General features: G+C 58.2%; 177 protein-coding genes and 4 pseudogenes. 85 read left to right on the top strand and 96 right to left on the bottom strand.

Annotated elements, in window-relative coordinates:
• The 4 genes from AC13QO_RS15205 to AC13QO_RS15190 all read left to right on the top strand — a co-directional run.
• Positions 1–230: hypothetical protein (locus tag AC13QO_RS15205; RefSeq protein ID WP_488541096.1), on the top strand; the 230-nt coding region annotated here is incomplete at its 5' end.
• Positions 231–568: 338 nt separating this feature from the next.
• Positions 569–1,693, top strand: a complete 1,125-nt coding sequence (locus AC13QO_RS15200; protein WP_488541095.1) for an alkene reductase — start codon at positions 569–571, stop codon at positions 1,691–1,693.
• 156 nt (positions 1,694–1,849) lie between these two features.
• Positions 1,850–2,740, top strand: coding sequence for a quinone oxidoreductase family protein (locus AC13QO_RS15195; protein WP_488541112.1), 891 nt, complete (start codon positions 1,850–1,852; stop codon positions 2,738–2,740).
• A 45-nt stretch (positions 2,741–2,785) separates the two neighbouring features.
• Positions 2,786–3,871 carry an alkene reductase gene (locus AC13QO_RS15190; RefSeq protein WP_488541094.1) on the top strand — a complete coding sequence of 362 codons (1,086 nt, stop codon included), beginning with the start codon at positions 2,786–2,788 and terminating at the stop codon, positions 3,869–3,871.
• A 437-nt stretch (positions 3,872–4,308) separates the two neighbouring features.
• Here the strand turns inward: AC13QO_RS15190 and AC13QO_RS15185 are convergent, their stop codons facing one another.
• The 4 genes from AC13QO_RS15185 to AC13QO_RS15170 form a co-directional block, all read right to left on the bottom strand.
• Positions 4,309–4,797: a nitrile hydratase accessory protein gene (locus tag AC13QO_RS15185; protein WP_488541093.1), complete on the bottom strand. Its 489-nt coding sequence runs from the start codon at positions 4,795–4,797 to the stop codon at positions 4,309–4,311.
• The gene (gene nthB, locus AC13QO_RS15180; RefSeq protein WP_488541092.1) at positions 4,797–5,462 is read right to left on the bottom strand and encodes a nitrile hydratase subunit beta; all 666 of its coding nucleotides are present in this window, start codon (positions 5,460–5,462) and stop codon (positions 4,797–4,799) included. Before nthB ends, AC13QO_RS15185 begins: the two co-directional genes overlap by 1 nt.
• A 9-nt stretch (positions 5,463–5,471) precedes the next feature.
• Complete coding sequence (nthA, locus tag AC13QO_RS15175; protein ID WP_488541091.1) at positions 5,472–6,080, bottom strand: nitrile hydratase subunit alpha; 609 nt, start codon at positions 6,078–6,080, stop codon at positions 5,472–5,474.
• Positions 6,081–6,200: 120 nt separating this feature from the next.
• Complete coding sequence (locus tag AC13QO_RS15170) at positions 6,201–7,577, bottom strand: amidase (protein ID WP_488541090.1); 1,377 nt, start codon at positions 7,575–7,577, stop codon at positions 6,201–6,203.
• Between the two features lie 309 nt (positions 7,578–7,886).
• Between AC13QO_RS15170 and AC13QO_RS15165 the strand changes: the two genes are divergently transcribed.
• The 4 genes from AC13QO_RS15165 to AC13QO_RS15150 all read left to right on the top strand — a co-directional run bounded on the left by AC13QO_RS15165 (position 7,887) and on the right by AC13QO_RS15150 (position 12,277).
• Entirely contained in the window at positions 7,887–8,687 is an 801-nt protein-coding gene (locus AC13QO_RS15165; protein ID WP_488541089.1) for a helix-turn-helix transcriptional regulator, read from the top strand.
• Between the two features lie 464 nt (positions 8,688–9,151).
• Positions 9,152–10,483: a fumarylacetoacetase gene (gene fahA / locus AC13QO_RS15160; protein ID WP_488541088.1), complete on the top strand. Its 1,332-nt coding sequence runs from the start codon at positions 9,152–9,154 to the stop codon at positions 10,481–10,483.
• 178 nt (positions 10,484–10,661) lie between these two features.
• A complete protein-coding gene (locus tag AC13QO_RS15155) occupies positions 10,662–11,432 on the top strand; it encodes an SDR family NAD(P)-dependent oxidoreductase (protein ID WP_488541087.1) in 771 nt (256 codons plus the stop codon).
• 104 nt (positions 11,433–11,536) lie between these two features.
• On the top strand, positions 11,537–12,277 hold the full coding sequence (locus AC13QO_RS15150; protein ID WP_488541086.1) for an SDR family NAD(P)-dependent oxidoreductase: 741 nt from the start codon (positions 11,537–11,539) through the stop codon (positions 12,275–12,277).
• Between the two features lie 472 nt (positions 12,278–12,749).
• Here the strand turns inward: AC13QO_RS15150 and AC13QO_RS15145 are convergent, their stop codons facing one another.
• From AC13QO_RS15145 to hmgA, 4 genes are read right to left on the bottom strand one after another with little or no spacing between them, the layout of a single operon-like run.
• Positions 12,750–13,412: a 3-oxoacid CoA-transferase subunit B gene (locus AC13QO_RS15145; protein WP_488541085.1), complete on the bottom strand. Its 663-nt coding sequence runs from the start codon at positions 13,410–13,412 to the stop codon at positions 12,750–12,752.
• Positions 13,412–14,149: a CoA transferase subunit A gene (locus tag AC13QO_RS15140; protein ID WP_488541084.1), complete on the bottom strand. Its 738-nt coding sequence runs from the start codon at positions 14,147–14,149 to the stop codon at positions 13,412–13,414. The genes AC13QO_RS15145 and AC13QO_RS15140 overlap by 1 nt, the downstream gene beginning before the upstream one ends.
• 59 nt (positions 14,150–14,208) lie before the next feature.
• A complete protein-coding gene (gene maiA, locus AC13QO_RS15135; protein ID WP_488541083.1) occupies positions 14,209–14,844 on the bottom strand; it encodes a maleylacetoacetate isomerase in 636 nt (211 codons plus the stop codon).
• A gap of 60 nt (positions 14,845–14,904) precedes the next feature.
• Positions 14,905–16,257, bottom strand: a complete 1,353-nt coding sequence (gene hmgA, locus AC13QO_RS15130) for a homogentisate 1,2-dioxygenase (RefSeq protein WP_488541111.1) — start codon at positions 16,255–16,257, stop codon at positions 14,905–14,907.
• Between the two features lie 65 nt (positions 16,258–16,322).
• Between hmgA and AC13QO_RS15125 the strand changes: the two genes are divergently transcribed.
• Entirely contained in the window at positions 16,323–16,757 is a 435-nt protein-coding gene (locus tag AC13QO_RS15125; protein ID WP_488541082.1) for a MarR family winged helix-turn-helix transcriptional regulator, read from the top strand.
• A 77-nt stretch (positions 16,758–16,834) separates the two neighbouring features.
• Here the strand turns inward: AC13QO_RS15125 and AC13QO_RS15120 are convergent, their stop codons facing one another.
• The 5 genes from AC13QO_RS15120 to AC13QO_RS15100 form a co-directional block, all read right to left on the bottom strand.
• Entirely contained in the window at positions 16,835–18,370 is a 1,536-nt protein-coding gene (locus tag AC13QO_RS15120) for a sugar ABC transporter ATP-binding protein (RefSeq protein WP_488541081.1), read from the bottom strand.
• A 144-nt stretch (positions 18,371–18,514) separates the two neighbouring features.
• Positions 18,515–19,519, bottom strand: coding sequence for a sugar ABC transporter substrate-binding protein (locus tag AC13QO_RS15115; RefSeq protein WP_488541080.1), 1,005 nt, complete (start codon positions 19,517–19,519; stop codon positions 18,515–18,517).
• Positions 19,520–19,574: 55 nt separating this feature from the next.
• A complete protein-coding gene (locus AC13QO_RS15110; RefSeq protein ID WP_488541079.1) occupies positions 19,575–20,612 on the bottom strand; it encodes an ABC transporter permease in 1,038 nt (345 codons plus the stop codon).
• On the bottom strand, positions 20,609–21,529 hold the full coding sequence (locus AC13QO_RS15105) for an ABC transporter permease (RefSeq protein WP_488541078.1): 921 nt from the start codon (positions 21,527–21,529) through the stop codon (positions 20,609–20,611). Before AC13QO_RS15105 ends, AC13QO_RS15110 begins: the two co-directional genes overlap by 4 nt.
• 290 nt (positions 21,530–21,819) lie before the next feature.
• Positions 21,820–21,975, bottom strand: coding sequence for a hypothetical protein (locus AC13QO_RS15100; protein ID WP_488541077.1), 156 nt, complete (start codon positions 21,973–21,975; stop codon positions 21,820–21,822).
• 128 nt (positions 21,976–22,103) lie between these two features.
• Here AC13QO_RS15100 and AC13QO_RS15095 point away from each other — a divergent pair, with 128 nt between their 5' ends.
• The 5 genes from AC13QO_RS15095 (at position 22,104) to AC13QO_RS15075 (ending at position 26,235) form a co-directional block, all read left to right on the top strand.
• Positions 22,104–22,886, top strand: coding sequence for an aspartate/glutamate racemase family protein (locus AC13QO_RS15095; protein WP_488541076.1), 783 nt, complete (start codon positions 22,104–22,106; stop codon positions 22,884–22,886).
• Positions 22,887–23,103: 217 nt separating this feature from the next.
• The gene (locus tag AC13QO_RS15090) at positions 23,104–24,000 is read left to right on the top strand and encodes a LysR family transcriptional regulator (protein ID WP_488541075.1); all 897 of its coding nucleotides are present in this window, start codon (positions 23,104–23,106) and stop codon (positions 23,998–24,000) included.
• A gap of 131 nt (positions 24,001–24,131) precedes the next feature.
• Entirely contained in the window at positions 24,132–24,428 is a 297-nt protein-coding gene (locus AC13QO_RS15085; RefSeq protein ID WP_488541074.1) for a YciI family protein, read from the top strand.
• A 162-nt stretch (positions 24,429–24,590) separates the two neighbouring features.
• Complete coding sequence (locus tag AC13QO_RS15080) at positions 24,591–25,358, top strand: SDR family NAD(P)-dependent oxidoreductase (RefSeq protein WP_488541073.1); 768 nt, start codon at positions 24,591–24,593, stop codon at positions 25,356–25,358.
• Positions 25,359–25,641: 283 nt separating this feature from the next.
• Positions 25,642–26,235 carry a VOC family protein gene (locus AC13QO_RS15075; protein WP_488541072.1) on the top strand — a complete coding sequence of 198 codons (594 nt, stop codon included), beginning with the start codon at positions 25,642–25,644 and terminating at the stop codon, positions 26,233–26,235.
• Positions 26,236–26,555: 320 nt separating this feature from the next.
• Here AC13QO_RS15075 and AC13QO_RS15070 read toward each other — a convergent pair whose 3' ends face one another.
• Both AC13QO_RS15070 and gabD read right to left on the bottom strand, forming a co-directional pair.
• The gene (locus AC13QO_RS15070; RefSeq protein ID WP_488541071.1) at positions 26,556–28,199 is read right to left on the bottom strand and encodes a GMC family oxidoreductase; all 1,644 of its coding nucleotides are present in this window, start codon (positions 28,197–28,199) and stop codon (positions 26,556–26,558) included.
• A 50-nt stretch (positions 28,200–28,249) separates the two neighbouring features.
• The gene (gabD, locus tag AC13QO_RS15065; protein ID WP_488541070.1) at positions 28,250–29,704 is read right to left on the bottom strand and encodes an NADP-dependent succinate-semialdehyde dehydrogenase; all 1,455 of its coding nucleotides are present in this window, start codon (positions 29,702–29,704) and stop codon (positions 28,250–28,252) included.
• A gap of 222 nt (positions 29,705–29,926) precedes the next feature.
• On the opposite strand from gabD, the gene AC13QO_RS15060 reads away from it, so the two are divergent.
• Positions 29,927–30,322 (top strand): carboxymuconolactone decarboxylase family protein, encoded by a 396-nt coding sequence (locus AC13QO_RS15060; protein WP_488541069.1) that lies wholly within the window; start codon positions 29,927–29,929, stop codon positions 30,320–30,322.
• 139 nt (positions 30,323–30,461) lie between these two features.
• Here AC13QO_RS15060 and AC13QO_RS15055 read toward each other — a convergent pair whose 3' ends face one another.
• Entirely contained in the window at positions 30,462–31,481 is a 1,020-nt protein-coding gene (locus AC13QO_RS15055; RefSeq protein WP_488541068.1) for a carbon-nitrogen hydrolase family protein, read from the bottom strand.
• Positions 31,482–31,558: 77 nt separating this feature from the next.
• Complete coding sequence (locus AC13QO_RS15050) at positions 31,559–32,545, bottom strand: helix-turn-helix domain-containing protein (RefSeq protein ID WP_488541067.1); 987 nt, start codon at positions 32,543–32,545, stop codon at positions 31,559–31,561.
• Between the two features lie 227 nt (positions 32,546–32,772).
• On the opposite strand from AC13QO_RS15050, the gene AC13QO_RS15045 reads away from it, so the two are divergent.
• Together AC13QO_RS15045 and AC13QO_RS15040 are read left to right on the top strand one after the other, a co-directional pair.
• The gene (locus tag AC13QO_RS15045; protein ID WP_488541066.1) at positions 32,773–33,651 is read left to right on the top strand and encodes an arginase family protein; all 879 of its coding nucleotides are present in this window, start codon (positions 32,773–32,775) and stop codon (positions 33,649–33,651) included.
• A gap of 138 nt (positions 33,652–33,789) precedes the next feature.
• Positions 33,790–34,656 (top strand): EthD domain-containing protein, encoded by an 867-nt coding sequence (locus AC13QO_RS15040; protein ID WP_488541065.1) that lies wholly within the window; start codon positions 33,790–33,792, stop codon positions 34,654–34,656.
• 67 nt (positions 34,657–34,723) lie between these two features.
• Here the strand turns inward: AC13QO_RS15040 and AC13QO_RS15035 are convergent, their stop codons facing one another.
• The 3 genes from AC13QO_RS15035 to AC13QO_RS15025 form a co-directional block, all read right to left on the bottom strand.
• Positions 34,724–35,488 carry an aspartate/glutamate racemase family protein gene (locus AC13QO_RS15035; RefSeq protein WP_488541064.1) on the bottom strand — a complete coding sequence of 255 codons (765 nt, stop codon included), beginning with the start codon at positions 35,486–35,488 and terminating at the stop codon, positions 34,724–34,726.
• Between the two features lie 88 nt (positions 35,489–35,576).
• Positions 35,577–36,563, bottom strand: a complete 987-nt coding sequence (locus AC13QO_RS15030; RefSeq protein ID WP_488541063.1) for an ABC transporter permease subunit — start codon at positions 36,561–36,563, stop codon at positions 35,577–35,579.
• Complete coding sequence (locus tag AC13QO_RS15025) at positions 36,560–38,104, bottom strand: sugar ABC transporter ATP-binding protein (RefSeq protein WP_488541062.1); 1,545 nt, start codon at positions 38,102–38,104, stop codon at positions 36,560–36,562. The genes AC13QO_RS15030 and AC13QO_RS15025 overlap by 4 nt, the downstream gene beginning before the upstream one ends.
• A gap of 354 nt (positions 38,105–38,458) precedes the next feature.
• Between AC13QO_RS15025 and AC13QO_RS15020 the strand changes: the two genes are divergently transcribed.
• From AC13QO_RS15020 to AC13QO_RS15010, 3 genes are all read left to right on the top strand, one after another.
• Positions 38,459–40,537, top strand: coding sequence for a hydantoinase/oxoprolinase family protein (locus AC13QO_RS15020; protein ID WP_488541061.1), 2,079 nt, complete (start codon positions 38,459–38,461; stop codon positions 40,535–40,537).
• Positions 40,530–42,311 carry a hydantoinase B/oxoprolinase family protein gene (locus tag AC13QO_RS15015; RefSeq protein ID WP_488541060.1) on the top strand — a complete coding sequence of 594 codons (1,782 nt, stop codon included), beginning with the start codon at positions 40,530–40,532 and terminating at the stop codon, positions 42,309–42,311. The genes AC13QO_RS15020 and AC13QO_RS15015 overlap by 8 nt, the downstream gene beginning before the upstream one ends.
• Before the next feature lie 107 nt (positions 42,312–42,418).
• Positions 42,419–43,402 carry a D-2-hydroxyacid dehydrogenase family protein gene (locus AC13QO_RS15010; RefSeq protein WP_488541059.1) on the top strand — a complete coding sequence of 328 codons (984 nt, stop codon included), beginning with the start codon at positions 42,419–42,421 and terminating at the stop codon, positions 43,400–43,402.
• Positions 43,403–43,474: 72 nt separating this feature from the next.
• On the opposite strand, the gene AC13QO_RS15005 is transcribed toward AC13QO_RS15010, so the two are convergent.
• The 3 genes from AC13QO_RS15005 to AC13QO_RS14995 all read right to left on the bottom strand — a co-directional run bounded on the left by AC13QO_RS15005 (position 43,475) and on the right by AC13QO_RS14995 (position 47,504).
• Positions 43,475–44,398: a substrate-binding domain-containing protein gene (locus AC13QO_RS15005; protein WP_488541058.1), complete on the bottom strand. Its 924-nt coding sequence runs from the start codon at positions 44,396–44,398 to the stop codon at positions 43,475–43,477.
• Positions 44,399–44,484: 86 nt separating this feature from the next.
• The gene (locus AC13QO_RS15000) at positions 44,485–46,269 is read right to left on the bottom strand and encodes a hydantoinase B/oxoprolinase family protein (protein ID WP_488541057.1); all 1,785 of its coding nucleotides are present in this window, start codon (positions 46,267–46,269) and stop codon (positions 44,485–44,487) included.
• A 359-nt stretch (positions 46,270–46,628) separates the two neighbouring features.
• Complete coding sequence (locus AC13QO_RS14995) at positions 46,629–47,504, bottom strand: MBL fold metallo-hydrolase (protein ID WP_488541056.1); 876 nt, start codon at positions 47,502–47,504, stop codon at positions 46,629–46,631.
• A gap of 312 nt (positions 47,505–47,816) precedes the next feature.
• Between AC13QO_RS14995 and AC13QO_RS14990 the strand changes: the two genes are divergently transcribed.
• Positions 47,817–48,374: an NADPH-dependent FMN reductase gene (locus tag AC13QO_RS14990; RefSeq protein WP_488541055.1), complete on the top strand. Its 558-nt coding sequence runs from the start codon at positions 47,817–47,819 to the stop codon at positions 48,372–48,374.
• A gap of 85 nt (positions 48,375–48,459) precedes the next feature.
• Positions 48,460–49,434, top strand: a complete 975-nt coding sequence (locus AC13QO_RS14985) for a quinone oxidoreductase family protein (protein ID WP_488541054.1) — start codon at positions 48,460–48,462, stop codon at positions 49,432–49,434.
• A gap of 69 nt (positions 49,435–49,503) precedes the next feature.
• Here AC13QO_RS14985 and AC13QO_RS14980 read toward each other — a convergent pair whose 3' ends face one another.
• The 17 genes from AC13QO_RS14980 to AC13QO_RS14900 form a co-directional block, all read right to left on the bottom strand.
• On the bottom strand, positions 49,504–50,289 hold the full coding sequence (locus tag AC13QO_RS14980) for an aspartate/glutamate racemase family protein (RefSeq protein ID WP_488541053.1): 786 nt from the start codon (positions 50,287–50,289) through the stop codon (positions 49,504–49,506).
• A 91-nt stretch (positions 50,290–50,380) separates the two neighbouring features.
• Complete coding sequence (locus tag AC13QO_RS14975; protein WP_488541052.1) at positions 50,381–51,274, bottom strand: EthD domain-containing protein; 894 nt, start codon at positions 51,272–51,274, stop codon at positions 50,381–50,383.
• 161 nt (positions 51,275–51,435) lie between these two features.
• A complete protein-coding gene (locus tag AC13QO_RS14970; protein ID WP_488541051.1) occupies positions 51,436–52,440 on the bottom strand; it encodes an autoinducer 2 ABC transporter substrate-binding protein in 1,005 nt (334 codons plus the stop codon).
• A 154-nt stretch (positions 52,441–52,594) separates the two neighbouring features.
• Positions 52,595–53,569, bottom strand: a complete 975-nt coding sequence (locus tag AC13QO_RS14965; protein WP_488541050.1) for an ABC transporter permease — start codon at positions 53,567–53,569, stop codon at positions 52,595–52,597.
• Positions 53,566–54,573, bottom strand: a complete 1,008-nt coding sequence (locus AC13QO_RS14960; RefSeq protein WP_488541110.1) for an ABC transporter permease — start codon at positions 54,571–54,573, stop codon at positions 53,566–53,568. The genes AC13QO_RS14965 and AC13QO_RS14960 overlap by 4 nt, the downstream gene beginning before the upstream one ends.
• Positions 54,566–56,083 (bottom strand): sugar ABC transporter ATP-binding protein, encoded by a 1,518-nt coding sequence (locus tag AC13QO_RS14955; protein ID WP_488541049.1) that lies wholly within the window; start codon positions 56,081–56,083, stop codon positions 54,566–54,568. Before AC13QO_RS14955 ends, AC13QO_RS14960 begins: the two co-directional genes overlap by 8 nt.
• Positions 56,084–56,497: 414 nt before the next feature.
• Positions 56,498–57,388 carry a fumarylacetoacetate hydrolase family protein gene (locus tag AC13QO_RS14950; protein WP_488541048.1) on the bottom strand — a complete coding sequence of 297 codons (891 nt, stop codon included), beginning with the start codon at positions 57,386–57,388 and terminating at the stop codon, positions 56,498–56,500.
• Between the two features lie 243 nt (positions 57,389–57,631).
• Positions 57,632–58,471 carry a sugar phosphate isomerase/epimerase family protein gene (locus AC13QO_RS14945; RefSeq protein WP_488541047.1) on the bottom strand — a complete coding sequence of 280 codons (840 nt, stop codon included), beginning with the start codon at positions 58,469–58,471 and terminating at the stop codon, positions 57,632–57,634.
• Positions 58,472–58,552: 81 nt separating this feature from the next.
• Entirely contained in the window at positions 58,553–59,173 is a 621-nt protein-coding gene (locus AC13QO_RS14940; RefSeq protein WP_488541046.1) for a VOC family protein, read from the bottom strand.
• A 240-nt stretch (positions 59,174–59,413) separates the two neighbouring features.
• On the bottom strand, positions 59,414–60,124 hold the full coding sequence (locus tag AC13QO_RS14935) for an IclR family transcriptional regulator (protein ID WP_488541045.1): 711 nt from the start codon (positions 60,122–60,124) through the stop codon (positions 59,414–59,416).
• 381 nt (positions 60,125–60,505) lie between these two features.
• Entirely contained in the window at positions 60,506–62,263 is a 1,758-nt protein-coding gene (locus AC13QO_RS14930; protein ID WP_488541044.1) for a glycoside hydrolase family 3 protein, read from the bottom strand.
• Positions 62,260–62,472: a hypothetical protein gene (locus AC13QO_RS14925; RefSeq protein ID WP_488541043.1), complete on the bottom strand. Its 213-nt coding sequence runs from the start codon at positions 62,470–62,472 to the stop codon at positions 62,260–62,262. The genes AC13QO_RS14930 and AC13QO_RS14925 overlap by 4 nt, the downstream gene beginning before the upstream one ends.
• A 171-nt stretch (positions 62,473–62,643) precedes the next feature.
• A complete protein-coding gene (locus AC13QO_RS14920) occupies positions 62,644–63,492 on the bottom strand; it encodes a fumarylacetoacetate hydrolase family protein (RefSeq protein WP_488541042.1) in 849 nt (282 codons plus the stop codon).
• Positions 63,493–63,536: 44 nt separating this feature from the next.
• On the bottom strand, positions 63,537–64,847 hold the full coding sequence (locus AC13QO_RS14915; RefSeq protein WP_488541041.1) for an MFS transporter: 1,311 nt from the start codon (positions 64,845–64,847) through the stop codon (positions 63,537–63,539).
• Between the two features lie 53 nt (positions 64,848–64,900).
• Positions 64,901–66,478, bottom strand: a complete 1,578-nt coding sequence (locus AC13QO_RS14910; protein ID WP_488541040.1) for a bifunctional 3-(3-hydroxy-phenyl)propionate/3-hydroxycinnamic acid hydroxylase — start codon at positions 66,476–66,478, stop codon at positions 64,901–64,903.
• Between the two features lie 28 nt (positions 66,479–66,506).
• Complete coding sequence (locus tag AC13QO_RS14905; protein ID WP_488541039.1) at positions 66,507–67,400, bottom strand: VOC family protein; 894 nt, start codon at positions 67,398–67,400, stop codon at positions 66,507–66,509.
• Positions 67,400–68,458, bottom strand: a complete 1,059-nt coding sequence (locus AC13QO_RS14900) for an amidohydrolase family protein (RefSeq protein WP_488541038.1) — start codon at positions 68,456–68,458, stop codon at positions 67,400–67,402. The genes AC13QO_RS14905 and AC13QO_RS14900 overlap by 1 nt, the downstream gene beginning before the upstream one ends.
• Before the next feature lie 123 nt (positions 68,459–68,581).
• Here AC13QO_RS14900 and AC13QO_RS14895 point away from each other — a divergent pair, with 123 nt between their 5' ends.
• Positions 68,582–69,301 carry a GntR family transcriptional regulator gene (locus tag AC13QO_RS14895; RefSeq protein WP_488541037.1) on the top strand — a complete coding sequence of 240 codons (720 nt, stop codon included), beginning with the start codon at positions 68,582–68,584 and terminating at the stop codon, positions 69,299–69,301.
• 16 nt (positions 69,302–69,317) lie between these two features.
• Here AC13QO_RS14895 and AC13QO_RS14890 read toward each other — a convergent pair whose 3' ends face one another.
• The 8 genes from AC13QO_RS14890 to AC13QO_RS14855 are packed head-to-tail and all read right to left on the bottom strand — an operon-like array spanning position 69,318 to position 77,310.
• Positions 69,318–70,373: an alpha/beta hydrolase gene (locus AC13QO_RS14890; protein ID WP_488541036.1), complete on the bottom strand. Its 1,056-nt coding sequence runs from the start codon at positions 70,371–70,373 to the stop codon at positions 69,318–69,320.
• Positions 70,282–71,712 (bottom strand): aldehyde dehydrogenase, encoded by a 1,431-nt coding sequence (locus AC13QO_RS14885; RefSeq protein ID WP_488541035.1) that lies wholly within the window; start codon positions 71,710–71,712, stop codon positions 70,282–70,284. The genes AC13QO_RS14890 and AC13QO_RS14885 overlap by 92 nt, the downstream gene beginning before the upstream one ends.
• A gap of 23 nt (positions 71,713–71,735) precedes the next feature.
• Entirely contained in the window at positions 71,736–72,182 is a 447-nt protein-coding gene (locus AC13QO_RS14880) for a GlcG/HbpS family heme-binding protein (protein ID WP_488541034.1), read from the bottom strand.
• A 32-nt stretch (positions 72,183–72,214) separates the two neighbouring features.
• Positions 72,215–72,982, bottom strand: a complete 768-nt coding sequence (locus tag AC13QO_RS14875) for an ABC transporter permease (protein ID WP_488541033.1) — start codon at positions 72,980–72,982, stop codon at positions 72,215–72,217.
• Complete coding sequence (locus AC13QO_RS14870) at positions 72,979–73,755, bottom strand: ABC transporter permease (protein ID WP_488541032.1); 777 nt, start codon at positions 73,753–73,755, stop codon at positions 72,979–72,981. Before AC13QO_RS14870 ends, AC13QO_RS14875 begins: the two co-directional genes overlap by 4 nt.
• A complete protein-coding gene (locus AC13QO_RS14865; RefSeq protein ID WP_488541031.1) occupies positions 73,752–74,570 on the bottom strand; it encodes an ABC transporter ATP-binding protein in 819 nt (272 codons plus the stop codon). The genes AC13QO_RS14870 and AC13QO_RS14865 overlap by 4 nt, the downstream gene beginning before the upstream one ends.
• Positions 74,571–74,577: 7 nt before the next feature.
• Positions 74,578–76,326: a thiamine pyrophosphate-binding protein gene (locus AC13QO_RS14860; RefSeq protein WP_488541030.1), complete on the bottom strand. Its 1,749-nt coding sequence runs from the start codon at positions 76,324–76,326 to the stop codon at positions 74,578–74,580.
• Positions 76,327–76,383: 57 nt separating this feature from the next.
• The gene (locus AC13QO_RS14855; RefSeq protein WP_488541029.1) at positions 76,384–77,310 is read right to left on the bottom strand and encodes an ABC transporter substrate-binding protein; all 927 of its coding nucleotides are present in this window, start codon (positions 77,308–77,310) and stop codon (positions 76,384–76,386) included.
• Between the two features lie 128 nt (positions 77,311–77,438).
• Between AC13QO_RS14855 and AC13QO_RS14850 the strand changes: the two genes are divergently transcribed.
• The 3 genes from AC13QO_RS14850 (at position 77,439) to AC13QO_RS14840 (ending at position 80,674) form a co-directional block, all read left to right on the top strand.
• Positions 77,439–78,368, top strand: coding sequence for a LysR family transcriptional regulator (locus AC13QO_RS14850; protein WP_488541028.1), 930 nt, complete (start codon positions 77,439–77,441; stop codon positions 78,366–78,368).
• A gap of 413 nt (positions 78,369–78,781) precedes the next feature.
• The gene (locus AC13QO_RS14845) at positions 78,782–80,083 is read left to right on the top strand and encodes an O-acetylhomoserine aminocarboxypropyltransferase/cysteine synthase family protein (protein WP_488541109.1); all 1,302 of its coding nucleotides are present in this window, start codon (positions 78,782–78,784) and stop codon (positions 80,081–80,083) included.
• Positions 80,084–80,143: 60 nt separating this feature from the next.
• A complete protein-coding gene (locus AC13QO_RS14840) occupies positions 80,144–80,674 on the top strand; it encodes an OsmC family protein (RefSeq protein ID WP_488541027.1) in 531 nt (176 codons plus the stop codon).
• A gap of 134 nt (positions 80,675–80,808) precedes the next feature.
• Here AC13QO_RS14840 and AC13QO_RS14835 read toward each other — a convergent pair whose 3' ends face one another.
• Positions 80,809–81,162 (bottom strand): winged helix-turn-helix transcriptional regulator, encoded by a 354-nt coding sequence (locus AC13QO_RS14835; RefSeq protein WP_488541108.1) that lies wholly within the window; start codon positions 81,160–81,162, stop codon positions 80,809–80,811.
• Between the two features lie 114 nt (positions 81,163–81,276).
• On the opposite strand from AC13QO_RS14835, the gene AC13QO_RS14830 reads away from it, so the two are divergent.
• On the top strand, positions 81,277–81,681 hold the full coding sequence (locus AC13QO_RS14830) for a DoxX family protein (RefSeq protein WP_488541026.1): 405 nt from the start codon (positions 81,277–81,279) through the stop codon (positions 81,679–81,681).
• Between the two features lie 744 nt (positions 81,682–82,425).
• On the opposite strand, the gene AC13QO_RS14825 is transcribed toward AC13QO_RS14830, so the two are convergent.
• The 7 genes from AC13QO_RS14825 to AC13QO_RS14795 form a co-directional block, all read right to left on the bottom strand.
• Positions 82,426–82,863: a hypothetical protein gene (locus tag AC13QO_RS14825; RefSeq protein WP_488541025.1), complete on the bottom strand. Its 438-nt coding sequence runs from the start codon at positions 82,861–82,863 to the stop codon at positions 82,426–82,428.
• A gap of 294 nt (positions 82,864–83,157) precedes the next feature.
• On the bottom strand, positions 83,158–85,860 hold the full coding sequence (locus AC13QO_RS14820; RefSeq protein ID WP_488541024.1) for a sensor domain-containing protein: 2,703 nt from the start codon (positions 85,858–85,860) through the stop codon (positions 83,158–83,160).
• A 239-nt stretch (positions 85,861–86,099) separates the two neighbouring features.
• Complete coding sequence (locus tag AC13QO_RS14815; RefSeq protein WP_488541023.1) at positions 86,100–88,364, bottom strand: methyl-accepting chemotaxis protein; 2,265 nt, start codon at positions 88,362–88,364, stop codon at positions 86,100–86,102.
• Positions 88,365–88,637: 273 nt separating this feature from the next.
• Positions 88,638–89,621 (bottom strand): helix-turn-helix transcriptional regulator, encoded by a 984-nt coding sequence (locus AC13QO_RS14810; protein ID WP_488541022.1) that lies wholly within the window; start codon positions 89,619–89,621, stop codon positions 88,638–88,640.
• A gap of 448 nt (positions 89,622–90,069) precedes the next feature.
• The gene (locus tag AC13QO_RS14805) at positions 90,070–90,474 is read right to left on the bottom strand and encodes a MoaF-related domain-containing protein (protein ID WP_488541021.1); all 405 of its coding nucleotides are present in this window, start codon (positions 90,472–90,474) and stop codon (positions 90,070–90,072) included.
• A 40-nt stretch (positions 90,475–90,514) separates the two neighbouring features.
• Entirely contained in the window at positions 90,515–91,012 is a 498-nt protein-coding gene (locus tag AC13QO_RS14800) for an ester cyclase (RefSeq protein ID WP_488541107.1), read from the bottom strand.
• Between the two features lie 20 nt (positions 91,013–91,032).
• Positions 91,033–91,872, bottom strand: coding sequence for an SDR family oxidoreductase (locus AC13QO_RS14795; RefSeq protein ID WP_488541020.1), 840 nt, complete (start codon positions 91,870–91,872; stop codon positions 91,033–91,035).
• A gap of 143 nt (positions 91,873–92,015) precedes the next feature.
• Between AC13QO_RS14795 and AC13QO_RS14790 the strand changes: the two genes are divergently transcribed.
• Positions 92,016–92,384 (top strand): winged helix-turn-helix transcriptional regulator, encoded by a 369-nt coding sequence (locus tag AC13QO_RS14790; RefSeq protein WP_488541106.1) that lies wholly within the window; start codon positions 92,016–92,018, stop codon positions 92,382–92,384.
• Positions 92,385–92,461: 77 nt separating this feature from the next.
• On the opposite strand, the pseudogene AC13QO_RS14785 reads toward AC13QO_RS14790, so the two are convergent.
• Positions 92,462–92,671: pseudogene (locus AC13QO_RS14785) on the bottom strand (aquaporin family protein); the annotation flags it as partial.
• 266 nt (positions 92,672–92,937) lie between these two features.
• A pseudogene (locus tag AC13QO_RS14780) lies at positions 92,938–93,191 on the bottom strand (ArsR/SmtB family transcription factor); the annotation flags it as partial.
• On the opposite strand from AC13QO_RS14780, the pseudogene AC13QO_RS14775 reads away from it, so the two are divergent.
• A pseudogene (locus AC13QO_RS14775) lies at positions 93,189–93,492 on the top strand (DUF6428 family protein); the annotation flags it as partial. The pseudogenes AC13QO_RS14780 and AC13QO_RS14775 sit on opposite strands and share 3 nt — an antisense overlap.
• Positions 93,493–93,583: 91 nt before the next feature.
• On the opposite strand, the gene AC13QO_RS14770 reads toward AC13QO_RS14775, so the two are convergent.
• Genes AC13QO_RS14770 through AC13QO_RS14760 form a run of 3 tightly spaced genes read right to left on the bottom strand, consistent with a single transcriptional unit; the run spans position 93,584 to position 99,043 of the window.
• Complete coding sequence (locus AC13QO_RS14770; RefSeq protein WP_488541019.1) at positions 93,584–96,847, bottom strand: error-prone DNA polymerase; 3,264 nt, start codon at positions 96,845–96,847, stop codon at positions 93,584–93,586.
• Positions 96,847–98,361 carry a Y-family DNA polymerase gene (locus AC13QO_RS14765; protein WP_488541018.1) on the bottom strand — a complete coding sequence of 505 codons (1,515 nt, stop codon included), beginning with the start codon at positions 98,359–98,361 and terminating at the stop codon, positions 96,847–96,849. Before AC13QO_RS14765 ends, AC13QO_RS14770 begins: the two co-directional genes overlap by 1 nt.
• Positions 98,282–99,043 carry an ImuA family protein gene (locus tag AC13QO_RS14760; protein ID WP_488541017.1) on the bottom strand — a complete coding sequence of 254 codons (762 nt, stop codon included), beginning with the start codon at positions 99,041–99,043 and terminating at the stop codon, positions 98,282–98,284. Before AC13QO_RS14760 ends, AC13QO_RS14765 begins: the two co-directional genes overlap by 80 nt.
• A 173-nt stretch (positions 99,044–99,216) precedes the next feature.
• Here AC13QO_RS14760 and AC13QO_RS14755 point away from each other — a divergent pair, with 173 nt between their 5' ends.
• Both AC13QO_RS14755 and dinB read left to right on the top strand, forming a co-directional pair.
• On the top strand, positions 99,217–99,483 hold the full coding sequence (locus AC13QO_RS14755; protein WP_488541016.1) for a hypothetical protein: 267 nt from the start codon (positions 99,217–99,219) through the stop codon (positions 99,481–99,483).
• The gene (dinB, locus tag AC13QO_RS14750) at positions 99,480–100,571 is read left to right on the top strand and encodes a DNA polymerase IV (RefSeq protein WP_488541015.1); all 1,092 of its coding nucleotides are present in this window, start codon (positions 99,480–99,482) and stop codon (positions 100,569–100,571) included. Before AC13QO_RS14755 ends, dinB begins: the two co-directional genes overlap by 4 nt.
• Here the strand turns inward: dinB and AC13QO_RS14745 are convergent.
• Entirely contained in the window at positions 100,568–101,065 is a 498-nt protein-coding gene (locus AC13QO_RS14745; RefSeq protein WP_488541014.1) for an SOS response-associated peptidase family protein, read from the bottom strand. The two genes, dinB and AC13QO_RS14745, sit on opposite strands and share 4 nt — an antisense overlap.
• Before the next feature lie 56 nt (positions 101,066–101,121).
• Here AC13QO_RS14745 and AC13QO_RS14740 point away from each other — a divergent pair, with 56 nt between their 5' ends.
• The 12 genes from AC13QO_RS14740 to AC13QO_RS14685 all read left to right on the top strand — a co-directional run bounded on the left by AC13QO_RS14740 (position 101,122) and on the right by AC13QO_RS14685 (position 117,099).
• Positions 101,122–101,712: an SOS response-associated peptidase family protein gene (locus AC13QO_RS14740; RefSeq protein WP_488541013.1), complete on the top strand. Its 591-nt coding sequence runs from the start codon at positions 101,122–101,124 to the stop codon at positions 101,710–101,712.
• Positions 101,713–102,400: 688 nt separating this feature from the next.
• Complete coding sequence (locus tag AC13QO_RS14735; RefSeq protein ID WP_488541012.1) at positions 102,401–103,846, top strand: ferritin-like domain-containing protein; 1,446 nt, start codon at positions 102,401–102,403, stop codon at positions 103,844–103,846.
• A 4-nt stretch (positions 103,847–103,850) separates the two neighbouring features.
• Positions 103,851–105,278 (top strand): LodA/GoxA family CTQ-dependent oxidase, encoded by a 1,428-nt coding sequence (locus AC13QO_RS14730; RefSeq protein WP_488541011.1) that lies wholly within the window; start codon positions 103,851–103,853, stop codon positions 105,276–105,278.
• 515 nt (positions 105,279–105,793) lie between these two features.
• Entirely contained in the window at positions 105,794–106,333 is a 540-nt protein-coding gene (locus AC13QO_RS14725) for a hypothetical protein (RefSeq protein ID WP_488541010.1), read from the top strand.
• A 656-nt stretch (positions 106,334–106,989) separates the two neighbouring features.
• Positions 106,990–108,918, top strand: coding sequence for a S8 family serine peptidase (locus tag AC13QO_RS14720; RefSeq protein WP_488541009.1), 1,929 nt, complete (start codon positions 106,990–106,992; stop codon positions 108,916–108,918).
• An 11-nt stretch (positions 108,919–108,929) separates the two neighbouring features.
• Positions 108,930–110,231, top strand: a complete 1,302-nt coding sequence (locus tag AC13QO_RS14715; protein WP_488541008.1) for an MBL fold metallo-hydrolase — start codon at positions 108,930–108,932, stop codon at positions 110,229–110,231.
• 47 nt (positions 110,232–110,278) lie between these two features.
• Complete coding sequence (locus AC13QO_RS14710) at positions 110,279–112,171, top strand: tyrosinase family protein (RefSeq protein ID WP_488541007.1); 1,893 nt, start codon at positions 110,279–110,281, stop codon at positions 112,169–112,171.
• A gap of 62 nt (positions 112,172–112,233) precedes the next feature.
• Positions 112,234–112,626, top strand: a complete 393-nt coding sequence (locus AC13QO_RS14705; protein WP_488541006.1) for a hypothetical protein — start codon at positions 112,234–112,236, stop codon at positions 112,624–112,626.
• Positions 112,619–113,428 (top strand): hypothetical protein, encoded by an 810-nt coding sequence (locus AC13QO_RS14700; protein ID WP_488541005.1) that lies wholly within the window; start codon positions 112,619–112,621, stop codon positions 113,426–113,428. Before AC13QO_RS14705 ends, AC13QO_RS14700 begins: the two co-directional genes overlap by 8 nt.
• 30 nt (positions 113,429–113,458) lie before the next feature.
• Entirely contained in the window at positions 113,459–114,634 is a 1,176-nt protein-coding gene (locus AC13QO_RS14695) for a hypothetical protein (protein ID WP_488541004.1), read from the top strand.
• Entirely contained in the window at positions 114,631–115,638 is a 1,008-nt protein-coding gene (locus AC13QO_RS14690) for a hypothetical protein (RefSeq protein WP_488541003.1), read from the top strand. The genes AC13QO_RS14695 and AC13QO_RS14690 overlap by 4 nt, the downstream gene beginning before the upstream one ends.
• 369 nt (positions 115,639–116,007) lie before the next feature.
• The gene (locus AC13QO_RS14685; protein WP_488541002.1) at positions 116,008–117,099 is read left to right on the top strand and encodes a radical SAM protein; all 1,092 of its coding nucleotides are present in this window, start codon (positions 116,008–116,010) and stop codon (positions 117,097–117,099) included.
• A 142-nt stretch (positions 117,100–117,241) separates the two neighbouring features.
• On the opposite strand, the gene AC13QO_RS14680 is transcribed toward AC13QO_RS14685, so the two are convergent.
• The 9 genes from AC13QO_RS14680 to AC13QO_RS14640 all read right to left on the bottom strand — a co-directional run bounded on the left by AC13QO_RS14680 (position 117,242) and on the right by AC13QO_RS14640 (position 125,673).
• Positions 117,242–118,309, bottom strand: coding sequence for a ComEC/Rec2 family competence protein (locus AC13QO_RS14680; protein ID WP_488541001.1), 1,068 nt, complete (start codon positions 118,307–118,309; stop codon positions 117,242–117,244).
• Positions 118,306–119,523: a hypothetical protein gene (locus AC13QO_RS14675; protein WP_488541000.1), complete on the bottom strand. Its 1,218-nt coding sequence runs from the start codon at positions 119,521–119,523 to the stop codon at positions 118,306–118,308. The genes AC13QO_RS14680 and AC13QO_RS14675 overlap by 4 nt, the downstream gene beginning before the upstream one ends.
• Positions 119,520–120,650, bottom strand: coding sequence for a caspase family protein (locus AC13QO_RS14670; RefSeq protein ID WP_488541105.1), 1,131 nt, complete (start codon positions 120,648–120,650; stop codon positions 119,520–119,522). The genes AC13QO_RS14675 and AC13QO_RS14670 overlap by 4 nt, the downstream gene beginning before the upstream one ends.
• Before the next feature lie 357 nt (positions 120,651–121,007).
• Positions 121,008–121,613 carry a dCTP deaminase gene (gene dcd, locus AC13QO_RS14665; protein ID WP_488540999.1) on the bottom strand — a complete coding sequence of 202 codons (606 nt, stop codon included), beginning with the start codon at positions 121,611–121,613 and terminating at the stop codon, positions 121,008–121,010.
• A complete protein-coding gene (locus AC13QO_RS14660; protein WP_488540998.1) occupies positions 121,610–122,560 on the bottom strand; it encodes a M48 family metalloprotease in 951 nt (316 codons plus the stop codon). Before AC13QO_RS14660 ends, dcd begins: the two co-directional genes overlap by 4 nt.
• A gap of 82 nt (positions 122,561–122,642) precedes the next feature.
• Complete coding sequence (locus AC13QO_RS14655; RefSeq protein WP_488540997.1) at positions 122,643–122,972, bottom strand: hypothetical protein; 330 nt, start codon at positions 122,970–122,972, stop codon at positions 122,643–122,645.
• Between the two features lie 69 nt (positions 122,973–123,041).
• Positions 123,042–123,326, bottom strand: coding sequence for a ubiquitination-like system serine protease family protein (locus AC13QO_RS14650; RefSeq protein ID WP_488541104.1), 285 nt, complete (start codon positions 123,324–123,326; stop codon positions 123,042–123,044).
• Positions 123,327–123,409: 83 nt separating this feature from the next.
• Positions 123,410–124,822 carry a ThiF family adenylyltransferase gene (locus AC13QO_RS14645; RefSeq protein ID WP_488540996.1) on the bottom strand — a complete coding sequence of 471 codons (1,413 nt, stop codon included), beginning with the start codon at positions 124,820–124,822 and terminating at the stop codon, positions 123,410–123,412.
• On the bottom strand, positions 124,819–125,673 hold the full coding sequence (locus AC13QO_RS14640; protein ID WP_488540995.1) for a multiubiquitin domain-containing protein: 855 nt from the start codon (positions 125,671–125,673) through the stop codon (positions 124,819–124,821). The genes AC13QO_RS14645 and AC13QO_RS14640 overlap by 4 nt, the downstream gene beginning before the upstream one ends.
• 177 nt (positions 125,674–125,850) lie before the next feature.
• On the opposite strand from AC13QO_RS14640, the gene AC13QO_RS14635 reads away from it, so the two are divergent.
• The 9 genes from AC13QO_RS14635 to AC13QO_RS14595 all read left to right on the top strand — a co-directional run bounded on the left by AC13QO_RS14635 (position 125,851) and on the right by AC13QO_RS14595 (position 135,123).
• Complete coding sequence (locus tag AC13QO_RS14635; protein WP_488541103.1) at positions 125,851–126,045, top strand: ribbon-helix-helix protein, CopG family; 195 nt, start codon at positions 125,851–125,853, stop codon at positions 126,043–126,045.
• Positions 126,046–126,048: 3 nt separating this feature from the next.
• Positions 126,049–126,663: a GNAT family N-acetyltransferase gene (locus tag AC13QO_RS14630; protein WP_488540994.1), complete on the top strand. Its 615-nt coding sequence runs from the start codon at positions 126,049–126,051 to the stop codon at positions 126,661–126,663.
• A 14-nt stretch (positions 126,664–126,677) separates the two neighbouring features.
• Positions 126,678–127,172 carry a helix-turn-helix domain-containing protein gene (locus tag AC13QO_RS14625; RefSeq protein ID WP_488540993.1) on the top strand — a complete coding sequence of 165 codons (495 nt, stop codon included), beginning with the start codon at positions 126,678–126,680 and terminating at the stop codon, positions 127,170–127,172.
• Positions 127,173–127,370: 198 nt separating this feature from the next.
• Complete coding sequence (locus AC13QO_RS14620; protein ID WP_488540992.1) at positions 127,371–127,844, top strand: hypothetical protein; 474 nt, start codon at positions 127,371–127,373, stop codon at positions 127,842–127,844.
• 59 nt (positions 127,845–127,903) lie between these two features.
• Positions 127,904–130,327 carry an N-6 DNA methylase gene (locus AC13QO_RS14615; RefSeq protein ID WP_488540991.1) on the top strand — a complete coding sequence of 808 codons (2,424 nt, stop codon included), beginning with the start codon at positions 127,904–127,906 and terminating at the stop codon, positions 130,325–130,327.
• 3 nt (positions 130,328–130,330) lie between these two features.
• Positions 130,331–130,843 carry a type II toxin-antitoxin system VapC family toxin gene (locus AC13QO_RS14610; protein WP_488540990.1) on the top strand — a complete coding sequence of 171 codons (513 nt, stop codon included), beginning with the start codon at positions 130,331–130,333 and terminating at the stop codon, positions 130,841–130,843.
• A gap of 341 nt (positions 130,844–131,184) precedes the next feature.
• The gene (locus AC13QO_RS14605) at positions 131,185–132,855 is read left to right on the top strand and encodes an IS66 family transposase (protein ID WP_488540989.1); all 1,671 of its coding nucleotides are present in this window, start codon (positions 131,185–131,187) and stop codon (positions 132,853–132,855) included.
• A gap of 497 nt (positions 132,856–133,352) precedes the next feature.
• Complete coding sequence (locus AC13QO_RS14600; protein WP_488540988.1) at positions 133,353–133,814, top strand: hypothetical protein; 462 nt, start codon at positions 133,353–133,355, stop codon at positions 133,812–133,814.
• Between the two features lie 169 nt (positions 133,815–133,983).
• Entirely contained in the window at positions 133,984–135,123 is a 1,140-nt protein-coding gene (locus AC13QO_RS14595) for a site-specific integrase (protein WP_488541102.1), read from the top strand.
• 81 nt (positions 135,124–135,204) lie between these two features.
• Here AC13QO_RS14595 and AC13QO_RS14590 read toward each other — a convergent pair whose 3' ends face one another.
• From AC13QO_RS14590 to AC13QO_RS14580, 3 genes are all read right to left on the bottom strand, one after another.
• On the bottom strand, positions 135,205–135,531 hold the full coding sequence (locus AC13QO_RS14590) for a helix-turn-helix domain-containing protein (RefSeq protein WP_088688436.1): 327 nt from the start codon (positions 135,529–135,531) through the stop codon (positions 135,205–135,207).
• Entirely contained in the window at positions 135,524–135,889 is a 366-nt protein-coding gene (locus AC13QO_RS14585; RefSeq protein ID WP_488540987.1) for a type II toxin-antitoxin system RelE/ParE family toxin, read from the bottom strand. The genes AC13QO_RS14590 and AC13QO_RS14585 overlap by 8 nt, the downstream gene beginning before the upstream one ends.
• 244 nt (positions 135,890–136,133) lie before the next feature.
• Positions 136,134–137,039 (bottom strand): LysR family transcriptional regulator, encoded by a 906-nt coding sequence (locus tag AC13QO_RS14580; protein ID WP_488540986.1) that lies wholly within the window; start codon positions 137,037–137,039, stop codon positions 136,134–136,136.
• Between the two features lie 180 nt (positions 137,040–137,219).
• Here AC13QO_RS14580 and AC13QO_RS14575 point away from each other — a divergent pair, with 180 nt between their 5' ends.
• Entirely contained in the window at positions 137,220–138,140 is a 921-nt protein-coding gene (locus AC13QO_RS14575) for an alpha/beta hydrolase (protein ID WP_488540985.1), read from the top strand.
• 183 nt (positions 138,141–138,323) lie between these two features.
• Here AC13QO_RS14575 and AC13QO_RS14570 read toward each other — a convergent pair whose 3' ends face one another.
• From AC13QO_RS14570 to repA, 4 genes are all read right to left on the bottom strand, one after another.
• Positions 138,324–139,745 (bottom strand): hypothetical protein, encoded by a 1,422-nt coding sequence (locus AC13QO_RS14570; RefSeq protein WP_488540984.1) that lies wholly within the window; start codon positions 139,743–139,745, stop codon positions 138,324–138,326.
• A 391-nt stretch (positions 139,746–140,136) separates the two neighbouring features.
• The gene (gene repC / locus AC13QO_RS14565; RefSeq protein ID WP_488540983.1) at positions 140,137–141,351 is read right to left on the bottom strand and encodes a plasmid replication protein RepC; all 1,215 of its coding nucleotides are present in this window, start codon (positions 141,349–141,351) and stop codon (positions 140,137–140,139) included.
• Between the two features lie 167 nt (positions 141,352–141,518).
• Positions 141,519–142,526 (bottom strand): plasmid partitioning protein RepB, encoded by a 1,008-nt coding sequence (gene repB / locus AC13QO_RS14560; protein WP_488540982.1) that lies wholly within the window; start codon positions 142,524–142,526, stop codon positions 141,519–141,521.
• A gap of 93 nt (positions 142,527–142,619) precedes the next feature.
• Positions 142,620–143,828 carry a plasmid partitioning protein RepA gene (gene repA / locus AC13QO_RS14555; RefSeq protein WP_488540981.1) on the bottom strand — a complete coding sequence of 403 codons (1,209 nt, stop codon included), beginning with the start codon at positions 143,826–143,828 and terminating at the stop codon, positions 142,620–142,622.
• 368 nt (positions 143,829–144,196) lie between these two features.
• Between repA and traI the strand changes: the two genes are divergently transcribed.
• The 13 genes from traI (at position 144,197) to AC13QO_RS14490 (ending at position 155,231) form a co-directional block, all read left to right on the top strand.
• Positions 144,197–144,823 carry an acyl-homoserine-lactone synthase gene (traI, locus tag AC13QO_RS14550; RefSeq protein WP_488541101.1) on the top strand — a complete coding sequence of 209 codons (627 nt, stop codon included), beginning with the start codon at positions 144,197–144,199 and terminating at the stop codon, positions 144,821–144,823.
• A 3-nt stretch (positions 144,824–144,826) separates the two neighbouring features.
• A complete protein-coding gene (trbB, locus tag AC13QO_RS14545; RefSeq protein ID WP_488540980.1) occupies positions 144,827–145,798 on the top strand; it encodes a P-type conjugative transfer ATPase TrbB in 972 nt (323 codons plus the stop codon).
• A 46-nt stretch (positions 145,799–145,844) separates the two neighbouring features.
• Entirely contained in the window at positions 145,845–146,171 is a 327-nt protein-coding gene (locus AC13QO_RS14540) for a TrbC/VirB2 family protein (protein ID WP_488541100.1), read from the top strand.
• Entirely contained in the window at positions 146,164–146,463 is a 300-nt protein-coding gene (locus tag AC13QO_RS14535; RefSeq protein ID WP_488540979.1) for a conjugal transfer protein TrbD, read from the top strand. Before AC13QO_RS14540 ends, AC13QO_RS14535 begins: the two co-directional genes overlap by 8 nt.
• 11 nt (positions 146,464–146,474) lie before the next feature.
• Positions 146,475–148,928, top strand: coding sequence for a conjugal transfer protein TrbE (locus AC13QO_RS14530; RefSeq protein WP_488540978.1), 2,454 nt, complete (start codon positions 146,475–146,477; stop codon positions 148,926–148,928).
• Positions 148,903–149,706 (top strand): P-type conjugative transfer protein TrbJ, encoded by an 804-nt coding sequence (gene trbJ / locus AC13QO_RS14525; protein WP_488540977.1) that lies wholly within the window; start codon positions 148,903–148,905, stop codon positions 149,704–149,706. The genes AC13QO_RS14530 and trbJ overlap by 26 nt, the downstream gene beginning before the upstream one ends.
• Positions 149,703–149,903: an entry exclusion protein TrbK gene (gene trbK / locus AC13QO_RS14520; protein ID WP_488540976.1), complete on the top strand. Its 201-nt coding sequence runs from the start codon at positions 149,703–149,705 to the stop codon at positions 149,901–149,903. Before trbJ ends, trbK begins: the two co-directional genes overlap by 4 nt.
• On the top strand, positions 149,897–151,072 hold the full coding sequence (gene trbL, locus AC13QO_RS14515) for a P-type conjugative transfer protein TrbL (RefSeq protein ID WP_488540975.1): 1,176 nt from the start codon (positions 149,897–149,899) through the stop codon (positions 151,070–151,072). Before trbK ends, trbL begins: the two co-directional genes overlap by 7 nt.
• A 24-nt stretch (positions 151,073–151,096) precedes the next feature.
• Complete coding sequence (locus tag AC13QO_RS14510) at positions 151,097–151,759, top strand: conjugal transfer protein TrbF (RefSeq protein WP_488540974.1); 663 nt, start codon at positions 151,097–151,099, stop codon at positions 151,757–151,759.
• Positions 151,760–151,775: 16 nt separating this feature from the next.
• Positions 151,776–152,588, top strand: a complete 813-nt coding sequence (trbG, locus tag AC13QO_RS14505; RefSeq protein WP_488540973.1) for a P-type conjugative transfer protein TrbG — start codon at positions 151,776–151,778, stop codon at positions 152,586–152,588.
• A gap of 2 nt (positions 152,589–152,590) precedes the next feature.
• The gene (gene trbH / locus AC13QO_RS14500; protein ID WP_488540972.1) at positions 152,591–153,028 is read left to right on the top strand and encodes a conjugal transfer protein TrbH; all 438 of its coding nucleotides are present in this window, start codon (positions 152,591–152,593) and stop codon (positions 153,026–153,028) included.
• Between the two features lie 12 nt (positions 153,029–153,040).
• Complete coding sequence (trbI, locus tag AC13QO_RS14495) at positions 153,041–154,342, top strand: IncP-type conjugal transfer protein TrbI (protein WP_488540971.1); 1,302 nt, start codon at positions 153,041–153,043, stop codon at positions 154,340–154,342.
• A 151-nt stretch (positions 154,343–154,493) separates the two neighbouring features.
• Positions 154,494–155,231 (top strand): autoinducer binding domain-containing protein, encoded by a 738-nt coding sequence (locus AC13QO_RS14490; RefSeq protein ID WP_488540970.1) that lies wholly within the window; start codon positions 154,494–154,496, stop codon positions 155,229–155,231.
• Between the two features lie 7 nt (positions 155,232–155,238).
• Here AC13QO_RS14490 and AC13QO_RS14485 read toward each other — a convergent pair whose 3' ends face one another.
• Positions 155,239–155,556 (bottom strand): transcriptional repressor TraM, encoded by a 318-nt coding sequence (locus AC13QO_RS14485; protein ID WP_488540969.1) that lies wholly within the window; start codon positions 155,554–155,556, stop codon positions 155,239–155,241.
• A 228-nt stretch (positions 155,557–155,784) separates the two neighbouring features.
• Here AC13QO_RS14485 and AC13QO_RS14480 point away from each other — a divergent pair, with 228 nt between their 5' ends.
• Positions 155,785–156,024, top strand: a complete 240-nt coding sequence (locus AC13QO_RS14480; protein ID WP_488540968.1) for a helix-turn-helix domain-containing protein — start codon at positions 155,785–155,787, stop codon at positions 156,022–156,024.
• A gap of 268 nt (positions 156,025–156,292) precedes the next feature.
• Here AC13QO_RS14480 and AC13QO_RS14475 read toward each other — a convergent pair whose 3' ends face one another.
• From AC13QO_RS14475 to traA, 5 genes are all read right to left on the bottom strand, one after another.
• Positions 156,293–157,546, bottom strand: a complete 1,254-nt coding sequence (locus AC13QO_RS14475) for an ATP-binding protein (RefSeq protein ID WP_488540967.1) — start codon at positions 157,544–157,546, stop codon at positions 156,293–156,295.
• Between the two features lie 248 nt (positions 157,547–157,794).
• A complete protein-coding gene (locus AC13QO_RS14470; RefSeq protein WP_488540966.1) occupies positions 157,795–158,403 on the bottom strand; it encodes a TraH family protein in 609 nt (202 codons plus the stop codon).
• 16 nt (positions 158,404–158,419) lie between these two features.
• The gene (locus tag AC13QO_RS14465; protein WP_488540965.1) at positions 158,420–159,586 is read right to left on the bottom strand and encodes a conjugal transfer protein TraB; all 1,167 of its coding nucleotides are present in this window, start codon (positions 159,584–159,586) and stop codon (positions 158,420–158,422) included.
• Positions 159,576–160,115: a conjugative transfer signal peptidase TraF gene (gene traF, locus AC13QO_RS14460; RefSeq protein ID WP_488541099.1), complete on the bottom strand. Its 540-nt coding sequence runs from the start codon at positions 160,113–160,115 to the stop codon at positions 159,576–159,578. Before traF ends, AC13QO_RS14465 begins: the two co-directional genes overlap by 11 nt.
• 23 nt (positions 160,116–160,138) lie before the next feature.
• Entirely contained in the window at positions 160,139–163,450 is a 3,312-nt protein-coding gene (traA, locus tag AC13QO_RS14455) for a Ti-type conjugative transfer relaxase TraA (RefSeq protein ID WP_488540964.1), read from the bottom strand.
• Between the two features lie 257 nt (positions 163,451–163,707).
• On the opposite strand from traA, the gene traC reads away from it, so the two are divergent.
• The 5 genes from traC (at position 163,708) to AC13QO_RS14430 (ending at position 167,426) form a co-directional block, all read left to right on the top strand.
• Entirely contained in the window at positions 163,708–164,004 is a 297-nt protein-coding gene (traC, locus tag AC13QO_RS14450; RefSeq protein WP_488540963.1) for a conjugal transfer protein TraC, read from the top strand.
• A gap of 4 nt (positions 164,005–164,008) precedes the next feature.
• The gene (gene traD / locus AC13QO_RS14445) at positions 164,009–164,224 is read left to right on the top strand and encodes a type IV conjugative transfer system coupling protein TraD (protein WP_488540962.1); all 216 of its coding nucleotides are present in this window, start codon (positions 164,009–164,011) and stop codon (positions 164,222–164,224) included.
• A complete protein-coding gene (gene traG / locus AC13QO_RS14440) occupies positions 164,217–166,193 on the top strand; it encodes a Ti-type conjugative transfer system protein TraG (protein ID WP_488540961.1) in 1,977 nt (658 codons plus the stop codon). The genes traD and traG overlap by 8 nt, the downstream gene beginning before the upstream one ends.
• A 331-nt stretch (positions 166,194–166,524) precedes the next feature.
• Positions 166,525–166,968: a thermonuclease family protein gene (locus tag AC13QO_RS14435; protein ID WP_488541098.1), complete on the top strand. Its 444-nt coding sequence runs from the start codon at positions 166,525–166,527 to the stop codon at positions 166,966–166,968.
• 200 nt (positions 166,969–167,168) lie between these two features.
• Positions 167,169–167,426: a WGR domain-containing protein gene (locus tag AC13QO_RS14430; protein ID WP_488540960.1), complete on the top strand. Its 258-nt coding sequence runs from the start codon at positions 167,169–167,171 to the stop codon at positions 167,424–167,426.
• Positions 167,427–167,459: 33 nt separating this feature from the next.
• Here AC13QO_RS14430 and AC13QO_RS14425 read toward each other — a convergent pair whose 3' ends face one another.
• The 4 genes from AC13QO_RS14425 to AC13QO_RS14410 all read right to left on the bottom strand — a co-directional run bounded on the left by AC13QO_RS14425 (position 167,460) and on the right by AC13QO_RS14410 (position 169,574).
• Positions 167,460–167,633: a hypothetical protein gene (locus AC13QO_RS14425; RefSeq protein ID WP_488540959.1), complete on the bottom strand. Its 174-nt coding sequence runs from the start codon at positions 167,631–167,633 to the stop codon at positions 167,460–167,462.
• 328 nt (positions 167,634–167,961) lie between these two features.
• Positions 167,962–168,453, bottom strand: a complete 492-nt coding sequence (locus tag AC13QO_RS14420) for a hypothetical protein (RefSeq protein ID WP_488540958.1) — start codon at positions 168,451–168,453, stop codon at positions 167,962–167,964.
• Between the two features lie 326 nt (positions 168,454–168,779).
• Complete coding sequence (locus AC13QO_RS14415; RefSeq protein ID WP_488540957.1) at positions 168,780–168,944, bottom strand: hypothetical protein; 165 nt, start codon at positions 168,942–168,944, stop codon at positions 168,780–168,782.
• 318 nt (positions 168,945–169,262) lie between these two features.
• Positions 169,263–169,574, bottom strand: a complete 312-nt coding sequence (locus AC13QO_RS14410) for a DUF736 domain-containing protein (RefSeq protein WP_488540956.1) — start codon at positions 169,572–169,574, stop codon at positions 169,263–169,265.
• 490 nt (positions 169,575–170,064) lie between these two features.
• On the opposite strand from AC13QO_RS14410, the gene AC13QO_RS14405 reads away from it, so the two are divergent.
• The gene (locus tag AC13QO_RS14405) at positions 170,065–170,241 is read left to right on the top strand and encodes a hypothetical protein (RefSeq protein WP_488540955.1); all 177 of its coding nucleotides are present in this window, start codon (positions 170,065–170,067) and stop codon (positions 170,239–170,241) included.
• A gap of 6 nt (positions 170,242–170,247) precedes the next feature.
• Here AC13QO_RS14405 and AC13QO_RS14400 read toward each other — a convergent pair whose 3' ends face one another.
• Together AC13QO_RS14400 and AC13QO_RS14395 are read right to left on the bottom strand one after the other, a co-directional pair.
• Positions 170,248–171,174, bottom strand: coding sequence for an ArdC family protein (locus tag AC13QO_RS14400; RefSeq protein WP_488540954.1), 927 nt, complete (start codon positions 171,172–171,174; stop codon positions 170,248–170,250).
• 287 nt (positions 171,175–171,461) lie between these two features.
• Positions 171,462–172,049 (bottom strand): hypothetical protein, encoded by a 588-nt coding sequence (locus AC13QO_RS14395; RefSeq protein ID WP_488540953.1) that lies wholly within the window; start codon positions 172,047–172,049, stop codon positions 171,462–171,464.
• Positions 172,050–172,376: 327 nt separating this feature from the next.
• Between AC13QO_RS14395 and AC13QO_RS14390 the strand changes: the two are divergent.
• From AC13QO_RS14390 to AC13QO_RS14375, 4 genes and pseudogenes are all read left to right on the top strand, one after another.
• A pseudogene (locus AC13QO_RS14390) lies at positions 172,377–172,475 on the top strand (PhnA domain-containing protein); the annotation flags it as partial.
• A gap of 398 nt (positions 172,476–172,873) precedes the next feature.
• Positions 172,874–174,259 (top strand): TadE/TadG family type IV pilus assembly protein, encoded by a 1,386-nt coding sequence (locus AC13QO_RS14385; protein WP_488540952.1) that lies wholly within the window; start codon positions 172,874–172,876, stop codon positions 174,257–174,259.
• Positions 174,256–174,789 (top strand): TadE/TadG family type IV pilus assembly protein, encoded by a 534-nt coding sequence (locus tag AC13QO_RS14380; protein WP_488540951.1) that lies wholly within the window; start codon positions 174,256–174,258, stop codon positions 174,787–174,789. Before AC13QO_RS14385 ends, AC13QO_RS14380 begins: the two co-directional genes overlap by 4 nt.
• Positions 174,786–175,313 carry a TadE/TadG family type IV pilus assembly protein gene (locus tag AC13QO_RS14375; protein WP_488540950.1) on the top strand — a complete coding sequence of 176 codons (528 nt, stop codon included), beginning with the start codon at positions 174,786–174,788 and terminating at the stop codon, positions 175,311–175,313. The genes AC13QO_RS14380 and AC13QO_RS14375 overlap by 4 nt, the downstream gene beginning before the upstream one ends.
• 233 nt (positions 175,314–175,546) lie before the next feature.
• Here AC13QO_RS14375 and AC13QO_RS14370 read toward each other — a convergent pair whose 3' ends face one another.
• Positions 175,547–177,313 (bottom strand): ParB/RepB/Spo0J family partition protein, encoded by a 1,767-nt coding sequence (locus AC13QO_RS14370; RefSeq protein WP_488540949.1) that lies wholly within the window; start codon positions 177,311–177,313, stop codon positions 175,547–175,549.
• A 415-nt stretch (positions 177,314–177,728) separates the two neighbouring features.
• Here AC13QO_RS14370 and AC13QO_RS14365 point away from each other — a divergent pair, with 415 nt between their 5' ends.
• Together AC13QO_RS14365 and AC13QO_RS14360 are read left to right on the top strand one after the other, a co-directional pair.
• On the top strand, positions 177,729–178,022 hold the full coding sequence (locus AC13QO_RS14365) for a hypothetical protein (RefSeq protein ID WP_488540948.1): 294 nt from the start codon (positions 177,729–177,731) through the stop codon (positions 178,020–178,022).
• The gene (locus tag AC13QO_RS14360; protein ID WP_488540947.1) at positions 178,019–178,312 is read left to right on the top strand and encodes a type II toxin-antitoxin system RelE/ParE family toxin; all 294 of its coding nucleotides are present in this window, start codon (positions 178,019–178,021) and stop codon (positions 178,310–178,312) included. The genes AC13QO_RS14365 and AC13QO_RS14360 overlap by 4 nt, the downstream gene beginning before the upstream one ends.
• A gap of 266 nt (positions 178,313–178,578) precedes the next feature.
• Here AC13QO_RS14360 and AC13QO_RS14355 read toward each other — a convergent pair whose 3' ends face one another.
• The 5 genes from AC13QO_RS14355 to AC13QO_RS14335 all read right to left on the bottom strand — a co-directional run bounded on the left by AC13QO_RS14355 (position 178,579) and on the right by AC13QO_RS14335 (position 187,401).
• The gene (locus AC13QO_RS14355) at positions 178,579–183,681 is read right to left on the bottom strand and encodes a DEAD/DEAH box helicase family protein (protein WP_488540946.1); all 5,103 of its coding nucleotides are present in this window, start codon (positions 183,679–183,681) and stop codon (positions 178,579–178,581) included.
• A 142-nt stretch (positions 183,682–183,823) separates the two neighbouring features.
• On the bottom strand, positions 183,824–184,426 hold the full coding sequence (locus AC13QO_RS14350) for a DUF1419 domain-containing protein (protein ID WP_488540945.1): 603 nt from the start codon (positions 184,424–184,426) through the stop codon (positions 183,824–183,826).
• A gap of 114 nt (positions 184,427–184,540) precedes the next feature.
• Positions 184,541–185,521 carry a DUF3991 and toprim domain-containing protein gene (locus AC13QO_RS14345; protein WP_488540944.1) on the bottom strand — a complete coding sequence of 327 codons (981 nt, stop codon included), beginning with the start codon at positions 185,519–185,521 and terminating at the stop codon, positions 184,541–184,543.
• Positions 185,522–185,696: 175 nt separating this feature from the next.
• Positions 185,697–185,873, bottom strand: coding sequence for a hypothetical protein (locus AC13QO_RS14340; RefSeq protein WP_488540943.1), 177 nt, complete (start codon positions 185,871–185,873; stop codon positions 185,697–185,699).
• Positions 185,874–186,273: 400 nt separating this feature from the next.
• A complete protein-coding gene (locus tag AC13QO_RS14335; protein ID WP_488540942.1) occupies positions 186,274–187,401 on the bottom strand; it encodes a LacI family DNA-binding transcriptional regulator in 1,128 nt (375 codons plus the stop codon).
• Between the two features lie 235 nt (positions 187,402–187,636).
• Between AC13QO_RS14335 and AC13QO_RS14330 the strand changes: the two genes are divergently transcribed.
• The 6 genes from AC13QO_RS14330 to AC13QO_RS14305 form a co-directional block, all read left to right on the top strand.
• Positions 187,637–188,911, top strand: a complete 1,275-nt coding sequence (locus tag AC13QO_RS14330) for an ABC transporter substrate-binding protein (RefSeq protein ID WP_488540941.1) — start codon at positions 187,637–187,639, stop codon at positions 188,909–188,911.
• Entirely contained in the window at positions 188,908–189,819 is a 912-nt protein-coding gene (locus AC13QO_RS14325) for a carbohydrate ABC transporter permease (protein ID WP_488540940.1), read from the top strand. Before AC13QO_RS14330 ends, AC13QO_RS14325 begins: the two co-directional genes overlap by 4 nt.
• Positions 189,820–189,822: 3 nt before the next feature.
• Positions 189,823–190,653, top strand: a complete 831-nt coding sequence (locus tag AC13QO_RS14320) for a carbohydrate ABC transporter permease (protein ID WP_488540939.1) — start codon at positions 189,823–189,825, stop codon at positions 190,651–190,653.
• Between the two features lie 2 nt (positions 190,654–190,655).
• Positions 190,656–191,720, top strand: a complete 1,065-nt coding sequence (locus AC13QO_RS14315; RefSeq protein WP_488540938.1) for an ABC transporter ATP-binding protein — start codon at positions 190,656–190,658, stop codon at positions 191,718–191,720.
• 119 nt (positions 191,721–191,839) lie between these two features.
• The gene (locus tag AC13QO_RS14310) at positions 191,840–193,525 is read left to right on the top strand and encodes a glycoside hydrolase family 3 protein (protein WP_488540937.1); all 1,686 of its coding nucleotides are present in this window, start codon (positions 191,840–191,842) and stop codon (positions 193,523–193,525) included.
• An 84-nt stretch (positions 193,526–193,609) separates the two neighbouring features.
• A partial coding sequence (locus AC13QO_RS14305) for an EthD domain-containing protein (protein ID WP_488541097.1) occupies positions 193,610–193,739 on the top strand: 130 nt, incomplete at its 3' end.

Below are 193,739 nucleotides of genomic sequence, written 5' to 3'. Positions count from 1 at the left end.
CCTACGAACATTTCCCGATTCTTGACATCACAACAGGTGCGTTGCCGGTTGATGGGGCCGGGTTCGATTCTGTCTCGATCTACACTTTTGAATCCAAAGAAGCTGCGGAAATCTGCCATGGATTGGAAGAGGGTTTCCTGGACAGCGAGCATTGCATGGAAATGCATTCGCTGATCGTCCTAAACACGGAACGGAGAAGAGTCTATCCCACTGCAGCACTGGTCGTCTGAAGTGTGCCAGCACTAGCATGGTCGCGTGACGAAACGGCAGGTCGTAGGGGATTATATCGGTCCAAGGGTGAGTTTGCGGGACCGAGCGAGCTCCAGGTGTGGATGGCGAGCGACTCATCCGAGAAGCGCAAGCGCTCCTCAGGCCCTGATCGCCCGAGGCGCGTCGAAGATCCGTGCTCGTTTTCATCGATTCTCTCGCTCACTATGTACACAGCGCCGCATTGTGCACGTACGTGGAATGAGTTGCTACATTTTACCCCTTTTGTTTCTAATTCCCGACACTAACTCTGGCCCGCGATGCGAGGGGTGGTCTTCCTTGCGCAACCAAAGAGGTTTGGATGCCCAAATTGTTTTCTCCGTTCAATCTCGCTGGGCGAAATTTGGCGAACCGCGTTGTCATGGCGCCTATGACCAGGTCGAGAGCACCCGACGACGTCGCGAACGAACAGATAGCGCTCTACTATAACCAGCGGGCGACGGCAGGCCTCATCATCAGCGAGGGAACTCCGATATCGCGTGAGGGACAGGGCTACCTGTTCAATCCTGGAATTTTCACGCAGCAGCAGATCGACGGGTGGCGACACACGACCGAAGCGGTTCATCGAGCCGGCGGATCTATTTTCGCGCAAATATGGCACGTTGGGCGGGTGTCACATCAGTCTATCCAAGATGATGGCGTTCCTCCCGTTAGTTCGACGAATAACCGCGCGGAGGGAGCTCTGGCATTTGGGAACGAAGCGGACGGTACACCTGGATTCGTGGAGTCGTCCCCGCCACGCGCTCTTGGGTCAGAAGAGGTCCGCCGCGTTGTTACCGATTACGCTCGCGCCGCCGCAAACGCTATTCAGGCGGGTTTCGACGGTGTCGAGATCCATGGCGCGAATGGCTATCTGATAGACCAATTTATCAATCCGCTGGTCAACGACAGGACCGACCGATACGCCGCCGATCATATGGAAGGCAGGCTGCGTTTTGTCCTGGAGGTGGTGGATGCGGTAGCCGCGGAGATTGGAAGGGAACGTACAGGCATACGCCTCTCCCCGTACGGGCAGCCCTATGCGATGCCCTTGTTCGACGAAATCGACAACACATTCAGAGACTTGATCAAGGCTCTTGGACAGCGAGAAATCGCCTTTGTTCACTTCATGGACCATACACGTGGTACGCGGGTTGGTACCAAGAATGCCCATTTGTCGTCGCGGTTTGATGCGCTTCTGGAAGGCTTTCGGAACCTCCTTCCTAAGACAGCAATCATTTTGGCGGGGGGTATGGATCGCGATCGAGCAGAGGATCTTATCGAACGCGGCGCAATCGATCTTGCTGGCTTTGGCCAACCATTCATCTCCAACCCTGATCTCGTCGCACGATTGAAGAACAACTGGCCGCTGACGGAACCGGACAGAGCCACTTATTACGGCGGCGGAGCGACTGGGTTCACCGACTACCCAACTTACCGTCCTTAGCCAAGCAGATCGAGGGCTTGTTTAGAAAGCCAGCACGCACAACCACAAAGGGACTAGACCAACATGAAGGCATTAGTCGTAGACCGATTTGGACAGAACCCTGAGATGTCGCTTGTTGAGCGCCCTGTTCCGAGAGTGGCTCCGAGATATTCGTTGGTGAGAGTGCATTCGGCAACGGTCAATCAGCTATCGAATTTCATTCGCCGCGGCGAAATCGGGGTTCTCCAACCTCCCTTCGTTTTGGGTAACGAGGGCGCTGGCGTGATTGAGGAAAGCGATACCTTCGCGCCCGGCACCCGTGTTGTGATATACGGGGGCGGCGACCTCGGCATATCCCGCGACGGCCTGTTTCAGCAGGTGGTCCTCGTCGAGAACCACCGCATCACGCAGTTGCCCGGCAATTTGACGTTTGACCAAGGGGCCGCTTTACCGGTCAACTATCTGACTGCTTACTTAGCGCTAACCCGACGAGCAGGGATCCGCTCGGGGCAGACGGTACTGATATCCGGTGCCACCGGCTCAGTTGGGAGCGCTCTTGTCCAGGTGACAAAAGCACTTGGAGGTAAGCCGATTGCCCTGACATCGACGACGGAAAAGGCCGCACGGGCTCGTGGATCTGGCGCGACGACCGTCATCGATCTCTCTTCCCAAACTCTGGAAGAAGCAGTGCGGAACGCTACCGACGGCAAAGGAGCGGATTTTGCCATGGATCCCGTCGGCGGAACTCTACTCGGTGAGATGGCGCGTGCTCTCGCCCACGGCGGTCGCCTCGTTTCAATCGGATTCACCGCCGGTAAGGAGGCCAAAATTGATCTCGTAGACATGGTGGTCAATGAAAAGGACGTCGTCGGATACAGCCTGCACGCCGAAGCCGATCTTAACGTCGAAAAGGCGCTTCAGGAGATCGGAGACCTCGCGCGGCGGGGGCTGCTGAAACCTGTGATCGACAGTGTTCATCACCTCGAACGGTACGAAGAAGCCTACCAAAGACTCACATCCAGAGGCGCAGTCGGCTCGATCGTCCTGCGTCTGCAGGACGACGTCTAGTCACTAACCTATCGAAAAAGCTCTCCCTTTAGCAGGAACGAAAACATGACCTCTTTGCTTGGACCCTATAAGCTTGGCAATCTAACACTGCCCAACCGCGTCGTGATGGCACCAATGACGCGCTCTCGAGCCCGCACCCACGCTCCGGACGAGAGCGCTGCTGTCTACTATGCTCAACGTGCATCTGCCGGTTTGATCGTGAGCGAGGGAACCCAGATCTCTCAGCAAGGCCAGGGTTATCTTTGGACCCCTGGGATCTACTCGCCAGAGCAACTGGATGGCTGGCGAAAGGTGACAACGGCCGTGCACAAGGCCGGCGGCCGCATCTTTGCGCAACTATGGCATACCGGCCGGATGTCGCACACCTCTCTGCAGGAGGATGGTGGGGCTCCGGTCTCATCAGTCGAGAGCCAGGTTTCGACAAACTGGCCTGTTTTCGCCTTTGACGTCGAAGGAAACCCCGGCCAAGTTCAGGCCAGTCGTGCGCGGAGGATGAGCATTCAAGATATCCAGGCGACGACACAGGACTATGTTCAAGCAGCCAGGAATGCGGTCCTCGCTGGATTCGACGGCGTCGAGATTCATTCGGCCGGTTGCTATCTTCTGGACCAATTTATCAACGGCGCACTCAACACGCGAGACGATCAGTATGGCGGCGAAAAAATCGAGAACCGGATCAGATTTGTTCTGGAAGTGGTTGACGCGGTTTCTGAAGCCATCGGCAAAGAAAAAGTGGGTATTCGTCTTACCCCGAAGGGCCGGATACATGATGCCGTTGGCTATCCGAGCGAACACGAAACGTTCGTGACATTGGCGGCGGAACTTTCAAAGCGGAACATTGCATATCTGCACCTGTTCGACATGGGCATCGGCGAGGCGCTCCTTGCCGACATCCGCAAGGCTTTCAGCAGCACCTTGATCATTGCCGGCGACTACACGCAGGAGAAAGCCCAGGCGGCTATTGACCAAGGCGTGGCCGATCTCGTCTCCTTTGGACGCCCCTATATTGCCAATCCCGACCTCGTCGAACGCTTCCGCGATCGACTTCCATTGGCAATCGCTGACCGCGAGGTTTTCTACGGTGGGGACGATCGAGGCTACATCGATTTTCCAAGCTATCAGCAAAAGTAGTCTGCCAACTGCCGGGGAAATGATGTTTTCCATAGCAAGCGAAGGTGTGATTGACTCCGCCAGCGCGCGCTCCCCGGCAAGCCTCAGTCACAAGATCAGGTGACCCACAACCTGCGTCGCTTGTGATAGCTTGCCAAGCGTAGGGTCACTCATCGCGATCGTGTAGCAAGGAAGCAGTGGTTCCATCCACGAGCTGCTCACCTTGTATGGCACATTCCGAATCAGGTTTCCCCGCTCTGGGATAATCATCTCCCAAGCACCGGTCCTGCCGGACATAACCCAGAGCTACTGCCCCGCGGTCTCCGCGGGGCTTTTTTTGGAATCGTTATTTCCGGACCATAGTTGACCAACTGCACGACAAGCTTCACCACTGACCTCGCGAAGCAGGTCAGGCGAATAGTCTTGCACAGTATGTTGAAATGTCAGCTGGACCGAAATTAACGCGCGCGATCAACTGCGATAGGCAGCGGGCGCTTCCCAGACTGTGCATGACCATGATGATGAACATGATCATCATCATCGTGGTCATGATGTGAGGGTTCAGGCCATTTTCGAGATAGGGTGATCGGTTTCCCGTGCGGTGTGTTTAAATACGATCGCCGCCAATGTTCGACCGTTTCATCAATCTCGCGATCATCCAGGACGCCCACCCGCTTTGTCAGTTGTTCCAGAGCGGCAAGCCATTGTCGATAATAGGCAGCCTCGACTGTCTCGCCGGCCTGTTGTGGGTTGGCACGGATCTCTTCACTGAACGCGGCCACCCAAGTCCCCCACTCAAATAGCCCGGCCCGAGCTAAAGCCATGGTTGTCCCGAAAACTTGAGCGTGCCACGGGTCCCCAAAGCCGGGAAGTCCTGCGCCCGAACCCTGGCCAATCTCAAATGATTTGCATGGATCGAGTTCGCGAAGTGCCTCCTGAGCGTCCATCAAATCGCCTCCAGGTATGTGTCGTAAAGATCGATGTAAACCGCATCACGGGGACCTGCATCAATGCCCCACAATTCGGCGCCCTCAAAACGAACACTGTACGTGTGCTCTGCAACATCATCGCCACCATGCGCACGCGCGTCGGCATACAGAAATGCACCGGGGTGCGCCGCAATCGTTCCGATCTTACCTCTAACGTACCTAGGTAGGCGGGTGTGCGTCTTGGGATGAATATTTCTTGCTCGCACCTTCTCTCCGACTGCGAACCGAGGGCCCTGCTTCGCCTCGCCGGTCACGTCATGATTTGTGGTTGCGATCGTACGTACTTTCTCGGGCTCAATGTATTTTGGTCCGGGTTTCGAGCGGGCATTCGGATCTGCTTTCCCACTCATGATCTCTTCACAGGAAACATATCCGCATTCCATCAGCATCCTGACTGAACCGGCCAGCCAGCGTAAATAGTAAGGCGATGCTAACCAGTCTGCTGGCGGGATCCGCTCGGAGGCGTGCCGATGTTCATCGGCCTTAAACAAACCGGACATTATCAGGAGAATGGTGATGCCAAAAGCACTGCGCTCCCAGTCATGGCGGAAACGAGGCTCATTCTCTTCGAACGGCAATGAGCCCATATTCTGCATGCCGCCGAGATCGTGGATGCTGTTCATGGAACCACCTCACTCCGCCTTCCTGGGTATCGCGCAAACGCCGGTCCCAATCATGGAGTCGCGCGTGACGAGATCCGCCAACGCATCTTCGCTCCAACCTTCCGTTCCGGGTGGCCTTTCAGGCAAAACCAAATAACGAATTTCGTTATTGGAATCATACACCCGTACTTCGACCTCGTCGGGTATCTTCAGCCCAAATTCTGCTAGCACGGCTCGAGGTTCGGCGACGACGCGGCTGCGGTAGGCAAAGGATTTGTACCAGCTCGGCGGAAGACCTAGAACTGGCCATGGATAGCAGGAGCAAAGTGTGCATACGACGACATGGTGCACTTCGGGCGTATTCTCGAGCACAACCGTGTACTCACCTTGGAAGCCGGAGTAACCAAGCTCGAGAATCGCATCTGATCCATTTTTGAGGAGGCGCGTTTTATAGCTAGGATCTGACCATGCACGAGCCACTACTTTGGCTCCGTTGCGAGGACCAAGGTCATTTTCGAATAGGTCAACAAGCTCGTCCACCGCTCCCGGAGCCAGGATGCCTTTCTCGAGCAATAGGCTCTCGATCGCTTTGGCACGTAGGGCCGACGGTGATGGCGGCTCAGTAAAAGAATCCGACACTGCTTGTTACTCCTGAATGCTCCCAGCGCGTTCGTGGCCCAAGGCATTATATAACGTTTGAGTACACAGACGAAAGAATTGGCCTTATTGCCAAAAAAGGTCGCGGCGTTTTGCCCGAACCTATTCTGGCGGATGTTTCGTATGCCAATCAGTGAGGCGCTGAAACGCTGCCCCAGCGCGACAAAGCCGATCTTCAGCAAGCCACCGACCGACAAGTTGAATTCCGATCGGCATTCCGTTTGGACCAAATCCCGCCGGCAATGTAATCGTCGGCACGCCGCTGTAATTGAATGGCGCCGTATACTTGATGAACTCAGTCCCCACTTCATCCCTGAGCGCAGCAGCTTCCGTTAGAGTCGGCACCCCCTTCGGAGTCACCGGCACGAGCAGGACGTCCACGCCCTGGAAGACCTCGGCTAGCCCGGTCGAATAGGCTTGCCGATGAACTGCATATCGCGCGATGTCATCTGATGTCAGTGAGCGCCCGGCGTCAATGATGCCAGCCAACGCAGGTCCGTAATGCTGCTTTTGTTGCGAATAGGTATCTCTGTGCGCGTGCGCCACTTCCATATGAAGCTGGACCTGCCACCCGCTGATCGCTTCCTGATACGAAGGTAGCTTCACGTCATGAACCGTCGCACCTGCCGAGAGCAGAACATCAACAACATGATTGAAAGCAGCGACGACGTCCGGACTTGTACCCTCGAACACGTAGTCGCGATCGATACCAATGCGCAGGCCCTTAACGTTGCCGACGCATTCTGAGATGTAGCTTGGGACAACTGCGGGCAGCGACGTTGGATCGTTGCTGTCACGGCCAGAGATAGCTTCCAGCATGATTGCCGCGTCTTCGACGGTCCTCGTCATCGGTCCGATGTGGTCTAAGGAGGGTGCCAGTGGATAAACTCCGTAGCGGCTAACCCTGCCCCAAGTCGGTTTAAGACCGACTATGCCGTTGGCTTGGGAGGGCATGCGAATTGAACCACCCGTACATGACCCAAGCGAACCATAGCCAAGTCCAAGTGCAACCGATACGCCGGAGCCGCTAGAGGACGTACCTTGCCAGTACTCTGCGTTCCACGGATTTGGAGGCGTGCTCTCTCCGTGGTGCTCGGTCCACGCGCCTTCAACGGTCTTCACTTTGCCGAGTATGATTGCGCCAGCCGCTTCGAGGCGTTTGATAACAGTTGCTGAATAGCTCGGCGTTTGACCCTTGCGAATAATCTGGCCTGCTGTCGTCGGCGCGAAATCCGTAAAAATGATGTCCTTAGCGGTCACGGGAACGCCATGTAGAGGACCCCGCCAGAAGCCGGCTGCGAGTTCCGCTTCTGCCTTCTTCGCGCGTTCGATGGCCCGATCCGCGAGGATGGTTACGAATGCCTGATGCTTTTCCGTCAGCGCCTCTATTCTTTCAAGAATAACATCCGTTACTGCGACAGGAGAGACCTTTCGGTCCCGAATGGCACGAGAAACCTCTGCGAGCGACCAATAATGCACTTTAGGTATCCTGTCCTATTAGGGTTAAACGCCTGACAACGTGCGTGCCTCACTGAAGCCCTCTGTTGAAGGCAGCCGACGGCCTGAGACCAAACGTCATGCAAACGCAAGCCTCTACGAATGCCATTATGACTGACGTTCCGGACAGGTTTCCGTCCCAATCGCATGTGACAAGGATTGACAAGACGCCGACGGAAAGATCCCACAACCGCGCTAAGCACCGCGATTTCAATAAATATATTGCACAACTGTGACAGTTGGCTACTCTCATAGAAAAAAGCCGGGAACATATCGCGCTGGGAGATGACCATGCAGATTAAGGCAATAGAATCCGCCTCCTATCCACCGCGTGGTTTTCTGGCGGCGCTGGGTGATCTGATCGAAGCGGTCGGAAGACCCAACTTTTCGGAGGCGTTATTCAAGACAGCGCACGCGGCAACGGGCTGTCAGTCCCTGACCGTATTTACGGGATCAAGCGGCGAGGCGCCAAAGACGACGATTATAGACGGAATCGGTGTTCCGCGGTGGCTTCACGAAAGCAACCGCAAGTATGTCAATCTTCATTGGATGGCAGATCCGGTACGGCGCGCCGAAGCAGATAGCGGAAAAGTACCGCTTTTTCTGGCGCTCATCGATCCGACTGAAATCTCGAATTCGTCCTATAGAGATGACTGTTTCACCTCGATGAACCTGCGCAGTCGTGCTTCGGTTTGCCATATACGTGGCCGCCGAAAAATGCAGCTCAATCTGTATTTCAACGACCGGCAGGGATTTGACCCGAGCGTCTGCCAGTACCTGAGCGACACGGCCGAAATCACCGAAGCTCTTCTTCGGCGCCACGGGCTGACAAGCGAGCGCAATCCAGCCAGCTTGGAAGACCATGATATCATCGGCTGCCTTCGTATGGCCGCTCCAGAGCTGACCCACAGAGAACTCCAGGTCTGTGCACATATTGTACGCGGACTAACCTCTGAGGGCATCTCCCTGGAACTCGGAATAAGTCTCAATACGGTACTCACCTATCGCAAGCGCGCTTATGCGCGGCTGAACATTTCGACCCAGCACGAACTGACACACCTAGTGGTTGGAGCAGACCGCCCATACATGTAGTCGAGGCTGACAAGCGCTAGACGCCGTCGACGTCGAAGCGATGTCCAGAAGTATTCAGCCCGCCGAGTAGGCTGGACCATCCGTTTAGGCGCGTGAGACAGCGATGGTCGGTCCCTGCCGGGAATTGACCGAATTCGTCGGGCCCCAACACGCCGGCCTGCTGTCGAGGGCACGTGCCAGACTGCGCAATTTTGCTTCCCGCAGCCGAAAATCAAGCACGTCACATTTGCAGGTGACAGACGAACCCCTAAGAGGCATGACAACTTAGCGCGCATGTGGCGGTGATGGGTGCAAGCGCGCGAGCGTCCGAAAGAGGGATGTCGCGTTCTATCCTGGAAGGCGATTGGCCTTCAGATGACTACTCGTTCCAGGCGGTGCAATATTCCTAAGCGTCTGTGAACTAATGCCTTGAAGCCGGTATCGCGCCCGTCAGAGCTCGCAACGCAACCTTACTGGAATCACAGATGAAACCGCAAATAAAGCCAAAGCTCGACCGCAGCCACGATCCACATCGCCTCAGCTTCGTGGATAGTGCCAACGGCCATCCTGACTTCCCGATTCAAAACTTGCCTTTTGGAATCTTTGTCACATTGAACGGCGAACGTAGGACGGGTGTTCGCATCGGCAACGAAGTCCTCGACATCGTGGAGCTTTCGCAAAGTGCGATTGTGCCGCAGCACCTGCGGGCAGCCCTCCAGACCGCGGCACTGCCGCCATTAAATAGCTTTTTCGCCCTTCCCTCCGATACCCGCACGGCCGTCAGGCTTTTCCTTTCAGATGTCCTCGCGAGAGATCATGAAGATAAGTCGCAAACTGCAACGATGCTTTCGCCGGCCGACGACTCGCTCATGCAACTGCCCTTCCAGATCGGTGGATACACCGATTTTTACGCCGGCATACAACATGCTTTGAATGTCGGGCGGTTGTTGCGCCCCGATAACCCCTTGATGCCGAACTATAAATATGTCCCGATCGGTTATCACGGTCGCGTCTCGACTATTCGAACCAGCGGGGGACAGGTACGACGTCCGATGGGCCAACTGAAAACTTCAGAGGGCAGCGCGCCAGAATTCGCGGCGAGCCGCCGGCTAGACTACGAGCTCGAGCTCGGTGCGTGGATCGGAAGGGGAAACACGATGGGCGAGCCAATCGGCATCGAGACCGCGTTTGACCACATCGGCGGGTTCTGCTTGTTAAACGATTGGTCGGCTCGAGACATTCAGGCATGGGAATATCAGCCTCTCGGGCCATTCCTGTCCAAAAATTTCGCTAGCACCGTTTCACCCTGGGTAATCACGGCCGAGGCCCTGCTGCCCTTCCGAACCGCACAGCGGTTGAGGCCAGAGGGGGACCCTGCCCCCCTCCCTCACTTGAGTTCCGAGAAAGATCAATTAGCCGGCGCGTTGGATGTAGATCTCGAGGTCTTGATCAGGACAGCTCGAATGAAATCGGAGGGAAAGCCAGAGCAACGTCTCTCCCGAGGCACGGCGCGCGACATGTATTGGACCTTTGGACAATTGGTAACCCACCATACATCGAATGGGTGCGAGTTAAATGTCGGCGACCTGCTGGGTACTGGCACCATCTCGGGCGCGAACCCCGGGAGTTATGGAAGCCTGATGGAAATATCCCAGGGCGGAAAATCGCCGCTACAGCTGAACAATGGCGAAACGCGAGCATTCCTTGAAGACGGAGATGAGATAATTCTTCGTGCGAGGACGCCTGGAGACGACAGCGCCGTCAGCATTGGCTTCGGCGACTGCCGAGCGACCATCGTCCAGAATCTGGCGACTTAAGGTCTCTGTTAGGGCGTCCCCAATTTTACGCAGCCGAGGTCTGGGACAGCACGCTCGTCCCAACGCGAGACGATTCTTGCTTCTCGCAGCTATTACCTCGTCACATTCCGTGGGGACGGGATTTCAAGCTGGCTGATGATAGGCTTGCAGAGGTGGACATTAGAGGAGCAAAGCAAAGATGCGAGGATTGGCGTTGGTCACAGGTGGTGCACGCGGAATCGGGTTAGGCATCGCCAGGAGACTAGCTTCAGAAGGATGGCAAGTCGCGATCGCTGACCTCGACCGCGAAGCAGCCAAAGCCGCGTTGTCGGAACTGCCTGGTTCTCACCACGGCGCCTGGCAGGTGGATGTAAGCTCTGAGGCATCGGTGATCGACCTGTTCGACGCGATCGAGACGAGTTGTGGCCCCATTGCGGCACTTGTTTGCAACGCCGGAATTTTGATCACAGCAAACAATGATCGAATCCCCATGGTCGACATATCGGTGGAAGACTGGGTAAGAACGCATTCGGTCAATACGCTTGGCACATTCTTGTGCTGCCGTGAATATGCCCGCCGCCGCCGGCAAACGCCCGTTGCAGATGGCCGTATCGTAACGACGAGTTCCGTGGCCGCCGAGTTGGGAGGTTACCGCTCTTCGTCAAGCTACATTTCATCTAAATCAGCAGTTCTGGGCTTTACCAAAGCCGCCGCCCGTGAGCTCGCTCCATTTGGCATCACCGTCAATTGCGTCGCCCCTGGCATTATCGATACTCCAATGCTCAACGCCACCATTGGAAATGGAGCAGACGTTGAAGCAGTGCATGAGCGTATCGCAGACTCCATTCCATTAAAGCGATTGGGTCATCCCGACGACCTGGCTAACGTCGTGTGTTTTCTCGTTTCACCCGAAGCTTCTTACATCACCGGTGCCACCATCGACGTGAACGGCGGCTACCGAATGGCATAGCCACCTGCATAGGCCGCCTCTCAGCGACGAGATCGCGGGGGTAAATTTCGAAGTATAGGCGAGCGCGCTGCTCGTCATGAGAGCCCTAAAGGAGACCACTGGGAATGACGCACGGACACAAGACTCAGATCGCACTCGTGACCGGCGGAGCGCAGGGCATCGGCCGAGCCATCGCCGAGAGACTATGCCGAGATGGTTTTTCCGTAATAATTCTGGACCGAGATGCCGTACGCGGCGAGGCCTGTGCGACCGAGTTGTCAGGCGCTGGTCATTCGGCGCGCTTCCAATTTGCTGACCTAGCGGATCATGACTCCTTGAGACCTCTCATCGAAAGCCTCCCCGAACCGACTGTCCTCGTCAATAATGCAGGAATATTCGGTACAAAGCCGATCTTTGATCTGGAGAAAACAGACTTCTCCCAGGTCTTGGATGTTAACGTGACTGCGCTCTTTCTGCTGTCACAAGCTGCCGCTCTCCGTATGAAACCAGGAGGAAGGATTGTGAACATAGCGTCTCGGGCGTTTTTAGGCGCCAAGGGCTATGCCCATTACGTAGCGTCCAAATCCGCGGTGGTTGGGCTTACACGCGCTCTTGCGATGGAATTGTTGCCAAAGGGTATCATTGTGAATGCTGTCGCCCCGGGCAGCGTTGAAACCGAGATGTTTCTGCGTCAGACCGATGAGGAAAAAGCAATCCAGCTTGCCCAACAACCGACTGGGACGATTGCACACCCCTCGGATATTGCCAACGCTGTGGCGTTTTTCGCTTCACCCAACACGAATTTTGTCGTCGGACAAGTGTTGCTGGTCGACGGTGGCAAGTCCTTGGGTGGGCTTGCGGTCTAAGAAGGACATAGGAAGGCGCTGTTTGTGCGATCGTGACGTACGAATCGCTTTCCGAGAACCAGGATCTGTGTGTCCAACAAAAAGTGAGCAAAATGCCGATCCGGGCTAATCGCATGGATCAAAGACGAAGACCTTAGTCGCGCGAGAGCTAACGCGTGCTAAGCCGCGATGTATGACGGCCGCCGGCATGTCTGCGGCCATTCTGCGGACCGTATAGAGTTAGGGGCCGTATGTTGTCGCCCCTCCTGCAGCCTCCATCAATGGAGCGATCGTGCGTATGACGAGGAAACTTTCAGTCAAATTCACGGAAAGTGTCCTTTCCGGGCCTCCAGCGTCGTCGTCTCTATCGTCCCTGGATCGTTTACGCCGGCGTTATTGACGAGCACGTGCACGCCGTCGTTCCAATGCATCACTGCTCTACATCCTATGGCACCGTGCGACGGGTTCTTCATCAGGATTTCGAGCCGACTATCTAGCGAGTTAGTGAGACCTGAAAATTTGCCTGAGTTTTCGCAGCAATTTCCTCGACGGTGACGCCGTCAGCTAATTCGATGAGTGACATACCGCCACCGTTTTTCTTGTCGATCGCCATTACCCCGAGATCAGAAATGACGAGATCGACCACTCGGATCCCGGTCAATGGAAGGCTGCATTTTTGCACCAGCTTCGCCTGTGTTATGCCCTCCGTCCCCTTTGCCGTGTGCTCCATCACAACGACGACGCGTTTCACACCGGCGACCAGGTCCATGGCTCCTCCCATGCCTTTGACCATTTTGCCGGGGATCATCCAGTTCGCCAAATCACCATCCTGGCTTACCTGCATGGCTCCGAGTATGGACAGGTCGATGTGTCCACCTCTGACCATTGCAAATGACTCGGCGCTGGAGAAATAGCTTGTCGTAGGCAACTCGGTGATTGTCTGCTTTCCGGCGTTGATGAGATCGGCGTCCTCCTCTCCCTCAAAGGGAAAGGGCCCCATGCCCAGCATGCCGTTCTCTGACTGAAGCTGGACGCGAATATCAGGCGGGATATAGTTTGCTACCAAGGTTGGTATGCCGATTCCGAGGTTCACGTAAAAACCGTCTCTAAGTTCCTGGGCGGCCCGAGCGGCCATCTGCTCTCTGTTCCAAGGCACTATACAACCTCCTTGACGCCGGAAACTTCCGCTCCACTCGGTCGCTTGCGGGTCGTTCGCTGTTCGATTCTTTTTGTGGGGTCGGGCACATGGACAACGCGCTTGACGAAGATACCAGGCGTATGAATTGAATCTGCATCAAGGGTCCCGGCGGTGACCAGATGTTCAACCTCTGCGACAGTAATGGCGGCAGCTGTCGCCATCACCGGATTGAAGTTTCTGGCGGTCTTGCGATAGATGAGATTGCCCTCTGTGTCGCCTTTAAAAGCGTGCACTATGGCAAGATCGGCGAATAGACTACGCTCCAACACATAGGTCTGGTCGTCGAACTCACGCAATTCCTTTCCTTCAGCGACAAGCGTGCCGACGCCGGTCTTGGTAAAGAAGGCCGGTATGCCGGCGCCGCCCGCTCGAATTCTTTCAGCAAGCGTCCCTTGGGGGTTAAATTCGAGTTCAAGCTCCCCGGACAAATATTGCTGCGCGAAGATCTTGTTTTCTCCGACATATGAGGAAATCATCTTGCGGACTTGCCCGGTTTCGAGGAGACGCCCAAGACCAACCCCATCCACGCCCGCATTGTTGGAGATAAAAGTTAGTTCTTTGGCGCCGGACGACCGTACCGCTTCAATCAAGCTCTCGGGGATGCCGCAAAGCCCAAATCCGCCCGCCATGATCGTCATTCCGGACTTGAGGATATCAGCCAATGCCGTGTACGAACTCTCAAAAATTTTGCTCATTCTCGTCGCCATGGTAAGCCCGATTTCGGTGGCTGGTGGTTGAGGTGCGCTTCGGATGCTCACTCTGCGTCGGCTTGAACCGACGGATGCGCGCGCTGGAAAGCGTCGTTCTCAAGAGCCAGTTTTTCCACCCTTAAGAGACGCGGAAATTTGTCCAGCGGAACGGAATAGCGGCGCGCTGCGTACAACTGAGGGATTAGAAACACGTCCGCAAGTGTCGGCGACGAGCCGACACTGTACCCGTCGTTTCCCACCATCGATTCAACGGCCGTGAGACCCTGCCCCACCCACGTGGCGATCCAACTCGCGACATCAGCTTCCGACGCCCCGAGGGTCCGCCGAAGATAATTCAAGGGGCCGACGTTGTGTAATGGGTGTATGTCGCATCCGATGACCGAAGATATTGCGCGGACCTTGGCCCGCGTGACCGGATCCTTCGGAAGCAGAGCGGGGGCGGGGTACACCTCCTCCAAATACCCCAATATTGCGGGCGATTGTATTATGACCGTCTCATCATCGAGCTGGAGTGCCGGCACCCTGCCTTGAGGATTTAGTGCGCGATATCGAGCCCCGTTCTGCTCTCCACCATTTCGCAGCAGATGAACAAACTCGAGATCTGTTGAAATGCCCTTTAGTGCCAACGCTATGCGCACTCTGTACGACGATGTGGAGCGCCAGTAAGTGTAAACCCTCATCCGCGTTTCCTGCTCCTCACTGCTCCGTTCCTCGGGGTGCCAGCTGAGGCCGAATTGGCCTTAAGCGCGCGTCGGATCAAAATGCTTTTCAAGCTTTCGGCCATAGGCGCCGTAGCCCTGCTGCAGCGCGTCGCTCTCCGCTGCGAAAGCACTCACCTTCTGGGGAAAGCGCGTTTCAAACATGAAAGCCAGGGTCCCCTCCAATTTGTGCGGGCCGAGCTGTGAGTTGCTCGCTTGCTCAAACGCGCTTAAGTCCGGACCGTGAGGCAGCATGGTATTGTGAAGTGAAATCCCGCCCGGCGAAAACCCGCCGCCGGTCTTGGCATCGTAAACGCCGTAAATGAGGCCCATAAATTCGCTCATCACGTTCATATGATACCACGGCGGACGGAAAGTGTTCTCAGCGACCAGCCAACGATCGGGGAAGATGACGAAGTCTATGTTCGCCGTCCCGGGGGTCTCCGAAGGAGATGTCAGTACTGTAAAAATGGACGGGTCGGCATGATCGTACAGGATCGGGCCGACAGGAGAATATCGGCGAAGGTCGTATTTATACGGCGCGTAGTTGCCATGCCAAGCGACGACGTCCAGAGGGGAGTGATCAATCTCTGCCACCCAAAGCGACCCTCCCCATTTTACGAACATCTTTGACGCTACATCTGTGTCCTCATAGGCGGCCACTGGCGTCAGGAAATCGCGTGGGTTGGCCATGCAATTCGCGCCAATCGGCCCGCGCTCAGGAAGGGCGAATGCACCCCCGTAATTCTCGCACAGATATCCCCGCGCGGGGCCATCGACGATCTCGACCCTGATTTTCACACCCCGAGGGATCACCGCTATCTCGCCCGGCTCAATGCCAATGATCCCAAATTCGGTAGCAAGGCGTAGTCTGCCCTGCTGAGGAACGAAGAGTAATTCACCGTCAGCGTTGTAGAAGTATTCGTCGACCATTGAGCGGGTGACCAGGTACACGTGGGCGCCCATTCCCGCCTGGGAACCCGCGTCCCCAGCAGTTGTGATCGTGCGGATACCTTCGACGAAAGTGACAGGTTCGGCTGGGAATGGAATGGGATCCCACCGCATCGGCGCGATCGGCATCTCAACCTCCTGCGCCGGCGCAGTTCTCCAAAGACCGATGTCGGCCTTTTGGAAACCATTCCAGTGAGACAACGTGGGACGGATCCGGTAAAGCCACGAGCGCTCATTCGTTGCTCTGGGAGCAGTAAACGGCGACCCACTCAATTGTTCGGCATAAAGCCCGTACGGGCACTTCTGAGGCGAATTGCGCCCCAAAGGCAACGCTCCGACAAGTGCCTCAGTCTCGAACCCATTTCCAAATCCGGACATATATCCTGCCTGGATGGCGCTATTGCCGTAGCCACCTGACTGAGACCGTTGAGCAACACTCTTCAGATTCACTATCAAACCCTCCGATAATTTAGTTGCAGTGGTAACTGTTGATTTTGTAACTATCAAGCATGACGACACTTCACCTTGAGCAGTTTCTTCCATACCGGCTTAATCGGGTTGCGGCCGCGATCTCGCAAGAATTTCGATCGGTGTACGGACGACATCACGATCTGACGGTGCCTGAGTGGCGAGTCCTTGCCACGCTCGGGCAATTCGATCAGTTGAGCGCCAAAGCCATCGGACAGCACTCTTCCATGCACAAAACCAAGGTTAGCAGGGCAGTGCGAGCCCTTGAGGAACGACGGTGGTTAAAGCGTCGTCCGAACATCGATGATCGAAGGGAGGAAAACCTCTCCCTCACGCCTCAAGGCATGCGCGCATATTCTGAAATCGTGCCCCGAGCTCTCGCGTTCGAGAAGAAAATCATGGATGCACTCGGTCCAGAGGCCACAGGGCTGTTGAGCGCGCTCAAGCGACTTGAAGAGCTTACTTGCGAGTCCTGAGCGAAACCTTGCTGCTCGTGGACGAGAGCTCGGTTCGGTTCGGCGGCTCCAGGCAGCGCCTGGCGCACCACGGCCTATTAATTGCGTTTTCCCATTGCACCGTCGATTAGGTTTTGCTCAGTAATCTCTGAGCCGCGGTATTCGCCAGTAATATTGCCATGGTAGAACGTTATCACGCGATGGCTGAGGCCGATTATCTCGGGCATTTCTGATGAAACCAGCAACACCGCCAGGCCCTTCCCGGACAGTTCAGAAATCAGGCGGTGGATCTCAGCCTTCGCGCCCACGTCTACGCCGCGCGTTGGCTCATCCAAAATTAGCAACTTAGGTCCGCGCGCCAGCCATTTTGCGATGACCACCTTTTGCTGATTCCCGCCGCTGAGAAATTGAACTGGCTTTCCGCCGTCAGAAGTGGCAATAGCCAACCTTGCACGATAATCCTCAAAAATCTGCCCCTCCCTCCTGTTGAGCAGAAAGTTCAATTTATTGATCAGCCCGAGGAGCGGAAGCGATATGTTTTTCTGGCTGCCCATTCCGAGGACAAGGCCTTGGGTCTTTCTGCTTTCAGGGACAAGACCAATGCCCAGCCTCATCGCATCTCGCGGATTCTTGATCTGCACCTCCGTCCCCTTCCAAAACACCTGCCCTCCGCCTGCCTTCCGCGCGCCGAAGATGGTTTCAACAGTCTCGGAACGACCTGCGCCAACCAGACCATACAATCCGAGGACTTCCCCGGCACAGATGCTGAAGCTAATATTTCTTGCAAAACCGGGAACTTGGAGATCCTTAACGCGCAGGATCTCGCTCCCGAATGGATGCTCGGCCCTTTCGTAATCGTGATCAAGCTCGCGGCCCACCATCAACCGGGTGATTCCGTCCTCATCTGTCGCGGCTGCTTCCATCGTCGATTGAACTTCTCCATCCCGAAGGACGGAGACACGATCGGAGATGCGTAATACCTCGTCCAGTTTATGAGAGATGTAAATTACCGCAATTTTGCGCGCCTTGAGTTCGGCAATCTTTTGAAAGAGGACTTCGGCTTCGCTTTCTGTCAGCGACGCCGTTGGCTCGTCGAAAATGATGACCGATGCTTGAAATGCATCTGCACGCGCAATCTCGACCAATTGTTGCTGGGCAATGGACAGATCTCCGACCTTGGCTCCGGGCTTCGGAGCAAATTTCATTGTCCCGAGCAGTTTTTCCGCCTTCTCGTGGAGCGCTCCTTCGTCGACGCGGCCGAAGCGCCTGCGGGGCAGGTTACCGAGGAATATGTTCTCAGCGACCGACATCTCGGGCACGAGAGACAGTTCTTGGTGAATTAGCAGCACGCCCGCCCTTTTCGCATCCAGCGGTCCCCGGAACGCCGACTGTCGACCTGATAGCCAGATCTGGCCGGCGTCCGGTTGCTCGTTTCCGGCAAGAATGCGCATGAGGGTCGACTTGCCTGCTCCGTTCTCCCCGCACAGCGCGTGGACTTCTCCGGCGCGAACGGAGAAATTCACCGATTTTAACGCCTGGACGCCTGGAAAAGCCTTGGAAATTCCTGAGACCTCGAGAACCGGCAAATCTGCTTCAGCAGTTGCATTTGCGGTGATTTGACTTGCGGCACTCATTTTGCTGCTTCCGTCTGTGAAATTTGGGAAACCTGCGTCCTGATAGTCGAGCGTCGAACGCTTGGTTATTCGTGCCGGCTCTGGCAGATCTAATCTTGTGACCTGCCAGCGCCGCACATGTTCACCAGTCCAATCGACCGGACACTACCATGTCGGTCGGGAAATCTGCTTCACGTTCTCCAGCGTCACGTCAGGCGTCTTGATGTACATCTTCGGCTGAACATCCTTGCCCTGAACCACCTTGATGGCGGTTTCAAAAGCAAGTTTTCCGTCTTCTACTGGAGACTGATAAACTGACGCGTAGTAATAACCATTTTCCATCATAGCATCGTATCCGGCCATCGTAAGTGTGCAGTCTACGACCTTGATCTTGTTCGGCTTAAGCTTGCCGTCAGCTTCCGCGGCTTTGATTGCGGTCAACGCCCCAACACCCATTCCGGACTCTGCCGCATAAGCACCATCGATGTCATTGCCGAACTGAGTAATGTAATTCTCCATAAGGGTTTGCGCCTGCTCACGCGACCAGTTCGCCGTTTGCGAGGCAATTACCTTTATGTCGGGATATTTCTTCAGGGCGTCGACAAACCCATCTATGCGTTTTTGGGACGGTACGAAGCCGGGGCTTCCGTTGATCATAACAACGTTGCCCTTTCCGCCAAGACCTTTCGCCATCAGTTCGCCGGCCTGGAAGGCCTCTTGGTAGTCGTCGGGGCCAGTGAACGTCTTAACATACTGATCGCCTGATTTGTCGATGGGCGCGTTCACGATCGTCAACGGGATCCCCGCGCTATTCGCCTTCTTCAAGGAGGGGATCACGGCCGTTCCGTCCACCGGATAAACAATGATTTCGTCAACGCGTTGCGCAATCAGGTTCTGAATTTGCCCGGCCTGCCTCTGCGGGTCCATCTGAGCGTCCTGGACAATGACCTTCACGCCAAGTTTCGCGGCTTCGGAGACGATCGTTTCCGTCAGTGTCGAAGTATAGCCGTTGTTTCCGACACTGAACGAAGCGAAGCCAATGACAACTTCATTCAAAGGCTTTTTAAGCGGCGGTTGAAGCCAATCAGGCAGCTTGTCTTCGGCTGCCGAAAGTGCCGGCATCGCGACGATTGCGGCTGCCACAAACAGTACTCTTCTTGTTATCTTCATGTGTATTCCCCTTCCTTTTGAGTTTGAAATTGTTCGGCAGCCGCACGACAACAAATCACTCGGCGCGAAACTGCGATTTGCTTAAGCCCTTGTCGACTGCGATCGCTGTTATGAGAACGACCCCTAGCACCACCTGCGCGTAGAAGGATTGGACTTGGATGATGTCCATTCCATTCCGCAGGACGGTCAGTCCCAATAATCCACCCAAGGCGCCGATTGCTGTCCCGCTACCCCCTTTGAGAGCTGTTCCTCCCAAGACCAGAGAGGTTATTGCCCACAGTTCGTAGCCTGTTCCATATCGCGCGGTTGCTGCCCCGAGTTGAGCAGACATCGCAATCCCGCCCACAGCCGCTATGGCGCCGCAGAGCGTAAAATTGGCGATCACGTGACGTGAGACATTGATCCCTGCGTTCACGGCTGCACTTCTGTTGCCGCCGATCGCGTAGGCGTTGCGCCCATGGATCGTTTTGGCCAGAATCCAGTGGAAGGCGACGAAAAGTACGGCGAAAACAATCACAACCAGATAAATCGGGCCGAAAGACATGGTCCCGAACTCGATAAAGCGGGGGTCGCTTGCCGATATCGACGTGTCGCCGGTGTAAAGAAATGCCAGACCACGAATTCCAATCATCGCCGCCAAGGTGATCACAAAGGAATTCACCCCACTTTTCTCGACGAGCCATCCGTTCAAAAAACCGAGGCATGCTCCGACGACGATTGTGAAAGGGATAGCGACTGACAGTCCCCATGGCTGAAGGCCGATTACCATGCAGGCAGCAAGTCCCATGGTCGCACCGACAGATAGATCGATATTTCCGTTGATCATCACCGGCAGAAGCCCGACTACAAGAAATCCCAGCAATGCGACCTGCAGGAGAATTTCTGAGACATTATAGGTGCTAAAGAAGAAGGGGCTGATGCCACCAAAGATGGCGCACTCAATAAGCAGGAGAATCCAGATCGCGTACCGGGCGAGCTTTTGCACTGACCTCATTTTTCTCATGCTCATGACATTTGAATCTTTGACTGCGTTGAGCGCTGCCGGATCATATCCGGCTTCCAGCGCGGTACTCGCTAGGCTATCGTTTCTCATGCGAATACCCGCCCTCTTTTGCGCGCCTCGTTGATCCAAATGGCAGAGACGATGATGATCCAGGTCACGAGAGACTGGGCTTGATGCGGGAAGCCCATCAGCAAGAGCCAGTTTTGAAGAAGACCGAGGGCGACTACACCGAGAAGCGAGAGCAAAATACTGCCAGAACCGCCAAACAGACTTGTCCCTCCAAGTATGATCGCGGCAAGTACATTGATTTCGAAGCCAGCCCCTGAGTTGTTTTGGACTGCCATAACACGGGATCCGAAGACAACCGCCGCGACCGCGGTCATGAAGCCGGAAATCACGTAGGCGAAGAAAATCGTCCTGCGCTCACTAACCCCTGAGAAGAAGCTGGCGATCTCGTTGCCGCCCACGGCGAATATCTGGCGTCCATAGACGGTCCGATGCAGAAGGACCGAAAACACGATCGCAGCCGTAATGAGCAAAACCACCGGGAAAGGAAGGCCGTAGACCTCACCACGACCCAGAAATGCAAACCATGTGGCGTTTGGATTCGCAACCCACACGTTGTGAGCGTCCGTATATATCAATGCGAGTCCCTGGAGAACGGAAAGCATGCCCAAGGTGGCGATCAGCGAGTCCAGTCGCAGGAGGCCCACCAAAAATCCGTTGAGCCCCCCGATTAGAACACCCACCAAAAGGCAGGCTGTGATCGCAACGCCCGCGCCGGCCCGCTCGTGAACGCTGATGAGGACGACCCCGCAAAGCGTAAGCATCGAACCAACCGACAAATCGAGGCGACCGCAAATTACAACGAACGTTACCCCTATTGCGATCAAACCGGTGATCGATACCTGACGGAGGACTTGGACCAGATTGTCGACCGTCAAGAAAGACGGCGTCGTCCAACCGGCGACGGCGACTAGGACGATGAACGGGGCAGTGATGCGCAAGATCGCGACGGCCCTCTCCCAGGTAACTTGGTCTCGCAAGGCTTCATGTCTCCTTCGCGTGCACGGAAGTAACGGAAAGCCGTCTTCGCTGTGCCGCTCATTTTGCGGCGATAAGGCAGCCGGGTTTGTTGATTCAACAGTGCCGGCTCTGCACGCACGATTATAGTTCACCCTCTGGGCATAGAAGCTGAATGATACGCCGCCGCAAATCAGTCCCAAGGCCATGTGACAGTCATCGACAGCCGATGAATCGTATCTAGATGCGCGGTGCCTTGCCCTGCTACGCGAAGTTATTTGAGAGGAATACGGCCGCCCATTGCGCCGTGTTCAAGCATGCCCGTGGCCTCGCGCCCGCCGCCGAGAGCCTGCAGACCTGGCGTCGTTTCGATTTCGCTATCGGTGCCGGACATTTCGAAGGGAATATCAAGTGCTGTCTCAGTCACCATTCTAGGTGACTGACAAGAGGCGCCGGTCGGCTTCTACTTCGATTGCTTTCGCATAACGCTAAAGGGTTGCGCTTTTGGTCCCGACGTTCGAGGGGTCTTTGCGGGCGTGGCTAATCGGAGGATCAGATATGAAACTGTGGTATCAATCCACGCTGGATTTCGCGTACCATCCAAATTACGCAAAGGCGCTCGCAGCACACTTCGCAAAGATCGCGTCTCCGGAGACGGAAGTTGTTTTAAGGGGCCGCAACAATCATTTGGGACGCGGCCTCCCGGCGACGGACGTTATTGGGTGCCCCGCCATCTATCACTCCATAGTGACGCCTGCATTCATACAGTCTCTGCTCGAGGCAGAGAATGAAGGCGCTGACGCGTTCATTGTTGCATCGTTCAGCGAACCAATTTTGACCGAACTGAGGTCGCTTGCTCGGATCCCTGTGGTCTCAATGCCCGAAGCCTGCTTCATGGCAGCAGCGATGAGCGGCCAGCGAATTGGCTTTGTGACGCTGAACAGGCTGGTGATCCCGTTTATTGAAAAGTCGATAGCGCTTCATAAGTGGAAAGAAAGAATCAGCGGAGTTCATCTCATCCCGGGTGACGTTTCTGAGGCGGAGCTGGACGAGAACTTCGACACACCGGCCACCTATCTCGACCGCCTACTTGTCGGCGCACGTGAGGCGGTAGCTGCCGGCGCACAAGTTGTTATTCCCGCGGAAGGGGTCTTGGGTGTGATGGCCGCCGAGAATGGACTTCGTGACGTGGACGGCGTACCGATGATAGATGCGATTGGAACACCCGTGCTGTTTGCCGAACTCGCGGTGGCTCTGAGGGCACGGACTGGCTTGGTTCACAGCCGATTAGCTTACCCAGCGCCAAGCGAAGTTGCTCGAGAACTCCTTCGAAAAATGTAACCCACAAGACATTTCGGAAGAACCGACTTGAGGGGTGGGAAGGCGGCTCCCCTTATCGGCCGACCAGGGATCGGATGATGGCAGCCAAGAATTAGCGGTTCAAATCATTCCTCGCTCAGTTTCCGTGGTTCGGATTCTTGGCTACGTTTGGCTCCCTGAACAACCAGTTGCGACCCATGTTACGCTACGCAAACAGGTCGCCATTTAGGGGCGCACCGTGAACCACCTCCTCGCAATCAGAACGTTCTTGCGGGTCGTCGAAACCGGCTCCTTTAGCCTTGCGGCGCATCAGCTCTCCATCCCTCGTTCCACCGTCAGTAAATTGGTGAAGGAACTTGAGCTACATCTTGGCACTGCCCTCATTCACAGGAGCACAAGAACGATAGGCGCAACTTCTGACGGACTCGAATATTATCAGCGTGCGGTGCGCCTGGTCGCCGAGCTTGATGAGGCGGAAGGTGCTGTCCGAAGTAGAAAACTCAAGCCGAGAGGCCACTTGCGAGTTGACGCTCCCGTATCGTTCGCTCACTCGCTTTTGATCCCGGCACTTCCAGAATTCTGCGAAGAGTTTCCACAGATCACCATTGCGCTCGGTGTTAGCGATCGCACCATCAACCTAGTGGGAGAAGGTGTAAATTGTGCGATACGAGCCGGTGAAATGCACGATACCAGTCTGATTGCGCGAAAAATCGTTGAACTCCCCTATGTGACTTGCGCTGCTCCTGCCTACCTCAAAAAATTCGGCATGCCCCATTCCCCGACCGACCTCCAGACCAATCACTCTGTAATCGGCTATTTTTCTGCGGCATCGGGGAAGATTGAGCCCCTGTTGTTAAAGAGCAAAACTGAGAGCCTGGAGCTCGATAAATTCAGTTACTCCACCAACGACGGGAACGGCCTAATCGACATGATCGTCGCTGGACTGGGAGTGGGTCAGCAACTAAGACCATTCGTGCAGGAGCATCTCGAGACAGGTCAACTCGTTCCTATATTGGAGGAATGGAGCCGACCTCCTTTAGCCTTCCACTTGGTATATCCGGGAAAGCGTCTACAAAGCGCCAGTCTGAAGGCTTTCACGAGTTGGCTAATCGAGAAGTTTCATAAGTACAGGTAGCGACAGCCGCGTCATTCACGCGGCTGTCAGGCGGTAGTGTCACATCCGCCTATGACAGAAATGCCTCCCGACATCATGTATCGCTGCGTCTTGGAATTTATTGCGTTGGCATCACCAAGCGGAGGCTTACAATGGCTTATGCGATTATTTTCGACGATCAGAGCGGCGTGGAGGATCTGAGAGCCAGATTTCGAGACGCTCACCTAAATTACGTCCGGGAAAACCTGGAAATCATTGTCGCGAGCGGAGGTCTTCTCAGCGACGACGGGGCGGCAGGAATCGGCGGAGTGATGTTGATCGACACTGATGATCGCTCGGTTGCCGAACGGTTCGTCGACAATGATCCTTTCTTTATACACGGAGTATATAAGGCCCCTGTGATCAAGCGTTGGCGGAAGGCATTCGTTGACGGCAAATGTCTGCTCTGACGCGAAGGTCATGGGCCCGACAGAAGGATGATCCGCGATCGTTCGATACGAGTGCGCAGACGAGAACGGTCCGCGGGCAATGAGCGTTGTCTATGCCCGATCAAAAGCTCGCAGAAGGTTTCCCAAGGGCGCATTTTCCCGAAGAGCTACAAAGAGACAGGTATGAGTAGGGTCTTCATTACCGGTTCGACAGATGGTCTTGGACTTGCCGCAGCACACCGGCTTATTTCTGAAGGGCACCAAGTCGTCCTCCATGCTCGGTCGCCAGCCAGAGCAGCATTTGTTGCGGCCTTGCCATCCAATGCCTTCGGCATGGTGATAGGCGACCTGAGCAGCGCCGAGGAGGTTCGCTCGATCGCGCTGCAGGTCAATGCACTTGGCCGAATGGACGCAGTCATTCACAACGCGGCCGTCTACCTCGAGCCCAGCCGTGGCAAAACGCCTGAGGGACATGCAAAAACACTGGCGGTAAACGTACTTGCGCCCTACATTTTAACCCACCTGATCGAACGCCCCCGCCGCCTCATCTATGTCGGTAGTGGGATGCATCGTGGCGGTGGCGCCTCGCTTGATGACCTCGATTGGAAGGAGCGTCCCTGGGACCCGGTCCAAGCCTACTCCGAGAGCAAGCTGTATCTCGCGACGATTTCGACCGCTGTCGCGCGAACCTGGCCGGATGTTGTCAGCAACACCGTCGATCCTGGCTGGGTTCCAACGAAGATGGGCGGCGCCGAGGCTTCTGGTGATCTCGAGATGGGGCATCGAACGCAGACATGGCTCGCCTTGAGCGACGATCTGAATGCCAAGCTCAGCGGCTATTACTGGTATCATTTCCAGAGACAGACGACAGCTCCGGAGGTTACCGACCCGCATTTCCAATCGGCCCTCATTCACAAGCTGACCGGTCTTACAGGCGTTCCGCTTTTTTAGGATTTTAGCTGCCGGCATACTTTGGAAAGGAAACGCCGTGCGGAGAGATTCCCTTTCACATCGGTGACATGTCGCTCCGATCGCATACTTGCGCGGAAAGTTCGAATTCATCATCGCTTCCCTTCACATTGCATTCGGTCGCGCTTTTGCCGTGTCGCTGTTCTGCTTTGCACCGAACAGTGACGGTTTGCTCAAGCGTCGATTTCGATTGACATCGTGCACCCTTCGTGTATTGTTCGATTAATGAACGTTTTTGTTCTAATAGCGAACCGAAGGAGATTTAATGGAACCGCGCGTTAGTAAGTTGGGACATGTAGGCCTGACGGTTCGAGATGTTGACCGGACTGTCGAATTCTATACGAAGTATCTCGGAATGCGCCTGACGGAGAAGTTCGTTTATCCAGCCGACCGTCTCGGTCACGGCGTCGCTGTTGCAGAGGGCGCCTTTGTACGCTGTGACGTCACGCACCACGAACTCTCTATCTTCCGTATGCGTGAAGACATCCTTGCGAAGGACTCTCCGAACGCGCCGCGGTACGGATTCGGTCTCCATCACATCGCCTTCGAACTCGACACCCCCGAGGCGCTTCTAGCACTGCTGAAGAAAATGACTGATGGTGGCGTCGAGATCGTCAACAGCCGAAAAGGCGGCCCGGGCAATCAACCGCGATTCTACGCTCGCGATCCCGACGGCAATCTGCTGGAATTTTATTGGGGCATCGACAAGATCGGCTGGCAGGGTGTTCCACGCGAGTACGATCCGATCGAAGAGATTGATCTGCTCTCATTCGACTTCGACGCCTATGAACAGACCCGTGAGGCTGACGCAAAGGCTGCTTCTACTACCAAGACACAGGCCGCCCGCTCGGTCGCATGAGCAATTCTGGGAAATCGCAGAATCTGCGATTTCCCTACTTTCGGCGTTTTCCCCTACCCCGGCTCCGTGTCGAATCTTCATCCCTCACCGCTCCATCCGGAAGTTATCTGGCCTTAAGCGCTACCATCACCGCTACGAGCGTCAGGATGACGTCGAACGATAACCCACCACATCGATCTGCCGTCCTTAACAGGACCTGTGCGTCCGCGAAGTAAGCGCGCGGCACTGACCTTCACCCAGTCGAAAGCGATTGCGGCCTTTCCGGGAACTTCAGGTCGGGATCTTTGGCGCTATTGGGTGTCAAGGCGATCGCCAATTCTTCATCCCGATTGAATCATTTTCGCCGCCTTTTCAGCGATCATCACGGTCGCGGCATTTGTGTTGCCGCGCAGGATCGTGGGCATGATCGAGCTATCAACCACCCGCAGCCCGGCTACCCCGCGGACACGCAGCTGCGGATCGAGAACTGCACCGTCATCTCCGCCCATCTGACATGTGCCGACAGGATGAAGCATCGGAACGAGCTTCTCCCGTGCAAAGGCGTCAAGATCGGCGTCACTTGTTTTATCAGCCGATGGTTCGACAGGGTTGGCGCCAATTTTCTGGAAAACTCCAGCGCTGAGTATATCCCGAACTATTCTCAGTCCTGCACGAATTGCTGACCGATCATATTCCGTGTCGAGCGCGGCCATCTGAATCTTAGGCGCGGCCAGAGGGTCTGGACTGGAGGCATGAACATAGCCTCTGGACTCTGGTTTAAGATGGTACGAATTGAACGTTATTCCAGGAAAGGGATGGGCGATCATCCCATCCCGCGAAAACCCTAGTGCCGACCATGAATTGACCGTGATTTCGATGTCCGGCGCAGGTAGCTCGGCACTGCTTTTGGTAAAACCGCCTACAAAGGTATTCGTCCAGGCCAAGGGCCCGCTCTTCGTCGTGACATATTGGCCAAAAATGGCAGCCTTACGAAAGATGCTGTGGCCGATCCGATTGAGCGAATAATCGGCTTGATCAACCTTGTAGATCGACTTGGTTCCGAAATGCTCTTGCAGATTGGCTCCGACACGCGGTGAATCTACGACGAGGTCGATCCCCAGCTGCCGCAAGTGATCGCCGCGTCCAATGCCCGAAAGCTCAAGCAAGTGCGGCGAATTGAAGACGCCGCCGCAAAGGATCACTTCCTTGGCTGCCGCCAGGTATTGCACGCGGCCGGCGACCGTATAGTGGACCCCTACGGCCTTTCCATCTTTGATCTCGATCCGGGTAACGCGTGCATTCGTGATGATCCTCAGGTTCTCGCGGCGACGTGCCGGGTCGAGGTAAGCCCGCGCGCTGCTATGTCGCTTGTTCTTGCGGGTCGATGTTTGGAACCGGCCGAATCCCTCCTGGACTCGCCCGTTGAAGTCCGGGGTCTGTGGTAGGCCACGTTCCTCGGTAGCAGCAATGAAGGTATTGCTCAGTAGATCACCAGGCCCGTCGGAGACCCACATCGGCCCACCAACCCCATGGAAATCGTCTGCACCCCGCTCCTGATGCTCAGCCAACTTGAAATACGGCAATACATCGTCATACCCCCAGCCAATGCAGCCAGCGGCTTTCCATTCGTCATAGTCAGCCCGGTTTCCCCGAACGTAGAGCGACGCATTGATAGCGCCGGATCCCCCGATTACCTTTCCACGTGGCTGAAAGACGCGCCTGTCGCCGATGCCTTTGATCGGTTCGCTCTCATACATCCAGTTGAGCTTCGGATTGGTGATCAGCATTTGCATGCCGAACGGTAGATTGATCCAAGGATTGTGGTCGTTGGGTCCCGCTTCGAGGAGAGCAACGCGCAATTTGCCCGATTCACTGAGCCTCGCTGCCAGAACGCAACCAGCCGTCCCTGCACCAACAATGATAATGTCCGCTGTCGCATTTACGTCTGCTAGTACCGCCATCTGATAAACCACTTCTCCGACCATGCAAATCGTTATCCGTAGCTCTGCGAGAGAGCCTTCTTTCACGCAGCCTGTTACTCAACCCCGCCGAGGCAGACGTATTTGAGCTCGGTGAATTCCTCGAGACCGTATTTGGAGCCTTCGCGACCGAGACCGGAGAGCTTTACTCCGCCGAAAGGTGCCTCCGCGGTCGAAATCAACCCTGTATTGACCCCGACCATTCCATATTCCAAGGCTTCCGCGACACGGAAAACCCGAGCGAGATCTTTGGCGTAGAAGTAGGATGCGAGTCCAAAGTCGGTGTTGTTGGCCTGGGCAATCACATCAGCCTCGTCATAAAAGCGGAAAAGCGGTGCCACAGGACCGAAGGTTTCCTCTTTTGCCACGGCCATCTGAGGAGTGACGTCGGCAATGACAGTTGCTTCGTAGAAGAGTCCACCCAGGCTATGGCGCCGGCCGCCAGCCAGGATGCGCCCACCCTTCGACGTAATATCTGCAACGTGTTCTTCGACTTTGGCCAGCGCTGACTCATCGATCAGGGGGCCGAGGTTGATGCCCTCGTTGAAGCCGTTTCCGGTCTTGAGCTTGCCGACGGCGGCAGCCAGCTTTTGCGCGAAGGCTTCGTATACGCCTTCCTGGACGTAAAGGCGATTTGCACAAACGCAGGTCTGGCCGTTATTGCGAAACTTGGCAATCAGCGCACCCTCGACGGCGGCATCCAGGTCGGCGTCGTCAAACACAATGAATGGCGCGTTGCCGCCGAGCTCAAGTCCGAGCTTTTTGATGGTCGGAGCGCTCTGCTTGTAGAGCTCCGCACCGACTTCTGTCGATCCGGTGAAGGTCAACTTGCGTACGATCGGGTTGGAGGTCATCTCCGCCCCTATCTGCCGCGCAGACCCGGTAATGACCGAATAGAGCCCTTTTGGCAGGCCTGCTCGTTCGGCGAGTACTGCAAGCGCGATTGCCGAGAACGGCGTCTGTGCAGCGGGTTTAAGAACCATAGCACAGCCCGCAGCGAGTGCGGGCCCGGCCTTTCGGGTGATCATCGCATTCGGAAAATTCCACGGCGTGATCGCGGCTACCACACCGATCGGCTGCTTCATCACGAGAATCCGCTTGTCTCGCTGGTGCCCAGGTATGAGGTCGCCATAGACGCGGCGGGCTTCCTCGGCAAACCACTCAATGAAGCTCGCACCGTAAGCAATCTCGCCCTTTGCCTCCGCCAAGGGCTTTCCCTGCTCGAGAGTGAGAATGTGCGCAAGATCGGCCTGGTTTTCGATCATTAATTCAAACCAGCGGCGCAAGACAGCTGAGCGCTCTTTGGCGGTCCTGGAAGCCCAATCCTTCTGGGCAATAGCGGCAGTCTCGATAGCCTTTTTTGTTTCGGCAGCTCCGAGGTTCGGCACGTAGCCGATGACTTCGCCCGTCGCTGGATTTGTTACCGCAATCGCATTGGATCGATCGGCGTCGATCCACGTGTCGCCTACAAGCGCGGCTTCGCGAAAAAGAGTAGGGTCTTTCAACGTCATGGCGTCCTGCCTCCTCATAGGCGGCTTGCGAATACGGACCAGGGGGCCCTCATCCAGCAAGGTTTGTTGAATTCATCGGGTACCGAAGGTTTATCATTGCAAACGTTAATCCATCAGATTAATGTCCAACAATGTCCGATTATCGTTCTACTTCGTTCGTTATTAGGCACATTATAGCCGTCGGTCAAGGAATCTTCAACAAAGGTATCAAAGGAGAAGCGTATGTCAGAGGGCAAACCCAGGTCAGAGAAATTCGAGCGCGGCCTCGCCACACGGCGGGCTGTACTCGGAGATGCGTATGTCGACAATTCGATCAACCAGGCCGACGAGTTCTCTTGGCCTATTCAGCAACTGACGACCGAATATTGTTGGGATGAGGTTTGGAACCGGCCTGGTCTTGACCGACGCTCCCGATCCCTTCTCAATATCGGCATGATTGCGGCGTTGAACCGCCCACACGAACTGAAGATCCACGTGGGCGGAGCTCTAAATAATGGCCTGTCGAAGGAGGAGATCCGCGAAGCGATCCTTCAGATCGCGATCTATTGTGGGATGCCTGCAGCACTAGACAGCTTTCGTATCGCGCGAGAGGTTTTCAAAGAGCGCGACCTGATCTGAAAGTCTTCGACATATGAATGCGAGTCGCCAGAAATGGGGCTCGCATTCAAACATAGTCGCGCGGCCCAGCTAGTAGACTTCGAGGGGACGCAGAAATCCATCTCCCGCAAGCGTCACGGACGTGAAATTTTCCGGCCTCTCACAGGCCAGGCTCCTGCCCCTCGTGCATTGAGGTTTCCACCTTATCGACGTCCTCTTCGAGCCGTTCAAAAACGACACGCCGTTTCCGCCGATCGAAATTCAGAGACAGCGCGTCGGGTCGGCTATAGTGGCCGATCGGATCGGCGCCGGCCTTCGCACTGATTATGTCTTCAGGTTCGAGATCTGCATAAAGGATGCCTTCCTGGTCCTCAGGAATAACATCGCAAAGCGGCTTTCCGTCAGGCCCAAAGATCATCGCGAAGCCTCCGCCGGGGCCGCTGGTGCGCGTGTTGAGAATGCGTGCCTGCTCCGGCGTTTCGCAAAGAATGTCGAACATCTCCTGGGAAACTGTCGAACTCGGAGCCAGTACAAAACATCCACCCTCAACGGCGTATATTTGGCTTGCGGCGTTGTTGATTTCGGGTCCGAACGAGTAGACAAGATCGCGTGAGTTGCAGAAACTCGGCCAGGACGCAATATGCACCTCCTCACCTTGCGAAAACATTGCCATTTTCGTGAGTGGCTGCAAATGCTCCCAGCAGTTCAAGGCACCCAACCGTCCGAAAGTCGCGTCGACTACTTTTAGGTCTGAACCATCCCCCTCGCCAAACACCATCCGCTCGGCGTGTGTCGGCTTGAGCTTGCGCCGATGCAGGAGAACCCCTCCATCCGGGCCGATGATCGATTGCGCGATGTATCGGCTTCCCCCGGCCTTCTCGGAGTAGCCCATGATTAGGGTTGTCTTGGCTTTCGCAGCGATATCCCTCAATCTCTTCATTTCGGAAGACTCGACCGCCAGGCTTTCCTGATGGTAGCGAGGAATGAACTTCGACCAATGGATGGGCGGCATAAGCCAGATGAACCACGGGTAGCCCGAAAGAAAGGTTTCCGGAAAAGCTACGAGCTCGGCACCCGCTTCAGCAGCCTTTGTGATCAGCGCCTCGGCCTTGTCAATACTGGCCGACAGGTTCATGTAAACCGGAGCAGCTTGAATCGCCGCAACGCGGATTTTCAGCATCGCTTCTTCCTCCTCTGAATACCGGTGGCTGCTGTCAAATCTCATTTATCTCTTCGGAAGTGCCTTTTCCCGATCGTTCAGCAATAATTCCGAGCGTTTCTGACGAATGCTCTCGTGTAGACATCGTCTTCGTGAACATCGCTTTTCAGCACGCTTCGCGGCGAACGAAGGAAGTGCTTACGAAAGGAGCGGCTGAAGTGGGACAGATCCTTGAAGCCATGGCTGAAAGCTGCATCGGTGACATCGCGGCACCTACCGTCGGCTAATGCCCGGTAACTTGCTTCCATCCTCTGTACCTGAAGCCATCGCATAAACGTCGTCTTTTCGTCGGCAAAAAGCCTGTAAAGCGATCGGGGCGATAGACCGACTGCCAGTGACACTTGCTCGATACTCAGGTCCGGCTCGTGCAGATGCCTTGTCATGAAGCGCTTGGCAGCCTCCAGCCGGCCTATGTCGCTAGATATGACGGGCGAGCGGCTGAGAGTGGCAAAGAAGGCCGTCAACAGTTGGAGCAGGGTCTGATAAATCGTCGCCTGATCGACCTTGTCGATTGTCTCAAGGGCCCCGGCTTCCGAAACGAGGGCTCGCAAGACCGCTCCGATTCCCTCGCGCCCATTCATTGGGATCCAAGCGCATGCATCTGGATCTAAGAACGCGGCATCGAACGCAGTGACAGGGATGCGGACTGTAACGAAGCTAGCGGGAAGAGAGAAGCTCATTCGATAGGGGTCGCGCATGCCAAGGAGAATCATGTCGCCGCGGTTGACGGTAATTTGCCTGTCGATCAGCTCAAAAACAGTCGACCCGCCCTGGGCAAGATGGAGGAGGAAATGGCTTTCACCACCAAGCCTAATTTCGCGATGGCCACGGCGATAGACAGCGGGGCCCGCCGAGACGCTTGTGATCTGACCGGCCGCTAGATCATTGACGTATATCTGGCCACTGAAGGCGTCAAGCCTGACGGGAAAGCAATGACAGGAACAATGATAGCGTCCGATCAATTCGGCCCAGTAGGCGAGCCGGTCCACTGGCGATTCCGCGACGGTTGTATAACCGAAACCCATCATCACCTCACATGAGAAACCAGCGCCGGCGCGAGAAATCGCTCGGCGACTTGCAATATTCACTATATTCGAACTTACATGTTCGTATACCGGAATGCAACAGCTATCATTTTTTGGAGAAAGCGGGCATACCCTGGTGGCCCCTAGTTCTTGATGTTCGACTATAGAAACGATAGGTTCGATATTGGAGACATAGAGCCCTCAAGAAAACGAAAGAGAGCACAGCAATGACTCAAAATTCCAGGTCAACATTGCGCCTGATCATTCCGCAGTGGCAAGGCGGAAACGTCCATGAATATTACCTCGGGCCGCAATTGCTTGCATGGCTTGCACCAGCCTCTAAGGGGCCGACGGAAACAGTTCCGGTCCCCGAACCTCAAGAGGGCGAAACCCTCGAGGTGGAGGACGGCCTTATTGCAAGAGCCGCCGTTGTCAGACAGGCAAAAGCCACCCGCGAACTGATCGAAAAACACCAGCCCGAGCGCATCATCGCTCTCGGCGGCGACTGCCTGATCGACCTGGCTCCGATGGCCTATCTGAACAAGCGGTATGATGGCAATCTCGGCGTGCTCTGGGTCGATGCCCACCCGGACGTTCTCACCCCAAAAGACTTCGCGCAGGGTAATGCGCAGGTGCTCGGCGCCCTGCTCGGGAATGGAGACCCGGAATTCGTCGGAGAGGTAGACGTTCCCATCAAACCGGAAAACGTCATGTATGCGGGCCTTGATGAATGGTCGCCGGTCGAGGACGAGTTTATTCAGAGCCGCAAGCTGCGGCGCGCGGGTTCGGCCGAAATAGCCAAATCGTCCGCCTCCGTGATTGAATGGATCAAGAGCCGAAATATTCGCCACCTCGCGGTTCATTTTGACGTCGACGTTCTTGACCCGGCGACGTTCGGACCGATCCTCTTCAACAACCCGGCGAGCGACAAGAGTGCCCTTGAAGGCGTCCCGCGAGGGCACCTGCGACCTGCAGACGTCGTACGGCTCCTGCGCGACGTCGCCGATAATTGTGACATTGTCGGGCTTGCGATCGCGGAATACATCCCCTGGGAGGCAATCGAGACGCAGAAACTGCTGCGACAGCTCCCCTTGTTTTCAGAATAAAAGCTGATTGAACCTTCCTGGGTGGCCGCTCAAACTTGCCAAAAGGCCGCCCAACGACTATGATCGATAATCGGTCTTATAAGTCCGATTATAGATCATATCTTCGATGATTGTTCTATCGAGGTTTGGAGGAAGAAGTTGCAAAACGCACTAGGTCTGGTTCCTGTTCTCTATCGTAAGAACGGGCTTGCCGCAGAAACCATGAGCCACTACTGGCGGGATGTTCACGGCGTATTCGTCGCCAAGCATTTCGGCCCGAGCAGTTACCGGCAACTGCATTTCGGTGCATACAAGTCAAGCGAATGGCCGAATGCGACGGCAGATCGCAACCTCAGCGAAGAAAGACAGGTCGCGGGGATTGCGGAATTCATGTTTCCGGACGTCGACCGAAAACGCAATTGGGAAATCTCAAGTGGACCATTTGCGGACTCTGATGACTCGAATGTGTTTCGCCGATCTGCCGCATATACTGTTTCGCCAGCCGGCTTCGAACTTGTCAAGAGTGATGGCGATCAGAAGGAATACGACGAAAGCGGGCTCCGGATCGTAGCAATGCTCCAGGCCTGGGCTCCCGGCCCTCACTTTCATGGCTTCGTCCGCGACCAGCTTGCTCCCTTCTTTGCAAGATCATCCGGCATATCCCGCGTGCAGGTTATCAACCTGGATCCATACGAGACACCTGATTGGCTGGAGAGCCAGCCTGGCGGCGCCGATCGTTCGCTCAAGACCGACGAACAGCATCATGCGATTTTGGAGGTCGTCTTCGTCGGCGAGGAAGCGAAGAAGTCCTTTTTCGAGAACGACTTCAGTCAGATCGAGAAGAGCTTCGGCGAGCGGGTCAAGGCGGTTCACGCCTATAGCGTCATTGGGACCTACACTCTGATCGCCGACTCTAAGGTCACCTTGTCGGGATGGCTTGGCACCAATAGCGCCAGGATTGTCCATGACGTCGGCGCAAAGAACATTTCGGTGGAACTTGCCGAATACAACAAGTCCTTCAAATAAATTGTAGGGGGCATCGGCTGAGATGCCCCCTACACAAATGCCCTTCTTAGCCTAAAATCTTTTGGTCTTACCGCCGGCCAAGCTTCTGAATTGTAGCGACCAGATCTCTGTCAGGCTTGCTGTAATGCCAACGCCGGCCAGGCTTGAACCCCGTCATTTCTTTTAACCGCACCTGCATTTCTGCAAATGCGATCGCTGTCCCGATGAAGTCAACGACAGTCGCGCCATCTACGTCCGTGAGCCCGTTGCTGGCGATTACCTCGGCCAAAATCCCCTCGCCACAGATGATCGCGTCTGCGCCCTTATCGACGGCGCGACGCGCCGTGGCGGTGAAGCGCTTCAGGAATTCCGACGGATCCGAAAAAAGGCAGTTGAGTTCATCGTCGGTGAGTTTCGGATCGATAACTTCCCAGGACGATAGCCGCGAGGAAAGGCGATACTGCTCGATGTTTGAGTTGACGAGATGAACGGTCTGTTCGGACGGCGCGATCAGCCCAATCCGGTCGGCGATCGTACAGGACACGAGAAAGCTCGCTTCCATCGCGGAAATGACCGGGATATCGACCAAGGAGCGCGCTTCGCGCAGTCCGGGATCGGTGCTGGAGCCGATTACCATGGCATCATAGCCCTCCGCCTCGGCTTGGAGTGCAGCATCAATGAAGATCGACTTGACGACCTGATGAAACACATAGGGAAAGCCCGAGACCCGGGAGGGCTGTAGTTCGCCCCAGGTACCCGGCTTCGCCCCGAAAAGCTTAACCTCGGTGCCGGGGTTCGCAATTCGCTTGAAATGGGCTTGCAGCGCATTGCTGTAATCGACCGCGCGCGTCATTTCGACGGCTGATTGGTACCAGATCTTCATCATGCCTCCTCGTGACAACAAAATCCCCCGCGAACGGTACGCGGGGGAAGGTATTCTTTTAAGCCTTGCTGATGCTTTGCCGATACCTGTCGATCAGCACCGCCACGATGATCACGAGGCCCTTGATGATGTACTGCCAGATTTCCGACACGCCGACGAGGATGAGACCGTTTGACAAAACAGCGATCATCAGCGCGCCGACCAACGCGCCCCAGATCGATCCGATACCACCAGCAAAGGAGATACCGCCCAGAATAACCGCCGCGATCGCGTCGAGCTCGTAGCCCTGACCGAGTTGCGATCCATTTGCCGCAAGCAGGCGAGATGCCGCCATGAGACCGCCCAGGGCGGCAAGCCCCCCTGAAATCATGTAGACGGAAAACAGGAGCCACGGCACCTTCAAACCGCTGACATGCGCCGCCTTCGGGCTGCCCCCGACCGCATAGATGTGCATCCCGAAGACAGTGCGTCGTAGAACGAACCACGAGACCAAAATGACGGCAAAAGCGATTATGACTAGGTACGGAACGCCAAGGACGTTGCCGTTTCCAATAAACGCGAAAGACAGTTTCGCGTTGAAGATGGTCTGATCGTCGCCAAGTAGGCGTGCCAGGCCCCGCAAGGCCGTCAGGGAGCCCAGCGTCACGATGAAAGGAGGAAGGCCCACCCTGGCCACCAGGAGACCGTTCAGCCCGCCTGCAGCGACGCCGGTCAAAAGTCCGAAGGGAATGGCGAGAAGTTCGAGCTCCGGATTGAGGGACGTGATCAGCGTGACCATTGCCGCCAGAGCCACGATCGCGCCGACCGCCAGGTCGATGCCGCCGGTCAGGATGACAAAAGTCATCCCGGCAGCGAGCACCGTGTTGACCGAGGCCTGCTGAAGGACGATCGAGAGATTTCCGAATGTCATGAAACGATCAGTGACGAGCGCAAATCCCACACAGATCAGGATAAGCACAGGCAGCATCCCGAGGGGTTGAAGATACTCCGAGACCGGGCGGCGTGTGGTTTTCCATTCGCCAGAATTTTCCGTAACTGAGCTCATTGATTGCTTCCTCCTTCCGGCACTGACGATATGATCGACATAATTTCCTCCTGAGACGCACGCTTCGCGGCTGTTTGTGTAAGTTCGCCGGCAAAGCGGCCGTCACGCATCACGATCAGCCGGTCACATACGCCGATCAACTCCGGCATTTCGCTCGAAATGACCACGACCGTTGCTCCTGATTGAGCGAGCTCGTCTATAAGCTTGTAGATTTCGATTTTGGCGCCGATATCAACGCCGCGCGTTGGCTCATCAAGGAGCAGCACTTTCGGGCTAAGTTCCAAGAGACGCGCCAAAAGTGCCTTTTGCTGGTTACCACCCGACAGCTTTCCGACGGGAACAAAGTCGCCGGCCGCCTTGATCTTAAGACGGTCGAACGAGGTCTTGGATCTGATCTTGGCTCTCTTGCGGTTGAGAACACCGAAGCGCGCGTCGCGTGCCGCGACGTTGACGTTGATGTTGTCGCGCACGCTCATCTCGAGGAACAGTCCAAGCCCCTTGCGATCTTCGGTGAGGTACACCATCCCGGAGTTCATTGCGTCCACGGCGTTCGAACCTCGCACGACCTTACCTTCGATACGAACACTTCCTCGCGTCTTTGGATCGATCAACGCGATCAATCGCGCGAGCTCCGTCCGTCCTGAGCCGACAAGTCCCGCTATCCCGACGACTTCGCCCTTCCGAGCGTTAAAGCTGCAACCATGAACAACCTTGTCGTCCGCCAGATCTTCCACCTCGAAAACGATCGGAGCATCGGCGAAATTGATCTTGTGTTCCTTGTGATAGAAGGAAGCGAGATCGCGACCGACCATCATGCGCACGAGCTTGTCAGGATTGAGCTCATTGCGTGTGATTGTTCCGACGGATTTGCCGTCGCGCAAGACGCTGACACGATCGGCCAACGCGTAGATTTCGTTCATTCTGTGTGAGATATAGATGATCGCCATCCCATCCGAACGGAGCTGGGTGATAACCTCGAACAGGCGTTCGGTCTCGCGCTCAGACAGAGAGGTTGTCGGCTCATCCATGATGAGGATGCGGCTGCGCGCAAGGAGGGCCTTGGCGATTTCGACGATTTGGCGGTGGGCAAGGGAAAGACCTCCGACCAACGCATCGGGCCGGAAAGGCGCCGACAAGCGCGCCAACACGTCCGCTGCCTGTGCGCGCATCGCTGAACGATCGATCAGATAGTTCCGACGCAGCTCACTTCCCAGGAAAAGGTTTTCGAACACGGTAAGATTTTCGGCGAGCGCGAGTTCCTGATGGATCGTGGCAATTCCGAGCTGCTTAGCCTCGCGCGGCCCGGCAAAGCTGACTGGTCCGTCCTCGAAAACGATCTCGCCAGTTCCGTCGGGCTTGAAGAGACCAGACAGGATGTTGATGAGGGTCGACTTACCCGCGCCGTTCTCGCCCATCAGGGCATGCACCTCTCCGGGGTAGACAGCGAGCTGGACATCGCTCAGCGCTTTCAAGGCTCCCCAGCTTTTCGAGATGCCCTTCATCTGCAGGATCGGTCGTCGATTACTATCGCCGATGTCCATAACTCTCTCCTCCAAGCTGCTTGCACTATTCCTCATGCGGTCGCTTCACTTCCTCCTCAGATGCGCGGCGAAATACCTGCGGTGCATGGCACTCGATCTGAAACTTCCTCTCCGCCGCTGCCGGCGAACCCGATTGGGCTCAATGATTTCGCTATCTGAACGCTTAAGTTCTCATATCGAACTTTTTGGCCTCGGTCAAATCAATACTGCGTGCACATGCCTCACCTGTCATTGTGAGACAAATTTTTGGCAGCGAGCGCCGAGCGGCGCCGATGAATATGCGGCACACAAGGCTCAGCAACCCAGTTTGCAACAAAACCGCTAAAAGCGCAGGCGCGCCAGAGGAGAACTTCTATGTATAGAATATCTGTGGACACAGGTGGCACCTTCACTGACGTTGTGGTGACGGACAAAGAAGGACGCCTTTTCATCGGAAAGGCACTGACCACACCCGAGCGCAGCTTCAAGGGTCTGTCCGCCGCTATTTCAAATGCTGCGGATCAGATCGGAATCAGCTTCGACGACCTGATCTCCCGGACTACGTTGCTGGTTTATGGCACCACGAGAGCGACGAACGCGATCGTTGAGCGCAAAACAGCCAAGACAGCACTGCTCGTCACCGCCGGCTTTCCCGACACTCTTATCTACCGGAACGGCGGTAAGCTGAACGCGGCACAGATCAACGCCGTTATCCCCCCACCTTATATCCCGCGCCGGATGACCTTCCAAGTTCCCGAGCGTATCAATGCGGAGGGCGGAATCGAAACTCCGCTCGACGTTCAGGCGACACGCGAGATTCTGCGCACGCTGCGTCGCCAGGAGATCGAAGCCGTTGCGGTGAGCCTGATATGGTCGATCGCGAACCCGGTTCATGAGCAGACGGTCGGCAAGTTGATCGAGGAAGAACTGCCGGGCGTGCCTTACACGCTGTCCTCTTCGCTCAATCCGATCATTCGCGAATATCCGCGCACCTCGTCCACCGCGATCGATGCTTCCTTGAAGCCCCTGATGCAGACCCATCTCGGTGATATCCGCAGCGACATCATGGCATCCGGCTTTAGAGGTGAACTGCTGGTCAGTGCTTCGTCGGGCGGCGTGATGCACATCGACGATATGGCCCAGAAGCCGATTTACATGGCGAAGTCTGGTCCTGCCATGGCGCCACTGGCCGGCATCGCCTACACCAAGGCCGAAGGAATGAACGATGACGTGATCATCGTCGATACCGGCGGCACGACCTTCGACGTCAGCCTCATTCGCGCGGGAACCATCAAATATACACGCGATACCTGGCTGGGAGCACCGCTGATCGGCACGCTGCTTGGAATGGCGACCGTTGACATTCGAAGCGTCGGCGCGGGCGGAGGTTCTATCGCCTGGATAGACTCTGGTGGACTCCTGCGGGTTGGCCCGCGTAGCGCCGGTTCAGTCCCGGGGCCTGCTTGCTATGGCAGAGGCGGAACAGAGGCCACCGTGACGGACTCGGCGGTCGCACTGGGTTATATAGACCCGGACCGGTTCCTGGGTGGCCGAATGAAGCTCGACAAGGACGCCGCGGTTGCGGCGATCTCGCCAATCGCCCGTAGTATCGGCAAGTCCGTCGAAGAAACAGCGGCGGCAATCCTCAAGCTGGCCAGCGAGACGATGATCAAGGCTATTGAGGACATTACCATCAATGACGGGGTGCATCCTGGTGACAGCGTTCTCGTTGCCGGCGGCGGTGCAGCTGGCCTGAACATTCTCTCCATTGCCCGCAGCCTCAACTGCAAATCAGTCATTATTCCGAAGACGGCAGGGGCGATCAGCGCATCCGGCGGCCAGTTCTCCGACGTCGCAATCGACTTTTCAGGCTCGAGCTTCACGTCGACGGCACAGTATGAACGCGAGAGGATCAAGAACGTCCTCGATGATCTTGCTGGCCGCGCCACCAAATTCGAAGCTGAGCTCCGCGAACGCGGTATCTCCAACTTTACGCGTCGCCTTTTCGTCCAAGCTCGGTATGAGCGTCAGCAGTTCGAGATGGAAGTTGAGTTGCCGATCGGTTGGATGGAGAACGCAGATGATCTGGCAACGTTGAGAGGCGTTTTCGACAGCCAATGCAATCGTCTCTACACCTTCTCGCGCCCAGAAGCCCCGATCGAAACGATCACCTGGCGCCTTCGCGTCGTCGCAGGCTTGCCTCAACCGAATATCGCATGGCGCAGGCCCGATACCGCTCACCCCGCCATCCGAAGCACAACTGCTTACTTTGACAACTTCGGCTTCGTGGAAACGACGGTTTTCGATGGAACGACTATTCCGTTGGAGACCACCATTGCCGGACCCGCCATTGTCGAAGAACCGACGACGACAATCGTCATCGATCCGGGCATAGCCGGAAAGCTGTCCAGCAATGGAAACTACATTTTTGAGTTTGGAGCGCACCATGCCTAAGGTCGACGACACTCCGAAATTTGACCCGGTGCTTCTTGCGGTCATGGCCAATCGCATTGACGCGATCGTCCGCGAAATGACCAGCACGGTCGTGCTTACTGCGTGCTCTAGCGTGATCGGCATGGCACGAGACTTTTCCTGCGCCATTCTAACGGCTGATCATCAGATCCTCAGCGCCGCCGAGGGCCTGCCAGTGCACGTGTTCGGTGGGAATCTGCAGAGCGAAAAGCTCGTCGAAATCCACCCCGGTCTGAAGGAAGGGGACGCGTTCATCAACAACGATCCCTACACGGGCAATTCCCACGCCGCAGACCACACGTTCCTCGTGCCGGTCTTCTACGAGGGCCAACATGTTTTCACCACCGCCGTCAAATGCCATCAGGCTGACTGCGGCAACAGTGTTCCAACCAGCTATCATGCGTCGGCCCGAGACATTTACGAGGAAGGCGCTCTGATCTTCCCGATGGTGCAGGTCCAAACGGACTACAAGGATAACCAGGACTTCATCCGCATGTGCCGGCGCCGCATCCGTGTGCCGGAGCAGTGGTACGGTGACTACCTCTCGGGTCTTTCGGCGGCACGCGCGGGCGAGCGGGCACTCAAGCAATTCATCGAGCAGTTTGGCTGGGAAAAGGTACGAGCCTTCAATTCTGCCTGGCTGGATTACTCCGAGCGCCGCGCTCTGGCCGCCATTCGAGCACTGCCGGCGGCCGACATCCGACGCGCCGGACGAATCGACGCCATGGGCCACTATCTGCCGGAGGCGATCGACGTAAACGTCCGGGTCAACGTCGACCCCGAAGAAGGCGTAGTCACGATTGATTTGCGTGATAACGTTGATTGCTTAGACAACGGTCTCAATCAGACTGAGGCAACGATCACGGCTATGGCGGTCACCGGGGTGATCAATTGCCTCGGCGAGGACCTTCCGCTCAACAGCGGAGCATTTCGGCGGATCAAATTGCTCCTGCGAGAGAACTGCTTAGTAGGCTTGCCCGAATTCCCTCACAGTTGCTCGGTGGCAACCACAATCGTCGGCGACGTTGTCTGCAACGCAATTCAGCTTGCGTTCACCGAACTTGGATTCGGCTACGGTGTCGCCGAAGGCAGCGTGTGCATGCCGGTGTCCATCGCGGTGATCTCTGGAAAGGATTTCCGAAAGCAGGACGCCGACTACGTCACTCAGCTGTTCCTGCTAGGCGGCGGGGGGCCTGCGGGGCCTCACGGAGACGGCCTGAATTACTACATCGATCCGGCCGGTGCAGGCCTTTGCTATCGCGACAGCGTCGAGATCGACGAACAGCGCTGCCCAATCCTCGTCAAGTCCATGCAACTTGTTCCAGGCTCTGCGGGAGCCGGGATGTGGCGTGGCGGGCTTGCTACGCGCGTCGAGTTCGGCCCACGGGCTGGGTCCATGACGGTCATCACAGATACGAACGGAACGGCGACCGTGCCTCGGGGAGCTCACGGCGGTCAGAACGGTGGTCTCGGCTTGAACACACGTCATCGCGGCGAGGAAACACTGGAAACCTTCAGCGGGCATGTATCCACGACCCTTCAGTCGGGCGAAACAGTCGTCGGACTTGATGCAGGCGGCGGTGGCTATGGCGACCCCCGGTCACGTCCGGCCGAACTCGTTCTTGAAGACGTACGCGAATGCTACGAGACGTTGGAAAGAGCCCGCGATGTCTATCGTGTCATACTTGTTCTGAATGAGCATGGCGAGGCGGTCGGCATCGACAAGCAGGCGACCGAGAGAGCCCGCGCAGCGTAGCGATCGTCAGACGCGAATAATGGTCAGCAGCGATCTGTGCGGAAGTATTCCTCACTGTCGCTGCTTATCGCACTAAGAGTTTTCGATCATCGTTTCGGAGCAAAGAAATGGTATCTCAATCATCTCGAAAGCGAATTGCCATCCTTGACGACTATCAGGCGGCAGCACTCAAGTCGGCCGACTGGACGTCCTTGGCAGAGCGCGCGGACATCGAAGTGTTCAGGGACAACGTGAAGGATCCGGTCAAGCTGGTGGAGCGTTTGTCGGAGTTCGAAATCATCTGCGTCATGCGCGAACGCACCCTGTTTCCCCGCGACGTGCTGTCGCGGCTGTCAAAGCTCGAATTGATTGCTTCGACGGCTGTGCGAAACGCCGCCATTGACATGGAAGCTGCATCCGATCTCGGCATTGCCGTTGCCTGGACGGATGGACTGCCATATGGCACGACAGAACTGACGTGGGGTCTTATTCTCAGCGCCATCCGTCGCATTCCACAGGAAACCGCATCGCTCAGAGCGGGCGGCTGGCAGACATCCGTCGGCCAGGACATTCACGGAAGAACGCTCGGAATCGTCGGCCTTGGCAACTTCGGCAAGGCCGTCGCAAAGGTGGGGCAAGCATTCGGTATGAATGTCATCGCCTGGAGCGCCAACCTGGACCCGGACGCCGCGGAAGCAATCGGGGTACGCGCCGTCCGCAAGAACGAGCTCTTCTCCCAGTCAGATGTCATCAGCATCCATATGGTGCTCAGCGAACGCTCGCGGGGGATTGTCGGCCGCACTGAATTGCAGATGATGAAGCCTTCCGCCTGGCTTATCAACACGTCCCGGGGTCCTTTGATCGACGAGGCAGCACTGATTGAGGTATTACGAGCCAATGCGATCGCCGGTGCGGCCCTCGATACCTACTCGGAGGAGCCACTTCCGATAGACCATCCCTTCCGGACATTGCAGAACGTCATTGCCACGCCGCATCTCGGCTTCGTGACCGAGGACACCTATCGCACCTTTTACGGACAGACTGTCGAAAATATCGCCGCCTGGCTGGACGGTAAGCCCACTCGAACGGCCTTGTCAGCGCGCGCTCGCTAAAATGCAGGTGGGCCACCCGATTGAGATGGCCCACCAAATTATCCGGCAGAAGATCAGGAACGTTTCAGCCGTTTACCAGCCTTTATATTCCTTGATCTTTTCCTTCGTAACGAGCACCGGCGCCAGCTTGCGGATCGGGTCCGAAGGCGTCTTTCCGTCGAGGATGGAAATTGCAAGTTCGCCGGCTTCCTTGCCAATCGCGCGGGGGCTCTGAGCAGCTGTGGCCACAATCATCTTGTCGTCACTTGCCATTTCTTCCTGGATTGCCGGCGAACCGTCGACGGTCGTAATCACGAGGTTGCGATTGGCCTGGGTCGCGGCAATACGAGCGCCGATAGCCATCTCCTCAGCGATGACGAAGGCACCATCGACCTTGTCAAAACGCTGCAGGAGACCCTGCATAACCTTCAGTCCGCCGTCGCGGATGCCGCCGCCGCTCTGATCGCTCGAAAGGATCTTCATGCCGGGATTTTCGGCGACCACCTTCTTGCAACCGTTGACACGGTCGATGATCGGCTGAATCGGCGGGCCGGGAATGATGACGATGTCGCCTTTGCCGCCTAGCCGGGAAGCAAGCTCCTTACAGGCCGTTTCGCCAGCGATCACATTGTCGGTCGCAACGCCGGCGTCGATGCCATCAGCGAGCGAGTCCGCGCCAACCACGACGATGCCCGCAGCTTTTGCACGCGCAATCGCGGGTGCAAGGGCTTTCGGGTCAGCGGCGACCAGGACAATGAAATTCATGCCGGCAGAGATGAAGCTGTCGATCTGGTTACTCTGCTTCGTGAGATCGTAGTCGGACGAGACCGTCGAGACCTTTGCATTTGGCGCGACCGCCTTCACTGCATCTTCGACACCCTTGGCGAGGATCACCTGGAAGGGATCGCCGGTGTTATTGACAGCTACGCCAACGCTCTTCAGTTCTGCGGCGCTCGCCGACCCGGTTATTGCAAGCATTGCCAATGCCGAAACCAAGGCTTTCGTTCCCATTTTCATTGTCATTCCTCCGTTGTGAAAGCCAGCGGCTTGTCCGATGGCACATGCGGCCGCCATCCCAACGATGGCGGCAACTGGTTTGAACTCTATGCAGCGGCCCTAGCCCGCTCGGTGGCCTGCCGATCAACTGCAACCGCTTCGCCGAATTCGTCGAAGACAAGCGCTACGCCATAGACGTCACGCGCTCGTTCCGGGGTTTCGTAGCGTTCGCGAACGTCTTCCAGCACGAGCTCGGCTGGCCGGGCTCGCGGATCACCATACCCCCCACCGCCGCTGTCGATACTGACGATGGTCTCGTTGGAGCTCAGGCGGGCTGCGATGTAGCCATCGAATACCTGTTCCGTTTCACCACCGACGAGGCGTGCATTGTAGCCGGCGAAGGCGTCCAGACCGCCGTGCGCTCCTCGCGGGGCGCTTTGTGCACCATTGGTAATGGCCATCACGGTCATGCCGTCTGCTCGCGGACCGAATTCTGCTCGCGTGGCGAGCCCCCCGCGATAAAGACCGGCGCCGGCCGAGCCGGCAACAAGACTCATCGAGCGAACCAGAATCGGGAACCGCTGCTCGTCGATCTCGATGCTATCGCGATAACAAACGCCGGCACCGCCTGGGACGATGTAGTAATTCAGCCCGTCACCCTTGGCAGACGCAGGTCCGCCGCCGCCCATCAGGAAGATCTGATTGACGTAGTCTGCTTCCGCTTTCCGAAAATCCTTTCCTGAAATCACTCCGGTCGAGGCGGGAAGGCAGACATTGCCTTCGGCGACGCCATAGCCATACCCGAGCTCCGTCAGCGCGTGCTGAACGACATTGCCCACTGTATCGGCGATCATCGTCGTTGCCACAGAACAGCTATGAGGGAACTGGGGAATGCCGACAGCGCAATTTTCGCGCAGGAGCACGCGAATTCGCCGGAAGGTGCCGCTATTGAGCGGCAGGTCATCGCCGAGGCAGTTGATCACGCCGGTGATCGCCATCGCGGTTACAGTGGCCTGGGTCTGATTGAGGCCGCTATCCAGGCAATCGACGTTATCGCGGAGATCGACGGTGATGAGTCCTGCGGTGGGATCGACGTCGACGGATGCGTTGACATCCAACCCGTCGGGGAGAAAATCCCCTAGAACGTCGATGCGACCCGAGCGCTTGATCCTGGCCGCGGGAAGCAATTTGATAGCGGCTTCGGCGCGACGTTCGGAATAGTCGAGCCAGGCGGCGTTAAAGGCCTTTACCTTCTCCCATCCGAATTGCTCAACGAATTGCTTGAGTGCCCGCTCGCCGGCGCGTGCCGCCGAAAGACCTGAAAGGTAGTCGCCGTACCACTGCTCCGGCACACGGATGCGACGCCGGCACATGCGGATGAAGTCTTGATTATCCTTATAATCCCGCTGGATCCGGACCATCGGGAAGATCAGCGCGCCTTCCTCGTAAATGTCACGAGCCGGCGCATTATACGTCGTCGGAGCGCTGTTACCGCAATCCGCCTGATGGCATTTCACGACGGTCGTGAAGATATGCTCGCCTTCGTGAAAAACAGGAACCAGGAAGGTGTGGTCAGCCGGATGCGAATTCCCCGTATAGGGGTCGTTGTTGAGAAAAGCATCCCCTTCCCTGCGGTCGGGATGCAGCTCTGCGAGCTTCTCGCCTTGCAGGTTTCCTCCGAATACATGCACAGGAATACCGTCGGCGGCGCTTAGGATTTTGTGGTCTCCAGTCAGGATCGCACACGAAAAGTCACGCGCCATGCCGATCACGCTCGAACAAGCCGTGAGCACAACTGTGCTCGTCATTTCTCGCACAATCGCGTCGATGCGATTGGCCATAACAGCGAGAAGAACGGGATCGAAGCTTTCGACCTGCTTTGCCTCCGTCATTGCGTCCTCCAAAAAAACAAAACTGATGTGTGAGTGTGGAGCAGCCGTTCTCGTTTAAAACTATCGGCCGCAGCAGCGTTCTAACGTGCCATCGGATCCTGTTCTCGCCGGTGGCTGCCAATCAGTGTTCTGTCGCTGCCATCCTCTTCACATCATTCCGAAAGGGCCACATGGCTTCACCGAGATATTCCAACCGCGGATCTCGCCGCTGCGGCTTGGCTGCAATCAACTGGATGCAGACGCAGGGATTGGCGGCTTTCGCGCGAACCCCGCGAGCAATCGCCAGACACCTTCGAGCGATCCAACATCCCGGCTCTATACAAATGCGTCTCCTCCACACATCAGCTGCTTTTGTACGCTCACCGCTGCGAATGAGATGGCGCCCAAACCTTCGGTACAAAGCTGAATGAATCCTCGCCGATGCGCTTGACCTTTCCGAAGGTCGGGAAGTCCGTATGCAAGCCAGCGATCATCTCGCCAGTTGCTGCGGCCGCGGACATCGTGCGCCTACGCGTTGAGACCGCCTGATCGGGATCAACGTCGAACACCACACCGATCTCGGGTGACTTGAACTGCAGGTGTGGTTGATGGACGATATCGCCCCAGATCAACAACGTCTCCGAGCCGGAACGAACCCGATAACCGGAATGGCCAGGCGTGTGGCCTGGCAGATAAATCAGGTCTATCCCGGGCAATATCTCCCCCGCTCGAACCCAGGTGAACTGGTTAAGAACCGGTCGGAGGGTTTGCGTGAACTCGATCTGCTCCTTCAGAAACGAATTCGAGACATAGCCATGATCCTTGAACCAGAACTCACGTTCGGCCTCGTGCGCAATGTACCGCGCATTGGGAAATGCAGATTGCCCCGAAGGCGTTACGGCACCCCCGGCGTGATCAGCATGAAGGTGCGTGAACAGGACATGGGTGATGTCACCGGGATTGAAGCCGAGCTGCGCCATTTCGGCGATCAGCCTTCCTTCGGAGTGACCGACTTCCCCGCCCACGCCGGTATCGACAAGGACTTTGGCGTTTTCACTCGTGATCAAGAAGCAATTGATGGTCACGGCCGAGGTTTCACCACGCAGGCTCTCGGCCTGCAGGCGAGCGACTTCCTCATTCGAAACGCCCGTCAGCAAGTCGGGCGGAAAATCGGTAAAGGTGTCCAGCAGCGACGTCACTCGCCGATCGCCGATCCAAATTGAATGGGTGTTGGACATCTGGCTGGAGGTTGTCACTCGTTCTGCTTCCTCATCACAGTAGCGCGCGGGCTTCCGACTTTGCACTTGTTGAGTTCTATAATTGACCTTCGATGTTCGATATTAGTGCATCTATCAGGCTGCGGTCAAGCCTTTCAATGCAGACCCGTATTTTTGGCCACAGCCGCCGAGAACCATAGGGATGGAGGCCGGAGCCCTTGGCAGCCCGACCTTGTGCCGATGCCGCCGCTTGACCAGCACCCCATAAAATCTCTATAATCGAACACTGATATCCGTTATTAGAACTTCTTCTAGCGGCCGGATCATACTTGAGCGTCTTAGGGAGAACTTATGACAGAACCACGCACTTACCTTGCAGTCTCCGGCTCGCTGAGGCGCGACTCCTTCAACACGGCTGCGCTACGCGCGTTGCAGACGCTCGCCCCGGCGCACGTTTCCATCGAGATTGCCGATATCTCGACGTTCCCACTTTATAATGATGATGCGCGGATCGAAGGTTATCCGGCGAGTGTTGATCGGTTCCGCGATCAGATCGCTCGCGCCGACGCCGTCATCATCGCTACGCCGGAATACAACTTTTCCGTTCCGGGGGTTTTGAAGAATGCGATTGATTGGGCATCACGTCCACCGAGCCAGCCATTTGATGGAAAACCGATCGCAATCCTTGGTGCAAGCACGGGAGCAATTGGAACGGCGCGAGCGCAGTACGACCTTCGCAAGATGATGGTGTACCTTAACGCCTTTCCGCTGAACAAGCCGGAGATCATGATTGGTCAAGCCGCAAGCAGATTCAGCCCGGATCTGCGGCTGACCGATGAAACCACCTGCGATTTCCTGTCTCAAATGCTTTCCGCTCTTGATGCCTGGGTGGCGCGTCTGAAGCAGTAGGGCGGTGTCCAACAGTCTCGGAACCGAGGGCGGCCGAGCGCAACATCCGTGTCTCGTCTCAACAGGTACTGAAAGGAGCGCCTTGATGAAGGCTGTAGTATTAAAGAAGTTTGGCAATCCTCCCGAAATGGCGATCGAAGAGCGATCCAATCCGTCACCGAAAGCGGGCGAAAGCCTCGTGAAGATCAAGACGGCGACGATCAATCAGCTCTCGAATACGATCCGGACCGGTGGCTTCCCAGCCGCCCGGACGCCGCTCATTCTCGGCAACGAAGGCGCCGGCATAATCGAAGAGAGCACTCAGTTCGCAAAGGGAACCCATGTTGCAATCCTTGGGGGGGCCGTTTTGGGCATCACCGAGGATGGGCTGTTCCAAGAATGGATTGCTGTTTCGGACAGCCGCCTTTTTGAAATTCCGAAATCCCTGACTTTCGAGCAGGCCGCGGGCATCACCGTGAACTATCTCACCGCCTATCGGGCATTGACTCGAGTTGGGAATCTGAAGGCCGGCGACCGTATTCTGGTTTCTGGCGGTACGGGGGCGGTCGGGCGCGCAGCAGTTGACGTCGCGCAAGCACTCGCAGCCTCGCCGATCGTACTTGTTTCTTCGCGTGAGAAAGCAGACAGCGCCAGGGCAGCCAGGGACGTCCCGGTCGTAGATCTGTCGGCCGGCGATGCTGTTCAGGCAATCAGGGAAGCCACGGATGGGCGTGGCGCCGATATCGCACTTGATCCAGTCGGAGGCGACGTCTTGGGCAAGATGCTCCTGGCGCTTGGTATGCGCGGGATCGCAATCTCAGTTGGGTCGACTGCCGGACGCAACGCAAATGTCGACGTTCTGGACATGATCATCCACGAGAAGCGTCTTGAAGCCTATAGCCTCCACGCCGAGACCGACGAGAATGTCAGGAAGGCCATGGATGATATCATCAATCTGATCAAAAATGGCCTCATCAAACCATTCGTCGATCGCGTCATACCGTTCTCCTCATTTGAGGAGGGTTATCAGCGTTTGTTGTCTCGCGAGGCACTAGGCTCGGTCGTTCTATCCATCGGATAAGCGGCAACCAGGCGACGCCGTCCGGACCGCTCGGGCCCTATGGGACAAACGCGAGCGGCCGGATTGGCCTTAGAGCTCGGAAAGCAGCTTCCGAGCTGCATCACTCGGCGGCGGGTAGGCGATTGGACTTGCAACAAGCCCAGTTCGGGCTTTCAACGCAACCGCGAGCTCGGCGAACAGGATGGGGGTGCCAATAGCATCGAGCACGGGGACGCCGTCCACCTGTCGCAAGCCATTTTCGGCTGCCATCACAGCGAGAACACCCTCAGCCGGAATAATGACCTGGGCGCCGGCTGCGATTGCGGTCCGGGCGCCGTCGATCAATCTATCCAGATAAGGGCCGGGCGACGACAGATTGGCATCAAGTTCAGCCTCGGGTACGTCGTCGCCAGGGATCAGATGCACACCGCTGACTCGGTCTTTCCATTTGTGGAGCGAGATCGATTTTTCGATGGTCGGCACGGCCATCTTATTCAATGTCACGAACGCGATGCGCGGGGCGGTCATCGAAGCGGCCATGAAGCATGCTTCTGACATCGATACGACCGGGATTCTGCCGAGAGAGCGCAACTCGGGCAGGATCGGCTCACTAAAGGAGGCGATGACAAAAACATCAGCTCCCGCGCGTTCGGCAGCAAGTAGGGATCTGACGAAATGAGGAGTGACGATCGAATGATACATGACCGGCGAGCCGATCACATCGTTCGTATCCAGGTCTCGGCCAAAAGCGCTATCCCGGCTGTTTAGGACAACTTCGGTGCCGGGACTCGCAACTTTCTTGAAATGCTCTGCAAGAGCCTTCTCATAGTGGGGATGATGGGCGAAGTTCAGGGTAGATTGATACCAAATCTTCATTGGAAAATCTCGCGATGGCGAATGTAGCATTTCTGGTGGCAACTGGTGTGGATCTCCGCCTCAAAGCAAACCACCACGGGAGCTCATGAACTCATGGATTCGTCGCTTCAGCAAGTCGCCATGGCGCCCTGGCCGTATTCGTGGCACCGACATCCACCATGACCTTGGCGATAGTCGCTCCCTCAACCCCGAGAAGGGTCGGACGCCCATTGTCGACGAAGGTGTAGCGCGCTTCGATGGGATAGACGTTGAGGTGCGCAACGTGATGACTAAACTCTTCGTCGAGCGCGCCAAACTGTTCGTCAAAGGCGAGACGCTGCTCGAGCCGGTTGGCAAAGACAAGCTCGAGCGCTGCCTGGTATTGATGGGACGGGTCGATATTTTTGCCGAGATCGGCGCCTTCTCCTGCATTGACGTATGTCTGCGGCAGAGTAAGGCGCATTTTCTGGATGGATGGCCAAGCTGCAAGCGCTGTCGCCAGGCGCCATGCATAGGTCCTGAATTGATCGACGCTCAAGCCGGGTCGTTGTTGCATGAGCGCCACGAATCCGAATTTGTGGTCTGACCCATTATGAATGGCGTCCGGATCTCGGTTGACTAAAGTCTTGTTGTTGCCGATGAGGACATCGAACTTGCCTGACGAATGTAGGAAGTTGGTGTCGTCACTGCCCAATATGCCGCCCTCGACGGCCGCATTCGCTTCGGCATCTGCCTCCGATTCAAATACCAACTCGGCGATACCGTCGATGTCGTAGCCGGTCGAGCCGATACTCACGTCCCTTACAGTCGGCCAGATCCCACCGTGGTCGGGGCTAAGGTGCAACTGCCTGTATTGAAACAGCTTCGGTCCGGTTGCGATGAGCGGCCCGTGCACATCCTTCCAATAGGATCTGAACAAAGGGATCGAGACCGAAGGCTTTCGGCGCAGTACGATAAAGAAGGATTTGACGCCGGGAGCGTCTCGCGAACTGAAATCCAATGTCATTTGTGTTTTCCATCCGAACGGCGCGATCGCATTTCCAGGATTGGATCGTGCTGTTGTATTTTCGGTTGTAGATCAGAAGTTCGAGCCGAGGCTCGCCCTCAGGCCGCATTCGCCATAGCGGCCTGAGGGCCCTCCCCGCGCGGCACGGGGAGGCGGGAGGATCAGAAATCGAACTGATCGATATTTTCCTTGGTGTAGATGAAAGGTTTGCCGAGCAGCACGGTGTCCTTGGAGATGAACTTCAACTTGCCAAGACGGCCAGCCTCAACACTTCCGGACGCCGGATCGACCTTGCCGTCGATAAGCATCTTAGCGAGATAGATGGCGCCGTAACCCATATCGAGCGGGTTCCACAGTACCGCTTCCTTAAGAGAGCCGTCCTTGAGATAGGGACGTGCAATCTTCGGGCCGGCAAGTCCGGTGACGGCGACCTTATCCAGCAGACCCAGTTGCTTAACTGCCTCGATTGCGCCTGGAATGGCCGCCGCGGTTGCGCAGATGACGCCCTTGGTCTGTGGGTTCGCCTGAAGGTAGCTCAGCGTCACGTTCTTCGCCTTCTCCACGTCTTCATCGCAAGGAAGCGTGGCGGCGAATTTCATCTTTGGATATTTCTCTGCAGCGTATTTCTTCATCTCCGCGATCCATTGGTTTTGGTTCGGCGCAGTCAGAAGAGCCGTAACAATCAAGAACTCCCCGTCGGTCGTCCCAGCCGCCCGAGACATCTGATCGGCCCAACTGCGACCGATATCTTCGAAGGTTGCCTGGTTGAGGAAGTAGCTTCGCCCGTCAGGACGCGTATCGGCATCCCACGTGATCACCTTGATGCCGGCCTGTTGGGCACGTTGGAGAGACGGGATCAGCGCATCTGGATCGTTAGCCGAAACCGCGATTGCGCTCACGCGGCGGCGAACCCAGCGGTCAATGATGTCGGCTTGTGCCGCGACATTGGCATCTACCGGGCCGTTGAACTCGAGCGTAATGCCGAGTTCCTTGGCCGCATCGGCTCCTCCCCGATTGCACGCGACGAAATAGGGATCCGATGTGAACTTAGGCAACATGCCGATCACGATGTCGCTCGCCGCGAAGGAATGACCTGCGGTGCTTGCCGCTACGGCCGCCCCTGCCGCCGCAACGCCCGCTGTCTGCAAGAAGCGCCGACGGTTCATATTTCCGAATGCATTAGTCATGCTCATTCCCCTTTATTGCCAAGATTGATGAGTCACTTCTCGATGCCGCACCCGTTGGGCACGCCCCATCGCTCGACGCCTGGCTTTCGCAGTGCGCCTGTTCAGTCCAAGGGGTGACTCAGAAACCCCTAGATTAGCTCCGGCCTTTCCGGAAAAACTCGTTCAGAAATACTCCGACGATCAAACAGCAACCAACGGCCACGAGACCGGCGTCGTTGCGAATGCCCGCGAACGCCAGACCATCCTGCAGATAGGTCAGGATAAGAACACCCATGATGGTTCCCGCGATCGTCCCAGATCCGCCCACGATGCGGGTCCCGCCAAGCACGACCATTGCAATGACGGTGAGTTCCAGGCCATACCCCGCGTTGCCGCGCGCAGTGGACGTGCGTGACGTCATGATAAGGCCTGCTACGCCGACGAGAAAACCGGTGAGTGTATAGACGGCGAGCTTGATCCGGTCGGTATTCACCCCGGAGAATTTTGCGGTCAGCTCGTTGTTGCCGATCGCATAAACGTATCTTCCGAAGACGGTACTCGATAGGACTATGCCGGCGGTGATGGCCAGCACGGCAAAGAAGATCAGCTGAACCGGGATGGCGTTGGCAATCCAGCTTTGACCGAAGATCCCGAACCACGCGGGAAAGCGAGACACGGCGTTCGCTTCGGAAACGGCATACGCTATCCCTCTGTACAGCGCGAACGTCCCAAGCGTCACCACAAGTGGATGAAGTCGCAAGGTCGTGATCAGCAGACCGTTGAAGAATCCGCCAAGGGTGCCAACGATCAGGCCGAGAATAATTGCGGCTTCCAGCGGTAGCCCTGCTTGGAAAGAGAACCCTATCGTGACCGATACCAAGGCAAGCAACGCCCCAACCGAGAGGTCGATGCCGCCTGTGATGATGATCATCGTCATGCCCAAGGCAATGATGCCGACTTCACCAAATTGCCGTGTTACGTCGAGAAGGCCGTATACGCTGAAATAGCCCGGGATGATGGCGCTCGTGACGAATAGCTGAACCACAAAGATCACAAAGAGGATCACCGTCTTGTTCAGGAAGTCGAAACCTGGTCCGGCGGCTGGATTTGTCTTGCTGACGCTGATCATGACTGCACCTTCGACATACGCTGGCGGATGCCGTCGAATGTGACGGCGGCGAGAATGAGGCCGCCCAGGACCAGGAGCTCGAAAGTCGCGGGCACTCGGTTCAAAGTCATGAAGTTGAGAATGACGCCGACAAGTATCGAGCCGATGATAGGGCCGAAAGTGGAACCACGGCCGCCAACAATGCTGGTTCCCCCCAATACGACCGCAGCGATAACTCTAAGCTCCAGTCCGGTTGCGGCTGTGGCTTGTAGTTGCCCCAGTTGACCCGCCATCACCGCAGCGGCCAAGCCCGTGCACATTCCCGCGAGGCAAAATGTCAGGATGCGAACGCGATTCACGGGCAGGCCGATCACCTCAGCAGCGCGGGTGTTTCCGCCGACGGCATATACGTTACGCCCGAAGGCCGTGTACTTGCTGACGGCATTGAAAACGAGGGCAACGATAATCATCATGGTGATCGGAGCAGGAAGCCAAAGCAGGGTTCCCTGTCCGAAGATGCGAGATGCATCGCCCAGTTGAAGCACATCCGCCCCAGCAAACACGAGAAGAAGCCCGCGTAGAATAAACTGCATGCCGATCGTTGTGATGATCGACGGCACCCTGCAATAGGTTGAGACCAGGCCGTTCAGCGTGCCCACACCAACGCCAAGAGCGAGTGCACCGCCAAGTGGCAGGATCCAGCCTCCGAATGCGACGGCCAGATTTGCGTAGACAAAGGCGCAGGTCGCAATCAGCGAACCGACGGATACGTCTATCTCACCGGCGATGATTACCTGATTAAGGGCAAGACCGATTATGGCGACGATAGCGACCTGCTCGACGATCGCAATCAGGTTTCCCGTTGCCAGAAATCCATTGGTCGTGAGTGAGCACACAAGAAGCATGACTGCCAGGAAGGCCGCCGATGGCGCTTCGGGCCTATGCGAAATTACGCGCCAAGACCGTAGCCAGGAACCGGCTTCAACATCAGGGCGCCAGTTGGACCGCAGAGACTTATCACGCATGGCTACCACTGTAGTGCTCCTGACCGGCAGCGGCGGCTCCTATAGCCTCTGCGCTGAACTGCTCTTTTGAGAATTCTCCGGTGATGCGTCCCTCGTGCATTACGAGGACCCGATCGGAGATCGCCATCACCTCGTTGAGTTCGGAGGAAATGACGATGACTGCCTTTCCCCGAGACGCGAGCTCGTCAATGATCCCGTAGATTTCGGATTTTGCGCCCACGTCAACACCCCTGGTCGGCTCGTCGAGGATAATGATGTCGGGGTCTGAGGCCAGCGTTTTTGCAATCAAAACCTTCTGCTGGTTTCCGCCGGAAAGAACCTGAACCGGCGCCCGAAGCGAAGCGCCCACGACGTGAAAACGCTGCGCCGATTCCGCAGCGAACCGGACCTCATGTTTCTTGGAGACCAGTCCCGACGAAGCGAAGCGCTTCAAAACGCTGAACGTGATGTTCTCAGAGATTGGAGAGGATAAAATCAGTCCTTGCGATCGACGCTCCTCAGGCAAATAGGCGATTCTGTGATTAATCGCATCCTTTGGAGAACGAAGCTCGACCGCTCGACCCTGAACATAAATTTTGCCAGATTCCGCCGGGGTCATCCCGAATATCGTTTGGGCGACCTCACTTCGCCCGGCGCCAATAAGCCCCGAGATGCCTAGAACCTCACCCCGACGGAGAGAGAACGAGACATTGCGTACGCGTCGGCCGCAGGAAACATCCTCTACACGGAGCACTTCATCGCCGAGAACATGTTGTTGACGCGTATAGAATTGATCAAGTGGTCGCCCAACCATGGCTCGAATGAGAGAGTCGATGGTAAACTGAGCTTTATCGCCCACCGTGATCATGTTGCCGTCGCGAAGGACCGCGATGGTATCGCTGATCTCGAAGATCTCATCGAGGCGATGGGAGATATAGATGATCGAAACGCCGTCCGCTTTCAGGCTTCGCACGACATCAAAGAGGTTGTTCGCTTCCCTCTCCGTTAGCGCAGCAGTCGGCTCGTCCATGATGATCAGCCGCGCATTTCGATTCAAAGCACGAGCGATTTCGACAAGTTTCGCGTTCGCAGCCGATAGTGCCTTCACCGGCAACATGACATCGAATGATGCCCCCAGCCTGCGTAGCAAGTCGCGAGCCTTTCTCTTCATGGCGGTCCAGTCAAACCCGCCCCAGTACAGGCGCGGGCGCTCGGTGCCCATGAAGATGTTTTCAACGATCGAGAGTTCGGGAAATAGGTCCAGCTCCTGGGGAATCATTACGATTCCGACGGCCTCACCGTCGCGAGGTGAGGCAAGTTTCACGACTTGACCGTTGATCTCGATCGAGCCCTCGTCGGCAGAATAAAGACCGTAAAGGCATTTAACGGTCGTGCTTTTCCCGGCACCGTTCTCGCCGCAAAGCGCAACGACTTCGCCTGGGCGAATCTCGAGCGTTACGCCGCGGCAGGCAAATGTACCGGCGAACTCTTTGCCGATTCCTCTCATCACGATGGCGTCCGATGACTGCATCGCTATGCTCCTTGAACCCCTGGTCCTTTTTTATTTTGTTCGATTTTCGAACCATAAAGACCTTATATCGGTCATAATATGTGCTTTACGCCCATCGTCAACCTTTAAATTTGCGAGTCGACGAAGCTTCCACCCTCGCTCGGACAAGCCTTTGTTGTCGTTCAAAGAAAATTGACGAGCCACACACTCTTCGCAGGGCTTTAATCGATTTAACAATAACTTAGTGCCAAGGCCTGAATTGGCACCTTACGAGCGCCGCAGTTCGTCGAGGGGACTTGTGCTGCTAACCTGGATGCGTCGGGCCCTGATGATCATACAATCGTGTCGGCTGAAGAATGCCAACGAAAAAGCCACCGGTCAGTCAATGATCGGCGGCTTGGCGTCGTCTAAAGTAATGTCGTGCGCGATCGTGGGTTAAACGTCCTCAACAACCTTGTTTGTCAGGGTTCCAATCCCTTCAAGCTCGACAGTGACCACATCACCAACCTTAAGCCAGACCGGCGGCTTGCGTTTGAAGCCAACGCCCGCTGGCGTTCCCATGGCAATGACGTCCCCCGCCTGGAGATCGATGAACTCCGAAAGATGGTTGATGATGAAGGGGATATCAAAATGCATTGTTGACGTGTTGGCATCCTGCATCACGGTGTCGTTTACACGCGTCACGATCTGCACGCCGTGGGGGTTCGTCAGCTCGTCCTTCGTCACGATAACGGGCCCGAGCGGCCCGGAAGTCCGGAAGTTTTTCCCGGCGATGTATTGCGTCGTGCGGAACTGATAATTGCGGACGGTCACGTCATTGAATGCCGTGTAGCCGAAGACATAGTCCATCGCCTGCTCGATCGAAATCTGACCTTTATGCGAGCGTCCGATTACGACCGCCAGTTCACCTTCCCAGTCAAGCTCATGTGAAACCTTCGGGTAGAGAATATTCGCGTTATCGCCGATCAGCGTGCTTGCGAAGCGGTGGAACATGATTGGGATCGGGCTCATGTCGAAGCCCGCTTCCTTCGCATGTTCTGCATAGTTCCGCCCGATGCAGAAGAATTTTGGCGGGTTGTAGATCGGGGGCAGTACTTCCACCGACTTTGGATCGAGCGCTGCTGGCCCATATGCGCCTCCAGCCCTTTCGAGAGCCGTCTTGACCATTGAAAGAGCAGTGTCGCCGCCCTCAATGAGGGCCAGCACGTCGCTGGGGGCTCCGTCCTGCCCTTGAGCCGCGAACAATGCGGGGATGTCTATCAGCATGCCGTCAAGGGCAACCCCGTAGCTCGCCGTACCACGGACCTTGTAGCTGGAAATCTTCATCGGCTAATCCTTCATGTTCGATATTCGGAATCATAAGTTCGATTGCAAAGAACCCCACAATGGGTTCAATTTTCGCTCGGCTTAGTAGTCGCCAATCCAACGGCCGCGATGCGCGCGAGAGGATAGCGGAGGCCTTAGATCGATCCTGGCCAGGTGAACACAAGCGAGAGATCTAAGCTTCCAGTTGGCATTGATCTGGTTTCGTGGACGTTAGATCGGTCACGAAACCAGTGCGTCACTTGCTCACCTCGAAACGAGCTTTTGCCTTACATCATTAGCTCTCTCGACCGTTTCTCTCGTTGAGATGAGCGCACGCTTGGCACGTTCTGAAGCACTCACCGTCTCCGCGATCGACGCGGTGGCTACTTCTGGAGCGATGATAATGCCGCGTGGAAGCGCGTTCACGTAGTCGATCAGCGGCAGTTCACCTTCACCTGGGAACAATCGATGGTAGAGGGCTTCATTGATAGTCTCTTCGGTCGTCGCAGGGGGTTTCAGCGTCGCATCACAGATCTGCGCGTAGTTGATCAGAGCCGGATCAACTTTGGAGATTGCCTCGAGGGACGTATTGGTACGGAAAACGTGCAAAGGGTCGAACAGGAGGCGAGCATTTGGCTGCTCCGCGCGTCGCACAACTTCCAGGACCGCGTCTAGCGTATTGATCCCCATCCAGGTCATCAGTTCCAGAGAAGCATCGATGGCGTGTGCGGCGGCCAACTGACAGAAACGAACATACAAATCCGTCGCACGCGAGACGTCTGGCTCCTTGATAAACACGAGAGCATTCCGGGAACCCAAACGAGCTGCGGCCTCTAGCGATCGGCTCATCGTGGTGAAGTCACTTGTCTCCTCGAGACGAAAAGCCTCCACATCCAGCATGCGCACCCCGGTATCCGCCATGATCGCCAGCAGTTCCCGGCGCATCGGCGTATCTCCGTAGACAGGGGCTGGTTGCTCGTTAGGACGAACTGGATTTATGCGAAGACCGAACGCATCGAACCCTGCCTCGGCTGCAACTCGCGCAACTTCAGGCGGCGACAGATCGAGCACCGTAAGGTGTGCGAGGGAAAACTGTGCTTTCATCGTGGTACTCCCATGACAACCAGATTCGCATCCACGACCTGGCCGTGGATGCGAAATCCCTAAGCGTCGAACTGTGTCAGCTCAGATGAGCCCATCGCCGCCACCCGACGGAGGTGATGTCCGCGCACCGGACGTGAGTGTGGTGCGGGCGGCTTCGGCGTCTCTTTCGCGCTGGGCGAGATAAGCATCGAAGTCGAACTGTAGAAGGTCGATTTCTTCAATAGGGTCATAGACGCGGGGATTTCCGTCCCAGCCGATCTGGTCGATGCCCCAATAGAATTCTAAGAGATTGCCGTCCGGATCGCGAGCGTAGAAGCGCGGCTGATTGCCCGGCCCGCCTTTGCGGCAGTTGACGATTTCGACGCCGTCGTCGCGCATTGCGGTGTAAAGGCCCTTGAGCTCTTCCGGGCTGGCCAATTCGAACGCAACGTGATGCAGGCCGAAACCATATTTCGGCGCATCAGGGGCCTCTGGTCCGAGGATGTCGTCGCGCATGCGGAAGATCGAGAGCTCGTGGTGCGTTACGTCGCACCGAATGAAAGCGCCTGCCACAACGGCCACCCCATGACCAATCTTGTTGTCGTACTCGAACTTCTCGGTCAGCCGCATCCCCAGGTACTTTGAGTAGAATGCGACGGTCCGATCGATGTCTCTTACGGTCAGCCCAACGTGACCGAGGCGGGCAACACGCGGTTTTGTCATTGATAGAAACTCCGATTTTAGAACACATAGGTTCTATATCTGAACTTTCATTTTGTTGCAATCGGATTTGTAGGCATAAGCGATCGCTCCCGCGGACACATCGGGCGGGTGACTATCGGGGTTTTTCCAGTGATGGAGCGTGAGCAGTTGCGGCCAGCGATTGGCTGGACTATGCGAGTTCCGAGCTAGCGTTCGTGGCCGGGCCGGCCCAATTCGCTGGTCCGAACGATTGAGCGTATTTTATTCCGACGCCAGCTTCTGCGAAATCCCGGCTGCCGCTTCCAGTAATGCGGCGCGATGCGTCTCGATCTGCTGTCCCCGCGCCGTTGGTACCAGAAGACCGATACTGGTTTCGCAGGACCCGTCGCGGCTAAAGAGTGGCGCTGCGACGCCATAGACGCCCATCTGCAACTCATCGTGGGAAACTGCGTAGCCGTCCGTGCGCACCTGTTCGAGCCGAACATACGCATTCTCACCGCATTGTCCGGATTTCAGCACGCGCTGGATGAGCTTCTCCGATTGGAAGGCCAAGATAGCCCATCCACTTGCGCCGCGACACAGAGAGTGGCGTGACCCTGGAGTATGCTCAACACGAACAAGGTGACGTCCCCCTAACGCTTGATCGAGCACCACCGCATCGAGTCGGTCGATGCCGTGCAAGACTACGGTTTCGCCGGTCATATTAGCGAGCTTTGCCATGAATGGTTGTGCAACATCGCGCAGGTTCGTTTCGGCGAGTCGGCCGAGCCGCGCCATTGCAGGTCCGAGAACGTAACCGTCTTCCGTTTTGCGTAGGAAAGAGCGCTTGGCGAGGGTCGTCAGCAAGCGATGCGCGACGGTCCGATTGATATCACACATTTTGGCAACGCTTGCCGCGGAAACGGGGCCCTCTTGAGCAACCGTTTCAAGCACGACCAGCATTTGGTCTCCGGTCAATGAGATTTCGCTCAAACCACACTCCGCCCTAATAAGGATCTCTATTGCGACTTTCTCGCTTAGATTGCCCAAGGAATGCCGAGCGGTTTCATCCCCTCACGAGAGAGTAAAGATAAAATCCTCATCTTGCATCCGTCAGGTTGACGTCGGACCGAGGCGGCTGCCATTGCCTGTTTCACCCTACGCAATCACCGATCTGGTTACAGAGATTCCACGAGGTTAGCAACACGGTTTCTTTTCCAGCCAGTCAATTTCGCACGAAAGAAGGACAACGGCGTCCGCTTTACGAACATTTTTGCGCAGCTAGTGCGAGAGGTCAATGTCCGACGTTGAAAGCGGAAACAGCGGGAAAGTATCAAGGCGATTGATGGAAGAGTCGCAACGGCGACCGATAAATCAGTATTGGATGTGGTAACCAATCGGATAGAGGGGATGCGTTGTGTCATGCGGCACATCAGATTTCTGCACCAATACCTCAGCCATGGAAGAAGGAAGTTCGAAGGGTAGCTTGCCTTGCGCTTTCTGCTTGCCCTCGATCACATCGAACAGCGCTTCGTCGCTGGCCCCGAAATTGGCTAGGACAGTGCCGGCCCGACCGCGAAGGCCGGTGAGGATAGCCGGCCGTGCTAGATAGACCGCGACGATGGTCGGAACCTCCTCGGCGGCGCTTTTAAAGGCCTCGAAATCAGCGTTGCCGTCCTTGAAATCGAGATCGCCTTCCTGGTGACGGGAGCCGAAGAAATAATTCATATGCGGCTGTTGATAGGGTGCGTTCAGCCGCACCAGCGCAAAATCGGCCTCATGGGCCGTAGCAACAGTCGTGAAGCCGCGGGCGGCTGCCATTTTCGGATCGACCCCATAAAGGAACACTTTCTTGCCGCTCTGGACCGGCAGAAGCTTGGCTTTGTTGTCGAGCAACACCATTGCCTTGGCCTGCGCGGCAGTCGCTTCCGCTGCGAATGCCGGATTGCCGACGATCGAGCGTGCCGTCTCCGGATCGACATAGGGGTTCTCGAACAGGCCCTGCTCGAATTTCTGTATCAGGATCCGGGTCGCGGATTGATCGATGCGCTCTTCGCTGATCTCCTTATCCTTAACCGCTTCGACGAGAAGGTCCGAGGACGTCACGCCGCCGAACTGATCGACGCCGGCATTGACGGCCTTTGCGAACCGGTCAACACGGCTCATGTCCTCCACACCCCAGGGCATGCCGAAGGTTTCCTCGTTCAGAGTTGGCTTTACCCCCGGCTTCTCACCTTCCAGGCAGGCGCCCTTGCAATCGTTGCTGATGAGCCAATCACTGAGGATAACGCCGTCGAAACCGTATTTTGCGCGCAGGAGGTCGGTCAGAAGCTGCTTGCTGTATCCGGCTCCGACCGCTTCCAGCGGCTTGCCGTCGAGGCTCACGCCCTCAAGGATCGAATAGGTGGGCATCACGCCTGCGATCTTTGCCTTGAACGCTCCTTCGAAGGGGACCAGATGTTCGGTGAAATTATTGCCGGGAAAAACGGAACGGCGGCCATAGGCGTTGTGGCTGTCGTAACCGTCCTTCGCTGCGCCATAACCGACCCAGTGCTTGGCGACGGCGATGACGCTATCCCGGTTGATGCCGGTCTCTCCGTTCTGAAAACCGGCGACATAGGCTTCCGCCATGGTTTTGGCGAGTTGCGCATCCTCGCCGAAGGTGCCGTTGATGCGCGGCCAGCGGGGTTCGCTTGCGAGGTCGATCTGGGGAGAGAGCGCCTCCTGGATACCGACGGCGCGATATTCCTGGCGGGCGATGTCGCCGAACCGCCGCACAAGCGCCGCATCGCCGATGGCCGCAAGACCGAGGGTTTCGGACCACTTCGAAAAGCCGCCAGCAGAAACGCTGGCACCGAGCACAAACTGGAAGTGATTGCGAGGATCGGTACTGATCGTCGCCGGAATGCCGAGGCGGCCGGATTCCACAATCTCCTGCAGCTTGTTGTTCTCTCCGGCCAGAACAGCGGGATCGCCGGCTAGGCGAGTGATAAAGGTGACTACCTTGCGCTTGTCGATCATCTCCATGGCGCGGTCGAGATCATATTGGGCGCCGACGCCCATACCAGCGCCAGGACCGACGGAAGGCGCGGTGCCGTGCATCATCAGGCCGACCTTCTCCTCGATCGTCATGCGTTCGACGAGATCGCCGGCGCGCTCTGTGGCCGACAGTCGCCATCCTCGTAAGGATCGAGCTTGCCGTTGCGATCGAGATCCTTGAAGGGCAGCCCGTCCACGGTCAGCGTCTTGGCCGTGCGAGACGAAAGCGCCGGCCGCTCCTGCGACAGAGCTGCCGAAGCGAGTAGCGATCCGAACACGGATATGACAATGAATTGTTGCATGGCATCCCTCCCGAAAGCATCTTGATCGATCCAGTCAGTTGAAGAGGCGCAAAACTGCGCCATCCCATTGCTCGGCACATTCAAAAGGAGACCCGCCAGAAAGAAAATCTTGGCGGGATCTATCGGCTCACCGATCACACCGCAGCTGCAACCATATAAGAGGTAAGCTTACTAACGAATCTCATCGGCTATCGGATTGCGCAGAATGCCAAGCTTTTCGACTTCAACCTCCACCACGTCTCCGGGCTTCATCCAAAGCGGCGGCTGCCGCTTTGCGCCGACCCCGCCTGGTGTGCCGCTGACAATGACGTCGCCCGGCTCCAACCGCGTGAAGCTGGAGCAATATTCGATCTGCCGAGCGATATCGAAGATCATGTGGCCGAACGTCGCGTCCTGTACCACCGTCCCATTCAAACGAGTCTGAATGCGCAGATCGGGCAGCGGACCAAGCTCGTCCGGCGTCATCATCCATGGCCCGAAGGCGCCGGTGTCGGGGAAATTCTTGCCCGGCGTGAACTGATGCGTATGACGCTGGAAATCACGCACGCTGCCGTCATTGTAGCAGGCATAGCCGGCAACGTAGCCCATGGCTTCATCGCGCGTAATGTAGCGGCCGGGCCTGCCGATGATGACCGCAAGCTCACCTTCGAAATCGAGTTCCGTCGAGACCTTGGGGCGCACGATCGGAGCGAGATGGCCTGTCTGGCTATTGGCATAACGAGCGAAGATGGTGGGATTTTCCACCTCCGCACGACCGGTCTCCTGACGATGCATTTCATAGTTCAGGCCGACGCAGAGGATCTTGTCGGGATTGGGGATAACGGGTAGCCATTCGATTTTGCTGAGCGGCGTGGCAGTGGCGGAAGCGGCTGCAGCGGCAACGCCGTCGAAACCAGCGGCGACCGCCGATTTGAGATCGGCATAACGCGACGCAAGAGCCGCGCCGACATCGAGGAAGCGATCGTCCTCAACGACGCCCCAGGTCGTATGGCCGGCGATCTTGACGGTGGACAGTCTCATAGTTCTTGCTCCTGTAGAGGGTCAGACTTGCGTGGCGGATGCTTTCACACCCGCTGCATTTGATCGGTGAAGCGCGTCATCTTGCCGAAGCGCTCGATGGTGCGATCCGGAAAGATCAGTGCGAAGGCGGAAATTGCGCCGATGATGAGGATTGCCGCCGTGAACAGCATGGCGTTTGCATAGCCGGCCGCGACATGCTCAGGCCCGGCCGCCTGGACGATCATTCCGGTGACGGCGTTGGATGCCAGCGCCGAAATAGCGTTCGCCGAATAGATCACGACGATCAGCCTGCCGCGCTGGACAGCGGGCGCGACGCTTCCGAGCGTGATCGGGCCATAGATCGTCGTCAGGCTGGGAGCGGCGAATGCGATTGCGATCAGTGCCAATTGCAGCGGACCGCTAACATGAACCGAGGCGATCAAGGCGAGGCCTGCAACGAGAAGCGTATAGCCCGAAGCGCTGCCAAGAGCGGAACGTTTGCTGACGCCCTTTTGAAGCATCCGCTGGGCGATCCACGAGCCGACGAGCAGCAGCGGCGACTGGAAGATGTAGACAGCCGAAATAATCGAGCCGGTCTCAGTCTGAGAATAGCCGAGACCTTGCTGCAGGAAAGGCGGCAACCACGTGGCCGACATGCCGACGATCCAGTAGGACATAGTCGACATGATGATGACGCCGATCACGGTCGGATCGAGCCAGAGCTTGCGCGCCGGAATCGGAGCCTCTCCTCCCACGGCGCGCGCCTTTTCGTTCTCCGCGACCGCATGCGGTCCCTCGCCGCCGATGAGCAGCCAGGCGACGATCCAGGCGACGCCGATCAGCCCGCAGAAAAGAAAGCCCGAACGCCAGCCATAGTTGACGATCACGTAGGTCAGGATCGGTCCGCCGGCGAGCAGGCCGACGCTGATGCCCTGCAGGACGACGGCGCTCGGCACGCTGCGCTTCTGCGGGCTGAACCAGTTATGGCAGGCATGCAACGCCGTCGGCAGTCCCGGTCCCTCGCCAAGGCCGAGCAGAATGCGGCAGGCGACGAGAACCGTTACCGAACTGGTAAAGTAGATCGGGATTTGCGCGATCGACCAGATTGCCGCGAGAATGACGAGGATCCATTTGACCGGGACGCGGCCGATCACGAAAAGACCGACGAGGACTCCGGAAATGGAGAACAAGAGAAAGAAGCTGCTGCCGATCAAGCCGAACTGCTGCGGCGAAATACCGAGGTCTTTCATGATCGACACGGCGGAAAGGCCGAAGACGAGCTTGTCGAAGAAATTCAGCGTCTGGAACAGAAAGAGAAGGATAAGGACGGCAAAAGGTTGCCAATTGCTGGCGGTATCGACGGTTGACTTGGTCATATGTTCCTCCCAGAACCCCACAAAAAACTGCAATTCCTGACAGCGCGCATCTGTCAGGCGAGACGAGTACGCAGATCGGCGATCTGCTGGCGAAGCGCCTCGACGTTCCCGGCGGCGCCAAAAACATAGTGGTCAGGACGTACCAGCGCGGCGACCGCGCCGTGGCGGTCGAACCAGGCCGAAAGCACGCCGTCTTTTTCGCGAAGCGCCAACGGATCGGCTGCATCATCGCCTTGAGGCACAACGGCCTTCACCACGATCCCGTGGATCGCTTCGGTCAGCGCTTCTCCTTCCGCGACACCGATCCGGCGACCGTCGAGAACCAGCCGCCATTCCGGCCCGGTGAAAGCGTCCATCAGGCGCGCAGAAGCGTCTTCGACGATTGCGGGCTGCGGGAAAAGCAATCCTCGTGCCGGTGTGCCTTCCGCTGCGATCAGACCTTCCTCGATCGGCGGTACGATTTCCTGACGGGTCAAGAGGGGCGGTTTGCCGCCGCCCTCCGCAAGGATGCGGGCATCACGCGCCGCGGCAGCCTCCGGATCGCGTTCGCAGATCGTCTGGCCAATCGCCTTGATCTTGCCGGTCAGCGTCTGCACATGCCGCTTGCGTTCCACCGTGTAGGTATTCAGCAGCGCTTCGGAAGACTGCCCCTTCAGGATGCGGTCGAGCCGCCAGACGAGATTGGAAACATCGCGCAGGCCTTGGCACATGCCCTGCCCGATAAAGGGCGGCTGCTGATGCGCGGCATCGCCGGCAATCATGACCCTCCCCCGCCGCCATTCGTCGGCAACGAGCGCATGAAAGCGGTAGGCGGCGGCCCGCCACAGCTCGCCGTCTTCCGGCGTCAGCCAGGGCGACAGCAGCCGCCAGACATTGTCGGGCTTTTCCATCTCGCGTGGGTCCTCGCCCGGCAGAAGCATGATTTCCCAGCGGCGGTGATTCTTAGGCCCCATGATGTAGCTGGTCGGACGCGCCGGATTGCAGAACTGGGCCGAAGTCTGCGGCAGCTTGCCCAGCGCGGTTTCGTGTACCTGCACATCGACTACAAGCCACGGCTCGTCGAAGACGAGATCCTCGAGCTTCATTCCCGACAGTTCACGCACACGGCTCCAGGCACCGTCGCAGCCGATCACATATTTTGCGGCGATCCGTTGAGTTGCGCCGGAAGAATCCCTGAGTGTTGCGATGATCTCATCCGGCCGCGGATCGAGCTCGACCATCTCCGTAGCGAGCTCTATCGTCACACAGTCGAAGCTCTCTGCATGGCGCCGCAGCACGGCCTCGACCGGAGGCTGGGTAAAGACCATACTCGGGGTATATCCGAGCGGATAAGGTTCCGGCACCATGTCAATGCGGCGGATGAGTTGTCCCTGGGCACCGAAGTGCTGGGATGCCGTGAACGGTGCAACATAGGGCAAAACCTCGTCGGCAATTCCCATATTGTCGAAGTGGCGGAGGATCTCGTGGTCGAGCGCAATGGCCCGCGGCTTGTCATAGATCCCGGTCAACCGATCAACGACGAGCGTGGAATGGCCGCGCGCACCGAGCATGCCGGCCGCTACGGCTCCTACCGGGCCGAAACCGACGACCAGCACGTCATAATGGTTCGAAATATCGTTGTCGTTCTTCACAGCCAAGCCTCTGCATCTAGTGGGCGCGTCAGGCGCCTGAAAATCCGATGGAAATCTGCGCCTTCTTGCAGGCGTCGCTCTTCGGAGGCGCAATGCCCCAATGGTCGCTCCGGCCGGGCGGCCAGACCCATTCTTCCGGGCCTCGAGCTCGGTACCTCTGGTCCACCTGCAGAACTTCCGCGGTGTATTCGATCACCACGCCCTGGGGATCGACAAAATAGGCGAAGACATTATCGCCAGGTCCGTGCCGGCCGACGCCCCAGCCGATCGGATAGCCGTGATCGACGACACGGCCAGAGCCCCGCATGACGGATTCCAGATCGGGCATCAGGAAGGCCACATGATTCAGGCCATTGACCGGTGCCTCGGCAAGGACAACCGCGTGGTGGTCGTCGTTGCAGCACAGGAACGCCATGAGCTTCGATCGGTCTGTCAGGCGGAAACCCAGGACATCGCGATAGAATTCAGAAAGCGCCTCGATCTGAGCGCTGTTGATGTTGACATGGGCAAGCCGCCCCGACCGATTGGCGACGACCCCTCCCTGCTTGCGGCGGTCCCCGTATACAAATTCCAGCACCGAGCCTTGAGGCTCGCGGATGACGAAACGCTCGCCGCCAGAGGGCGCATCGGCGGGGCCGATTTCGCGCAGGACCGCGCAGCCTGCAGCAACCGTCTTCCCGAAGAGCGACCTTAGCTGTTCGGGCGTGCCGACGCGAAAACTGATCTTTCGCAATTCCGAGCGATCACTTTGCTTGAGCTCCAGCACATGAAAGTCATCGCCGGTGGCGGCCAGGAAAACCTTGTCTCCCACCTCGGCAACGACATCCAGGCCCCAGACACGGGTATAAAAATCTACTGACGCCTTAAGATCGGGCGTACCTAGTTCCACGCTACGCAGAGCGGTGACAGAAAATTCGTTCATCAGATCAAAACCTCGTCCAGCCCTAAGAAGGCGCGCGCGTTCGCAAATGTCAGGCGCTCGCGCAACTTTGCGTCGGCGAAGGCTTCCTCGATGCGTGCGACAGGCTCTTTCTCGCGAAAATTGAAGGGATAGTCGGTGCCGATCAGCAGGCGTTCGTCGCCGAAAACGGAAACCAGGTGGCGCAGCATGTCCGCGTCGAAGACCAGCGAGTCCACATAGAGGCGTCGCGCCTGTGCGGCAGGGCTCTCCGTCATGATCTCATTGAGCGCCGGGAAAGCGGAATAACCCTGCTCCAGGCGCGGCAGCAGCGAGGCGAAAGTGCCGCCGCCGTGGCTGAAGGCGATCCGCAGCTTCGGGAATTTTTGAAGCAGTCCGCCAGTGATCACCGAGGCTACCGCCAATCCGACATCGGTCGGATAGCCGAGCACCTGCTGTAGCGGAGCCGGTCCGACAAGGCGTTCCATGCCGGCAGGCCGGACTGCATGGACGAAGACGGCGGCTCCAAGTTTCTCGGCTTCCGCGAAAAACGGATTGAGACGTGGGTCGCCAATCGCCAAGCCGTTAATATTGCTACCGATCTCCACCCCGCGAAAGCCAAGCTCGCCGATTATGCGGTGCAGCTCAGTGATAGCGAGATCAATATCCTGAAGCGGAAGCCCCCCCAACCCTACAAAACGTCCCTGGCCTTCCTGAACCAGCGCTGCAATGGAGTCGTTGACATAACGGGAAAGATCGTTGGCCGCGTCTTTTCCGATCCAGTAACCGAACAGTTCCGGCATGGGCGAAAGCGCCTGAAGCTGAATGCCAGTGCGGTTCATTTCTTCGATGCGCCGCTCGGCGATCCAGCACGCATCGCTCACCGTCCGATAGGGCTTCCCGTCAATGACGACCGTTGCATGGCAATCGCCTGAAGCGACCATCGACGGCCAGCCTTCAATCTGCGCGCCAGCCGCCGGCAGTGGAAAGCGCGCCGGCACGACATGGCAGTGAATATCGATGCCGCGGCAACCGCAGCCCCCGATTGCGCGCTTTGGCGCATGTCCGTCTCCACCCACCATCTTGCCTCCCAAGTTAGCGCTGGAATAATATACAAAATTAAATACGTAAAGCCATAATTTATAAATTTTGCATTTTCCGATGCGCCGTGTATATAAAACGTGATTTGAACAAGTGAGCCAATTATGGACGTCGATGCGCTGAATAGGGGGCCGGAAAGCCCTGCGACGCTTGCTACGAGCATCTACGAGCGGCTAAAGGCCGATATTCTCGCGGCTCGGCTTGAGCCGGGGCGCAAACTGCAGTTGCGCTTCCTGATGGAGCAATACGAGGCCGGGCAGACCCCTTTGCGTGAGGCGCTGAATCGCCTGACGACCGAAGATCTCGTGATCGGCAAGGAACAGCGCGGTTTTTTTGTAAAGCCGATAAGCTTGGAAGAGCTGGGAGAACTGACGAAGACTCGATGCTGGGTAGAGGGCCTGGCCTTGCGCGAGTCCATCGCCAATACGAGCTCGAGATGGGAGGAAGCTCTTCTCGTGGCGCATCATCGGTTGGAGCGCGCGCCTCGCTCCCTCAATCCGGACCGGTTCGAGAGCAACCCGGAATGGGAACGTCAGCACCGCGCCTTCCACGCGCTCTTGATCGGCGGCTGTGGGTCGCGCCCTTTGATCGGCTTTTGCGAGCAGCTTGCCGACCGTCTCCAACGCTATCGAGCCCTGTCCATCCGCAAAGCCTTTCGCGTCCGCAAAGTGAGCCAGGAGCATGCCGATATTCTGAAGGCAGTACTCGATCACGATTCTGAAAACGCCGTACGCCTGTTGCATCGGCATTACGAGCAGACGGCCGAATTCATTGAGGCGGACCTGCAGACGAGCGATGCGGCCGAGACGCCGCTGCCGGACTGATGGGGCCGGTGAAGATTCACTCCCCGGCATTCTCATTGATGAATTCGAGGATATCGGGTCCGAGACTTTCGTCGGCGGTTCCGAAATGCTCGATGATAGAAATGTGGTTGTGGCCAAGCGCCGTTTTGTAGTTCGGAAGCTTCCCGTCACGAGCAAACAGCGCATCGACGAGCCGTTGGTTCTGGCGTTGTATCGACGGCATGTCATTTTCGGCGACCGCGAGGAAGATAGGCAGCCGGCGGTCACCGATATGGCGGATGATTGACATTCCTGGATATTTCGATGCGTCCTCCCCATAGTAGGCTTTGTCCTGGGGACCGAGATCCTCGGAATCAGCCGTCGGCGTTGAAAGCAGAATCAGGCCCCGTACTCCATCATCGCGTTTGGCCGCGGATGTAATGAAGCCGTAGGTCGCAGCGTGTGTGGCGCCCGCCGAATGGCCGGAAACAAAGATCGCCTCGATATTTCCGGGATGTGCATCCGGATTTTCTCTCAGCCACGCGACCGCCTTGCCGACATCCTCGCCGCCTGATGGAAACGACGCTTGCGGCGCCAAGCCGTAGTTGATGAGCGCTGTGACGATGCCATGCTGCGCGAAATAATAGCCGAGACGAGCGACGTCATTCTTGTCACCGCGTACAAAACCGCCGCCATGCGCAAAGACGAGAATTGGAACCTTGCTTCCACTCGCAAGCCTGGAGGGAACGTAGAGATCAAGCTTCTGGGTCTCACCATTTCCATAAGAAATGTCCTTGGTCACGGCCACGCCGTCTTTCGACGCCGCATCGTGCAGCGGTTTGTATAGCTCGGTTGCACCCTTGACCACATCCGGTCCCAGCCGGTCACCGAAGGCGCGCACCCCCTCGATGATCGACGGCGGACTAGCCGACATCTGCGCATCGGCTGGCGAGACAAGTCCGGCGAACGCAAAAAGCAATCCGCAATGAAGCAATCGCATGTTCCCCTCGCAATCAATCGGTTCAGATGGGGTAATGTCCCGGTTTGGTCTCGATGGTGATCCACCGCAATTCGGTAAACTCGGCGATGCCTGCCTGGCCACCGAAACGTCCATAGCCAGATGCCTTGACGCCGCCAAAGGGCATCTGTGCCTCATCGTGAACCGTCGGACCGTTGATGTGACAGATCCCCGAATGGATCCTGCGCGCAAGGCGAAGGCCCTTGGCTGCATCTCGGGTAAAGACTGAAGCGGAGAGGCCATATTGGCTGTCATTGGCGAGTTCGATGGCATGATCTTCATCCCGAGCTCGCAGAACCGCGACGACCGGGCCGAAGCTTTCCTCGTGATAGAGGCGCATATCCTTGGTAACATTGTCTATGACAGTCGCCGGCATCAGGACGCCCTCTGCCGTCCCGCCGGCGGCTAGCTGCGCACCTTTGGAAATAGCGTCCTTCACCAACGACTGAACTTTTTCGACTGTTTCGGTGCTAATTACCGCGCCGAGCGGCGCCTTGCCTTCCGCCGGACTTCCGGCGACAAGCGTCGCCGCCTTGGCCCGAAACCTCTCCATGAAGGCATCTGCGATCGCATCGACGACGATGATACGCTCGGTCGACATGCAGATCTGTCCCTGGTTGAAGAATGCGCCAAATGCAGCGGCGGCAACGGCTTCGTCGAGATCAGCATCGTCCAGAACCACGAAGGGCGCCTTGCCGCCTAATTCCAGCAATACGGGCTTCAAGTGCTCCGCAGCGCGACGAGCAATCATCTTGCCGACACCAGTCGAGCCGGTGAAATTGATGCGCCGAACTGCAGGGTGGTCGATGAGCGCATTCACCACTTCGGCAGCGTCCTCCGGGGCATTGGTGACGACGTTGACGACGCCTTCCGGAAAACCGGCGGAGCGGAAGCATTCAACGATCAGGTTATGCACTGCAGGGCAATTTTCCGAAGCCTTGAGCACGACCGTGTTGCCGCAGGCAAGCGCGGTAGCGACAGCACGTACGCCAAGGATGATCGGAGCGTTCCATGGAGCGATGCCGAGGCAGACGCCGACAGCCTCGCGCACTGACATCGCATGGCATCCGGGCTTGTCGGACGGGATAACTTCACCCTTGATGTGCGTGGTCAAGGACGCGGCTTCCCCGATCATGTTCGCAGCGAGCGTCACGTTGAAGCCCGCCCAACTCGCGGTCGCCCCGGTTTCAGCCTGCATGAGCGCGACGAAATCGTCTTTTTTTGAAGCAAGCACCTGCGATGCCTTCTGCAGTAACTGCCGTCTTGCATTCGGGCCGGTTTCGGACCAAGACGAAAAAGCAGCCGCAGCCTTGTCGGCAGCGGCAGTTGCTTCAGCGGCGGTTGCCGCTTGCGCCTTGCTGGCAATTTCGCCGGTTACGGGATTCAAGCGAACGAATTCGCCTGGTTTGCCGGGGGTGGACGCGTTCTGCTGCATAAAAGCCTCCCTTGTCGATTGCGTTACGAGTTTGTCGGTTCGACGAGCTTGGGAGCTGCGCGAAACCCGGCTCGTTCGATGCCGGCGATGGCGCATAGTTCGTCATTGTCACCGAGGTCGCCGGATATACCAACCGCAGCAACGACAGTGCCGGCGTCGTCGAGAACAAGAACGCCGCCAGGCGACGGCACCATCCGACCCGCGCTCACCGAAGCGAGGACGGTGACAAAGGCCGGATTTTTCGCAGCACGCTCGGTAAGCTCGCGCGTGCCGAACCCCATGCCGAGCGATCCCCAGGCTTTGCCGTAGGCAATGTCGAAACGAACGATGCCCGCGCCGTCCTCCCGTTTGTAGGCGACCAGATGGCCACCGGCGTCCAGCACTGCCACGGCGAGCGGAGCAAGCGAACGAGCCCGACCTTCGGCAAGGGCGGCGTCGATGATGGTTGAAGCGTCGATGAGTTTAAACATCTGAGATCCACTTTTGTTGAAGGGCAATTCGCTCAGCGGCTGGCTGCCTGCCAGCGAAGAAGACGCCTTTCGGCGAGCGAGAGCAGCCGGCTTCCGCCAAGGCCGATGGCGCCGAGAACAACGATGCCGGCAAAGAGATCGGCCGAGCGGAAGCTGCGACTCGCGGCAAGAATGCTCTGCCCCAAGCCTTCCCGGCTTGCCAGCATCTCTCCCACGACGGCAAGAACGAGAGAAATCGTCAGCCCAAGTCTGAGACTTGCGATTATCATCGGCAGCGCGCTGGGCAGTGCGAGTTTGAAGATGATCTGGGCTCGGCTGAGACCGAGGACGGCGCTAACCTCGTATAGGCGCGGCTCCATGGTTGCGAAACCGTGTATCGTCGCGAGTAGCATGGGCCAGAGCGCGCCGAAGGCTATGACAACCAGAACCATATTGTCAGAAAAGCCGAGAAACGCGATGGCTATCGGAATCATCGCCGAGGCCGGAAGCGGTCGGAGGAGTTCGAGCGTCGGAGCAATGAATGCCCGCGCCCGACTTGACACGCCGACCAGCGCACCGAGTAGAACGCCGATGCCGGAAGCGAGCAACCAGCCGAGCAGCATGCGCTGCACCGTCTCCAATGTCTGCGTCAAAAGCGGACCGCCGGACAGCCCCTGCCTCAGCGCGGCATAGGTCCGCTGCGGGCTTGGCAGGAAGATCGGCGAGACAAGTTTTGCGTCGGTAACAAGCTTCCAAGCCAGAATGAAGAGCACGAGGGTGCCACAGCCGAGAAATAGCTTGCGGGGTGAAAAATGCTTCATCGCCTCGCCCCCTTAACGGAAGCCGGAAAGAAGGTGCGTTGTGCAGCGTTCAGAAGCAGGCTGATCAGCCAACCGACCGTGCCGATCCAGATCAGATAGGCAAACATCTCCGCCGGCCTCAGCGCTTGCTGCGCCATCATGATGCCATAGCCGAGCCCAAGCGGATTGGCGGTGATTTCGACCGTCACCGCCACGACCAGCGAATAACCGGCAGCAAGCTTCAGCGACATGAAAAGCTGCGGCAGGACGGCAGGAAGGATGATCTTGACCAGCCGGGTGAGGAAACCAAGCTGCAGCATGCGCGACACTTCCATGAGGCGAGGCTCCACCTCTTTCACGGCAGCGCGGGCGAGCACCACCGATGGCCACAACAGGCCAAAGGCGATGATCGCGATCTCCAGTTCCGCGCCAAACCCGAGCAGCATCATGACGACCGGAATGAGCGCAACAACGGGGACCGGCCGCAGCAATTCGACGGTGAGATCAAGCGCATCGTCTGCTGCTCTCGATAGCCCGAGCGCGATGCCGAGGAGCGAACCGATCGCGACCCCGAGAACGCAACCGGCCGCGGCCGCTTTCAGCGTATCCAGGGTAGCCCGCAGCAGCGAGCCGTCGCCTATGATTGTGAAGAACGCCCGCGCAATATCGATGGGGCTTGCAAGGCTGTCGCTTTCCAGATGCGTGGCAGTCGCGGCGGTCTGCGCCAGAACGATGAGAGCGATCGGCAGCAGTGCCGCACGGCAGCCGTTCTTTACGAGGCTCGCCGCGCTCATTGGTGATCGTCCTTGATAAGATCGTATAGCTCACGACGCAGCCGCAGGAATTCCGGATCTTCTCGGGTCAACAGTTGGTCGCGCGGCCGTGTCAGCGGCACATCTACCATGCGTCCGATGCGGCCTGGGCTCGGCTGGAGGCAGACTATCCGGTCGCCGAGATAAATTGCCTCTTCGAGATCATGCGTGACGAAAACCATCGTCGCGCCTGTCGAGGCGACCAGTCCAAGTACCTCGTCCTGAAGTGCTTGCCGCGTCATGGCGTCAAGTGCGCCGAACGGTTCGTCCATCAGAAGCACTTTCGGTTCCTGTGCCAGGCAACGGGCGATCTGCAGACGCTGTTGCATGCCGCCGGACATTTCGGACGGATATTTGTCGGCGTGGCGGCCAAGGCCGATCTTATCAAGCAAATCGCGGATGATCTCAGGCCGGTCGGCACGCGGACATCCGCGAGCTTCCAAAGCCAATGAAACGTTGCCCGCTGCAGTGCGCCAAGGTAGTAGCGCCTTTCCATAGTCCTGAAAGACGATCGCTACGGATCGGCTCGGCCCACCGAGTAGCGTCCCCTCGAGTTCGATGCTGCCCGAGGTGGGTTTTGCAAGCCCCGCCAACATCCGCAACAACGTCGTCTTGCCGCAGCCGGATGGCCCGATGATCGAAACAGCTTCGCCGACCGCGATGTTGAGATTGATGCCGCCGATGATCTGCAGAGAGCTATAGGAAAGCGTCACGTCGCAAACACGGATGCGAACATCGGAGGACGCCGGTACAGAACTGCCCTCCCCATCATGATGGCGCGTTGAAAGCTGGGTCATGACCACATCAGGCTCCTTTCATGAGGGCGGCATGCGGCCCACCGCCCACGCCGTTATGGAAGCCGTACGCATTCATTTTTGCAAAATAGGGCATGCTGGGATGCGCCTCGAAACGAACATGGCAATCTATGACCGCAGGCAGGCCGGAGGCGATCGCACGTTCGAGAGCCGGCCCGATTTCATCCGCCGTCGTCACGCGCTCGCCGTGGCAGCCGAAGCCGCGCGCCACGTCCGCGTAGTCGACGCCATCCAAGTCCGCGCCGAACGAAAAATCGTAGGTTTTTCGCTGGCCCATTTTAATCACACCCCAAGACGCGTTGTTGTGGACGATGTTGATGATAGGCAGCCCATAGCGTCGAGCGGTATCCAGTTCGGACAGCGTAAAGCCGAAGGCTCCGTCGCCGCAGATGTTGACAACCAAGCGATCGGGATGGAGCAGTTTGAGCGCCAAAGCGTAAGGCGTGCCGAAGCCAAGCTGGCACATGCCAGGTTCATGGAACCGGGTGCGCTCAACAGTCGCCGGTGTGAGGTCGTTGCTCCAGAAAGACGTGTGGCCGCCATCATAAGCGACAAGCGCGTCGGCAGGCAGGAGTTGTCCGAGGGCTGTGCCGAGACGGGCCGGATGCATGATTGGACCTTCGTCCTCATTCATCTGGTTCAGCTTGCCTCGATAAGTGGCGTAGATATCGCGCAGGCGCGCGAGCCATTGCGATCTGTCCGGCATCGCGCGGCCTTCGAGGGCTGAGAGAAGATCGGAAAGCGCATTTTTCGCGTCGGCCCAGATACCGAGCGCGTGCGGCGCATTTGCGCCGAGGCTCATCGGATCGATATTGACGTTGATGAGCTCGGCGTCGCGCCCTTTTGCCAGCGCGCCGTTGTCGTCCCAAAGCCAGGAAGAGAAGCGGCAGCCGACCGCCAAGATAACATCGGCTTCGGCAAGCGCGACAGGAATGGCGTCACCGCCAATGATACCACCATGGCCGATAAAAAAGGGCGAATCCGATGGGACCGTTCCTATCCCCATTTGAGTGGCAAGCGCCGGAGCCTTCAGGATGGCCAGAAGGTTGCGGAATAGGCCGCCGCCGTTCGCCGAAACGACCCCGCCGCCGGCGACCAGCACTGGACGCTTGGCCTGCGCCAACATGTCGGCAGCGCGATCGATCTGCGCGGCCGGCGCTCTCGGCCCCTCGATGGTCCGGTATGTCTCTGGCGCAAGCGAAAGCGCCTCCTCATCGAACTCAAACTTGGTAGTGAATACTTCCTGCGGCACATCGAGATGCACAGGTCCGCGCCGCCCAGTGAGTGCCTGGCGGAAAGCATCACGCACGAGGTCTGGCAGGCGTCTTCCGTCATGCACCACGGCGCTCCATTTGGTGAGCGGCTTCAGGAGCGCGTGGGTGTCCAGATCCATGAACATGCCGCGGTTCGGATAGGCCGCGGCATGATGGTTATTGGACGTGACGAGCAGGAGTGGCAGGTTGTTATTGAAGGCCGTGCCGAGACCTCCGACCAGGTTGGAAGAGCCCGGCCCCATTTCACCAAGAGCTACGCACAAGCGACCGCTTGCCGCGGCGACGGCCGCGCCCATCAGGGGGCCGGATGCTTCGTGGCGTACTCCGAGATAGCGAATTGACGGCTCTCTGGAAATGGCATGCAGTAACGGGTTCAACTTGCCTCCGGCGATACCGAAGACGAATGGAACTGCTTCCGGGAGTAGCAAGCGTGTCAACGCTTCCGCGCCGGTTATCTGGACCATGATATTCACCTGTGAAATTATGACGAGCGGCCGGAACGCTTTGCCCCGGCCTTTTTCTCAGGGCACTATGAGGCCCGCGGTATCGATATTTCCAGTGAGAAGGCCATCGTCGCGCATGGCCTTGTCGAAATAGTCGAGCGACGCCTTCGTCGGTACCGTCCTGCATTCCGGCAGTTCGATCTTGTTCAGGACCTCGATCGGCAGGTGGGTGTATTTCGACAGTATCTCGCGCGTTTTACCGGGGTTTTCCGTTACGAACTCGGCAGCTTTGGCCAAACTTGCGCGGAATGACTTGATCGCATCGGGGTTGGCGGTCGCCCATTCCCGGGTCGCGGCAAATGTGGTGTACGGCAAGTTCTCAGGAAGATCTGCCATGTAGTGAAACGCTATTTTACCATTCGACTGGTTGACTGCCCGGCTGAGCGAAGGTTCGCCAGCTATGATCGCGTCGATAGTCCCACCCTTCAGGACGTCTGCCGTGTTAGGGATCGGCACTTCGATAAATGTAACTTTGTCTTCGGGTACATTTTTTTGCTTTAGCCATTCTTTGAAAAGAATATCGATTGTTCCGTTCGTGCCGGGGGCGCCCACCTTTTTCCCGATAAGATCTTCAGGTTTCGTTATTTCGACGCCGCTCCGCACCGCAAGACCCATGTTCTTGGCTGTGCGAGCCGACGTAACGCCGCAGGTTGCGACGACGACTAAATCGACGCCGCTATCGACCGCCTGCAGCAGGACCGTTGTCGAAACTGCGGCTATCTGGTGCGAGCCCGAGACGAGGCCAGCGACCATCGCCTGAGGGGATGTGGCTGGAAGGATATCAAGCTTGAGGCCGTTCTTTTCAAACACGCCCTGATCCTGGGCAACAAAGACGGCTTCGACCTCTGCGATCGGCGGGGCGCCGAATGTGATGTTTGTCTCGGCCCACGACGGGGCGATGCTGGCGGTGAAGGCGCCGGCGACCAAAATTGCGTGTTTGAACATAAAAACCTCCTCTATGCGGGGCTCCTCAACCCATCCCGACTATTCCAAGGTAAGCGCTCGGCATCAATAGACAGAACAGCAGTTCAGCTATAACCTGCAGAGCATATCGGCAGCGTTGGAGCCAATCCGTGAACCTTCGAAAGTGGGAATATTTCCTAAAGGCCGCCGAGTTCGGTAACCTGTCACGCGTGGCGGAAAAGCTCGACATCTCGCAGCCGGCCCTGAGCCGACAGATCGTGGCTCTGGAACAGGAGATTGGCGCCTCTCTGTTCCATCGCACCGGACGGGGGCTTGCGCTGACCCCGGCGGGCGAAGTGTTCCGCGCCAAAGCCGAGGCCATCCTGGAAGAGATTTCGAGGGTACCCGAGGAGGTCATGTTTGCCGCTAACACGCCCTCGGGTCGTCTTGCCTTTGGAGCCCCACCGTTCATGGGCCATATCCTCACAGGTGAACTGGTCGCGAACTATGTAGAGAGCTTCCCGCATGTGAGACTTCGGGTTCGTGGCGCCCATTCATTTCACCTGCGAGAGGCCATCTACTTTCGCGAGATCGATGTCGGTATCCTTGCGGCTCCCTTGACAGAGCCGGATCTGCATACCGAGCCGCTAATTCGCGAGCCGTTGTACCTGGTCGGGCCGACCGGCAGTGGTCTTTCACCTAATAAACCAGTCGGCCTTGAAGCGGTTGCGGATCGGCCGCTGATCTTGACCCCGCGGCCGGACGGACTGCGAATACTTATCGACACGGAGCTCGCACAGATCGGGCGTCGCGCTAGGGTCGCGCTTGAGACAGAATACGCGCCCGTCGCCGACCTTATTCGTCTCAATGTTGGTTATACGGTCCTCCCGTTCTGCGCATTGATCAACTCCCCTTTGAGTCAGTTTTGCTATGCGCCGATCGAAGGACTTCAGATTTCGTGGCTGATTGCACTGCTCGAAAATGCCGAACAAACCCTCGCAGCCAAGCAATTCATCAAGATCCTTTTCAAAGTGACGCAGGAAAGTATCCGCTCAGGTAATTGGAAAGCCGAATTCACGGACCGGCCGACGAATGCATGACGCCTGTTCAGTGCTGACCGATGCTTAGGAGGTGGGCCAATCGTGCTGAGACGGCCAGCATCGCGCCATGTCCCGCGACGGGATGGAAGATGGCATTCCAAGCTGTAAGTACGACAGCATTTCGCTGCACTTGGCGCTTTCCTGCGTTAGGCTGCCCACGCGGCGTTCAAATCGAGCGAGCTTATCGATCGACACATCGTCTGATCGATTGACAAATGACGTGCTTCACGGCTTCGCATGTCGCGCGAACGCTGGCACAAAAACGGTCGCCGCCGGCAGAATAGTTTTCCACCAGTCTCCAAGATGGAATTTCTTTTCTCTATAAATTCGCTAGACAAACTATAGATATTCATTACTGCCCGCTCACCGACCCGGTGGGTGAGCTAAATTCATATTTGTCTCCAGGAGTCTTTATGTCGGCAAACTCTTTGCATCCCGAAACCCTCGCCCTTCATGCTGGATGGAGAGCTGACCCAACCACCGGCGCTGTTGCCGTTCCGATCTACCAGACCACGTCCTTCCAATTCCGTGATGCGGAGCATGCCTCCAACCTGTTCGCCCTGAAGGAACTCGGAAATATCTACAGCCGCATCGGCAACCCCACCGTTGATGTCCTCGAAAAGCGTGTTGCTGCGATCGAAGGAGGCGTTGCGGCGCTCGCTCTGGCGTCGGGTCAGGCGGCCTCGGCCTTTGCTTTGCAAAATCTTGCGAAAGCAGGCGACAATGTGGTCAGTTCGACAGATCTCTACGGTGGAACCTGGAACCTCTTTGCCAACACGCTGAAAGACCAAGGCATCGAGGTTCGGTTTGTCGATCCCGGCGATCCGGAAAATTTTCGTCGCGCGACGGACGACCGTACGCGCGCCTACTATGCAGAAACCCTTCCAAATCCGAAGCTCACGGTCTTCCCGATTGCTGAGGTAGCATCGATTGGGCGTGAATATGGCATTCCGCTCATCGTCGACAATACTGCGGCCCCATTACTAGCGCGGCCCTTCGATCATGGGGCTGCCGTTGTCGTTTACTCGACGACCAAATATCTCGGGGGGCACGGAACATCGATCGGTGGTCTCATCATCGACGGTGGCAACTTTGACTGGGCGGCGAAACCGGATCGTCAACCTGCTCTCAATACCCCCGACAAAAGCTATCATGGAGCAATCTGGACGGAGGCCGTCAAGCCACTCGGTCCGATCGCTTACATAATCAAAGCCCGTGTGACGCTGCTGCGTGATCTTGGCGCGGCGATTTCGCCGTTCAACGCATTCCAGATCATCCAGGGCGTTGAAACGCTTGCTCTGCGTATCCAGCGGCATTCCCAGAATGCCGAAGCCGTCGCTGACTTCCTTTCCACGCGGCCAGACGTGTCGAATGTCATCTATCCGTCATTGCAGAAGGGTGTTTCCCGTGAGCGGGCTGAAAAATATCTGACTGGTGGTTATGGCGGCCTCGTCGGATTCGAGCTCAAGGGAGGTAGAGAAGCTGGCCGTGCCTTCATAGACAACCTCAAACTTCTCTACCACGTCGCCAATATCGGCGACGCTCGCAGCCTCGCCATCCATCCGGCGACGACGACGCACTCTCAGTTGTCCCCGGAAGAGCAGCAGGCAAGCGGTGTGTCCGAAGGCTATGTCCGACTGTCGATCGGGCTAGAGCATGTCACGGACATTCGGAGCGACATCGAGCAGAGCTTGAATGCCGTCTCCGGCGGCTAAGGCGAGATCAAGTCGATTGATAACAACAGTCGTTGCTCATTGGTATTGAAGGATAGTGAAATGGTATTCAAGTTCAGGGACGTTTTTAACAAGACCCAGGCGGCCTTACGCGCTGCGCCCGATAAGGCTCTCGCCGCTTTCAGCACTCATTCCCGACAAGGTGATGGCGTCAACAGCAGTGTTAGCGCACGACAATTCACGATTGCTGTCGATGAACCGCTCAGCCTCGGAGGCACTGACAAGGCGCCCAATCCAGTTGAGTATGTGCTGGCCGCTCTCGGCTCCTGCCAGGAAATAACTTACCGTCTCTATGCGGACGCTTTGGGAATCCCGATCAAGAGCGTGTCTGTGAAGCTAGAAGGGAAGATCGACTTGCGTGGACTGTTCGGGGTGGACAGTTCAGCACGCCCCGGCTTTCAGAGCATCGTCGGCACCGTGATCATAGATAGCTCTGCTCCGGAGGAGGACCTTGCTCGACTAAAGCAGGTCGTTGATCAACATTGCCCCGTACTCGACATTCTCAAGGAGCCAACTCCGATTACACTCGATCTCCGCCAGGAAGCGCTGCCTCCGGTGGCTTTGATGGCTTAGATAAGCCCATTGCGGCCAATTTTTGCGAACGCAGATCGGACTGGATCCTTCTTCTCAATGTGGAATTGGTCTGGGGCTATCTGTCCGATCCGCCGCCAACTAGGCGCACCCCCCTGAGCACAATGCCGATCCTTTCATCTCTGATCGAATGCCGTTTGGGCGATTTTTATTGCCGGTTGGTTCTCAATTGCCCATTGTCCTAGTGCTTCAACTGGCTTTCGCAAAGAATGTCCAAGTGACGTCAGTTCATAGTCGACCCGCGGAGGGATTGTCGGGAATATCGTCCGACTTACCAAGCCATCACGCTCCAGCCCGCGTAGTGTAATGGTGAGCATATGCTGAGAGATTCCCGCGACTCCTCTCTTGAGCTCGTTGAATCGGCGTGGGCCATTGCGCAGCATCATGACAACCTGGACGCTCCATTTGTCACCAATCCGCGCTAGCACTTCGCTGATCCCAGCGCATGCTCCCGGTTGCTCCCGAACCATCTCATCAGTCAGGTTAGGCTGACCAAGTAAGGAAATTTTGCCTTCTTGCGCGTCCATTGCAGTCATCTATTTTGCCTCAGTCACGTTTTTGTACCACCCCCTAGGAGTTATGTCATGTCTCAAATTCCAAATTACCCTGCTTCCAGCCGTGGCGCCAACATCGTTGCCTGGATTCTGCAGGTCCTTCTAGCCGTTGCCTTCTTGGCTGCCGCCAGCGCTAAGCTTGCCGGTGTCCCGATGATGGTAGAAATCTTTGACCAAATCGGTCTTGGGCAAGGATTTCGTTATGTTACAGCACTTGTCGAGATTGCCGGGGCCGTAGCGCTGCTCGCTCCTCGCACAACCGCTTTCGGCGGCCTATGGCTATCGGCCACGATGATCGGCGCCACGCTGGCGCACTTGCTCAGATTGCAAACCTCACCACTCCCTGCGGTCGTACTGCTCGTACTATGTCTCATCGTGACCGCCTTGCGCCGCGAGCAGATTATCGCGCTTGTTTCCAAGCCTCGTAACGCGTAGCGCGAGGCACTAGCTTGCCGGCGACCAGCTGAGAAAAGTCGGGGCTATTCTCGACTGGTCGGACGGCGAAGGTTAATCGAACGGCCGCAGGTCGACACGTCACTTCATATCGCTATCTGCTCGCAGTTCGCCGATCTCCGACAAAATGCGGCACCTCGGCTTAGATACGAGGCCGACAATTATTCAAAGCACGAGCCTAGCCTTCCCAGCGACGGATATTGTAACGACGAGGTGGCGCGCGAAACTTAAGCACATCGCGCGCCGGACAGGCCATAGGGCCGCCCGCTTCCACTTGCGGTTTCGAGTGGAGTAGATCCTGTAGCTAGTGTTCGCTCACCCGCATTGCTTGAATTTCATCAGCCGATGTTTGGAACGTCCGTGCCGATGCCGCTATTCCGCGCGGGCCCCTCACCGTTATCCCGGCAACAAGCAACCTCATATGTTCAAAGGTAGGGGTGAGGACTGCTGCTTATCGGAATTGACCCGGCGCGGCAGCGGCTTAATTATTGCTTCTAACTTCGCCCATGGGGTCGCGAGGGCCATCGCTGTCAAGTGGCAAAGGCCGCTGCCCAGTTCGGCGGGTGCGGTCTCAAAACGGTTCGCGATGGCCGATGATATTGAAAAACCGTGGGACGCAGGTTCAAACGCCCTTACGGAATTTGCCGACGTAGGTCATTCCCGGAAAATCGACGGTAGCGTCTCGTCTCGATCGCCGTGCGCTAGTCCAAAGTGGACAATAGGCCGTTAGGTTCGATTCTTACTGTCCGTTCCAACATCGACCGAGTCCCCTTGTTGGGTAGCCATATCAATCAGGTTGTGCGAGCCAGTACCGGCCTCGGATCGGTACGACGCACATAGTGCCTCTAGATGATTTAAGGCACTGGCCAAAACTTGAAGTTCCGATTGCAGCGATCGAACGACGTCGAATTGTCCGGAGTCTTTCGAATGCGCAGTTGAACTTTGCAAATCCGACGAATCTCGATTTTGATGAGGAAATAGGATGAGCTTTTGCACGGTTACGCTTTTGCCGATATGATTCTGAGTTGCAGATTGTGCCCGGCAAGCATTCTTCGCAATGGCAATCGAAAGCAAAAAAACATCAACGCAAATTTCGTCGCGCAATTCGGTGCAGGCTTGCATATTTCGGTACATTAAAATGCCTGAAGTTTTCAGCAGATCCAATTTGGCCCGCGTTTATATCCGGTCGCCCAGCGTAGTTTGTGCATCCGTTAGACGGATACGGTACTAGAAGCAGCACCGCAGGTGGCGTGGATCCTCCGCGCTGTCTGCGCCCACAGGCTTGGCGGTATCGCCTTGTCCCGGCTTGTCGGCGCCGTGATGAAAATGCGAGGCAACTTGCTTCACTACCCGACCCAGCGCATCCGCGCATCGGGATTCAGCAGATACTGAAGGCAAGTGCATGATTGGCATCCCTTCGCCGCCGGCGTCGGCGTACGACTGGAATCACTACGAGAGTCATCGAAAGCCTGCGTTTCCTGCGAGAAGTTCGGACTTCGGAACCGGCTTGCTATAGAAAAATCCTTGTGCCACAGCGCATCCGCTTTCAGCCAAGAATTTTTCCTGATCGACCGTCTCCACGCCCTCGGCGACCACATTTTGCCCAAGGCAGCGCGCAATCGAGAGAATTGCCTTCACAAGTTCTCTGCTTCGTTTGTCGGATCTATTGATGAATGACCGGTCAATCTTGAGGGTATCAATGGGAAACTGAGCCAAATAGCTCAGAGATGAATAGCCGGTGCCGAAATCATCGATTGCTATGGAAATTCCGCTCGCATGTAATTGAGAGAGTGTCGTCGAAACGCCCTCGCAGTTGTGGAGCAGCAGACTTTCAGTTATTTCAACCTCGATCCACTCAGCACGACAACCGGTTTCCTGCAATACGTCCGCGACCGTTTGCGACAAATTCGGACATTGAAACTGCTTAGGAGACAAATTTATTGCGACCTTGTGCGGGGGCAATCCATCTGCATTCATGACGGCAGCCGTGCGACACGCCTCCCGCAATACCCATCGTCCGAGATCGATGATCAATCCGGTTTCCTCGGCGACACCTATGAATTCGCCGGGAGGGATCATTCCCATCTTCGGATGATGCCATCGAAGTAGAGCTTCTGAGCCAATCACCTTTGCGTTTTCCAGTAGCACCTTTGGCTGATAATGGAGCTCAAGCTGCCCGCGTTTCATAGCCAGGCGCAGGTCTGATTCTAGAGCCAGGCGCTTTTCAGCCCCAACCGTTAGATCCCGTGAGTAGAAGCGGAAGTTGCTGCGCCCCGAACGTTTCGCAAAATACATTGCGGAATCCGCGTATTTCACTAGATCGTCGGGGGCGTCGCCGTCATCTGGAAATACCGATATCCCGATGCTGCAGGATATGAAGATCTCCCTTTCGCAGAGCATGAAACGTTCGCCGAATGCGGCGAGCATTCTGCTGGCGATTTGAGCCAAACCGTCATTGTCATGAACAGTCGGGAGCAAGACTGCAAACTCATCGCCACCGAGTCTGGCCACGGTATCGCTAGCACGGACGCATTCTTTCATGCGGGCGGCCACCTGCCGCAGCAACTCGTCGCCGACGGGGTGTCCCATAGTGTCATTGACCGCCTTGAAATGGTCCATGTCGATCAGCATCACCCCGGCTCGCTTGCCGGCCAGCGCCGCGTCCCCGATCATTTCGCGTAACCGTTCATTGAAAAGTGTCCGGTTAGGCAGGCCGGTGAGAGAATCATAGAATGCCATCTGACGTATTTTCTTACGAGACGCGTCCAGTTCGGTGATATCGCGTGCCACACCGAGAATCCCGGTCACCTGCCCCCCGGCGGCGAATACTGGAACCTTGCGAGTTTCCAGAAGCATCGATTGACCGTCCTCCTTCGTGACCCACTCCTCATTTATAAGAACACGACCGGCGCGCATTGCCTCCTGATCCTTGTCGCGAAAAAACTGGGCGAGTTCGGGAGTAAACAGATCATAATCCGTTTTCCCAACGATTTCCGCTTCTGCCCTGCCGAGCAGTCCTTCGAAGGCATGATTGCACAACAGATATTTGCCTGTTGCGTCTTTCAGCCATACCATGTCTGGAATGGTTTGCAGTACGCTCAGCAGGCGAGTCTGAGCTTCAATGATTGTGTCCTCAGCCTGCTTTCGCTCTGTAATGTCGCGAGATAACACAAGAAAAGTAACGGTGGAGGGATCGCTGCTTGGTCGCTTTGCCACCGACAGTTCAAACCAATGCGATTCGCCGTTTGGAAGGAGGATACGGATACATCGACCGTAGGCGGCTCCGGTTTCATCGGCTTCTTGAAGAGCCAGCATAGCGATGTCCGCCTGATCTGTAGGGAGCACGTCGCGGACAAGTTTGCCGAGTAACACTTCCTTCTGCTGCGCCAGAAGCTCCTCGTTCCTTGTCCAGACCTGCAGGTAACGACCGTCGGCATCTACCTCGAACAGAATGTCTGGAATCGCGGCGATGATTCCCTCTGCGAACTCAAGGGCCTCTTTGAGATCTTGTTCCGCACGTTTTCGCTCTGTGATGTCCAACATCGCACCGACCAAGCCGACCATGTTGCCCGCTATATCAGTGATCGCTGTTTTGCTGAGTAAGAGATCACGTACGCCGCCATCTTCGGTCGTGGCCTTTGCTTCGTATTGCTGAACGCCGCCATTTGCAAAAAGCGCTTCGTCCAACGCGGTATAAGTCTCGGCTATGGGAGCGGGTACCAAATCAAAAACAGTTTTTCCGATAATCTCTCCCCTTGAGCGGCCGGAGAAGCTTTCGAACGCCCTGTTGCAACCGAGGTGTATTCCATCCCTGTTCTTGAAGAAGACGGGTAACGGGATCGCGTCGAGTACGACGGCGCTGGACATCTCTTCAGCGTTAAATGTCATGTCGACGTTTGGCGCAGGATGCCGGGAATCTGCTCGAAAAGACTTCTCCAACAGTTGCCTCAGACTCGCGACATCCGCGTAGTGACCGTGCGATGAACCGACAGTGGAGGCCTCTGGAAATGGCGGTACCTTGCCCGTGGCAAGCGGAGGACTGGCATTGACCGCGTTGCGTAAGACGCCACGCCCCTCGTTGGTTTGAGCATTAGTCGCCATGTGCGCTTCCACAGACTTTTCGGGGCGGGATGTGCGTTCCGATTGACGTGTGTGTTTCATGTGCCTGTCCTGCTCTGTCGCGTGGCGTGATCAATCATGCGTCAAGCCAGCATTTTGTTAGGACCGCACAAGTCATTTGGCGGGGTACCATGCCGCTACCCCACCGGGATATCGCTCTCATTCAGAATCATCAAAGATGTGTATTTGCGCAATCTCGCGACCACCTGCAGCACACCACCCACACTCGGGAACTGCTGGGGTTTCTACAGTCCAGACTGTGGTCGGCGACGCCCATATGATTAGAAGGCTTGCCAATCATCGTTCGAAGGCGCGAGTGCCAAGTTACCACGGCGCATCGAATTTCCGCGGTTGACCATGGTCCGGTCGGCCGGAAAACTCTCTCCAGGTTCGCCCGTAACCTTCCGTGGCTTGAAATCCCCGCTCTCGTCTTTGAAGTGGAAATGTCTCAACAGCGCGGCTAGGCTTTGGCTCTCTTGGGCGAGATTTGCTCCTGCAGAATTCATCTCCGCGACCATATTCGCATTTTCTTGAGTGGCGTGGTCCATATGATTGACCGCGCCGTTGATCTCGCGCAGGCCCGACGATTGTTCTTGGGAGGCCGTTGCGATTGCGTCCATATGAAGATTAACATCCTGCACAAGCTGTTCAATCGTTCTCAGGCCCGATCCGGTTTCGCTCACGAGCCTTACGCCCTCGTCAACGGCCAGAGCTGAATTGCCGATGAGATCCTTGATTTCTTTCGCCGCTGTCGCTGAGCGTTGTGCAAGCTCCCTGACTTCTTGGGCAACAACCGCAAAGCCTTTTCCCGCGTCGCCAGCGCGCGCTGCTTCGACGCCGGCGTTCAGCGCCAGGAGGTTCGTTTGGAAGGCGATCGCGTCGATGACGCTGATAATCTGTGCAATCTGCTTAGAGGAATTTTCAATGCGATTCATGGCTCCGATGGCGTTGCGTACAACCCGGCCGGACATTTCCGCATGATCTCGCATTTGTTGGACGGCTCCGCGCGCCTCAGCCGTCCTTTTTGTGGTCGATGCAACATTGGCGGTTATTTCCTCCAACGCCGCTGCGGTTTCCTCAAGCGAAGCCGCCTGCTGCTCCGTGCGTCTTGAAAGATTTTCAGATGCGACCGAGACGCCCGAGCTGCCATTCGTGACCGTTTCGACTGAATTGCCGACGGTAAGAAGCGCGTGCCGGAGCTGACGGATGGAAGCGTTGAAGTCATCGCGCAAACTTTCAAATTGTGGCGCTAACGGCTCCTCAATTTCACAGATCAAGTCCCCATCCGCCATCCGCCTCAACCCGGTTGCCAATGCCGTCGTCGCTCGGACGAGGCGCTCTTCGGCTTCTTTTTCAGCCCCTACCTGAATGTCCAGCTTCTCTTGGTCAGACCGCATGCGCTCAGCTTCCGCGGATGTCTCGAGGTGATTTTTTTGTATGGCCGCGCCGCGGAAAAACTCAAGGCAACGTGCCATATCCCCGATCTCGTCACGTCGGATCGTCAAGGGCACCGGCGCCGATGTATCGCCTTCTGCGAGTGCCTTCATTCGGCTTGTCAGCGTCCGAATATAGCTTGAAATTCTCCGAACGACCGAAATGCACAGAACGAGTACCGTAGACATGATCAGAAGCGTGGCGCCGGAATAGCCGATAAAGGCATTGCGAAGATCGGCGTACCGTTGAAATGCGATCGCGTCCAACTTGTCGCCAGTGCGCATTATGAGTTCGGTCAGCAAAGCAGCCCGCTGTTGAGTCGTTTCATTCCATCGATCCAACGTCTCGGGTGGAAAGGAAACGCCCGGCTGGTTCGCATACATCTGATCGCGAACGCCCGCTATGAACTTGCCTGCAGCGCTGGCCTCGAAGTCATCATAAGATTTGACGAGATCGGCAGGGAGAAATTCGTGCATCGTAGGGGCATAAAGCTGCTTTAGACTTTTGGATTGCAAGAGCGACGAAAAGAGATCGACGGCCATCACAGAATCTTTGATGTAGGCTCGGCCGGGCCTGATCTCCAGCAAACCAGCTTCTTTGATCTGCATCAGCGCGTGAAAACCATTAATTTGACGTGCCAACTCCAAATCATTGACAGTCGCCCCAGTGCGACGGACGAGCTCCAAACCCGCAACGGCAGCTGGGCGCAAGGCGACGGCTCCTTCCGTTTCGCCAGCCGCTCCGTCATCGACGCGGCGGCGGAAGCTATCGAGATTGTTCCGCCTTTCACGAATGATTTGCACCGCCCGCTCTATGGCCGGATCGTCAAATACCTTCTTCCAGGCGTCGTAAGCGGAAAAGATCGCTGTGAAAGCCCCGTCTGATACGGCTCGCTTTGCCCTACGGTCGTCAGCGCCCGCAAATGCTTCGGCCGCTATAGCTTGGGCGAGAAATCCGCCTTCCCGCCCAAGTTGCTGCGTTGTTTGTGCGCGTCGGAACGTAGAGTATTGGTGATAATATCCTAGTGACGTTGATAGTCCCATGAGAAGGAAAGCCGTCAACGGGATAATTGCCAAAATCATTAAAAGTAGAGATAGCGGCAGTCGCGACATATGCACCTCAGGGACTATAAACTACAACGGCTTCCAAACGATTACGCGGTCCAGAGCATTGAGACATGGACTGCTATCCGTGAGATGAGCGCGGCATACTTACTACAGGATTAACCCCTGTACTGGTTTGGAACTCCGTTGCGCAAATCGGAACATGGTTGCGCTCAGGGGATCATTTGCAAGACAGATTTTGGCCGAAGTAGCCGGTTTTGCTGGAGCGCTGCTGTTGCTATGAAGTCGTGTAGATGGTCGAGCGCTCCGGCCGATCTTGAATCAGTCGGCGCTGTTCGCTCCGGAGACACGCAAAGTTTCCGAGGGAAGTACCCCATATCGCCTGCGATACTCAGCAGAAAACCGGCCTCTATGTACGAAGCCCCATTTCAGAGCGACCTGCATGACCGATAGGCCGGGTTCGCCGGTCATCAGTTCCTGATGCACTGATTCCAGCCGCAGGCGCTGCAGAAAAGCCAGAGGCGTCGTATTTCGAAAGTTGCGGAAGCCGTTCTGAAGGGTGCGTGGGCTTACGCCACAAGCCGTTGCGATTTCCTCAAGCGATAGTGGCCGAGCGATATTGGCACGCATATAGTCGACCGCCCGCTTAACGGCCTTCGGCAAGGGTGGTTCTGCAATCCGGCATAACTCAGGTGAGTAGCGATGCTGCGCAGCTTCGATTAAAAGCTCCATGATCGTTTCGGTGAGGTGATTCAGCGCCAGCGGCGATTGAATGAGGGTTCCGTCCCGTAATCCAGCATACAGCACAGGCACCAGTTGCACCAAGAGGGAGCCGAACCCGACCGACAAGTCGATTTCTGGCGAAAAATCGAGACTGCCTTTAATTGTAGCATTGAGCCGATGTCCCAAGCGACGCGTCAGCTCATCATGGGCGATCCTAAGGCCGAGGTGTTTCCTTGGTCCAATGAATCGGGCCGCGCTTGCGCACATACTATTTACAAAAACGCCCTGCATCCCCTCTGACGGGATCTGTCTACCGTTCACGGTAACGACCGATAGCCCATGCAGTGGGAGCATGATTATGTTTGCCTCCGTCGGTGCCCGGTGCTGGACTGTCACGTCGCCCTCATAGTGCGCAGCGATAACTGCGATCGGGCCGTTGGTGATCGCATGTATATCGTAAGCGAAAGTCGTATCGCCTTCGACATCCGCTTGAGATTGCGCCGAAAGTTGCGAAAGCGCCGCCGCGAGTTCCTCGATGCGAGTGCCTTTGAGCGAGAAATGGTCAATCTTAGCGCGGGACACTCTCAGCCCTCCACATCATCACTTCCCTCCCGAGACGATAGTCACAGCATGAGGCTCGTCTATCACACGATCGGGGGACACGGCGTGGCTTGTCGAGGCAAGTCCTCGCAGTGAAATTCGAGGCAGTCGAATTCCCCCTACGGCAATAGCGCCAATGAAGCACGACCGGCTTCGAGCTCCTGAACCGAATAGGTGACGGCCGGCTGCGCACGGCCAAGCTTGCGCAGCCGCCGAAAATCCCCACCGCCGGCGATGGCCTGGAAATCGATAAGCTTGGTCTTGGCGGAAACGTGAACTCATCCCAGAACCATAGGAGGCCTTGGCAACACGGCGATATGATTGACCATTCGTGGTCCGTCAGTCCGCAGCGATGGTTATCATGTCTTTCGGCCGCCGGGTGAGCGGTCCTGCTTTGATAGGCAGTTTCGGGGCCTGAATCCCGCGTTGTTCACTTGACCTCGGCAAGCGTTCCTTTGCGACGGGAGGCGCTTCCATCGGGCAGGAAGATATTTGTATAGGCGACGCCGTTTTTGAAATCGTCGACGTGAACAACATGTTGACCCGCACGGCGTGACCAATAGATCATATAGACATCGTTGCCGATCGGCGTCACTGTGATGTCGACTGCCGCCGTGTTCTTACCATCCGGAGAAGTGAACACCATCTGCTTGGCGGATTTAAAGTCGAGACGGAACTTCTGATCGCCGAAGTCGACGTTGTAAGACTTCCCAGTTGCGACGAACTCGGCATCGCTGGCGATGGTGACGGCATGCGGACCAGCATCCTGTGCCAACGCCGCGCCCCCCGACAAGATGATGGCGAGGGAGATATTGATAAGGATCTTTCCGATCATATTCTTTCCTTTCGAATTGATTGTGAGAATAGTGAGAGAGCTAAGCTTTCAGCTGCGAGACAAGCCCGAACAAGTCGGCTGCACCCCAGTGTTCTGTGAACAGACCGTCCTTCACCTTCATGATGTCGGTCGAATTGAAGGTGACTTTCTTGCCGGTCGCCGACACGCCGAGGTAATCGCCTTCATGGGTTCCGGTCCAGATGAGGTTGGCAGCGATCCTGTCACCGTCGAAGAGGGACACATCGCTCTCCACCTTCAGATCGGGAAACGCCTCGATCCGTTTGCGGAAATACGCGACTGCAGCATCAGGGCCGCTCGGCACCGAAGGCGTGTTCGTTACCAACGCTTGATGTTGGATGTAACCGGTATCTACATATAGCGCCCGAAATGCCGGCAAGTCATGAGCCGACAATGTGTCCAGGAACGCTTGAAGCAGTTGTCGCGGAGAACGGCTGCCAGTCGGCGCCGCCCAGGCGGGCACCGCCGCCATGCCTGAGAGAACCAAGGGCGCCGCCAGAGCAGATCGCCGCGAAATCATCCGAGCCACAACCGCCTCCGTCACGCTTTCAGCGCCGCGGCGTAATCGGCCGCGTAGGTCTTCAGCAAGCGAGGGGCCTTGCCCGTCAGCGTCTCGACGTCGCCGGTGACGACGGCGGTCCAGCCCTGGCGGACAGGATAGAAGATCGAGGCGAGGAAGCTTGCGTAATCGGCCGGCACGCCAGCGCCAGTGAGGGTGCCGATGAAGGCTTCGTCGGTGATGGCGCTATAAGCGATCGGCTTGCCTGTTGCCTCGGAGAGGATTGCCGCGGCTTGCGTATAGGAGAGAGCTTCGGCGCCGGTCAGGTTGAAAGCCTTGCCGTCGAAGGCCTGGGAGGTGAGAGCGGCGATGCCGCTTGCGGCGATATCGCGGGCGTCGATGAAGCTCGACTTGCCGTCTGCGGCCGGAAGCGCGATCTGGCCGTGATCGATGCCCGGTTTCCAGAAGTTGTGGAAATTATCGGAAAACCAGTTCGGGCGCACGATGACGTAAGGCGTGCCTGACTTTTCCAAGGCGATCTCGACCTGGCGATAGGGAATGGAATCATCGGCATCGACGCCGATCACGCTTTGGAAGACGACCTTCACCTTGCGGGCGGCGGCGGCTTCGATGACCGGCAGCAGCATGCCTTTCGCATCGACATAGCCCGACGCCAGCAGCACATAGGCGCGGTCGACGCCGGCGAAGGCCGGGCCGAAGGTTTCCGGCTTGGCATAGTCGAAGGCGACGCCTTCGGCGCCGGCCACCGGCTTGCCCGAGCGCGAAGCGGCCTTGACGGCCTCGCCCTTCGCCAGAAGCCCTTCCACCACATGCCTGCCGACCGTACCCGTCGCGCCGAGAACGAGAATCTTGTTGCTCATGTCACTCTCCGTGGTATCAAATGGAAACTATCTATCGCGTGGATAGATACATGTTATTCCGAATGTGAAAAGAGAGCACTTTTTGATCACTTGGTTTCCTGCCGGAAACCGGATCAGAGAAGGAAGGGCACCGTATGACCGCAATGCAACATGCCTACGATGTCTACGAAGACCGCTGTCCGACGCGGCTGGTGCTCGACCGGCTGGCGGACAAATGGGCCGTGCTCATTCTCGACCGGCTTGAGGACGGGCCGGTGCGCTTCAATCATATCCGTCGCGATATCAAGGGCATCTCGCAAAAAGTGCTGTCGCAGACGCTCCGGAGGCTGGAGCGCGATGGTTTGATCTCGCGTAGCATTTTCCCGACGGTACCGGTCACCGTCGAATATGCTTTGACACCGCTCGGACGCACGCTCACGGATACGATATCCGCACTGGCTCATTGGGCCGAGGACAACATGGATGCCGTCCTAGCGGCGCAACGCGCCTTTGACGAAACGCGTGGCGGTTAATTCCTAGTACAGTATTTGGTAAAGTGATCGCCTCTGTCCGCCAAATTCAAACCAATGCGGCCGCGTAACAGGGAAAGTCATGGGGCGCGTTCCAGGGATTGAGCGGAGACAGATTCCGTGAGCAGCCAGCCGGCCAGAAGCAGAACCAGCAGAGCGCCCACGGTTTCGGCGAGGATGAAACCAGGCAGATCGAGCGGCCGGATCCCGGAGGAGGTATCCGAGAATGCCCTGGCGGTCGCCACGGCCGGATTGGCGAACGAGGTCGAGGCGTCCCAGGCGCCAGCCGCCTGCGCCTTGCGGAGCAGCAGATCGGTGGCCGCTCCCCCGAGGCCATGCCCACACCGCCGCTTCTGATCGATCACCATGGAGCGCAGCAGGGCATGCTCGCCATGGAGCTCGTACCCGCCATATCCAACCCTCTCGCTGCCTTCCACGATCCGGAAGAAAGCGCGGCCGCCCTCCCCGAGGTCGTCGGTCGGCAGGCCCTCGGCCGTGAGCGCCGCGTGGAAACCCGGCTCGGCGCCGGTCATCGGTTCCAACCAGAGCGTCGCGGTCATTGCACGGTTACCTTCGCTGCGGCTGAGCAGCAGGCAGTGACCTCGCGGGCCGGCGCGCAGATTTCGGGACGACCGGCGCAGCAGTCTTCCATCAGGAAGTGCACGAGGCCGGCCAGGGCCTCATAGCTCGCGGTGTAGACGATCGAACGCGATCCCGCTGCTGGCTGACTAGGCCCGCCCGCTCCAGCTCCTTCAGGTGAAACGAGACATTGGAGGGCGACACTTCGACCTTTTCGGCGAGCGCGCCGGCGAGCGCACGCATATGAACGCCGGCAAGTTCGCGGCAATCGTCCGGAAGGTGTCGGAGCATGTCGCCCTCGATGGTTCCGCCAAGCTGACCTTCGAGGTGGGCGACGGCGTGCGGCCGATGCAGCTCTATTGTGCCGCTGCCCTTGCCTTGCGCGATCGATGGCGGGCTGCATGTCGAACTGGCGCCCAGACCGGCGAGCTGCAAGCCGCGCGACCGGTGGCTTGCCGGTCAGGCCGAAACCGTCCCGGCGGCCTGCTGCACGCCTTCGGCAGCGTCGACATGGGGGAAGTGCTGTGGGTAGTTGGGTCGGATGCGGCCCCGCGGATTGTCCAGGACCGGATGGCCGCCTTGAAGGGAGTCGAACCGCTGACCCCTTTCGTCTACCCCCGCTATCATTGAAAATTCCGGCTCTTGATCTTCAGCGTATCGATATGAAGATCTGGTGTGAACAGATCCCTCGCCCGAACCCCCGGAGGCGCTTTTTCGCGTGAATCCGGGCTGCCCGGCGAACCATGGGCGAATTCATCGCCGCGGCCAGTGGTGGTACAGAATGCACCGTCGCGACCAGCAAGCCCCGATAGATCGGCCGAGAGATCGAAGAGCTGCTGGGCGACCAGGTGCACCACCTCACCTTCCCTCTGGATCTTGCCGTTGATCGCCATCATGCTGGCGCCGAGCACCACCCGGCGCGACCGTTCGAACAGCTTCGGCCAGACGACGACATTGGCAATGCCCGTCTCGTCCTCAATGGTGATGAACATCATACCCTTCGCCGAACCAGGTCGTTGCCGCACCAGCACCAGGCCGGCCGCCATCAGCCACCGGCCGTCCCGCGCCGTCATCGCCTCGGCACAGGTGACGATCCGCCGCTTGGCAAGATCGGCCCGCAGGAACCGCAAGGGGTGCTCCCGGAGCGTCAGGCCGACGTGACCGTAATCCTCAACGACGTTATGTCCTTCGGTCATCTGCCTGAGCTCGACGTCCGGCTCCCTCTGCTCCGCAACCGCGCGCGCCTCGCGTTCGGCCGCGGCGGTGAACAGAGGCAGCGGCTCGTCGCGCAGGGCCTTGATCGCCCAGAGCGCATCGCGTCGTTCGAGCCGCAATGACGGCAGGAACGCGTCGGCCTCGGCGAGCTCGACGAGGGACGCAACAGGCACACCAGAGCGCCGCCACATATCATCCACCGATGCGAAGGGTTCGTCGGCGCGCGCGGCAACAATGCGGGCGGCGTCGGCAGTTGCCAAGCCGCGCACCAGCCGCATGCCAAGCCGCACCGCATGCCGGTCAGAGCCCTCGACCTCCTCGAGCGTGCAGTCCCAACGTGAGCGATTGACACAGACCGGTCGCACCTCGACGCCGTGTTTCCTCGCATCAATGACGATCTGGGCCGGGGCATAAAAACCCATCGGCTGCGAGTTCAGGAGAGCCGCGCAGAACACATCCGGGAAATGGCATTTGATGTAGCTGCTGGCATAGGCGATCAGCGCGAAACTGGCAGCATGGCTTTCGGGGAAACCATAGGAGCCGAAGCCTTCCAATTGGCCGAAGGTGCGCTTTGCAAATTCTGGTGAATAGCCGTTGCGGATCATGCCGGAAACCAGCTTGTCCTCAAACCTGCTGACGCCGCCGGTGAACTTGAAAGTCGCCATGGATTTCCGGAGCTGATCAGCTTCGCCGCCCGTGAAACCGGCACAGACCATCGCGATCTTCATTGCCGACTCCTGAAACAGAGGCACGCCCAGCGTCCTGTGCAAGACCGCCTCCAGTTCGGGCGTCGGATATTCCACCTTTTCCTTGCCCTCGCGGCGGCGCAGATACGGATGGACCATGTCACCCTGGATCGGCCCGGGCCGGACGATCGCCACCTGGATGACGAGGTCATAGAAGGTCTCCGGCTTCATCCGTGGGAGCATCGACATCTGTGCCCGGCTCTCGATCTGGAAAGTGCCGAGGGTGTCGGCCTTGCAAATCATCGCATAGGTGGCCGGGTCTTCCTGCGGGATGGTGGCGAGGTCGAGTTCCTGATGTTTGTGGTCGCCGATGAGGGCGAAGGCCTTGGCCATGCAGGTCAACATGCCGAGTGCCAACACGTCGACCTTCATCATCTTGAGCGGCTCGACGTCGTCCTTGTCCCACTCGATCACCTGGCGGTCGGCCATCGCCGCCGGTTCAATCGGCACGAGATGATCCAGCCTGTCATGGGTCAGGACGAAGCCGCCGGGATGCTGGCCAAGATGCCGCGGTGCTCCCATCAGCTGCTGGGCAAGCTGCAGGGCCAAGGCGAGACGACGGTCATCCGGATTGAGGCCGAGGGCGCGCACTTGGCTCTCGCCGACCGTCTCCGACCAGGACCAGATACCGGAAGAAAGCGCCTTGATCAGATCCTCCGGCAGGCCAAGCGTCTTTCCGACGTCGCGAATGGCGCCCTTGGCGCGATAGCGGGTCACCGTGGAGCAGAGTGCAGCCTTGTCATGGCCGTAGGTTTTGTAGATCCATTGGATCACCTCCTCCCGCCTTTCGTGTTCAAAATCGACATCGATGTCGGGCGGCTCGTCGCGCTCCTGGGAGACGAAGCGCTCGAAGAGGAGGTCGTTGGTGTCGGGGTCGATCGAGGTGATGCCGAGCACATAGCAGACAGCCGAGTTCGCCGCCGATCCCCTGCCCTGGCAGAGAATTCCCTGCGACCGGGCATAACGGACGATCGAGAACACTGTCAAAAAATAGGGGGCGTATTTCATCGTCTCGATCAGCGCCAGTTCATGACGGAGCGTCTTCTCGACATGATCAGGCAGGCCTTCGGGGTATCGGGTCTTGACGCCTTCCCAGGTATAGTGCTCCAGCGACTGCTGCGCGGTCATTCCGGGGATCAGCGCTTCCTCGGGATATTGATAGACGAGCTCCTCGAGTGAAAACGTGCAGCGCTCTACGATTTCCATGGTGCGTGCCAGCGCTTCGGGGTAGCGGGGAAACAAGCGCGCCATCTCTTCCGGTGGCTTTAGGAAGCGATCGGCATGGCGCTCGCGCTCGAAGCCGACATCATCAATGGTGGTGCCGGTGCGGATGCAGGTGACGACGTCCTGCAGCTGTCGCCGGTTCGGCTCATGAAACAGCACGTCATTGGTGACCACAGTCTTCACCCGATGCTTCGCCGCCAGGTTCGAAAGCTCGTGCAGCCGCAGCTGATCGTTGGGGCGCCGGCGTAGGCAGAGCGAGACATAGGCACGGTCGCCAAAGATCTTCACCATTTTTCGGAGTTGCGCGGCACAGGTCTCGTCCGGCATATCCGGCACCAGGATGCCGATCAGGCCTTCGCAATAGAGCGCCACATCGTCGAGCTGCAGGATGCACTTTGCCTTCCCGCCCCTGCCCTTGCCCAAGGTCAGCAGCCGTGTCAGCCGCGAATAAGCGGCACGATCGGTGGGATAGACGAGGATCGACATGCCGTCGGCGAGATCGAGCCGGCAGCCGACGATGAGCCGCAGGCCGGTGGCGCGCGAGGCTTCCAGTGCCCGGACGATGCCGGCCAGGCTGTTGCGGTCGACGACCCCGAGCGCCTCGATACCCATGAGCCTGGCGGTCGCAAACAGTTCCTCGGCCGAGCTTGCGCCGCGGAGGAATGAGAAATGGGTGGTGACCTGCAGTTCGGCGTAGCGCATCAGGCAAACACCCCGTGCAGGAACCATTTGTGCGAGCCGGTGTCTGCGTCGACGCCATCGCCTGATCGGAAAATCCAGAAACGCTCGCCGGCATCATCCTCGACGACGAAGTAGTCGCGCACCGCAACCCATTCGGAGCGGCGTTGCCACCATTCCCCGAAGATGCGCTCCGGCCCGTCGGCGCGTTTCACCGGGCGCCGCTTGCCGCGCCAGGTAAAAGAGACCGGCGGGTGATCCGGCAGAAGGGCAATCACCTCGATCGCTTCCGGGTGTGGCAAGAGCCGCGACGGCCGCGGCCAATGCAGCGGCCAGGTAGCACCGATCTCGTCGGCAGTCGGCGCGATCCGCTGCACGCTGCGCTCGGGCACATCGCTCGCCACCGGCGCCACGCGAAAAATCCGCTGGCCGCCGCGATTGCCAAGCACGTCGATGAGCGGCGTCACATCGGTCACCTGCTCGTCAATCAGCGACGAGGCGGACTGAGTTTCCGTCAGCGGTTCGGCGATAATGGCGGTCAGGCTCAGCTTTTCGATGCCGAAGCCAGGTTCGATCCTTTCCATGCGATCGCGGAAGAGCTTTGTCAGCCAGGCGATGTCTCGAACCGGCTTTGCCGTTCCGGCCCGAAGCGCCTGAATTGTGTTGTCGACGCGGTGGACGATGAGATCGGCGCGCCGAACGCCAAGTCCGCGCTTCTCGAGCTCCAGACAGAGCTGCCGCACCAGGCGGCTCACATATTTCTCGATGGTCTCCGGTGCACCGATCGGTTCGGCAAAGGCTTTTTGGACCTCGACGAGGTCGGCCGGCCGGATCGGGTCGATCGGCTCGGCGAGCCGGCCGAACATCTGGTCGAGGCGCCGTCCGACCTCCGGTCCGAAACGTAGCGTCAGCGGCGCCCGCGGCGTGGCAGCGAGATCACCGACAGTGGCGAAGCCGAGCGTGCGGAGACTTGCGACCGTCTCGGCCGGCAGCCGCAGCGAGGAGAGCGGCAAACGGTTGACGGCTTTGGCGGTATTGCCACGCGAGATGATGATCGTCTCGCGATCGGTGGACCGGGCGAGCGCATGTGCGGCACCCCAGCTGTCGGCGATCGCCGCTCGCGCCGCAAGACCGCGGCTGCGGAAGCGGTTGACGAGGCCAGACAGCATGAGGTCTTCGCCGCCCTGCAGATGGTCGGCGCCTTCCGTGTCCATGACAATGCCGTCGGGAGGGTCCAAGGCGACGACGGGTGAATATTGCGACAAGGCCCAGAGCGTCAGCCGTTCAAGCGTGGCGAGGTCGGCCGTCGGATCAGCATCGATCATCGTCAGCCCCTGGACCAGCGCTTGCGCCTTGGCGGCTGGCATGCCGACACGAAGGCCGAGTTTGAGCGCTGCCCGGTCGGCCGCCGAAACCCATCGCTTCGAGCCGCTCCTGGCGATCACCACGAGCGGTTTGTCAGGAGACAACGAAGGATCGGCGCGCCTGATCCTGTCGGTCGGCAGTGTCGGAAGAAAGACAGATACGACCCTGGCCATCACATGCTCCGATAATGAATTCTCCTCCCTCTCCTGCCCTCACCCGCATCAGCTCCGCCAGCCACCGCGCGCGTCCGATGCCCGGCACGGGAAGCGGTTCGGAGGGCAATACCGAGATCCGCCAGCGGGTTACAGCTGCCGTCGGCATGCCGAAATCGGAGGCTTCTGTCTGGCGCCGCCAGCGGCGGATCACCAGGCCCAATGTGCCGGACTTTTCCGCCGCAAGCTGCAGCCGGCGCGATGCCGTCATCGGCAGGCGCACCAGCTCGGCGACGACGGCGCCGAGGCCGCCATAGCGTAACGCCTCCTCGAAGCTTGCCAGCACCGTCTCTTCCTTGTCGCACTCGACGAAGATGACGCGGTCGGCGTGAAGCCCAATCTGGGCGAGCGCTGGAAAGAACAGATCGAAGCGCGTCAGGCACCAGACCACCTTGCCGGTGGTGCGGGCGGCGATGCCGCCGATGAAGAGTGCCGCGGCCGCCCCATCGATCGCGCCATTTCCGCCGCCGGCAACTTCATGCAGCGCGCCATAGGCGAGCCCTCCTCCCGGCAACTGCGCATCGATCTCGCCAACCCCGAAAGGCAGGACGCTGCGATGGCGCAGACCGGTCCCTTCCAGGCTGGCGATTTTCTCGCGCAACTCGTCAAGGACGGCATTCGACGTGGCGACTGATGTGGTCATGATCTCCTTCACGGCACCCGTTTTGACTTGAGAAAATGCAGTTTGTTCTTTATTTGTTCTCAAAGCAAAAACGAGTCAATGCACGCCCGACGCGCTCAAGTTGAGCGCGGGCGCGGGCCAGACAGATTCCATGAACGGATTCAATCCGATGGCCGAATTAGGAATTTTTTCGCATGGCCAGACCCGGCCCGTTGAGTGATGTGAGACTGAAGGATTATCGTGAGCCGGTTATCGAATTCAGCTGTGGCCGATGTGACCGCCATGGCACGCTCGCGCGCAAGCTGTTGGTGAAGGCGTTCGGCGCCGGTGTGAGCTTCGCGGTACTCCGCCGGCGAATGGCCATGGGCCGCGAACGCCTGCAAACGCCGGAGGGTGACAAATGCGGCGCGCACTTCCCATGTTTGGGCGACACGGATGGTCCTGATGAAAGCCAGTCATGACAAACGATGAAGGTCACGAGCGGCCGCGCAAGATCATCCATGTCGATATGGATGCCTATTACGCGTCGGTCGAGCAGCGCGATAACCCGGAATTGCGCGGCAAGCCGATTGCCGTCGGCGGATCGGCGGCCCGCGGCGTGGTGGCGGCGGCGAGCTACGAAGCGCGAGCCTATGGTGTCCACTCCGCGATGCCGTCGGTGACTGCCAAGCGCAAATGCCCGGATCTGATCTTCGTGCCGCCGCGCTTCGATGTCTACAAGGCGGTGTCGCAGCAGATCCGCGCGATCTTCGCCGAATACACGGCCGTCATCGAGCCGCTATCGCTCGATGAGGCCTATCTCGACGTCACGCATAATCTCAAGGGGATGGAGATCGCCACCGAGATCGCGCTGGAGATCCGAGCCAGGATCAAGCAGGTCACCGGCCTCAATGCCTCGGCCGGGATTTCCTACAATAAGTTCCTCGCCAAGATGGCGAGCGACCTCAACAAGCCCAACGGCCAGGCCGTCATCACGCCGAAGAACGGGCCAGCCTTCGTCGAAGCCCTCCCCGTCAAGAAATTCCACGGGGTCGGCCCCGCGACGGCCGAAAAGATGCACCGGCTCGGGATCGACACCGGCGGCGATCTAAAGCAGCAGACCCTCGAATTCCTGGTGGAGCATTTCGGGAAGTCCGGACCCTATTTCTATGGCATTGCCCGCGGCATCGACGAGCGCCAAGTCAAGCCGAACCGAGTGCGCAAATCCGTCGGCGCCGAGGATACGTTTTCGCAGGACCTCCATGCCTACGACCCGGCCCGCGAAGGGCTTCAGCCGCTGATCGAAAAAGTGTGGGGCTATTGCGAGGCCAACGGCATCGGCGCCAAGACGGTGACGCTGAAGGTCAAATATGCCGACTTCAACCAGATCACCCGCAGCAAGACGGTCGCGGCACCGCTGGCTGATATCACCGACCTGGAGGAGATCGTCAGCCTGCTGCTGGCACCGATCTTTCCGCCCCGAAAGGGCATCCGCCTGCTCGGCGTCACGCTATCGTCGCTGGAGCGGCGGGTCTCCGGAACGGAGCCGCAGCTGCGGCTTGCGCTTTAGACCGCCAGCATCGGCCGGGCAGGAGCGCCGGCGTGGCGTTTGACGCGGAACGTCCCCGCCGGCAGTGGCCGCAGGATTTCGTCTTGGGCGACAAGTCCGTCCAGCCAGGCCATACGTTGGTCGCGTGTCAGCACCGCCATCTGCCGGTCGTGGAACGGCGCGATATCGGCGTTGGCCTCGATTGTCAGGATGGCATAGGCCTCCGGCCAATCGTCGGCAGCCGGCCGCCAAATCCCCGCGAAATAGAACCAGTCGCCGTTGGCGAGCGAAAAGCTGAAGCTCCTATGGCGAAACTCCGAGGCGGGGACCAGGCAGCGGTGGGTCGGAAAGGTCCGTCCTTCCGATCGGACGACATTGACGGCGCGCGGACTGCCGTCGCGGGGACGCAGCCCCCATGGCAGTTCCACCATCTCCACATCGCCGTCATGGCGCCTTATGATGACGCGGCGCTCGTCGAGCGGGGCGTCAGACTGGAAAACCTTCGCGCTCATCATAGATAGAACATATCAGGAACGATTTTTCGAAGCAACCAACCTGTCATGGGGGACGCATGTGCAATGATTATCGGCTGATGGTGGACGCTGCTTCGATCGCGAAGGACTTCGCCGATCTGAAGATCAAGATCCGCTTTGGTGAAGGCATACCGAACCTCGAAGCGCGTGAGGACATCAAGATCACCGATATAGGCCCCATCGTCAGGACGATCGATGGAGCCCGCGATAATGCCGAGCTCGTGCAGCGGCGCTGGAGTTGGCCGGGACCGAACAAGCGGCCGGTGTATAATTTCCGGTCGGAAGGTCGCGAGTTCACATCCAATCGCTGCCTGATCATTGCCGATGGCTTTTACGAGTTCACGGATCCAAAGGACCCGAAAAAGAAGCGCAAGGACAAGTGGCTGTTCACGAAGAAGGATGAACCGATCTTCTGCATCGCCGGCATCTGGGGAGAAACCCCGGAGATCGGCCAAGCCTTCACCATGCTGACGATGGAGCCTGGGCCCGACATCGCGCCATACCACGATCGGCAGATCGTCATCCTCGAGCGCAACGCATGGGCCGACTGGCTCGATCCGACCGTTTCGGCAAAGTCGTTGATCAGGCCGCTTGCCGTAGGCACCCTCTTGGTGGAGCAGGTCGGCTAAAACGACGCCTCCGAGCAGGCTCCTAACCAGCCATCGATCGTGGCTATGTTCGAACATAACTACCATGCGTTCAGGGAACTCTTGCGCAGATTTGAGCTGCGCGATCAGCGACCGGCCAGGACCGACGCCAGCGGAACATCCAACCTGGACGCTTCGAGCTGGCTAAGATAATCAGTTGATTAAAATCACCCATTGCGACTTTTACGATAACTATATGATTGACAACCTCAGTTTCAGGTATAAATTTTTGGTTGCGCCCGGCGTTGGTGGCATATTTCTTAATATTACTTGGAGCGGGCGTTCTGGGGGACTGAGATTGGATAACAATCCTGGGCCGAGGAAGCACGTGCTTCCGCGGGAGAGAATACGCGCCGCGCATCTCTGGGTGGAGCAGCCGCTTTGCCCTCCGGTGCCATGAACGCCGATTGGATCTTGCTGCCGACTCTAAGGACGGGCCTGATCTGGTCTTCGTGTTGGCGCCAGACGAGCGAACAGTTGCTGTGAGGCGACTTCGCCCACCCGACTATAGAAACAACACGGCCAAACCGGTCTCCCTACGCAGACTGCGACGCCGCTGGCATCGGTAGACGCATAGAACCTTGCAGTGTCTCAACACGCAGCTCAAGCCTATCCTTTCGTAAGCTGAAACTCATTTGCTATGTTCAACTTTGGGTGATTGGAGGCATCGGTGGCAAATCCGAAAATTGTCTGGCGGAAAGCTGTCCAGCAAACCGATTGGCTGAAACCCTTTAACTTACCGAGCACGGGCATCAACCTCGATCTTCCCCAAGCACCGGCGCCGGATGTCGGCCCGATACTGGACTCAATTTTCGCTGGAGCTGCGACGAACAGATTGGCGTCAGCCCTCAGCACGGTGGGCATCCCGAAGGTACTAGGCGCGACAACGCCGAAGGACGATGTCATCGGTCTCCTCATGCTGGCAGCCGAAGTCGAACATGCGCTTATGGTCCAATATCTCTATGCCGGGCAATCCGTGCGCGGTGTGGCGGGCCGCAAGATCGCTCGCGTCGCGGAGCAAGAGATGGGACACTTGGTTACTGTCCAGAATCTTCTTCTCTGTCTTACCGGAATCGGGCCTGACGGCCTCCCGGCTGGCCTTCACTTGGGAAGAGATGGGTTGAGGCGCGCAAGCGATCACAACCCGCTACCCTTGATTTTAGAGCCGGTTTCTCGCACCGCCTTGGCGAAGTTCGTCGTTGTCGAGCGGCCCGGACATATAGACGATGATGCGCTTCGGGCCCGGGTGGGGGCGCTAGAAGCAGAAGTCGCGGCTTCCGGCGCAGACCCAAATCCAGTCTACGCGCTTTATGCGGCTATCCGCTGGATATTTCAGAAAGACGATGAAGGGGGCCTGAGTATCGCGCTTGGATTTGAACCCGGTTGGCATCTGACGGATGCCGATTTCGTCGATGCTGCAACGATCAAGAATCTTTCTACCGACGGAATGGAGTGGGGTTCCGTGCCGGGCCTTCTCGTTATACCGGTCGACGGCCGGAATGCAGCTCTGGAGGCGATTGATGCGATCACTGAACAGGGCGAGGGAATACCGGGTGGTGATGAATCGCACTTCCAAGATTTCCTGAGCGTGCTCGACAGCTTCGAAGCAGGGCAAATCAATGTGTCGGCGCTGCCTCGAACGCCCTTTACGATCCGGCAGGAAACTCTGGAAGATCCCTTGGCAACGGAAATCGAAAATCCATACACCCTCGTGTGGGCTAAGACCTTCAACTCAATCTACGAATTGCTGCTCGTTGACATCGCATGGGCACTATCGCAGCCGCGCGGAGCTTTGCGGACGCAGGGTATCGATGTCTGTATCGATACTATGAAACGGCTCATCCAGCCCGCAGCCAGTCACCTTGCTCGTCGTCCATTGTCCACTGATCCGAGAACGACTGCAGGGCCGACCTATGAGATAAACCGAGAGGACCTACCGAAAACGAGGTCTGAGTATTCAGAGCGGTACGGCGCGGTGATCCAGGCGCGCGACGTGTTGGTGGATCAAATCAAGTTGGCGCCTGAATTTGCAACAGACGCTCAAGGTCAAATCATAGTTAGAACAATGACGGAAATCGACGATCAGCGCTCGCAGTTACTACCAGGAGGAGAGTAGCGATATGCCCTATGCTATCTACCCAGCGATTGGCTTTGCTCGACTTGGCAACAGCTCCGAATTTTTCATAGCGCGCGAGAGCAATGGCTCCCTTGGCGTGGAAATTCGAGCAGATGGAAGCGAGGTCGTAGTCGAGCGCTTCAAGGATGCGAATTATCGCTTGAAGAAGCAGGCGTCCCGTTTCCGGATTTTCGACGTCTCCGACCCTACCGCGCCAGTCGAAGCAACGCTCCCCGCCGGCAGTATCGTCCGCTGGTCCGTTACGCTGGCAAATAGGAAGGACGCTGTACGGCGCCCAGGCTCGCCGCCACCTGGCCCTGTTGCTGTTGTCGATGACCCGACGCGCTCCGATCGGGCAATTCACGCAACTGCGACAGCTGCGGGTAGCTCAGCGGCCGCAAGTGCGCTTGTGGGAAAATACCGAGGTTACGATGTTGCGCTCGGTGAGCTTCGGACAGACATGGCCCAGCGCCTGATAGTGCTTGGGGGGAGCGGCCGAGCCGGTAGCTACTCCAATCCTCCCGCGCCAATCGGGGGCGACTTCTATAACAATCCCGATTGGTTCGATGATGTAGGCGACGGCCCCGTGACCGCTACCATTGAGGTCCCGGGAAGCGAGCCGGAGGAGGCCTCGGGAGCGTGGGTCGTCGTTGGTCCGCCAGACTTCGCTCCGCCCGCGGGAGGTGTCGTGACGCTGTATGATGTCATTCGAGAAGTCGCTATCGAGCAGGGCTGGCTAGAGCAAATTCATAAGCCCTATTTCGATAGCGATATTCGGCCCATGATTGAGCGCGCTTCATCCCTCCGACATGTTGACGAAAGCAGCACCTGGCCGATGATCAGCCAAGATTGGGCGGCCCTGTCGGATCCCGGCCCCGGGTCGGCACAATTGCGCGCCGACACCCGAATTTTCATATCCGAGGTGGAAAATGCCTTACACGACTTCGAGCTCCGTCAGTGGCAGTTGGACGCTCTCAACGCTTGGGAGGCTGGAGAATTTCATCCCGGCACTGCGCCGAACAGAGGCGCTTGTGATGAACTGACTAGGGCAGCCCTTGACGGAACGGTGGGACAGGGTTTTTTCCCAGGCATTGAGGCTGGTGTAAACGTGATGGACCCGGCGAGGTATGTACACGACTCTTTTGAGTATCGGCTCTCACACGGTCATAATAAGGCAGGAGACCTGACTGCACTCATGGCGCTGCCATGGCAGGCCGATTTTCTAAAGTGTGGCCAGAGTTGGTGGCCTGCACAGAGACCATATCGGATTGCGGGGGAGGATGGTGTTCGACGACCGTGGATGCGCCCGTGGATGGATCACAGAGCGTTGGTCGACAATGTCAGTAAACTCGGTGTCTTAACGCCTGTCGACGGAGCCTTTGCCGAGATCGGGCGGGACCCGAGTCTTGGATCGGATGAGGTGGTGGGATAGTGAGTCTGAATCGCTGTGAGGTCGCAGTAATCGGGGCCGGCCCGGCCGCCTCGATTGCTGCGTATTGTTTGGCAAGGAAGGGCGTCAAAGTGGAGCAATTCACGGGCGTTCCGCCGCGACGTCGCCAACCAAATGAGATTCTAACACCTCAGACAAGGCTCTCGCTTCAGAGACTGGGGCTCGTTGACGCAGCCGACTTAGGCACGCCATGTAGCGGTGTTCTGCGCAGATGGGAGAGTGATGAGCCTGAGTTTTCCGACTACGCTTTTTTTTCGTTACAGGATGGGCGGAGTTTTGATCGTCGAGTCCTACATTCCGTTCTCTCCCACGCGGCTGCGAGAGCCGGAGCGATCCAAATACCTGTGAAGGTAACGCGTTTGGACTGCGGCGGCGAGATCGATTGGCAGACATCCGAGGGTCATCAGCGAACAACGAGTGCCGAATCGATTTTGGTTGCGACCGGCAGAGCAGCAGGGAATAATTCCAATTTGCCTAGAACAAGGTGGGACAGATTAGTGGCGCTGGCACTTTCATGGCGGCTACTAAAGCCGTGCGACGCTTTGCTTGTTGAAGCCGTCAAAGAAGGTTGGTGGTATTTGTCCCCTGCCCCGAGCGGCCACGGCTTCGTTGTTTTCGTCACTAGCCCGCGACGCTTGCCACGGCTGACGGCTGATCGTCGACAACTCCTGATGAGCTCCTTCGCCGAACTTGCACTCATCAATGAATACGGCCAACCTGACTTCACCCTACCCGCAATCGGCATGGATGGACATTCGGGGCGCGCGCTGGCGCCGGTATCAGGCAAAATAGTGGCGATTGGAGACGCTGCTGTCTCTCTCGACCCATTATCCGGCTCCGGTGTGCAGTTTGCTGTTGAAGGCGCATGGACTGCCGCAGCGGACTATCTTAGCCATGGGCATGTCTTCGGCATGTATCAGACTTGGCTGAACGAAGTTATTGAGCGTCAGCGCTTTGAAAGAATTCAAAGCTACCGTGCAGCGAGATCACGCTTCTCGGGCATGCCCTTCTGGGCGGAGCTGGGAAATTTTCATTGAGCCCGAAGGTGGTATCCTGCTCTCCAGCCACGGCTCGTAGGCTACTATGTGCCAAAGTCAGGATGGTTCAGAGCTTCCGCGTCAATTTGTATATGGGTTTTATAGAGTAGGAGAACCTCAGACCGCTTCATTACGCCTGGAGACAGGTGCTTTGGTCGAGCGGCACGGCCTCTGCAGGCTAATCTCGGCTTCGGCAAGAACGGCTTGCGGAAAGACATTTGGCGAGCCCCTTGGACGACTGTCGAAGTAACAAGCGAGTAATTTTCAGACATAACGGGTCGTGGGTTGGTATCCTATGAGGCCTTTTGGTCGCAATCAGTTCTACCGAAATAAATGGGAAGCAACCCAAGCACGGTAGAGACAAATCAATATACTCGTGTTAAAGTCGTATTGCTTCATTTCGGGGGGGATGTATGGCAGTAAAAACAGACGAAGCCTCACGCCGGCTACATCCGCGACTTCGGTGCCTCCGCAATGGCGCGGCCTCCGTAAACCTTCTGCGCTCTGACATTGCTTCGACGGTTGCCACGGCCCCCTCTTTGTCGCTCGAATCGATTGGGGTTCCGGCTGACTTGGACCTCGCAACGCTTCGTGTTGGCTTGCCGATGAGCCCCACGGAGGCCCCACAGCGCTCACTTCCGAAGCCGGCTCGCCGCTTGAAACTAGCCAGCCAACCTGCGGCCGATCAAACTTTCGTCAACGTGTTTGTTGAAGTCTTCCGCGATCCCGGCGATGATGACGGCGGCGAAAAGGCTACGCTTGAGCGCATTCGTTCAATCTCCCAAGAAGCAAAGAAACAGATCGACGCGCCAGATCGCGCGCTGCTCGGCAACGAGGTACTGATCAGACGGAACTTTGTATCTGCAACAGTTCCAATCGCCGCGCTGAACGATCTTGAGCAGGATCCCGGCATCGCGTTCGTCCATCCTTCTCAGCCGCTCACTTTCGATGAGCCGATCGACCACCCCGCCCTGAGTGCAGCGCCCGCGTCACGGGCGATTGGCGATGCCAAGCTCCGTGCTGCCCACCACGACGGCGAAGGCGTCATCATCGGTCTGATCGATGTCGGAGGGTTCGACTTCGCTCACCCAGATTTTCGTGACAGCACTGGAAAAACGCGGTTTGTGTCGATCTGGGACCAGGGAGGCGACTTCCGCAAGCCACCTTCCGAAAACGGCACTAGCCGCTTTGACTATGGCAGTGAGTTGACGAAATCCCTGATGGACGCAGCCATCGTCGCTGAAGGTGCGGGCATGTTTCCCGCGACCATGATCGAGCGTCAGTCACAGAGAACCGAGGGATCACACGCGACCCATGTCGCGAGCATTGCAGCCGGCAATAGTGGGGTGTGTCCAGGCGCCGAGATCGCCGCGGTGCTCATCTCAGTGCCCGCCCTGGAAGATCAATTGGACGAGCGGCGCGCAACTTTCAGCGACTCGACTCGCATCGTTCACGCAGTCGAGCATCTTCTCGAGATCGCCCGCAGCAGGAAGAAACCGATTTCCATCAACATCAGCCTAGGCACCAATGGCGGCGCCCACGATGGCTCGAGTGGCGTGTCACGCTGGCTTGACGCATTGCTGTCCGATCCCGGTCGAGCCATCACCGTCGCGGCTGGCAATGCAGGTCAGGAGAAAGGTAGCAGCGCTGAAGATTTAGGTTTCATTACGGGTCGCATCCATTCAACTGGCCGCATCGGCGCCCGTGGCTTGAGCGTGGATCTCGAATGGACCGTGATCGGCAACGGTATCGAAGACCTATCCGAGAACGAGTTGGAGATCTGGTACGGCGCGCAGGACCGCTTGACGGTGATGCTCAAGCCGCCCAGCACGGGCTCGGAGTGGATCACCGTGCGACCGCGAGAGTATGTCGAGAACCGCAGACTCGCGAGCGGCACGACCGTCTCGCTCTATAACGAGCTGTACCATCCGACCAACGGTAGCAACTATGCGGCCATCTTCCTGACACCCAACCTTCAGCCAGGAAGTATTCGTGGTGTCGAAGCTGGTGTGTGGCGTGTTCGCCTGGTGGGTGACGAGATTCGCAACGGACGCTTCAACTGCTGGATTGAACGGGACGACCCAGTCGAGATCCGTAGCGTGGGGGCCGTGCGTCTGTTCCGCTTCCCTTCTTTCTTCTCCGAGGCGTCGAACGTCGATTCTCACTCTATTAGTTCGCTTGCCTGTGGCCACCGTGTTATCGCCGTCGCAAACCTCGACGACGCTCGGCAGCGGATCAACATCTCAAGCAGCCAAGGCCCAACTCGTGACGACCGGATGAAGCCAGATATCGCAGCACCTGGCACCGATATTGTAGCCGCCAAAGGCTTCAGCCAGGACGGCAAAGCCTGGATAGGCAAGACCGGCACAAGCATGGCAAGTCCTTACGTGGCGGGGGTCGTCGGACTGATGCTTTCGGCGAACAAGCATCTGACGTCGGCGCAATGCTCGGGCATCCTGCAGCGCACCGCACGTCCCCTTCCGGGCGCGTCCTACGAATGGCGCAACGACGCCGGCTTTGGTGTCATCGATCCTGCTGCGGCGATCGATGAGGCTCGCACCTTCAACCAGCGTATCGAAGTCTGAAGGAGCGGTCCGTGAAACTACATATCTTTCAATCTGCAAAGGGCGACTGCCTTCTGCTCGAGGCAAAGGACGGCGCACGCGTGCTTTGCGACGGTGGAATGGCGGCGAGCATGCGCAGCCACGTACGCAACGAGCTCGGAAAGCTGCGCGAGTCGAACCACAAGCTCGACTATGTCTACGTGTCACACATTGACCAGGACCACATCTCGGGCGCACTCCAACTCCTGGAAGATGAGCTCGAATGGCGGCTATTTGAGTTTCACGAGACGCAGGGCACGCCGATCCGCCCGCCGAAGGTACCACGGCCTCCAGAGATAGGCGGCATATGGCACAACGCTTTTCGAGACCAGATCGGCAAGAACGCCGGCGATGTCGAAGATCTCCTCGCCGCGGCGGCACCCGCGCTACTGGCGAGCGGCGTGCCCGAGATCGTTGAATTCGGCGAAGAACTCCAGCAGATCGCTGTCTCGATCCCGGAGGCGATCAAGGTGTCACGCTATTCTTCCGCGGAACTGTTGGACATTCCGATCAACAAGTTGCCGGGGTCAGAGGAAAAGTCCAAGCTTCTCATGGTCCGCGATGGTCAGGGGGCTTTCGACGTCGGCTCGATGCGGCTCACGATCGTCGGACCGACGAAGGAGGAACTGACCTTGCTTCGCGACGGATGGAACAACTTGCTGCGCGACGTGAAAGGCCGGGAGTCAATTAAGAAACTGCGCGCCGAGATTAAACGAAAGATCGACTCTTTCGGTGCGGAGAGTTTCGATTTGCGCGACTGGAACGGGATTGAGGATTATAAGGGCGTGACCACGCCCAACATCGCGTCGCTGATGTTCATGGTCGAGGAGGAAGGCAAGCGCCTGCTCCTGACCGGTGACTCACAGCAGGACATCATAATCAAAGGCCTCGAACTCACCGGCTTCCTCGACGCCGGCCATCTCCATCTCGACGTGCTGAAGACGCAGCACCATGCCTCAGAGCACAATTTCGACATTGAATTCTGTCGCAAAATCTCAGCGGACAACTACGTGTTTTGTGGCGACGGTTCGCACGGCAATCCCGAATTATCGGTCATCCAGATGATCTACGATTCTCGACTGGGTCCGAAATCGAAGCGTGCGCTGGCGCCCGAAGGCAAAGACCGTCCATTCAATTTTTGGTTCAGTACGACCGTCGATAGGCAAGCGGCAGACAGCCTGCAGCGCGAGACTTTCACCGAGATTGAAAGATTGGTTGGAAAGCTCGTTCAGAAATCGAACGGACAGTTGACAGCCGCTTTCAATGATAAGGCCAGCATCGAGCTGGCCATTTAACAATTTCGCAGCGAGCACACGTGGATGGCACCGGGGGGGAGGGTTTCATGGCTTCGATGGAACAAGCGCGAGGCGATCGTGATGCCGTTTTCGGGGTTGCGCGATCGCTCACACACCGTCCTGACGATTTGGCGGCGGCGGCTCCAGACGCCGCGGAGCGCTCCCGGCGAATGTTCACGCCCTTCCTAGCCGACGACCAAGAGCGTGCGGCGACGCTCGCAGAACGACTGGCGTCACAGGCTGATGCGCAACCACAACTGAGCGACGCCGAGCGCATCGCACTCGTCATGGGAACTGCGCGCGCGGTTGCCGATCAGGGCGAGGTCGGCCTGGCCCAGCACGCCCTCGGTCTCTTCCTGACCCATCATCCGCTCGGACGAACAATGAGCGTGCCGTCGCTTCTCAAACGCACGGCACTCGCCGCCGAGGCGAGAGCGCCACTGCCGGACGAGACGCTTGGCAGTAAGGCCGACGGAGAGGAGGCAAGGCTCGACTGGTTCCGTGAAGATCCGCTGCTCAACGAGCATCACGAGCATTGGCATTGGGTCTATCCCAACCGTCGCGGCCAGGGTGATCCAATCTACAAGGTCAAGGAGCGCCACGGCGAGCTTTTCTACTATATGCATCAGCAGATGCTCGCGCGATACGATGTTGAGCGCGCCGCGATTGGTCTCGAAAAGGTCGCAGCGATCGAGAACTACAACGCGCCGCTGGGACCGGGCTACGATCCCGGGCAACTTTCGCAATACGGCTTTCAGCGGCGTGCGACTGACAGCGTGATGATACCATTCCGCGACATCACGCCCGAGGCTCAGGCTGGATTCCGTGATGGTCTCGACCGGGCGATCGCCGAGCGAGCAATGACCGATCCCGGCGGCGAAAGGGTGCCACTCGAAGGTCATACGGGGTCAAACTTGCTTGGCCTCACGAGCGAGACCACCGACGCTACGGTCAACCGCGCGTACGGCAACCATCATGGCAACGGCCATGTTCTGATTGGCGATCTCGATCAAAGTCCGAGCGTCATCCTGTCTCCTTCGACTGCCATCAGGGATCCAGCGTTCTGGCGCTGGCACCGGCACGTCGACGATATTCATTTCCGGTACCAAGACTCCTTGGCTGAGCACCCATTCGACGATGCTCCCCCTGTCGACCTTATCCAGCTCGCTGTCGCTTTTGAGCGCGATCACCCAGGGTCCGATCAGGAAGGAGCCGACCTCACACAAGCAGCTGAGGCCGCGCTTAGCGGTGGATCCACCACAACGCTCGAAACACAAATGCGTGCCGGCGCCTATCAGTTGCTGACCGGGAATCGGTACCGCTACGAGTTTCAGACGCATACGTCGTTTTTCATCGCCGCCGGATTGCTGAACCGTGACGCCGCACCCAAAGCCATCACGCTGCGGCTCTTCCTGATCCCAGATCAACTTTTCGATGTGAACGCGGATCCGACTGCGGTCGAAGGCCGTCAAATGCGTCGATTTGCCATTGAGCTCGACAAGGTGCGGCTCAACGTCCAGCCTGGCCGTCAGGTCTTCAGCCGCAGCGGACGGCAGATGTCGATCATTAGACGCCCGGCCATTGTCGATCCCATCGAGGTCGTCGATGTCGATGGCGAGCAACTTGGCGGCGATGCGCGAACATGCACATGCGGTTGGCCCTACGGGCTGCTCCTGCCTCGCGGAACCGCCGCTGGTATGCCCTTCAGGTTGTTTGCGATGGCGACAGACAACGACATAGACAGGGTAGGAAGTCAGAAAAAATGTGGCTCAATGAGCTTCTGTGGTGTGGGCGACGAATATCCTGATGCTCGTCCAATGGGGTACCCGTTCGATCGGCCGTTGAAGAAGCCGCTCACCGAGATCGTCAACAACCACAGGAACATGATGATGATGCCACTTCTCATAAAACAGATAGATGCCCGCGATCCGGTGGCATGACGCGACAGGCTACTCGCGACGACGTGGCGACAAATTTCCACCTCAAGGACGGGAGTTATTCTATGAGCATAACAGTCACGTCTAACAACGACGGCACGATCACCGTGAAATGTGGCACCGACACCGTCACAGTCGGTGCCTCGACAGCTTCCGACCCCGGTGCCTCACCAGGTATTCCTATTCTCTGGCCGCCCAGCGGAGTCACAGCTTCAATCGTAGCGCAAGGAAACGCCAAGACTGTAGTGGTGCCCGTGGCGTCGGCCAATGGACTCGCTCAGGCAATTAGAAATCAGCACGACCTGCATGCGAATGTGCAGGAAACGACGATCTTTCGATTCGATGTGCAGGGCTCGGAGCCGCTGGCTATCGAGGAACTCAACAAGGTGCTCTCGGACCTGGACAACCCTGCCTGGATGGGCACACAGATCAGACTGACCGGCGATCGCCATGAGTGAGGCCAGCGATCCCTACGCTACCGCCAAGGCAAATCTGCGAGACACAATCAAATGGCTGGCCACAAGCCTTGCAGCCGTCGGAGCTGCGGTTATTGCTGGCGCTTCGATCAACGGATTGGCCGCTTTACATGGAAAACCGTTGATATTTGCTGCCTTACTTGGGGGCGCAGGTCTTGTCGCCATCCTCACAGCGATCGGCATCATGGTGCGATTGCTAACCTCCAAAGTCTTCTACTTTTCAGATCTGCAGGACCCGAACGGGCCCGTTGCCAGCGAAATCAACGCGCGAGCCGAAGATATCCTCTCGCCTCAGACGCCTACGATCGCAGATCTGGTGAAATTCAGGCAAGGCGCTGTGGATGATCTTCACAAATCGAAGCCCGGTGATCCCTTGTATGAACTTGCCTTCCGGAAATGGACTGCCGCGAACGACTTGATTGCGCGCGTCACCAATCTTGGACAGTTCCTCGCATTTCGCAATGATTTTAACAGGCAGCAGGGGAAGCTGTTTGCTCTAACGATTGTCATCATTCTCGCTCTCGGCGGCTATGCGCTCCTTGCGGGGACACAATCTGACTTGAGTTCGGACTTGGCGCCAAAAATCGCTTTCAAACCGGGCCTCGGTTGGTCAGATGCCGCAGCATTGCTCGCCAAAGAATGCGGAGGCGATCCACTGAATGGCACCATGGTTCAAAAGAAATCGTTTGATGGGTGGGTTAGCGTGCGCTTATCGCAGCCGGGTAAATGCGGTGGGCTGGAACTCACAGTGCCGGCATCGTTGGTCCACTTATCGGGGCCTTGAATCGATACTTGTGAGGATGGGGACCATTCAATGACTGAACGCGAAACGAAAACCGTCGGCGCGCGAGCCCGCCAGACGGTCCCCGAATGGCAAGTGCCGTCCATTCTTGCCGGGTTGACGGCGGTCGGGAACTACCGGGTCCCGGATCTCGCTGACGACTTGCTTCGGTCACGGTGCTGCTTCGAGCAGAACGAAGACGTCTGGAGCGCCATCATCAGCGAGGTTGATGTCACCGCGGGGGACGAGATCGAATTGCAGGGTTTCTGGCTGACAGAATGGTTGCCTTTGAGGCCTGGCCTGTATCACACTCCTGAGGCGGCAGAATCGCGCGAGGGCGCACTGGCAGAGTCCCAAATTTTCTCGACCGACGACCGCGCACCCCTGGCGCTGCGGGGCTGGTTGAACTCGAGCAGAGCAGGCCGGCGCGACTTTGCAAGGCTGTTCAATCCCCATGGCAAGCTCAGCATGATCAACGGAGGCATCGGTTGTGTCCGGCTGAAGCCGCTTCCGAACCGGTCGAGCCACCAATGGTTGTTCAGTGCGAGCAGCTCAGGCATCGTTCATGAAGGTGTGCCGGTTGCCATTGACGATGAGTTGCGCCGACGCCTCTTCCGCGACATCCGTCGGGGTGGAGCTTTGCGCTGCGATATCCGCGGCGCGTTGAGATTCGTTCCCCGTGACGAGCCACTCGAACGGATGTGGGGAGCCAATATTCCACAGATATACCTCGAGGTCAGTGATCTCAGGCCGACTGCATTGGCCAGCGAAGAACGGGTGCCAATCGAGGTGACTGCAATAGCGACATTCACGTCGCGCCGCGAGGATATGCGCGGATTGAATGCTACATATGTCACATTCGACGCTCGCTCACCGGAAACCGTGGCCGAGGCGGCCGATTGGATCGAAAGGGTCTATGTTCGGGAAGCATATGACGGTCGTTTGGTGACGGATTTCGATGAACAGATGCGGCGATTTCCGCGTGCGACATTCAGCCTTGAGAAGTTGTTGAATGGCTTGGTGATGATTGACGACATGGAGGCTGAGCTGGCTCCCGCGTGCACGAATCTGAACCGTCTCGCGACGCTCCTGAAAGAGCGGCAGATTTTTGGAGATGTCTATGTCGCCGAGAACGTCGGAGCGATGGGACCGGGAGCAATCGCGACGAATGTTACGATCGTCACAGGACGCAAGGGGGCGGAGAAATGAATGATTTCGAAGAGGTCGTGTCGCAGTTGCGCACCGCGGTTGTTGCGGCGGGAAATGACCGCGCCGTGTCGGGCAGTGATCTACGTGATATTCTGGCCTTCCTGGTCAAAGTCACCCAAGTCGTCGATCAGTCCTTCCAGGATATATATGCAATAGCCGTCGAGCTTGCTTACCTGGAGAGCAGCGAGGTCGACGGTGCGCGCCTCAAACGCCTTCAGATGGAATTGGAGCTTCTGACTGCCAGAAGCCACTATCGTGAAAGCCTCGAAATCTGCAGCCGTCTGAAACATCTTTCCGAGCAGTTTAACGACCACATCAGATCCGCTGTTTCTGGGCTCAAGGACAGCCACAACTGGCAGCAAATTTTCTGGCTGATCGAAGATCGTGAAGGGCGGATCATTCGACTTGTCGAAAGCTCGGCGAACAATTTGCGTTATCAGCTTGATCAGGTTCGACACGGCGACGTGAGAGCAGTCAATCGTGAAGCCAGACGGCTCGCCGATGAATTGCGCCCGCTATTGAACGAGCTGCGGGAAATGACGAACGACATTCTTGGCTTGTCCGGGCGCCAAGGCTTCATCGAGTTGACTCGTGACCGCGCCACCCTTCAGCAAGCTACCAACACAGTCATCCATACGGGAGATATGTACATGACAAGAGATATTTATAGCGCGCGCAATGTCGGTGCAATGGGGCCAAATGCCACTGCCACAAACACGACAATCACAGAAAATTACGGCGCCGACCTTGATTTTGAAAAACTCGCCGCAGAACTCGCGCTCTTAAAGCAGGCGATGATGTCGGAAATGATGAAAGAAGCCGGTAAGACCGAGCATCTCGAATCGGTTGCCGCCGTCTCAGCCGCCGAAGATGCCGCCAGGCGCAAAGAGAGTTCAGGCGTGTTCGAAAAGTTGAAGGTCGCTGGAGGCTGGGCGTTGGACACGGCAACCAAGATCGGCGTGGCGGTGGCCACCGAAACAATAAAAAAGTCGATGGGACTGTGAATCGCCCGAAGCGGTCTGCCCCCGCTGTGCCACTGATAGATCGAACAAGTGGGCCACCTGCCATCGACAACCCGTGCGACAGAGGTTATCGCGTACGTCTTAGGTGCGCCCTGCTACCTATCTCTCCAGGCTCGACACAAGTGAATTGTTAAGCAGTTGAAAGGAATCGAACTTACGACAGTTCGCCCCCTGCCAACCCTAACGCATTGGTTTTACTAAAATTGCACGTCAGCAGGATACCTCCAAGCCCTGAAGGGATCCCAGCATCCGGCGAGCGGCAGTGTGCCCATGCAAATCCGCCTGACGCTATGACACCCAAGCGCCAGCGCGTGTCATGTTGTTTGTCAGCGAAACGGACATGTCGATGCGATGGAGCTGGCGGCGAAGCGGCGCGCAATCGGGATACCCCGCCTTCAGCTTCTGCTTCAAGTCTGTCAGCATCGCCTGACAGATGCCCCGGACCTGCGTCGTCTCGCAGCCCCGACCCCGGCTTTTACCCTCAACCACCTGCGGGTGGTCGATCACCTGCGCTTCCAGCCGAGCATCGAGGCATCGAGGGGCTGCGGCATGGGATGCAAGTTCTGCGAAGAGCGCGACATTCCTTTGGAAAAACTGAGGGAGCCCGAAGAAATCGCACGCTCGATGGCCTCGGTGCAGGATCAATACGGCGGATCGGAGATACATCCCTACATGCAGGCATCGATGTTCGTTCCTAATCCGCGCTGGAGTGTACGGCTTGCTACAGCGGTTCAAGAGCTAAACCTCGACATCAGGTGGCGGACGGAGAGCCGCGTCGATGCACTGCTTCCGGAGTCTATTCCCTATCTCGCACGTGCCGGTCTCAAGGTACTTGATCTGGGCTTGGAAACTGCCTCACCGACCCAGATCCTGGCGATGAAGAAAGCGAACAATCCGGAGCGATATCTTACCAAGGCGTCTGCGTTGCTTCAGGCCTGCTGCGACAACGGCGTGCTGGCGAAGGTCAATGTGCTGCTCTACGCGGGCGAGACACGAAGGACCCTGGCGGAAACCACGCAATGGCTGGATGCCCATGCGTCCTGCATCGCAGGGGTCTCCGTCGGTCCCGTAATCGCCTACGGACCGCCTGCCACTGCCGATATTCTCTTGGACGAGTGGTCGCTTGTGGGTGCTCGTCCGGTCGACGTTGCCAGCGCGGGCGAAACCGGAATCACGCGTATGCATCTCAGCGACGAGTTCGACGCGGACGCGGCCGAACTCGCGAGTCTTAAGGTGTCGAGGCGCTTCATGAGCATGGATACCTATTTCACACTGAAGAGCTTTTCCTACTATCCGCGGGATTACAATCGGGCGGATTTCGATCGCGACGTGACCGAATCGCCGGGTGGAAGACTGCCGTTCACAGTCGACCAGGTCGTCGGAGAGTTGCCCTCGACAGTAATGCAGCCAGCCTCTGGTCAACGTCGGCGGCACGGGCCTTGAGGCATTGCTCGCCTGTTGCCGTATGCGGCGATAAAGACGATCGACGTGCCGTTCGGCGGCGTGGTGTCTTTTCGCTCGGCAATCCTACTGTTCGAAACTCTGCTGTAATGACGTTGCTCAGCACAGATTCGATAGACGCCCGTCAGAGTTCGACGCTGATCAGGCCGGGGCTGGACTTGTCAGGATATGTTGTTCTGTACCCGAAATGGTTTCGAAGCTTTTCAATATCAAACTTCGACGTGAGGCTGTTTTGGTAATTGAAAATGAGTTCGATGTTCCCGCCACCGTACTTGATCGTACGGGCAATGGCCTCGAGGTGGGGGTGCTTGTGCCGGGACCCGTCGGTCGAGACAAGGAAGCGCTTCGAGCGAATTTCCTGCATCAATTCGATATTGTGCGTTCCGTGGCTGCCATGATGGGAGAGCTTGAAGGCGTCAAGCGCGATCGGTGATCCGCCATTGCGCAAGGTCCTGAGCGAGGCCGTGACCAAGGGCGCGTGTGCGTCACCGGTCAAGATTGCCTTGCGGCCATCGAATTCAGCCAGCACGCAGATGCTTGAACCGTTTGCCTCGGAAACGTCGCCCTTGAAGGGAGAAGCCGCGGCTTCTTCAAGGTCATCAATCGTGAGACCTCCGAGACTCTCGACCCCTTGTGCATCCGTGTCCTCCTTCTCCCTTCCAAGGAGGCCGGCCTTTCGCAATTCCTCCGTCCAGACCGGCTCCAGCGCCTGGAGCTTCTCCCAGTTGGGAGATAGGAGGGTCAGTGTCATGCCGCCCGCGAGAGATTTTTTCGGCAGGATCCCGCTCTCGGGTATGACGACGGATTTGCCTGCGAAGGCGGCGTTCCAAGGCCATTTCTTGACCTCGATGCCATCGGTAAAGGCCTCTCCCTGCTTGGCGCCGAGCGACTCGATCTTTTCGAGATGCTTTTGGCCGTTGAACCAGACATCCTTGAAACTGACTGGCAGGCTCGTGGCCGACAGCATGCGAAGCAAACCCTCAATATGGTCGGCATCGACGTGAGTGAGGATCAGCAACTCGAACTCGCGCTGATCGGCAGGGAGATCGGCGAAGCGCTTTTCCAGTGTTTGCCAGGCCAAAGGCCTGCCACCATCGATCAAGATCCGATGCGGCTTTTCCTCGTCGCCATACTCAATCCACAGGCAGTCACCCTCGCGACCGGGCAGCATGTCAATGCGGAAGACGCTCATCGTTTCGTTCTCTCGCTGGTCCTGATGATGGTAAAAGCCTGGGAAACATCGAGGCGAAGCGCAACCTTGTGGACAAGGCGCAGCTTTTCATCGACAGCAGGATCGCCGGCAAATTGGGATAGCCCGTCGAGCAACCAGGATATACCGAGCGAGTAATAGGGAATCCCGCGATCGAATGCTTCTAGCAGGCTCTCTTTCGCTTCGGCCTCGGAGTTTTCATAGTTCGCAAAGCGAAGGCGTAGAAAGGCCTTGACGACCGCGCCGTCCGGGATAGTGGGAAACCGTCTTGCGAGATTATCGATCCAATCGTGCCAGGTCTTATCGTGCCGACCCGCCGCAAGCAGCACATAAGCGCCCGCCACCGCTGCCAACGGATGTTCGCCCTTGCCGTACAACAGATCCCTTGCCTGGTCGAACGCGATCGCCGCTTTCGGCAAGGTGGCGGATGTCATAAGGCCAGCCATGGGTGCAAAATCCGGGTCGGCGACGACGACGCCGATCCGAACCTGATTTTCACGAGGTTCAAGTCCGACCATAATCTCCGTTAAACCATAAGTGTGGGTTCGCACAGTCATCCAGGGCAAGGGCAGGGAGACGGCGTAGGACTCATCCATCCAATCCACGCGTGCAAGGTATCGTGTTGGAGCGGTTCCCTCCGCATGATAGAGCCAGGTAAGGCTATCGAGATCGTTCCTGAAAGGCGACTCAGGCAGTGGCCTGTCTTCCTCGGACGTAAAAACCCGCTGCCAGGCCGTGGCGCCCCGCAGTGCCTTCCCGTCATCGAAGTATCGGATCGCCGGCGGACTGTTGCGCGCCACGGTGTCGCGCTCCAGGCTTTCGGGCCTTGCTCGCCTGCTGCTTAGTTTTCGGAGGGTCTGCTCACCCTCGATGTTGCCGACCAGAGTTTGCATGCCGAGCCACTCGTGGGGCGAATGCTCGGCCGAATACAGGGGAACCGACAGATCCTCGCCTTTTTCCACCGCGATCTCGGTGGTGATGATCTCGCCCGACGGCAGTGTTGCCTCGACAAGCCATCGACCAGGATCAACGTCAACTGGTTGCGAATTTCCGTGGTTGTTTGCGGGAATGGTGATTTCCGTGCGGGCGGCCCTGACCGGGTTGCCCTTTTCGTCGGAGAGCTGCTGCAGGGTAGCGACCCCTCCCATGGAGGTATCGACCGAGAATTTCTGCAAATAGACCGAAAGACTGCTCATAGCGGCACCGCGATCGTAATTTGGCGGAATGTTGGATGGACGTGGTTTTTAACAGTCGTCGACGGCTTTCCACCAAAAACCGCCGTGAATTCGTAGTCTCCTGACGGAAGTTGTAGCGCCCATTGATCAGGATCGCGTCCCTCCATCGGCGCTGGAATTGCCGCCTCGCCGCTTCGTTGGAAGCTCAAAGTGGCCGTGCCGATCGCATCGGGCGGCGTACTGACGACGTAGACCAAGGCTTCGGGGATGTCGCTGAGATATGTGAGGTAGAAATCCGAGAAGTCGTCGGCGGTCGGCACCTGCCGTTTCTCGATGTCGGCAGCCGCCCTCTCCGCAACATGCTGCACGGCTGTCTGGAGCTTGCCAGTCGTCACCCTCCAGTCGCCCATGTTATCGTCGGCGGCGAGGTCCCGAAGGCTCTTCAAAAGAGCATCCGTAAAAATCGTCGGCTTTCCAGGGATGGCGAATGCCTTGAACCCATTCAAAGTGGCATAGAAGACAGGCGCCCGGCGCGGTTCGAGCCCTTTCGGGCGAGGTCCAGCTCTAATGATGACCGTGCCTGCATATCCAGCAGCTTCAATCATGGTGTCCGTCGATGAACGGCAAGCGTCAACGAAATAGATCTGGTTGGCGGCTTTGCAGCGATTCATGCCAAGCCGAAGGATCCGAAAATCAATGGCGCCGCGCAGCGCGTTGAATTTGTCTTGTCCATAATCGGAAAGGAGCAACGCCGTGTCCGTGCCCTGGCCGATCCCATGACCGCAGAAATAGAAGATCAACTGGTTGCCGACATCGCTGTCGCCGCGATCGAAGAACGCCTTGATCGCCGCATCGGCATGCGCCGACGTCGACTCAGGCACGTTGAACGTTCGAGCAGGATCGTTCGGATCGACGAATGGGGATGGTTGTTCCTCCGAAAGAAGCAGGCTGACGCTAGCGAGCGGTTTGTCGGGATGATGAAACTCGGACATCAACCATGTCGCTATTTCGCGAGCCGATATCGGTGGCGAAGTGAGCTGTTCCATTCCATCATGGTCGGCCGAGCGGTCCGCGGTTCCGCCGTTGAGGTGGGGATAGGCTCCAACGCCGATGACAAGCGCGTGTGTCGCCGGCCCGGCTACGGCCACGTCATGGACAAGGTATTGTTCCAATCTTCCCCCTCCGAGCTTCGCACGCCAAGATCAGCATAGAACACGCTATGATGGCAAATAAAATCGTCGGATTGTTCGCGCCGCGTCGGCACTGGCCGGGATCTGCCTTTGATTTTTTGTGCCGTTCAGCGATTTGGCTGACTTGAGGCACCTGCTTCCGTTGTCTCTCCGGTGAGGCCGCTACGAGGACTCCAGATCAAAGCTGGTTGCCGTCCAGCGTGCATCGCGCCGCCGGATCGCGAGACCTCGCTGCCGTTACTCTTATCCTGCGGAGCTCTCGGCGCGCGGGAATAGATGAGTCTTGTTTGCGCTTGGAAACACCGCATCGGCGCTTTAGGGGCGGTCTTTATCCGAGATCTTGCGTAGATGAACCAAGTCATCATCATCGGCAGCGCGCGATGGCGTCGGGCGGACATTCCCGAAATACTTCCGCTCTAGACCGCCGTACTGCGTTCCATAGGCCAGTTTCGTCAGGCGCATCTGGAACATTTTGGCGCCGACGACCAATTCGACCGGATTGTTGCCGTGATTGAACAGTTCGACAGAAAAACAGCCCCGGAATCCTGGCTGCACCATCGTGTTCACGGAGATACCAAGACGCGTGTAGCTGCTTCTAGTCAAAACATCCGCGTAGCAATCGGTTGGGAGCGCGATGTATTCCAAGGTTGTCGCAAGCACGACCTGATCCGGGTAGAGGATGAAGCGTTCCCCAAGCTCGCGGCGTGTTGGCTGAAAATAAGTGGATATCGCTCGAAAGCGATCGTCGTCACGGGCGATGCCAATGTAGGGCCGACGCGTGACGATAGAGACGAGAAAATCGTAGCCGAGCCGGAGGTCGACAGTCATCTCGCCAAGTTGCTTTCGGTCGAGCAATGGCTCGATCCAGAGTCCAAGATTGTCGTTTCGATCGAGGCGCTCGAGGATATCCTTCTTGATCATTTTGCGCCCGCCCCCTCCCAGAGATGTCGAATCGAAGAGTTCCGGATGGATTTCTCGGTCAAGTCGTTGACGATCCTGATCACGTCGAGCTGGTTTGCGCCGACGGCCCACGCCGGCCCTGCACCAGATTTCAGTTTTCCGAGATAAGACCAGCCGGCGGCCATGATGCCATGAAGCTGCTCGGTTCCGGAAAGCGTAAACGGGCGGATGTCATCGAACGCAGATTCGATGGGGGGCACGGAAAAGCGTTGCTTCAACTGAGGAAGGCCGAGCTTTTCCAAAGCATTTTGATACATGGAAAGCTCATCAAACTCTTCTCCAGCAAGAAAGGCACGGATCACCTCAATCCTGTCTGCGGTCGCCGGATGAGTCAGAGTGATACCGCCAAGGGGGTTGATGGCGTTCAAGCTGTCGATGATCCCCGATCCGACATAGCAAGCGGCGAAAAGATCGGCGAAATGCTCGCGTCGATAAATTTCGACACGCTCGTGAACCGACGACGGCGCATCCGCCCGGACCGGATGCGTCAACAACGTGAGCGCGGTTACGTTGCGATCAAGATCTACAAAATGTCCGAGTTCATGATAAAGCGCGGCGCAGAAAAGTGGCATATGCTTGTAGATGCGCGGGACCCCGATGAAAATCAGCTTCTCCTTAGGCGGCTGGCCTTCGTAGCGATCCATCGCCTTCGCAACGAATTCCCAGGGGTCCCCCGGCTTGAGATGAAAGTCCTTTTCGTCGGTAAGCGCCGTCGTGACAAGGCACGGCTCCTTCATCCAATCTTCGATGGCGTGGCGCATGCAGTATTCGATCTCGTACGGAGCCTCCTTCGTGGTCGAGCCTTGAAGATAGCGATGGCTCGTCCACACCTTGTCAGCGAAGGTTCTAAGAATTTCGTCGTCGTACTGCGGAGATATGGAAAGCGCATGCCTGATGACGTCGATCAAGGCATGAGCATGCTTTTCAATCGCCCGATTGAAGTAAGGGGTTTTCGAGAGATGTGTGAGGCTCTCAGCCAAAAGAGCAAGGTCAGTCCGTGGATGCAAGTCTCGGCTCCAGATTTCGGAGCACCTTATGAGCAACAGCTGGACTGACGTCTTCAATTGAGTTGATGCCCTCAAGGGCATCACGCAACCCCTCATATATTCGCAGGTCCGTGGCAAGCTGCACGGCTTGCGGCGTCACTTGCGGGGAGATCGCATTCGGATCGTCAGAGAGTATTCTCGCATGGTGCAGTACATCATCAAAATGGAGCGACAGGGTGTGCGGTATTTCATGGCTGCCACGGTCAATCAAAACCAGTGCAAGTCGAAACAGTTCAAGACGTCGACTGGTATCGGATGGCATGGCCGCAAGCATATCGTCCCCCAACTCGCGCCGAATCGAAGCGAGAATAACTCGGCAGAGTTGAGAGTGAAACAAGAATTACTAATTTTCCGGTAAGATTCCCCCACTATCTTTGCACCATGCGATTCGACCTTGCCGCATCCAGAAGTGACATTGGCATCCATCCGTGCGACGGACCGATGGTTCGAGGCTTGGACGACCGAGCCAATCGAAGCGGATGCACCATCGCGGTCGACGGTCCGGATTGAGCGAGAGCAGAATTGGGGTTCCACAGCCGGAAGGGCATGAAAACGTTACCCACTTCGGACGATCGACCGGTCCCACGATGACGGCTCGTCCCGTCGCTAGTTCATCCGGCGCGGGCATGTCGAGGGACGTCGCAACAAGAAAATCGGGTTTGTCGATGAGACCAAGCCAGACAAGCATTTCAGCAAATGCGACGCGCAGCATCATCCTGCTCTCCCAAGAAACGGCTGAACGTCGCCAAGTCCGTGGATGCGGTCGGAGCCGCAAACCCGGCAAGCCTCCCTCTTTGCACCGGGACGGAAGTCCTCGACCAGATTGAACTTACGAACCCGGTTGGCGATGGCACCATCCTCGCCCCGGAACCGGGTCATTCGCTGGATCATTTCCTCGATCGCCATCGTCGCGACGGATGTCGTAAAGGAAATCACGGCCGGCGACGGATCGCCCTCGCCCCGCACGTAGGCCTCCACCTTGCGCCGCTCGTATTCTTCCGGATCATTGCGGCGCAACGCCTCGGCGGCGGCCGCGGAGGCATCCACAACGCGCCGGCAAACAAGGCAGCTGCTGCCGGGTTCCAAAACCGTCGCACGTCCATCGGCATCAAGGCACGAAATGCCAAACCGCTCATTTACGCGCAGAGCCAGACCGATATCGATCACCGGGATCAGGTAGTAATAGGCGAGGCGATTGATAAGCAGACGGCCGTCGTGATCATCCGTGCAGCCGAAAATCAGGTCCATCGATTTCAATGCATCGCGGCAGCCGGGAGAGCCGATCCAACAGTCATATGTTTCGACTTTCGTCCCGAGCCCCATCCTTTCGATTTCTCGCTTGGCGACATCAACCTTTTTGACCTTGCGGTCGGCGTCGTCCCAAGTCGCGCCATAGACGCGATTGAGATTGGAATGCTCGATGTGATCCGGATCGAAGATTGCGATGTGGCCAGCTCCCATCCGGGGCAGCTGCTGAAGGATTGGACTGCCCGTTCCGCCGGCGCCGACCACGCCGATGCGCATGTGGCGCATCAACCGGTTGAAACCGGCGCCCAGAGCCAACTCTTGTCGAGCAAGCGCGGGTGCTGCGAGATCCTGAGTTTCTCCAGAGAAGAACAGGGTATTCCAATCGCCGCCTATCGTGCGCGCATAATCGAGGCTCGTCACCTTATCTGGCGACGTCCACACGCGGCCGGCGACTAGATCACCATTCGCAAACAAGAGGCTCGGCAAGATCGCGCCCTCTCCGTTCCGATTCTGCGCCAGACGAACAAGATCCGCCTCGTTGCGGTCGTCTTGGGAGGAGAAGAAAGCCGGTCCGCTCGGATGGGAATGAGCGATACCAACCTGAAGACCTTCGCGCTCGGCGCGGGCAAGGAGCTCGACGAAGCGCTTCGTGCTCCAGGAGATATGCTGATGATCCGCCGATTTGATTTCGGCTTCTTCGACAGCGAGCACTTGCTTGGCCATGAGGCGCAACCGCGGCGCCCGGTCGAAAGGGTCATGCCCAATGCGTGAGACGCCGAATAAAACGTAAGCGGCGTGTTCTTTTCCATCGGACCGGCGGAGCTCGGCGCGGAGTACGCCGAGATGCAGGCCGTTGAGAGCGAGATCCGTTTTCATGCCGCAATCTCCAATGCGCGCTCGATGCGGCGCACCATCGTCCAGATGCCGTCGGTTCCGGCACGCCATGCATTGTTGTGGCGAGACCAACGCTGCCAGGTCTTGCCGCCGAAGGCGTGTGGCTGGTCGGCAGCATTGGGATAGCGCTGGCTGGCTGCCAGTCTGACCCAGGGCATCAGATAGAACATATCGGGAGCGCAGTCGGGATAGGCAGGAGGCAACAGGATGAGAATATCCGCAGCCCCCGCGTCGAAGCGTGCCGGCGGCAGGCTCCAACCTTTCAGCACGACGGCCTTGGTCATGCCATCGGAGATTTCCTCAAAGGCGATCGACTGTTCGACAAGATAGTCGCGGTCCTCGAGCGGGAGCACTGCTGCTCCCGAACCCTCGGTGGTCGTATCGATACCCGTAAAGAACCGTTCCGTTCCATCGCCCTGAAGATCGACCTTCTCCTTATTGCCGATCAGCCGATCGTCGCCGACGCGCTGCGAAAGCCAGACGCCGTAAGAATTCGGGTCGACACCTGCCAGGCGCTTCAGCTGCAGGCCGGTGATAAAAGGAAGGCCCCATTCGAACTTGCGTCCGTCGAGAACGAAGCGAAACGAACGATCGCTCTTGAAGGTGATGAACTGCTCGCGACCTTCATGACGGAGATCGACGCTCTCGTCGGGACGGATTTCTTCCAACTGACCGTCATCGAGTTCCTGGAACAGAAGATATTCATCGGTCGGGAAGAGCCTCGCCTTTTGAAGGATCTGAGCACCGGTAACGATGGGATCTTCGAAGTCGAAAGGGTGGCCGTCGATCTTGATGTCAAAGGTGTGACGGCGCTGAGAGATGTTGTCTGCCATTTTCGGATTGCTCCTGATTGCCGACAAGGCGACCGCCGCCTCGTCTGAATACATAAATAATAGCTATTTTTTAGCTATGCAATAGCCATCATTTAAATTTTTTTTGTTGACTAAATCAGTAAAATATCTACATTCGGCGAGTCCAATGCTTAGGAGGCGAGTCACGTGAAGAAAACAATGACCCTTAATCTCACCGACGCTGAGATGCAGGCCCTGCAGGAACTCTGCGATAAAAAGGACCTCTCGAAGACGGCGGTGCTTCGCCAGGCGCTCAGGCTTTATCAGCTCGTCGACGTGCGCCTTGAACAAGGTGGAAAGCTCTTCTTCGAGGATGAAGCCAAGAAGGAGAAGGCTGAACTTATGGTGCTTTAAATCGTGAACCACTCTCCAGTTTTTCTGACTGACAAGCGGACCGGCAATACGGTCGACGCGCAGCTCGTAGACGGCATCAGCGAAAGCGCTCTCAAGGCGGTCGAGACCGAATGGAAACCGGTCCTCGAGGCGCGTTTAAGAGAATTGATTTCGCAGGGCGTCGACCAATCGGAGTGGCCGGAAAACTGGCGTTGGAACTGGAGAAAGAAGATCGGCAAGATCCGGGGGCTGCTGGCCTTCGAAGCCATGTCGATCGTTTGCGACGGACAGCTGCAAGGATTGATGCTGGTTTCGGTTGTTGGTCACACCTGCCGGATCGCGGAGCAAGCCAAAAAGGACTTGGTCTATATCAACTACTTGGAGACGGCACCTTGGAACAGGAAGGCGATCGTCGCGGAACCGCGCTTTGGCGGTATCGGCACCATCATGGTGCGTACCGCCATTCAGATCAGCAGAGAGCAAGGCTTCCACGGCCGGATCGGACTGCACTCGCTACCCACCGCGGATGACTTCTACGGCAAGGTATGCGGCATGACCGATCGCGGCTACGATGGAACCTTTGACGAGCTAAGGTACTTTGAGATGACGAAGGCACAGGCTGACGCATTCTCGGATTGAATAGGAACAAGACCATGAAACTCGACATCACGAGGGAATGGTTCGAACGTAGAGCAAAGCTGGAAGGCGACTTGGAAGTCGCTGCCGGTGCGCTTGCCAGGGACCCGACCCCAGATCAATCACCTATGGAAGCTGGCATCGGCGATGCCAGCGACCCGATGCGCATGGCATTTGGATCATTTGTCGAAACGATGCGCAGGCTTCGCGGTCTATCGATCGAGAAGCTTGCCGAGCGAACAAAGCTGGAGGCAACCGAAATCATGCGGATCGAACGAGACGCGCATTTTCGGCTGGAGCCGGCTGCGATCAATCGTCTAGCGGAAACTTTTGAGCTGCCCAACCTCGCGATGCTTCAGCTGTCGGGTAACTCAATTGCACGACCGGGAATGCAGGAGCGGGCGCTGCGCTTTGCCGCGCACTCCGGAGAAACCCCTCAGAGGCTCACTCCGGACGAGCAAAAGGCGCTGGAAGAATTCATCGCCTATCTTGAGAAACAGCAGGACAAATAGCGACGGCGGCCGGGACGCAGAACAAAAGCGCCCCGGCCCTTACCCTTCCGACGATTCGGTCTGCGGATCGTCCAAGGCGTTGACACTCTGCGACAGCTCTCGACAATCCAAAATACGCCTCGCATACGACCTTCGACGACTGGATAGGTGCTATCCCTTATGCTATCTTGTTGTTGACAACAAAATGAGCAGTGTCAAATGCGATATACACCCAGCCAGGTCCGTCAGGTCGTCGGCGTTACTCAGGAAACGCTGCGGCACTGGCGCGCCGCATTGTCGTCCCTTGACGGCCTGAAGGGCCACGCCCCGATTTTCCGTCCTGGCCAGCTGCTCGGCCTCGCTGTAATCCGCACGCTCGTTGTTGACCTCGGCCTCAATGTTGGCTCCTTAAAGCGTGCCGAACGGGACATTTTTGAAATCTGCGCCAGTCCGCAGTGGTTTCGGTTGTCGGAGGGCTATCTGATGGTACGCCCACTTGAGGGTATCGCGTGGTTCATCGAACGATATCAGGATGGTGATCTGCACAAGCCTGCGATTGTCCTCCCGATGAGCCCGATCGTAGCTTCTGTTCGGGAAGCACTGCTCGAGGTCGCTCCGGACGACGCTCAGCAAAGCATTGTCTTTCCTCCGATCGAGGTGAGTGGGCGTCGGACTCGGAGCGACAGACCATGAAGGCGACCATAGCTTCGGTCGTCGCCGAACTGTCGGCAATCGGGTACAACTCCGATACATTGCTTGCCGATTACAGCTTCGCGGACGTCCTGTCACCCGCGGGTGAAACCCAGCGGGTCAGCCTCGCGGCATTCACTCAGACGCCGCCATCGTACCGGACGGCGGCGTTCGGTGTTATCGATGGCGATGGCAAACCGTCGGATTTGAAGAGGCTGCGTGCACTCGGAGCGCCGATGATCTTTGCAATCGCCGGCGATAGCGTCGAGCTTTGGCGGATGCATGCAAACGAAGCCCCTGAGCGGCTTGCGGTAACGCCGGCAAATGAGCTGCAGTCGCTGTTCCAACGCCATGCGGAACACTGGAACCCGAAAGCCATCCATCGAGCCAAGGCCATCTCTTCCGAGCCGCTGCACAACCGCCAGTTCGATTTCGTCGATATTGGGCTTTTGATCGCCATTGAAGGCGAAGTCCATCTTAAGCTCGATATTTTGCTGCGTGAGACCTTGGCCACGGTCATCGACAGCCGTGGTCGTCCGGCTATGGACGCGCGGCTGCTTTTCCAGGCAACCTTTCGCTTTCTCGCAGCCAAGATCCTTGCGGATCGAGATCACGAATCGGCTGGCGCTTGGAGCGGTGGCGACGTCGACGATGTCCTGCGCGGCATAGACCGCTACTACGGTCTTGGCTCGCTGAAGCCGTCACCCGCCGATCGCGCTCGCCTCCAGACGGTATGGCAGGGTATCCGCGGCGGCATAAATTTTCGCAATATTTCGGCCGATGATCTCGCCTTCGTCTACGAAAACACATTCGTGACCTCTGAAGTGCGCGCTCAGCTCGGCACCCATAGCACCCCGCGGCAGATGGCTGAGCACGTCGTTCGTCGCCTGGAGCTTTGGAGGGATCCCGATGGCACCCGTGTCTACGAGCCCTTCACGGGCGCCGGGGTTTTGCTTGTCGCCGCGCTTCGCCAATTGAGTGCCGCGCTTCCCCTGGAATGGAGCGACGCCGAACGCCATGCATTCCTGACGGAACGGTTGTCGGGCGACGAAATTGACGAGTTTGCTTGCGAAGTCGCGAAACTCTCCTTGATTCTGGCCGACTATCCGAACCACAACGGCTGGGATATTCAGCAGGCCGACCTGTTCAGCAGCGGAAGGCTCCGCGAACGCATAACGCCGCAAACATTCGTCATCTGCAACCCGCCGTTCGAGGATTTCGAAATGGACGAGCGGGATGGCCCTATAGCGCAACATAGCGTTTCCAAGCCGGTCGCCGTTCTCCATGAAGTGATTTCGGCACGAGCGGCCGGCATCGGTTTTGTGCTCCCCGCGACCTTCATCATGGAAAAGCGCTATCGCGAGGTGCGTGCGCTGCTTGAAAAGACCTACGCCTCGGTGGAGATCGTGGAGATCCCCGACGACGTCTTTTCTGCGTCCCGAACGGCCGCTTCGCTTCTGATTGCTAGAGATCTGCGTTCGGCTGACGACGAGCCTATCATCACCATCCGCTCTAGCGAGGTGACACTGAGAGACCGGCTGTCCTTCCTGCAGGGAGGTTTGATTACGCGGAGCCGGTCGGTGACTAGGTGGGTCGCCGATAATCCGACGGGAAATCTCTGGGTTCCTGCTTTAAACGAGGTTTGGGACTATCTCGCCGATCGGCCGACGCTCGGTGAGAAGCTGGAGCTCCATAGGGGAATTGAATGGCAAGGTGATCAATCGGAGGCGTGGAGCGTTGATCCGAAGTCCGAATACCGGCGCGGCCTGCACGGGGTCAATGGGCATCTCCAGTACCAAGCGCCAAGACCTGTTTGGCTCGATTGTCGCCCTGATTCAATCAGGGGCGGCGGGTTGAAATTTGCTTGGGGCGACCCGAAGCTCATCCTGAACGCAGTCCGGCTCAGCCGGTATTCCTGGAGGTTGGCTGCGAGCTTCGACGACACTGGCCTGATCTGCTCGCAGCAGTTTATCGGCGGGTGGCCGAAGGAAGGTGTCAATCAAACCGAAATGATCGCGCTGATGGCGGTCCTGAACGGCCCAATAGCAAATGCTTTTTCGACCGTATTTACCTCCGATCAGCGCTTTAGGCTCGGTACGCTCGCCAATCTTCCCCTGCCCTATCTCCTCTCCGAAGAGTTGATAGGTCTGGTTCAGACGTATCTTAAGGCTCTCGGGACAGTGGACCTTCTCTCCGATCGGGAGGAAGTCCTGCAAAGGACGCTGGCAAAAATTGATGCGGCGGTTCTATCGGCCTACGAGCTTCCGGTTCGGCTGGAACGCGAACTTCTGAGATTTTTTGAACAGAACCGAAGACCTGTCGCCCATGCCTGGGACGGATGGGGCAACCTCGATATGGCGCCCGGCCTCTCCCTTTCCGAAGTACTAGCGGGCGGGCGGGACCAATTCACAGGCAATTGGGTGTCGCGGACCTTTACCGCATTGCCGAAAAGCGAAGCGGATGTCGTCCGCCGATACTTGCGCTGATCCATGACCGGTTACCTGCTCGATACATCCGTTCTTATTGCGCTTGTGGACCCCAAGCATGTGTTGCACGGGGCAGCCACCAAGGCAGTCGAAGCCATGAGTGCGAACGATCTGCAGTTTGTGTCTGCGGTGAGCATCGGTGAAATTCGTACCGGTGTCACCACGGTTCAGCGCATTCATGGGCGCACGCCGGTCCATTCCACACAAGTGCTCTCCGCTGCACAATCACGCCCGCTCCTGGCAATTAACACGCAGGTCGCGATGGTCTATGGCGACCTTAAGGCTGCGCTCGTCGGCAAGTTCATGGCAAAATCGAGCAAGAACAAGCCGCCTGCGCACCTTGAGGACTGGATTGATCACGCCACGGGAAACAGGCTTGGGATTAACGAGAACGATCTCTGGGTTTGTGCGCAGGGGTTCGAACGTGACCTTCATATCGTCACATGCGACGCGGATTTCTTAAGGGTTCAGGACGCCGAGCCTCGCTTATCGCTGAGCCTGTTGCGCGCCATTTAGCTCGACTTCGCAAACATTTCCGCGCTTCATGTCAATTGGCTTCCAAGTTTCACTCCCATATCGGCATCCAATTTTGATCCCCATGGTAGATCAGCGCCGGCCAGCCCGGCGCTGGCCGGGATTACAGAGGGTAGGCCAACGCGGTGATGCGCTCGTCACGGCAGGCGAGTTCGGTGCCCACATTTTGAAATCGGCGGAGGCACCCGGATCGGGTACGTGGGGCAAAATCGGTGGCAGCGTTTCAGTGAACGAGCATAGAAGTGTGCATAACCTCGCGCATTGAGAGTTGATTGGTAGCCTGGGGATTCTCTTGCTGGGGCAAATCATGATTCGATTCTGCCATGACGAAACGGCTCCCCTCCCCCGAGCATGCCGACACGCTCTCACTGAATGCGTTGCGCGGATTGGTGACGGGTCTGTTGGAGCGGTCGCAGCAGACGGAAGCCCGGCTCGCGAAGCTTGAGGCCGAGACCGTCCAGCTGCGCGAGGAAAACGCGGCGCTTCGGCTGGAGAATACCCGGCTGAAGGTCGAGAACCAGCTGCTGCGCGATGAGATTGCGCGATTGAAGAGCCTGCCGCCGCGGCCACCGTTTCGCTCATCCGGAATGGACAAGGCAACGGACGCTGCACTCGGCAATAAGCCGACGAGTAAGAAGAAGCCACGCGGCGCAAAATTGGATGTGAAACGGGTGAGCCGGCAGGAGATCCTGCGCATCAATGCTCCGGCCGGCTCACGCTTCAAGGGGTACAAAAGCGTCTATGTTCGCGACCTGGTGCTCAAGGCCGAGCTCGTGCATTACCGTCGCGAATGCTGGGTGACACCGAATGGAAAGACCGTGCTGGCAGCCTTGCCCGCAGGGATCATGGGTGGCTATGGCGCCAATCTCAGACGGCTTTGCCTGATGCTCCATGCACACGGACAAGTGACGAGCGCACGTCTGACGACATTGCTGAATGATATCGGTCTCGATATCTCCAAGCGTCAGATGGTGCGGCTTCTAACGAAGGATCTGGATAGCTTTGTTGCGGAGGATGCGGCGGTGCTGCATGCCGGTCTGGTGTCGTCGTCGTATGTCACGGTCGACGACACCGGTGCCCGACATTCCCATAATAACTGTTACGCCACACACATCGGCGGCCCGAATTTTACTGTCTTTCGCACCACAAAATCGAAGTCTCGCCTGAATTTCCTGTCGCTGCTGCGCGGCAATTATCAGGATTATGTGCTCAACGATGCCGCATTCGACTATCTGAAAGAGCGCCGTGGCGAGCCAGTCGTGTCCGCTGGACTTCGCACTTTTGAACCACAACGCTTCTGCAACCAGGTGCCGTTCATAGCGCATCTGGCCGACAAGGGTGTCGATATCTTCGATCGGCAGGAGATCGGCACGCTTGCTGAAGCCGCGCTTTGGGGGTCTATCCGCCATCATGGCCTGGTGGGAAACATGGTAATCGTGTCCGACGATGCCGGCCAGTTCCGCGTCGGCAATCACGCGCTGTGTTGGGTCCACGCCGAACGCCTTCTGCAAAAGCTTATGCCGGCCACTGCCAAGGAGGAGCGATCCGTCGCACTTATTCGCGATCTCGTCTGGCGCTTTTACAAGGCGCTGAAGGCCTGGAAGCAGAGGCCCTCACCGCATGCTGCTCCAGCCTTCCGACGACGGTTCGACCGGATCTTCGCCCTGCGCACCGGTTATGAGGCACTCGATAAGCTGCTTGAGCGGCTGCGTCGAAGGAAGAACGAGCTACTCAAGGTGCTCGAGCATCCCGAGATTCCGCTGCACACCAATGCATCTGAAAATGATCTGCGGAGTTTTGTCACGAAGCGAAAGATCTCCGGCGGCACGATGAGCCGCGATGGCCGTGTTGCGCGCGACGTCATGCTTGGCCTTATGAAGACCTGCCAGAAACTTGGGCTGTCCTTTTACCACTATCTCGGTGACCGGCTTGGTATCGGCAACGTCGGCCAACCGGTTCCGCCCCTGTCGGCGATCATTCTCGCTCGGGCTTGAACACCCGAGGCCGCTTCGGCTCGGCTGCGCCACCACGTTGCCCAATCAACCGGCACCGCCACCTAATCCGCCCCACGTACCCGGATCGGAGGGCGAAGTTTCCCAATTTCCATATCGTTAACCATATGAATTAATGCTGTTCTTTTCCGTACCGGAAACTAGATAGACAATAGCTTCCGTCACATGCAACGCGTCCCGGTGTGACGTCTCACTTCCGATAAGTAAGGCTTATCGGAAGTGATTGATTTGAAGCCGCAAATCAGCGTGTCAGCCGTCCTGGGGCGACTGGGTGAACGGATCCGCGGTTTTCCGTGCAGTGTCAGTCCTGGGTAAACAGTCGATCTGCATTCATGCTTTCACCTGCCTTCTCAATTGTCCCGGATCATCTTCTTGAGCCGCTTGTCCCAATCGTCGTGGCTCATTATTGACAGGGTCTTCGCGGCGTCCCTGTACCGATTCTCATTCCAATCGTCGGAAGTAAGCATTGGAGTTGTTGCATGGCAATCTACAAGGGCGCGCTGGCATTGCTGGGAAAGTCGGAAACCGACGCAGCGGTCGTGGACTACTTGAAGTCGTTGGGTGCGACGCTCCCGCTCAACCGGCCGCCACGCGGCGAGAAGGAAACGAACGTCGAGGTCCCCGGTCAACAGATAGAACTGCTCTTTACTCTCGGAAGCGAGTTGCCGAACGGGACGCGCTTTGCGGAAGGGGAGTTGGTTCTGCGTACATTCTTCGTTCATCCGGAGGAAGCAGGAAGGCCGATCGATGGAACGCCTTTCGATCTCGATATGACCATGACCAGGGAGCAGGCGCGAGCAAAGTTCGGAGAACCGGAATGGAGCAGCCGTGGTAGTTTGAAAAACGATCGCTGGGTGCTTGGAGACAAGCGGATGCTTCTAAGCTTCACCTCGGACGAACAGCGCATACGACAAGTGTCGGTGTCGCAATTGTTCGAGTGAGCACTCCGGTCAATCCGAAAGATTCCACTGATCCTGGCGGGAAAGAAACTGTATCATTACAAGGAAATCGATTCCCCTTAATCAAGCTGATCGACACAGCGAAACAGGGCCGTAACGGCCGCCGTCGTTCCCGCAGCCGGATTCTCGCCTTTCAGGAGAAACTGTGGACATCATCCACCCGAAAAAATCAGCTCCTGACGCCATCGCCCGCCGCGCCGAAACGCTCGACACGATTGCTGCCGTGCTGCCGATCGACCGGCGCGACAAGCTCGCCGAGATCCTGACCGACCAGGACGTCGAGACGCTGAAACACTTGGTCAACGAGGGTATGGGCGACAACACACTGCGGGCACTGGCGTCCGACCTCGGCTACCTCGAAGCCTGGGCACTGGCCGCGACCGAAAATCCCCTGCCCTGGCCAGCGCCGGAAGCGCTGCTGTTGAAATTCGTCGCCCACCATCTCTGGGACCCAGCACGGCGGGAAAGCGATCCGGAGCACGGTATACCGGCCGCAGTCGATCAGGTGCTGCGAGACGGCGGCTTTCTCCGATCGACTGGGGCGCACGCGCCCGACACCGTGCGCCGGAGGCTGGCCAACTGGTCGACGCTGACCAAGTGGCGCGGCCTCGACGGCGCCTTCGCCTCGCCTGCCCTCCGATCTGCGATCCGCCTCGCCATCCGCGCCGTACCGCGGCAGCGCCGCCGCAAGAGCGCCAAGGCAGTCACCGGCGATGTGCTGGCAAAGCTGCTGGCGACCTGCGGCGACGACAATCTGCGCGACGTTCGGGATCGGGCGATTCTGATGGTCGCCTTTGCGTCCGGCGGCCGCCGGCGCAGCGAAGTGGCCGGCCTGCGCAAGGAGCAGCTGACGGTTGAGCCGCCGATCGAGGTACCGGATGCCTCGCTATCGATCCATCTCGGCCGCACCAAGAATTCTGGCGTCAGCCAGGACGAGGTTGTCTATCTCACAGGCCGCCCGGTGGAGGCGCTCAACGCTTGGCTGGCAGCGGCAGGAATTGATTGCGGCAGCGTGTTTCGGGGGATCGACCGTTGGGGCAATGTCAGCCGGCGGGCGCTCGATCCGAAGGCGGTCAATGATATCGTCAAGCAGCGGGTGGCGATGGCAGGGCTGGAGGTTGGGGAGTTTTCCGCGCATGGACTGCGATCCGGCTATCTCACCGAGGCGGCCAACCGTGGCATTCCCCTCCCCGAAGCGATGGAGCAATCTCGCCATCGCTCGGTCCAGCAGGCATCGAGCTACTATAACAATGCGACGCGTAGGAGCGGGCGAGCCAGTCGGATGCTGTAGCTGTGGCTCTCGGACATGCACCTGCCCTTCCGGCGAACACGGTTGGACTATAGGGTCCATGCTTAGCGAACAACGGCTGGTTCAGATCTTTGAACCGTGTCGGGAGCGCTCCGCGATGCTGGACAGATCGACTTTCTTGCCCGCGACATCCGCGACGATCTTCAAAGTGCCTCCGAGCGATTCGACATAATCGCGGAGCGTCGACAGCTTCATATCGGCGCGCTTCTCCAGTCTGGAAACGTTGGTCTGCTTGAAACCTGTCGCAGCAGACACGTCTTCTTGTGTTCGTCCGGCAAGCGCCCGCAGTTCACGCAGATTATGAGCGGTCACGAGGTCCTCGGCGCGCTTTGCAATGGCGCGCTGTTCATCCTCAGGCAGCGTTTGAATCAGCTTGTCGAGATCATCCATGCTTCTTCTCCAACTCGCTCAAATGCTCGTCGTACCGTTTGTCCGCCAGATCGATCAGCCGTTTGTAGAAGAGTTTCTGGCTCACACCGCTCTTCGCACCTCCGCAGAGGACGACCGCCTTTCGCTCCGGATCGAAGGCAAAGGCGAACCGCCATTGTACCTTCAAGATCTTGACGCGAAGCTCTTTCATGTTCGCGTGTCTGGAGCCTTCGAGGGTGTCGACCTCAGGTCGTCCCAATCGAAATCCTTTCTCGCGAAGCAGCACCAGATGCGCGAGCAATTCGACCCGGACATCGGCTGGGAGGTCTGCGATCTCGCCTTTGAAGCGATCATGAAGCTCGACCTTCCATTGCGTCATTTCATATCCTGATTGATATAGATACTTTGGGATATATAGTCCACGTCTTACCTCAAGGCAATAGTGGTTGGCATTTGCTCAGGAGACCTCAGCAACCGAACGGGGACGGGCGTCACCTGCATCGGTAGAAGGGCATGAGACATAGGGGCAGTTGGTTCAAGCTCGAACGTAATGCCTGGCGACGGACTTGGCGCCGGATGGCGTTGCCGTTTCAGAGGGCCTTGGGCAATAGGGCTTCTTAGAGCTATTGGTGATGTTTTTTCCAAAAGTCCACGAACGCGCGGAGCTTGGGCAACATCTGTTTCCTGTTGGGGAAGTAGATAAAGAACCCGGGACTTTCAGGCATGAAGCCTTCCAGGCACGGCTCCAGCAGTCCCTGCCGGACCAGGGGCTCAACAACCGAGGCAATATTGTAGGTGAGGCCGACGCCCGCCACGGCAGCGGACGTGCATGTCGCCGGCCCGTTGACGGTCAGCGGGCCCTTTACGTCCATAGTAAAGGTTCGCGGTTCACCGCGCCCGGATCGCACCGTGAACATCCATCGGTAGAGCGCGCCCCCGAACAGCCGAACGTTGATGCAAGCATGCTCACTGAGCTGTTCCGGACGTAGCGGTTTACCTCTCCGGGCGAAATATGCAGGAGATCCGACGACCGTCAGCAGCGATGGCTTCGTGAGCCTTACCGCGATCATGTCTTGTGCGATCATCTCGCCGATCCGGATGCCGGCGTCATAACCCTCCGCCACGATATCGACGAAACGGTCTTCAAACACCAGCTCCAGCTCGACGGCAGGATACGCAGCGGCAAAGCCCTCCAGCACCGGCTCGATCAGCGTCTGGGCCACGTAAGGGACGCTGAGGCGTAGCAGCCCTGCGGGGTTGACACCCATTCGCTGGGCGGCCTCAATGGCCGCCTCGACATTGGCCACGCTGGCCAGCGCCTCCTCAAGGAACAGTTCACCGGCTTCGGTCAGTCCCACCGACCGCGTTGTGCGGGTCAGTAGCGAGGTGCCGACACGGGCCTCAAGCCGCTTGATGCTCCAGCTCACCGCCGCCGTTGTGACCCCCAGTTCCACGGCTGCAGCGGTGAAGCTGCGCTTCTCGGCGACGCGCGTGAAAATGACAATCCCGTCTAACAGATCGGCCCGCATTATCAAATCCTGCTTAATAGGGCGTCAAATGGATCGCCGATTGTTAATTCCAGCGCCATAGCCCACCTTTCGGGAGGATTCAACGAGGATGCTCTCATGACCCCTACATCGATCACGCGCCGGACGTTTGGCCTCGCCGTTGGGGCAAGTGCCATCCTCCCAAATACAGGAACCTATGCCATGTCAGAGTCCCTTACCGAACGGAGCCAGCCCAAGTCGCAGAAGGTCAGCTTTCCGAGCGGCGACGGCGTTGTTGTGGGGAACCTTTATCTGCCCGAGGAGCATGACCCATCCCGGCGTTACCCCGCTGTTGCCGTCGCCGGCTCGCTGAGCTCGGTCAAGGAACAGATGGGTGGCAACTATGCCGGTGAGCTGGCCCGGCGCGGCATCATTGCCCTAGCGATCGACTACCGGAACTACGGCGAAAGCAGCGGCGCCGTGCGCCAGTACGAAGACCAGGACTCCAAGGCCGAAGATCTGTCGGCGGCACTGCGCGTCCTGAAGGCGCGCCCGGACGTCACGGCGACCGGCCTGCTTGGCATCTGCACCAGCGGCGGCACAGCCCTTTACGCAGCCGCCAAGGATACCAATGTCCGGGCCCTGGCAATTGTCGTCGGGTTCTTTTCGGATCCAGACTTTGCGGTCAAAATGTTTGGCGGCCAGGAAGGCGTGGACCAGCGGATCGCGGCTAGCCGTGCGGCCCGCATGCGCTATGAGGAAACCGGCGTCATCGATACCGTGTTGACCTACAATCCCGGTGACAAGACGGCCGTGAGCGCGAGCCCGAGCGAATATTACATGGACCAGACACGAGGCGGCGGTGTGCGTTCCTGGCGCAATGAGTTTGCGGTGATGGGCTGGGAGCCCTGGATCGCCTTCAATCCGGTCGCACAGGCCGAGAAGGTCACCGCGCCGGCACTGGTGATCCACTCGGACGGCGCGGCGTTCCCCGACCAGGCACGCAAGGTCTACAATCAGCTAGCGGGTCCGAAGGAACTGCATTGGGCGGTGGGTAAGCATTACGACTTCTACGACCAGGCCGACACCGTGCGGCAGGCCGCCGACCGGGTTGCCGCCCACCTCCACAGCAAGCTGGTTTGACATACAACCCAGCTTTCGCGCGAGGTTTCAGACCAGAGCTCGCCGGTTGGTCTTATCCGCCACTGAGGGCACGGTTTTATCAGGCGACCGATCACGCGGTTCGACGGCGTAGCCCAGAGAAGCCTGCTAGGTATAGCGTTCCATCGTCAACAGAGATGCGGCCGTTGAATCGGCCTCTGCATATCACCACTTGCCACCGAGTTTGATCGAGAATGGAAACTCGTCATCGCTGCGTCTTACGAACCCCTTCTTCTTCAGGCTCAGTTCGTCATCGTATCGGATGCGAGCACCTATGCTGAATAGCAAAGTTCGCTCCGCCATTGCAGCTGCCGACGACGAACCCGTTCCTTTCTGATATCCTGTACGCTCACGCCCCATCTTCTCGATAGCGTCAGATAGCGAGCTGAGCGCATGATTCTCGCTAAACAGCCCAAAGGCGATGAGACTCGCAAAGGATGTCGCTCCACTAACCGAAGACACCTTGGAGTTCGGTCGGGTAACCTCCCAAATTTTCGCGCCGGGCTGCAGCCTCTGACGTATCTCCGCTGCGATGAAAGAAGCCGAACGGGCACTGACACCAATTGTGGAAGCTGGATCGTGATAGAACAAATAGTGCGCAAATAGGTCTGCATCCGCCATCGCCACCAATTGATGGTTTTTCCCAAACCTCGCGCTTTCCCTTAACCATACTTCGGCAACGAAATCGGGGCCTGTCCTTTTGCCCTGAAAAAGGGCGCCCAAGTTGAGTTCTTCACCGGTCTCAAGGGTAATGTGGATCAATACGGCGAGATCGGCACCTGACTCTGTTTCGGTGGTCGTTTGATCGATCTCGAAATAGCCGACCTCGAAAGGAAACTCCCCTTCGTAGCCGAGTGACTTAAAAAGCCTCGGCCCCTCTTCTTCGGCAATTTTTCCAAAACGCTCCGGTAAAATGTGGTTGAAATCGCGTTCATAAATCTTGGCTGGAAAGGACTTGTAGGTTTGGCGCTCGGCTTCCGTGGCGAGCCAATAGAGCAACGCCTGGACGTCGCGTGCAAGGACACCAGGCACAGTCAATTGATCCTCAAGCCGATCGAAGTCCGTCCGCCACGTTCTAACCGCGAAGTGCTCCATCATATCGGAAACACATCGCATGCGAATCTCGGAATTGCCTTCTGAATGATGTAATCCTCGAGCAGCTCGATTCCTCCATCGCGAAAGTGCCGTGACCGCATACTCCTCAAAGACACGCAACTGCTCAGGTGGAGCAATCCGTCGGACCGGCACACGGCGAAGCATGTTAATTGCGTCATCACGATTTCCAGAACGAACACTGGCCAGCACCTTCGCCAAGGAGCCGTTGAATCCTGATGTAAAGCTCGCTCCCTTGATCTTCGTCAGAAAGCGTTCCCTGACCTCACTCTCGACGTGACGCGCGGCGGCAAGTACGTCCTCGTGGGCCCGCATCTCCGTTCTGATTTTAGAACGCCTTTCGAGGATGGACGAACGACGAGCATCGTTTCGATCAACGATGCCAACATAGTCCTGCGCGGGTCCCTCTGGGCTCAGGCCCGCCGCGATTAGCTGTTCCTCAATTTTCCGTGTTCCCTCGAGAAGCAGGTCCATTGATGGCCGGGGGCGCCTTGAGAGCCTATCAATCAGGCTCAACAGCTTTCCCTTGACGCCAACCCTGTTCTCAATCTTCTGAACAGCGGCAAGTATTTCCGAGCGCTCCGCCAGCAAAGCGATGTGGGCGTTTGCCAGAGTGTGGGCGCTGTATGACCACTGAGGCGGCTCCTCTCCCGGATCCCCGAGCTTTTGAAGCTTCGAGGCTGCAGCTCTCTCTATGTGTTTTAATGATCTATGAGCTCTCTAAAATTTTCGATCATTTGGCCTTGTTTCTTTCACCTTCGTAGAAGGAGTATCAATAATTTCAATGGATTAATATGTAGTCAGCTGACGACAGGTGCTGAGAGGACATCCTGTTGGTTTCAGCCGAACCGACGAGCAACTTTCATCATCCAGCCACCTGTGTTTCGCCGCCGCGGCCCCGAAGAAGCGCCATCAGCATTGGCCCAAGCGAAAACTCACCCCGTCTCGCCCGCGATGTCAGGTCGCGAAGATATCCGCCGGCCGACGTGATATGCCCTGCCCGCTCCAATATTGCGGCCATCGTCGCTGCCGCATTCTCCGGCCCCATTGCTTCGCAGGCGTCCTGGTAAGCCGAGGGGCTCACGCCGAGCATCGAACGCACCACAACGGCTGCCATCATCAAGTCCCGCCAGGTCCCGACCGACCCGGCCGGGCCGTAATTTGAAATCTCCGGGCAGGCTCTCAGCACCATCCCAAGTGGGAACGACTTTATCGGTTCAGCCTTCCATTCAAGATTTTTGCTCGGCTTCGCGCCCTGCTCCTTTTCAGAGCTAGGTTCAAGTTCATAGCTGGATTCGGTATTTGAATTCTGTATGTGCTGACGGAATTCGTTGTCATTGCTGTCGCATTCTTCAGGATTAACGTGATTTTCCAACAAATTGACGACTTCTTCTTTTAGCAGATCGAGCTCTTCGAGAATTGCAGCCAATTCCTGCGGCGCTTTTGCCCTCCGCAGCTGCGATACCGCTTGGACGTAGAGTTCTTCAACTTTGGCCCAATCCCCGGGAACATGATCTTCCATTGCCGCGGAGATCAGCTTCCGGACATCCCGCCGAGCGATTGTGACGCGCTCTTTGATGATCTTGAGCTCCCGATTAGCCTCTGCGACCTGCTGGGCCATGACAGCAAGTTCTTCCGAGCGGGCCAGAAGCGGTGCGAGACTGAAGCCATAGGCGGTCTCGATGGAACCGTCCGAGCCCTTTCGGGCATAGCGCTTGCCATTCGGACTGTCGTTTCGTTGGATGAGGCCGGCATCCACCAAAAGGGCCAGGTTCTCGCGCAGCGTCGTGCCGGCGATACCATTTGCCCGTGCCACGAGCTGAGCATTGGACGGAAACACGATAAGATTCGCTTCCTCCTTTAGCTCAGTCTCAGGATAGAACGAGAGAAGCGCGTTGAGCACTGCTAGCGCTCGGTCGCGCAAGCCCAGCAACGATCGCGCGTCGCAAGCGTCGCGGTAGATCTTCCACTTGTCGGCGGACTTGCCTTGTTTGATCGCGGCTGATTTGAATTGCGCTGTCACCAAAGCAAGCGTCATCGGCCGCCGCCCGAAGGGCGTCGTCACATTTCCACTCTGCATTTCTTTCACCTTCCAATAGGCAAAAGAAATCCGCTCACCAAAACGGTGCCAAAGACTCTTGACTGCGATTCATGGAAATGCGATTCTCAGGCTGCTTAGACCATTGAGAGAGGCTTCCACGACGGCGACGTTTGGGGGCCTTTTTCTTTTGCTGCTCCTATCCTCACTTATCCTTCAGATGACGGATTTTCCTTCTTGAAGTCTGCGTAGAGCGCGGGAAGCTGCTCCATAACAAACTTGGCAAAAGCCTCGTCCCGATCTCGGTTCATTTCAATTTTGCAATGCTTTCCCCCGACGGCGAGCGTTGCGATTTGCGCCCCGGCAGCCGACTTTGCGACCAAGCGGGGAGGGGATGCGGACGATGTCTTCGCATCATCTAGCTTGGACGCTCTCAGCACCGCCAGGAACCGATCATCCGAATCCTTATGTTGGAACGATTTGTCCTCGGTAGCCTTGCGGGCCTTCTTCTCCGCGCCCGAAACTTTCAAAAGGTCTGCGAGCTCCTGCCACCTCGGCCGACCGATCTTCGGGGCGCGGCCGATAGAGTCGATCAGCCACCTGGGCACTGCCCGCGCGACGCTAACGAGCTTTTGAACTTCTTGACGGTCAACGGACAATGCCGTCTGGATGAGCGACCGTTGAAAGCCGCCGTCCTCGAGTCTCAGGGCAAACGCCGCCCGTTCGATAAATGTCAGGTCTTCACGCGCAGAATTCTCGATGCCCTGCGCCACGACAAGGCGATCGTCATCCAGCTCGCGGACATAGGCTTTCACCTTCAAGCCGAGTTCGGAAGTCGCACGCAGTCGACGGTGGCCGTAGGCGACCTGGTAGCGCCCGACCTCAGTAGGATGTGGTCGAACAAGAATTGGAATCTCTTGCCCATGTTCTTTGATCGACGTCTTAAGGGCCTCGACGGCTGCAATGTCCTGGTCCGCGAAGCGATCGGCGAAGGGCGAGGGGTCGACCAGTTCTGGCTCAAGATCTATTGGAAAGGCCCCATTGGCAACTTGCTGCTTGAGCTCTTCGTAGTCTCTCTCCACCTCAGAGAACGTATCTTTCAAAGAACGAACCGCACCCGACGCAACTCGCTGCACAGGCTGCCGCGCCTCATCAGCAACAGTCTGATCGTTGCCGCCAGCAAACATGGAGCGAATGGATTGTGTGCGCTTGCTCATCGTTACGATCCTATCCAACCAACCGCTGCAGTAAGATCGTGTAGTCAGCTGACAACACGTTAAGACCTTGATTTCTCTGGAAGTGAGCGACGATCATCGACCCCACACCCTATTGATCTGTTCGATCACTTCCAGGTTCACGGCACTGATGGATTCCATAGCCCGATCATAAGTCGACCGCCCTACGGCTCCTCGCGAGAGCTCATACAGCGACTGCTTGGTAAGACCCGCATTGGCAATAGCAGTCGACTTCCATGCCGAGGCCGCCATGACGTCGGTTCCGAAGACGTCGCGAAGCAGCGCCACAATTTCCTGTTCGGGAACATCCCGCGGATCGTGCCTGGTGATGAGAAACCGTAGAAAGTCGTAGTCGAGGCGGCCGCCGGCTTCTTCGATGACCGACACGAGATCGGACGTCATTAGGAGGAACTGGCTCATTGACGCGACATCGACCATCTGGGGATGGACAGTCACGATCATGCCGGTCGCTGCGTTGAGGGCACCCATGGTTAAAAAGCCGAGTTGTGGGGGGCAGTCCACGACCACGACGTCAAAGTCCTGTTCGACCTGGTCGATTGCGCCTGCGACACGTCTGAAGAACAGATCCTCCGGCCGTCCTCGGTTCTGCAGCATGAATCTCGGGGTCTGGTGCTCGAACTCCATCAGTTCGAGATTGCCCGGAACGATGCTTATCCCGGTAAAGTAGGTGGGCCGAACGACGTCCCTCATGGCCACCCGCTGGTCATCGTAGCGGATTGCCCCGTAAAGCGTCGTGTTCTCGGCAACGTCGAACTCCGGTTGATAGCCGAACATTGCGGAGAGGGAGGCCTGGGGATCGAGATCAATCGCCAGGACGCGGTAACCCTGCAAAGCGAGTCCTTGCGCAAGATAAACGGCTGTTGTCGTCTTCGCAGACCCGCCCTTGAAATTTGCGACCGTGATGATCTGGAGTTTCTCGCCGCTGCGCCGACGCGGCCAAAACCTGCTGGCTTCCTTCGGTCGAGCTCCAGCAAGGTATTCCCGGAGTTGATTGATTTGCTCCAAAGTGTAAGACCGCCGGCCTGCCGTTCCCAAATCAGGCGACGGGCCAAGTCCGTCGAGCGAAAGCTGGCGGAGATAGCCGTCGGATACGCCGACGATTTCAGCCACCTCGCCCGAAGTGAACGAGCGAAGCGACTTCTGTGCGGTAGGGGGAAAGGCGCGCTCTCCGACCGCCCTCAGTCTCGCAGACAGCGCTTCCGCGCGCTGGGTGATGTGTGCGGAAGTTGATGCTCGATTGATGTGCCTGTCAATCACGTTCACTTTGGCCTCTGGTTTTCAGACGGTTTATCGGCGTCAGACGCGCTATTGCCGTCTCAAGATAACGCACGATTCTCACGATGCCGCAAGGGAAATAGGGTTAACAAGATCTTAACGTCGACCGCCCGCTGGCGCTCCGCACCCGCCACAAGCAAAATTTCTATTTTATTCCATCGGGATAGATAGCATGCAGCTCAAATGCGCCTAAAAGCCTACTAACACTTTTGATAGTAATTTCGATGCGTTTCGAACAGCCGGCGCGAACTCAGCGAGGTTGTTACCCACAGAATCACTGCTAACACTTCTGCTAGTAGATCGCCTGCTCCCCCACGTGCACACCTCCTGCGTTGATTCAAGCAAGAGGCTCTTCAATGCACTTAAAGGCAATCCGCAACGCAAAGTCGCCAGAAGATTTGGAGCTGCTCGACCAAATGCACCGCCTTCGTGCAACAGTGTTCGAAGGGCGACTTTCATGGAAAGTCCATTGCTTCGAGGGCAGGGAGTTCGACGAATTCGACGCCCTCTCACCTACTTACGTACTCGCGACGACCTCGGAGGAGCGGGTTGTCGGATGCGCCCGGCTACTGCCGGCAATTGGCACGACGATGCTGCAGACTGTTTTCCCGCAGTTGCTCGAAACTGGCCGGCTTATCTCACATAGCCGCATGATCGAAAGCTCGCGATTTTGCGTCGATACTGCATTCGCCGAGGGAAGGGGGGCAGGCTCACTTCACAACGCGACTTTGGCGATGTTTGCCGGCATCGTCGAATGGTCGATGCTGAACGGCTATTCCGAAATCGCCACCGCGACCGATGTGCGGTTCGAACGAATCCTGAAGCGCGCTGGCTGGCCACTGCGGCGGCTCGGCGACCCGAAGATGATCAACGAAACGCACAGCGTCGCGGGTGTCCTGGTCGCCGACCAAGCCAGCTTCGATCGTCTCCGCCCTGAACACTATCGCTCTTCGTTCATGACCCTCCAACAGAAGGCTGCGTGAGAAATGATGACCTTACAACATCGCTCTCTTCCGCGTTTGGTGACCAAGCTCCAGAACGCCCTCGGCGATCATCTGTGCGTCGCGCTCGAGGACCCGAGCGTCGTCGAGATCATGCTCAATCCGGACGGAAAGCTCTTCATCGAACGCTTGGGGCACGGCATCGCCGCCGCAGGGGAGATGCCACGAGCAGCGGCGGAGACAGTCATCGGCAGCGTTGCCCATGTTCTCAATTCCGAAGTCGATGATGAAAGCCCCATCGTTTCGGGGGAGCTTCCGATCGGCGGGCATCGTTTCGAAGGTTTGTTGCCGCCTGTGGTCGCCGGTCCGTCGTTCACGATTCGCCGGCGCGCGTCACGGCTGATTCCGCTCGACGATTACGTGGCGTGCAAGACGATGACGGCCGAGCAAGCAAAAGTGATTCGAAGCGCCGTCGCCTCGAAACTCAACATCGTGGTCGCAGGCGGCACGGGTTCGGGCAAAACGACGCTGACGAACGCGATTCTGGGGGAGATTGTTCTTCAGGCGCCCGACGACCGGTTGGTCATTCTTGAGGATACCGCAGAAATCCAGTGTGCCGCCGACAATGCTGTCTGCCTCCACACGAGCGACACCGTCGATATGTCTCGCCTGCTGAAGAGCACGATGCGGCTTCGGCCAGACCGCATCATCGTGGGCGAGGTTCGCGATGGAGCCGCGCTCACGTTGCTGAAGGCATGGAACACCGGCCATCCTGGTGGGATTGCCACCATTCATTCGAACACGGCGCGCTCCGCCTTGCAGCGCCTCGAGCAGCTTACCGCCGAGGCAAGCCAGCAGCCGATGCAGGCCGTGATCGGCGACGCAGTGGATCTCATCATTTTCATCGAGAGGACGCCTAAGGGGCGGCGGGTCACCGAAATTCTCCATGTAAGCCGCTTTGCCGGCGGCCTATACCAAGTCGAACCCTATGCAGAGGACGCGCGCGATGCAGCTTAACCGGTCTCTTCGATCTATCAGTCTCCTGACCGTCGGCGTGGCCGTGATGGCGTCACCCGCCTTGGCCAGCTCCGGCGGCGGCGGTCTGCCATGGGAAGGGCCGCTGCAGCAGATCCAGGAATCGATCACCGGTCCGGTCGCCGGCGCCATCGCGCTTGCGGCAGTGGCGATCGCGGGCGGCATGCTGATATTCGGCGGCGAGCTGAACGATTTCGCGCGACGGCTCGTCTATGTCGTGCTCGTCGCCGGCATCCTGCTCGGGGCCACCAACATCGTCGGCCTGTTCGGCGCCACCGGCGCCTCGATCGGGCTTCCCAACGAGAGCGCAATGTCCATCAATCAAAAGGGCGAGGGGGAGGGGACTCATGGCTGAGTCCTTGTCCGGGCTGCAACGCAACCGCATCCATCGCGCGCTGTCGCGACCGAACCTGCTGATGGGTGCCGACCGAGAATTGGTGCTGCTCACGGGTCTTGCCGCCGTCATCCTTATTTTCGTGGTGCTGACCTTTTACTCGGCACTCTTCGGCGTCGCCGTCTGGATCCTCATTGTCGGCCTGCTGAGGATGATGGCGAAATCCGATCCGCTGATGCGGCAGGTCTATATCAGGCACATTTCCTACAAGCATTACTACAAAGCGACCACGTCTCCGTGGCGGCGCTATTGAGGAGGGCTGGCATGGTCGCTCTCAAGCGCTTCCGGGCCACCGGTCCATCCTTCGCCGACCTCGTCCCCTATGCGGGTCTGGTCGACAACGGCGTGCTCCTGTTGAAGGACGGCAGCCTCATGGCCGGCTGGTATTTTGCCGGGCCGGATTCCGAAAGCGCCACCGACCTCGAACGCAACGAACTGTCGCGGCAGATCAATGCCATCCTGTCGCGCCTTGGAAGCGGCTGGATGATCCAGGTCGAAGCCGTCCGCATTCCGACGTTCGACTACCCCTCAGAGGATCGCTGCCATTTCCCCGATGCGGTGACGCGCGCGATCGACGCGGAACGCCGGGCGCATTTCGAGCGCGAGCGGGGACACTTCGAGAGCAAGCACGCGCTGATCCTCACCCACCGGCCGCTCGAATCCAAAAAGACGGCTTTAAGCAAATACATCTATTCCGACGAAGAGAGCCGCAAGAGGACCTATGCGGACACGGTGCTGTTCATCTTCAAGAGCGCCATCCGCGAGGTCGAGCAATATTTCGCGAACACCCTTTCGATCCGGCGGATGGAAACGCGGGAGGTCCGCGAGAGGGGAGGGGAGCGTCTCGCTCGCTATGACGAGCTGCTGCAGTTCGTCCGCTTCTGCATTACTGGCGAGAACCACCCGATCCGACTTCCCGATGCCCCTATGTATCTCGACTGGGTCGCTACCGCCGAGCTTGAGCATGGCCTGACCCCGAAGGTTGAGAACCGTTTCCTCGCCGTTGTGGCAATCGATGGACTGCCGGCCGAGAGCTGGCCGGGCATCCTCAATAGCCTCGACCTGATGCCGCTCACCTATCGGTGGTCATCACGCTTCATCTTCCTCGACGCGGAAGAAGCACGCCAAAAGCTGGAGCGGACCCGCAAGAAATGGCAGCAGAAGGTTCGGCCGTTCTTCGACCAGCTGTTCCAGACGCAAAGCCGGTCGGTCGATCAGGACGCCATGACCATGGTGGCGGAGACCGAGGATGCGATCGCCCAAGCATCGTCGCAGCTTGTCGCCTACGGCTACTACACGCCGGTGATCATTCTCTTCGACGGCGACCGCGAGGCCCTGCAGGAAAAGGCAGAGGCGATCCGTCGGCTGATCCAGGCCGAAGGATTCGGGGCGCGGGTCGAGACGCTAAATGCGACAGATGCCTATCTCGGCAGCCTGCCGGGGAACTGGTACGCCAACATCCGCGAGCCGCTGATCAACACCAGCAATCTTGCGGATCTGATCCCACTGAACTCGGTGTGGTCGGGAAATCCGGTCGCGCCGTGCCCGTTCTATCCTTTGAATTCTCCGCCGCTGCTTCAGGTCGCAAGTGGCTCTACGCCGTTCCGGCTCAACCTGCACGTCGATGACGTTGGGCACACGTTGATCTTCGGGCCGACCGGATCGGGAAAGTCGACCCTTCTGGCGCTGATCGCGGCGCAGTTCCGGCGCTATGACCGAGCCCAGATCTTCGCCTTCGACAAGGGGAGTTCGCTTCTGCCCCTGACGCTGGCTGCCGGCGCCGATCATTACGAGATCGGCGGCGACAATTGGGAGGAGGGGAAGGCCCTGGCCTTCTGCCCGCTCTCGGACCTTGCCACCGACGCGGACCGGGCTTGGGCCACGGAGTGGATCGAAATGCTGGTGGCGCTGCAGGGCGTCGCCATCACGCCCGATCATCGTAACGCCATCTCGCGACAGGTCGGGTTGATGGCGACCGCGCCCGGGCGGTCGCTGTCGGACTTCGTCAGTGGCGTGCAGATGCGCGAGATCAAGGATGCGCTGCATCATTATACCGTCGACGGCCCGATGGGTCAGCTTCTCGACGCCGAGACGGATGGGTTGACGCTCGGCGCCTTCCAGACGTTTGAGATAGAGCAGCTAATGAACATGGGCGAGCGCAATCTCGTGCCTGTGCTCACCTATCTGTTCCGCCGCATTGAAAAACGCCTCGACGGCTCGCCGAGCCTGATCGTGCTGGATGAGGCCTGGCTAATGCTCGGCCACCCGGTGTTTCGAGCCAAGATCCGTGAATGGCTGAAGGTGCTCCGTAAGGCGAACTGCGCGGTCGTGCTCGCCACTCAATCGATCTCGGACGCCGAGCGTTCCGGGATTATCGACGTGCTGAAGGAATCCTGCCCGACGAAGATCTGCCTTCCGAACGGTGCTGCCCGCGAACCCGGCACCCGCGAGTTCTACGAGCGGATCGGGTTCAATGCGCGCCAGATCGAGATCGTTTCGAACGCGCTTCCCAAGCGCGAATATTACGTCGTCAGCCCCGAAGGCCGGCGGCTGTTCGACATGGCGCTCGGCCCGGTGGCGCTGAGCTTCGTCGGCGCGTCTGGCAAGGAAGACTTGAAGCGCATCCGCGCGCTCCATTCAGAACGCGGCCTCGACTGGCCGATAGATTGGCTTCAGATGAGAGGAGTTCACGATGCCGCATCGCTGCTCAACGCCTAATAGAATGCTCGCCGCTCTTGCGGCCGTCGCTTTGGCGATCGGCAGTACCGCGCCGGTGAACGCCGGCACCGCCACGGGCGCAGCGACCGAGTGGACGCAGGTACTCAACAACAGTGAACTGGTCGCCCTGGTCGGAAAATCCGGCGAGCAGGTTCAGAACCAGCTCACACAGATCAGTCAGCTCGCGCAACAGATCGAAACGCAGCTAAACATCTATCAGAACCTGCTTCAGAACACGGCGACGCTGCCGTCGCATATGTGGGGGCAGGTCGAGAGCGACCTCAACCAGTTGCGCAGCATCGTCGATCAGGGCCAGAGCATTTCGTTTTCCATGGGCAATGCCGACGATGTGCTGCAGCAGCGCTTCCAGAGCTATTCGAGCCTCAAGACCAACCTGCCAAACGCGACAAGTTTTTCCTCAAACTATCAGACCTGGTCCGACACCAATCGGGACACGATAGCGAGCACGCTGAAGGCCGCGAGCCTGACGGACGAGCAATTCGACAGCGAAGAAGCCACGATGTCCTCGCTGCGGTCGATGTCCGAGACATCAGATGGGCAGATGAAGGCGTTGCAGGTCGGCCACGAGATCGCTGCGCAGCAGGTCGCGCAAATGCAAAAGCTCCGCGGCCTCGTCTCGCAGCAAATGACGATGATGGGCACCTGGCTCCAGACCGAACAGACAGACAAGGATCTGGCCCAGGCTCGGCGCGAAAAGTTCTTCAACGCGGAGGTCAAGACAATCCCGGAAGGCCAGCAAATGGAGCCTCGCTGGTGAGCCGCTCCCTCGTCGTCGCCCTGCTCGTTCTTGTCGCTGCCCTTTCGTCTGCAGCGACAGTGCTGATTGTCAATTCGAAAGATACCGACAAAGCTCCACTCTCCGACGCCCAACGCGTTGCCAGAGAAAAATTCTTCGGCTCGAACAAAGAACTGCCGCCGATCAAGGATGGCCAGGAGATGGGTCCAAGATGGTGAAATCCAATCTTGAACGGTCATTCCTGGTCGCGGGCCTCCTTTGCCTCGTATTGGCAGCTCCCGCCTTCGCGCAGGAGGGACAGGTCCTCACCGAACTGGAGAACCAGGTTTCGACGGCTGCGAAGGGATGGGAAAACACCATCATGGACGCGGCCAAATCGCTGTTCTGGATCCTGGCCACCATCGAGATCGGCATCGCGGCCGTTTGGCTCGCAATCCAGGCCGCGTCACTTGATAGCTGGTTTGCCGAGCTGGTCCGGCGGATCATGTTCATCGGGTTTTTCGCGTTCGTCCTCACCCAAGGTCCGACCTTCGCGCGAGCCGTGGTCGACAGCCTTTTCCAGATCGGCGCCGGCGGCGGTTCGGCGTCCCCCGCCGAGATCTTCGACGCCGGCATTCGGGTCGCCTCGCAAATGTCGCAGCAGGCCCAGTTCGGCGTGTTCGAGGACAATGCGCTGGCGATCGCCGCGGTGCTGGCAATGTGCGTCGTTGTCATCTCCTTCTCCCTCGTTGCGGCGATTTTCGTGGCGGTCATGGTCGAGATGTATGTCGGCCTGCTCGCCGGCATGATCATGCTCGGGCTGGGCGGCTCGTCGTTTACGAAAGACTTCGCGGTCCGCTATCTCGTCTACGCCTTCGGCGTCGGCATGAAGTTGATGGCATTGGTGCTGATCGCCAAGATCGGATCGCAGGTCCTGCTGGGGCTCGCGAATGCGCCAACCGCTTCTTCGGATCAATTCGTCACGACCCTGGCGATCGCCGGCATCTCCGTCGTGGTGTTCATCATCGCCATGTATGTGCCGAACATTATCCAGGGCGTTGTCCAGGGGGCTTCGGTTTCCGGAGGCATGGAGGCGATCCGCCACGGCAGCCAGGCGGCGTCGTTCGGCGCGGGGGCAGGCTTCCTTGCGGGCGGCGCTGCCAGCGCCGGCTTTGCAGCGGGACAAGCTGCGCGTGCTGCCGGCTCCTCCGTTGCGGGCGCGGCTCTGCGAGGCATTGGCGCCGGAATTGGATCGGCGGGCAAAGCTGCCGGCTCTGCGGCGAAGGAGAAGGCAATCGGCTCTCCCGGCGCTTACGCAGGCTCGATCCTGGGACTCGCGAACGCCAAGCTGGACGAGAGCCGCGGTGGCTATAGCGGACCAAAGCCGCCTCCTGAAAGAAAAGACTAACAGCAATCAGAAAGTGATGGATCGATGGCAGCGAACGGCGCCCCCGAAAACCCCTATCTTGCCGCACGCCAGGAGTGGAGCGAGCGATACGGCTCCCATGTGCAGGCGGCCGCCGCGTGGCGGATCGTCGGCATTCTGGGCCTCACCATGGCGGTCATCGGCTTCGGATATTCGATGTATCTCAGCACCCAGGTCAAGCTCGTGCCCTATATCGTCCAGGTCGACAAACTGGGCACTGCCGTGACCGCCGGTTTCCCCGAACAAATCGAATATGCAGATGTGCGGGTGGTGCGCTCGACGCTCGGAAATTTCGTGACCAGCTTCCGCTCGATCACACCCGACGCCGTGGTGCAGAAGCAATATATCGACCGAACCTACGCGCTCCTTCGGACTTCCGATCCATCGACCGAGAAAATCAATTCGTGGTTTCGGGGCAACTCGCCTTTCGAGAGGGCAAAATCCGCAACTGTCGCCATCGAGGTCAACAACATCGTGGCGCTCTCGAACCAGACCTATCAGATCGACTGGACAGAATATGAGCGGGATCGCAAGGGCAAAGAAACCGGCACGCGCCGGTTTCGCGGGATTGCGACGGTGGCGCTGACCGCACCGCAGGACGAGGCGACCATCCGCCTCAATCCTATCGGTCTCTATGTCCGGGATTTCGACTGGACAGCACAGCTTTAAGGGCAGGGGTTTTTCAATGCACAGAACAGGATTGATCGCAGCCGCCGGCTGCATGGCCGGACTCGTTCTTGCGATGGGCGCTCAAGCCCAAAGCATGACGACGGAGGAGGTCAAGGCCACAAGGCTATCGAGCAAGTGGCGAGGAACCTCGGGCCTGGTGACCACGGGACCGGACGGAAAGGTGATCTTCCTGTTCGGCGAAACGCAGCCCTCCGTCGTCTGCTCGCCGTTGCAGGTCTGCGACATCGAACTGCAGGGCGGTGAGATCGTCCGCGATGTCCTGGTCGGAGACACTGTCCGCTGGAAGGTCGAACCGGCGACGTCGGGCGCGACTGGCGGCCAGGCAATCCACCTGATCGTGAAGCCATCAGAATCCGGTCTCGTCACCTCGATGGTGGTGACGACCTCGAGGCGCACCTATCACATCCAGCTCAAGTCCCATCCGAGCCAATACATGGCGCGTGTCGGCTTCGAATATCCCGAGGACGTCTCGACCAAGCTCGCCGATATCAATTCCCGGCTTGAGACCGGCGGCATCCCCGGGACGGCACCCGACAGGCTGAATTTTTCCTATTCGATCAGCGGCAGCGCGCCCTGGCGCCCTAAGCGCGTCTATTCGGATGGCACAAAAACCTACATCCAGTTTTCGAAATCGATCTCGGGGCAGGATGCACCAGTGCTCTTCGTCATCTCGGGCGGCCAGAACCGCATCGTCAATTACCGCATGACGAACGACATGATGATCGTCGACTACGCGGTCGACAAGGCGATCCTCGTCTCCGGCGTTGGCTGGCGCCAGCAGAAAATCACCATCCGGCGGGGAGGCTGACGATGGGCAAGCTTGTCGTTTTCATCATCGCGGCCACGTTTCTTGCCGGCTGCCAAACGGCCGAGGATGGATTGGCCACCAGTTCCACACCGGTCTCCGTCGCCGGCCCGGCCGCCAGTGCCATTGCTGGTGACATGGCGAGCCGGCTCGCGGAGCAAATAGGCCCCGCCGGCACGACGACGCTTAAGATGGAAAAGAACCCTTCCGATTTCGCGGTGGCACTCGAAGCGGCGCTGAAGGGCTGGGGTTACACCGTCATCACCGACGGCAAGGTCCGCAAGGACGTCAAACCGGTCGAGCTCGGATATTCGATCGATGGCGCCGACGGTCAGGTGCTTGCAAGGCTATCGACTCCATCCGTCGCGCTTGGGCGGGCCTATTCGACATCGGCGGCCGGCGCCACGCCGGCGAGCCCAATCTCTATCATGCAGCGCAACTGACGGAGGCGAGAAATGGTTCAGTCGCTCCAACTTGGTGCCTCCGCTCAGGCCGACGATCAGTCCGGCATGCGTCGCCTCAATCGATTGCCGATCATCGTCGCCATCATCGTCGTCGCGCTGTTCGTCGGTGTGGTGGTTATCGGGCTGTCATTGCGTGGGCTGCCCTTCAACCGCAGCAATGATCTCGATAGTGCTTCCAACACGCCCGCCACCAACTTCGGCGACCAGCTCAAACGCGGTGTGACCGACGGAATTATCGGAGAGCCACTCGAACGCGAGACTTTCCAACCGACGCCTGTCACAGAGCAGAAGGTCGAGAAACAGGAGCCCGCGGTCGAGCGCCGGCCGACTGAACAGCAAGATCGGCGACCCAGGCTCGAGTCCGAAGAGGAATGGAAGGCCCGGCTGAAGCGCGAACAGGACGAACAGTATATCCGCGAAGCCCAGCGCCAGCGCATGGCCCGGCTGCAGGCGCGCGCAACGGCTTTGGACTCGCCCTTAAAGGTCGATGTTTCCGACGCCGAGAAGGCCGCCAACAACGCCTCAGACACGGGCCGGCAGACGACGACTGCGACAGCCAGCAACGCCTCGGACCTCTATGCCGCTGCCATGAACTCCGGCCTCATGGGCCAGAACGTCGATCCCAACGCTCAAGCCTCGAAGGAAGATTTCTTCAACCAGGACATCAAGGACCTCGGTTATCTCCCAAACAAGGTCGTGCCGCAGTTCTCGCCTTACGAGCTGAAGCGCGGATCTGTCATTCCCGCGACGCTCATCACGGGCTTGAACTCCGATCTCCCCGGTCGAATCACCGCGCAGATTAGCCAAAATGTCTACGACAGCGCGACCGGCTACCGCCTCCTCATTCCGCAGGGGGCAAAGCTCTTCGGCCGCTATGATTCCAAGATCTCTTTCGGGCAAGAGCGGGTGCTGGTCGTCTGGACCGACTTGATCTTCCCCAATGGCTCGACCCTGCAGATCGGCGGCATGGCCGGCACGGATGCGGAAGGTTATGGCGGCTTCAAGGATAAGGTCGATCGGCATCTCTGGCGCACGTGGAGTTCGGCGGCACTTGTGGCGCTGATCGGAACGGGTATCGATATGTCGATGCCAGAGAGTTCTACGCTCGCGACACAGGACACAGCTTCGGATGCTGCACGACGGAACTTCGCCGAGAGTTTCGGCCGCGTCGCCGAGCAGACGATCTCGAAGAACCTCAATGTGCAGCCGACGATCAACGTTCGACCAGGCTATCGTTTCAATGTTCTGGTTGATCAGGACATCACTTTGCCGGCCGCCTACCCCTCGCGCTGAGCAGGTGGCGGCACGTCGATTCACGGGAGTGTATTTTCTGTTGTGCAGCAACCACACATAGGGAGATTCTTTCTGCCTTCAGTCAACTTTCTCATTTGACCACACTTGAATCATCTGCCTTTCGCACGCACCTAAGCAGCCGATCAGGAATTTGACGCATCGCGTCCAGTTGCTTGGAGGCCTTCAATTGAATCAGTGGTTTGAGCGTTTGAGCGAGCAAGTCGCGATCGCGCACGATGAGCCCACCGTCAGGTCGACACTTCAAAAGTTGACCTTTGACGCGGGCTTCGATGCCTACGCCTATCTCAGTTTCCAGGCGGACACTCAGACGGCTGTTTCCAACTACCCGGAAGAATGGCAGCAGCGGTATTTCGATCTCCGCTATGCGTCCATCGATCCCGTCATTCGAACAGCCAGAGATCGTCAAGAGGCCTTTGCCTGGTCGAATGTCGCGACCGGCCGAACGAGCAAGGAGCGGCGAAAATTCTTCGGCGAGGCCGCCGAGTTCGGGATCCGGTCGGGGATTACTATTCCCATCAAGACCGGCTTCGGCCGGATGGCGATGCTCACGCTTGCGTCGAGCGAAGTGGATTTCGCCGAAGCACAGGCCCTCAATCCCGTCGGCGCCGCGGCGTCCTTCGGTCAGGTGCATTCCCGGTTGGAACTGATGCGGCTGCGGCCCACGCGTCGCAGCAACATTCGCCTGAAATCCGACGAGCTCACCTGCCTCAGATGGTCAGCCGAAGGAAAATCGATGAAGGCCATCGCCATCATCGAGAACACGACTTATTCGAACGTCTGCTTTTTCCTGCGTAACGCCAAGAGCGCACTCGGAGCCTCGACCCTTCCGCAGGCGACCGCGTTGGCGAAAGAGTTCGGCTTGATCTAAAGCGGACTCAGTGGGGCGTCGTTTTCGGAATTTCGGGAATGTAGCCGAGGATATCGAGAAGCGTTGATACGACCGTCTGCTGCGCGTGGACGGCGATCATCGCCGAAATGTACGCCCGTCTGTCTTCGGTGAGTTCGGTTTGGTCTGTCTCTGGGTCCAGGAGGGTTTCGAGCCGGACCGCTTCGTCGCGCAGGCGACGATGCTTCTCGATCTCTTCGACGACGAACCGCTCGATTTCGTCGGGCCGGAGGCCATCCATCAAGCCGATAAGCGGCCTCAACACCAACTTGTCACCCGCGACGAGATCGTTGCGTTTCGCGCCCACTCTATCCACCAACTTTCGCCCCTTGCGGTCCGTCAACGCATCAACTCGCGGAGACATCCAGGAGGCCGAAGCCGTACTTCGACCCAAATTTGCCCGAGGTGCATCGCGCACCGTGCGACTACTAACCAATTTCGTGCCTCTCGCAAAGGGCAGGAGTCATGGCGCCAGAAGTGCATTTACATACTATAGTTGATAAACTTAAAGTGTGTAAACGACGATCTTCCGCGCATGGATATGCGCAAACTGGTCGGCTCGAACTTCGCGCGCCTGCGTCGGGAGAAAGGCCTGACTCAGGAGCAGGTCGAGGCACGATCGGGCATTAGCCAGCAGTATCTCAGCGGTCTCGAACACGGTCGCCGCAACCCGTCGATCATTACCCTCTACGAACTCGCTCGAGCGCTGGATGTCAGCCATGTCGATCTCGTCATGCCGACCGATGACGCCGGGATCGATATGAAATCTGACTGACGAAGCGGCTGGCCCAAGGGTCTCCCGGTCCTTCGAGATCATCGTTCATACCGAAAATGCGGTCCGTTCGCAGGTGAACACTTTAAATTGGCCGCCATGTGAATTTCAATTGGCCATGGCCTGACTTTCAATCGGTCACCTCTGCTACCCTTGCTCTCGCGATCTGGAAAACTAGGCTTGCCGCACTGGTGCTCCTGCCGATCACAGATCGAACTAGGATGAGCGAATAGTCCGGCCCCCTGACCGCCCGATGCTGCTCGCTTCCGGCTCACATTGTCCATAGAAGCGATAGCGGGGCAGCTTGGAGCTTTTCTCCAAATGGCGTCACTCGGTCGTGGTCGTGTAAAACGAGCCCTCGCACGAAACGATCGCCGACCGCATCTTGTAACTGGCGTAGCCCGCGAAAATCGTCAGACTTCACCGTTGCTGACGCCTTTACTTCTATCCCAACGATCCGGCCGCGACGATCCTCGATGATGACATCGACCTCATCTCGGTCTCTCGTCCGGTAGTGCGAGAATGACAAGCGCCGGTCTGACCAGGATGCCAACTTCAGCAGTTCGGACACCACGAAGCTTTCAAGCAGGGCGCCAAAACGACTTTTGTTGTCGCGTAACGCATCCGCTTCATCTTCGCGCAAGGTGGCAAGCAAGCCCGAGTCCAGAAAGTGAAGTTTCGGTGTCTTGACGAGCCGGTTCAAGCGGTTGTTGGACCACGGAACAAGCGTCCTGATGAGAAAGAGGCGCTCGAGGATGGCCACATATTTCTGTGCGGTGACGCTCGACAATCCGAGCGCCGCACCGAAACTGCTATGATTGACCAATTGCCCGGCGTGCTCCGCCAGGACATCGAGCAGCCGCGGAAGCCGGTCCAACTGATCGATGTTGGCGATATCACGCACGTCTCGGTCGAGGATCAATTTCACATAATCTTCCAGCCAAGCAGTCCGCCGGCCGGGCGTCGGCCGACGCAAAGCTTCTGGATAGCCGCCCCGTAGCACCGTCAACAGCAAGTCGTCGCCAATGACGGCGTCCGCCCCAGCGGAAGGCTTCTCGCCGGCGAACAGCCGATCCAGCAGACGACCCGGGGTGGATCGGATTTCAGATTGGGCAAATGGCAGCAATGGGACGACCGCCATACGACCGGCGAGCGAGTCTGCAATCGCCGGAACGGTGGCCAGATTGGCTGAGCCCGTAAGCAAGAACCGCCCGGCCTCGTCATCGCGATCAACGCTTTCCTTGATCGCCAGTATCAGTTCAGGCGCTCGTTGCACCTCATCGATCACGGCCCGTTTGATGCCTCGGATAAAGCCTATCGGATCGGTCCTTGCTGCATTCAGCGTACCAACATCGTCGAGGGTGATAAATGGACGATCGGAGCCAGAGACCTGTCGCGCAAGGGTCGTCTTTCCGGCCTGCCGCGGGCCGGCGATGAGCACGACTCGTGTGTCAGCCAGCGCAGTTTCGACGATCGGTCGGGCTTTGCGTTCAATCAGCTTTTTCGGCGGCGGCGAGTCTGTCATCGGCTATCATTAACTGATTTCTCGGCGAATTTAAAGTATTCGTCCGGCTGATTTTAATTTACATGACGGCTAGTTAAAAGCAGGGCAACCTCGTTCTGGTCGTACCCCTGTCAAATGACAGGGGTGCCGGCGCGGACCAGAATCCCCGGAAATTACACTAATATCATGCATTTGAATCCCACTAATTCTCTGCATTGAACCTAACTTGAATAGACCTCGGGACCCGCATGGACGGGGCGAACCGAACGTTAGCGCTGCCCACCGATCCGAGAGAGGTCGATCCGGATACCTGCGTCTTGTACCTTCGATTGGGAAGACTCAGCTGGTTCGACAGGTTGATCGGACTCCGTCGACGTTTCGCTCGGGACAACACTGCTGGGCTGCTCGGCTACCGCACCGCCCGGATCCACTGCCTGAAACACGCTCTCCCCCTCGAACTCGCCCGTTTTCCAGGCGTAAACAGCGTCATCGAATATCTGAGGGAAGACCTCCTCGCTCTTGGGGTTTCCGTACCACTTGGTCACAATCCGGAGGATCTTGGCGAACATCGCCGTTCCCTTGCGGAGGTTTTCGCACGGGTCGACCAGATCCAGCTTGAGATCGTCCGGATCCTTGACTCCCACGCCGGCCGGAAACTGCGTAACCCCTACGCGCACCACGGCTTTGCCGACATATTGGCGAACGATCGCCATCGCCTCGTCGGCCGATGCCGCCTTTGGGACGAGGATCAAACGTCCGCCCGATTTGACGGTGACCGCAAGCGGATCCGGCGATCCGGCGGCGGAGACGAATTGCTCGACGATCGCCGGCTTCAGGGAAGGATCCGCGCATTCTTTGATCAGGGCAGCGTCCAGCATGACGTCTCCTCGGGTTTCAGGTGTTGAAGGAAAGAACAAGCGGTTTGGCAAAGAGCTTTGCCCAGGCGATGATGCTCGCCCGCTGGATGGCGACAATGGATGTGCCTTTGGTCCACCATCCATTTCCGACGGCGACGATAAGGTCCGAATCCGAGAGCATCGACTGCAGGACGGGCCAGACAATCAGCTGCTCGTAGCAGATCAGCGGCGCGACTTTGGTTGCGCCGATCGATACGACCGGGTTGGCAAAGAAGTGGGCGCGTGCACCGCCGCTCTGGCCGAGCAAGGGGCGCCAGGGCTGCCACATCGAGCCGGGGACCGGCATACGCTCGCGATAGAGAAGCCGAACACCTTCGCGCGGCGATAAGGAGACCACGACATTGTCGTATCCGCCCGCCTCGACGATCGCCGCGCCGGCGATGATCGTGACGTCCGTTCCCTGCAGCGCGCGCACCCAAAGTCGTTCGACGGTGGGTGTCCAGAAGCCCAAGGCGCTTTCCGGAAGCACGATGGTGCGCGCGCCGCCGGAAGCCTGATCCTTCACCGTGGCAATCAGATCACGGTGACGCTCGATGCTGACGTCGCGACCCAGTGAAGCGCCCATTTCGAGATCGACGCCGCGCCAGCCCTCCGGTAGTTTCGGCGGGTCCCAGGTTGCGGCGGACCACGCCCAAAACCCAACAAGGGCGATTGCGACAGCCGGCCACATGCGGATAACGAGGCCCATGAGGCCGGCTGTCGTAGCAGCCAATCCCCACCATCCCCATCCAGGGAAAAGAACGCCGGCGGCCGTCAGTGGATGCGCCCAGCCGGTGATGCCGAATGGTGGAATGGCCATCAGAAGCAACGTACCGAGATAGCGGAGGGGACGAGCGCTGACGCACTTCGTCCATAGGACTGTGTTCACGAGGACGAAGCCGATGGACGCAACGAACCAGAGCAGCAGGCCCGGCCAGAGATCCGACGAATAGAAGGCCGCGACACCTTGCGGCAGGCCGCGGGACGCGGCCAGGAAATAGCCGGCGGAAACCGCCGCCGCCGTTATCCGCGTCCGCGCCAGCGACCAAAAGATTGGGAACGCCAACGCAACGGGGAGGAGCAATACATAGCCACTCCATGCCGCGATGCCGATGGCGATCGAAGCGCCGACCAACAGTGGAAGCTGAAGTCGATCATGGCGCATAGGTGAGAACCTGTTGCGCCAGGCCGAGAATTCCGGACGCGGGCAGGGGACCGAAGTAGCGGGAGTCATAGGAACCGTGGAACGATGAATGGAGGAAGACACTTCCCTCCGGCACGACGCCGCCAGGAAATGGCATCATCGGCCGACCTTTCCCGTCGCGCTGGGCCAGTTCGGAGGATTCGACCACATGCCCGTCGATCGCGACCTCTGCGCCGATTTCGACATGCTGCCCGGCAACGGCAACGACCGTCTTGATGAGTGGCGCGATACCGCCCGGGCAGGTTCCTGATCGGAGATAGCCACGCCGTCTCGCTTCGCGCATGACAGGCGTTTGCGCCGGGCAAATGAGGACGAGATCGCCGACGGCCGCTGGACGCTTAAGCTTCACGATCTGCCAGAGACCGAGGGGTTCGCTCGGGGTCAGATTGATGCGATATCCACCCGACATGGCGGCAGCGACACCGCCGCCAACGATTGATGCGGTCACGAGCAGGACCACGACCGCGTTCGTCCTTTGAGAACCTGCCATTCCCCGCGCAAGCAGTGGTGCCGTCATTTCAGGGAGAGCCCCTGGCTCTTGGTTTGGCGTAAGCTTTCCGTCTGCTTCATCGCCTCCATCGTGCGTTCATGTGCGGCAAGCTGCTGCACCGTGCGCATGGAATTCCAGGCCGATTGCACCTCGGCCTTTTGCCCGGCCGTCATCCCCGCGGTGACCGCGTTGAAGGTCTGTCCGTTGGGCTCTTTCGCAGCAAGCGGCAGGAAGGTCCGCTCGCCGAAACGCTCCGACACCGCTTTTGCGAAACCTTCCAGTTCCGCCTTCACCATCTTGTCGGCAAGCGCAAATTCCAATCCGGCCGGGAGGTCGTTTCGATCGATAGCATCTCGGACCCGTTCCAGCGTTTGCTTGGCGCTTTGCGAGAGCGCCGGGATATCGATCGAGACCTTGAGACGGATGGCGCGTTCCTCGACCTCGAACTTGCGCTCGGCCTCCGCCCGCTGGCGCAGATAGCGTTCCAGGTTTCGGGCAAGGGCCGGCGCGTTGGTCAGCGCCTTCTCGCGCTCCTGCTTCTCCGTGCCGCTTGCGAACAGACCCGCCTTGCCTTTCAGCGCGCCGAAGTTTTCCGGTTGATCTCGGATCCTGCCAATGGTGGCGTTTGCTGCCGTTCCGTCCTTCAGAATTGCGTCGACGTTGACCGCCTTGAACGCAGTTTCCGGTTGTGCGTAGACGAGGTGGAAGCGGGTCGAGACTTCTTCCCACTGTTTCTTCAAACCGGGATCGGCAGCGATCTTGTCCTCGACCGCCTGCTCGAACGATTTGGCAAAGGTCGTGATGCCCGAGACCATGGGCTTTGCCTCCTTGGCACTGTTCTGGGTTGGGGATTGCTTGGAGCCACGTACGAGGCCGAGCTTTCCGGCAACGGCAGCGAGGCGGGCACCGAGATCGGCGAGCTTTTGCTTTTGCCTGACCGTCCATTCCAGGCGATCGCGAAGCAGCGTGCGAGCGACGCTGACGAGATCGAGACCGCGCGTTTCAGCATAGCGAAGCGCCTGTCGATAGAAGGCACCCTTCTCGTAGTCGAGCGTCGTTTCCTTCGCATTCCTGCGCGACAGGAGCGGGATCAGCCCACCGTTTTTCGCGAAGGATCTTCGGCCATAGTAGACGCTGAGATCCTCCCGGTGACGGGTCATCGCAACATAGGTCAGGTGCCGATCGAGCGAGAGCGACGCCAGCACCTTGACCCGATCCACGGTGGCGCCCTGGCTCTTATGGATCGTCGTGGCATAGCCATAATCGAGATTGTTGTAGAAGCGCTGTTCGACCAGCACCTGGCGCGCCTGCTCGCCATCGCCGATCTGAGCAATGATGCGGCCCAGCGCGGTCTCGACGACTTTGGCCAGCATGCCGTTCTTGACACCGAGCGAGCCCTCGTTCTTGAGGAAGACAATCTGGTCGCCGACGGCGAAGTTGCGATCGCCGTCCTCGGCTTTGAACATGCACCCTTCAGCAAGAATCCCGCGTTCGATCAGTTTGATGCGGGCCATGTGGTTCAGCATGCGCACGTCCCTGCGCAGATGGGCGAGGATCAGCGACGTCTTCGTCGGATCGTAATCGCGGTCCCAGGCGGCGATGAGATTGTCGACCGCATCGGCCTTCAGATCCCAGCCGATCACCCTGCCGTTTGCCCGGTAGGCGTCGATCGCCTTGCCGACCTTGCCGCGCGCCAGGTCGAGCGAGGCATCGCGCATCCATTGCTGGTGTTGGCGATAGATGGTTTCGAGTTCGGCATAGCCGATGCGATCGGCGATGGCGCGGAACGCGGCGCCGGCTTCGATCGGCTGAAGCTGCTCGGGATCGCCGATGAGAACGAGCTTGGCGCCGGCCTTCGTCACCGCCTCGACGAACAGCGCCATCTGCCGCGACGACACCATGCCGGCTTCGTCCAGGACGAAGACCGTCTTGCTGTCGAGTTGGTTTCGCCCCTCGTTCCAGCGAAGCTCCCACGATGAAAGGGTGCGCGAGACAATGCCCGCTTCCTTCTCCAAGCCTTCAGCCGCCTTGCCGGCTAGTGCTGCGCCGACAACACGGTAGCCGGCGGCTTCCCACGCCTCGCGGGCGGCCTTCATCATCGTCGTCTTTCCGGCGCCGGCGCGGCCGATCACGGCGGCGATCCGCTCGGCGCCCGCCACGTGCTCGATTGCCATTTTCTGCTCATCCGACAGGCGGTCATGACGGGCAAAAGTCGCGGCGAGCACCGTATCCCGCACGCCATGTGACGACCGTTGCGATAGCCAGATGGCGCGATTGGCCATCTGCGCTTCCAGCCGGATCATTTCGCGCGTCGTGTATTTGGCGGGCAATCTGGAACCGGTGGCGAGGTCGACCCGCTCGCGCGCGAGGCGCAAGGTCTCGGGGTGAAGAATGATCCTGAGCATGAGGCTTTGGAACAGGGCCGCGTCGTCTATGTATCGGTGCAGGATCTTGGCGACGTCACGCTCGTCGAAGACGCTCTTCTCACGCGTGATCAGGTCGATGACGAGTTTCGGGCTCCGGTCGATCCGTCTCGCGTTTTCGGCTCTGCGCGCATCCTGCAGTTCGATGCGCTCGAGCTCGACCGGCTTCGTAGCAACATCGGCTTTCCGCTCGATCGCCTTGGTGCCGACGCCAAGGTGGATGGTCGCTTCGAGATCGATCCCCTGCTTTTCGAAGGACCGCCCATCGACGCGAAGGTCGAGGCCCGCCAATGCCAGATGCTTGTTCTGGCAGGCAAACCATCCGTCGCGAAACGCGTTGAAATCGTCGGTGCTACCAGCCCAGAGTTCATAGACGATCTTGCCGGCATCGTTGCGGATCGGATTGCCGTCCGGTCCAAGCACCGCGACCTTCTTGGCGCCGAACCCGTCTTCGGTCAGCGGCCGCAAGGTCGTCATGAGATGGATGTGCGGATTGCCCGGAGCGTCGTGATAGACCCAATCGGCCACCATGCCCTTCGAGGTGATGTGCCGTTCCACGAAATCCCGGACGAGCGCGATGTTCTGCTCCATAGTGAGTTCGATCGGCAGCGCAATCGTGACGTCCTTGGCGAGTTGGGCATCCGAGCGCTTCTCGAAGGCCTCGATTTTGTTCCAGAAGGCTTCGGAAGCGCCCGAAACCGAACGATCCGCGATCATCGAGCGCAGCCAATCAGGCGCATCAGGCGGGATGACGAACTCCTCGTGCAGCAGTCCCTGCTTTCGGGTGTAGTCGATCGTGCGCGCCTCACGCTCGAACTCCATCTTGGCGCAATGCCGGTAGGCTGCCGACAGGACGGCGCTGCGGCCGGAGCCGCGGGCGACGACGCTGACGGAGAAATGAGGGACGGCCACGGCGGAATTCTTTCCCGGATGCGAACAAAATCAACAGGTTCTGTCCAAGAGCGGCAGGCCCGGACAGGGCCTCAGCAAGGGCGTCGCGCCAGCGACGTATAATTGCGCCCTTCGGATCCGCTCCTTCGGAACGGCCGGGATCATGCTCAAAGGCGTTGGCTGCGCCAACTCGCATTTCTGTTAGTAGATCGGCACGCCGATCTCATGGAATCTCATGCCGTTGACGACTTCAAACGGCATGAAAGGACCTCACGGGCATGAAAAAACCAGCGTCGAAGATCCGGGACGAGATCGCAAAACTCCAGGAGCAGCTCAAGGCCGCCGAGACACGCGAGGCCGAGCGCATCGGCCGGATCGCGCTGAAGGCGAGACTGGGCGAGATCGAGATCGACGAAGCCGAGCTGCAGGCAGCCTTCGAAGATCTGGCGAAGCGGTTTCGCGGAGGCGAGGTTCGTACGACCGGAGGGAAGAGGGGATCAGGCGTCGGCGAAAGCAGCGCACCGTCCACGCAGAACCCGGCTGGCGCGCCTGCGGGCGGAGCTGCTGAGGCTTGAGCGGATGGCGCGCACGACGACATCCGACGCCCGCAGACAAGACACGCGGGAAAAGATCGAGCTTGGCGGCCTGATCGTCAAGGCCGGCCTTCGCTACGAGAAGCGCGCGCTGCTGCTGGGCGCACTGATCGATTTGAGCCAGCGCTTGAAAGCCGACGAGGTGGAACGAGCACGGCTGCTGGCGATCGGCGCGGATGCCTTCGGGAAGAGCGATGAATAGGATCATTCTCTTCATCGCCCCTGCAGCGCTGATGATCCTCGCCGCCATAGGCTTGAGTGGCACCGAACACTGGCTGTCCGATTTCGGAAAGACGGAGGCTGCCCGGCTGACGCTCGGCCGAGCCGGCATTGCGCTGCCTTATGTCGCCGCGGCAATCCTTGGCATTGTCTTCCTGTTTGCAACCGCGGGCTCGACCTGGATCAAGACGGCGGCATGGGGCGTCGTTGCCGGAGGAATGGCGACCATCATCGTCGCCATCATTCGCGAAGCAGTCAGGCTGTCGGGGTTCGGAAACCAAGTTCCGGCCGGCAAATCCATTCTCTCCTATGTCGATCCCGCGACGCTGACCGGCGCGGGCGCGGCGGCGATGTCAGCGTGCTTCGCGTTGCGTGTCGCGTTAGTCGGCAACGCGGCATTCGCCAGCGCCGAGCCCAAGCGCATCCGCGGCAAGCGAGCACTGCATGGCGAAGCCGACTGGATGAAAATGCAGGACGCGGCGAAGCTGTTTGCGAACACCGGCGGTATCGTGATCGGCGAGCAGTATCGCGTTGACCGGGACAGTGTGGCGGCTCGCTCGTTTCGCACCGACGACCCGGAGACATGGGGCGTCGGCGGCAAGTCGCCGCTCCTCTGCTTCGACGGTTCCTTCGGCTCGTCGCACGGCATCGTGTTTGCCGGCTCCGGTGGTTTCAAGACGACATCGGTGACGATCCCCACCGCTTTGAAATGGGGCGGATCCCTGATCGTTCTCGATCCGTCGAACGAGGTGGCGCCGATGGTTTCAAACCACAGAACGAGCGCGAACCGAGACTTGTTCATCCTCGATCCGAAGAGACCGGAAACGGGTTTCAATGCGCTCGACTGGGTTGGGCAATTCGGTGGCACCAAGGAAGAGGACATCGCCTCCGTTGCCTCATGGATCATGAGCGATAGCGGTGGCGCGCGCGGTGTGCGCGACGATTTCTTCCGTGCCTCGGCACTGCAATTGTTGACGGCGATGATCGCCGATGTTTGCCTGTCCGGCCATACGGTCAAGGAGAGCCAGACGCTGCGCCAGGTTCGCGCCAATCTCTCCGAGCCGGAGCCGAAGCTGCGCCAGCGCCTGCAGGAGATCTACGACAATTCGGACTCGGATTTCGTCAAGGAGAATGTGGCGGCGTTCGTGAACATGACGCCCGAAACCTTCTCCGGCGTCTATGCCAATGCGATCAAGGAAACCCATTGGCTATCGTACCCGAATTATGCGGCGCTCGTGTCTGGCAATACATTTTCAACCGGCGATCTTGCCGACGGCAACACCGACGTCTTCATCAACATCGATCTCAAGACTTTGGAGACGCATGCCGGGCTGGCGCGTGTCGTCATCGGTTCGTATCTCAATGCGATCTACAATCGTGATGGGTCGACAAACGGCAGGGCGCTGTTCCTCCTCGATGAGGTTGCGCGGCTCGGTTACATGCGCATCCTGGAGACGGCGCGCGACGCCGGCCGAAAGTATGGCATCACCCTCCTGATGATCTACCAGTCGATCGGCCAGATGCGCGAAACCTATGGTGGTCGCGATGCGGCCAGCAAATGGTTCGAGAGCGCGAGCTGGATCAGCTTCGCGGCGATCAACGACCCGGAAACCGCCGATTACATTTCCCGCCGCTGCGGCATGACGACCGTCGAGATCGACCAGGTCAGCCGCAGTTCCCAGGCGAAAGGATCCTCGCGCACGAGATCGAAACAGTTGGCGGCGCGGCCGCTGATCCAGCCGCACGAAGTTCTTCGGATGCGGGGCGATGAGCAGATCGTCTTCACGGCCGGAAACGCGCCGCTGAGATGCGGCCGCGCGATCTGGTTCCGCCGCGACGACATGAAGGCGTGCGTCGGAACGAACAGGTTTCATATGATCGGAAAGACACCCGACGCTTCTCTGATCGAGCCGGCGCGCAGCATAGCGAGCAAGGCCGATCCAGAAATATGAAGAGTATCGGAGAAATCAGCATAGCGGCCGCACGACAGGGCGGGATTTCGGGAATTCTCGTCGTGCGAGGGGCGGGAAACAGCGCAGCCGCAGGAGCCTCAACATAGTGGCCCGAAGGGGAGGCGGGACCGACTGCGCCCCGCTCCTCGCACACCGTATGAAGCCCCTTTCCCGTAAACGCGGATGAAACCGAAGCCGGGATAGCGTGAGGGAAACAGGAGAGGACCGAAGGTTGACGAAATCGAATGTGGTTCCATTCAGAAAGCCGGGCAAGTCACGTCGACCGGCACCGAGCCGCCTGCGCAACCCATTGATCGTGATCCTCTCCGCTATGATCATTGCAGGAGGAGGGTGGTTCGCCTTTCGCGGCGCCGGCGATGTCAACGGCCTCCTCGCGCCGGCCAAGGCACCGACATCGGATTCCCTGTCGGCCGCGTTTTTGATCTGCGGTGCCGATCGTCATGTGAACTGCGTTGTCGACGGCGACACGTTCTGGTTCCATGGCGAGAAAATCCGCATCGCCGATATCGACACGCCGGAGCTCAGCCCGCCGCGCTGCGAGGCAGAAAGGATCAAAGGCGAGGCCGCGAAAGCCCGCCTGCTGGCGCTGCTCAATGGCGGCACGTTCTCGCTTTCGGCCGGCCAACGCGACGAAGACAAGTATGGCCGCAAGCTCCGCACTGTGACACGGTCGGGGCGATCGCTCGGAGACACTCTCGTCAACGAGGGCCTTGCCAGGCGCTGGGACGGCGCAAGACACGGATGGTGCGGCTGAGCTCCGCGAGAGGATCGTCACCGGATGGCCGAAACCCTCTCGCGGGTTTCGGTGAGCGCAGCGAGTAGAGCCGTGCGCAACGGCGCCTCGCCCAAGCCTGCGACGACCTTTTCGATATCATCACCGATGTGAATCAATCCATGCCGACCGATTCATAAGTGTCGTTGGACGCGATTCCCCGGATCGGCGATTCTCTGACCATGATCTCGCAACCCTACCACCTCTATGTCGAGCGCTCGGACGCCTCCATGAACATGGCGCGCTACTATGCCATGTCGATCGAACCCAACCTGTTCGGTGACATCTGCCTGTTGCGGAAGTGGGGCCGCATCGGAACCAAAGGGCAGATGATGGTGCATCATTTCGGCCGAGAAGAGGAAGCAGTCGAGCTGTTTCTCAATCTGCTCCGACAAAAACGCAAGCGCGGCTATCGTCCGCGCGCCTCAAAGTCGACATAGCAAAAGCCCGCCGGAGCGGGCCTCCCGGGCGCTTCATCGGCGCCGCTTCCAATCAGTCTCGAAGGACACTTCGATCTCGACGAAGAACGGGATCTTGATCGCGAGCTTCAGGCCGAGCTTCCCCTTGCAGAAGAAGTGGCTGATCACCTTGCCAAGAGCGCGAAGCCGGCGGCCGGTAGAGGCGAGGAATTGAGCGAGTTGTTGCATGGCGTTTCTCCTTTCGAAATGCGGTCATCGCAGGGGGATAGCCGGCAGACCGGAAAGGAGGGACGCACCCAGAGGGCCGCAACGGATGTGGAGGACCTGGCGCCGACTGAATTTTGTTTCGCGAGGAGCAGCAGTGCGGCGGGGAAAATTCTGGCGGCGCCAGGTTGCGTCATGACGAACGGGCTGCAACATCCCCGATGAGAGATGACGGAAGGGTCGAAAGAGAGAGGTGCAACTGATCGCCATCGCTGCGATCGCGACGGTTCCTCGGAAATTTCAGTCGCCGCTGCTCAGCCCCTCGATGAATTGGAACGCGCTTCAGGATTGATCATGACGCTGTGGACCAAGCGTGAACCGTGCGGACCGCATAAACGGCGATCCCGGTTTCCCGTGTGATTTCTTTGATGATCGGCGCCAGCGAACCCAATTCCTCCTCGGTCAGCGCGACCAGTTCGGGATAGTCGATTTCGACGCCACTATAGTCCGCCGTCAAGGCGTTGATCCAACCGCTGCCATTGATGCGGTATTCGTGCGTGCCGAAATCGATTTCGAGATCGTCCAGCAAATTGATGGAAAAGCGCCCGAATATCTCGCACTCCCCTTCCAGCTGATATGCAGCAAACTCATCGTCTCCAGCGAGAACGCTTCGCTCCAGCGCCATGATGGCCCGGACACGAGCAATTGCCGCCTCGAGTCCCTCGACCAGGCGATCATGAAGGTCTCGCGAGAAATCGCTGTCGCAGCCGAAGCGGTTTGCGAGGACGACGAGCCGGAAGCCGGCAAGCTTGGTGTAGAGCATGAGGTGCTGATCGGTTGTCATGATGTGATCTCCTTCGTTGATGACGGAGATCGGCCACTCTGTTGCAAAGAGGGGTCAAGGACCGCGGGAAGCGGCTTGCAAGCGGGGGACCCGATTTTTTCGGGAAGCGCAGCGGCGGAAAAATTGGGGGAGACCGCGCCGTCCTTGACGCCGGATTTGCTGGAGTAAAATAGGACGTCACAGAGAGAAGAGACCCGCGGCCCCGCTGGGGACGCGACCGTATCCGGCGTGAGCCGGCGGGAGTGTCGAGGGATGAAATCCATGACAGCCGGACCGGCCGGTCGATCCGGTGGTCCGGCTCGTAAGGCGGCAACAAAGAGCCTCCCTCAGAAGGGCGGCTCGGCTTCGATGACACCGTACTGTTCGGCAAGCATGACCGCCAGATCGGCCTGGGCGAGTTGAAGCTCTGCCTCGATCTCGCGGCGCTCGGCAGCGTCCAAAGTGTTGTTGAGTTCAAGGCGCAGTTCCTCGATGTGCTGTTCGATGGTCATCGTCTCATCTCCATGAGTTCGTGAAAGACGACGACGCGGGGCGTGGCGGGATGGCGGGGTCAGGGATCGCGCCAGCGACCGCCGGCGGCGGCGAATGGGGGAGCCGATTTTCTGGTGATGGCCGCAGGCCGGCGCCTGAAAATTGGGGGAACCGCTCGTCCTTGAGGCCGCCATTCCGCCACGGCACAATTGGTCTCTCTGAGCAGACATTTCCGGTTCCGTATGGCACCCAAAATGCCGGCTGCGGGCTCGATGCCCGCCGCCGGCTTCCCAATTGGGCCGTTTGGCCCCGCGTCGCGGCGGGGCCTTGCCCGGGTCTCAGTCCCGGTTGGGGCGGGACCAGATCAGCTGGTAACCGTCCTCGCCTTCGACTTCGGTGAGGGTCGCGTAGATCGGGGCGGGGAAGCTCGGGTCGTCCAGCTTGACCGAGAGGTAGTCGCGGTCCGTCTCGGTGGAGCGCTTCTGCCAGGCGGCGCCAAGCTCGACGTTGCCGGCGTAGATGCGGTAGTGCGGTCCCTTGTCGGAGGGGTTCTCGACGCGGGCGATGCGGGCCTTGACGTTGAGGGCAAGCGTGCGGATCGAGCCGTTGAAGCCGTTTTCGGTGGAGGTGAAGTTGCCGATGGTTGCCATTGTCATGTTCCTTTCGTTTGTTTCGGGCCGCGCCCTTCGCGGCCTCGATGGCTGTCGCAAGGATCGGGGACGATCGGACCGCACCCATAGGGCCGGAACAACGTGGAGGGCGGCAAGTCGCAATTTTGTTAGTTGGCGAGGAATGACGGCGACCTGGGGTCCCACTCGACCTGTCGAGTGGGGTGGGTTCCGGCAGGGGTCAGAAAATTGCGGCAAGCCGTTGCGGGAGGACGATCGAGGCGAAGCCGCTCTCCGATCAGACATGCCTCATCGAGCCCGCGGAGGACGCGCGCGTAATTGCGGTGGGAGGAACATGATGATGGCGACACACGTCACCGCACTGCCGTACTGGAACATTCGCGACGGGAAGCCCGTTACCTGGTCTCCACATCAAAGCATCCACGTGGACGCGACAATCAGGTCGACCGGGCAGTTGCGTCCGATCATCAACCCGATATCGTGAGCGCGCGATTCGTCGCCTGGAGGAATTATGCGTCAGCAGACAAAGCCGTTTATCGTCGAAATCAAGCAATCCCGAAAACTCAAAGGCCCCGACTGCAAGGCTTCGATCTGGGGCAAGCTGGACCTTACACCTGATCAGGCCGCACCAACCGGTACTGAACCTGGAGAGCTGCCGGCCGCTGGCGGCGACAACGACCGACCCTGATTTCCGCTAGGCTGCCGCCCGCTCGTCGGCTTCCTCTGGCTGGAAATCGTGCAGGAAGGTGACCGCGCGCTGCGCATGAGCCGCCGCCTGAAAAATCGCCCGCTTGTCCTCGGTGAGCACCTTGAGCCACGAGGAGAGGTAGGAAGCATGATCGGGCCGCGGCTCCAGTTCCGGCGCGACGCCAAGGTCGGCGCAGAGGAAGCAACTGCCGAGTTCTGCGATCAACTCCTCCCGCGCCCGTTCGGACCGGTCCTTGTGGTAACGGCTGAGATCGCGGTTCAGCCGATGCGAAGCGCCAACCCAATGCGTCGCCTCGTGACTCAGCGTCGCGTAGTAGCTGGCCGCGTCCTTGAAGCTCTCGAACGGGGGCATTTGGATGTGGTCGCTGGACGGGGCAAAGAAGGCCTGGTTTCCTCCGTGGCGGATGACCGCGCCAGTGTTGCGGAAGAAGCGATCGGCGGCCTCGATCCGCGTGACGAGATCGGAAATCGGCGGCGGCCGGTGAAAAAAATGTTCTGGCAAACCGTCGATTTGCTCGACATTGAACACCGTGTAGGCCTTCAGGAACGGGATCTCCCGGTCGATCTCACCGCCATTGTCGTCAGCCTCGGTCTTGGTGAAACGACTGGCAAAGACGACAGTCGAGCCGGTTTCTCCCTTGCGAACCGCCGCGCCAAGCTCCAGGGCCTGTTTGAACGTCATCCACATAGGTGACGAGAACCCGCGCGCCATACCTTCCGACCAGAGCAGCAGAACGTTCATGCCCGAGTAGGGCAGTCCGTTGTGCCTGAGTGGGCGCGTTATCCGACCCTGCGTGTTGCGGTCGTGCCAGGGCTTCATCCATGGTTTCACGCCACGGGCGAGGTCCTCGACAATCCGATCCGTAATCCGGCTGTAGATATCCGCGCGGTGTGTTTCCTCTTTCCTGCTCATTTTCCGATACCTCTATTTTTGAGGCCGCGCCCATCGCGGCCGTCACGGCGGTCCAGAAGACCGGGACGCGAGGGACGGCGCACGCGGACGCGCCGGAACGTCAGTGGAGGAGGGCGGAGCCCTTGCGGCTTAAATCCCGACCCGGCAGGACCGAGCTGGGCGGCCGGGGTGGCGCGGTTCGTTGAACACCTCCTTCTCCCCCGACATACGAAAGGGCCGGCTCCGAAGCGCCGGCCCTCCACTAAAAGGGGAAAATAGGCGGGGCCGACGTCCCGCCACGTTTCCGGTCAGTCGAAGGCGGCCAACTGTGCGGCAGCTGCCTTGCGGTCGAGCGACTGGCCGGGATTGTCGACCGGACGATCGAAGGGCTTCCATGCCTCGCCGACGACGTGTTCGTAGGCGGCAACCGCACCTTCTGCGGCCATTCGGACCGAATAAGCCTGTGTGCCCATGTCGGCGGCGAATTCTCGTTTGCGCTGTGCGGCGCTGTCGTAGCCGACCGGACCATCGAGATCCTCGTCGCGCCGGTCATTGGCGGCCTTGGCGGTGGCGTCGCGCGCCTCGGTGACGGCTCGGGAGTAGAATTGCCCGGCGCCGTGGGCGGATCCGACAAAGGCGCCGACGATGCGCTGGAGATGGATCTGCATCGCCCGTTCGCCGAGCCCTTCGGAAAGACTGCCGGCTGTTTCGACGATCAGGCGCTCGTGCAGATCACGGATCCCGTCGCCGTCGATCACGGCCGTCCCGAAGCTTTCGGCGATGAGCATCGCCTGGGCGGTGTCGGGGCATGTGAGCCGGACCATCTCGATTGTAGCGCCCTTTCGAAGTTGCACGACGCGGGCGGACTGGCGGGATTGGGTTGCAGGCTTAGCCATGGGTTCGTCCTTTCAAGGTTTCCTCCGAAGCGGTTCCGGCCTTTGCCGGTCTGCCCTTCGGTGCGGTCGAAAGAAACCGGCGGAAGACGAGCGTTTCAGGGTCCGGACGTACCAGGACGAGCGAAGCCGGGATGCGTGTCAGCAGGTCATCCTGACCTCGCGCAGCACGCGGGCCTGCTTTGCCGAGGACGGTGCGGTCCGGCCGCCACGCGGCGCGGAACGCGGCCTTGAAACGAACGGCCGCCGGTTTAGGCCGCAACAAAACAGAAGGGCAGCCCGGCAAGGAACGGGGCCGACGCGACGGAACCATCAAATAGGGAAGCCTTCAGGCGGATTCGGCTTACCAACAATCCGGCGGAGATCCGCTGCTCAGAAGTCGGGATCAAGGGGTTAATCCTGCGTACAGAGTTCGTGCGCAAGCGTTAATCCGGCGAGATCAGGGTCCGGCAACTCGGGCCGATGCCCCAATCCGAATGACCATGGCGACGGGGACTCGGCAGGTAGTAGGAGTGAAGCGAGGATGGTCCGCGCGGATTGCGGAGGTGCCGCAATGTGTGGCGTGGGCCCATCTAGGTGCGGCTGAGCGCCTCCCACGATCCTTAAAGCGAGAGCGAGATCCGCACCGCGCATCGCAGTGGGCGACGGGCAGTCATGGATCTCCAGAATTAAGAATTCAGCAAGGGGATCGTTCCTAGTTGTGGGAGAGTGGCGGGAGACAAAGGTTCACCCGATGCTCGAGGGTGTCGTCAAGAGCGACGCGGGCCGCTTCACTTGATCGCCGCCGCGGTGAGGGCGGCTCACGATCGCACGGGGACAGAGGGTCGATGGCTGATTTTTCGATTGTTAACGGGGGCCTCGCTGTCGGCAAATGCTGTTCCAGAGCAAGGCTGGCACTCCTCAGTTTGGTTCGATGCCGGGCAGGCAGTATCCCTATCATGACGGTCGCTCTTTTCACCCCAATGGTCTTGATGGCGGGCGGCGCAATCGATCTTGTGGCGCAGGAACGGCTCCGTGTTGCCCTACAGAATGCGATTGACCGCGGGGTTCTTGCGGCAGCGTCTCTCAACCAGGCACAAGATGCCGTCCCGCTCGTCAAAAGCTTCGTCGTCCAGGCGCCTGACGCCCAAAACGCAGTCGTCACCATTACGCAAGACAAAAAAACGAACTATCGAAAGGTAACTGCGACTGCCACGTTCCCGTACCAGACGACATTCCTACGGCTTGCTTCGATCGACGAACTTCCGGTCACGGCAACTGCGTCGGCAACGCAATCGCGAGACAATATCGAGTTGTCGCTGGTGCTCGATATATCGGGATCGATGCTCGACAATGGCGGGATGGTTCAGCTGAAACCGGCAGCAAAGAGCTTCCTGGCACAAGTGCTCAAGGATGACGCCAAAGACTTCACCTCCGTCAATCTCATACCATTTTCCGGAGGCGTGAATATCGGTGACAAGGTCTTCGATTATCTGGCCGGTCCGGCTTACACTAGGCGCCACACGAAATCGTCTTGCTTTGAAATGCTCGCGTCAGATTTCACGGCCGGTATGCCGAAGTGGCCGGCTCGCGACCAATACCCTCATTTTACATTCTGGAACTTCAAGGTCAAAGGTAAGCAGCCCTGGTGGTGCCCAACTGCGGATGCGTCTGCCGCCTACATGACAAACAATTTGAAAGACCTTCAGGCGCGCATCGACAGTTTGCAGCCATATGACGGAACAGGGACGCCATACGCGATGAAATGGGCCGAATTGCTGCTCAACCCATCGATGAAGCCAACCTTGAATGCCATCGCAAACGAAGGTCTCGCGAACGACATACCCGCGAGCTTCCTCGAAAGGCCTGCCGCATTTTCCGATAAAACGACCCTCAAGTTCATCGTGCTGATGACCGATGGGCAGATCGGCGATCAACCTCGCCCACACGATGTGACGACAAACGAAGTCCTCGACAAGAGTATCGCAAAGGACGCTCGCTACCTCTTCAACCAGTCAACCTCGGTGGGCTTCTACGATCAGGTCTGCGCGTATGCGAAAGCAGAGGGGATCACGATCTTCACCATAGCCTTCAAGGTAGATGACGCCACCGCTGCGGGACTTGCGAAATGCGCGACCGATCCGTCTTACGCGTTCAAGGTCGATGGCCTGAACATGGCCCAGGCGTTCCAGTCGATCGCGACCACGCTCCAGAACATCAGGATAACGCAATGATGCGCTGGCGACATCCGCTTGCATCTCTGACTGATAGCTCGGGCGCTGCGGTGATCGAATTCGCTCTCGTCCTGCCCGTCTTCCTGATGCTCATATTCTCGACCCTCGAAGCCGGATGGATGGTCATTGAAGCCACGATGCTCGATCGGGCCCTCGATCTTGCGATCCGTGACATCAGGGTGGCGGCGCCCAACGCGGCGCAAGACCAGGACGAGATTAAGGCCGCGGTCTGTAGCCGGTCATATCTTCTTTTGCGATGTGACACGTCGATCGTCGTGGAAATGACCGACATCTCCTCGCATCCAATCCCATCGTCAAGCACACCTTGCGTCGATCGCCAGGGAAACGTTGCGCCGGTCGTTGCGTTCTCGCCGGGACTCAGGAACTCGGTCATGTACGTAAGAGCCTGTTATACGAGCGATCCTATCACCCCGGTGCTTGGATTGATGCTCAATATGCCAAGAAATGGCGCTGGAGAATTTTTTCTCTCGTCCTCGTCAGCCTTTGTGAATGAGCCTGGCGCTTCATGACCATGTCCGTGTTGAAAAAGCTGCTTGGCAATAAGTCGGGTGTTGCAGGTGTGGAATTTGCCCTTATCGCACCCGTGCTGATATTGCTGTTCACGGGAAGCGTGGTTTTGGCGCTCTTGTTTCGAGACGCGAAAACGGCTGAGCGGGCGACATCAATCGTATCAGATCTTACCTCTCGCAAAACGACCGTCGACGCTGCCTATTTGAACCAGACGTTCGAGCTCTTTCGTGGCGTCGTCGACCGGCCAAAGGAGAGCCTCAAGTTTCGAATTTCGAGCGTGCGGAAGACATCGAGCGGTTTTGCGGTCGATTGGTCCTACTCTGTCGCCATGCCAGCGCTCCAGGCGAGTGATCTCGGCTCGCACGCGTTGCCCATGATCTCCGACAATGACACGTTCATCGTCACGGAAACCTCGGTGAATTCATCGCCGATCTTCGGATATCCAAGTTTGCAGGTCTCAAATTTCGATAATTGGATGACGGAGAGGCCGCGTTTTACCGCCGCCATTGTCAGAACGAATTAAGTTCGAACATGCAGAGAATAAATGAGCTGTCCTAACTATCCGGCAAACAGCACCAATTGGACGTCAGTGGCAGTGGCGCGCCGTTTCATGACAGAGGGAGCCGACCCGGGCGAGATCGTAGAGCAAGAACACAGAGATGTGCTTTCTCCCTGAGCTTCTATAAATGATGAAAAGAAACCGCCGCCGGCAGCGAGGCGGCGGCGGGTTTGTCGATCGGAGATCACAAGACGCGTCTATTCTGCCGCGATGGGGTAGCCAGGCTCCTCGTCATCCGCAGCTTCATCACCAGGCTTGCCATGAAAGTCATCAGCGTTCCCACGATCAGTATCGAGGTCCAGCAGATCGCTGTCGCTGGCGGCCTCGCCGGCGATAGGGGCGTGCTCATTCGTCGATGGAGCATCGCCGCAGTTGTTCAAGAATTCGCCATGCTTGATTAGATCGGAGACGTCCTTCGGATCAGGCGAGAAACGGGCCGCCGGATGTACGAACTGGGCCTCCTTGAAGTGTTCGACGAGCGCCGCTCGGGTTTCCCGCACCCTTGAACGGAGATGAACATTCGCCGCCTTAGCCGTCGCTTCGAGCGCCTGCCGCGACAGGCATAGAAGGAAATCCTCCGTACCCATGTGCGGCAAGAAGCCGTCGGCGCCGATCGCCTCACCGGCGATGCGCGAAATGACGCCACTATTTGAGATATTGCGTCTGCACGACAGGACCTCGATCAGAATAGACCGGGCGACGATGCGGAGTGTGGTCATGTCAAATGACAGCTTGCCGTCGTCGGAAAAGAGACGCGCTGCGTGGCGTTGCATGCGCTTCGTCCCCAATAAGTGGTAATTGGCGTCGGAATCGACGCGCACATTTAGCCCAGCGAAGGCGAGCACGAGCAGGGCCATCAGCATGTCATCCTCGATCGGCGCCCGGCCGAGCGCCTCGTGCAGCGCGTCGGTGCGGAAATCGCCGATCATGTCCTGGCCAGTCTGCGTGACATCGGGACGCGTCTTAGCGACACCCGTCGGCTCGTCATCGGCTCCAGTCGAGCTGCCTGACGAGCCCGTGTGTCCGTTCGGCTTCCTGGGTTCCGGCATCCGGTAGTGAACCGACTGCACCTTACCCTCGCGATCGAGATAGAGGGCGGTGCTGTCACCCTTGCCGGGCTTGCCGTGGACACGCTCCGCTTTCTTGGGCAGATCCGGCTGGCCATAGCCATTGACGTCGACGACAACGCCCTTCTTCGGCAGATTGTTGGTCATCCATTCCTGCTGTGCGCCCAGGAAGGCTTCGACATTGGTGGTGTATCGGCTGTCCTGATCGGCCGGCGCGAAGAGATCTTCGACCCACTCGATGCCGTAGGCTTCGCGCAGATCGTCGCCGAAGCTGGCATCCTTGGCGTACATCCGTTTCTTGGAAAGCGCGTTGGCGACCGACCACCAGGACGCGGTGTCTCCCTTCTTCGGCTTGTTCGCCTTCCAGACTTCCTTCTGCTCATCGATGCTTGCCGCCGCGATCGTGCGGAGCTGCTGCTCCGACGGCATGTCGCCAAGGGCAATCTGGTCGAGCATGGCCGGCAGCACGCCGGCGAGGAGGCGCAGCTTCTTGATTTGCCTGACGGGCAATGCCAGCGCGCTTGCGATCGCCTCCTCGGTCCAGTCGAGCGCGACGAGGCGTTCGATACCCCGCCATTGATCGACCGGGTTGAGCGGCTCGCGCGCGATATTCTCGACCATCGACCGCATCGCGCCATTGTCGTTGGCAGCCTCGACCACAATCACGTCGATGTCTTCGAGGCCTGCTGCGACGGCCTGGCGGCGGCGGCGATGACCCGCCTCGATGATGAGGCCGTTGCCACCATCGCGCTCCGGGAAGACGACGGGCGGCTGGATGATACCGACAGCCTTGATCGTTGCCAGCAGCAGGGCGTCGGCCTGGGACGTCGATTTAGACTGGCGCGTGTTGTCGGGATTGTCCTTGAGCGTGCGCGGATCGACCTTCATGACATACATCGGATGCTCCTTTTCGGGGATTTTGGGACGCGGCCCCTGCCGGCCCTTCCTGTCTTCGTTCTTTCCCGAAGACATCTCCCGGACCGCGGAGCAGGCGGCCGGGTGCAACTGCTGTCGAGCATCGCTGCTGCGAAGGACGAGCGGGGCGAGAGCCGTGCGAAGGACGAGTGGCCGCGATGCGGAGACGGCGGTTGAGCGCCAGCGGCAACCGGCGGACTGATCTGCGACCCGATTCCCTTCTTCTTTTCCCGCCCTTGATTGCCTCGACCTGCAGGCAACACATGCCGTCGTTGGACAAAGGATACAGATGAAATTCATTGTGCCGGCCGCGTTGCCGAGACGCGGATCGCCATGAAAATGGACGACAACGGTAATGCTTTGGTATATACTCAATATAGCAAAACAGGAGTTTGCGATGTCGACCAAAGCCATTTTCACGATGAAACTGGAACCGGAACTGCGCGATACGTTCATGGCCGAAGCCGCCGCGGATGACCGACCAGCGGCCCAGGTCCTGCGCGAGCTGATGCGCGAATATATCAACCGTCGCCAGCAGGCGCGACAGTACGATGATTACTTGCGTCGCAAGGTGGAGATCGCACGTGCGCAGCGTGATGCGGGCATGCATGTCTCCAATGACGAAGTGGAAGCCGAAGCAACGGCTCGCCGCGGGGAGCTCCGACGCCGGATCAATGAGGCGGATCTGTGAAAGTCCGATGGATTGCAGCGGCCCGACAGGATCGAGCCGATATAGTCGATTACATCGCAGTCGAGAATCCGCGTGCGGCGCTCAAGATGGACGAGCTGTTCAGTGAGGCGGCCGGCAAACTCGGCGATTTCCCGATGCTCGGCCGTATGGGAAAGATCCCCGGCACACGTGAATTCATCCCGCATGAAAGTTACCGGCTTGTCTACGAAGTGGACGAACCAGAAAACACCGTATGGATAATGGCGCTCGTGCATACTGCTCGCCAATGGCCGCCGACCGGGGACGAATAATCGCCTTGTTTAACTGAGGTGCTTGCGGAGGCTTAGGCAAAAAAAATGGGCCGCCAATCCGCGGCCCTTAGGTATGAAGGTGATTAAAACCTCCAGAGGGGAACAGCTGCTGCGGCGGCGCTGGGAGGAAAACCGCCATGTGCATCAGCTACGTGCACTATGCTCGATTTTTGACCAGACGGAAAACATTTATTGTGCAATGCAGCTATGCATATGCTGCACCGCACCCATTCCCGCGATTTTCTTGATTATCGCTATGCCTGCCCTCACGCAGCCTGCGCGGCTGGCTCGGCATCATTGCGCGCCTCCGCGGCAAGGGCTGCATCGACATCGCGAAGCTGGCGGCGCTTCTCGGCAAGTTCTTCGGCGAAGGCGAAGACGCCGCCCTCGCGTGAGCGATAGGAAGCGAGCCGTCGCTGCGCCTCCTGCAGACGTTGGCGATAGCGATCCTGCTCTCCCTCGAAACCACCGAGCGCGTGTTCCAGCCGAGAGATGGCGCCGAGCGGCGTTACCGTGATGGCGAGATCGATCTCTTGAGTTGCGCCGGTCCGCTGAAGCATCGTCGCGTAACGATAGCCGTCACCCTTGCCGAAGCGTTCGCCCTCGAACACGAGATCGAAGCCACCGATCGCGGCAAGAACGACTTCACCCTCCTGCTGCAGTTGAACCAGCGTCAGGATTTCCCGCATCAGCGCCCGGCCGGCGTCTTTTCGTTCCTCGAAGGACCTGTTCGTCACAGTCATGGCAAAGGCATCGCCGGCGGTCGGGGTAAGGCGCTTGATGTCCTGTCCGATCTCGGCGATGCGCCGGGTCGATGTCTCGATATCGCGCTCGGCATCGCGGATCTGCCGGCGAACGGCGAACTGGTCGTCATCGTGGGCAGCGCGCAACCTGTCGAGGCGAGCGATATCGGCTTCCAGTCCAGCCTTCTGCATCAAGCGTTCGTCGCCCGAGGCGATCGCCTTTGCCATGGCGAACTGATTGGCCGCACCTTCACCAAGATCTTCGAGGCGGCGGATCGAGGTATCGCCGGAGAGTGCTGCGGCGATGAAGCGGGCCTTGCGCTCATTGTTCTGCCACATCGAGGCGTCCAAGGATCCCTCGGTTGCGTAGGCGAAGATATCGACGACGTCATGCTGGTTGCCCTGCCGTACGATGCGGCCCTCACGTTGCTCGATATGCGAGGGCAACCACGGCACGTCGAGGTGATGGAGCGCCTTCAGCCTGAGTTGCGCGTTGACGCCGGTGCCCATGGTTTCCGACGATCCGATCAGGAACCGAATCCGACCGGCGCGGACGTCGGCAAACAGGCGCTGCTTGGCCTCAGTCTTCTTGTAATCCTGCATGAAGGCGATTTGGTTGCCCGGCACGCCGAGACGGACCAACTCGTCGCGGATCCAACGATAGGCGGACCAGCCGCGGGTTTTCTCGACATTGATCGTTCCGAGATCGGAGAAGATCATTTGCGCGGCGCCAGGCAGGTCGAAGGCCTTGCCGTCCGGACGGAGATAGGTGTTTTCCGCTGTCTCCTGCCAAATGCGGAAGGCGTTGCGAACCAGGAGATTGAGCTTGTTGTCCTCCTCATTATTGTTGGCAGGAACAACAAGCCGGAGATCGATCGCTGCATGACGGCCATCGGTGATGACCGAGAGCAGGATATCGTCGCCGGGTTCGGCCGGTCCCTCGCGCATCTCGATCGCCTTGATGCGCGCGTCGAGGATCTGCTGATAGACTTTGAAAGCGGGCGTCGGCTTGGCAGTGAGGATTTGCCGGAGGCCGGTGGAGATATCAGGAACCTTGACGTACTCCCTGAGGTCCGCGGGCAAAACCACGTCCGCAAAGCTGCGGAACATGGCTATCAGTTCCGGAACATTGACGAAGGACGCAAACCGGCTGACCGGCTTGTATTTGCCGGAGGGCTGGATCTCGAGCTCTGTGACCGTGTCGCCAAAGCAGGATGCCCAGGCGTCGAACTCGTGCAGCCCGCGCTCGTGCAGGGCCTCACGCCCGAGCAGTCGCTGGATCGAGAACATTTCGCCGAGCGTGTTGGTGATCGGCGTGCCGGATGCCAGTACCAAAGCGCGACCCGGATTTTTGCTCTCGATGAACCTCGATTTGACCCAGAGGTCCCAGGCGCGCTGCGACCCGTTCGGGTCGATACCCTTGAGCGTCGACGTGTTGGTCGCGAAGGACAGCTTGCGGAACTCCTGCGCCTCGTCGACGACGATCTGGTCGACGCCGATTTCGGAGATCGTCAGCAGATCGTCCTTGCGGGTGGAGAGCGATTCCAGCCGCTCCTTCAGCCCCTCCTTCAAGCGCTCGAGGCGCTTGCGCGAGACACGGTCGGCACTATCGACCTTGGTCAGAAGGTCCTCGTAGAGCTGCAACTCATCCTGGATCATTTCCTGTTCGAACGCGGACGGGACGGCGATGAACCTGAAGGCAGAATGGGTGATGATGATCGCGTCCCAGGTCGCCGTGGCGGCGCGGGAAAGGAACCTTGCCCGCTTGTCCTTGGTGAAGTTGGTTTCATCGGCGACGAGGATGCGGGCGTTCGGATAGATGGCGAGAAACTCACGCGCCGCCTGCGCCAGGCAATGGCCGGGAACGACGAGCATCGCCTTTGCGATCAGCCCGAGCCGCCGCTGCTCCATGATGGCGGCAGCCATCGTCATAGTCTTGCCGGCGCCGACGGCATGCGCAAGATAGGTGGACCCCGAGGAGATGATCCGCCAGATACCGCGTTTCTGGTGCCCATAAAGAACAAAGGCGCCAGAGGCGCCGGGAAGTTTGAGATGGGAACCGTCGAACTTTCGCGGTGCGATGTTGTTGAAGCGGTCGTTGTAGACCCGCGCCAGCCGGTCGGTACGATCCGGGTCGGTCCAGACCCAGTTCTGGAAGGCCGTTTTGATCTTCTGCAGCTTGTCGCGGGCGGCTTCGGTGTCGACCACATTCAACACCCGGCGCTCGCCACCGGCGTCCTTAAAGACGTCGAAGATCTGCGGGACACGGCTGTTCAGCGCGTCGGCGAGCAGCTCGCCGGCATGCCGGCGGCTCGTGCCCCATTCGGATGTGCCGGCCGCGCTGTAACCAAGCTGCCGCGCCTCGACTGTCCATGAGCCGAGTTCGGGCATGTGATGGATCGTGATGTCGGCGCCCATCAACTCTTTGGCGAAGCTGACGACATCGGCGGCGGGAATCCAGGGAGCGCCGAGGCGTGCGGTGATGTCGGACGGACTAAGGTCGGCCGGCTGCACCGCCTGCAGTGCGCGAACATTGCGCTCGAAGGCGGGATCGAGTGCCGCCGCCGCTTCAGCCATAGCAAGCTTCATGCGAACCGGACCGGAGAGATAAGCATCGGCGGTCTGCCACGCACCGGAGGCCGGGTGCTGGAAGACGGTGTCGCCGAGTTCTTCGACAACGGCCGCTACGTCGCGGTGCAAGAGTTCGGCGATGTGCTCGAGGTCAACGCGACCGTGCTCGTTCAACACGACCGCCAGCGCATCCACCGCGGATGTGATGACAGGCGGGGCAGGGGGCGAGATGACCCGTTCGGAAAAGATCGGACCGGGCTTTGCCGTGTCCGTTTCAAGGTCATAGTCCTCAATCGAGGCGACCAGCCAGCAATCCGGATCGTCGCGGAAGGGCTGGAGGTTTGGCTGGCGGTGCGTTTCGCGCACTTCCCCGGTTTCGGGATTCTCGGCGATTGAGACGGTCGTGTGGTTGATCGGCCCGAAGTCCCGAACGAAGCTTGACCAGGCGATCCGAAGACGTACCTGCAGATCGCGCCACGGGCGGTCCAGTTCCTGGGTCTTGAGGATCTCGCGGACGGCATCGCGGATCGGGATCAGCTTCCGGATAATTCGGACATGCTTATCCGAAATTCCCTCGCCGCTACGCGCCTTGCGCACCTTGATCAGAATTGGCTCGCCGTCGACCACCTGCATCAGGCGGCCATGCCTGACATTGATGAAGAAGCTGCCCTCGCGAACCTTTGTGTTGTCGGGGCGGAGATCGACGATCTCACCAAGCTCGTCCTCCAGATCGACATCGATGGCGGTGGGCTCGCCGTCATAAAGGTCTTCCGGAAGGAGAGCGATGGCTGCATTGAGCACCGTCGCGAGATCCTCGGCGGTGCGAGGCCGGCAGGTATAGGTCTCGCCGAAAGGACCCGAAGTGAGAGCGTGATCGCCGACCACGAACTCCGGATGCTCGGCGAACCAGCGGTTCACGCGGATCGCTCCCTCATCGTCGGTCGCCGGACGGACCTGCTGCAGGTCGAGCCAGGAGAGATCCCCTTCCGGCTCTCCTGGCTTGCGCTTTCGGAAGAACAGGATGTCGACCACCACATCCGTGCCGGCATCGCGGCGGAAGCTGCCTTCGGGCAGACGGATCGCCGCAATAAGGTCAGCGGTTTTGGCAATGTGCTCACGTCCAACGCTATCGACCTTGTCCATCGTGCCGGCGCTGGTGACGAAGGCGGCAAGCCCGCCCGGTTTCAGAAGATCGATCGACCGGGCAATGAAATAGTCATGCAGCCGCAGACCGAGCGAACGATATTGCCGGTCGGAGCGAACCGCTCGATCCGAGAAGGGCGGATTGCCGACAGTAAGATCGTAGATCGCATTGAGATCCGTGCGCGCGAAGTCGCCATTGATGATGCGTGCCTTTGGCTGCAGCAGTTTCACGATGCGCGCCGTGACGGGATCGAGCTCGATTCCGGTGACATAGCTCGTCTCGCGGTATTCTTTCGGCATCAGTGCCGGGAACAGGCCCGTTCCGATCCCCGGCTCCAATACGCGGCCGCCGCGCCAGCCGAGCCGCTGCAATCCAGTCCAGATCGCCCGAATGATGAACTCGGGGGTGAAATGGGCATACTGCGTGCAGCGGGCAAGCGACGCATAGTCTCCTTCGCTGACGGCCGACTCCAGCGAGCTGCCGAGATCGTCCCAACCGTCACGGAATTCGACTTCGCCCGGTCGGCGAAACATGCCATTCGCCAGCTCGCCGGCACCGAAACCCGTGAAGCGGATCAGCCTCGCCTGCGCGGCTGGGGTCGCCGGCAAATCCAACTTCTCGAGTTCGTATGCCGTGAGGATGGCCGTGACATTGATGCGCGCTCGTTCCTTCCAGTTCGCGGCGAGATCGCGATCGCCATCATCGAGATAGAAGTTGGAGCGTTGGCCCTGTTTGCGCGGCGCCTGCGGCTTTGCAGCCGGCAAAGCATGCGCAGGCGCAGGAGAGGGGGGAGTGGGGTCTGGCTCGTCGTCATTGGCGGCAAAGTCGCCGAACGCCGTGATACCCAATCCAAGGCCCGAGGAAAGAGCGCTGCTGCCGAACATGTCGAGGGTAAAGGGATCATTGCTCATCGAAAAAACTCCTATGAGAAGGCACGCGTCATCGCCCTGCCGATCGAGGGCAGTTGGCGGGCGCGAATGATTGGAGGGCCTGTCCTGCAGGCAGGTGGATCGACTGCGATCAGCCGAGCGTGCTTGCACCCGGCGCCGAGATTCAGGCTGCGACTTGAGCGGGGAGATAACGGAGATGCACCGGCAGCTTGGCGGCGATCTCGTGATCGGTGAGATCCTCCAGGATCCTCAGCGTGCTGCCGGCCTGGCCGCCGAAAAAGGCGATCGTGCGCGCGTTCTGCGCAGCTTTCGGCGGCCTGTCGGCATAACCGCGGTATTGGTCGGCGGTGCTGCTCCAGATGTGCTCGAGGCGCTCCTCGCGCGTCATGGCGCGCACCGGGCGGCTTTCGCGCTCGATGATGGCGACCCGCATCATTTCGACCGACGTCTTGTCAGATAGATCGCAGTAGCCGTGGAAATACCGGATTTGTTCGTCGATCCGGAGCGCGAAGAAGACGCTGGTCACCTGCCCGGTCAAGAACTCGCGCATGGCGAACATCGAGCCACGGATCCAGAGCGGCGGCAGGATTTCGAACATGTAGTCGTGCTCGGTCTCGCCAATCTCGAACCACTCACCGGCATAAAGCGCTGCCGCGTTGCCGTCCCAACGGTTGGGACGCTGGGCATACCGGTCGAACATTCGAAACATCTGCTGGCGGCTTGCGACGCCCTGAAAAACCTTGCGGATTGCGGGAGAGGTATTCATCTGCGGCTCCTTCGGAGGTTTGCGGACCGAAGCGCGACCGTGTCCTTACGACCTTGTCATCCTCTTCAGTCCTTCATGACCCCTTCCGGGCCGCCGGCATCGCGACCGCCGGGGTCAAGGGCCGGCTCCGCCGGGCGAAGCCTCCCTTGACGCTGGGTGGCGCGCATGCGGCACGCCTTTTTCCGTCCCTTCCCTCTTCTCCCTCCCTCTGAGTTTCAGGGTCTCGTTCCAATCCTCTACAGGCGGGCGCAGCCGCATCCAGTCGCAGCCGAGAGTATCGGCGAGCACCCTCAGCCGGTCCGCATAGACGTCGCCCTGGGAGTTAGCGTCCGTCGCTGCCACGAGCTGCACGCCCGGTCGCGCCGCGACATCCCGCAGCGCAGCGGCGGTGGCCGGCGACCATCCGCCGCCGGTGCTAAGATAGAGCGTGCCGTCTCGCAAACCCTCGATGGCCGCAAGGCTCATCGCGTCAATCGCCGCTTCCGTGACTGCGAGGCGCAATGCCGATTGCAACCCGAGCCGGAAAAGGATCTTCGTCCCTCCAGCGGCAAAACCTCGGTATTGCGGACCCCGCGCCTCCCAGCCGGTCACAGCTCCGGCATCGTCGGTGTGAGCTGCCCACACGCTGCCATGCGGTCCCTCTCGGAGCGCATCGTATTGGATCGCTACGCGGATCACCGACGCCGGCAGGCAACGCTCGCCATCGAGATAGCGCCACGTTGCTGAACCATGCCACGGGCGCCGCCGCGCCTGCCATCGATCTGGAAGGAAGACATCATGCTCTCCAAAACTCCTCGGGCTTATCCATTTCGGTTCCGTGACCCCCCACCCGACGATATCCGCTACGATTGCAGCACTTTCGAGAAAACAGACATGTTCGAGATGTCCGACGAGTGCGAATACGTCACCTTTTGCGTCGCTAAGCGGGTCAAACCAGCCGCGCCCCTCGTGGGTGACGATGATGATCTCGCCGCGGCGTCGATATTTTACCGCTCTGCGAGTGCTTTCCTTTAGGTCAACAGCAAAGCCCGCTCGTTCAATAACCGTCCCGCAACTGACCCGCACCCGCAGCTCTTCAATCTCTTTTCTTCTCATTTTAGGTCCCTCATCACCCTTCCTTGCCCGTCGTTTCACGGGCACCAATTAAACCCAGCGAAGAGCAAGGGGTGCAAGGGCGCGGCCGGCAACTGACGAATCTGGCAGTAGATGGGCCACCGGCCGCGGCGAAGCCTCCCTTGCGGCACGCCGCTCGCAAGCGGCAGACGGCGGCTCAGTGAGCCGCCCACGGGAAGAATTCGTGCACGATTGCAAGATCGTCGCCGGCGTCGATCTCGTCAGAAGGAAGAACGCCGTATTCACCGTCGACTTCGAAGACGGTGACCGGGACCATCAGGTCGCGGGAAAGCTGGAAGGCATGGGATTGTGCAAGAGCGAGATCGTGCGACATTTGTAAGGCTCCATCCGGAGCGGGCCAGGACGCCATCCCGAGAGAGCGGGAAAGGATCGGTCGATGGCATACCGATCATGGGCCCCCCAACCCCTCTTGCGTTATGCGCTGGCTACCGACTGTGGCGGTAGTTCGAGTGGGTCAAAACTGGCGCCGCTTGGCGTGCCCTAAATCTTGTTGGAGGATTTGGCCTTCTCGGCAGCATCGATAATGGACGAGACACCGAGGCGTCGAGAAAGGGCGTCCAACTTCTTCTGGATTTCGTGAACAGGCTGCTGCTCGATTTTTGCAATATCGGTGACGCTTCTGCCTTGCGAGATCCACCGGAGGTATATTGCTTCAAGTGGCTTCAAGTTCATGAGTTGGCCATGTTACGTTATAACATATCGCATAATCAAGCTTATGGAACTTTTTTGACCGAGCGACGCAATAATGTCTGATCCCCCTCGCTTACCGCCTCCGAAAGACCGTTGGGCCGCTGTGGCGCGGCCGTTGATGCGCGGCAAACGAAGTCTGTGTGGAGTGTTTTCTTTACGTCGTCCTTGTACTCGCCCTCGATCGCCGAGAGCGCCAACTCTACCGCAATCTCACCAATGTCTTTGGCAGGTTGGGAGATACTGGAAAGTGGCGGTGTCAGGAATTCGGCTATTTCGTCATCGAAGCCCACGACCGAGATGTCCCTCGGCACGTTTAATCCAGCCTGCGCTATCGCCTGGACGGCAGATGCAGCCAAGAGATCTGAGGCGCAGATGATGGCTGTTGGCCGAGGCTCCAGCGACAACAACCTTTTCATCATAAAATAACCAGGTTGAGGAACGTCTCGGTCATCGCTGATATATTTCCCCTCCAAGACATAGCTTTCGGGCGGGGTTATCCCATGCCGCGCGAGCAGACGTATGAAGGCATTTTTCCTGCGTGTTTCAACGATTTCGGCAGCGGGTCCCTCAATCAAGGCGGTGTCGTGTTCCCCCCCAATGTAGCCAAACGTCCGATGGCCAATGTGAATGAGATGATCGATTGCCTTTTGCATACCGGCTTCAGGATCAATCGATATCACAAGACCGCCACGAGCAACCTCCCGCTCGATCTGTACAATCGGCGTACCACTGTTCTTGACAGCGCGCACGTTTGCCGGGTCAGTCGCAGAGCAGAAGATCACTGCGTCGACGCGTTGACCGAGAAGCCGCTGAACCCCCAAAGCCTCGACCTCTCGCTGACCCTGGTTATTGAAGGTCAACACGGAATAACCGTGGCGCACAGCCGCGACCTGCACGACATGCGCGACCGAACTTTGGAACGTATTGATCCGAGATTCACTGAGGACTAGGCCGACGGTATGACTGCGGTTCGTCCGAAGCCCTCTTGCGATGATGTCCGGACTATAGCCGGTCCTCGCTACCGCAGCCTCTACCGCAAGGCGCGTCTTTTCCTTGACATAGCCATTCTTGTAGATGACCCGTGCCACGGTGGCAGGAGAGACGCCGGCTTGCTTGGCAACGTCGCCCATTGTCGGCTTTTCTTTCTTCATTTTTATCCGCCCTCAAGATCGCAAAAATAAAAAAACGAATCTTGCCCTCTTGTCAAATGTTTCTCGATATGGTGACGTCAACATGGTGACGTCACCATGTTGACGTCACCATAGTGATTTTCACTCGTCGGCTAAAAGTAGGGCGGGAGGAAGCCGGCTAGGCAATCGCATGGCCGAATGGAGGGAGGCGGCGCTTTGGGAGTCGCCAATACAAGTTCAACAAACGAGAGGGTGAATGATGATCAATCGCGATAAAGTTACACGACGCTCCGTCCTGAAAATCGGGCTCGCAAGCACGGCGCTGGCCCTAACGATGGGCCACGCTTATGCGCAGTCCAAGGTAACGATCAATTTCTGGGACATGATCTGGGGTGGACCGGAATATGCGGTCGCCGCCCAGGCCCTGGTCGACAAGTACAACAGCGAGAACCCTGATGTGTCTGTTGTGTACCGTTCGCTCTCCTGGTCGAACTGGTACGAGACCTTCGTAACCGCGGTTGCGTCAGGAAGTGCGCCGGATATCTCCACCGGCGGCGGTTTCCAGGCGGTTCAACTTTACGACATGGATGCGATCCTGCCGGTGGACGACGTCGTCAGTCAGATTGGTCAGGATGGCTTCGTCGCAGGTACGCTCGATGCCGTCAACTATCATGGTCACTCCGTAGGCCTGCCGTGGGCGATTGACACACGTGTACTCTTTTACCGCAAGGATCTGCTTGAAGCCGCTGGTGTCGCTGTGCCAACGAACTGGGACGAGTTTCGGGCAGCAGCCAAGGCACTGACGAAAGACGGCAAGTACGGCTTGGTCTCGAGTGGCGATGGCGGCGGAATCCACATTATGCTCTCAATGGCTATCAACAATGGCGGCGGTCTGTTCGACAGTGAGAATCAACCAGCTATCACCGGCGCGCGTACGACCGAAGCCCTACAGTTCCTTTCTGATCTCGTTGCAGACGGCTCCGTCAATCCGGCAAGCGTCGGTTACTCCTTCGATGATGCCCGCGGCGCGTTTTTCCGAGGTGAAGCCGCCTTCTTCTTGGAATCTCCGTTAACACCTCAACTGGCAGACAAGGAAACGCAGGCCAAGATCGGGATTGTTCCGCCGTTGACCTCAAAGCACGGCGACAAAGGCACGCTGCAGTTCGTCAACAGTATCATGGTCTATCGCCAGACACAGCATCCAGAAGAAACCTTTAAGTTCCTTAAGTGGTGGTCGGATAACGCTGGTACGCTCTGGACGAAGGGGCACACCAACAGTCTGCCGGCCCGCACTGCCTTGCTCGACGATCCCTATTTCACGGCAATACCAAGCATTTCCTTCGCACTTAATAACTACGTCCCTGTCGCCAAGACACTGGCTGCTCAGTCGCCAGGTACGTTCCCCGTTCTGAATGCCGTCGATGGTGATGGCTTTCTGCGAACCTTGATTCAGTCAATTTGGCAAGGTCAACCTATCGCTCAGAACGCCGCCAACGCTCAGGCTTATCTGCAGGATCTGGCGAGCAAATGAGCGTTCTTCCTGTCGCCCAAAAACAGGCCTGGCACACGCGTGCCAGGCAGCGGATATCAACCGACATCGCTACGCCGGCCATCTTGTTGACGCCGGCGATCCTGCTGCTTGTTGCAGTCATAGCCTTTCCAATCGTGCAGGGCTTTTACTACAGCTTTACCGACGATTCTCTGCTCAAAGCTGGCAAATTCGTCGCCCTAAGCAACTATACCAAGCTGCTTGGGTTGCCCGCATTCTACAACGCACTTCGGTTTAGCGTGATCTTCGCAATTTTCGGCGTCGTTGGAAGCTATATACTAGGCTTGGCGCTGGCCATGCTGATGCAAAAGAACATGCCCGGGCGCGGCATCTTTCGAGTTCTGCTTCTTCTTCCCTGGATTGTGCCATCGCTCGTGTCGATTGTCGCTTGGCGATGGATGGTTGCAGACGACAAGGCCCTGTTCAACCAAATCCTTGCATTGTTTGGTGGCAACCCGATCTATTTCCTTTCCGATAGCACCTGGACGGTCGCGGTCGTCATCCTGATCAAAATTTGGCGAAGCTTTCCCTTCATGATGCTGTCGTTACTTGCTGCGCTTCAGACTATTGATCGCAGCCTCTACGAAGCAGCGGCCATTGATGGGGCCACGCGCCGTCAAACGTTCCAGTACGTAACTCTGCCTCAGATCAAAAACATCTCGATCGTTCTGTGCCTCCTGCAGATGATCTGGACGGTCAACGATTTCGATACGCCGTGGTTGCTGGCGCAAGGCGGCCCTGCTGGCGCAACCGAGAATCTGGTGGTGCTAGCCTACCGATATACCTTCGCTCGCAACGATGTCGGCATGGGCGCGGCTATTTCCTTCGTCACCCTCGCTATCCTGATGGCGCTGACCCTGTTCCTCCTGCGGCTGCAGCGAAAGGGCTGAGAAATGGAAACCCAAAACAACCCTCTCAAACAATGGCTCCTGACGGCGATCACGGCGACCATCGTCGTCGTACTCAACCTGCCGATCGTGCTGATGGTTTTGAACTCCTTCCAATCGACCGCGCAGATGCTTGCAACGCGCAGGCTCATCCCCGACGTATTCAGCTGGGTGAATTACAGTGCGCTGGCTGGCACTCCTTTTTTTGTCTACCTGCGCAATTCCCTGGTGATTTCTTTCGGGGCTGCCGGGCTTGGCCTGGTAGCGGCGGTTTTGGCAGGATACGCCCTGTCGCGCTATCGCGGCCGCTTCCTTGATGGGTTTTCGACAGCACTCTTTCTCATCCAGATGTTTCCGATCATCCTGGCTCTTATCCCGCTGTTCCTGGTTTTCAAGCCGCTCGGCCTGATCAACTCGCCGTTCTCGGTCATGATCGTTTATGCGGTGATCAACCTTCCCTTCATCACATGGATGAGTCGCAGCTATTTCGACACGATCCCGCGGGACCTCGAGGAAGCGGCAATGATAGACGGCTGTGGGCCGATCGAGGCCTTCCTGCGGATCGTTCTACCTTTGGCCGGCCCCGGGATTGCGGCCTCAGCCATCTTTGCATTTCTGTTCGCCTACAATGAATACTTCATCGCCAATGTGTTCTTGCGAACAGTCGAATCGATGACGCTGCCGGTCGGGATTCAGATGTACATGCAACAGTTCTCCACGGACTGGGGGGGACTAATGGCGGCAGCGACAGCCACGATGCTGCCGACTCTGATCCTCTTCTTCTTCGTCCAAAAATACATCACGCACGGCGCCATCGCCGGTTCTGTGAAAGGCTAATCATGGCTCCGCTCAATCTTCAGTCCGTCACCAAGTCCTATGGACACGTTCAAGTTCTTCACGGCATCGACATCAATATACTTGATGGCGAGTTCGTCATTCTGGTCGGACCATCCGGCTGTGGAAAATCGACCCTCCTGCGCATGATTGCGGGGTTGGAATCCATTACGAGCGGCGACGTCTCGATCGGCGACAGGACAGTCACCCGCTTGGCACCGAAAGACCGCGATATTGCGATGGTTTTCCAATCATATGCGCTCTATCCCCACATGACAGTGGCGGAAAACATGGGTTTCTCGTTGAAGCTTAAACGCCGGCCTAGAACCGAAATCGACGCCGCCGTTCAAAAGGCTGCCGAGATTCTCGACCTGAGCCACTTGCTGCAACGGACTCCGAAGCAACTGTCAGGCGGTCAGCGCCAGCGGGTCGCCATGGGACGCGCGATCGTTCGAGATCCCTCGGTCTTTCTCTTCGACGAACCGCTGTCAAATCTCGACGCCAAGTTGCGCGTTCAGATGAGGACGGAGATCAAGGAGTTGCATCAGCGGCTGAAAACCACGATCGTCTATGTTACTCATGATCAGGTTGAAGCCATGACGATGGCCGACCGTATCGTCGTGATGAACGCCGGTCGCGTCGAACAGGTCGGCGCGCCCCTCACCCTCTACGATGAACCAGCCAACTTGTTCGTCGCCAGCTTCATCGGCTCGCCGAGCATGAATCTGATCAAGGGCGAAATGGCGGACGACGGTCGCTTCCTTTCCGACGGAAAGATCACCCTCTCGGTACCCAACCGCGACACGTTATCCAATCAGCCCGTTGTATTGGGAATTCGTCCCGAGCATCTGGATCTGGCTGAAGCTGGCGATCCAAGCGCATTCGAGGGCGAAGTCATCGTGACCGAACCTACCGGCGCTGAAGTCCTGGTGTCGATACGGTCTGGCGGTGGCGAAATTCTCGCGGTCTTCCGCGATCGTATTGCGCATCGGCCTGGGGATAAGATTTTCGTAAGGCCTCAGGAAGGTAGAATTCACCTGTTCGATCCTCAGAGCGGTCTCAGGATCTAGTCCTCCCCGCCACCGTAGAGGCTGACCGCTTTCCGCAGGGTGCTGTTGCGCCCGTCACAATAGCCGGCGGTCGGCCGATCGCTCCCCTATTTTAAAAATTCGATCACGACGAGAAATGCATGACCGTACTTCATAGCCTTCGCATGCCACCCTTTAATCTCGATGATGATGCCGTTCGGTGGGTCGAGCTTCAGCTGGACCGGCTCACGCTTCAAGAGAAACTTCAACAGCTGTTCGTTCATTTGACTGTTGGTGACGACCGCGAGGCGATTACCGCCCTTCGCCGGCACAAGCCCGGCGGTATCCATCGCTTCGTAGGAGAGCAGGTGGAGGAGGCTTGGAGCGCCACGAAACTGGCGTTGGAGCAGGAAACCGTACCGCTTTTGATTACAGGTGACCTCGAGGCCGGCGGACACGGGCCGCATTCGATGACGCGAATGCCGAACCAGATGGCAATAGCCGCTGCCAACGATCTGGAACTCTCAACCAAGGCAGTAGAAGTACTGGCTCGGGAAGGACGGGCCCTTGGTTTCAACTGGTCCTTTACGCCAGTGATCGATCTCAACAAGAACATCCAAAGTGCAGTCGTTGGGACACGCTCCTACGGCTCGGACCTTGAAAGAATCATCGCACAGGCAACGACGCATATCCGCGTAATGCAGCAGGCCGGCATCGCCGCGACCGTCAAGCATTGGCCCGGGGAAGGCTATGATCAACGCGATCAGCATCTTGTCACGACGATCAATCCTCTCTCCGTCTCTGAGTGGAATGACACCTTCGGCCGCCTCTACAGAGCTACCTTCGACGCCGGTGTGCTGACCGTGATGTCAGCCCATATTGCGTTGCCGAGTTGGGCCGCAAAACTAGGTGTGCCGGATGGCGCTGAGCGCTATCGACCGGCCTCACAATCAAAGGTCCTGAACCTAGATTTGATGCGGGGTGAACTGGGCTTCAATGGTCTTATCGTTTCGGATGCGACCGGGATGGGCGGTTTCGGTGCGTTCCAGAACCGCGAACACGCCGTATCTGACTGCATCGCCGGCGGATGTGACATGTTCCTCTTTTCAGAGGACGTCGACCAGGATCTTGGCTACCTAATCGAAGGCATCCGCAACAACCGTCTGACCGAAGATCGTGTTGAAGATGCCGTTACCCGCGTCCTTGGGCTGAAGGCGGCGCTAGGCCTCCACGTTAAAGGCCGCGACGTCCGGCTGCCCGCATATGAGCAGGCAAGTGCCGCCATTCGCAGCGAGGCCAACCAGGCTGTCGCGCGAGAAGTCGCCGAGCGGGCGGTAACCCTCGTCAAGGACGCCACAGGGATACTGCCAATTTCTGCGCACACACATCGCCGCATTGTCGTGCTTTCGTCCGGAACCCGAGCGCACCCAATTAGTGGAGCGCCAAGGAAACTGACGGCGATCACCAGTGAGCTACAACAACTCGGTTTCGAAGTGCGAGAGTTTGATCCGTCATCGCCGCCCACAATTGCGGATACAGATTTGATTCTGCACATATTGGCGGTAGAATCATCGCTCCTGCTGTCGAGGGTATGGATCGATTGGGTGTCTGATATGGGACTCGATCGCGCTCAGGATCGATCTTGGCACGAAATCCCAACGATCATGGTTTCGTTCGGGCACCCATATCATCTATTCGACGCGCCTCGCGTCCCCGTCTACATCAATGCTTACTCAACCACCGACGATAGTCAGCGTGCGGTGGCGCGCAAGCTCATTGGCCAGAGTCCGTTTACCGGTGAAACCCCGGTCGACCCGTTTTGCTCCCTGCCAGACGCAAGATTTTGAGCGATGATCTTCTGCCGGCATATGACATCATTTCGGTAGGCCGGCATCATCTGACAGCAATTAGAAAGCGCGAAGGAACTAGGTATGGCACTGTACACTGAGATCATATTCATCAAGAGAAAGCCGGGGATGCAGCGGCAAGAATTCCTCGACTACTATAGGGATGTTCATGGACCGCTAATGGTAAAGTTGATGGGCGACAAGGGCCTCGTCT

The organism is Rhizobium sp. CNPSo 3670 (genome assembly GCF_057784555.1).
The sequence above is the reverse complement of the archived record's forward strand: the minus strand, read 5'-3'. Positions and strand labels throughout refer to the sequence as shown.

Excerpts from the sequence above, each read along its gene's own strand:
- AC13QO_RS15200 (WP_488541095.1), top strand. The coding sequence starts at position 569 with ATGCCCAAATTGTTTTCTCCGTTCAATCTCGCTGGGCGAAATTTGGCG.
- AC13QO_RS15190 (WP_488541094.1), top strand. The coding sequence starts at position 2,786 with ATGACCTCTTTGCTTGGACCCTATAAGCTTGGCAATCTAACACTGCCC.
- AC13QO_RS15185 (WP_488541093.1), bottom strand. The coding sequence starts at position 4,797 with ATGGACGCTCAGGAGGCACTTCGCGAACTCGATCCATGCAAATCATTT.
- nthB (WP_488541092.1), bottom strand. The coding sequence starts at position 5,462 with ATGAACAGCATCCACGATCTCGGCGGCATGCAGAATATGGGCTCATTG.
- AC13QO_RS15165 (WP_488541089.1), top strand. The coding sequence starts at position 7,887 with ATGCAGATTAAGGCAATAGAATCCGCCTCCTATCCACCGCGTGGTTTT.
- fahA (WP_488541088.1), top strand. The coding sequence starts at position 9,152 with ATGAAACCGCAAATAAAGCCAAAGCTCGACCGCAGCCACGATCCACAT.
- AC13QO_RS15155 (WP_488541087.1), top strand. The coding sequence starts at position 10,662 with ATGCGAGGATTGGCGTTGGTCACAGGTGGTGCACGCGGAATCGGGTTA.
- AC13QO_RS15150 (WP_488541086.1), top strand. The coding sequence starts at position 11,537 with ATGACGCACGGACACAAGACTCAGATCGCACTCGTGACCGGCGGAGCG.
- AC13QO_RS15140 (WP_488541084.1), bottom strand. The coding sequence starts at position 14,149 with ATGAGCAAAATTTTTGAGAGTTCGTACACGGCATTGGCTGATATCCTC.
- maiA (WP_488541083.1), bottom strand. The coding sequence starts at position 14,844 with ATGAGGGTTTACACTTACTGGCGCTCCACATCGTCGTACAGAGTGCGC.
- AC13QO_RS15125 (WP_488541082.1), top strand. The coding sequence starts at position 16,323 with ATGACGACACTTCACCTTGAGCAGTTTCTTCCATACCGGCTTAATCGG.
- AC13QO_RS15120 (WP_488541081.1), bottom strand. The coding sequence starts at position 18,370 with ATGAGTGCCGCAAGTCAAATCACCGCAAATGCAACTGCTGAAGCAGAT.
- AC13QO_RS15115 (WP_488541080.1), bottom strand. The coding sequence starts at position 19,519 with ATGAAGATAACAAGAAGAGTACTGTTTGTGGCAGCCGCAATCGTCGCG.
- AC13QO_RS15110 (WP_488541079.1), bottom strand. The coding sequence starts at position 20,612 with ATGAGAAACGATAGCCTAGCGAGTACCGCGCTGGAAGCCGGATATGAT.
- AC13QO_RS15100 (WP_488541077.1), bottom strand. The coding sequence starts at position 21,975 with ATGGTGACTGAGACAGCACTTGATATTCCCTTCGAAATGTCCGGCACC.
- AC13QO_RS15095 (WP_488541076.1), top strand. The coding sequence starts at position 22,104 with ATGAAACTGTGGTATCAATCCACGCTGGATTTCGCGTACCATCCAAAT.
- AC13QO_RS15085 (WP_488541074.1), top strand. The coding sequence starts at position 24,132 with ATGGCTTATGCGATTATTTTCGACGATCAGAGCGGCGTGGAGGATCTG.
- AC13QO_RS15080 (WP_488541073.1), top strand. The coding sequence starts at position 24,591 with ATGAGTAGGGTCTTCATTACCGGTTCGACAGATGGTCTTGGACTTGCC.
- AC13QO_RS15075 (WP_488541072.1), top strand. The coding sequence starts at position 25,642 with ATGGAACCGCGCGTTAGTAAGTTGGGACATGTAGGCCTGACGGTTCGA.
- AC13QO_RS15070 (WP_488541071.1), bottom strand. The coding sequence starts at position 28,199 with ATGGTCGGAGAAGTGGTTTATCAGATGGCGGTACTAGCAGACGTAAAT.
- gabD (WP_488541070.1), bottom strand. The coding sequence starts at position 29,704 with ATGACGTTGAAAGACCCTACTCTTTTTCGCGAAGCCGCGCTTGTAGGC.
- AC13QO_RS15060 (WP_488541069.1), top strand. The coding sequence starts at position 29,927 with ATGTCAGAGGGCAAACCCAGGTCAGAGAAATTCGAGCGCGGCCTCGCC.
- AC13QO_RS15055 (WP_488541068.1), bottom strand. The coding sequence starts at position 31,481 with ATGCTGAAAATCCGCGTTGCGGCGATTCAAGCTGCTCCGGTTTACATG.
- AC13QO_RS15050 (WP_488541067.1), bottom strand. The coding sequence starts at position 32,545 with ATGGGTTTCGGTTATACAACCGTCGCGGAATCGCCAGTGGACCGGCTC.
- AC13QO_RS15045 (WP_488541066.1), top strand. The coding sequence starts at position 32,773 with ATGACTCAAAATTCCAGGTCAACATTGCGCCTGATCATTCCGCAGTGG.
- AC13QO_RS15035 (WP_488541064.1), bottom strand. The coding sequence starts at position 35,488 with ATGACGCGCGCGGTCGATTACAGCAATGCGCTGCAAGCCCATTTCAAG.
- AC13QO_RS15030 (WP_488541063.1), bottom strand. The coding sequence starts at position 36,563 with ATGAGCTCAGTTACGGAAAATTCTGGCGAATGGAAAACCACACGCCGC.
- AC13QO_RS15025 (WP_488541062.1), bottom strand. The coding sequence starts at position 38,104 with ATGGACATCGGCGATAGTAATCGACGACCGATCCTGCAGATGAAGGGC.
- AC13QO_RS15020 (WP_488541061.1), top strand. The coding sequence starts at position 38,459 with ATGTATAGAATATCTGTGGACACAGGTGGCACCTTCACTGACGTTGTG.
- AC13QO_RS15015 (WP_488541060.1), top strand. The coding sequence starts at position 40,530 with ATGCCTAAGGTCGACGACACTCCGAAATTTGACCCGGTGCTTCTTGCG.
- AC13QO_RS15010 (WP_488541059.1), top strand. The coding sequence starts at position 42,419 with ATGGTATCTCAATCATCTCGAAAGCGAATTGCCATCCTTGACGACTAT.
- AC13QO_RS15005 (WP_488541058.1), bottom strand. The coding sequence starts at position 44,398 with ATGAAAATGGGAACGAAAGCCTTGGTTTCGGCATTGGCAATGCTTGCA.
- AC13QO_RS15000 (WP_488541057.1), bottom strand. The coding sequence starts at position 46,269 with ATGACGGAGGCAAAGCAGGTCGAAAGCTTCGATCCCGTTCTTCTCGCT.
- AC13QO_RS14990 (WP_488541055.1), top strand. The coding sequence starts at position 47,817 with ATGACAGAACCACGCACTTACCTTGCAGTCTCCGGCTCGCTGAGGCGC.
- AC13QO_RS14985 (WP_488541054.1), top strand. The coding sequence starts at position 48,460 with ATGAAGGCTGTAGTATTAAAGAAGTTTGGCAATCCTCCCGAAATGGCG.
- AC13QO_RS14980 (WP_488541053.1), bottom strand. The coding sequence starts at position 50,289 with ATGAAGATTTGGTATCAATCTACCCTGAACTTCGCCCATCATCCCCAC.
- AC13QO_RS14975 (WP_488541052.1), bottom strand. The coding sequence starts at position 51,274 with ATGACATTGGATTTCAGTTCGCGAGACGCTCCCGGCGTCAAATCCTTC.
- AC13QO_RS14970 (WP_488541051.1), bottom strand. The coding sequence starts at position 52,440 with ATGAACCGTCGGCGCTTCTTGCAGACAGCGGGCGTTGCGGCGGCAGGG.
- AC13QO_RS14965 (WP_488541050.1), bottom strand. The coding sequence starts at position 53,569 with ATGATCAGCGTCAGCAAGACAAATCCAGCCGCCGGACCAGGTTTCGAC.
- AC13QO_RS14960 (WP_488541110.1), bottom strand. The coding sequence starts at position 54,573 with ATGCGTGATAAGTCTCTGCGGTCCAACTGGCGCCCTGATGTTGAAGCC.
- AC13QO_RS14955 (WP_488541049.1), bottom strand. The coding sequence starts at position 56,083 with ATGCAGTCATCGGACGCCATCGTGATGAGAGGAATCGGCAAAGAGTTC.
- AC13QO_RS14950 (WP_488541048.1), bottom strand. The coding sequence starts at position 57,388 with ATGAAGATTTCCAGCTACAAGGTCCGTGGTACGGCGAGCTACGGGGTT.
- AC13QO_RS14945 (WP_488541047.1), bottom strand. The coding sequence starts at position 58,471 with ATGAAAGCACAGTTTTCCCTCGCACACCTTACGGTGCTCGATCTGTCG.
- AC13QO_RS14940 (WP_488541046.1), bottom strand. The coding sequence starts at position 59,173 with ATGACAAAACCGCGTGTTGCCCGCCTCGGTCACGTTGGGCTGACCGTA.
- AC13QO_RS14930 (WP_488541044.1), bottom strand. The coding sequence starts at position 62,263 with ATGACGATCGAGGAGAAGGTCGGCCTGATGATGCACGGCACCGCGCCT.
- AC13QO_RS14925 (WP_488541043.1), bottom strand. The coding sequence starts at position 62,472 with ATGCAACAATTCATTGTCATATCCGTGTTCGGATCGCTACTCGCTTCG.
- AC13QO_RS14920 (WP_488541042.1), bottom strand. The coding sequence starts at position 63,492 with ATGAGACTGTCCACCGTCAAGATCGCCGGCCATACGACCTGGGGCGTC.
- AC13QO_RS14915 (WP_488541041.1), bottom strand. The coding sequence starts at position 64,847 with ATGACCAAGTCAACCGTCGATACCGCCAGCAATTGGCAACCTTTTGCC.
- AC13QO_RS14905 (WP_488541039.1), bottom strand. The coding sequence starts at position 67,400 with ATGAACGAATTTTCTGTCACCGCTCTGCGTAGCGTGGAACTAGGTACG.
- AC13QO_RS14900 (WP_488541038.1), bottom strand. The coding sequence starts at position 68,458 with ATGGTGGGTGGAGACGGACATGCGCCAAAGCGCGCAATCGGGGGCTGC.
- AC13QO_RS14895 (WP_488541037.1), top strand. The coding sequence starts at position 68,582 with ATGGACGTCGATGCGCTGAATAGGGGGCCGGAAAGCCCTGCGACGCTT.
- AC13QO_RS14890 (WP_488541036.1), bottom strand. The coding sequence starts at position 70,373 with ATGGACGTTTCGGTGGCCAGGCAGGCATCGCCGAGTTTACCGAATTGC.
- AC13QO_RS14885 (WP_488541035.1), bottom strand. The coding sequence starts at position 71,712 with ATGCAGCAGAACGCGTCCACCCCCGGCAAACCAGGCGAATTCGTTCGC.
- AC13QO_RS14880 (WP_488541034.1), bottom strand. The coding sequence starts at position 72,182 with ATGTTTAAACTCATCGACGCTTCAACCATCATCGACGCCGCCCTTGCC.
- AC13QO_RS14875 (WP_488541033.1), bottom strand. The coding sequence starts at position 72,982 with ATGAAGCATTTTTCACCCCGCAAGCTATTTCTCGGCTGTGGCACCCTC.
- AC13QO_RS14870 (WP_488541032.1), bottom strand. The coding sequence starts at position 73,755 with ATGAGCGCGGCGAGCCTCGTAAAGAACGGCTGCCGTGCGGCACTGCTG.
- AC13QO_RS14865 (WP_488541031.1), bottom strand. The coding sequence starts at position 74,570 with ATGACCCAGCTTTCAACGCGCCATCATGATGGGGAGGGCAGTTCTGTA.
- AC13QO_RS14860 (WP_488541030.1), bottom strand. The coding sequence starts at position 76,326 with ATGGTCCAGATAACCGGCGCGGAAGCGTTGACACGCTTGCTACTCCCG.
- AC13QO_RS14855 (WP_488541029.1), bottom strand. The coding sequence starts at position 77,310 with ATGTTCAAACACGCAATTTTGGTCGCCGGCGCCTTCACCGCCAGCATC.
- AC13QO_RS14845 (WP_488541109.1), top strand. The coding sequence starts at position 78,782 with ATGTCGGCAAACTCTTTGCATCCCGAAACCCTCGCCCTTCATGCTGGA.
- AC13QO_RS14840 (WP_488541027.1), top strand. The coding sequence starts at position 80,144 with ATGGTATTCAAGTTCAGGGACGTTTTTAACAAGACCCAGGCGGCCTTA.
- AC13QO_RS14835 (WP_488541108.1), bottom strand. The coding sequence starts at position 81,162 with ATGGTTCGGGAGCAACCGGGAGCATGCGCTGGGATCAGCGAAGTGCTA.
- AC13QO_RS14830 (WP_488541026.1), top strand. The coding sequence starts at position 81,277 with ATGTCTCAAATTCCAAATTACCCTGCTTCCAGCCGTGGCGCCAACATC.
- AC13QO_RS14820 (WP_488541024.1), bottom strand. The coding sequence starts at position 85,860 with ATGAAACACACACGTCAATCGGAACGCACATCCCGCCCCGAAAAGTCT.
- AC13QO_RS14815 (WP_488541023.1), bottom strand. The coding sequence starts at position 88,364 with ATGTCGCGACTGCCGCTATCTCTACTTTTAATGATTTTGGCAATTATC.
- AC13QO_RS14805 (WP_488541021.1), bottom strand. The coding sequence starts at position 90,474 with ATGATCGGAAAGATCCTTATCAATATCTCCCTCGCCATCATCTTGTCG.
- AC13QO_RS14800 (WP_488541107.1), bottom strand. The coding sequence starts at position 91,012 with ATGATTTCGCGGCGATCTGCTCTGGCGGCGCCCTTGGTTCTCTCAGGC.
- AC13QO_RS14795 (WP_488541020.1), bottom strand. The coding sequence starts at position 91,872 with ATGAGCAACAAGATTCTCGTTCTCGGCGCGACGGGTACGGTCGGCAGG.
- AC13QO_RS14790 (WP_488541106.1), top strand. The coding sequence starts at position 92,016 with ATGCAACATGCCTACGATGTCTACGAAGACCGCTGTCCGACGCGGCTG.
- AC13QO_RS14770 (WP_488541019.1), bottom strand. The coding sequence starts at position 96,847 with ATGCGCTACGCCGAACTGCAGGTCACCACCCATTTCTCATTCCTCCGC.
- AC13QO_RS14765 (WP_488541018.1), bottom strand. The coding sequence starts at position 98,361 with ATGGCCAGGGTCGTATCTGTCTTTCTTCCGACACTGCCGACCGACAGG.
- AC13QO_RS14760 (WP_488541017.1), bottom strand. The coding sequence starts at position 99,043 with ATGACCACATCAGTCGCCACGTCGAATGCCGTCCTTGACGAGTTGCGC.
- AC13QO_RS14755 (WP_488541016.1), top strand. The coding sequence starts at position 99,217 with ATGGCCAGACCCGGCCCGTTGAGTGATGTGAGACTGAAGGATTATCGT.
- dinB (WP_488541015.1), top strand. The coding sequence starts at position 99,480 with ATGACAAACGATGAAGGTCACGAGCGGCCGCGCAAGATCATCCATGTC.
- AC13QO_RS14745 (WP_488541014.1), bottom strand. The coding sequence starts at position 101,065 with ATGATGAGCGCGAAGGTTTTCCAGTCTGACGCCCCGCTCGACGAGCGC.
- AC13QO_RS14740 (WP_488541013.1), top strand. The coding sequence starts at position 101,122 with ATGTGCAATGATTATCGGCTGATGGTGGACGCTGCTTCGATCGCGAAG.
- AC13QO_RS14730 (WP_488541011.1), top strand. The coding sequence starts at position 103,851 with ATGCCCTATGCTATCTACCCAGCGATTGGCTTTGCTCGACTTGGCAAC.
- AC13QO_RS14710 (WP_488541007.1), top strand. The coding sequence starts at position 110,279 with ATGGCTTCGATGGAACAAGCGCGAGGCGATCGTGATGCCGTTTTCGGG.
- AC13QO_RS14705 (WP_488541006.1), top strand. The coding sequence starts at position 112,234 with ATGAGCATAACAGTCACGTCTAACAACGACGGCACGATCACCGTGAAA.
- AC13QO_RS14700 (WP_488541005.1), top strand. The coding sequence starts at position 112,619 with ATGAGTGAGGCCAGCGATCCCTACGCTACCGCCAAGGCAAATCTGCGA.
- AC13QO_RS14695 (WP_488541004.1), top strand. The coding sequence starts at position 113,459 with ATGACTGAACGCGAAACGAAAACCGTCGGCGCGCGAGCCCGCCAGACG.
- AC13QO_RS14690 (WP_488541003.1), top strand. The coding sequence starts at position 114,631 with ATGAATGATTTCGAAGAGGTCGTGTCGCAGTTGCGCACCGCGGTTGTT.
- AC13QO_RS14685 (WP_488541002.1), top strand. The coding sequence starts at position 116,008 with ATGGAGCTGGCGGCGAAGCGGCGCGCAATCGGGATACCCCGCCTTCAG.
- AC13QO_RS14680 (WP_488541001.1), bottom strand. The coding sequence starts at position 118,309 with ATGAGCGTCTTCCGCATTGACATGCTGCCCGGTCGCGAGGGTGACTGC.
- AC13QO_RS14675 (WP_488541000.1), bottom strand. The coding sequence starts at position 119,523 with ATGAGCAGTCTTTCGGTCTATTTGCAGAAATTCTCGGTCGATACCTCC.
- dcd (WP_488540999.1), bottom strand. The coding sequence starts at position 121,613 with ATGATCAAGAAGGATATCCTCGAGCGCCTCGATCGAAACGACAATCTT.
- AC13QO_RS14655 (WP_488540997.1), bottom strand. The coding sequence starts at position 122,972 with ATGCTTGCGGCCATGCCATCCGATACCAGTCGACGTCTTGAACTGTTT.
- AC13QO_RS14650 (WP_488541104.1), bottom strand. The coding sequence starts at position 123,326 with ATGCCCGCGCCGGATGAACTAGCGACGGGACGAGCCGTCATCGTGGGA.
- AC13QO_RS14645 (WP_488540996.1), bottom strand. The coding sequence starts at position 124,822 with ATGAAAACGGATCTCGCTCTCAACGGCCTGCATCTCGGCGTACTCCGC.
- AC13QO_RS14640 (WP_488540995.1), bottom strand. The coding sequence starts at position 125,673 with ATGGCAGACAACATCTCTCAGCGCCGTCACACCTTTGACATCAAGATC.
- AC13QO_RS14635 (WP_488541103.1), top strand. The coding sequence starts at position 125,851 with ATGACCCTTAATCTCACCGACGCTGAGATGCAGGCCCTGCAGGAACTC.
- AC13QO_RS14625 (WP_488540993.1), top strand. The coding sequence starts at position 126,678 with ATGAAACTCGACATCACGAGGGAATGGTTCGAACGTAGAGCAAAGCTG.
- AC13QO_RS14620 (WP_488540992.1), top strand. The coding sequence starts at position 127,371 with ATGCGATATACACCCAGCCAGGTCCGTCAGGTCGTCGGCGTTACTCAG.
- AC13QO_RS14610 (WP_488540990.1), top strand. The coding sequence starts at position 130,331 with ATGACCGGTTACCTGCTCGATACATCCGTTCTTATTGCGCTTGTGGAC.
- AC13QO_RS14605 (WP_488540989.1), top strand. The coding sequence starts at position 131,185 with ATGACGAAACGGCTCCCCTCCCCCGAGCATGCCGACACGCTCTCACTG.
- AC13QO_RS14600 (WP_488540988.1), top strand. The coding sequence starts at position 133,353 with ATGGCAATCTACAAGGGCGCGCTGGCATTGCTGGGAAAGTCGGAAACC.
- AC13QO_RS14590 (WP_088688436.1), bottom strand. The coding sequence starts at position 135,531 with ATGGATGATCTCGACAAGCTGATTCAAACGCTGCCTGAGGATGAACAG.
- AC13QO_RS14585 (WP_488540987.1), bottom strand. The coding sequence starts at position 135,889 with ATGACGCAATGGAAGGTCGAGCTTCATGATCGCTTCAAAGGCGAGATC.
- AC13QO_RS14580 (WP_488540986.1), bottom strand. The coding sequence starts at position 137,039 with ATGCGGGCCGATCTGTTAGACGGGATTGTCATTTTCACGCGCGTCGCC.
- AC13QO_RS14575 (WP_488540985.1), top strand. The coding sequence starts at position 137,220 with ATGTCAGAGTCCCTTACCGAACGGAGCCAGCCCAAGTCGCAGAAGGTC.
- AC13QO_RS14570 (WP_488540984.1), bottom strand. The coding sequence starts at position 139,745 with ATGGACCTGCTTCTCGAGGGAACACGGAAAATTGAGGAACAGCTAATC.
- repC (WP_488540983.1), bottom strand. The coding sequence starts at position 141,351 with ATGCAGAGTGGAAATGTGACGACGCCCTTCGGGCGGCGGCCGATGACG.
- repB (WP_488540982.1), bottom strand. The coding sequence starts at position 142,526 with ATGAGCAAGCGCACACAATCCATTCGCTCCATGTTTGCTGGCGGCAAC.
- traI (WP_488541101.1), top strand. The coding sequence starts at position 144,197 with ATGCACTTAAAGGCAATCCGCAACGCAAAGTCGCCAGAAGATTTGGAG.
- trbB (WP_488540980.1), top strand. The coding sequence starts at position 144,827 with ATGATGACCTTACAACATCGCTCTCTTCCGCGTTTGGTGACCAAGCTC.
- AC13QO_RS14540 (WP_488541100.1), top strand. The coding sequence starts at position 145,845 with ATGGCGTCACCCGCCTTGGCCAGCTCCGGCGGCGGCGGTCTGCCATGG.
- AC13QO_RS14535 (WP_488540979.1), top strand. The coding sequence starts at position 146,164 with ATGGCTGAGTCCTTGTCCGGGCTGCAACGCAACCGCATCCATCGCGCG.
- AC13QO_RS14530 (WP_488540978.1), top strand. The coding sequence starts at position 146,475 with ATGGTCGCTCTCAAGCGCTTCCGGGCCACCGGTCCATCCTTCGCCGAC.
- trbJ (WP_488540977.1), top strand. The coding sequence starts at position 148,903 with ATGCCGCATCGCTGCTCAACGCCTAATAGAATGCTCGCCGCTCTTGCG.
- trbL (WP_488540975.1), top strand. The coding sequence starts at position 149,897 with ATGGTGAAATCCAATCTTGAACGGTCATTCCTGGTCGCGGGCCTCCTT.
- AC13QO_RS14510 (WP_488540974.1), top strand. The coding sequence starts at position 151,097 with ATGGCAGCGAACGGCGCCCCCGAAAACCCCTATCTTGCCGCACGCCAG.
- trbG (WP_488540973.1), top strand. The coding sequence starts at position 151,776 with ATGCACAGAACAGGATTGATCGCAGCCGCCGGCTGCATGGCCGGACTC.
- trbH (WP_488540972.1), top strand. The coding sequence starts at position 152,591 with ATGGGCAAGCTTGTCGTTTTCATCATCGCGGCCACGTTTCTTGCCGGC.
- trbI (WP_488540971.1), top strand. The coding sequence starts at position 153,041 with ATGGTTCAGTCGCTCCAACTTGGTGCCTCCGCTCAGGCCGACGATCAG.
- AC13QO_RS14480 (WP_488540968.1), top strand. The coding sequence starts at position 155,785 with ATGGATATGCGCAAACTGGTCGGCTCGAACTTCGCGCGCCTGCGTCGG.
- AC13QO_RS14475 (WP_488540967.1), bottom strand. The coding sequence starts at position 157,546 with ATGACAGACTCGCCGCCGCCGAAAAAGCTGATTGAACGCAAAGCCCGA.
- AC13QO_RS14470 (WP_488540966.1), bottom strand. The coding sequence starts at position 158,403 with ATGCTGGACGCTGCCCTGATCAAAGAATGCGCGGATCCTTCCCTGAAG.
- AC13QO_RS14465 (WP_488540965.1), bottom strand. The coding sequence starts at position 159,586 with ATGCGCCATGATCGACTTCAGCTTCCACTGTTGGTCGGCGCTTCGATC.
- traF (WP_488541099.1), bottom strand. The coding sequence starts at position 160,115 with ATGGCAGGTTCTCAAAGGACGAACGCGGTCGTGGTCCTGCTCGTGACC.
- traC (WP_488540963.1), top strand. The coding sequence starts at position 163,708 with ATGAAAAAACCAGCGTCGAAGATCCGGGACGAGATCGCAAAACTCCAG.
- traD (WP_488540962.1), top strand. The coding sequence starts at position 164,009 with ATGGCGCGCACGACGACATCCGACGCCCGCAGACAAGACACGCGGGAA.
- traG (WP_488540961.1), top strand. The coding sequence starts at position 164,217 with ATGAATAGGATCATTCTCTTCATCGCCCCTGCAGCGCTGATGATCCTC.
- AC13QO_RS14435 (WP_488541098.1), top strand. The coding sequence starts at position 166,525 with ATGATCATTGCAGGAGGAGGGTGGTTCGCCTTTCGCGGCGCCGGCGAT.
- AC13QO_RS14430 (WP_488540960.1), top strand. The coding sequence starts at position 167,169 with ATGATCTCGCAACCCTACCACCTCTATGTCGAGCGCTCGGACGCCTCC.
- AC13QO_RS14425 (WP_488540959.1), bottom strand. The coding sequence starts at position 167,633 with ATGCAACAACTCGCTCAATTCCTCGCCTCTACCGGCCGCCGGCTTCGC.
- AC13QO_RS14420 (WP_488540958.1), bottom strand. The coding sequence starts at position 168,453 with ATGACAACCGATCAGCACCTCATGCTCTACACCAAGCTTGCCGGCTTC.
- AC13QO_RS14415 (WP_488540957.1), bottom strand. The coding sequence starts at position 168,944 with ATGACCATCGAACAGCACATCGAGGAACTGCGCCTTGAACTCAACAAC.
- AC13QO_RS14410 (WP_488540956.1), bottom strand. The coding sequence starts at position 169,574 with ATGGCAACCATCGGCAACTTCACCTCCACCGAAAACGGCTTCAACGGC.
- AC13QO_RS14405 (WP_488540955.1), top strand. The coding sequence starts at position 170,065 with ATGCGTCAGCAGACAAAGCCGTTTATCGTCGAAATCAAGCAATCCCGA.
- AC13QO_RS14400 (WP_488540954.1), bottom strand. The coding sequence starts at position 171,174 with ATGAGCAGGAAAGAGGAAACACACCGCGCGGATATCTACAGCCGGATT.
- AC13QO_RS14395 (WP_488540953.1), bottom strand. The coding sequence starts at position 172,049 with ATGGCTAAGCCTGCAACCCAATCCCGCCAGTCCGCCCGCGTCGTGCAA.
- AC13QO_RS14385 (WP_488540952.1), top strand. The coding sequence starts at position 172,874 with ATGGCTGATTTTTCGATTGTTAACGGGGGCCTCGCTGTCGGCAAATGC.
- AC13QO_RS14380 (WP_488540951.1), top strand. The coding sequence starts at position 174,256 with ATGATGCGCTGGCGACATCCGCTTGCATCTCTGACTGATAGCTCGGGC.
- AC13QO_RS14375 (WP_488540950.1), top strand. The coding sequence starts at position 174,786 with ATGACCATGTCCGTGTTGAAAAAGCTGCTTGGCAATAAGTCGGGTGTT.
- AC13QO_RS14370 (WP_488540949.1), bottom strand. The coding sequence starts at position 177,313 with ATGTATGTCATGAAGGTCGATCCGCGCACGCTCAAGGACAATCCCGAC.
- AC13QO_RS14365 (WP_488540948.1), top strand. The coding sequence starts at position 177,729 with ATGTCGACCAAAGCCATTTTCACGATGAAACTGGAACCGGAACTGCGC.
- AC13QO_RS14355 (WP_488540946.1), bottom strand. The coding sequence starts at position 183,681 with ATGAGCAATGATCCCTTTACCCTCGACATGTTCGGCAGCAGCGCTCTT.
- AC13QO_RS14350 (WP_488540945.1), bottom strand. The coding sequence starts at position 184,426 with ATGAATACCTCTCCCGCAATCCGCAAGGTTTTTCAGGGCGTCGCAAGC.
- AC13QO_RS14345 (WP_488540944.1), bottom strand. The coding sequence starts at position 185,521 with ATGAGAAGAAAAGAGATTGAAGAGCTGCGGGTGCGGGTCAGTTGCGGG.
- AC13QO_RS14340 (WP_488540943.1), bottom strand. The coding sequence starts at position 185,873 with ATGTCGCACGATCTCGCTCTTGCACAATCCCATGCCTTCCAGCTTTCC.
- AC13QO_RS14335 (WP_488540942.1), bottom strand. The coding sequence starts at position 187,401 with ATGAAGAAAGAAAAGCCGACAATGGGCGACGTTGCCAAGCAAGCCGGC.
- AC13QO_RS14330 (WP_488540941.1), top strand. The coding sequence starts at position 187,637 with ATGATGATCAATCGCGATAAAGTTACACGACGCTCCGTCCTGAAAATC.
- AC13QO_RS14325 (WP_488540940.1), top strand. The coding sequence starts at position 188,908 with ATGAGCGTTCTTCCTGTCGCCCAAAAACAGGCCTGGCACACGCGTGCC.
- AC13QO_RS14320 (WP_488540939.1), top strand. The coding sequence starts at position 189,823 with ATGGAAACCCAAAACAACCCTCTCAAACAATGGCTCCTGACGGCGATC.
- AC13QO_RS14315 (WP_488540938.1), top strand. The coding sequence starts at position 190,656 with ATGGCTCCGCTCAATCTTCAGTCCGTCACCAAGTCCTATGGACACGTT.
- AC13QO_RS14310 (WP_488540937.1), top strand. The coding sequence starts at position 191,840 with ATGACCGTACTTCATAGCCTTCGCATGCCACCCTTTAATCTCGATGAT.